General features: G+C 70.5%; 208 protein-coding genes, 3 tRNA genes, 1 pseudogene and 1 riboswitch (1 of these 213 cut by a window edge). Of the genes and pseudogenes, 119 read left to right on the top strand and 93 right to left on the bottom strand.

What is annotated here, in order from left to right:
* Positions 1–250, bottom strand: partial view of a DUF1003 domain-containing protein gene (locus BLU79_RS17880; RefSeq protein ID WP_093906773.1) — the start only. The gene continues 347 nt to the left of window position 1, outside the view; 250 of the gene's 597 nt are visible here — the first part of the coding sequence; it begins with the start codon at positions 248–250; its stop codon lies beyond the left edge, outside the window.
* Positions 240–1,535 carry a magnesium transporter MgtE N-terminal domain-containing protein gene (locus BLU79_RS17875; RefSeq protein WP_093906772.1) on the bottom strand — a complete coding sequence of 432 codons (1,296 nt, stop codon included), beginning with the start codon at positions 1,533–1,535 and terminating at the stop codon, positions 240–242. The genes BLU79_RS17880 and BLU79_RS17875 overlap by 11 nt, the downstream gene beginning before the upstream one ends.
* Before the next feature lie 222 nt (positions 1,536–1,757).
* On the opposite strand from BLU79_RS17875, the gene BLU79_RS17870 reads away from it, so the two are divergent.
* On the top strand, positions 1,758–2,510 hold the full coding sequence (locus BLU79_RS17870) for a hypothetical protein (RefSeq protein ID WP_093906771.1): 753 nt from the start codon (positions 1,758–1,760) through the stop codon (positions 2,508–2,510).
* A 43-nt stretch (positions 2,511–2,553) separates the two neighbouring features.
* Here the strand turns inward: BLU79_RS17870 and BLU79_RS17865 are convergent, their stop codons facing one another.
* Positions 2,554–3,066 carry a hypothetical protein gene (locus BLU79_RS17865; protein WP_093906770.1) on the bottom strand — a complete coding sequence of 171 codons (513 nt, stop codon included), beginning with the start codon at positions 3,064–3,066 and terminating at the stop codon, positions 2,554–2,556.
* Between the two features lie 32 nt (positions 3,067–3,098).
* Entirely contained in the window at positions 3,099–4,214 is a 1,116-nt protein-coding gene (locus tag BLU79_RS17860; RefSeq protein ID WP_093906769.1) for a magnesium and cobalt transport protein CorA, read from the bottom strand.
* A gap of 507 nt (positions 4,215–4,721) precedes the next feature.
* Between BLU79_RS17860 and BLU79_RS17855 the strand changes: the two genes are divergently transcribed.
* Positions 4,722–5,306, top strand: a complete 585-nt coding sequence (locus BLU79_RS17855) for a suppressor of fused domain protein (protein WP_093906768.1) — start codon at positions 4,722–4,724, stop codon at positions 5,304–5,306.
* A 41-nt stretch (positions 5,307–5,347) separates the two neighbouring features.
* Here the strand turns inward: BLU79_RS17855 and BLU79_RS17850 are convergent, their stop codons facing one another.
* Entirely contained in the window at positions 5,348–6,556 is a 1,209-nt protein-coding gene (locus BLU79_RS17850) for an MFS transporter (protein ID WP_093906767.1), read from the bottom strand.
* A 124-nt stretch (positions 6,557–6,680) separates the two neighbouring features.
* Between BLU79_RS17850 and BLU79_RS17845 the strand changes: the two genes are divergently transcribed.
* From BLU79_RS17845 to BLU79_RS17835, 3 genes are all read left to right on the top strand, one after another.
* Positions 6,681–7,322, top strand: a complete 642-nt coding sequence (locus tag BLU79_RS17845) for a DUF6758 family protein (RefSeq protein WP_093906766.1) — start codon at positions 6,681–6,683, stop codon at positions 7,320–7,322.
* A 152-nt stretch (positions 7,323–7,474) separates the two neighbouring features.
* A complete protein-coding gene (locus BLU79_RS17840) occupies positions 7,475–8,332 on the top strand; it encodes a PHP domain-containing protein (protein WP_093906765.1) in 858 nt (285 codons plus the stop codon).
* A 190-nt stretch (positions 8,333–8,522) separates the two neighbouring features.
* A complete protein-coding gene (locus BLU79_RS17835; protein ID WP_093906764.1) occupies positions 8,523–9,128 on the top strand; it encodes a MarC family protein in 606 nt (201 codons plus the stop codon).
* Between the two features lie 79 nt (positions 9,129–9,207).
* Here the strand turns inward: BLU79_RS17835 and BLU79_RS17830 are convergent, their stop codons facing one another.
* Positions 9,208–9,360: a hypothetical protein gene (locus tag BLU79_RS17830; RefSeq protein ID WP_093906763.1), complete on the bottom strand. Its 153-nt coding sequence runs from the start codon at positions 9,358–9,360 to the stop codon at positions 9,208–9,210.
* Positions 9,361–9,566: 206 nt separating this feature from the next.
* Between BLU79_RS17830 and BLU79_RS17825 the strand changes: the two genes are divergently transcribed.
* A complete protein-coding gene (locus tag BLU79_RS17825) occupies positions 9,567–10,463 on the top strand; it encodes an NYN domain-containing protein (protein WP_177001059.1) in 897 nt (298 codons plus the stop codon).
* A 34-nt stretch (positions 10,464–10,497) separates the two neighbouring features.
* Here BLU79_RS17825 and BLU79_RS17820 read toward each other — a convergent pair whose 3' ends face one another.
* Positions 10,498–11,403 carry an alpha/beta fold hydrolase gene (locus tag BLU79_RS17820; RefSeq protein WP_093906761.1) on the bottom strand — a complete coding sequence of 302 codons (906 nt, stop codon included), beginning with the start codon at positions 11,401–11,403 and terminating at the stop codon, positions 10,498–10,500.
* Between the two features lie 99 nt (positions 11,404–11,502).
* Positions 11,503–14,049, bottom strand: a complete 2,547-nt coding sequence (locus BLU79_RS17815) for a DEAD/DEAH box helicase (RefSeq protein ID WP_093906760.1) — start codon at positions 14,047–14,049, stop codon at positions 11,503–11,505.
* 482 nt (positions 14,050–14,531) lie between these two features.
* Here BLU79_RS17815 and BLU79_RS17805 point away from each other — a divergent pair, with 482 nt between their 5' ends.
* Entirely contained in the window at positions 14,532–15,287 is a 756-nt protein-coding gene (locus BLU79_RS17805) for a ferritin-like fold-containing protein (protein WP_371131881.1), read from the top strand.
* 149 nt (positions 15,288–15,436) lie between these two features.
* Here BLU79_RS17805 and BLU79_RS17800 read toward each other — a convergent pair whose 3' ends face one another.
* The 4 genes from BLU79_RS17800 to BLU79_RS17785 all read right to left on the bottom strand — a co-directional run bounded on the left by BLU79_RS17800 (position 15,437) and on the right by BLU79_RS17785 (position 17,418).
* Complete coding sequence (locus BLU79_RS17800; RefSeq protein ID WP_093906757.1) at positions 15,437–15,706, bottom strand: hypothetical protein; 270 nt, start codon at positions 15,704–15,706, stop codon at positions 15,437–15,439.
* A gap of 202 nt (positions 15,707–15,908) precedes the next feature.
* Entirely contained in the window at positions 15,909–16,136 is a 228-nt protein-coding gene (locus BLU79_RS17795; RefSeq protein WP_019754243.1) for a DUF3107 domain-containing protein, read from the bottom strand.
* A gap of 176 nt (positions 16,137–16,312) precedes the next feature.
* Complete coding sequence (locus BLU79_RS17790) at positions 16,313–16,954, bottom strand: TetR/AcrR family transcriptional regulator (protein ID WP_093906756.1); 642 nt, start codon at positions 16,952–16,954, stop codon at positions 16,313–16,315.
* 239 nt (positions 16,955–17,193) lie between these two features.
* Positions 17,194–17,418: a hypothetical protein gene (locus BLU79_RS17785; protein ID WP_093906755.1), complete on the bottom strand. Its 225-nt coding sequence runs from the start codon at positions 17,416–17,418 to the stop codon at positions 17,194–17,196.
* A gap of 250 nt (positions 17,419–17,668) precedes the next feature.
* Between BLU79_RS17785 and BLU79_RS17780 the strand changes: the two genes are divergently transcribed.
* The 12 genes from BLU79_RS17780 to moeZ all read left to right on the top strand — a co-directional run bounded on the left by BLU79_RS17780 (position 17,669) and on the right by moeZ (position 32,537).
* Positions 17,669–18,685 carry an alpha/beta fold hydrolase gene (locus BLU79_RS17780; RefSeq protein ID WP_093906754.1) on the top strand — a complete coding sequence of 339 codons (1,017 nt, stop codon included), beginning with the start codon at positions 17,669–17,671 and terminating at the stop codon, positions 18,683–18,685.
* Between the two features lie 8 nt (positions 18,686–18,693).
* A complete protein-coding gene (locus BLU79_RS17775; RefSeq protein ID WP_093906753.1) occupies positions 18,694–20,439 on the top strand; it encodes a DUF3152 domain-containing protein in 1,746 nt (581 codons plus the stop codon).
* 56 nt (positions 20,440–20,495) lie between these two features.
* Entirely contained in the window at positions 20,496–20,588 is a 93-nt protein-coding gene (locus tag BLU79_RS50010; RefSeq protein ID WP_323377644.1) for an Ms4533A family Cys-rich leader peptide, read from the top strand.
* Positions 20,589–20,782: 194 nt separating this feature from the next.
* On the top strand, positions 20,783–22,501 hold the full coding sequence (locus BLU79_RS17770) for an ABC transporter substrate-binding protein (protein ID WP_093906752.1): 1,719 nt from the start codon (positions 20,783–20,785) through the stop codon (positions 22,499–22,501).
* Between the two features lie 4 nt (positions 22,502–22,505).
* Positions 22,506–23,504, top strand: coding sequence for an ABC transporter permease (locus BLU79_RS17765; protein WP_093906751.1), 999 nt, complete (start codon positions 22,506–22,508; stop codon positions 23,502–23,504).
* Positions 23,501–24,499 carry an ABC transporter permease gene (locus BLU79_RS17760; RefSeq protein ID WP_093906750.1) on the top strand — a complete coding sequence of 333 codons (999 nt, stop codon included), beginning with the start codon at positions 23,501–23,503 and terminating at the stop codon, positions 24,497–24,499. Before BLU79_RS17765 ends, BLU79_RS17760 begins: the two co-directional genes overlap by 4 nt.
* On the top strand, positions 24,496–26,124 hold the full coding sequence (locus BLU79_RS17755; RefSeq protein WP_093906749.1) for a dipeptide ABC transporter ATP-binding protein: 1,629 nt from the start codon (positions 24,496–24,498) through the stop codon (positions 26,122–26,124). Before BLU79_RS17760 ends, BLU79_RS17755 begins: the two co-directional genes overlap by 4 nt.
* A gap of 228 nt (positions 26,125–26,352) precedes the next feature.
* Entirely contained in the window at positions 26,353–28,071 is a 1,719-nt protein-coding gene (locus BLU79_RS17750) for a DUF3492 domain-containing protein (protein WP_093906748.1), read from the top strand.
* Positions 28,068–29,393 carry a hypothetical protein gene (locus BLU79_RS17745; RefSeq protein WP_093906747.1) on the top strand — a complete coding sequence of 442 codons (1,326 nt, stop codon included), beginning with the start codon at positions 28,068–28,070 and terminating at the stop codon, positions 29,391–29,393. Before BLU79_RS17750 ends, BLU79_RS17745 begins: the two co-directional genes overlap by 4 nt.
* A gap of 139 nt (positions 29,394–29,532) precedes the next feature.
* Positions 29,533–30,528 carry an NAD-dependent epimerase/dehydratase family protein gene (locus tag BLU79_RS17740; RefSeq protein WP_093906746.1) on the top strand — a complete coding sequence of 332 codons (996 nt, stop codon included), beginning with the start codon at positions 29,533–29,535 and terminating at the stop codon, positions 30,526–30,528.
* A complete protein-coding gene (locus tag BLU79_RS17735) occupies positions 30,516–31,295 on the top strand; it encodes a spherulation-specific family 4 protein (RefSeq protein ID WP_093906745.1) in 780 nt (259 codons plus the stop codon). The genes BLU79_RS17740 and BLU79_RS17735 overlap by 13 nt, the downstream gene beginning before the upstream one ends.
* A 63-nt stretch (positions 31,296–31,358) precedes the next feature.
* Positions 31,359–32,537: an adenylyltransferase/sulfurtransferase MoeZ gene (moeZ, locus tag BLU79_RS17730; protein ID WP_093906744.1), complete on the top strand. Its 1,179-nt coding sequence runs from the start codon at positions 31,359–31,361 to the stop codon at positions 32,535–32,537.
* 83 nt (positions 32,538–32,620) lie between these two features.
* Here moeZ and BLU79_RS17725 read toward each other — a convergent pair whose 3' ends face one another.
* From BLU79_RS17725 to BLU79_RS17715, 3 genes are all read right to left on the bottom strand, one after another.
* On the bottom strand, positions 32,621–34,168 hold the full coding sequence (locus tag BLU79_RS17725) for an alpha/beta hydrolase (protein WP_093906743.1): 1,548 nt from the start codon (positions 34,166–34,168) through the stop codon (positions 32,621–32,623).
* Between the two features lie 134 nt (positions 34,169–34,302).
* The gene (locus tag BLU79_RS17720; RefSeq protein WP_093906742.1) at positions 34,303–35,850 is read right to left on the bottom strand and encodes an alpha/beta hydrolase; all 1,548 of its coding nucleotides are present in this window, start codon (positions 35,848–35,850) and stop codon (positions 34,303–34,305) included.
* A 125-nt stretch (positions 35,851–35,975) separates the two neighbouring features.
* The gene (locus BLU79_RS17715; protein WP_093906741.1) at positions 35,976–38,795 is read right to left on the bottom strand and encodes a lysylphosphatidylglycerol synthase transmembrane domain-containing protein; all 2,820 of its coding nucleotides are present in this window, start codon (positions 38,793–38,795) and stop codon (positions 35,976–35,978) included.
* A 186-nt stretch (positions 38,796–38,981) separates the two neighbouring features.
* Here BLU79_RS17715 and BLU79_RS17710 point away from each other — a divergent pair, with 186 nt between their 5' ends.
* From BLU79_RS17710 to nudC, 5 genes are all read left to right on the top strand, one after another.
* Positions 38,982–39,368: an MGMT family protein gene (locus BLU79_RS17710; protein ID WP_177001057.1), complete on the top strand. Its 387-nt coding sequence runs from the start codon at positions 38,982–38,984 to the stop codon at positions 39,366–39,368.
* A gap of 257 nt (positions 39,369–39,625) precedes the next feature.
* Positions 39,626–43,057 (top strand): ATP-dependent helicase, encoded by a 3,432-nt coding sequence (locus BLU79_RS17705; protein ID WP_093906740.1) that lies wholly within the window; start codon positions 39,626–39,628, stop codon positions 43,055–43,057.
* 149 nt (positions 43,058–43,206) lie between these two features.
* Positions 43,207–46,788 (top strand): ATP-dependent DNA helicase, encoded by a 3,582-nt coding sequence (locus BLU79_RS17700; protein ID WP_177001056.1) that lies wholly within the window; start codon positions 43,207–43,209, stop codon positions 46,786–46,788.
* Between the two features lie 10 nt (positions 46,789–46,798).
* Complete coding sequence (locus BLU79_RS17695) at positions 46,799–48,202, top strand: dipeptidase (RefSeq protein ID WP_093906945.1); 1,404 nt, start codon at positions 46,799–46,801, stop codon at positions 48,200–48,202.
* A 156-nt stretch (positions 48,203–48,358) separates the two neighbouring features.
* Positions 48,359–49,303, top strand: coding sequence for an NAD(+) diphosphatase (nudC, locus tag BLU79_RS17690; protein ID WP_093906739.1), 945 nt, complete (start codon positions 48,359–48,361; stop codon positions 49,301–49,303).
* Between the two features lie 100 nt (positions 49,304–49,403).
* On the opposite strand, the gene BLU79_RS17685 is transcribed toward nudC, so the two are convergent.
* Complete coding sequence (locus tag BLU79_RS17685) at positions 49,404–49,646, bottom strand: mycoredoxin (RefSeq protein ID WP_093906738.1); 243 nt, start codon at positions 49,644–49,646, stop codon at positions 49,404–49,406.
* Positions 49,647–49,831: 185 nt separating this feature from the next.
* Here BLU79_RS17685 and BLU79_RS17680 point away from each other — a divergent pair, with 185 nt between their 5' ends.
* The 5 genes from BLU79_RS17680 to BLU79_RS17660 all read left to right on the top strand — a co-directional run bounded on the left by BLU79_RS17680 (position 49,832) and on the right by BLU79_RS17660 (position 53,730).
* Positions 49,832–52,030 (top strand): ATP-dependent DNA helicase UvrD2, encoded by a 2,199-nt coding sequence (locus BLU79_RS17680; protein ID WP_177001055.1) that lies wholly within the window; start codon positions 49,832–49,834, stop codon positions 52,028–52,030.
* Between the two features lie 165 nt (positions 52,031–52,195).
* Positions 52,196–52,522 (top strand): hypothetical protein, encoded by a 327-nt coding sequence (locus BLU79_RS17675; protein ID WP_093906736.1) that lies wholly within the window; start codon positions 52,196–52,198, stop codon positions 52,520–52,522.
* 173 nt (positions 52,523–52,695) lie between these two features.
* Positions 52,696–53,064 carry a WhiB family transcriptional regulator gene (locus BLU79_RS17670; protein WP_093906735.1) on the top strand — a complete coding sequence of 123 codons (369 nt, stop codon included), beginning with the start codon at positions 52,696–52,698 and terminating at the stop codon, positions 53,062–53,064.
* Positions 53,061–53,384 carry a hypothetical protein gene (locus BLU79_RS17665; RefSeq protein ID WP_093906734.1) on the top strand — a complete coding sequence of 108 codons (324 nt, stop codon included), beginning with the start codon at positions 53,061–53,063 and terminating at the stop codon, positions 53,382–53,384. The genes BLU79_RS17670 and BLU79_RS17665 overlap by 4 nt, the downstream gene beginning before the upstream one ends.
* Positions 53,385–53,520: 136 nt before the next feature.
* Entirely contained in the window at positions 53,521–53,730 is a 210-nt protein-coding gene (locus BLU79_RS17660) for a hypothetical protein (protein WP_093906733.1), read from the top strand.
* 6 nt (positions 53,731–53,736) lie between these two features.
* On the opposite strand, the gene BLU79_RS17655 is transcribed toward BLU79_RS17660, so the two are convergent.
* On the bottom strand, positions 53,737–55,107 hold the full coding sequence (locus tag BLU79_RS17655) for an ABC1 kinase family protein (protein ID WP_093906732.1): 1,371 nt from the start codon (positions 55,105–55,107) through the stop codon (positions 53,737–53,739).
* The gene (locus BLU79_RS17650; protein ID WP_256333361.1) at positions 55,100–56,254 is read right to left on the bottom strand and encodes a TOMM precursor leader peptide-binding protein; all 1,155 of its coding nucleotides are present in this window, start codon (positions 56,252–56,254) and stop codon (positions 55,100–55,102) included. The genes BLU79_RS17655 and BLU79_RS17650 overlap by 8 nt, the downstream gene beginning before the upstream one ends.
* Positions 56,255–56,632: 378 nt before the next feature.
* Between BLU79_RS17650 and BLU79_RS17645 the strand changes: the two genes are divergently transcribed.
* The 4 genes from BLU79_RS17645 (at position 56,633) to BLU79_RS17630 (ending at position 60,576) form a co-directional block, all read left to right on the top strand.
* Positions 56,633–57,229, top strand: a complete 597-nt coding sequence (locus BLU79_RS17645; protein WP_093906944.1) for a M48 metallopeptidase family protein — start codon at positions 56,633–56,635, stop codon at positions 57,227–57,229.
* 150 nt (positions 57,230–57,379) lie between these two features.
* On the top strand, positions 57,380–59,116 hold the full coding sequence (locus BLU79_RS17640) for a TerD family protein (protein ID WP_093906730.1): 1,737 nt from the start codon (positions 57,380–57,382) through the stop codon (positions 59,114–59,116).
* Between the two features lie 11 nt (positions 59,117–59,127).
* Positions 59,128–59,808 (top strand): AIM24 family protein, encoded by a 681-nt coding sequence (locus BLU79_RS17635; RefSeq protein ID WP_093906729.1) that lies wholly within the window; start codon positions 59,128–59,130, stop codon positions 59,806–59,808.
* Positions 59,809–59,820: 12 nt separating this feature from the next.
* Positions 59,821–60,576: an AIM24 family protein gene (locus BLU79_RS17630; RefSeq protein ID WP_093906728.1), complete on the top strand. Its 756-nt coding sequence runs from the start codon at positions 59,821–59,823 to the stop codon at positions 60,574–60,576.
* A 74-nt stretch (positions 60,577–60,650) separates the two neighbouring features.
* Here the strand turns inward: BLU79_RS17630 and BLU79_RS17625 are convergent, their stop codons facing one another.
* On the bottom strand, positions 60,651–61,172 hold the full coding sequence (locus BLU79_RS17625) for an NUDIX hydrolase (protein ID WP_093906727.1): 522 nt from the start codon (positions 61,170–61,172) through the stop codon (positions 60,651–60,653).
* Positions 61,169–62,608: a zinc-dependent metalloprotease gene (locus BLU79_RS17620; RefSeq protein WP_093906726.1), complete on the bottom strand. Its 1,440-nt coding sequence runs from the start codon at positions 62,606–62,608 to the stop codon at positions 61,169–61,171. Before BLU79_RS17620 ends, BLU79_RS17625 begins: the two co-directional genes overlap by 4 nt.
* 192 nt (positions 62,609–62,800) lie before the next feature.
* On the opposite strand from BLU79_RS17620, the gene BLU79_RS17615 reads away from it, so the two are divergent.
* The 4 genes from BLU79_RS17615 (at position 62,801) to BLU79_RS17605 (ending at position 66,064) form a co-directional block, all read left to right on the top strand.
* Positions 62,801–63,919, top strand: a complete 1,119-nt coding sequence (locus BLU79_RS17615) for an SDR family oxidoreductase (protein WP_093906725.1) — start codon at positions 62,801–62,803, stop codon at positions 63,917–63,919.
* Between the two features lie 127 nt (positions 63,920–64,046).
* A complete protein-coding gene (locus BLU79_RS17610) occupies positions 64,047–64,505 on the top strand; it encodes a molybdenum cofactor biosynthesis protein MoaE (RefSeq protein ID WP_093906724.1) in 459 nt (152 codons plus the stop codon).
* Positions 64,506–64,713: 208 nt separating this feature from the next.
* The gene (locus BLU79_RS48260; protein WP_177001054.1) at positions 64,714–64,878 is read left to right on the top strand and encodes a hypothetical protein; all 165 of its coding nucleotides are present in this window, start codon (positions 64,714–64,716) and stop codon (positions 64,876–64,878) included.
* 88 nt (positions 64,879–64,966) lie between these two features.
* On the top strand, positions 64,967–66,064 hold the full coding sequence (locus BLU79_RS17605) for a YlbL family protein (RefSeq protein WP_093906723.1): 1,098 nt from the start codon (positions 64,967–64,969) through the stop codon (positions 66,062–66,064).
* A 74-nt stretch (positions 66,065–66,138) separates the two neighbouring features.
* Here BLU79_RS17605 and BLU79_RS17600 read toward each other — a convergent pair whose 3' ends face one another.
* Positions 66,139–66,681 carry a PPA1309 family protein gene (locus BLU79_RS17600; RefSeq protein WP_177001053.1) on the bottom strand — a complete coding sequence of 181 codons (543 nt, stop codon included), beginning with the start codon at positions 66,679–66,681 and terminating at the stop codon, positions 66,139–66,141.
* A 164-nt stretch (positions 66,682–66,845) separates the two neighbouring features.
* On the opposite strand from BLU79_RS17600, the gene BLU79_RS17595 reads away from it, so the two are divergent.
* The 4 genes from BLU79_RS17595 (at position 66,846) to BLU79_RS17580 (ending at position 72,240) form a co-directional block, all read left to right on the top strand.
* Positions 66,846–69,818 (top strand): UPF0182 family membrane protein, encoded by a 2,973-nt coding sequence (locus tag BLU79_RS17595; RefSeq protein WP_093906721.1) that lies wholly within the window; start codon positions 66,846–66,848, stop codon positions 69,816–69,818.
* Between the two features lie 57 nt (positions 69,819–69,875).
* Positions 69,876–69,949: transfer RNA gene (locus BLU79_RS17590), tRNA-Met, on the top strand.
* 227 nt (positions 69,950–70,176) lie between these two features.
* Positions 70,177–72,096: a tetratricopeptide repeat protein gene (locus BLU79_RS17585; RefSeq protein WP_177001052.1), complete on the top strand. Its 1,920-nt coding sequence runs from the start codon at positions 70,177–70,179 to the stop codon at positions 72,094–72,096.
* Positions 72,097–72,166: 70 nt separating this feature from the next.
* Positions 72,167–72,240: transfer RNA gene (locus BLU79_RS17580), tRNA-Met, on the top strand.
* Between the two features lie 108 nt (positions 72,241–72,348).
* Here BLU79_RS17580 and BLU79_RS17575 read toward each other — a convergent pair.
* The 6 genes from BLU79_RS17575 to hisN form a co-directional block, all read right to left on the bottom strand.
* The gene (locus BLU79_RS17575; RefSeq protein WP_093906719.1) at positions 72,349–73,500 is read right to left on the bottom strand and encodes an ABC transporter substrate-binding protein; all 1,152 of its coding nucleotides are present in this window, start codon (positions 73,498–73,500) and stop codon (positions 72,349–72,351) included.
* Positions 73,497–74,360, bottom strand: a complete 864-nt coding sequence (locus BLU79_RS17570) for an ABC transporter permease (protein WP_093906718.1) — start codon at positions 74,358–74,360, stop codon at positions 73,497–73,499. Before BLU79_RS17570 ends, BLU79_RS17575 begins: the two co-directional genes overlap by 4 nt.
* A complete protein-coding gene (locus BLU79_RS17565) occupies positions 74,357–75,124 on the bottom strand; it encodes an ABC transporter ATP-binding protein (RefSeq protein ID WP_093906717.1) in 768 nt (255 codons plus the stop codon). The genes BLU79_RS17570 and BLU79_RS17565 overlap by 4 nt, the downstream gene beginning before the upstream one ends.
* 147 nt (positions 75,125–75,271) lie before the next feature.
* The gene (locus tag BLU79_RS17560; protein WP_093906716.1) at positions 75,272–75,688 is read right to left on the bottom strand and encodes a Fur family transcriptional regulator; all 417 of its coding nucleotides are present in this window, start codon (positions 75,686–75,688) and stop codon (positions 75,272–75,274) included.
* Positions 75,689–75,832: 144 nt separating this feature from the next.
* Positions 75,833–76,225, bottom strand: coding sequence for a CBS domain-containing protein (locus BLU79_RS17555; protein WP_093906715.1), 393 nt, complete (start codon positions 76,223–76,225; stop codon positions 75,833–75,835).
* A gap of 135 nt (positions 76,226–76,360) precedes the next feature.
* Positions 76,361–77,161 carry a histidinol-phosphatase gene (gene hisN / locus BLU79_RS17550; RefSeq protein ID WP_093906714.1) on the bottom strand — a complete coding sequence of 267 codons (801 nt, stop codon included), beginning with the start codon at positions 77,159–77,161 and terminating at the stop codon, positions 76,361–76,363.
* A 402-nt stretch (positions 77,162–77,563) separates the two neighbouring features.
* On the opposite strand from hisN, the gene BLU79_RS17545 reads away from it, so the two are divergent.
* Positions 77,564–78,175 (top strand): TetR/AcrR family transcriptional regulator, encoded by a 612-nt coding sequence (locus BLU79_RS17545; protein WP_093906713.1) that lies wholly within the window; start codon positions 77,564–77,566, stop codon positions 78,173–78,175.
* A 31-nt stretch (positions 78,176–78,206) separates the two neighbouring features.
* Here the strand turns inward: BLU79_RS17545 and BLU79_RS17540 are convergent, their stop codons facing one another.
* The 4 genes from BLU79_RS17540 to BLU79_RS17525 form a co-directional block, all read right to left on the bottom strand.
* Entirely contained in the window at positions 78,207–78,530 is a 324-nt protein-coding gene (locus BLU79_RS17540) for a DMT family transporter (RefSeq protein WP_093906712.1), read from the bottom strand.
* Positions 78,531–78,638: 108 nt separating this feature from the next.
* The gene (rsgA, locus tag BLU79_RS17535) at positions 78,639–79,649 is read right to left on the bottom strand and encodes a ribosome small subunit-dependent GTPase A (RefSeq protein WP_093906711.1); all 1,011 of its coding nucleotides are present in this window, start codon (positions 79,647–79,649) and stop codon (positions 78,639–78,641) included.
* An 11-nt stretch (positions 79,650–79,660) separates the two neighbouring features.
* Positions 79,661–80,980 (bottom strand): 3-phosphoshikimate 1-carboxyvinyltransferase, encoded by a 1,320-nt coding sequence (gene aroA, locus BLU79_RS17530; RefSeq protein ID WP_093906710.1) that lies wholly within the window; start codon positions 80,978–80,980, stop codon positions 79,661–79,663.
* Positions 80,981–81,102: 122 nt separating this feature from the next.
* On the bottom strand, positions 81,103–81,825 hold the full coding sequence (locus BLU79_RS17525; protein ID WP_093906709.1) for a M50 family metallopeptidase: 723 nt from the start codon (positions 81,823–81,825) through the stop codon (positions 81,103–81,105).
* A gap of 50 nt (positions 81,826–81,875) precedes the next feature.
* Between BLU79_RS17525 and BLU79_RS17520 the strand changes: the two genes are divergently transcribed.
* The 10 genes from BLU79_RS17520 (at position 81,876) to BLU79_RS17475 (ending at position 91,917) form a co-directional block, all read left to right on the top strand.
* Complete coding sequence (locus tag BLU79_RS17520; protein ID WP_093906708.1) at positions 81,876–82,691, top strand: SOS response-associated peptidase; 816 nt, start codon at positions 81,876–81,878, stop codon at positions 82,689–82,691.
* A 94-nt stretch (positions 82,692–82,785) separates the two neighbouring features.
* Positions 82,786–83,415, top strand: coding sequence for an alpha/beta hydrolase family protein (locus tag BLU79_RS17515; protein ID WP_177001051.1), 630 nt, complete (start codon positions 82,786–82,788; stop codon positions 83,413–83,415).
* Positions 83,416–83,672: 257 nt separating this feature from the next.
* A complete protein-coding gene (gene sigR / locus BLU79_RS17510; protein WP_093906707.1) occupies positions 83,673–84,368 on the top strand; it encodes an RNA polymerase sigma factor SigR in 696 nt (231 codons plus the stop codon).
* On the top strand, positions 84,365–84,667 hold the full coding sequence (rsrA, locus tag BLU79_RS17505) for a mycothiol system anti-sigma-R factor (protein WP_093906706.1): 303 nt from the start codon (positions 84,365–84,367) through the stop codon (positions 84,665–84,667). Before sigR ends, rsrA begins: the two co-directional genes overlap by 4 nt.
* Before the next feature lie 133 nt (positions 84,668–84,800).
* Positions 84,801–86,111: an HD-GYP domain-containing protein gene (locus BLU79_RS17500; protein ID WP_093906942.1), complete on the top strand. Its 1,311-nt coding sequence runs from the start codon at positions 84,801–84,803 to the stop codon at positions 86,109–86,111.
* Positions 86,108–87,349, top strand: a complete 1,242-nt coding sequence (locus tag BLU79_RS17495) for an HD-GYP domain-containing protein (protein ID WP_093906705.1) — start codon at positions 86,108–86,110, stop codon at positions 87,347–87,349. The genes BLU79_RS17500 and BLU79_RS17495 overlap by 4 nt, the downstream gene beginning before the upstream one ends.
* 109 nt (positions 87,350–87,458) lie before the next feature.
* On the top strand, positions 87,459–88,439 hold the full coding sequence (locus BLU79_RS17490; RefSeq protein WP_031479428.1) for a tetratricopeptide repeat protein: 981 nt from the start codon (positions 87,459–87,461) through the stop codon (positions 88,437–88,439).
* Positions 88,440–88,513: 74 nt separating this feature from the next.
* Positions 88,514–89,164, top strand: coding sequence for a peptide deformylase (def, locus tag BLU79_RS17485; protein ID WP_093906704.1), 651 nt, complete (start codon positions 88,514–88,516; stop codon positions 89,162–89,164).
* Between the two features lie 291 nt (positions 89,165–89,455).
* Positions 89,456–90,541, top strand: coding sequence for an epi-isozizaene synthase (cyc1, locus tag BLU79_RS17480; RefSeq protein ID WP_093906941.1), 1,086 nt, complete (start codon positions 89,456–89,458; stop codon positions 90,539–90,541).
* The gene (locus tag BLU79_RS17475) at positions 90,538–91,917 is read left to right on the top strand and encodes a bifunctional albaflavenone monooxygenase/terpene synthase (protein WP_093906703.1); all 1,380 of its coding nucleotides are present in this window, start codon (positions 90,538–90,540) and stop codon (positions 91,915–91,917) included. The genes cyc1 and BLU79_RS17475 overlap by 4 nt, the downstream gene beginning before the upstream one ends.
* Before the next feature lie 14 nt (positions 91,918–91,931).
* Here BLU79_RS17475 and BLU79_RS17470 read toward each other — a convergent pair whose 3' ends face one another.
* On the bottom strand, positions 91,932–92,897 hold the full coding sequence (locus BLU79_RS17470) for a helix-turn-helix domain-containing protein (RefSeq protein ID WP_093906702.1): 966 nt from the start codon (positions 92,895–92,897) through the stop codon (positions 91,932–91,934).
* Positions 92,898–92,989: 92 nt separating this feature from the next.
* Between BLU79_RS17470 and BLU79_RS17465 the strand changes: the two genes are divergently transcribed.
* A complete protein-coding gene (locus tag BLU79_RS17465; protein WP_093906701.1) occupies positions 92,990–93,229 on the top strand; it encodes a hypothetical protein in 240 nt (79 codons plus the stop codon).
* Here the strand turns inward: BLU79_RS17465 and BLU79_RS17460 are convergent.
* The 3 genes from BLU79_RS17460 to BLU79_RS17450 form a co-directional block, all read right to left on the bottom strand.
* Positions 93,142–94,155, bottom strand: coding sequence for a ribonucleotide-diphosphate reductase subunit beta (locus tag BLU79_RS17460; protein WP_093906700.1), 1,014 nt, complete (start codon positions 94,153–94,155; stop codon positions 93,142–93,144). The genes BLU79_RS17465 and BLU79_RS17460 overlap by 88 nt on opposite strands.
* A complete protein-coding gene (locus BLU79_RS17455) occupies positions 94,155–96,596 on the bottom strand; it encodes a ribonucleoside-diphosphate reductase subunit alpha (protein ID WP_093906699.1) in 2,442 nt (813 codons plus the stop codon). Before BLU79_RS17455 ends, BLU79_RS17460 begins: the two co-directional genes overlap by 1 nt.
* A gap of 125 nt (positions 96,597–96,721) precedes the next feature.
* Positions 96,722–96,911: riboswitch (cobalamin riboswitch) on the bottom strand.
* An 18-nt stretch (positions 96,912–96,929) separates the two neighbouring features.
* Positions 96,930–97,436 carry a GNAT family N-acetyltransferase gene (locus BLU79_RS17450; protein ID WP_093906698.1) on the bottom strand — a complete coding sequence of 169 codons (507 nt, stop codon included), beginning with the start codon at positions 97,434–97,436 and terminating at the stop codon, positions 96,930–96,932.
* A 150-nt stretch (positions 97,437–97,586) separates the two neighbouring features.
* Between BLU79_RS17450 and BLU79_RS17445 the strand changes: the two genes are divergently transcribed.
* Positions 97,587–101,198 carry an NACHT domain-containing protein gene (locus BLU79_RS17445; RefSeq protein WP_093906697.1) on the top strand — a complete coding sequence of 1,204 codons (3,612 nt, stop codon included), beginning with the start codon at positions 97,587–97,589 and terminating at the stop codon, positions 101,196–101,198.
* Between the two features lie 33 nt (positions 101,199–101,231).
* On the opposite strand, the gene mctP is transcribed toward BLU79_RS17445, so the two are convergent.
* From mctP to BLU79_RS17420, 5 genes are all read right to left on the bottom strand, one after another.
* A complete protein-coding gene (gene mctP, locus BLU79_RS17440; RefSeq protein WP_093906696.1) occupies positions 101,232–102,848 on the bottom strand; it encodes a monocarboxylate uptake permease MctP in 1,617 nt (538 codons plus the stop codon).
* Positions 102,845–103,111 (bottom strand): DUF3311 domain-containing protein, encoded by a 267-nt coding sequence (locus BLU79_RS17435; RefSeq protein ID WP_093906695.1) that lies wholly within the window; start codon positions 103,109–103,111, stop codon positions 102,845–102,847. The genes mctP and BLU79_RS17435 overlap by 4 nt, the downstream gene beginning before the upstream one ends.
* A 139-nt stretch (positions 103,112–103,250) precedes the next feature.
* A complete protein-coding gene (locus BLU79_RS17430) occupies positions 103,251–103,445 on the bottom strand; it encodes a YbdD/YjiX family protein (RefSeq protein WP_093906694.1) in 195 nt (64 codons plus the stop codon).
* Positions 103,420–105,576 (bottom strand): carbon starvation CstA family protein, encoded by a 2,157-nt coding sequence (locus BLU79_RS17425; protein ID WP_093906693.1) that lies wholly within the window; start codon positions 105,574–105,576, stop codon positions 103,420–103,422. Before BLU79_RS17425 ends, BLU79_RS17430 begins: the two co-directional genes overlap by 26 nt.
* 220 nt (positions 105,577–105,796) lie before the next feature.
* A complete protein-coding gene (locus BLU79_RS17420) occupies positions 105,797–106,561 on the bottom strand; it encodes a GntR family transcriptional regulator (RefSeq protein WP_093906692.1) in 765 nt (254 codons plus the stop codon).
* Positions 106,562–106,868: 307 nt separating this feature from the next.
* Here BLU79_RS17420 and BLU79_RS17415 point away from each other — a divergent pair, with 307 nt between their 5' ends.
* The 6 genes from BLU79_RS17415 (at position 106,869) to BLU79_RS17390 (ending at position 112,415) form a co-directional block, all read left to right on the top strand.
* Complete coding sequence (locus tag BLU79_RS17415; RefSeq protein ID WP_093906691.1) at positions 106,869–108,146, top strand: extracellular solute-binding protein; 1,278 nt, start codon at positions 106,869–106,871, stop codon at positions 108,144–108,146.
* A 103-nt stretch (positions 108,147–108,249) separates the two neighbouring features.
* Positions 108,250–109,236 carry a carbohydrate ABC transporter permease gene (locus BLU79_RS17410; protein WP_093906690.1) on the top strand — a complete coding sequence of 329 codons (987 nt, stop codon included), beginning with the start codon at positions 108,250–108,252 and terminating at the stop codon, positions 109,234–109,236.
* Complete coding sequence (locus BLU79_RS17405) at positions 109,233–110,063, top strand: carbohydrate ABC transporter permease (protein ID WP_093906689.1); 831 nt, start codon at positions 109,233–109,235, stop codon at positions 110,061–110,063. The genes BLU79_RS17410 and BLU79_RS17405 overlap by 4 nt, the downstream gene beginning before the upstream one ends.
* Before the next feature lie 9 nt (positions 110,064–110,072).
* Positions 110,073–111,572, top strand: a complete 1,500-nt coding sequence (locus BLU79_RS17400; protein ID WP_093906688.1) for a glycoside hydrolase family 3 protein — start codon at positions 110,073–110,075, stop codon at positions 111,570–111,572.
* Positions 111,573–111,639: 67 nt separating this feature from the next.
* Positions 111,640–111,888 (top strand): helix-turn-helix transcriptional regulator, encoded by a 249-nt coding sequence (locus tag BLU79_RS17395; protein WP_093906687.1) that lies wholly within the window; start codon positions 111,640–111,642, stop codon positions 111,886–111,888.
* A complete protein-coding gene (locus BLU79_RS17390; protein WP_093906686.1) occupies positions 111,885–112,415 on the top strand; it encodes a hypothetical protein in 531 nt (176 codons plus the stop codon). The genes BLU79_RS17395 and BLU79_RS17390 overlap by 4 nt, the downstream gene beginning before the upstream one ends.
* A 63-nt stretch (positions 112,416–112,478) precedes the next feature.
* On the opposite strand, the gene nagB is transcribed toward BLU79_RS17390, so the two are convergent.
* Positions 112,479–113,264 carry a glucosamine-6-phosphate deaminase gene (nagB, locus tag BLU79_RS17385; RefSeq protein WP_093906685.1) on the bottom strand — a complete coding sequence of 262 codons (786 nt, stop codon included), beginning with the start codon at positions 113,262–113,264 and terminating at the stop codon, positions 112,479–112,481.
* 304 nt (positions 113,265–113,568) lie between these two features.
* Here nagB and BLU79_RS17380 point away from each other — a divergent pair, with 304 nt between their 5' ends.
* Complete coding sequence (locus tag BLU79_RS17380; RefSeq protein WP_093906684.1) at positions 113,569–114,657, top strand: SIS domain-containing protein; 1,089 nt, start codon at positions 113,569–113,571, stop codon at positions 114,655–114,657.
* Positions 114,658–114,781: 124 nt separating this feature from the next.
* Here BLU79_RS17380 and BLU79_RS17375 read toward each other — a convergent pair whose 3' ends face one another.
* Positions 114,782–115,534 carry an SDR family oxidoreductase gene (locus tag BLU79_RS17375; protein WP_093906683.1) on the bottom strand — a complete coding sequence of 251 codons (753 nt, stop codon included), beginning with the start codon at positions 115,532–115,534 and terminating at the stop codon, positions 114,782–114,784.
* Positions 115,535–115,631: 97 nt separating this feature from the next.
* Between BLU79_RS17375 and BLU79_RS17370 the strand changes: the two genes are divergently transcribed.
* Complete coding sequence (locus tag BLU79_RS17370; RefSeq protein ID WP_093906682.1) at positions 115,632–116,273, top strand: TetR/AcrR family transcriptional regulator; 642 nt, start codon at positions 115,632–115,634, stop codon at positions 116,271–116,273.
* Between the two features lie 433 nt (positions 116,274–116,706).
* Positions 116,707–118,173, top strand: coding sequence for a sensor histidine kinase (locus BLU79_RS17365; RefSeq protein ID WP_093906681.1), 1,467 nt, complete (start codon positions 116,707–116,709; stop codon positions 118,171–118,173).
* A 253-nt stretch (positions 118,174–118,426) separates the two neighbouring features.
* Here BLU79_RS17365 and BLU79_RS17360 read toward each other — a convergent pair whose 3' ends face one another.
* On the bottom strand, positions 118,427–118,684 hold the full coding sequence (locus BLU79_RS17360) for a WhiB family transcriptional regulator (protein WP_016639615.1): 258 nt from the start codon (positions 118,682–118,684) through the stop codon (positions 118,427–118,429).
* Between the two features lie 319 nt (positions 118,685–119,003).
* The gene (locus BLU79_RS17355; RefSeq protein WP_093906680.1) at positions 119,004–119,972 is read right to left on the bottom strand and encodes a diacylglycerol/lipid kinase family protein; all 969 of its coding nucleotides are present in this window, start codon (positions 119,970–119,972) and stop codon (positions 119,004–119,006) included.
* Positions 119,973–120,382: 410 nt separating this feature from the next.
* On the opposite strand from BLU79_RS17355, the gene BLU79_RS17350 reads away from it, so the two are divergent.
* Positions 120,383–120,832 carry a hypothetical protein gene (locus tag BLU79_RS17350; RefSeq protein ID WP_093906679.1) on the top strand — a complete coding sequence of 150 codons (450 nt, stop codon included), beginning with the start codon at positions 120,383–120,385 and terminating at the stop codon, positions 120,830–120,832.
* Between the two features lie 35 nt (positions 120,833–120,867).
* Here BLU79_RS17350 and BLU79_RS17345 read toward each other — a convergent pair whose 3' ends face one another.
* From BLU79_RS17345 to BLU79_RS17335, 3 genes are all read right to left on the bottom strand, one after another.
* A complete protein-coding gene (locus tag BLU79_RS17345) occupies positions 120,868–121,998 on the bottom strand; it encodes an RNA polymerase sigma factor SigF (RefSeq protein WP_177001075.1) in 1,131 nt (376 codons plus the stop codon).
* Positions 121,999–122,015: 17 nt separating this feature from the next.
* Positions 122,016–122,429 (bottom strand): ATP-binding protein, encoded by a 414-nt coding sequence (locus BLU79_RS17340; RefSeq protein ID WP_004925829.1) that lies wholly within the window; start codon positions 122,427–122,429, stop codon positions 122,016–122,018.
* A gap of 270 nt (positions 122,430–122,699) precedes the next feature.
* Complete coding sequence (locus BLU79_RS17335) at positions 122,700–122,960, bottom strand: UBP-type zinc finger domain-containing protein (RefSeq protein ID WP_093906677.1); 261 nt, start codon at positions 122,958–122,960, stop codon at positions 122,700–122,702.
* A 150-nt stretch (positions 122,961–123,110) separates the two neighbouring features.
* On the opposite strand from BLU79_RS17335, the gene BLU79_RS17330 reads away from it, so the two are divergent.
* Positions 123,111–124,706: a Na+/H+ antiporter gene (locus BLU79_RS17330; RefSeq protein ID WP_093906676.1), complete on the top strand. Its 1,596-nt coding sequence runs from the start codon at positions 123,111–123,113 to the stop codon at positions 124,704–124,706.
* Between the two features lie 29 nt (positions 124,707–124,735).
* Here the strand turns inward: BLU79_RS17330 and BLU79_RS17325 are convergent, their stop codons facing one another.
* On the bottom strand, positions 124,736–125,653 hold the full coding sequence (locus BLU79_RS17325; protein WP_093906940.1) for a 1-aminocyclopropane-1-carboxylate deaminase/D-cysteine desulfhydrase: 918 nt from the start codon (positions 125,651–125,653) through the stop codon (positions 124,736–124,738).
* Between the two features lie 73 nt (positions 125,654–125,726).
* On the bottom strand, positions 125,727–126,317 hold the full coding sequence (locus tag BLU79_RS17320) for an N-acetylmuramoyl-L-alanine amidase (protein ID WP_093906675.1): 591 nt from the start codon (positions 126,315–126,317) through the stop codon (positions 125,727–125,729).
* Positions 126,318–126,622: 305 nt separating this feature from the next.
* Here BLU79_RS17320 and BLU79_RS17315 point away from each other — a divergent pair, with 305 nt between their 5' ends.
* The 3 genes from BLU79_RS17315 to BLU79_RS17305 all read left to right on the top strand — a co-directional run bounded on the left by BLU79_RS17315 (position 126,623) and on the right by BLU79_RS17305 (position 130,129).
* Positions 126,623–128,029, top strand: a complete 1,407-nt coding sequence (locus BLU79_RS17315) for a family 2B encapsulin nanocompartment shell protein (protein ID WP_093906674.1) — start codon at positions 126,623–126,625, stop codon at positions 128,027–128,029.
* A 113-nt stretch (positions 128,030–128,142) separates the two neighbouring features.
* Positions 128,143–129,228 (top strand): family 2 encapsulin nanocompartment cargo protein polyprenyl transferase, encoded by a 1,086-nt coding sequence (locus BLU79_RS17310; RefSeq protein ID WP_256333359.1) that lies wholly within the window; start codon positions 128,143–128,145, stop codon positions 129,226–129,228.
* A 292-nt stretch (positions 129,229–129,520) separates the two neighbouring features.
* Positions 129,521–130,129 (top strand): GNAT family N-acetyltransferase, encoded by a 609-nt coding sequence (locus tag BLU79_RS17305; protein ID WP_093906939.1) that lies wholly within the window; start codon positions 129,521–129,523, stop codon positions 130,127–130,129.
* Positions 130,130–130,184: 55 nt separating this feature from the next.
* On the opposite strand, the gene BLU79_RS17300 is transcribed toward BLU79_RS17305, so the two are convergent.
* Positions 130,185–130,775: a TetR/AcrR family transcriptional regulator gene (locus BLU79_RS17300; protein ID WP_093906672.1), complete on the bottom strand. Its 591-nt coding sequence runs from the start codon at positions 130,773–130,775 to the stop codon at positions 130,185–130,187.
* A 122-nt stretch (positions 130,776–130,897) separates the two neighbouring features.
* On the opposite strand from BLU79_RS17300, the gene BLU79_RS17295 reads away from it, so the two are divergent.
* From BLU79_RS17295 to BLU79_RS17275, 6 genes are all read left to right on the top strand, one after another.
* Entirely contained in the window at positions 130,898–131,482 is a 585-nt protein-coding gene (locus BLU79_RS17295) for a dihydrofolate reductase family protein (protein WP_093906671.1), read from the top strand.
* 26 nt (positions 131,483–131,508) lie between these two features.
* Positions 131,509–131,766: a hypothetical protein gene (locus tag BLU79_RS17290; protein WP_093906670.1), complete on the top strand. Its 258-nt coding sequence runs from the start codon at positions 131,509–131,511 to the stop codon at positions 131,764–131,766.
* Between the two features lie 94 nt (positions 131,767–131,860).
* Positions 131,861–132,274 carry a YciI family protein gene (locus BLU79_RS17285; protein ID WP_093906669.1) on the top strand — a complete coding sequence of 138 codons (414 nt, stop codon included), beginning with the start codon at positions 131,861–131,863 and terminating at the stop codon, positions 132,272–132,274.
* 47 nt (positions 132,275–132,321) lie between these two features.
* Positions 132,322–133,548 carry an RNA polymerase sigma factor gene (locus BLU79_RS17280; protein WP_256333358.1) on the top strand — a complete coding sequence of 409 codons (1,227 nt, stop codon included), beginning with the start codon at positions 132,322–132,324 and terminating at the stop codon, positions 133,546–133,548.
* A 9-nt stretch (positions 133,549–133,557) separates the two neighbouring features.
* Positions 133,558–133,890, top strand: coding sequence for a DUF952 domain-containing protein (locus BLU79_RS49080; RefSeq protein ID WP_256333357.1), 333 nt, complete (start codon positions 133,558–133,560; stop codon positions 133,888–133,890).
* On the top strand, positions 133,887–134,120 hold the full coding sequence (locus BLU79_RS17275; protein ID WP_256333356.1) for a hypothetical protein: 234 nt from the start codon (positions 133,887–133,889) through the stop codon (positions 134,118–134,120). Before BLU79_RS49080 ends, BLU79_RS17275 begins: the two co-directional genes overlap by 4 nt.
* A 3-nt stretch (positions 134,121–134,123) precedes the next feature.
* Here BLU79_RS17275 and BLU79_RS17270 read toward each other — a convergent pair whose 3' ends face one another.
* Positions 134,124–134,861 (bottom strand): VOC family protein, encoded by a 738-nt coding sequence (locus BLU79_RS17270; RefSeq protein ID WP_093906668.1) that lies wholly within the window; start codon positions 134,859–134,861, stop codon positions 134,124–134,126.
* Between the two features lie 113 nt (positions 134,862–134,974).
* On the opposite strand from BLU79_RS17270, the gene BLU79_RS17265 reads away from it, so the two are divergent.
* Positions 134,975–136,129: an inorganic phosphate transporter gene (locus BLU79_RS17265; RefSeq protein WP_093906667.1), complete on the top strand. Its 1,155-nt coding sequence runs from the start codon at positions 134,975–134,977 to the stop codon at positions 136,127–136,129.
* Positions 136,130–136,185: 56 nt separating this feature from the next.
* Positions 136,186–136,416, top strand: coding sequence for a hypothetical protein (locus tag BLU79_RS17260; RefSeq protein WP_093906666.1), 231 nt, complete (start codon positions 136,186–136,188; stop codon positions 136,414–136,416).
* 105 nt (positions 136,417–136,521) lie between these two features.
* Here the strand turns inward: BLU79_RS17260 and BLU79_RS17255 are convergent, their stop codons facing one another.
* Positions 136,522–137,982, bottom strand: a complete 1,461-nt coding sequence (locus tag BLU79_RS17255; protein WP_093906665.1) for a glycosyltransferase family 39 protein — start codon at positions 137,980–137,982, stop codon at positions 136,522–136,524.
* 399 nt (positions 137,983–138,381) lie between these two features.
* A complete protein-coding gene (gene sodN, locus BLU79_RS17250; protein ID WP_005480378.1) occupies positions 138,382–138,777 on the bottom strand; it encodes a superoxide dismutase, Ni in 396 nt (131 codons plus the stop codon).
* Between the two features lie 145 nt (positions 138,778–138,922).
* Here sodN and sodX point away from each other — a divergent pair, with 145 nt between their 5' ends.
* Positions 138,923–139,357 (top strand): nickel-type superoxide dismutase maturation protease, encoded by a 435-nt coding sequence (sodX, locus tag BLU79_RS17245; protein ID WP_093906937.1) that lies wholly within the window; start codon positions 138,923–138,925, stop codon positions 139,355–139,357.
* Here sodX and BLU79_RS17240 read toward each other — a convergent pair.
* A complete protein-coding gene (locus tag BLU79_RS17240) occupies positions 139,261–139,890 on the bottom strand; it encodes a CGNR zinc finger domain-containing protein (RefSeq protein WP_093906664.1) in 630 nt (209 codons plus the stop codon). The genes sodX and BLU79_RS17240 overlap by 97 nt on opposite strands.
* 98 nt (positions 139,891–139,988) lie before the next feature.
* Between BLU79_RS17240 and BLU79_RS17235 the strand changes: the two genes are divergently transcribed.
* On the top strand, positions 139,989–140,756 hold the full coding sequence (locus BLU79_RS17235; RefSeq protein WP_093906663.1) for a class I SAM-dependent methyltransferase: 768 nt from the start codon (positions 139,989–139,991) through the stop codon (positions 140,754–140,756).
* A gap of 110 nt (positions 140,757–140,866) precedes the next feature.
* Here the strand turns inward: BLU79_RS17235 and BLU79_RS17230 are convergent, their stop codons facing one another.
* The 3 genes from BLU79_RS17230 to BLU79_RS17220 are packed head-to-tail and all read right to left on the bottom strand — an operon-like array spanning position 140,867 to position 143,588.
* Complete coding sequence (locus BLU79_RS17230) at positions 140,867–141,628, bottom strand: amino acid ABC transporter ATP-binding protein (protein WP_093906662.1); 762 nt, start codon at positions 141,626–141,628, stop codon at positions 140,867–140,869.
* Positions 141,625–142,590: an amino acid ABC transporter permease gene (locus tag BLU79_RS17225; RefSeq protein ID WP_093906661.1), complete on the bottom strand. Its 966-nt coding sequence runs from the start codon at positions 142,588–142,590 to the stop codon at positions 141,625–141,627. The genes BLU79_RS17230 and BLU79_RS17225 overlap by 4 nt, the downstream gene beginning before the upstream one ends.
* Positions 142,591–142,622: 32 nt before the next feature.
* Positions 142,623–143,588, bottom strand: a complete 966-nt coding sequence (locus BLU79_RS17220) for an ABC transporter substrate-binding protein (protein ID WP_093906660.1) — start codon at positions 143,586–143,588, stop codon at positions 142,623–142,625.
* A gap of 644 nt (positions 143,589–144,232) precedes the next feature.
* Between BLU79_RS17220 and BLU79_RS17210 the strand changes: the two genes are divergently transcribed.
* The 4 genes from BLU79_RS17210 to BLU79_RS17195 all read left to right on the top strand — a co-directional run bounded on the left by BLU79_RS17210 (position 144,233) and on the right by BLU79_RS17195 (position 147,583).
* Positions 144,233–145,456 carry an NAD(P)-dependent malic enzyme gene (locus BLU79_RS17210; RefSeq protein ID WP_093906659.1) on the top strand — a complete coding sequence of 408 codons (1,224 nt, stop codon included), beginning with the start codon at positions 144,233–144,235 and terminating at the stop codon, positions 145,454–145,456.
* A 284-nt stretch (positions 145,457–145,740) separates the two neighbouring features.
* Complete coding sequence (locus BLU79_RS17205) at positions 145,741–146,703, top strand: zinc-binding dehydrogenase (protein WP_093906658.1); 963 nt, start codon at positions 145,741–145,743, stop codon at positions 146,701–146,703.
* A gap of 107 nt (positions 146,704–146,810) precedes the next feature.
* A complete protein-coding gene (locus tag BLU79_RS17200) occupies positions 146,811–147,020 on the top strand; it encodes a helix-turn-helix domain-containing protein (protein ID WP_003997975.1) in 210 nt (69 codons plus the stop codon).
* A complete protein-coding gene (locus BLU79_RS17195; protein WP_093906657.1) occupies positions 147,020–147,583 on the top strand; it encodes a Clp protease N-terminal domain-containing protein in 564 nt (187 codons plus the stop codon). Before BLU79_RS17200 ends, BLU79_RS17195 begins: the two co-directional genes overlap by 1 nt.
* Before the next feature lie 195 nt (positions 147,584–147,778).
* Here BLU79_RS17195 and BLU79_RS17190 read toward each other — a convergent pair whose 3' ends face one another.
* Positions 147,779–148,828, bottom strand: coding sequence for a PadR family transcriptional regulator (locus tag BLU79_RS17190; RefSeq protein WP_093906656.1), 1,050 nt, complete (start codon positions 148,826–148,828; stop codon positions 147,779–147,781).
* 1 nt (position 148,829) lies between these two features.
* Positions 148,830–149,834 (bottom strand): DUF4097 family beta strand repeat-containing protein, encoded by a 1,005-nt coding sequence (locus tag BLU79_RS17185; protein WP_093906655.1) that lies wholly within the window; start codon positions 149,832–149,834, stop codon positions 148,830–148,832.
* A gap of 170 nt (positions 149,835–150,004) precedes the next feature.
* Between BLU79_RS17185 and BLU79_RS17180 the strand changes: the two genes are divergently transcribed.
* On the top strand, positions 150,005–150,847 hold the full coding sequence (locus tag BLU79_RS17180) for a hypothetical protein (RefSeq protein WP_093906654.1): 843 nt from the start codon (positions 150,005–150,007) through the stop codon (positions 150,845–150,847).
* A 103-nt stretch (positions 150,848–150,950) separates the two neighbouring features.
* Here BLU79_RS17180 and BLU79_RS17175 read toward each other — a convergent pair whose 3' ends face one another.
* On the bottom strand, positions 150,951–151,133 hold the full coding sequence (locus tag BLU79_RS17175) for a DUF6104 family protein (protein WP_003997970.1): 183 nt from the start codon (positions 151,131–151,133) through the stop codon (positions 150,951–150,953).
* 126 nt (positions 151,134–151,259) lie between these two features.
* Here BLU79_RS17175 and BLU79_RS17170 point away from each other — a divergent pair, with 126 nt between their 5' ends.
* A complete protein-coding gene (locus BLU79_RS17170) occupies positions 151,260–152,249 on the top strand; it encodes a hypothetical protein (RefSeq protein ID WP_093906653.1) in 990 nt (329 codons plus the stop codon).
* Positions 152,250–152,271: 22 nt separating this feature from the next.
* Here BLU79_RS17170 and BLU79_RS17165 read toward each other — a convergent pair whose 3' ends face one another.
* From BLU79_RS17165 to BLU79_RS17145, 5 genes are all read right to left on the bottom strand, one after another.
* Positions 152,272–152,604 (bottom strand): CU044_2847 family protein, encoded by a 333-nt coding sequence (locus BLU79_RS17165; protein WP_256333355.1) that lies wholly within the window; start codon positions 152,602–152,604, stop codon positions 152,272–152,274.
* 185 nt (positions 152,605–152,789) lie between these two features.
* The gene (locus BLU79_RS17160; protein ID WP_093906652.1) at positions 152,790–156,596 is read right to left on the bottom strand and encodes a multifunctional oxoglutarate decarboxylase/oxoglutarate dehydrogenase thiamine pyrophosphate-binding subunit/dihydrolipoyllysine-residue succinyltransferase subunit; all 3,807 of its coding nucleotides are present in this window, start codon (positions 156,594–156,596) and stop codon (positions 152,790–152,792) included.
* Between the two features lie 293 nt (positions 156,597–156,889).
* Positions 156,890–157,996, bottom strand: coding sequence for a HAMP domain-containing sensor histidine kinase (locus tag BLU79_RS17155; protein ID WP_093906651.1), 1,107 nt, complete (start codon positions 157,994–157,996; stop codon positions 156,890–156,892).
* Positions 157,993–158,730 (bottom strand): response regulator transcription factor, encoded by a 738-nt coding sequence (locus tag BLU79_RS17150; RefSeq protein WP_003997964.1) that lies wholly within the window; start codon positions 158,728–158,730, stop codon positions 157,993–157,995. The genes BLU79_RS17155 and BLU79_RS17150 overlap by 4 nt, the downstream gene beginning before the upstream one ends.
* A gap of 131 nt (positions 158,731–158,861) precedes the next feature.
* Complete coding sequence (locus BLU79_RS17145) at positions 158,862–159,539, bottom strand: spermidine synthase family protein (RefSeq protein WP_093906650.1); 678 nt, start codon at positions 159,537–159,539, stop codon at positions 158,862–158,864.
* Positions 159,540–159,749: 210 nt separating this feature from the next.
* Between BLU79_RS17145 and BLU79_RS17140 the strand changes: the two genes are divergently transcribed.
* Positions 159,750–160,616: a rhomboid-like protein gene (locus BLU79_RS17140; RefSeq protein ID WP_256333354.1), complete on the top strand. Its 867-nt coding sequence runs from the start codon at positions 159,750–159,752 to the stop codon at positions 160,614–160,616.
* Positions 160,617–160,622: 6 nt separating this feature from the next.
* On the opposite strand, the gene BLU79_RS17135 is transcribed toward BLU79_RS17140, so the two are convergent.
* Positions 160,623–161,393, bottom strand: coding sequence for a GNAT family N-acetyltransferase (locus BLU79_RS17135; RefSeq protein ID WP_093906649.1), 771 nt, complete (start codon positions 161,391–161,393; stop codon positions 160,623–160,625).
* 181 nt (positions 161,394–161,574) lie between these two features.
* Between BLU79_RS17135 and lon the strand changes: the two genes are divergently transcribed.
* Positions 161,575–163,989 carry an endopeptidase La gene (lon, locus tag BLU79_RS17130; protein WP_093906648.1) on the top strand — a complete coding sequence of 805 codons (2,415 nt, stop codon included), beginning with the start codon at positions 161,575–161,577 and terminating at the stop codon, positions 163,987–163,989.
* 67 nt (positions 163,990–164,056) lie between these two features.
* Here lon and BLU79_RS17125 read toward each other — a convergent pair whose 3' ends face one another.
* The gene (locus tag BLU79_RS17125) at positions 164,057–164,890 is read right to left on the bottom strand and encodes a lysozyme (RefSeq protein ID WP_093906647.1); all 834 of its coding nucleotides are present in this window, start codon (positions 164,888–164,890) and stop codon (positions 164,057–164,059) included.
* 261 nt (positions 164,891–165,151) lie between these two features.
* Here BLU79_RS17125 and BLU79_RS17120 point away from each other — a divergent pair, with 261 nt between their 5' ends.
* Positions 165,152–165,676: a MarR family winged helix-turn-helix transcriptional regulator gene (locus tag BLU79_RS17120; RefSeq protein WP_371131878.1), complete on the top strand. Its 525-nt coding sequence runs from the start codon at positions 165,152–165,154 to the stop codon at positions 165,674–165,676.
* An 18-nt stretch (positions 165,677–165,694) separates the two neighbouring features.
* Here the strand turns inward: BLU79_RS17120 and BLU79_RS17115 are convergent, their stop codons facing one another.
* Complete coding sequence (locus BLU79_RS17115; protein WP_093906646.1) at positions 165,695–166,483, bottom strand: protein phosphatase 2C domain-containing protein; 789 nt, start codon at positions 166,481–166,483, stop codon at positions 165,695–165,697.
* 366 nt (positions 166,484–166,849) lie between these two features.
* Here BLU79_RS17115 and BLU79_RS17110 point away from each other — a divergent pair, with 366 nt between their 5' ends.
* From BLU79_RS17110 to BLU79_RS17090, 5 genes are read left to right on the top strand one after another with little or no spacing between them, the layout of a single operon-like run.
* Entirely contained in the window at positions 166,850–169,615 is a 2,766-nt protein-coding gene (locus BLU79_RS17110; protein WP_093906645.1) for a sensor histidine kinase, read from the top strand.
* Complete coding sequence (locus BLU79_RS17105; RefSeq protein ID WP_093906644.1) at positions 169,612–170,115, top strand: roadblock/LC7 domain-containing protein; 504 nt, start codon at positions 169,612–169,614, stop codon at positions 170,113–170,115. The genes BLU79_RS17110 and BLU79_RS17105 overlap by 4 nt, the downstream gene beginning before the upstream one ends.
* Positions 170,112–170,540 (top strand): DUF742 domain-containing protein, encoded by a 429-nt coding sequence (locus BLU79_RS17100; protein WP_093906643.1) that lies wholly within the window; start codon positions 170,112–170,114, stop codon positions 170,538–170,540. Before BLU79_RS17105 ends, BLU79_RS17100 begins: the two co-directional genes overlap by 4 nt.
* Positions 170,521–171,165, top strand: a complete 645-nt coding sequence (locus BLU79_RS17095) for a GTP-binding protein (RefSeq protein WP_093906642.1) — start codon at positions 170,521–170,523, stop codon at positions 171,163–171,165. Before BLU79_RS17100 ends, BLU79_RS17095 begins: the two co-directional genes overlap by 20 nt.
* Positions 171,166–171,179: 14 nt before the next feature.
* Positions 171,180–172,433, top strand: coding sequence for a styrene monooxygenase/indole monooxygenase family protein (locus BLU79_RS17090; protein ID WP_093906641.1), 1,254 nt, complete (start codon positions 171,180–171,182; stop codon positions 172,431–172,433).
* Here BLU79_RS17090 and BLU79_RS17085 read toward each other — a convergent pair.
* The 4 genes from BLU79_RS17085 to BLU79_RS17070 form a co-directional block, all read right to left on the bottom strand.
* Complete coding sequence (locus tag BLU79_RS17085) at positions 172,351–173,484, bottom strand: C40 family peptidase (protein WP_256333352.1); 1,134 nt, start codon at positions 173,482–173,484, stop codon at positions 172,351–172,353. The two genes, BLU79_RS17090 and BLU79_RS17085, sit on opposite strands and share 83 nt — an antisense overlap.
* Before the next feature lie 102 nt (positions 173,485–173,586).
* Entirely contained in the window at positions 173,587–173,907 is a 321-nt protein-coding gene (locus tag BLU79_RS17080) for a hypothetical protein (RefSeq protein WP_177001050.1), read from the bottom strand.
* Positions 173,900–174,553 (bottom strand): TetR/AcrR family transcriptional regulator, encoded by a 654-nt coding sequence (locus tag BLU79_RS17075; protein WP_093906639.1) that lies wholly within the window; start codon positions 174,551–174,553, stop codon positions 173,900–173,902. Before BLU79_RS17075 ends, BLU79_RS17080 begins: the two co-directional genes overlap by 8 nt.
* A 165-nt stretch (positions 174,554–174,718) precedes the next feature.
* Positions 174,719–175,657, bottom strand: coding sequence for an AurF N-oxygenase family protein (locus BLU79_RS17070; RefSeq protein WP_093906638.1), 939 nt, complete (start codon positions 175,655–175,657; stop codon positions 174,719–174,721).
* A gap of 89 nt (positions 175,658–175,746) precedes the next feature.
* Here BLU79_RS17070 and BLU79_RS17065 point away from each other — a divergent pair, with 89 nt between their 5' ends.
* Positions 175,747–176,853 (top strand): ferritin-like domain-containing protein, encoded by a 1,107-nt coding sequence (locus tag BLU79_RS17065; RefSeq protein WP_093906637.1) that lies wholly within the window; start codon positions 175,747–175,749, stop codon positions 176,851–176,853.
* Here the strand turns inward: BLU79_RS17065 and BLU79_RS17060 are convergent.
* The gene (locus tag BLU79_RS17060; RefSeq protein ID WP_143052503.1) at positions 176,847–177,140 is read right to left on the bottom strand and encodes a hypothetical protein; all 294 of its coding nucleotides are present in this window, start codon (positions 177,138–177,140) and stop codon (positions 176,847–176,849) included. The genes BLU79_RS17065 and BLU79_RS17060 overlap by 7 nt on opposite strands.
* A gap of 144 nt (positions 177,141–177,284) precedes the next feature.
* On the opposite strand from BLU79_RS17060, the gene BLU79_RS17055 reads away from it, so the two are divergent.
* The gene (locus BLU79_RS17055; RefSeq protein WP_093906635.1) at positions 177,285–179,729 is read left to right on the top strand and encodes a S8 family serine peptidase; all 2,445 of its coding nucleotides are present in this window, start codon (positions 177,285–177,287) and stop codon (positions 179,727–179,729) included.
* Positions 179,730–179,777: 48 nt separating this feature from the next.
* On the opposite strand, the gene BLU79_RS17050 is transcribed toward BLU79_RS17055, so the two are convergent.
* On the bottom strand, positions 179,778–180,296 hold the full coding sequence (locus tag BLU79_RS17050; RefSeq protein WP_093906634.1) for a DUF3291 domain-containing protein: 519 nt from the start codon (positions 180,294–180,296) through the stop codon (positions 179,778–179,780).
* Between the two features lie 166 nt (positions 180,297–180,462).
* Here BLU79_RS17050 and BLU79_RS17045 point away from each other — a divergent pair, with 166 nt between their 5' ends.
* A complete protein-coding gene (locus BLU79_RS17045; RefSeq protein ID WP_177001049.1) occupies positions 180,463–182,433 on the top strand; it encodes a sensor histidine kinase in 1,971 nt (656 codons plus the stop codon).
* Here the strand turns inward: BLU79_RS17045 and BLU79_RS17040 are convergent.
* The 5 genes from BLU79_RS17040 to BLU79_RS17020 all read right to left on the bottom strand — a co-directional run bounded on the left by BLU79_RS17040 (position 182,410) and on the right by BLU79_RS17020 (position 188,045).
* Positions 182,410–183,888, bottom strand: coding sequence for a penicillin-binding transpeptidase domain-containing protein (locus BLU79_RS17040; protein WP_093906632.1), 1,479 nt, complete (start codon positions 183,886–183,888; stop codon positions 182,410–182,412). The genes BLU79_RS17045 and BLU79_RS17040 overlap by 24 nt on opposite strands.
* Positions 183,885–185,303: an FtsW/RodA/SpoVE family cell cycle protein gene (locus BLU79_RS17035; RefSeq protein ID WP_093906631.1), complete on the bottom strand. Its 1,419-nt coding sequence runs from the start codon at positions 185,301–185,303 to the stop codon at positions 183,885–183,887. The genes BLU79_RS17040 and BLU79_RS17035 overlap by 4 nt, the downstream gene beginning before the upstream one ends.
* A 100-nt stretch (positions 185,304–185,403) precedes the next feature.
* Complete coding sequence (locus BLU79_RS17030) at positions 185,404–186,639, bottom strand: sensor histidine kinase (protein WP_093906630.1); 1,236 nt, start codon at positions 186,637–186,639, stop codon at positions 185,404–185,406.
* Positions 186,636–187,433, bottom strand: coding sequence for a hypothetical protein (locus tag BLU79_RS17025; protein ID WP_093906932.1), 798 nt, complete (start codon positions 187,431–187,433; stop codon positions 186,636–186,638). Before BLU79_RS17025 ends, BLU79_RS17030 begins: the two co-directional genes overlap by 4 nt.
* A 105-nt stretch (positions 187,434–187,538) precedes the next feature.
* Positions 187,539–188,045, bottom strand: coding sequence for a protein-tyrosine phosphatase family protein (locus tag BLU79_RS17020; RefSeq protein WP_093906629.1), 507 nt, complete (start codon positions 188,043–188,045; stop codon positions 187,539–187,541).
* A gap of 114 nt (positions 188,046–188,159) precedes the next feature.
* On the opposite strand from BLU79_RS17020, the gene BLU79_RS17015 reads away from it, so the two are divergent.
* Positions 188,160–188,966, top strand: a complete 807-nt coding sequence (locus BLU79_RS17015) for a nuclease-related domain-containing protein (protein ID WP_093906628.1) — start codon at positions 188,160–188,162, stop codon at positions 188,964–188,966.
* Positions 188,967–189,119: 153 nt separating this feature from the next.
* On the opposite strand, the gene ligD is transcribed toward BLU79_RS17015, so the two are convergent.
* On the bottom strand, positions 189,120–190,001 hold the full coding sequence (gene ligD / locus BLU79_RS17010; protein WP_093906627.1) for a non-homologous end-joining DNA ligase: 882 nt from the start codon (positions 189,999–190,001) through the stop codon (positions 189,120–189,122).
* Between the two features lie 62 nt (positions 190,002–190,063).
* Here ligD and BLU79_RS17005 point away from each other — a divergent pair, with 62 nt between their 5' ends.
* On the top strand, positions 190,064–191,122 hold the full coding sequence (locus BLU79_RS17005) for a non-homologous end joining protein Ku (RefSeq protein WP_093906626.1): 1,059 nt from the start codon (positions 190,064–190,066) through the stop codon (positions 191,120–191,122).
* A gap of 34 nt (positions 191,123–191,156) precedes the next feature.
* Here the strand turns inward: BLU79_RS17005 and BLU79_RS17000 are convergent.
* Positions 191,157–192,419, bottom strand: a pseudogene (locus BLU79_RS17000) (beta-ketoacyl synthase); the annotation flags it as partial.
* A 111-nt stretch (positions 192,420–192,530) separates the two neighbouring features.
* Positions 192,531–193,283 carry a thioesterase II family protein gene (locus BLU79_RS16995; protein WP_093906624.1) on the bottom strand — a complete coding sequence of 251 codons (753 nt, stop codon included), beginning with the start codon at positions 193,281–193,283 and terminating at the stop codon, positions 192,531–192,533.
* A gap of 142 nt (positions 193,284–193,425) precedes the next feature.
* On the opposite strand from BLU79_RS16995, the gene BLU79_RS16990 reads away from it, so the two are divergent.
* Positions 193,426–194,244: an SAM-dependent methyltransferase gene (locus BLU79_RS16990; protein WP_093906623.1), complete on the top strand. Its 819-nt coding sequence runs from the start codon at positions 193,426–193,428 to the stop codon at positions 194,242–194,244.
* A 4-nt stretch (positions 194,245–194,248) separates the two neighbouring features.
* Here the strand turns inward: BLU79_RS16990 and BLU79_RS16985 are convergent, their stop codons facing one another.
* Positions 194,249–195,169, bottom strand: a complete 921-nt coding sequence (locus BLU79_RS16985) for a helix-turn-helix domain-containing protein (RefSeq protein WP_093906622.1) — start codon at positions 195,167–195,169, stop codon at positions 194,249–194,251.
* Between the two features lie 137 nt (positions 195,170–195,306).
* Entirely contained in the window at positions 195,307–195,543 is a 237-nt protein-coding gene (locus BLU79_RS16980; protein WP_093906621.1) for a DUF397 domain-containing protein, read from the bottom strand.
* A 198-nt stretch (positions 195,544–195,741) separates the two neighbouring features.
* On the opposite strand from BLU79_RS16980, the gene BLU79_RS16975 reads away from it, so the two are divergent.
* Together BLU79_RS16975 and BLU79_RS16970 are read left to right on the top strand one after the other, a co-directional pair.
* Positions 195,742–196,350 carry an ATP-binding protein gene (locus BLU79_RS16975; RefSeq protein ID WP_256333351.1) on the top strand — a complete coding sequence of 203 codons (609 nt, stop codon included), beginning with the start codon at positions 195,742–195,744 and terminating at the stop codon, positions 196,348–196,350.
* 178 nt (positions 196,351–196,528) lie between these two features.
* Positions 196,529–196,783 carry a hypothetical protein gene (locus BLU79_RS16970; protein WP_093906620.1) on the top strand — a complete coding sequence of 85 codons (255 nt, stop codon included), beginning with the start codon at positions 196,529–196,531 and terminating at the stop codon, positions 196,781–196,783.
* A gap of 21 nt (positions 196,784–196,804) precedes the next feature.
* Here the strand turns inward: BLU79_RS16970 and dmpG are convergent, their stop codons facing one another.
* Genes dmpG through BLU79_RS16955 form a run of 3 tightly spaced genes read right to left on the bottom strand, consistent with a single transcriptional unit; the run spans position 196,805 to position 199,598 of the window.
* Positions 196,805–197,824: a 4-hydroxy-2-oxovalerate aldolase gene (dmpG, locus tag BLU79_RS16965; RefSeq protein WP_093906619.1), complete on the bottom strand. Its 1,020-nt coding sequence runs from the start codon at positions 197,822–197,824 to the stop codon at positions 196,805–196,807.
* Positions 197,821–198,756 (bottom strand): acetaldehyde dehydrogenase (acetylating), encoded by a 936-nt coding sequence (locus BLU79_RS16960; protein WP_093906618.1) that lies wholly within the window; start codon positions 198,754–198,756, stop codon positions 197,821–197,823. Before BLU79_RS16960 ends, dmpG begins: the two co-directional genes overlap by 4 nt.
* On the bottom strand, positions 198,753–199,598 hold the full coding sequence (locus tag BLU79_RS16955; RefSeq protein WP_218137782.1) for a 2-keto-4-pentenoate hydratase: 846 nt from the start codon (positions 199,596–199,598) through the stop codon (positions 198,753–198,755). Before BLU79_RS16955 ends, BLU79_RS16960 begins: the two co-directional genes overlap by 4 nt.
* Positions 199,599–199,734: 136 nt before the next feature.
* On the opposite strand from BLU79_RS16955, the gene BLU79_RS16950 reads away from it, so the two are divergent.
* Positions 199,735–200,457, top strand: a complete 723-nt coding sequence (locus tag BLU79_RS16950; RefSeq protein WP_093906929.1) for an IclR family transcriptional regulator — start codon at positions 199,735–199,737, stop codon at positions 200,455–200,457.
* Positions 200,458–200,774: 317 nt separating this feature from the next.
* On the opposite strand, the gene BLU79_RS16945 is transcribed toward BLU79_RS16950, so the two are convergent.
* The 3 genes from BLU79_RS16945 to BLU79_RS16935 form a co-directional block, all read right to left on the bottom strand.
* Positions 200,775–201,809: an amidohydrolase family protein gene (locus tag BLU79_RS16945; protein ID WP_093906617.1), complete on the bottom strand. Its 1,035-nt coding sequence runs from the start codon at positions 201,807–201,809 to the stop codon at positions 200,775–200,777.
* A 111-nt stretch (positions 201,810–201,920) separates the two neighbouring features.
* The gene (locus BLU79_RS16940; RefSeq protein WP_093906616.1) at positions 201,921–202,709 is read right to left on the bottom strand and encodes a 2-keto-4-pentenoate hydratase; all 789 of its coding nucleotides are present in this window, start codon (positions 202,707–202,709) and stop codon (positions 201,921–201,923) included.
* Positions 202,706–203,338 (bottom strand): TetR/AcrR family transcriptional regulator, encoded by a 633-nt coding sequence (locus BLU79_RS16935; RefSeq protein ID WP_093906615.1) that lies wholly within the window; start codon positions 203,336–203,338, stop codon positions 202,706–202,708. The genes BLU79_RS16940 and BLU79_RS16935 overlap by 4 nt, the downstream gene beginning before the upstream one ends.
* A gap of 188 nt (positions 203,339–203,526) precedes the next feature.
* Here BLU79_RS16935 and BLU79_RS16930 point away from each other — a divergent pair, with 188 nt between their 5' ends.
* The 7 genes from BLU79_RS16930 (at position 203,527) to BLU79_RS16900 (ending at position 212,120) form a co-directional block, all read left to right on the top strand.
* The gene (locus BLU79_RS16930; protein ID WP_256333350.1) at positions 203,527–205,137 is read left to right on the top strand and encodes a bifunctional 3-(3-hydroxy-phenyl)propionate/3-hydroxycinnamic acid hydroxylase MhpA; all 1,611 of its coding nucleotides are present in this window, start codon (positions 203,527–203,529) and stop codon (positions 205,135–205,137) included.
* A gap of 8 nt (positions 205,138–205,145) precedes the next feature.
* The gene (locus BLU79_RS16925) at positions 205,146–206,018 is read left to right on the top strand and encodes an alpha/beta fold hydrolase (RefSeq protein ID WP_093906613.1); all 873 of its coding nucleotides are present in this window, start codon (positions 205,146–205,148) and stop codon (positions 206,016–206,018) included.
* Complete coding sequence (locus BLU79_RS16920; protein ID WP_093906612.1) at positions 206,015–207,028, top strand: VOC family protein; 1,014 nt, start codon at positions 206,015–206,017, stop codon at positions 207,026–207,028. The genes BLU79_RS16925 and BLU79_RS16920 overlap by 4 nt, the downstream gene beginning before the upstream one ends.
* Positions 207,029–207,176: 148 nt before the next feature.
* Positions 207,177–207,815, top strand: coding sequence for a TetR/AcrR family transcriptional regulator (locus BLU79_RS16915; protein ID WP_177001048.1), 639 nt, complete (start codon positions 207,177–207,179; stop codon positions 207,813–207,815).
* A 357-nt stretch (positions 207,816–208,172) separates the two neighbouring features.
* Positions 208,173–210,056 carry a Stk1 family PASTA domain-containing Ser/Thr kinase gene (locus BLU79_RS16910; RefSeq protein WP_093906928.1) on the top strand — a complete coding sequence of 628 codons (1,884 nt, stop codon included), beginning with the start codon at positions 208,173–208,175 and terminating at the stop codon, positions 210,054–210,056.
* A 205-nt stretch (positions 210,057–210,261) separates the two neighbouring features.
* Positions 210,262–211,869, top strand: coding sequence for an MFS transporter (locus BLU79_RS16905; protein WP_093906610.1), 1,608 nt, complete (start codon positions 210,262–210,264; stop codon positions 211,867–211,869).
* Positions 211,870–211,886: 17 nt separating this feature from the next.
* On the top strand, positions 211,887–212,120 hold the full coding sequence (locus BLU79_RS16900) for a hypothetical protein (RefSeq protein ID WP_093906609.1): 234 nt from the start codon (positions 211,887–211,889) through the stop codon (positions 212,118–212,120).
* Positions 212,121–212,136: 16 nt separating this feature from the next.
* Here BLU79_RS16900 and BLU79_RS48255 read toward each other — a convergent pair whose 3' ends face one another.
* Together BLU79_RS48255 and BLU79_RS16895 are read right to left on the bottom strand one after the other, a co-directional pair.
* Positions 212,137–212,277 (bottom strand): hypothetical protein, encoded by a 141-nt coding sequence (locus BLU79_RS48255; RefSeq protein WP_177001047.1) that lies wholly within the window; start codon positions 212,275–212,277, stop codon positions 212,137–212,139.
* Complete coding sequence (locus tag BLU79_RS16895; protein WP_093906608.1) at positions 212,274–212,918, bottom strand: hypothetical protein; 645 nt, start codon at positions 212,916–212,918, stop codon at positions 212,274–212,276. Before BLU79_RS16895 ends, BLU79_RS48255 begins: the two co-directional genes overlap by 4 nt.
* A gap of 322 nt (positions 212,919–213,240) precedes the next feature.
* Between BLU79_RS16895 and BLU79_RS16890 the strand changes: the two genes are divergently transcribed.
* The 3 genes from BLU79_RS16890 (at position 213,241) to BLU79_RS48250 (ending at position 215,267) form a co-directional block, all read left to right on the top strand.
* A complete protein-coding gene (locus BLU79_RS16890; protein ID WP_093906607.1) occupies positions 213,241–213,750 on the top strand; it encodes a GNAT family N-acetyltransferase in 510 nt (169 codons plus the stop codon).
* A 54-nt stretch (positions 213,751–213,804) separates the two neighbouring features.
* Entirely contained in the window at positions 213,805–214,476 is a 672-nt protein-coding gene (locus BLU79_RS16885; RefSeq protein WP_093906606.1) for a maleylpyruvate isomerase family mycothiol-dependent enzyme, read from the top strand.
* A gap of 95 nt (positions 214,477–214,571) precedes the next feature.
* Positions 214,572–215,267, top strand: a complete 696-nt coding sequence (locus BLU79_RS48250; RefSeq protein ID WP_177001046.1) for a hypothetical protein — start codon at positions 214,572–214,574, stop codon at positions 215,265–215,267.
* A 73-nt stretch (positions 215,268–215,340) separates the two neighbouring features.
* On the opposite strand, the gene BLU79_RS16875 is transcribed toward BLU79_RS48250, so the two are convergent.
* Positions 215,341–215,412 (bottom strand) — tRNA-Arg (locus BLU79_RS16875).
* 172 nt (positions 215,413–215,584) lie between these two features.
* Between BLU79_RS16875 and BLU79_RS16870 the strand changes: the two genes are divergently transcribed.
* The 8 genes from BLU79_RS16870 to BLU79_RS16835 all read left to right on the top strand — a co-directional run bounded on the left by BLU79_RS16870 (position 215,585) and on the right by BLU79_RS16835 (position 227,176).
* Positions 215,585–216,091 (top strand): response regulator, encoded by a 507-nt coding sequence (locus BLU79_RS16870; RefSeq protein ID WP_256333349.1) that lies wholly within the window; start codon positions 215,585–215,587, stop codon positions 216,089–216,091.
* Positions 216,092–216,388: 297 nt separating this feature from the next.
* Positions 216,389–217,621 carry an ArgS-related anticodon-binding protein NrtL gene (gene nrtL, locus BLU79_RS16865; RefSeq protein WP_093906604.1) on the top strand — a complete coding sequence of 411 codons (1,233 nt, stop codon included), beginning with the start codon at positions 216,389–216,391 and terminating at the stop codon, positions 217,619–217,621.
* A 20-nt stretch (positions 217,622–217,641) separates the two neighbouring features.
* Positions 217,642–219,033 (top strand): diaminopimelate decarboxylase, encoded by a 1,392-nt coding sequence (gene lysA / locus BLU79_RS16860; protein ID WP_093906603.1) that lies wholly within the window; start codon positions 217,642–217,644, stop codon positions 219,031–219,033.
* A gap of 161 nt (positions 219,034–219,194) precedes the next feature.
* Positions 219,195–220,484, top strand: coding sequence for a homoserine dehydrogenase (locus BLU79_RS16855; protein WP_093906926.1), 1,290 nt, complete (start codon positions 219,195–219,197; stop codon positions 220,482–220,484).
* Positions 220,485–220,490: 6 nt separating this feature from the next.
* Positions 220,491–221,549 carry a threonine synthase gene (gene thrC, locus BLU79_RS16850; protein WP_093906602.1) on the top strand — a complete coding sequence of 353 codons (1,059 nt, stop codon included), beginning with the start codon at positions 220,491–220,493 and terminating at the stop codon, positions 221,547–221,549.
* A 362-nt stretch (positions 221,550–221,911) separates the two neighbouring features.
* Complete coding sequence (gene thrB / locus BLU79_RS16845) at positions 221,912–222,829, top strand: homoserine kinase (RefSeq protein WP_093906601.1); 918 nt, start codon at positions 221,912–221,914, stop codon at positions 222,827–222,829.
* A 408-nt stretch (positions 222,830–223,237) separates the two neighbouring features.
* The gene (rho, locus tag BLU79_RS16840; protein ID WP_093906600.1) at positions 223,238–225,229 is read left to right on the top strand and encodes a transcription termination factor Rho; all 1,992 of its coding nucleotides are present in this window, start codon (positions 223,238–223,240) and stop codon (positions 225,227–225,229) included.
* Between the two features lie 165 nt (positions 225,230–225,394).
* Positions 225,395–227,176: a trypsin-like serine protease gene (locus tag BLU79_RS16835; RefSeq protein ID WP_093906925.1), complete on the top strand. Its 1,782-nt coding sequence runs from the start codon at positions 225,395–225,397 to the stop codon at positions 227,174–227,176.
* Positions 227,177–227,375 lie beyond the last annotated feature (199 nt).

The following is a 227,375-nucleotide window of genomic DNA, read 5'->3' as shown; positions in this document are numbered from 1 at the left end:
GATCGCTGGGCGCCGCGATGTTCCACAGCACCCACAGGATGATCACGACCGTCATCCAGACGAGGAACCGTCCGGTGCCGATGAAGCGGGCGACGCGCTCCGAGAGCCGTCCGAAGGCCTCCGGATCCCACTCCGGCAGGATCCGGCGGCGCGGCGGGCGGGGTTGGTCGAGGCGCGTGCGGGGCGCCCGGTTGGTCGCGGTGGCGCCCGCCGGCATGCGCTCGCGCGTGCCCTCGCGTTCATGAGCCATGGGCGGTCACCTCCTCGCCCGTGTCCTCGTCCAGGTGGAACTCCGTCTCCCGCCAGTCGTCGGGCAGCATGTGGTCCAGTACGTCGTCCACGGTCACCGCGCCCAGCAGCGAACCGGACTCGTCGACGACGGGCGCCGCGACCATGTCGTACGTCGCGAAGAACCCGGCGACGACCGGCAGCGCGGCGTCCGGATCCAGCGCCTCCAGGGCCTCGTCGAGCAGCGCGCTGACCAGGGTGTACGGCGGGTCGCGCAGCAGGCGCTGGAAGTGGACCGTGCCCAGGTACTTGCCGGTGGGCGTCTCGTCGGGCGGGCGGCAGACGTAGACCTGGGCGGCGAGCGCGGGGGACAGGTCGGGGTTGCGGACGCGGGCGAGGGCGTCGGCGACGGTGGCGTCGGGGCGCAGGATGATCGGCTCGGTGGTCATCAGTCCGCCGGCCGTGTGCTCCTCGTACGCCATCAGGCGGCGCATGTCGGCCGCGTCGGCGGGCTGCATCAGGCTCAGCAGCCGCTCCTGCTCCTCCGTGGGCAGCTCGCCGAGCAGGTCGGCCGCGTCGTCCGGGTCCATGGCCTCCAGGACGTCGGCGGCGCGCTCTTCCTTCAGCTTGAAGAGGATCTCGATCTGGTCGTCCTCGGGGAGCTCTTCGAGGACGTCGGCGAGGCGGTCGTCGTCGAGGGCGGCGGCGACCTCGGCACGGCGCTTGGGGGAGAGGTGGTGCAGGACGTTGGCGAGGTCGGCGGGGCGCAGCTGCTCGAAGGTGGCCAGCAGGCTCTCGGCGCCCTGTCCCTGCTCCTCCAGGGAGAAGCCGGTGACGGCGGACCACTCGACGGTCAGCGACTCCCCCTTGGCCCGCCGGAAGGCGCCGCTCTTGCCGCCCTTGCGCACGAACACCTTGTCGATCTCCCAGTCCCGACGGGCCGGTCGCTGCTGCACCGACAGATCGAGGACGGTGACCTCCTCGCCGCTCTCGACGAGCGTGACGCGCCGGTCGAGCAGCTCGCCGAAGACGAGGCGCTCGGTGGGGCGCTGCTCGAAGCGGCGGACGTTGAGCACGCCGGTGGTGATGACCTGGCCGGACTCGACGCTCGTGACGCGGGTCATGGGCAGGAAGATGCGGCGCCGGGTGGACAGTTCGACGACGAGGCCGAGCAGCCGTGGGGGGCGTCGGCCGACGCGGAGCATGACGACCAGATCGCGGACGCGGCCCACCTGGTCGCCGTTCGGGTCGAAGGCGGCGATGCCGGCGAGGTGCGAGACGAAGATCCGGGGGGCGCCGGCTGCCATCGCTGCGGCTCCTTTGCGTGCGGGGTGTGCCGTGGTGCTGGTGCGGTTCCGTGGGCTGGGCCGCATATCCGAATTGCCCGCTCGGGTGGGCTTCAGGCTAGCCCGTCCGGATCCGATATGCCCTGGTGAGCGGTACGGACGGACTGGCTCCGCCCGAGCCGTGAGGCCCCGGTACGCTGCCGTACGCCGCTGAGGTCCCACAACAGAAAGGCAGCCCCACCTGTGACTGCGATTCCCCAGGGTCGTGCGCGCCGGGCCGCGCTGTTGAGCGCCGTGTGCGCCCTGGTCGTGTCGGGAACGGGGCTGACGGGATGCAGTGAGGACCCCGACGAGGGCACCAACGGGGTCGGCAAGCTGCCGGCCGCCGAGATCCAGCGCAAGACCCGTACGGCAGCGGACTCCGCCGACGCGGTGCGCCTTTCGGGCAGCGTGGTGACCAGTGGGCGCACCTACAAGCTCGACATGCAGCTGAAGGCCGACGGGGCGACGGGATCGGTCACCTCGCAGGGAGCGACGTTCCAGCTGCTGCGGATCGGTGAGCGGCTGTATCTGAAGGCCGGCGCCGGCTTCTGGAGCGATGCGGGGGCGACGGGCGACGGCAAGACCGACGCCGCGGCCGTGGACAAGCTGGACGGCAAGTTCGTGAAGGTGCCGCAGGGCGATCCGTCGTACAAGAAGTTCAGCGGCTTCACTGAGAAGGGCGTACTCCTCGACGGCCTGCTGACCCTGCACGGCACGCTGGCCACCGACGGCCACCATGAGCAGGCGGGCACCCGCGTCATCCGCATCACCGGCGACAAGGGCTCCGGCGGCACCCTCGACGTCTCCCTGGAGGGCACCCCGTACCCTCTGCGCCTGGCCCGAGCGGGCGGTGCCGGCACCCTGACGTTCTCCTCCTGGGGTAAGGACTTCGCCCTGAAGGAGCCGCCCAAGGGCGAGACGGTCGACTACGGCAAGCAGCTGCCGACGTCCTAGGCGCCGGGCGGGCTGTCGGCTGCGCCCGCTCGTGCCTCTTCGGCTACTTCCGCTTGCGCCGCTTCATCAGCAGCTTCGGCAGCCCTGCAGGAATCGGCTGCCGGGTCGTCGCCGACGTCGGCAACGGGGCCTCGGCTAGGTTGCCGTCGGGCAGGGGCGCCGTAGTGCCCGTCGGCTCCAGGCGGATCACCCGGCACTCGCGGGCCCAGCGCTCGGGCATCGCCTCGCCGTCGTGGGCGTTCAGGCGCTTGCCCTTGAGCTCGCCGACCGTCGTGTCCCACCGCTCGGTACCGGACGTCAGCTCGACGACCTTCGCGGACCAGGAGACCAGCCGGCCGCCCTTGTCCTTGCTGCGGACCGTCACCTCGGCCTCGGCCCCGTCGACCAGCCCCGGCAGCGGCTGCTCGCCCGGACCGTCGCCCACGACACACGCCGCACCCTCGTGCCACACGTGCCACAGAGCGCGGGCCGGGTGACCAGGCCCCTTGACCCAGATGAGGCCGGACTTCTTGGTGGCCTCCTCGACGAGGGCCTGGTCGAGCAGCTCGCTTGTCATGGCCCAAGCCTATCCAGCCGTGTCAGGGCCGGTCAGAGCCATCCGTTCCGCTTCAACGTGCGGTGGATGCCGAAGCAGAGCAGCGCCGTGATCCCGAGCACCACCGGGTACCCGAACTTCCAGCGCAGTTCCGGCATGTAGTCGAAGTTCATCCCGTACACACCGCACACCATCGTCGGTACGGCGATGATCGCGGCCCACGAGGTGATCTTCCGCATGTCCTCGTTCTGCGCGACGGACGCCTGCGCCAGGTTGGCCTGGAGGATCGAGTTCAGCAGCTCGTCGAAGCCGATGACCTGCTCCTGTACGCGGGCCAGGTGGTCGGCGACGTCCCGGAAGTACTTCTGGATGTCCGGGTCGACCAGCCGCATCGGCCGCTCGCTCAGCAGCTGCATGGGGCGCATCAGCGGTGCCACCGCCCGCTTGAACTCCAGCACCTCGCGCTTGAGTTGGTAGATCCGCCCCGCGTCCGTACCGCGCGGCGAGCCCTTGCGCCCCGGCGAGAAGACCTCCGTCTCCACCTCGTCGATGTCGTCCTGCACCGCGTCGGCGACCGCGATGTACCCGTCGACGACATGGTCGGCGATGGCGTGCAGCACGGCCGAGGGGCCCTTGGCGAGCAGCTCGGGGTCGTCCTGGAGGCGGTGGCGCAGCGCCCGCAGCGAGCCCTGCCCGCCGTGCCGGACGGTGATGAAGAAGTCCCGCCCGGTGAAGCACATGACCTCGCCGGTCTCGACGATCTCGCTGTTGGCGGTGAGTTCGTCGTGCTCGACGTAGTGGATGGTCTTGAAGACGGTGAAGAGCGAGTCGTCGTAGCGCTCCAGCTTCGGGCGCTGGTGGGCCTGCACCGCGTCCTCGACGGCCAGCGGGTGCAGCCCGAACTCGCTCGCGATACCGGCGAATTCCGCCTCGGTCGGCTCGTGCAGGCCGATCCAGACGAAGCCGCCGTCCCGGCGCACCCGGCGCATCGCCTCGTGCGGGGTCAGGGGCTTCGGGGTCTCGACCCGGGCGCCGTGCCGGTAGACGGCGCAGTCGACGACGGCCGAGGGCGTCCCGGGGTCGCGGGTGGTGTCGTAACTGCCGTTGTCCTTGCGCAGTGAGACGCGGGACGGGCGGACCACGGCACGCAGGTCGCGGATCATCGACATGAGCAGGCTCCTTCGCGACGGGCAACGAAGCGTGGAGAACCACTGGACGGTTGGAACTGCCCGGAATGGGGACGTCCTGACCTCAGGATGTTTGGCACGTCCACAAAGCGGGGAGCACCGCACCGTCGCGGTGATGGGCTTCGTTGCTGATTCAGATCAGACCGATCAGGCAAAGCGAAACGAAGTGCTCTTCCGTGTGAGGACGCGAGCGTGAAAGGCGGCGGTCAGCCGGAGGCGGAACAGCCGAATCAGCTACATCAGCGGCGGGAAGAGCGAGTGGTACTACCAGGTCGACTTCGATCCATGACAGCCCCACCTCCTCCGGCCGGTCCCTCGTGAGGGACGTTCCATACCCCGTTCGGGGTTCCCCGTAGGGGAGTCGAACTCAGCGTTGGGACTCGATCGCAACGCTTCTGCATGCTGTCCCGAACACCGGGCAAGAGTATCAGCCGACTGAAGTGTCAAGGCGCTGCTTTGCCCGGTACTGACGAGTCCTATGCTCGCCGCATGGCTGATGTTCTTCCTCTGGTCGAGGCCCGGTTGCGCTCCGCGCTGGGCGAGCCGGACGCGCGCGCGGCGGTCACCTTCCTCGGAACGGACCGCATCGAGGTGCTCCGTTTCCAGGAGGGCGACGTCGTTCGCTACGCCACGCTCGGCATGTCCGCGCAGCCCATGAACGACCCCACCGCGATGGTCGCCGACCCGGTCAAGGGCGCCCGCGCCGAGCTGATCCTCTCGGTCCGCTCGGGCCTCGCCGACACCGACAAGGTGCTTCGCCCGCTCGCCGTGCTCGCCGCGTCCCCGCAGGTGGAGGGCGTGATCGTGGCCCCGGGTGCCTCCCTGGACGTCGGTGATCCGCTGTGGCCCGGCGCCCCGTTCACCTCGGTCCTGGTCGCCGAGCCGGGCGGCCTGGTCGAGGACCTGGAACTCGACGAGCCCGCCGACCCCGTGCACTTCCTGCCGCTGCTCCCCATGACCCCGAACGAGGCCGCCTGGAAGCGCGTGCACGGCGCCCAGGCCCTCCAGGAGCGCTGGCTGACGAACGGGACGGACCTCAGGGATCCCGCCCGCACGTCCGTCCCGCTGGAGTGAGCGACGCGTGAGGAACCTCACCAACCAGTGGCTGAAATGCATCAGTTGGCGAACACGGTGACGCTGTCCTCGGTCGCGTGCTTTGTCTCCGGTTCCTCGGCTTCGTGCAGGAGGGACTTCCGCCGTACGACCACCACGAGCGCGCCCGCCACGGCCGTGACCGCCGCCACCACGAACGGGATACGGAGGCTGTCGGTCCACTCCTCGATCCTCGGGGCGAAGAAGGGCGCGGCCGCCGCCGCGAACCAGCGCACGAAGTTGTAGCCCGCGCTCGCCACGGGGCGCGGGGCGTCCGAGACGCCGAGGGCCAGCTCCGTGTAGACGGTGTTGTTCACGCCGATGAACGCGCCGGACAGGATCGTGCAGACCACGGCGGTGGTGTGGTCGCCGTAGCCGAGGACCAGCACGTCCACGGCGAGCAGCACCAGCGAGCCGCCGAGCACCGTCAGCGATCCGAACCGCCGCTGCATGCGCGGCGCCACGATCACCGAGAACACGGCGAGCAGCACACCCCAGGCGAAGAACACCGCGCCCGACCGGTACGGGCTCATGTTCAGCACGAACGGTGTGAAGGCCAGCACGGTGAAGAACGTGTAGTTGTAGAAGAACGCCGAGACCGCCGCGGACGCCAGGCCGCCGTGGCCGAGTGCCTTGATCGGGTCCAGCAGCGAGGTCTTGCGGGCGGGCTTCGGCTGCTCCTTCAGGAACACCGCGATGCACAGGAAGCCGACGGCCATCAGGAAGGCCGTACCGAAGAACGGGTAGCGCCAGCTGGCGTCCCCGAGCAGCGCGCCCAGCAGCGGCCCGCACGCCATGCCGAGTCCGAGGGCGGACTCGTACAGCAGGATCGCCGAGGCGCTGCCGCCGGCCGCCGCGCCGACGATGACGGCGAGGGCGGTGGAGACGAAGAGCGCGTTGCCGAGCCCCCAGCCCGCCCGGAAGCCGACCAGTTCGCCGACTGATCCGGACGTGCCCGCGAGCCCGGCGAAGACGACCACGAGGGCGAGGCCGAGCAGCAGGGTCCTGCGGCCGCCGATCCGGCTGGACACGAAGCCGGTGACCAGCATCGCCACCGCGGTGATCAGGAAGTACGAGGTGAAGAGCAGGGAGACCTGGCCGGGTGTGGCGTTCAGGCCGCTCGCGATGGACGGCAGGATCGGGTCGACGAGTCCGATGCCCATGAAGGCGACGACGGATGCACCTGCCGTCGCCCAGACGGCCTTCGGCTGTCGCGGAAAAGTAGATGGCATATACACATATTAAGTTAGATAGGCTAACGATGCAAAGCGCGGTCGGCTTTCTCGGTGGACGGGTTCCGTCCGGACGGGTGATCGTCCTTGACGTGGCGCAGAACGGGTAGGACCGTGGAGCCCTATGAGGGGCGAACCCAGTTGCCCGAAGTGTGGTGGCCGGGTCAGGGCTCCCGGACTCTTCGCCGACACCTGGCAATGCGATGTGCACGGCACCGTGCATCCGGTGCAGCCCGTGATCCCGCCCAGCGTCGAGGCCCTCGGTGTGGTCGTGCATCGCACGCAGGTGCCGGTATGGATGCCGTGGCCGCTGCCGATCGGCTGGCTGTTCACGGGTGTCGCCAGCGCGGGCGACGACCGCAGCGGTGGCCGCGCGACCGCCGTGGCCTGCTCCGGACCCGGTCCGCTCGGCGGCATGGGCGAGATGATCCTGGTCGCCGAGGAACTCGGCGTCGGCCTCGGCGCGCGTTACGCGGGCACCGACGGGCCGGACCCGGGGCCGTACATCAACGTCGAGAAGCCGCCGCAGGCCAAGGTGCTGGCCGCCGGGCGTCCGACACCGCTGTGGCATGTGTCGGGTACGCCCGACGATCGTGCCGTGTTCGCGGGGGAGGCGCTCGGGATGTGGCTGTGGGCGGTCATGTGGCCCGAGCAGTCGGGGTTGCTGATGTACGACGAGCTGGTGCTGACGGATCTGCGGGATGCGGGGGCGGAGATAGAGCTGGTGCCTTGTGGGGCGTTGTCGCCGCGCTTGCTGGGGCCCTAGGGGCGGGTCGAGGGTCTGCGCCCGGAGTCCCGGGACTGGGCTGAGAGCTCATGTAGGGGGCGCTGCGGCATTTCGGGTGTGACAGGGGTCGTTGAAAATCCGGTTATCCTTGAGCGTCCCCATCCGTGCCGTCCCCGACTGGAGTCCGCGTCGTGCGCATTGACCTGCACACCCACTCCACCGCTTCCGACGGCACGGACACCCCGGCCGAGCTGGTGCGCAACGCCGCCGCGGCCGGGCTGGACGTCGTGGCGCTCACCGATCACGACACGACCCGTGGACACGCAGAGGCGATCGCGGCGCTGCCGCAGGGGCTCACCCTCGTCACCGGTGCCGAGCTGTCCTGCCGTATCGACGGCATCAGCATGCACATGCTGGCCTACCTGTTCGACCCGGAGGAGCCCGCGCTGCTCGCCGAGCGGGAACTGGTGCGGGACGACCGGGTGCCGCGGGCCAAGGGCATGATCGCGAAGCTCAACGAGCTGGGCGTGCCGGTCACCTGGGAGCAGGTGCTGCGGATCGCCGGCGACGGGTCCGTCGGCCGGCCGCACGTCGCGTCCGCGCTGGTCGAGCTCGGGGTCGTACCGACCGTGGGTGACGCCTTCACCGAGGACTGGCTGGCCGACGGCGGCCGGGCCTTCGTGGAGAAGCACGAGACCGACCCGTTCGAGGCGATCCGGCTGGTCAAGGCCGCCGGCGGCGTCACCGTCTTCGCGCACCCGGCCGCGAGCAAGCGGGGCCGTACGGTGCCGGAGTCCGCGATCGCCGAGCTGGCCTCCGCCGGGCTCGACGGCATCGAGGTCGACCACATGGACCACGACCCCGACACCCGTGCGCGGATGCGCGGGCTCGCGAAGGAGCTCGGGCTGCTGGCCACGGGGTCCAGTGACTACCACGGCAGCCGCAAGACCTGCGTGCTCGGTGAGTACACGACGGACCCCGAGGTGTACGGGGAGATCACGCGGCGGGCCACCGGAGCGTTTCCCGTCCCGGGGGCCGGCGGGGTCTAGGCCGGTCACCTTCACGTTCGTTCAGAGGCACCCGGCGCTGTCGGCTCTGCCCACCCGTTCCTCCCCCAGTGCCTCAAGGGCCTGGGGGGACCCCAGGGAACGACTGCCCACAGCGGTAGCGGCACGGCGCGGCCCAGCGCTTCGTGCCTGCCATCGCGCGTTTCGCTCACTCCTCAAGGCTCCCCTCCCCATGTTCGATCTCGCCGTTTTCGGCTCCCTCTTCCTGACCCTCTTCGTCATCATGGATCCTCCCGGGATCACCCCGATCTTCCTCGCGCTCACCTCCGGCCGGCCGGTCAAGGTGCAGAAGCGGATGGCCTTCCAGGCCGTCTGTGTGGCGGGCGGGGTGATCGCGGTCTTCGGGCTGCTCGGCCATCAGATCCTCGACTATCTGCATGTCTCCGTCCCCGCGCTGATGATCGCGGGCGGACTGCTGCTCCTGCTGATCGCGCTCGACCTGCTCACCGGCAAGACGGACGAGCCGAAGCAGACCAAGGACGTCAACGTCGCCCTCGTACCGCTTGGCATGCCGCTGCTGGCCGGGCCGGGTGCGATCGTGTCCGTCATCCTCGCCGTGCAGAAGGCCGACAGCGTGGCCACGCAGGTGTCGGTGTGGTCGGCGATCCTCGCCATCCATGTGGTGCTGTGGATCGTGATGCGGTACTCGCTGCTGATCATCCGGGTCATCAAGGACGGAGGCGTGGTCCTGGTGACGCGGCTCGCGGGCATGATGCTGTCGGCGATCGCCGTGCAGCAGATCATCAACGGGGTCACGCAGGTGATCCAGGGCGCCTGAGCCTGACGTATGCGCGAAGCCCCCGCACGGCCGTGGTGCCGTACGGGGGCTTCGAAGCTTCTGCGGTGATTCGCGTCTGTTATGAGGCCGTGGTCTCGGCCGGTCGGATCCACAGCCGCTGTCCGATCGCGGCGGCCTGCTGAACGATCCGGTTGACGGAGGCGGCGTCCACGACGGTGCTGTCCACGGGCGTGCCGTCGACCTCGTCGAGTCGCATGATTTCGAAGCGCATGGCTTCTCCCTTCGTCTGGTCATCCTCCTGAGGAGAACTACTTGGTTACACACGTAGTCAACGGGTTGCGTGTTACAAACATTCCCTACGCTAAGGAAATTTTTCGAACGGCTAACTACTGACCGGTAAGTGGTTGTCGAGGGATCAAGAGGAGACCGACCGGGACCGGTTGTGTTCGCAGCGTGACCGCCAGGACAATGGAGCCGATGAACGACGACCTCGCGGCACTCGCCGCCCGCATCGACCACACCAACGAGCTGCTGCAACGCATGCTCGCCGAGGTGGCGAAGACGCCCTCGACCCATGCGATCTTCGTCGACGCGGGCTATCTGTACGCCGCCGCGGGACGGCTGGTCGCCGGGACGGAGGACCGTCGGGCCTTCGATCTGGACGCCGAGGGGCTCATCGAGGCGCTCATCGACAGGGCGCGCACGATCTTCGCGGACAGCAGGCTGCTGCGGGTCTACTGGTACGACGGTGCGCGGCGCCGTATCCACACGGCGGAGCAGCAGTCGATCGCCGAACTCCCCGATGTGAAGGTCCGCCTCGGCAACCTCAACGCCAACAACCAGCAGAAGGGCGTCGACTCACTGATCCGGACCGACCTGGAGTCACTGGCCAGGCACCGTGCCATCAGCGACGCGGCCCTGCTCGGCGGCGACGAGGACCTGGTGTCGGCCGTCGAGGCCGCGCAGGGGTACGGCGCGCGGGTGCACCTGTGGGGCATCGAGGCGCCGGAGGGCCGTAACCAGGCCGAGCCCCTGCTCTGGGAGGTCGACAGCCAGCGCACCCTCGACCTCGACTTCTTCAAGCCGTACGTCTCCCGCCGCACCGCTGCCGCGTACGAGGCGGCGGGGGCGGCCCGGCCGACGCGGGAGGATGTCCGCTTCGTCGGCGCCCAGATCGCGGCGAAGTGGCTCGCGGCGAGGGGGCGGGAGTCGCTGGTCGAGCTGCTGCCCGGGCACCCGTACCTCCCCGGCTCGGTGGACCAGGACCTGCTGGTGGAGGCGGAGGGGCTGCTGCAGTACTCGCTGCGCGGACAGGCGGATCTGCGGCGGGCGTTGCGGGACGGGTTCTGGGAGCACCTTCAGGCGCAGTACTAGCCGTTCTGCTCGGAACTAGCCGTTCTGCTCGGAACTAGCCGTTCTGCTCGGACCGTCCGGCGACGCCGTTCACGCTGTCCCAGAAGTCGGCGACGGCCTGGGACGTGCGCAGGGGCTGGTCGGCGTTGGGGGAGTGCTCGGCGCCGGGGATGACCGTGCGGCGGGCCTTCAGGCGCGCGGCCATGTCGTCGAGGACCGGAACCGGCCAGGTGTCGTCACTGGCGCCCGACAGGACGTGGAACGGGAGCGGGAGGGCCGCGAGTTCGTCGACCCGGTCCGGCTCCGTGCACAACTGACGTCCCGTGGCGGTGAGTTGGGCGGGCTTGGTGCCGAGCCAGCGCCGGCGCAGCAGTTCCGGGCCGCCGATGCCGCGCGCCGGGCCGCCGACCTCCTCCGGCGGTCCCATGGCGAGGATCGCCTCCCAGGTCTCCTCCATGGTCATCACCGCGAGCGCGTCCCGCAGCAACTTCACGCGCTGCTGCTGGGAGTCGGAGATCTGGGCCGGTCCCGATGCCATGAGGGTGAGGGAGCGGAACGGCGCGTGGTCGCGGAGAACGGTCGCGCGGGCGATCTGGCCGCCCAGGGAGTGGCCGAGGAGGTGGAGGGGGGCGTTGTCCGTGCCGAGGGCTGCCGCCTGGGCGAGGACGTCCTGCGCCAACTCGCTCCGCGTGTAGGCGGATTCGTCGTCCTCCGGTCCGTCCGACTCATGCTGTCCGCGTCCGTCGACGGCGATGCTGCGGTAGCCGCGCTCCGCCAGCGGCTCGTGCATGAGCGTGAAGTCCTCCTTGCTGCCCGTGAATCCGGGGAGCAGCAGCGCGACGCCTCGTGGTTCGACGCCGGGGGCGGCGGGGTGGTCGACGACTGCGAAGGTGCCGCGAGAGGTGTGCAGGGGGTAGGCGCGGGCGTTCGGGGGCGGCGTGGAGGCGGGTTGGGTGGTCACGGGGGGAGGGTAGCGGGTGGGGGCGGGCGTGGGGTGGGCCGGTGCCCATGCCGACGGCCCGGCCCCACACGAGGTGGGACCGGGCCGTCGTACGGGAGATCAGCCCTCCGTGGGCTCCGCGGCAGCCGTGGCCTTGCGGGTGCGGCGCACCTTGGGCTTGGCCTCGGCCGCGCCGTCGGCGGCCTCCACGGTCGCCGCCGCCTTGCGGGTACGGCGGCGCGGGGCGGGTGCCTCCGTGGCCTCCGGCTCCTGGGTGGCCTGGGCCGGGATGTCGGCGGTCGCCGCGGTCTTGCGGGTGCGGCGTGCCTTGGGCTTGGCCTCGATGGCCTCGGCCGTGTCCACGGCGGACTCGGCGGTGGCCGCGGCCTTGCGGGTGCGCCGGGGCTTGGCCTCGGCGGCCTCCGGCTCCGCGACGGTCGCTGCGGCCTTGCGGGTACGGCGCGGCTTGGCCTCCACGGCCTCGGCCGTGTCCACGGCGGTGGCCGCGGCCTTGCGCGTACGCCGGGGCTTCGCCTCCACGGCCTCGGCCGTGTCGACGGCAGCCTCCGCCGCGGCGGTCGCCTTGCGCGTGCGGCGTGCCTTCGGCGCAGCCTCGGCGGCCTCCGGCTCCTGGGTCGTCTGGGCCGGGATGTCGGCGGTTTCGACGGTCGCCGCGGTCTTGCGGGTACGACGTGCCTTCGGCTTGGCCTCCACGGCCTCGGCCGTGTCCACGGCGGTCTCCGCGGCGGCGGTCACCTTGCGGGTACGACGTGCCTTCGGCGCGGCTTCGGCGGCCTCCGGAGCCGCTTCCGCGGTCTCCGTGGCAGCGGTCGCCTTGCGGGTGCGGCGTGCCTTCGGCTTGGTCTCGGCGGCCTCCGGAGCCGGCTGTACGGCCTCCGTGGTGCCCTCGGCCGTGGCGACCGCGGTCTCCGCCGTGGCCGCCGCCTTGCGGGTGCGGCGGCGCGGCTTGGCGGCCGGAGCCTCCTCGGGCTCGGTGGCCTGCGGAGCCGTGGCAGCCTCGGACGCCTGAACGGCCTCCGTGACCTTCGCGGCCTCCGTCTCCGGCGTCGCCCCGGCGTCAGCCGAAGTCGCCTGCGGCTCCGCCGACTTGCGCGTCCGGCGGCGTCGTGGCTTGGCCGGGGTCTCCTCGACGGTGTCCAGGGACGGGCCCTCCGCCGTCGCGACGGCTGCCTCCGCGGGGTCCGCGGACGTGGCCGTCACGGCAGGTGCCTGCTCCGGCGTCGCCCCGGCACGGGTGCGGCGCCGACGGCGCGGGGTGCGAGGCGCGGTGACGGCCTCGGCGGTCTCCTCCGGAGTGCCGGCACCGGCGGCGGGCGCCGGTGTCCCGTCCAGTGCGGATCCGCCGCGCGTACGGCGACGGCGACGCGGCGTACGCGCCGGGCGCTCGCGGTCCGACGACGCCTGGGAGTCGTCCCGGCCGCCACGGCCACCGCGACCGCGCGCACCGCGCCCGCCGGTCTCGCCGAGATCCTCCAGCTTCTCCGCCGCCAGCCCGGCGCGCGTGCGCTCCGAGCGGGGCAGGACGCCCTTGGTGCCCGCGGGGATGCTCAGTTCCTCGAAGAGGTGCGGGGACGTGGAGTACGTCTCCGGCGGGTCGTTGAAGTTCAGCTCCAGCGCCTTGTTGATGAGCTGCCAGCGCGGGATGTCGTCCCAGTCGACGAGCGTGATCGCCGTACCCGTGTTGCCCGCGCGGCCCGTACGGCCGATGCGGTGCAGGTACGTCTTCTCCTCTTCCGGCGACTGGTAGTTGATGACGTGCGTCACGCCCTCGACGTCGATGCCGCGCGCGGCGACGTCGGTGCAGACGAGGACGTCCACCTTGCCGTTGCGGAAGGCACGCAGCGCCTGCTCGCGGGCGCCCTGGCCGAGGTCGCCGTGGACCGCGCCGGAGGCGAAGCCGCGCTGCTGGAGCTGGTCGGCGAGGTCTGCCGCGGTGCGCTTCGTACGGCAGAAGACCATGGCCAGTCCCCGGCCGTCGGCCTGCAGTATGCGCGCGACCATCTCCGGCTTGTCCATGTTGTGTGCGCGGTAGACGTGCTGCGCGATGTTCGCGACCGTCGCGCCCTCGTCGTCCGGCGCGGTGGCGCGGATGTGGGTGGGCTGCGACATGTAGCGGCGCGCGAGGCCGATGACCGCGCCCGGCATGGTCGCCGAGAACAGCATGGTCTGGCGGCGGGCCGGCAGCATGTTGATGATCTTCTCGACGTCGGGCAGGAAGCCCAGGTCGAGCATCTCGTCGGCCTCGTCGAGGACGAGCGCCTTGATGTGCTTGAGGTTGAGCTTCTTCTGGCCCGCGAGGTCCAGCAGTCGGCCCGGGGTGCCGACGATCACGTCGACGCCCTTCTTCAGGGCCTCGACCTGGGGCTCGTAGGCCCGGCCGCCGTAGATCGCGAGAACGCGGACGTTACGTACCTTGCCCGCGGTCAGCAGGTCGTTGGTGACCTGCGTGCACAGCTCGCGCGTGGGGACGACGACGAGCGCCTGCGGGGCGTCGGTGAGGGACTCGGGCTTGGCGCGCCCGGCCTCCACGTCGGCGGGGACGGTGACGCGCTCCAGGAGCGGGAGGCCGAAGCCCAGCGTCTTGCCGGTGCCGGTCTTGGCCTGGCCGATGACGTCCGTGCCGGAGAGGGCGACGGGGAGGGTCATCTCCTGGATGGGGAAGGGGTTGACGATGCCGACGGCTTCAAGGGCCTCGGCGGTCTCGGGAAAGATCCCGAGCTCTCGGAAAGTCGTAGTCAGGGTGCTGCCTCTTCTGTGTACGCGGTGCGAGGCGAGCGCGGGGGTCTTTGACGGACCGTGCCGGGGGACGTCGGCTGCCGTACGGTCGGGCCGTAAGGCACGGGACCACTGCCGACGCTCTAGCGCTCGTACCGCTGAGGGTGTCCCTCCGGTCGTCGTACGCACAGTGCCGTACGGCCGGGGAGGGCTGTCGGGTCGGAGCCGATCGGGCCACCGACCGGGCATCCTCATAACGTGCGGCCCGTCGAGTACATCAAGGTACTCAGCGGGCGCATTACCACCATACCCCGGAAACGCGCACATGCGATGGCCGAATTGGTCACGTAGTCGGCGTCACAGTGATTGACCAGGGACTTCCGTGACACGGTGAGCGGGCTATTGTGCGCTTCATGACGACGCCTGACAACACCCCTGACGCCGCTGACACCGCTGACTCCACCGTCGAACACACCGGGGTCGCCGCCCAGGACTGGGCGCAGGCCTCCGCCGATCCGCAGTACCGGGCCGCTGTCGTGGACCTGCTCGGCGCGCTGGCCTACGGGGAGCTGGCGGCGTTCGAGCGGCTGGCGGAGGACGCCAAGCTGGCGCCGACGCTGGCGGACAAGGCGGAGCTGGCGAAGATGGCGTCGGCGGAGTTCCACCACTACGAGAAGCTGCGGGACCGGCTGACGGAGATCGGGGCCGAGCCGACGGAGGCCATGGAGCCGTTCGTCGCCGCGCTGGACGGGTTCCACAAGCAGACGGCGCCGTCGGACTGGCTGGAGGGGCTCGTCAAGGCGTACGTCGGTGACTCGATCGCCAGTGACTTCTACCGGGAGGTCGCGGCCCGGCTCGACTCGGACTCGCGGGGGCTGGTGCTGGCCGTGCTCGACGACACGGGGCACGCGTCGTTCGCCGTGGAGAAGGTGCGGGCGGCCATCGATGCCGATCCGCGGGTGGGTGGGCGTCTTGCGCTGTGGGCCCGGCGGCTGATGGGGGAGGCCCTGTCGCAGTCCCAGCGGGTGGTTGCCGATCGGGATGCGCTGTCCACGATGCTGGTGGGTGGGGTCGCGGACGGGTTCGATCTCGCGGAGGTCGGGAAGATGTTCTCGCGGATCACTGAGGCGCACACCAAGCGGATGGCTGCGCTGGGGCTCGCTGCCTAGGGCGCGGTCCCGCTCTGGGGGCTGCCGCCCCCAGACCCCCGCTTCGGCCCTTGCGGGGCCTTGTCCTCGAACGCCGGACGGGCTGACATTGCCTGGACCGGCGTCGAGACGTGGCCGTCAGGCTTCCGGCGGCCGGTCGTCCTCAGGGTCTACGCGGTCGCCGAGTGTCGGCTCAGTCTTCCCGCGGGGCGTACCAGCAGGGAGAGAGAGGCGGCGGAGACCACTGCCGAGCCGATGAGGATCACGAAGAGGTTGCCGAAGTCCAGTGCGGTGTGCGTGATGAAGGCGCCGAAGAGGGCGCCGGCGACACCTGTCGGCAGGACGAGGGAGCGGGTGGGCAGGCGGTGCGGCATGCGGTGGGCCGCGGCCAAGGCCAGCGCCAGGCCTAGGATCGCGGAGCTGAGCGCTTCCAAGAGCATGTTGGGGTCCCTCCCACATGGCCGACCTGCTCGAAACGGTCGTAGGCCGTCATACCCCTGACCTGCGGAATGCAATCCTCCTCTGTGATCGACTTGTGAGCCATCCGTGGAGACGGATACGGAGACGGATACAGAGACGGGAGGGGCCCGGCGACCGTTGGTCGCCGGGCCCCTCCCGTCTTGCTCTGCCTGCCGCTGCTGGCTACAGCGCGCCGAAGCCCACCTTGCGCGGGGCCGGCTCACCGAGCTCCACATACGCGAGACGGTCGGCCGGGACCAGGACCTTGCGGCCGTGCTCGTCCACGAGGCTCAGCAGCTGAGACTTCCCGGCCAGCGCCTCGGACACCGCCCGCTCGACCTCCTCGGCACTCTGACCGCTCTCCAGAACGATCTCGCGGGGCGCGTGCTGCACGCCGATCTTGACCTCCACGGCTATGTCCCTCCGACGGTCAGTGAAGTGCGCGACCTTTACGCGCCGTACCCAGCACACATTAGCCCGGTGAGGGGACGTACACCCTCCGCCCAAGAACGCCAGGAGCGAACAGTGGACGGGAACAAACGCCCCGCACACGCGCGTACGCGTCGGCCGCGCTCAGCGGCGCGGGCTCAGTGGTGCTCGATGCCGTGCAGCGGGAAGCCCGCGATGCCGCGCCACGCCAGGGACGTCAGCAGCTGCACCGCCTGGTCGCGCGGCACGCTGCGGTCGCTGTGCAGCCACGATCGGGCCACCACCTGGGCGAGTCCGCCGAGGCCGGAGGCGAGCAGCATCGACTCCGCGCGCGAGAGGCCGGTGTCCTCGGCGATGACCTCGCAGATCGCCTCCGCGCACTCGTTCGTGACCTTGTCGACGCGCTCGCGCACCGCCGGCTCGTTCGTCAGGTCCGACTCGAAGACCAGGCGGAAGGCGCCGCCGTCGTCCTCGACGTACGCGAAGTACGCGTCCATCGTCGCCCGCACGCGCTGCTTGTTGTCGGTCGTCGACGCGAGCGCGTTGCGTACGGACTGGATGAGGGACTCGCAGTGCTGGTCCAGCAGCGCGAGATAGAGGTCGAGCTTGCCCGGGAAGTGCTGGTAGAGCACCGGCTTGCTCACGCCGGCGCGCTCGGCGATGTCGTCCATCGCTGCAGCGTGGTAGCCCTGCGCGACGAACACCTCCTGGGCAGCACCCAGGAGCTGGTTCCGTCGGGCACGGCGCGGCAGGCGAGTGCCCCGCGGGCGTGCCGCCTCTGTCTGCTCGATGGCTGTCACGCCGCCTCCCAATGTCGTCCACATGCGGTGTGCGCCGCGTCGCCATCGTACTTTTCGGTAACCCGGGTGTGCGCGGTGCGAGCGCAGAATTTCACGGACCGGACAGCGACGAAAGCCCCGCAGAAGGTTTGAAATCGGGGTGAAGCGGTCAGCAAGCGGTCTCTTTCCTGCTCAACGGCATCACTTTCTTGCTCAACGGCCGCACAAGTGCGCACATGTCGCCGGTGGCCGTCGTCGATTCACCGGTAGTCGTCCTCGTCGATGGAGACGACGCGGGCCTGTTCGATCAGATCGGCCTCGTTGGCCCGGTCCTGGTTCGCGCCGGTCGGCCGGTCGTCGCGATCGAGCCTGACATCGGCGTGCTGTTCGGCCGCGTCGGCCGCGGGGGCCTCGACGTCGTACTCCTCGGCTTCCTCGGTGTCGTCGTCCGTGAATGTCTCGGGGTCGGTGGGATCGACGGCCATGGCGGGCTCCCTTCCTGGAACGTCCCCGTGGGGCACGACGTCCATGGGTGAAGCAGGGGTCCACATACGGGTGCCCTGCGTACGAGCCTAGGAGACACCGGTTCGGGACGCTATGCGATCCGCGGGGTATATGCGGGGGATTTGCGGGCGATTCCGGCGTGCCCCGCATGGCCGAATGTTTGCCATGTACGTGCCGAGTTGTGATGGCGAACACATGAACCATGGCGTGATCGTCTCGTAACATTGCCGCATGTCTTCGACCGAGCTGCCGTCCGTGTCGGCCGCCAATGTGCTCCCCAAGGTGGCGACCGTAAGGGTCGCCGAAGGGGAGCGGCTTCGATCGGTCGGGCTGCCGGGGATCACGCTGACGGTGCGTTCGAGACCGCCCGCGCGCGAGGGGCTTCCGCCCGCGCTGTACGTCCATGGGCTCGGCGGCTCCTCGCAGAACTGGTCGGCGCTGATGCAGCAGCTCGAGGGCCACGTCGACGGTGAGGCCGTCGACCTGCCGGGCTTCGGAGACTCGCCACCGCCGGATGACGGCGACTACTCGATCACCGCGCACGCACGCGCGGTGATCCGCTATCTGGACGCCTCCGACCGCGGCCCCGTCCACCTCTTCGGCAACTCGCTCGGCGGAGCGGTCACGACACGGGTCGCCGCGGTGCGCCCCGACCTGGTCCGTTCGCTCACCCTCGTGTCGCCCGCGCTGCCCGAGATCCGCGTCCAGCGCACCGCCGTGCCCACGGCGCTGCTCGCGGTGCCCGGCGTGACGGCACTCTTCACCCGCTTCACCAGGCAGTGGACGGCCGAGCAGCGGGTCCGTGGCGTGCTGCACCTGTGCTACGGCGACCCCGGGCGGGTGTCGTCCGAGGCGCTCCGCAACGCGGTCGAGGAGATGGAACGGCGACTGCAACTGCCGTATTTCTGGGACGCGATGACGCGTTCCGCGCGCGGACTGGTCAACGCCTACACGCTGAGCGGCCAGCACGCGCTGTGGCGCCAGGCCGAGCGGGTGCTGGCGCCGACGCTGCTCATCTACGGCGGCCGGGACCAGCTCGTCGGCCACCGCATGAGCCAGAAGGCCGCGCGCACCTTCCGTGACTCCCGCCTGCTGAGCCTGCCGGAGGCCGGGCACGTGGCGATGATGGAGTACCCGGAGGTGGTCGCCCGGGCGTTCCGGGAACTCCTCGCGGAGGCGGTGGAGTCGGACGCCGACCCGCAGGTCGCGGGCGAGGACGACGCCGTCACCGAGAGCGCGGGGAGCTGAGGCGCGACGTGGGACGGCACAGCCGCCGCGGTTCCGCCGCCAAGCGGGACACCGCGGACACAACTGCACGACAGGGCTCTCGGGGAGCACAGCCGGAGGCGGGCGCGGACCGGCGGGGACCGTCTGCGCCGGGCCCGGGCCCCGGCCCTGGCAGGGCTCCGGCTTCCCGGCCGGGGATGGCGCCAGGGGCGGGCCAGGGAGCTTGGCCGCAGTCCGGTGGTCCGGGCGGGCCAGGTGGCCCCGGCGGACAGCCCGGTGGGCCCGGCGGTCGCCGGGTGCCAGGCCAGGCGCCCGGCCGGCCGGGGATGCCGGCGGGTGGGCCCCCGGCGTACGGAGGGCGTGGCTTCCAGGACGGCACTCCCGCGCAGGGGGTACCGCGGCTGCCCGACGGGACGCCTGCGCACGGCTTCCCGGGGTTCCCTGACGGCACGCCTGCCCATGGCTTCCCGAGGTTCCCCGACGGCACGCCCGCGCACGGCTTCCCGGGGCTGCCCGACGGCACGCCCGCCCATGGCATGCCGAGGTTCCCCGACGGCACGCCCGCGCACGGGGTCCCCCGTCTCCCTGACGGCACCCCCGCCCATGGCACCCCTCTGATACGCGGCGGCCACCCCGAGCAGCGTGAAGCCGGTGGTGGCTGGGGCGAGTTGAGGGGGCAGCCCGGGGTCGCCCAGGGCGGTCCCGCGCCGGCCGGCGCTCCGCCCGGGACCGGGGTTCCCCTGCCGCGGCCCCGGCAGGCACCGCCGTCCGAAGGGCCTCGGCAGGACTACGTCGACGCCTTCGGTGGGGACGTCGACGTCTTCGCGCCCCGTACGTCCGACTCCGGGCACGCCGCCGACCCGTACGGCTCCGTCACCGACTGGGATCCCGGGACCGGTGTCGGCGTCCCGAACGACACCGACCGTGACGACGACGCCCCGCCGACCGGCGAGCCCGTGCCGGCGAAGGGCGCCAAGGGCCGGGCCTTCACCGGCATCGCGGCCGCCGCCGTCGTGACCGTGCTGGCCGTCGTGGTCGCCGGGCAGGTCACGAAGGGGCGGGACGACAGCGACGTACAGTCACAGTCCGCCACCGATCAGGCGCGGGACGCCCGTGACCCGGCCTCGGGCGGGGGCGGGCTGCCGACGCCGTCCGGTTCGCCGAGCGCGACGCCGCTGACGTATGAGCAGGCGATGGGCGAGAAGTACGCGCTCAGCGCGAAGCTCAAGGGCTCGGGGAAGTTCGATGCTGTCCCGGGGATCGCCAAGGCGCCCGGCACGGGGCAGAAGATCACTTATCGCGTGGATGTGGAGCAGGGGCTCGGCCTTGACGCCGAACTCTTCGCCGAGGCCGTGCAGAAGACCCTCAACGACGACCGGAGCTGGGCACACAACGGCGCCCGCACCTTCGAGCGCATCTACTCCGGCACGCCCAAATTCGTGATCACGCTGGCCAGCCCCGGCACCACCGCCGACTGGTGCGCCAAGTCCGGACTCGACACCACCGAGGACAACGTCTCGTGCAACTCGACCGCCACCGAGCGCGTGATGATCAACGCGTACAGATGGGCGCAGGGGTCGGAGACATACGGTGACCAGATATACGCGTACCGGCAGATGCTGATCAACCACGAGGTCGGCCACCGGCTCGGCTTCCCCCATGTCACCTGCGACAAGGACGGCGACCTCGCGCCCGTCATGCAGCAGCAGACCAAGTTCCTCGACCGCAATGGAATCCACTGCCGGGCCAATCCCTGGGCGTATCCCGGGAGTTGACGGATGACTCACACGTCACATTGACATGTGCAGCTTGTTCGTACATATTTCTGCACATGTCGACCCGTCACACCTCCTCTCGCGCCGCCATCGAGCTGGCGCTCATTGGTGTGACCGCTCTGTGCGTGGCCGACATTCACTGTCGCTGACGCCCGCCGCCTGGCGTTCGCGTCGCGATCTTCTTTCTTGCCACTCCTGTGAGTCGCCGACGGGTCTCTGATCCCGCGGCTCGTCCAGGGGTTTCGACGACCTGACGCCGGGGCGGATGTCTGCCCCTTTCCGTCTCACTCCGCGTCAATCTGTCTCGCTATTCGAGACTCATCATTCCGAGAGGTCGTCTCCGATGCGTCAACCGTCCGTCATAGCGCGCCGCGTGGCCGCGGCAACCGTCAGCCTGGTCGTGGCAGCGGGCGCCGCCGCCTGCGGGCCTGACGACAACGATGCCAAGAGTGCCGGCGGCGACTCCACGCCCCACAAGGGCGGCACGCTCACGGTCCTGAACCGCGATCCGCAGCAGGACTTCGACCCCGCCCGTCTGTACACCTCCGGCGGCGGAAACGTCCCTTCGCTCGTCTTCCGCACCCTCACCACCCGCAACCGCGAGAACGGCGAGACCGGCGCCGAGGTCGTCCCCGACCTCGCCACCGACACCGGGCGCCCGAACAAGGACGCGACGGTGTGGACGTACACCCTCAAGGAGGGGCTGAAGTACGAGGACGGCACCCCGATCACCTCGGCCGGCATCAAGTACGGCATTGAGCGCTCCTTCGCCCCCGAACTGTCCGGCGGCGCCCCCTACTTGAGGGACTGGCTGGTCGGCGCGGCCGACTACCAGGGGCCGTACAAGGACAAGAAGGGCCTGTCCGCGATCGAGACGCCGGACGAGCGGACCATCGTCTTCCATCTCAACAAGCCCGAGGGCGAGTTCCCCTACCTCGCCACGCAGACGCAGTTCACGCCGGTGCCGAAGGACAAGGACACCGGTACGAAGTACGAGGAGCACCCGGTCTCGTCGGGGCCGTACAAGGTCGTCAAGAACGAGAACGACGGTGAGCACCTCGTCCTGGAGCGCAACACGCACTGGTCCGCCTCGACGGACGACGAGCGCAAGGCGTACCCCGACAAGATCGACGTGCGGTCCGGGCTCGACTCGTCCGTGATCAACCAGCGGCTGTCCTCGTCCCAGGGCGTGGACGCCGCCGCGGTCACCACGGACACCAACCTCGGGCCCGCCGAGCTGGCCAAGGTGACCGGTGACAAGGAGCTGGCCGCTCGTGTCGGTACCGGGCACTTCGGCTACACCAACTACATCGCCTTCAACCCGACGGTCAAGCCGTTCGACAACGCCAAGGTGCGGCAGGCGATCTCGTACGCCATCGACCGGTCGTCCGTGGTCAACGCCGCGGGTGGCTCCGCGCTGGCCGAGTCCGCCACCACCTTCCTGCCGGACCAGAAGTCCTTCGGCTACACGGCGTACGACCACTTCCCGGCGGGCAAGGCCGGTGACCCGGCCAAGGCCAAGGAGCTGCTGAAGGAGGCCGGTCACGCGAACGGACTGACCGTCACCCTGACCCACTCCAACGCCCAGGACTTCGAGACCAGCCCCGAGATCGCGACCGCGATCCAGGACGCGCTGAAGAAGGCCGGCATCACGGTCAAGCTCCAGGGTCTGGAGGAGAACGACTACTCCGACAAGATCCACAACGTGAAGACCGAGCCAGGCTTCTTCCTCGCGCACTGGGGTGCCGACTGGCCCTCCGGCGGTCCCTTCCTCGCGCCGATCTTCGATGGTCGGCAGATCGTCAAGGACGGCGCGAACTTCAACACGGGCCTGCTCGATGACAAGTCGGTCAATGCCGAAATCGACGCGATCAACAAGTTGACCGATCTGGACGCCGCCGCCAAGCGGTGGGGTGCGCTGGACAAGAAGATCGGCGAGCAGGCGCTGACCGTGCCGCTGTTCCACCCGGTCTACAAGCGGCTGTACGGCGAGGACATCAAGAACGTCGTCATCAGTGACTGGACCGGTGTGCTGGACATCTCCCAGGTCGCGGTGAAGTAGCGCCGTGAGTGAGGCAGTTCTCGCCGTCGAGGCTCCCGGGGCGTCCGCTCCGGGGGCCTCGGGGGCTCGTCCGTTCTGGCGGCGGCTGCGGACGCAGCGCGCCGCCCTCGTCGCGGCGGTCGTCGTCGCGCTGCTCGTCCTGGTCGCGCTCGCCGCGCCGCTGCTCACCGCGATCGAGGGTCAGGACCCGACCACCTACCACCCGTCGCTCGTCGACTCCGCGCGCGGGGGCGTGCCCATCGGGTCGTTCGGGGGCATCAGCGGCGACCACTGGCTCGGCGTCGAACCGCAGACCGGGCGCGATCTGTTCGCGCGGCTGGTCTACGGCGCGCGCGTGTCGCTCGGGGTCGCGCTGGCGGCGACGGTCGTGCAGCTCCTGCTGGGCATCGTCATCGGCGTCGCGGCCGGGCTGGGCAACCGCTGGGTGGACCTCGTCCTGACCCGGGTCGCCGACATCTTCGTGGCGATGCCCCTGATGGTCGTCGCGCTCGCCCTGCTCGCCATCGTGCCCACGAGCTTCCCGCGCCCCGTCCTGGTCGCGCTGGTCGTCGGGCTGGTCTCCGGCTGGGGCACGCTCGCCAAGATGGTGCGCGCGCAGACGCTCACCCTCAAACAGCTCGACTACGTCGCCGCCGCCCGGCTCAGCGGCTGGGGCACCGTCCGGATCGCGCGCCGCGAACTGCTTCCCGGACTCGCGGCCCCGGTCATCACCTTCGCGGCGATCCTCGTCCCGACCAACATCACCGTCGAGGCGGCCCTGTCCTTCCTCGGCGTGGGCGTGAAGCCGCCGACGCCCTCCTGGGGGCAGATGCTCACCTCCGCGGACGTCTGGTACCAGGCGGCACCGCAGTATCTGCTGCTGCCCGCGGGCGCGCTGTTCGTGACCGTCCTCGCCCTCACCGTGCTCGGCGACGGCGTACGCACGGCCCTCGACCCCCGCGCGGCCTCGCGGTTGCGGGTCGGGACGGGCCGCAAGCGGGAGAACGAGGGAGGTGCGCTGTGAGCGGATTCGCCGGCTTCGTCCTGCGTCGCGCCGTCGGCGCCGTGGTCACCCTCCTCGCCCTCTCCGTGGTCATCTACGTCGTCTTCTACGTCACCCCCGGCAACGTCGCCCAGATCACCTGCGGCCCGCGCTGCTCGCCGGCCCAGGTGCAGCAGGTCGCCGAGCAACTGCACCTCGACGACCCGCTGTACACGCGCTACTGGCACTTCCTGCAGGGCCTCCTCGTCGGCCAGGACTACTCCACCGGCACCTCGGTCCAGCACTGCTCGGCGCCCTGCCTCGGGCTGTCGTACCAGAGCGACCAGCAGGTCACGTCGCTGATCCTGGCGAAGCTGCCGGTCACGGCCTCGCTCGCGCTCGGCGCCATGGTGCTGTGGCTGGTCATCGGCGTCGGTACCGGCGTGCTGTCGGTGTGGCGACGCGGCCGGCTCACCGAGCGGCTGCTGACCACGCTCACCCTCGCGGGCATGTCCACGCCCGTCTTCGTCATCGGCCTCGTGCTGATGATCGTCGTCTGCGGCCAGTTGGAGCTGCTGCCCTTCCCGCAGTACGTCGCCTTCACCGACGACCCCGAACAGTGGGCCTGGAACCTCCTGCTGCCCTGGCTGTCCCTCGCGCTCATCGAGTCCGCGACATACGCCCGACTGACCCGGGCCTCGATGCTGGAGACCCTCGCCGAGGACCATGTGCGCACCTTCCGGGCCTACGGCGTCGGGGAGCGGGCGATCATCTGGCGGCACGCCCTGCGCGGCGCGGTGGCCCCGCTCATCGCCGTGAACGCCAACAACATCGGCGTGCTGTTCGGCGGGGCCGTGCTCACCGAGACGCTGTTCGGCCTGCCCGGCATCGGCCAGGAGATGGTCGAGGCGGTCAAGGTCGTCGACCTGCCGGTGGTCGTCGGCATGGTCCTGGTGACCGGCTTCTTCGTGGTCCTCGCGGGCGCCGTCGCGGACGTCCTGTACGCGGTGGCCGACCGACGGGTGGTGCTGGTATGAGCGACGCCGGGAAGGCTTCTTCCGGGAGCCTCGTCGAAGTGACCGACCTGACGGTCGAGTTCGGGTTCCTGCGCGCCGTCGACGGCCTCACCTTCCGGCTGGAGCGCGGCGCCGCCCTCGCCCTCGTCGGCGAGTCCGGCTCCGGCAAGTCCACGGTCGCCTCGGCCCTGCTGGGGCTGCACCGGGGCACGGGTGCGCGGGTAGGCGGTGCGATCGACGTGGCGGGCGTCGACGTACAGAAGGCGCCGGAGGAGGCGCTGCGGCGGCTGCGCGGCGGGAAGGCGGCGATGGTCTTCCAGGACCCGCTGTCGTCCCTCGACCCGTACTACGCCATCGGCGACCAGATCGCCGAGGTGTACCGCGTGCACGCGCGCGTGTCCCGGCGAACGGCACGCGCGCGTGCCGTCGAGGTACTGGACCGGGTCGGCATTCCGGACGCCGTACGGCGATCCCGTTCGCGCCCGCACGAGTTCAGCGGCGGCATGCGCCAGCGTGCCCTCATCGCCATGGCGCTGGCCTGCGAGCCCGACCTGCTCATCGCCGACGAGCCGACGACCGCGCTCGACGTGACCGTCCAGGCCCAGATCCTCGACCTGCTGCACAGGCTGCGCGAGGAGACCGGCATGGGGCTCCTCCTCGTCACGCACGATGTCGGCGTCGCCGCCGAGAGCGTCGACGAGGTGCTGGTGATGCGGCACGGGCGGGCGGTGGAGCACGGGCCGGTCGCCGACGTACTGGGGGCGCCCGCCCAGCCGTACACGCGCGAGCTGCTCGGCGCGGTTCCGCGTGTGGATGCACCTCGCGCCGTCTCCGGGCCGGGCGAGGGGCCTACGGACGTCGTCCTGGAAGCGAGCGGCCTCCGGCGTGAATTCGGGCGCGGGAAGCGGGCGTTCGCGGCGGTGGACGACGTGTCGCTGACGATCCACCGCGGCGAGACCCTCGGGATCGTGGGGGAGAGCGGCAGCGGCAAGACGACGCTGGGACGCATGCTGGTCGGCCTTCTGGAGCCGACGGCGGGAGAGGTCCGTTACGACGGCCACGCGCGCGTGGGCGTGAATCCCGCGGTGCAGATGGTCTTCCAGGACCCCGTCTCCTCCCTCAACCCGCGCCGCAGCGTGGGCGAGTCGATCGCCGACCCGCTCCGCGCGCGTGGGGAGCTCGACGACGGGCGCATCCGGGGGCGTGTGCGGGAACTGCTGGAGCGTGTGGGGCTCGAACCGGCGCACTTCGACCGCTACCCGCACGAGTTCAGCGGAGGCCAGCGTCAGCGCGTGGGCATCGCGCGGGCACTCGCGGCCGAGCCGCGCCTCATCGTCTGCGACGAGCCCGTCTCCGCGCTCGACGTCACCACCCAGGCCCAGGTGGTCGCCCTGCTCGGCGAGTTGCAGCGTGAACTCGGACTCGCGCTCGTCTTCGTCGCGCACGACCTTGCCGTCGTACGCCAGGTCAGCGACCGGGTCGCGGTGATGCGGCGCGGGCGGATCGTCGAGGAGGGGCCCGCGGACGAGGTGTACGACAGCCCGCAGGACCCGTACACCAAGCAGCTCCTGGCCGCCGTACCCGCGCTCGACCCGCGGATCGCGGCCCAGCGGCGGGCCGCGCGACGGGAGTTGGCCGTGGTGTGACCGTCCGGGCCGGTCCTGGGTGACCGCCGTTCATGTGTGACGATCCGTGCGCGTTTGATCTCCTAGCGCGACGGAACGCGACCCGCACGGGAAAGTTACGACCGTTCACCCCTTTTGGTGGCGCGATGGACAACCGTCCGTCGCGCCACCGCCTTGTCCGCTTACGTTCGTCCCGCTTGAGCCGCCGGGGGAACGGCGGCTCCCTTATGGGAGATCGGGGGTGTACTCGTGCGCATCGGACTGATTGCGGAGGGTGGCTATCCGTATGTGAGCGGTGACGCCAGGCTCTGGTGCGACCGGCTCGTGCGCGGGCTCGGGCAGCACGAGTTCGACATCTACGCGCTCAGCCGCAGCGAGCGCCAGGAGGCCGAGGGCTGGGTCCCGCTGCCACCGCAGGTCGGCAGGGTGCGTACGGCGCCCTTGTGGACGGCCGAGGACGACGGGGTGGTCTACGGGCGGCGCGCACGCCGACGGTTCGCCGAGTGCTACGGCGAGTTGGTGGCCGTGCTCTGTGCCGGCGGCGCCATGGGGGGTTCCGGGGTCTGCGAGGACGCGTCGGCCACTGAGGCGGACCGTTTCGGCAACGCGCTGTACGCACTCGCCGAACTTGCCCGCGACGAGGGTGGGTTGGTGGGAGCGCTCCGCTCCGAAGCCGCCGTACGCGCCCTGGAGCGCGCCTGTCGAGCGCGCGGTGCGCTGAGTGCGGCGCGTGAGGCGCGCGTACCCGATCTGCTGGCCGTCACCGCGCAGGTGGAACGTGCCCTGCGCCCCCTCTCGCTCGACTGGTACGAGGACGACGGCCTGGGCTCGGTCGATCTCTGCCACGCCGCGTCCGGCGGCTCGGCGGCCCTGCCCGGCCTGCTCGCCCACCACTTCTGCGACGTACCGCTGCTGCTGACCGAGTACGGCGTCCGGCTCCGCACGCACTACCTGGCCGCAGGCGGGTCCTCGCCCGCCGTACGCGCCCTGCTCGCCGCCTTCCACGGCAGGCTCGCCGCCGAGACCTACGCCCGGGCCACCCTCATCACCCCCGGCAACGGCCACGCCCGCCGCTGGCAGGAGCGCTGCGGCGCCGACCGCGAGAAGCTCCGCACGGTCTACCCCGGCATGGACGCCACCCGTTTCGCGGAGGTCGGCGAGGCTCCGGAGTGCGCGGACCCGGACACGCTCGTCTGGGTCGGCCGGGTCGAACCCGCCAAGGATCTGGTGTCGTTGCTCCACGCCTTCGCGGAGGTCCGCAAGGAGGAGCCGAAGACCCGCCTGCGGATCGTCGGCACTTCGGCCGGCCCCTCGGGCCCCGAGGGCGCCGCCTACCTCGGACACTGCAAGGCGCTGGCCGCACAGCTCTTCCCCGACGAGGCGGAGGGCCCGCACAGGGTCGGCGACAACCCCGTCTCCTTCGAGGAGATCGGCGGCCCGGAGATCCCGGCCCTCGCCGACGCCCACGCCTCGGGCGCCGTGACCGTCCTGTCCAGCGTCGTCGAGGGTTTCCCGATCGGGCTGGTCGAGGCCATGCTCTGCGGTCGCGCGACGGTGTCCACCGACGTCGGCGCGGTGGTGGAGGTCATCGGTGGCACCGGTCTCGTCGTACCGCCGCGCAACCCACGGGCGCTCGCTGAGGCCTGCGTGGCGCTGTTGCGTGACCCCGAGCGCCGTGAGCGCCTGGGCGCGGCCGCACGCGCGCGTGCGCTCGAACTGTTCACCGTCGAGCAGAACATCACGGCATTTCACGGCATTTACCTGGAGATCGTCTCACGCACACCGGTCCGCCGAGTCGTCCTGGACGAGGCCGGAGCCCCCCTGCCCTTCGCCGTCCCCGCCGAGGCCCACGTCCCCGGCCGCTGGACCGAGCGCCCGACACGCCTGGTGGCTCGCGGCGGCCCGGCCCGCCCGACGGCAGCCCCCGTACGCGCCACCGCGCTGCCCGCCACGGAGGGAGCGCGATGAGCGGCCTCGGAGGACTGGACCGCCCAGGGGTCCCGACCAGCCCCGGAGCATGGGACGAACGGTCGGGGGAGTGGCTCGGAGCAGAGCCGCACACACGCGAAGACGGAGCCGATACGCACCCCGATGCCGCCGGAGCCGACGGGTCCTTCACGGCCAGGGAGGCAGCCGTCGCCGGCGCCGGCAAGCGCTCCACCACCGCCCCTGAGCCAACCGGCGCCGGTTCTCGACCGGCCCCCACCCGCAGGACCGGCGCCGACCCCGTGAAGGCGCTGATGCACCGCCACCGCGAACTGTGCGAACGCGCGGTGGATCCCCTGGAGATCGCGGCGGGCCTCGAAGCCCACGGCGTCACCGACCGCACCGCCGCACGCTTCCTGCACCGGGACGTCTTCTCCCTGGCGGAGGAGATGTACGCCCGAGTGCCCCGAGACGCCGAGACATCGACCGGCGTCCCGCCCCTGATCACCCCCCGCGCCCGCGCCGACTGGCTTCTGCTCACCCTCCTCCCCGGAGCCTCGTGCGCGGCAGCCATGACCGCCCTGCACCTCACCCACGGCCAGTCCCGCCTGATCGCGGCCGCCGTGGGGGCCCTCGCCGTGGCCCTCGCCCTGCGCGCGGCCCTGGCCCGGGGCCCGCTCGCCGCCACGGACCGCACGAACCCGACGGCCACCCGCACCTCCTGGCTCATCGCCTACTCCCTCCTGGGCGACGGGCTCCTTCGCGCAGCCGCCACCGGAGGCCCCGACACCCTCCCCACCGGCACCGCCGACGGTCCCTGGCCCCTCGCCACCGCCCCCGTCCTGGCTCTCACCCTCTCCTGCGCCCCCGCGGCCTGGTGCGCCCACCTCTTCGCCGTACGGGCCCGCCGCAAACTGTCGGCCAGCCGAGCCCTGGAGGAGTTCGCAACCTCCGCAAAGCCCCTGCTCCTTGGCACCTTCGCCCTCTATCTCGGCGCTCTGACAGCCCTGCTGGCCCTGACCGCCACCGTCCTGGACGAGCCGGCCGCCTACCTCCAGAGCCTCACCCTGGGCGCCCTCCTGTTCCTCGCCCGCCTCCTCACCACCCACGGCTTCACGCACGCCCCCGCACTCGTCCTCACGGCCGCGGCCTCAGCCGAGGCAACGGCCCTGGCCGCCCTCTTCGCGGCCCGCCTCCCGGGCTGCGGCTGGCTGGCAACCCCCGTACAGGCCCTGATCGACACATGGGGTCCGGTCGCCGTCCCCACCATCGCCTGCGGTGCGGGCGCGCTGGCCCTCCTGCTCCACGCCACACGCACCCTCACGAGGGCGTCGGCACACGCAACGCAGGACCAGCCGTGGTGACGCGCCGGCAAGCCCCACCAGGCGCCCACACGCGCGCCGAAGTGCCCCTTCCTGAAGTCCCTCTCCCTGAAGCATGTGAAGGAGAACCCCAAATGATCACCTCCCGACCCGACCACCCCTCGGCCACGGGAGCCGCCCGATGAGAGTCCTGCTGATCGGAGCCAACGGCTACCTAGGCCGCTTCGTGGCCGACCGCCTCCTCGCCGACCCCGCGGTCCAACTCACCGCGCTGGGCCGCGGCGACGACGCCGACGTCCGCTTCGACCTCGCGTCCGGCAGTCCCGGCGCCCTCACCCGCTTCCTCGACGCGGTCCACCCCGGTGTCGTCATCAACTGCGCCGGCGCCACCCGAGGCGGTGCCCGCGAACTCACCCGCCACAACACCGTCGCCGTCGCCACCGTCTGCGAGGCCCTGCGGCGCAGCGGCTGCGGTGCCCGCCTCGTCCAGATCGGCTGCGGCGCCGAGTACGGCCCGAGCCAGCCCGGTTCCTCCACGGCCGAGGACTCCGTCCCCCGCCCCGGCGGCCCGTACGGCGTCAGCAAACTCGCCGCCACCGAACTGGTCCTGGGCTCCGGCCTGGACGCCGTGGTCCTGAGGGTCTTCTCACCCGCAGGCCCCGGCACCCCCGCCGGCTCCCCTCTCGGCCGCCTCGCCGAGGCCATGCGTCGCGCCATGCAGTCCGGCGACGGCGAGCTCAAACTCACCGGCCTCGGCGCCCAGCGCGACTTCATCGACGTCCGCGATGTGGCTCGCGCCGTGCACGCCGCCTCGCTCTCCGCGGCGCAGGGCGTCATCAACATCGGCTCCGGCCGCGCCGTCCGCCTCCGCGACGCCGCCGCGGTCCTCGCCCGGGTGGCCGGATACGGCGGCGCCCTCCATGAACTCGACGGCCCGCCCGGCCCGTTGCGGCCCACCATCGGCCACCCGCGCGGCGACTCGGACCACATGTCCCATGTGGGACAGGCGGCCCATCCGGGACACGCCTCCCCGGCCGCGTACCCGTACCCGGACGGCTGCGGCAGCTGGCAGCAGGCCGATGTGCGCACCGCCCGCGACCGGCTCGGCTGGCGCCCCCGCATCAACCTCGAAGAGTCACTCGGTGACATCTGGATGGAGGCGGCATGCCGTATCTGACCGGCACCACACCGACCGCATCGAGCACAGACCTCCGCACCGGCCTCGGCATCCCCGGCTACGCACACCCCCTTCTCGCCCCCACCGAGTGGGGCGAACTCACCCGTCCCGGCACTCCGGTGCAGTGGGTCGTCCTGAACGTCGCCGACGGCCCCGGTGCCCGCCCCGACTCTCACTGTCTGCAGGCCGTCGAACGGCTCCGCACCGCGGGAGTCCGTGTCCTCGGCCATCTCGACACGGCACGGCTCGGCACGGCGCATCTCGGCACGGCCTCCGGCGCGCGTGCCTTCGGGGAGGTGATCTCCGAGGCGCACCGGTACCTCGACTGGTACCGGGTCGAAGGCTTCCTCCTGGACCGCTGCCCGACCGACAGCGCCGCGCTGCCCGAGATCCGCCGCACGGCCACCTCGCTCCGTGCGCTGCGTGACAAGGCCCACATCGTCCTCGGCCACGGCACCCACCCGCACCCCGGATACGCCGAGTGCGCCGACCAACTGGTCACCTTCCGGGGCTCGTGGAGCGACTACCGCTGGTCGCAGGTGGCGGAGTGGACGGCCGACTACCCGCCCGACCGCTTCTGCCACTTCGTCCACGGTGTGCCCCTCGGCCATCTCGACGAGGCACTGCGTATCGCCCGCTGGCAGGGCGCCTCGACGATCTGGTTCACCGACCGCACGGACCGCGGCGGACGCAGCGACCCCTGGGAGACCCTGCCCGGCTACTGGGACGAAATCGTCTCGCGGATCGGAACAGGTGTCTCGGAATGAAAAAGGCCATGGCACTGTTACGGAGAGAACAAATGTAGTGATCGACCGACCAACGGAGTCCCCGTGTCGCTGCCACCCCTGGTCGAGCCGGCCCCCGAGCTCACCGTAGACGAGGTTCGCAGGTACTCCCGCCACCTGATCATCCCCGATGTCGGGATGGACGGGCAGAAGCGGCTGAAGAACGCCAAGGTGCTGGCTGTGGGCGCCGGCGGCCTGGGCTCGCCGGCGCTGATGTACCTGGCCGCCGCGGGCGTCGGCACGCTCGGCATCGTGGAGTTCGACGAGGTCGACGAGTCGAACCTGCAGCGCCAGATCATCCACAGCCAGGCCGACATCGGCCGCTCCAAGGCCGAGTCCGCCCGTGACTCCGTCCTCGGCATCAACCCGTACGTGAACGTGATCCTTCACGAGGAGCGGCTCGAGGCCGACAACGTGATGGACATCTTCAGCCAGTACGACCTGATCGTCGACGGCACGGACAACTTCGCGACCCGCTACCTGGTCAACGACGCCTGCGTGCTGCTGAACAAGCCGTACGTGTGGGGCTCGATCTACCGCTTCGACGGTCAGGCCTCCGTCTTCTGGTCCGAGCACGGCCCCTGCTACCGCTGCCTCTACCCGGAGCCCCCGCCGCCGGGCATGGTCCCCTCCTGCGCCGAGGGCGGTGTCCTGGGCGTGCTGTGCGCGTCCATCGGCTCCATCCAGGTCACCGAGGCCATCAAGGTCCTCACCGGCACCGGCGAGCCGCTGGTCGGCCGTCTGATGATCTACGACGCCCTGGAGATGCAGTACCGCCAGGTCAAGGTCCGCAAGGACCCGAACTGCGCGGTCTGCGGCGAGAACCCGACCGTCACTGAGCTCATCGACTACGAGGCCTTCTGCGGCGTCGTCTCCGAGGAGGCCCAGGAGGCGGCCGCCGGCTCCACGATCACTCCCAAGCAGCTCAAGGAGTGGATCGACGACGGCGAGAACATCGAGATCATCGACGTCCGCGAGATCAACGAGTACGAGATCGTCTCGATCCCCGGCGCCAAGCTGATCCCCAAGAACGAGTTCCTCATGGGCACCGCCCTGGAGAGCCTCCCCCAGGACAAGAAGATCGTCCTGCACTGCAAGACGGGTGTCCGCAGTGCGGAGGTCCTCGCGGTCCTGAAGTCCGCGGGCTTCGCCGACGCGGTGCACGTCGGTGGCGGTGTGATCGGCTGGGTCAACCAGATCGAGCCGAGCAAGCCGATCTACTGAGCGGCCGGCCCCGCCCGTGAGGCGGGCCTCGCTCCGGCGGCGGGGGCTTCGCGCACCATGGGTGCCCGAGGCCCCCGCCGTCGTCATGAGCAGACCTTGCCGTCCTTCGGGACCGTCCCCTGCAGCAGATACGCGTTCACCGTGGAGTCGACGCAGTCGCTGCCCTTCCCGTACGCGGAGTGGCCCTCGCCCTTCCAAGTGATCATCACGCCGACGCCCTTGCCCAGTTCGTCCGCCATCCTCCGGGTGCCCTCGTAGGGCGTCGCCGGGTCGCCGGTGTTGCCGACCAGCAGGATCGGTGCCGCACCCGGCGCGCTCACCTCCGGGGTGTCGTACTGCCCGGCCACCGGCCAGTCGTGGCACCAGCCGGCCGTGTCCCAGCCCAGCATGGGTCCGAACACGGGCGAGACCTTCTCGAATCGCGGGAGCAGCTTCTTCGTCTCCTCGACCGTCGGCCGCTGCTTGTCGTCCAGGCACGATATGACCCGTTGTGAGTGGGCCCCTGTGTCGTAGTGCCCCGAGGCGTCGCGGTCGTTGTAGTCGTCGGCGAGTGCCAGGAGTTCCGAGCCGTCTCCCTGCTCGGCCGCGGCCAGGGCGTTGGTCAGCGTCGGCCAGCTCGCCTCGCTGTACAGCGGCCTGATGATGCCGGTGAGTGCGAGTGTCTCTGTGAGCTTTCGCTTGGAGGACGCCGGCAGCGGGTTCGCGTCGATCCGCTTCAGCAGGTCCACGATCTTCTGGGAGCCCTCTTCGGCGTCCTGGCCGGTGGACTTGAGGTAGTTGTCGAGCGCGCGCTGGAAGCCCCGGGCCTGGTTCTCCGCGTGCCCCTCCGCGTCGGCGCTCGGGTCGGCGACCGCGTCCAGGATGAGGCGCCCCACGTTCTTCGGGAACAAGTGGGCGTACACGCCGCCGAGTTCGGTGCCGTAGGAGATGCCGAAGTAGTGCGTCTTGGTGTCGCCGAGGACCTGGCGCATCAGGTCCATGTCGCGGGCGGTGTCGGTGGTCGACACATGCGCCATCAGCCTGCCCGCGGACTTCTGGCAGCCCTTGCCGAAGTCGGCGGTGTCCCGGAAGTACGCCGTCTCCTCGGCCGGGGTGTCCGGCGTGATGTCCACGGACTCGGACGCCTCGATCTCCTTGTCGCCGCGACAGCGGACACCCTCGCTCGCGCCCACTCCGCGCGGATCCCAGCTCACCAGGTCGTACCGCTCGCGCAGCTCGGACGCGCTGGAGGCGTACCACGGCAGCGTGGACACCCCCGAGCCGCCGGGGCCGCCGAAGTTGAACAGGAGCGAGCCGATGCGGTCGTCGCCGGTGGCCTTGGCGCGGATCAGCGCGAGGTCGATCGTCTTGCCGTCCGGTTTTGACCAGTCCAGCGGGGTCTTGAGCATCGCGCACCGCCACTCGTCGCCCGGCGCGGGGGAGCCGCCGGTGGCCTTGCAGCGCTCCCAGTCGAGCGTCTGCGAGGTCAATGAGGAGGGCAGTGGGGTCGCCAAGCCGGTGGACGTGGCCGGTGAACTCGGCCCGCTCGAACTCCCGCCGGCCTTGTCTCCGTCGGACGAGCCGCCGCTGCAGCCCGTCACCAGCAGCGCCGCGGCGGCGGTCAGGGCCGTCCACCGTACGAAACGCGCCATGTCAGTTCCCCCCTCGCAGGCCGTCCGCTCCATGCCGCGGATGGCGGTCAGGCCATAGTAGGCAGATCTCGAAAAGCCCGTGACAGCCTGTGGATAACTCTCTGACCTGCTACTTTGGCGGCTTCCGGGCTGCCTCAGGAGCAGACCGTGCCTGCCGTCGGCACCTTCCCGTCCAGCAGATAGCCGTTCACCGCGTCCTGCACGCATTTGTTCTCGCTGTTGTACGCCCCGTGTCCCTGCCCCTTGAGCGTCAACTCGACGCCCACCCCCTTGCCCAGCGCCTGCACCATCCTCTGCGTGCCCTCGTACGGCGTGGCCGGGTCGCCCGTGTTGCCCACGACGAGGATCGGCGCCGAGCCGGGTGCGCTCACGTCGGGATGGCCGGCGGCGCCCGCCACGGCCCAGTCGGTGCAACTGAGCATGGACCAGGCCAGGGCGTCGCCGAACAGATTCGAGGCGGCCCGGAACTCGGGCAGTCTGCGCTCCACGTACTCGGCTGTGTAGCGGGGTTTGTCGTCGGCGCAGTTGATCGACACATTGGCCGGGACGAGATTGCTGTACTCGCCGTTCTCACTGCGCCCGCTGTTCGAGTCGGCCAACAGCATCAGGGAACTGCCGTCACCGTCGTAGGCCTGCGCCAGGGCCTGGGTGAGGAAGTCCCAGAGGGTCTTCGAGTACATGGCCTGCACGATGCCGGAGGTCGCGGCGGACTGCGTCAGTTCGCGCGGGAAGATGCCCTGGATCGGTTTGCTGTCAAGATCCTTCAGCAACTTGGCGATGCGGTCCTTGACGTGCTGGGGGGTGTCGCCGATCGGGCAGGCCTCGGCCTTGGCGGTGCAGTCCGCGGCGAAGTTGTCGAGCGCGAGCTGAAAGCCCTGGGCCTGCGCCAGCGAACTCTGCTCGGGGTTCTTGGTGGGGTCGACGACCGCGTCGAAGACGGCCCGTCCCACGTTCTTGGGGAACAAGTGGGCGTAGACGCCGCCGAGTTCGGTGCCGTAGGAGATGCCGAAGTAGTGCAGCTTGTCGTCGCCGAGGACCTGGCGCATCAGATCCAGGTCACGAGCCGCGTCCGTGGTGCGCACATGCGGCAGCATCTCCTCGGAGTTCTTCTCGCACGCCTCGTTGAACTGCTTGGTGCTGTCCAGCAGTTCGGTCCGCTCTGCGGCGTCGTCCGGCGTCGCGTCCTGCTGGAAGTAGGCGTCGAGCTGCTGGTCGCTCTCACAGATCACGGGCTCGCTGCGGCCGACCCCGCGTGGGTCGAAGCTCACCAGGTCGTAGCGGGTGCGCAGCTTCTCGTACGCGTCGCCGGCAGCGGGCAGCGTGGTGACGCCCGAGGCGCCGGGCCCGCCGAAGTTGAAGATCAGCGAGCCGATGCGCCGGTTCTGGTCGCCGGTCGCCTTCACTCGGATCAGCTCGATGCCGATCGTGTCGCCCTTGGGTTCGGCCCAGTCGAGGGGCGCCTTCATCGTGGCGCACTGCCAGGTGCCGGCGTCCGGCAGCGGAGATGGGCTGCCCCCGCCGCCCTGCGCCTGGGAGGGGGCCGGACAGTCCTTCCAGCTCAGTTCCTGGGCCGTCAGATCCTCGTCCCCGGGATCGTCGTCGCTGCAGCCCGCCAGCAGGGAGGCCATCAACAGGGCGGTGGCGGTCAGGGCAGCGGCGCGCGTCCGGGGCGGGTTCGGCATGGTCCCATCCTGCGGTCGTACATGGTGGGGCGCTCGGGGCGCGAGCCGTACGAGGTACCGCGGCGCCTCACCTCTTCCGTGCCCTTACACCGTACGACGCCGGGCTCTTCGTACGCCGCCCCGCCCTACAGCGCGCCCTTGCGGGTCAGGTGGTTGAAGGCCAGCCAGCCCGGCAGCACCGGCAGCCACAGCGTCAGCATCCGGAACAGCAGCACCGAGGGCGCGGCGACCTCGCTGGGCAGGCCCACGGCGATCAGGCCGACGGTCAGGGTCACGTCCACGGCGCCGACGCCGCCCGGGGTCGGGGCCGCCGAGCCGAGCGCGTTGCCCGCGAGGAAGACGACGGCCACGCTGGCGAGGCTGAGCGAGGTCCCCCCGCTGCCGAAGGCCCGGATCGACGCGTCCAGGCACATCACGAAGCAGGCGGTCAGCAGCAGCATGCCGCCGATGCCGGTGATCAGCTTCTGCGGACGCTGGAGCACGTCGAGCATGCGCGGCACGACACCCGCGAACAGCGACCTCACGCGCGTGACGACGAATTTCCGCAGGAACGGCACCGAGGTCACCACGAGCACCAGCACCGCCACCGTCAGCAGACCCGCGATGACGGTCCGGGACGGCGACAGCGACGGCGTCTTCTCGGTGCCGGTCAGATAACCGAAAGCCAGCAGCATCAGGATGTGGCAGCCGAGCCCGAACAGCTGCGAGGCGCCGACGCTCGCCACCGCGAGCCCCGGACGCACTCCCGAGCGCTGCAGGAAGCGTGTGTTGAGGGCGACGCCACCGACCGCGGCCGGCGCGACGATCTTCACGAACGACCCGGCGACCTGCGCCGCGACCGTCCGCCGGAACGGCACCCGCTCGGGCACGAACCCCAGCAGCGCCATCGCCGCCGCGACGTAGCTGGCGGCCGAGAACAGCACGGCCGCGGCCACCCAGCCCCACTGGGCATTGGAGATGAGCGGGCCGAACTCGATGTGGGTGAGCTGCGTCAGCAGGAAGTACGCGGCGATGGCGCCGGCGATGAAGCTGATCAGCGTGCGCGGCCGCACCCGCTCCAGCCGGGCCGGCTCGACCGGCGCCTGCGGCCTGATCCGCAGCACCTCGTGGCGGATCAGGGTGAGCAGATCCTCCTCGCGCGCTTCGTCCAGAGCCTCGTCGATGGCCCGCTTATCGGCCCGCGCCTGTGCCCGTACTGTCTTCTTGTCCGGCTTGTCGAGTACGGTCCCGGCGTCGCCCGTGTCCTCCTCGCTGCGGGCCTGCTTGGCGTGCCGGGACGCCTCCAGCACCGCCTCGCGCTCGCGCTGGGCGCGCTCCCGGGCGAGTCTGCGCAGCGTCGCGCGCGTGGAGCGGCTCAGCGCGATCGGCTGCAGCATCGGCAGACAGTCGGCCACCGCGTCGGGTCCGAGCACGCTCACCGCCGAGGCCACCGCGCGCTCGGCACCGACCCGGAGGCCGAGCGTCACCAGCAGCTGGGAGATGTCCATGCGCAGCAGCAGATTGTTGGCCGCGATCTCACCGATGCGCAGATCTGTGATGATCACCTTGCCGGAACGATCCACCAGAATCGCGTCGCCCACCAGCCTGCGGTGCGCGATGCGCCGGGACTGCAGCGCCTTGACCTGGTGCCAGGTGCCGCGCAGCAGGTCGTCGGTGATCTCCTCCTCCGGCAGCGAGTCCAGGGTGCGTCCGCCGGTGTGCTCGTAGACGAGCATCACGGCGTCCGGGCCGAGCTCGGAGGTGGCGATCAGCTTGGGCGCGTTGGCGCCGGCCGCGATGGCCGCGTAGGCGAGCAGCGCCTCCTGCTCCAGGGCCTGTCGCAGCGACTGGAGGCTGCTGCGGGTGGCGAAGCCGCGCAGGGTCAGATTGCGCCACGCGCGATAGAAGAATCCCTGTGCCTGCTGCTCCCGGTCGACCACCGTCACATCGAGCGGGGGACCCTCCTCGAGGGTGACGAAGTAGCGCCGGCCGCGGTCACCGGTCTCCTCGGAGACCTCTTCGCGGGCCGCGCTCACCGGGCGGAAGCCGACGTGCCTGAGGCCCGCCATCAGCGTGCGCCCCGTGGGTCGGACGTTGGGCGAGCCGACCGCGTACAGAGTGCCGTAGGCGACGGTCCAGCCGATCAGCAGCGTCAGGATGATCGAGAACGGCGTGGTGTAGCCGGTGACCAGCATGGAGAAGGCGTACAGGACCAGGACCGCCCACAGGACCGCACGCCAGCGGGGTCTGCGGGACATGCCCACGGCCGTCATGTACGCGATGACCGGCGCGAGATAGCCGTGCACCGGGTCGGTGAGGGAGCCGATGTCGCCGGGTGAGGGCTGGGTCAGCGCGTCCCGGATGGATTCCGGGGCGGCCCGCGCGACCCACAGGTCGGTGGCGAGCGTCACGCCGTGCGCGAGGACCGCTGCGAGGACGCCGTCGGCGATGCGCAGCCCGTCCCGCTTGATCAGCCGCTCGATCGCGAAGGCGACCGGCACCAGGAGGATCGCGATGCTGGACACCAGCCCGGCCATCTTGCTGAACACGTCGGGCGCCTGTCCGGTGCCCTTGTTGATGTCCTGCTCGAGACCCGAGGTGGTGCCGTGCGCGAACGCGGCGATGGCGAGCAGCAGGGCGATGCCCAGCACACCCACCAGGAGCCGCATCAGGTCGGACGGACGGTGCACGCGCGCGGGGAGCAGCGGTTCGTCGCCCTCGACCTCGTCGACGTGCGCCTCGTCCAGGTCGTACCCGGCCTTCCCTTCGACGGCCTTCCCTTCGACGGCCTTCCCTTCGACGGCCTTCCGGTCGGCGTCGCCCGTTCCGGTGCCCTTCCCGGCCTCGTCCTTCTTGCCGTCGTCGCTGTCGCCGGTGTCCTTCTTGTCGGCGTTCGCGGTGTCAGGGCGCGACGAAGCGGCAGAGGTGCTCTCCGCGTCCTCCGGGTGCACACCCTGCTGCTTCATCGTCTCTTCTTGATCTCGTATCACCAGTCACCGCCCGCACGATGGTGGCATGCTCCACCGACACACGGGGGCATCAGGGTGCAAATGCGGGGGCGCACAGTCTGCCCGAAGCGCCGCCGCGGGGCGAGGCATACGCACAGTGGCGAGCGCGTCACATTGTCGGTGGGATGGGGCAGGATGGGCCGGATGAGCGAGGAGAGGCTTCCGGACGACGCCCATCCGGCGCACGCGGACGCGCTGCCGGAGTTCGCCGAGCGGGCCCTGGAGGTCGCCGAACTGATCCCGCCGGGGCGCGTCATGACATACGGGGACGTCGCGGAATGGCTGGAGGAGGGCGGGCCCCGCCAGGTCGGCCGGGTGATGGCCCTCTACGGGGGAGCCGTGCCGTGGTGGCGGGTGGTCCGCGCGGACGGGGTCCTGCTGCCGGGCCACGAGCTGAGAGCGCTGGAGCACTACCGCGCGGAGGGCACACCGCTGAAGGAGGCGAGCAGGGCCGCCGAGGGCCACCTGCCGCGCCTCGACATGAAGCGGGCGCGGTGGGACGGCGGCGAACGCGCACAAGGTCACACTTGACAGCTTCCGCCATCCGACGGCCCTCGGTGTGACCTGTGATCCGTACGGGGGAAGCGGGGCACGTCCGTGACATGACGTACGTTCGTGAGGTGAGGGACGCACGTGGCACGAGTGCCCCGAGGGATGAACCGGAAGCCCTGCTTCCGGACCATTCGTCGGCGTAGCGTCGGCTGAGCGTGTCCCCCTCATCTCGCGGCCACCGCCCTCCACGCGCGAGGGACGCCCCACCAGCACACCCACCAGGACCGGCGAACCACGTGAGCTCCTCTTCCTCCACCAGGCGCCTGTCGCACCCCCAGGTGCGACAGGGGACCCGTGGCGCTTACCGGCTGGTGCGTACCCCTCCGGTTCAGGTGGCCCCCCCTCGTCTTGACGCCGCACAACGCGCGGTGGTTGACCACGCTGCCGGTCCGATGCTCGTTCTCGCAGGTCCGGGCACAGGAAAGACCACCACGCTCGTCGAGTCCGTGGCGGCGCGCATCACCCGAGGCGGCGACCCCGAGCGCATCCTGGTGCTGACCTTCAGCCGCAAGGCGGCCGTGGAGCTGCGCGACCGCATGGCCCTGCGCATAGGGGCGGCACGCGCGCCCCAGGCGACCACGTTCCACTCCTTCTGCTACGCCCTGGTCCGTGCCCACCAGGACAGCGACCTGTTCGTGGAGCCGCTGCGGCTGCTGTCCGGCCCCGAGCAGGACGTGACCGTACGGGAGCTGCTCGCGGGCCAGCCCGACCTGGAGCGGCTCGGCCTCGCGCACGTCCGCTGGCCGGACGACCTGCGCGCCTGCCTCACCACCCGCGGCTTTGCAGACGAGGTCCGCGCGGTCCTCGCCCGCAGCCGCGAGCTCGGCCTCGGCCCCGACGCCCTGGACGCCTTCGCCCGCCGCATCGGCCGCCCCGACTGGCGCGCCGCGGCCTCCTTCCTCGCCGAGTACCTCGACGTGCTCGACATGCAGGGCGTGCTCGACTACGCCGAACTGGTCCACCGCGCGGTACTCCTCGCCCGCCACCCCGAGACCGCCCAGCGGCTCGCGGCGCAGTACGACGCCGTGTACGTCGACGAGTACCAGGACACCGATCCGGCCCAGGTACGGCTGCTGCACGCGCTCGCCGGCGAGGGCCGCACCCTCGTCGCCTTCGGCGACCCGGACCAGTCGATCTACGCGTTCAGGGGCGCCGACGTGAACGGCATCCTGGAGTTCCCGCAGGCCTTCCCGCGCGCGGACGGCCGCCCCGCACCCGTCGAGGTCCTGCGCACCTCCCGCCGCTCCGGCGCCGCCCTGCTCACCGCGACCCGGCTGCTGACCCAGCGCATGCCGTTGACCCGGCTCCCGGCGGAGAAGGTACGCGCCCACCGAGAGCTCGCCCCGGTCCGCGAGGGCGGCCGCGTCGAGGTCTTCACCTACCCGACGCCCGGCACCGAGCTGGACAACATCGCCGACATCCTGCGCAGGGCGCACCTGGAGGACGGCGTGCCCTGGGGCGAGATGGCCGTCCTGGTGCGCGCGGGGTCGCGCACGATCCCGACGGTGCGCCGGGCGCTCACGGCCGCCGGGGTGCCTTTGGACATCGACGGCGACGATCTGCCCCTGCGGCACGAGCCGGCTGTGGCACCACTGCTGACGGCGCTGCGGGCGGTGGCCTTGGCGGAGAGTGGGGTGGCCGCGGCGGGGGCGGTGGTGGCCGCCAAGGAGGCTTCGGTACGTCCCGAGGAGGCGTCGGTACGTACCGACGAGGAGGCCTCTGCGGAGGAGGGCGAAGAGCCTTCTGCCGAAGAGCTGGAGCGCCCGGAGGAACTGGAGGGGTCGTCCTGGCTCGACACCGAGACCGCCCTCAGCCTCCTCGCCTCCCCACTCGCCGGCATGGACGCCGCCGACCTGCGCCGCCTCGGACGTGCCCTGCGCGACGAGGAGCGTGCCGCGGGCAACCCCTTGCCGCCGCCCTCGGACGAGCTGCTCGCGCGGGCACTGGCCGAGCCGGAGCGGCTCGCCGTGCACGACCCCACGTACGCGCGCGGCGCCCAGCGCCTCGGGGCGCTGCTCCGCAAGGCCCGTGAACGCCTCGCGGGCGGCGGTACGGCCGAGGAGGCGCTGTGGGAACTGTGGGAGGGCACGCCGTGGCCCGCGCGCCTGGAGCGGACCGCCCGCCGCGGCGGCGCGGCGGGCCGCAACGCCGACCGTGACCTGGACGCCGTATGCGCGCTGTTCGCGACGGCGGCCCGCGCGGAGGAGCGCACCGGCGGCCGGGGCACCCTGAACTTCCTGGAGGAGATCGAGGCCGAGGACATCGCAGCCGACACCCTCACGCGGCGTGCCGTACGCCCGGACGCCGTGCGCCTGATGACCGCGCACCGTTCCAAGGGCCTGGAGTGGCGCCTCGTGGTCGTAGCGGGCGTCCAGGAGGGTCTGTGGCCGGACCTGCGCCGCCGCGGCTCCCTCCTGGAGGCCGACCGTATCGGCCGCGACGGACTCGCCGAACCGCTCACCCCGGGGGCGCTGCTCGCGGAGGAGCGTCGCCTGTTCTACGTCGCGGCCACACGCGCGCGTGAACGCCTCGTCGTCACGGCGGTGAAGGCCCCGGCTGACGACGGTGATCAGCCCTCCCGCTTCCTGACCGAACTCGGGGCGGAGCCGAAGGACGTGACGGGCCGCCCGCGCCGCCCGCTGTCCGTCGCCGCGCTCGTCGCCGAACTGCGGGCCACGACGGTCGACCCACGTGTGTCGGACACCCTCCGGGAGGCCGCCGCCCGCCGGCTGGCCCGGCTCGCCTCGCTCGCCGACGAGGACGGCCGCCCACTGGTCCCGTCCGCACACCCCTACCGCTGGTGGGGCATGTTCGAGCCGACCGAGTCCAAGGTGCCGCTGCGCAATCGCGACCAGCCCGTCGTGCTCTCCGGAAGCGCCCTCGACCAGCTCGCCAACACCTGCGCCCTGCAGTGGTTCCTGGGCCGCGAGGTGAAGGCCGACGCGCCCGCCACCGCCGCCCAGGGCTTCGGCAACGTGGTGCACGTCCTCGCCGACGAGGTCGCCTCCGGACACACCCCGGCCGACCTCGCCGTCCTCATGGAACGCCTCGACTCCGTGTGGAACGCGCTCGCCTTCGACGCGCCGTGGAAGTCCGCGCAGGAGAAGGGCAACGCGCGCGTGGCGCTCGAACGCTTCCTGAAGTGGCACGTGATGGACCGCGCGGGGCGCACACCGGTGGCCAGCGAGCACGACTTCGACGTCACCCTCGAAGCGGGTGACGTCGAGGTGCGCATCCGTGGCCAGATGGACCGCGTCGAGTCGGACGGCGAAGGACGCGCCTACGTCGTCGACTTCAAGACCGGCAAGCAGGCACCCAGCTCCGCCGAGGTGGCCCGCCACCCGCAGCTCGCCGTCTACCAGCTGGCTGTCCATGAGGGTGCCGTCGACGAGGCCTTCGACGGCGTACGACCCGAACCGGGCGGCGCCGAACTCGTCCAGCTGCGCCAGGGCGCCGCCAAACGGGACGGCGGTGAGACGCTGCCCAAGGTGCAGGGGCAGGAGCCTCTGGAAGGCCCCGAAGGGGAGTGGGTCGGCGAACTGCTCGCCACGGCGGCGGGCAAGGTCCTCGACGAACGGTTCGCACCCACCGCGGGCCAGCACTGCACACACTGCTCGTTCCGGGCGTCGTGCAGTGCGCGGCCCGAGGGGCGGCAGGTCGTCGAGTAAACCCGGGCATACGCGGTCGAGCCGGTCGGGCGGCACTTGGCCGCACAACCGGAGTGATCGATCGCACCACCCGTGCTGACCTGCGCTTCTCCCGGCTCGAAGGTCGATCCCGGCATCCAGTGTCAGTGCCCGCCGCTAGCCTCTCCGATGTGCCCGCCCGTATCACCGATCCCGATCAGCTCAAGGAGCTCCTCGGCATCCCGTTCACTCCGGAGCAGACGGCCTGCATCATCGCGCCGCCCGCCCCGCAGGTGATCGTGGCCGGAGCCGGATCGGGCAAGACGACGGTGATGGCGGCACGCGTGGTGTGGCTGGTCGGCACCGGCCAGGTCGCCCCCGAACAGGTCCTCGGCCTGACCTTCACCAACAAAGCCGCCGGCGAACTCGCCGAGCGCGTCCGCAAGGCGCTCGTCAAGGCCGGCGTCACCGACCCCGACGTCATCGACCCGGACAACCCGCCGGGCGAGCCGGTGATCTCGACGTACCACGCCTTCGCAGGCCGCCTGCTGACCGACCACGGCCTGCGCATCGGCCTCGAACCGACCTCCCGGCTGCTCGCCGACGCCACCCGCTACCAGCTCGCCGCGCGCGTGCTGCGTGAGGCCCCGGGCCTGTACCCGGCCCTGACCCGCTCGTTCGCCGACCTGGTCAGCGATCTCCTCGCCCTCGATGCCGAGCTCGCCGAGCACCTCGTACGGCCCGAGGCACTGCGCGCGCACGACGCCGAGCTGCTGCTCACCCTCCAAGGCGCCAAGCTCAGCAACGCCGATCTGCGCAAGGTCCCCGAGACGGCCGCAGCACGCCGCGAACTGGCCGAGCTGGTGGTCCGCTACCGGGCCGCCAAGCGCGAGCGTGACCTCCTCGACTTCGGTGACCAGATCGCGCTCTCGGCGCAGCTCGCCCGGATCCCCGAGGTGGGCCGCATCCTGCGCGACGAGTTCCGTGTGGTCCTCCTGGACGAGTACCAGGACACGTCCGTCGCCCAACGCGTCCTCTTGGCGGGCCTGTTCGGGGGCGGCACAGGCCACCCCGTGACCGCCGTCGGCGACCCCTGCCAGGCGATCTACGGCTGGCGCGGTGCCTCCGTCGCCAACCTCGACGACTTCCCCGAGCACTTCGCCCACGCCGACGGACGCCCTGCCGGCCGCCAGGCGCTCAGCGAGAACCGCCGCAGCGGGGGGCGCCTTCTCGACCTAGCCAATGGCCTCGCGGAGCCCCTGCGAGCCATGCACGCGGGTGTGGAGGCCCTTCGCCCGGCCCCCGGCGCCGAGCGCGACGGCATGGTGCGCTGTGCGCTGCTGCCCACCCATGCCGAGGAAATGGACTGGATCGCCGACTCCATCGCCCACCTCGTGCACACGGGGAAGGCGCCCGGCGAGATCGCCGTCCTGTGCCGTACGGCGACCGACTTCGCCGAGATCCAGGGCGCGCTCGTCGCCCGGGACGTTCCCGTGGAGGTGGTCGGCCTGTCGGGGCTGCTCCACCTCCCCGAGGTCGCCGACCTGGTCGCCGTGTGCGAGGTCCTCCAGGACCCCGGCGCCAACGCCTCCCTGGTCCGTCTGCTGACCGGCCCGCGCTGGCGCATCGGCCCGCGCGACCTCGCCCTCCTGGGGCGCCGCGCACGGCGGCTGGTGTCCCACGCGCGCGTGGACGCCGACGACGACCCGGATCGCCGGCTCGCCGAGGCCGTCGAGGGGGTCGACCCCGCCGAGGTGATCTCGCTCGCCGACGCCCTCGACACGTTCCTGGAGACGCCCCTGGAGGGCGACGGGGACGAGGACGGGCTGCCCTTCTCGCCGGACGCGCGCGTGCGGTTCGCGCGTCTGGCCACCGAGCTGCGCGATCTGCGCCGCTCCCTGTCCGACCCGCTGATGGACGTCCTGCACCGCGTCCTCGCCGTCACCGGACTGGAGGTGGAGCTCTCGGCGTCCCCGCACGCCCTGGCCGCCCGCCGTCGCGAGACCCTGTCCAACTTCCTCGACGTCGCCGCCTCGTTCGCGGCCAGCGACAACGAGGCGACCCTGCTCGCCTTCCTCGGCTTCCTGCGCACCGCGGCCCAGTACGAGAAGGGGCTCGACAACGCCCTCCCCGGCGGCGAGAACACCGTGAAGGTGCTCACCGCGCACAAGTCCAAGGGCCTGGAGTGGGACGTTGTGGCCGTCCCCGGCCTGGTCACGGGCACGTTCCCCAGCACCAAGGGGCGCGAGAAGTGGACCGCCCAGGGCAAGGTGCTGCCGCACGAACTGCGTGGCGACGCCGACACCCTCCCCGACGTCCCCTCATGGGACTCCCGCGGCCTGAAGGCCTTCCAGGAGGCCATGAAGGACCACCAGCACACCGAGGAACTCCGCCTCGGCTACGTCACCTTCACGCGCCCCCGTTCCCTGCTCCTCGGGTCCGGTCACTGGTGGGGCTCGACCCAGAAGAAGCCTCGCGGCCCCTCCGACTTCCTGCAGGCCCTCTACGACCACTGCGCCGCCGGGTACGGCGAGATCGAGACCTGGGCAGACGAGCCCGCCGAGGACGAGGAGAACCCGGTCCTGCATCAGCAGACCGCCGACCAGGTGTGGCCCCTGCCCCTCGACGAGGCCGCCCTGGCCCGGCGCCGCGCGGCCGCGGAGACGGTCCTGGCCCACCTGGAGAACCTCGCCACCTCACAGGAGGACGTCCACCCCGCGGCGACGCACGACCCGGACACTTACGACGATCCGGACTGGCCCCCGCCACCGGACGACGACGAAGCGCTCCACGAGGAGTACGAGGAGGAGGATCCCTTCTCCCGAGAGGACCCCTTCTCCGGCGAGGATCCCTTCCCCGGAAAGGACCCGGGCCCCGGGAAGGACCCGGGCGACTGGGACTCCTGGACCACGGACCGCCCCTCGGTCCCGCACCAGGCGACATCCCCGGAATCCCCTGCCGAGCCCTCGAAGGCACGCCTTCGACCCCCGGAACAGGAGCAGCAGCCCTTCACCCGGGGACAGGAACCCCTCAGCCCGGAGGAGACCAGAACCATCGCTTCCTGGGACCGCGACCTCGACGCCCTCACCGGGGAGCTCCTGCGCGCCCGCGCGAGCGTCACGGACGTACCCCTGCCCGCCTCGCTGACCGCGTCCCAACTGCTGCGGCTGGCCGCCGACCCGGACGGGTTCGCGCAGGAACTCGCGCGCCCCATGCCGCGCCCCCCACAACCCGCCGCACGTCGAGGCACCCGGTTCCACGCCTGGGTCGAGGCGCGCTTCGAAGAGCTGACGCTGCCCATGCTGGAGCCGGAGGACCTGCCCGGCAGCGAGGCCGAGATCGCCGACGAACGCGACCTGGAGGCCCTCAAGGACGCTTTCGAGCGCACCGAGTACGCGCACCGCACGCCGTACCGGGTCGAGGCCCCCTTCCAGCTCGCGATCGCCGGCCGTGTCGTACGGGGCCGTATCGACGCCGTCTACAAGGAGGGCGACGGCGACGGGGCGACGTACGAGATCGTCGACTGGAAGACCAACCGCACCCGCACCGCCGACCCGCTCCAGCTCGCCCTCTACCGGCTCGCCTGGGCCGAGCAGCAGGGCGTGCCCCTGGAGTCGGTCGACGCCGTGTTCCTGTACGTCCGCGGCGGCGAGGCCGTTCGTCCGGGCGCTCTCCCGGACCGGGCCGCACTGGAGCGGCTGCTGACCGGAGAGCCGGTCGCGGAGGCGAACTGTGAGGAACCGCCCAACCAGGATGTCGATGCGGGCCGATAGGCTCGTGACCATGAGCCAGACCCCGGACAGCGCCGTCCGCACGTACATCGAGCAGCACCGTGCCGCCTTCCTCGACGAGCTCGCCGAGTGGCTGCGCATCCCCTCCGTGTCGGCCCAGCCCGACCACGCTCCCGATGTACGCCGCAGCGCCGACTGGCTCGCCGCCAAGCTCAAGGAGACGGGCTTTCCGACCACCGAGGTCTGGCCGACTCCGGGTGCGCCCGCCGTCTTCGCCGAGTGGCCGTCCGGAGACCCGGAGGCGCCCACGGTGCTCGTCTACGGCCACCATGACGTGCAGCCCGCCGCCCGCGAGGACGGCTGGGACAGCGAGCCCTTCGAGCCCGTCGTCCGTGAAGGGCGCCTCTACGCGCGCGGGGCGGCCGACGACAAGGGCCAGGTGTTCTTCCACACACTCGGCGTCCGCGCCCACCTCGCCGCCACGGGCCGCCCCGCCCCGGCCGTCAACCTGAAGCTGCTGATCGAGGGCGAGGAGGAGTCCGGCTCCCCGCACTTCCGTACGCTCGTCGAGGCGCACGCCGAGCGGCTCGCGGCCGACGCCGTGATCGTGTCCGACACCGGCATGTGGGCCGCGGACACCCCCACCGTGTGCACCGGCATGCGCGGCCTCGCCGAGTGTGAGATCCACCTCTACGGCCCCGACCAGGACATCCACTCCGGCTCCTTCGGCGGCGCCGTCCCCAACCCGGCGACCGCCGCCGCCCGCCTGGTCGCCGCCCTGCACGACGAGCACGCGCGCGTGTCGATCCCCGGCTTCTACGACGGCGTCGTCGAACTGACCGACCGCGAGCGCGAGCTCTTCGCCGAGCTGCCCTTCGACGAGCAGCGGTGGCTGCGCACCGCCAAGTCGTACGCCACCCACGGCGAGGCCGGGCACACCACCCTGGAGCGCATCTGGGCCCGGCCCACCGCCGAGGTCAACGGGATCGGCGGCGGCTACCAGGGCCCCGGCAGCAAGACGATCATCCCGTCCTCCGCCATGGTGAAGCTCTCCTTCCGATTGGTCGCGGGACAGGACCCCGACCACATCGAGAAGGCCGCCCGCGCGTGGGTGGCCGACCAGGTTCCCGCCGGGATCCGCTGCGAGATCACGTTCAGCGGAGCCACGCGCCCGTGCCTGACACCACTGGACCACCCAGCCCTGCAGTCCGTCGTACGCGCCATGGGCCGTGCCTTCGAGGGACCCGTCCGCTTCACGCGCGAGGGCGGCTCGGGACCCGCTGCCGACCTCCAGGACGTCCTTGGCGCACCCGTGCTCTTCCTCGGCATCTCCGTCCCCTCCGACGGCTGGCACGCCCCGAACGAGAAGGTCGAGCTGGACCTGCTTCTCAAGGGCGTCGAGACCAGCGCATACCTGTGGGGCGACCTCGCCGCCAACTGGCGCCATGCGCCCTGAGCCACCGAAGTCGTCCGGAGCGGCATCGCGCGCGGGGCACACTGAGAAGGCCGTCCCGCACCGGCGAGCCCTGCCGCACCCGGTCGCCTGCCGTCCCACGTCCCGCCGATCTGCCCGCCGAAGTACACCGTTCCACTGGGGGAGTTGGAAGCACCCGTGACCACCTGGACCGACCACACCGCCGACCGCCCCATCTCGCTCACCGCCCCGAGCGGCATCGACCGCGCCGCCCACCACCGGCTCGACGAAGCCTGGCTCGCGGCGGCGTGGAGCCATCCCACGACCCGCTGCTTCGTGGTCTCCGGCGGTCAGGTCCTCATCGACGAGGCGCCGGACGGGCGCACCGAACTCGTCATGACGCCCTCCTTCGAGGCCCCCCTCACCGAGGCGCACCGCTACTTCCTCGGCATCGACGATGACGGCGTCAGCTACTTCGCCCTCCAGAAGGACGCGCTGCCCGGCCGTATCGACCAGTCCGCGCGCGCGGCCGGCCTGCGCGAGGCGGGCCTGCTGCTGTCGCCGCGCGACGTGGGCCTGATGGTGCACGCCGTCGGCCTGGAGAACTGGCAGCGCACCCACCGCTTCTGCTCCCGCTGCGGCGAACGCACCGTGATCGCAGCGGCCGGGCACATCCGCCGCTGCCCCGCCTGCGGCGCCGAGCATTACCCGCGCACCGACCCGGCAGTGATCATGGCCGTCACCGACGAGGACGACCGCATCCTCCTCGGCCGTCAGGTCCACTGGCCCGAGGGCCGCTTCTCGACGCTCGCCGGCTTCGTCGAGCCCGGCGAGTCCATCGAGCAGACGGTGCGCCGCGAGGTCTACGAGGAGGCCGGAATCACCGTCGGCCAGGTCGAGTACGTCGCCAGCCAGCCCTGGCCCTTCCCGTCCAGCCTCATGCTGGGCTTCATGGCCCGCGCCACCAGCACCGAGGTCAATGTCGACGGCGACGAGATCCACGAGGCCCGCTGGTTCTCCCGCGAGGAACTGCGCGCCGCCTTCGACTCCGGTGAGGTCCTGCCGCCGTACGGCATCTCGATCGCGGCCCGCCTGATCGAGCTCTGGTACGGCAAGCCGTTGCCCACGAGGAGCTTCGTCTGAGAGGACACGTGCCAGCGTGGCATGCGCCGGACGCACAGCAGGAAGGCGGCCCCTGAAACACCTCAGGGACCGCCTTCCGAGAACCGCACGCGCGGCGCGGTTACGCGCCGACCTTCTGCTTCACCTGCGCCAGCGACGGATTCGTCAGCGTGGAACCGTCCGCGAAGAGCACCGTCGGGACCGTCTGGTTTCCGCCATTCGCCTTCTCGACGAACGCGGCGGACTCGGGGTCGTGCTCGATGTTGATCTCGGTGTACGCGATGCCCTCGCGGTCCAGCTGCTTCTTCAGCCGCTGGCAGTAACCGCACCACGTGGTGCTGTACATCGTCACAGTGCCCTGCATGTCTCGCGCGCTCCTCTGATGGCTCGGGGGGAACAGGTCGTCCAGAGAGGGAACGTACGCGACCGGGGCGCCATTCCCACCCGGGGTATGCCTGGCACGTGACGCCTGCCGCATTAGTACGACTATCAGTGCCTGCCTGTGGACAACCGGCACAGCCGTCTCCGGCGACCTGGCAGCATGGCCGTGTGACAGCAGCAACGCACTCCACCCTCTTCCCGCAGGCACCGGACTCTGCCGACGCGGTGCTCGAAGGGCTCGACCCCGAGCAGCGCGAGGTGGCCACCGCCCTGCACGGACCGGTGTGCGTGCTCGCGGGCGCCGGTACGGGCAAGACCCGGGCGATCACCCACCGCATCGCCTACGGGGTGCGCGCCGGAATCCTCCAGCCCTCCAGTGTGCTCGCCGTCACCTTCACCAACCGCGCCGCCGGGGAGATGCGCGGTCGGCTCCGCCAGCTGGGCGCCGCCGGAGTGCAGGCCCGCACCTTCCACTCGGCCGCCCTGCGTCAGCTCCAGTACTTCTGGCCGAAAGCGATCGGTGGCTCCATGCCCCGACTCGTCGACCGAAAGATCCAGCTCGTCGCTGACGCGGCCGCCGCCTGCCACATCCGCCTCGACCGGAACGAGCTGCGGGACGTCACCGCCGAGATCGAGTGGTCCAAGGTGACCCAGACCGTCCCCGCCGACTACGCCCTTGCCACCGTCAAGGCCGACCGCACAGCACCCCGCGACCCGGCCGAGATCGCCCAGCTCTACAACGTCTACGAGGACCTCAAGCGGGACCGCTCGGTCATCGACTTCGAGGACGTCCTGCTCCTCACCGTCGGTATCCTGCAGGACCGGCACGACATCGCCGACCAGGTCCGCTCCCAGTACCAGCACTTCGTGGTCGACGAGTACCAGGACGTCAGCCCGCTCCAGCAGCGACTGCTGGAGCTGTGGCTCGGTGAGCGGGACAACCTGTGCGTGGTCGGCGACGCCAGCCAGACGATCTACTCGTTCACAGGAGCAACTCCCGACCATCTGCTCGACTTTCGCACCCGCCACCCCGGAGCCACCGTCGTCAAGCTGGTCCGTGACTACCGTTCCACGCCCCAGGTCGTCCACCTCGCCAATGGGCTGCTGGCCCAGGCGCAGGGCCGCGCCGCCGACCATCGGCTGGAGCTGATCTCCCAGCGCGCCCCCGGCCCCGAACCCGTCTACACCGAGTGCACCGACGAGCCCGCCGAGGCCGAGGGCGCCGCCCGTCGCATTCGGGAACTCATGGACTCCGGCGTTCCGGCCAGCGAGATCGCCATCCTGTTCCGTACGAACTCCCAGTCCGAGACCTATGAGCAGGCCCTCGCCGACGCGGGCATCTCGTACCAGCTGCGGGGCGCCGAGCGGTTCTTCGACCGTCCAGAGGTGCGCAAGGCGGGCATCGCCCTGCGCGGCGCGGCCCGCTTCGGCGGCAACGACTCGCTCCTCGATGACGCCGTAGACCTGCCCTCGCAGGTTCGTGCCGTGCTGTCGGGGGAGGGCTGGACGACCGAGCCCCCGGCCGGTTCCGGCGCGGTCAGAGAGCGCTGGGAGTCGCTGGCCGCCCTGGTGAACCTCGCCCAGGACTTCGCCGCCGCCAAACCGGGAGCCACCCTCGCCGACCTCGTCGCGGAACTCGACGAGCGGGCGAACGCCCAGCATGCCCCGACCGTCCAGGGCGTCACCCTCGCCTCCCTGCACTCGGCCAAGGGCCTGGAGTGGGACGTCGTCTTCCTGGTCGGCGTGGCCGAGGGCATGATGCCGATCACCTACGCGAAGAACGACGAGCAGATCGAGGAGGAGCGCCGCCTCCTCTACGTCGGTGTCACCCGGGCCCGGCAGCACCTCCACGTCTCCTGGTCGCTCACCCGCGCGCCCGGCGGTCGGCCCAACCGCCGCCCGAGTCGCTTCCTCGATGGCCTGCGCCCCGGCTCGACCGGCACCGCCGGACGCACCGCAGCCGGCGGCGGTCCCGGAGGCGTCGAGCGCGGCTTCACAAGCAGACCGGAAGCCGCCCCGAGACGGACACAGCGCACACCGGCGCGCTGTCGCGTCTGCGGGCGCACCCTCACCGACGCCGGTGAGATGAAGCTGATGAGGTGTGAGGACTGCCCCTCCGACATGGACGAGGGTCTCTACGAACGCCTTCGTGAGTGGCGCGGGGTCCAGGCGCGGCTCAGCGGGCAGCCGGACTTCTGCGTCTTCACGGACCGCACCCTGATGGCCATCGCCGAGGCGGAGCCAACCAGTCCGGTTGAGCTTTCCCGCATCCCCGGTGTCCTCAGACGCAAGCTTGAGCGCTACGGAGCCGATGTGCTGGCCATCTGCGCAGGCCAGGAGCTTGGTGAGGGCGCCGACGGGGAATGATGCGAACTCGTCGAAAAAATAGTTTGCGCATGCCCCAGCAATCCCCATAGGTTCTTAGCCACGGGAACGGAGGCCTTCTCGGAGGCCCCAATTCCGTGTTCTACTTGCATACCCGTCGGACTGGTTCACCCCAGTCCCCCGAGACGCCGAGAGGAGGCGAGTCCAGTGATCAGCATTAACAGCAGCTCCATCAGCATCGTCAAAATGACCGATCGCTCGGTCGTCGCTTCCCTGTGCATGCTCGGCGCCTCCAACCCGGGCACCGGTCTGTCCGGCATCCGTGCCGTGCGTCCGGCGTCCTCCCTGTCTCTCGCGGGCCTTCCCGTCCGTGAGCGCAATGAGCGACCGACCAAGGCACTGGAAGCGGCAGTAGAGGCAAAGGCGCACGCCTATGCCTTCACGGCGACCGGTGCCGGATTCCGGAAGCAGACGACGCAGCACCACCAGATGTGGGCCTTCCGTGGGCCAGAACCCTGGAGTGATCCAGCCTGACAGTCGATCAGGCCGGCGCCTTCAGGGCCGCGGAACCCCATCCGGGATCCGCGGCCCTTCTGTTTGTCCCCCAACGGGATGACGGAGCGAAGGGGCCTCGGGCAAGGAAAGACCCGGTACCAGCCGCCACCCGGTCCTACAGGACCGGAACGAACAGACGAGGAAGACGAACCGTGCAACTCGAAGCGCACGCCCCGTCCGTACCGCCTTCAGACGTGATCCCCAAGCCCGGCCTCACGGAGGACTCCACCTTGACTCCGCTCACTGCGCTCACCGCGCTCGACGACGCCATCGAGAACCTCGGCGTACCCGTCCCCTGCCGTTCCTACGACCCGGAGGTCTTCTTCGCCGAGTCGCCGGCGGACGTCGAGTACGCCAAGTCCCTCTGCCGTACCTGCCCGCTGGTCGAGGCCTGCCTCGCCGGCGCCAAGGAGCGGCGTGAGCCCTGGGGCGTCTGGGGTGGCGAGCTGTTCGTCCAGGGTGTTGTCGTCGCCCGGAAGCGGCCGCGTGGTCGCCCGCGCAAGAACCCGGTCACGGCATGAACACCGCAGGAACGATCGACCGCCCCCTCACGCACGACCCCCAGAAGCAGGCCCCGATGAAGCCGTCCACCCACGAGCTCGCAGGCTCCGCGCCTGAAGACTTCACCACACGCGGCGCGAACGAATCGCGTCAGAACAGGAACCGAGAGATGCAACTCATCCAAGAAGCCCTGGCACGTGCGCATATGCACGAGCTACGGCATGACGCCCAGCGGGAACGCCGGGCCGCGCATGTGGCGACCGCTCGCCGCATGCAGCGCCGGGCCGAGCGCGCCTCGATGCGCGCCCGCCGCGCGCTCGCCAAGGCGGTCATGCAGTAGCCGCCCACACCACCAGACGGTGGCCTCCCGACCAGGGAGGCGGTAGCTCCCCGCGGGGGCCGGTTCGTGTGAACGGACCGGCCCCCGCGGTGCGTTGTGCCCGCAGATCAGGCGGTGGCGGCGCTATCGTCGCCGAGTGACGAGTCTTCCCGGAGGCAGTGACAACGGCGGTTCCTCCACGGAGCCCCAGCCCCTCGTGTGTGCCCGGTGCGGCACCCGGGCCAAGGCCCCGCAGCCCACCTGGACCTGCTCCGTGGAGAACGGCGTCCGCCACTACTTCTGCGACACCTGCTCCCGAGAGAACCTCAGAGCGATCGAAGGGCGACTGGACTCGGCCTGGTGGTAGCCAGGCTCATGCCTCCGCCGCCGACTCCTCCTCGTCCGTCAGTTCCTCCGGTGCGAACCCCGGCAGCCACTCCTCCAGCTCCTCGCGCAGTCGTACCGTCGCGCCCAGCTGGCACAGCACGCCGATTGTGCTCAACGTCACGCGGTGGATGAGGAGGTACGCCGGGGGCAGGTTGAGCCGCTTGCCCAGCTGGTAGGCGGGGGAGCGCGGGTCGGCCACCCGGGCGGCCTGGCTGCGCATCCAGCCGCGGGTGAAGGTGAACTCGTCGACCTGAGCCGGTTCGATGATCGGCAGGAGGTAGTCGAGGACCGCGTCGGGGTCGAGGTCTATTGACTCCTTGACGAAGCCCTCCGCGCAGAGGAGTTCGTAGACGGTGTCCGCCTCGCCGTCCAGGGTCATTCGCAGGGAGTCGCCGATGGGGGTCGGCAGCCCGCCCGGGAGGCGATCGACCGTGCCGAAGTCCAGCACGCCGAGCCGCCAGTCGTCCTCGCCGTCCGGGCCGCCCGGCAGGAGGCGGAAGTTGCCGGGGTGTGGGTCGGCGTGCAGAAGGCCGGTGCGGGCCGGGCCGGAGAAAAGGAAGCGGGCCAGAAGCTGGCCGGCGCGATCGCGCTGCTCCTGGGTGCCGTTCGAGATCACCTCCGAGAGCGGTACGCCCTCGATCCACTCCGTGATCAGGACCTGATCGCAATGGTGGACCACTGCCGGCACGACGACGTCCGGGTCGTCGGAGAACTCCTCCGCGTGCGCCTGCTGGGCCTGGGCCTCCAGGCCGTAGTCCAGTTCCTCGGAGACCCGGTCCTTGAGCTCCGCGATCAGCGGCTTGATGTCCATGCCGGGGATCAGCGGACCCAACAGGCGGGCAAAGCGGCTCAATTGATTCAAATCGGACAGGAGGGCCTCGCCGGCTCCCGGGTACTGGACCTTGACCGCCACCTCTCGGCCGTCGTGCCACACCCCGCGATGCACCTGGCCGATCGAGGCCGCCGCGGCGGGCTTGTCCTCGAACTCCAGGAACAGGTCGTGCCAGTTCTCGCCCAGCCGCTCCGCCAGCACCGTGTGCACGGTGCGTGTCGGCATCGGAGGTGCCGCCTCCTGCAGCTTCGTGAGAGCCGCGCGGTAGGGGCCGGCGATCTCCTCGGGCAAGGCGGACTCGAACACGGACAGGGCCTGGCCGAACTTCATCGCGCCGCCCTTGAGCTCGCCGAGCACCTTGAACATCTGCTCGGCGGTGCGCTGCTGCAGCTCACGGCCGACGATCTCCGCGGACTCGCCGACGATCCGCTTGCCAAGCCCCCAGGTCGCCCGCCCGGCGAAGCCGAGCGGGAGCGCGGCGAGCTTGGCGGTTCGCGTGACCGCCTTGCGGGGAAGATCAGACATGCGCCCTCCAGGTCCCAGCCGGCCGCTTCGTGTCTGCCGTACGGCGTGACTCCTTCGACGGCCGTTGCTCCGCCATTGTCTCGTGCGACTCCTCTTCCTCGGAGGGGTGTTCTCGCTCACCTTTTTCCGCGGCGCCGCAGAGGCATGCCGGGTGTGCCCAAACGGGCCGGGCGTGCCAGCTCAGACCGGGCAGGGACGCCTCCCAGCGTGCACCCGCGCTCGACGGAGCGTGGCCATCCAGGAAGGTGAGGGCGTGTGCGGCCGCCAGTCCGGCGACCGAGGCGGCCAGCGCCAGATCGCAAGGTGGCACCTGACGCGTCTTTCCGGAGCCCGAGCGCCACTGCGCGACCAGGCGGGGCCAGGTCGGGTCCCGGTCGGCGCGCCCCTGGTCGAGACAGCCGGCGCAGCCGGTCTCGCCGGGCAGGACGAGCGGGCCGACAACCCCGGTTCCCTCCACGACGCCGACGTACAGATGGGGCGTACCGGAAGTGATGAGGGGTTCGGCGGCGGACGGGGAGGGTGCGTGCACGGCGACATCGTCCCGCGGGGCGATGATCACCAGGGAATGGCCTGTGCTGTCCTCGCTGGAAGTCGACCGGGGGTCGCGGCGCGGTGGGCGGTCCGGCGCTGCGCGGCGTGCGGCCCGTCGCGCCGCCTCGTCCCTGCGGTCGCCGATCGCCTCGGTGGGCAGTCCGCCGGGTGCCACGTCCCAGGGCTCGACGCGGCCGACGTCGCGTACGTCGACCTCGCCGACGCCTGCGCCCGACAGCAGCGAGGCCACCATCGCGCCCACCCGGCCGGCACCCCTGACCTGCACGCGCAATGAGCGGCGGGCGGCCAGGCGATCGATAGCCCCGCCCGGCTCGGACGTGGTCAGGGACAGGGAGGCCAGATCGGGGCGCAGCCGGTCCAGGACCTCCTTCTTGCCGCGCAGGGCATCGGCGGCCGGGCCGCCTCCCTTCGCGTCGTCGAGTAACCCGGCCCGCGCGAGTCGCCGCACCAGCCCGTCGACATGACCGTCCGGCAGATCCATGCGGCGGCCCTCTTCCCGCAGCAGCTCCGGTCCGCGTGTGCCGTTGAGCAGGTCGAGGAAACTGCCCGTCGCCGTGTCCATCGGACCCACTGTCATCGCGTGCGCCGGAGTCATCCCGAACTGCACGGTGTTGAGGTCGCGCCACCCTCGCCGTAGCGCGGGCTTCACCAGTGGAGCCGTCGAATCCAGTGGAGCCGTCGGATCCGCTGAAGTCGTCGAAGCCGCTGAAACGGGCGAAGCTTTCGAAATGGGTGAAACCGTCGCGTGCATGAACAGGCCCCCGTAGCCGTCGTGGAACGTCCCCGTTGTGCCGGTGGAGCTCGGTCGTAGCTCCGCCTGTGACTGTCAGCATGCCCGGACGCGGCGCCCGGCGTCGAAAGTTGTCCACAGGTGGTGGATATTCGTCGTACAAATCAAACGCATGGCGGGGGATCAGCATCGAACTGTCCATGAGGCGGGACTTCCCCCATGCCCAGCGGGTACGGTCGGGGCGTGTCCGCCGACCCACTGCACCGCGCCGGAACGCCACAGCGCAGTACGACGAGCCCGCCGCAGAGCGGCTCGGGGGCGAGCGCGATCGAGGTCCGCAGAAGCGCCCGGCGCCGCCGGACGGTCTCGGCGTACCGCGAGGGCGATCGCACCGTCGTGCTCATCCCTGCCCGGATGTCCGAGGCCGAGGAGCAGCGCTGGGTAAACGTCATGCTCGACAAGCTGGCCGCCCAGGAGAGCAAGCAGGTGCTCGGCGACGCCGAACTGGCCGAGCGCGCGGAGCAGTTGTCGGCACAGTACTTCGACGGCCGGGCCCGGCCCAGCTCGGTGCGCTGGGTCACCAACCAGAACACCCGCTGGGGCTCGTGCACTCCGGCCGAGGGGAGCATCCGTCTTTCGCACCGTCTGCAGGGCATGCCCGAGTACGTCGTCGACTACGTCCTCCTCCACGAGCTCGCGCATCTTCTGGTGCCCGGCCACGGGCCCCGCTTCTGGCGGCTGCTGGAGGGGTATCCCCGCACCGAGCGGGCGAAGGGCTACCTGGAGGGCGTGGTCGCCGCCGAGCGGCTGCCCCATGTGCCCGGTGCGCGCGGCGAGTGACCGCTCGCTGAGACAGCCCCGGAGGCGGTGCTTCCGGTCCGGCCGGGCGGGGGTTGTGTACCGGGTCTGTACCGGCTTCGTCCGATGTCCGAGTTTGCCGTTAGCCTGGCGCGACGCACTCGCAATCGGGATGGGGGACGGTCGTTACGCATGGCCAGGGAATTCCAACGCGGCCACAAGGCCAAGATCAGTGACCTCACCGCGGGCACGGATCTGTACGTAGGCGTGCAGATCTCCGCCCCAGGGCTGAGCTTCGACATCAGCTGCTTCGGTCTCGACGCCGACGAACGGCTCTCGGACGACCGCTACTTCGTCTTCTTCAACCAGCCGAAGTCCCCCGAGGAGTCCATCCAGCTCCTCGGTACCCAGGCCGGTGACACGGAGTCCTTCCGGGTCACACTCGACAAGATCCCCCCGCAGATCCAGAAGCTGTCCTTCACGGCGACGATCGACGGCGCCGGACAGATGTCGCAGATCAGCCCTGGGTACATCCGTATCGTCGCCGGCGGCGAGGAGGTGGCCCGGTACGCCTTCAACGGCTCGGAGTTCTCCACCGAACGCGCCGTGATGCTGGGTGACTTCTACCTGAAGGACGTCTGGCGGTTCGCCGCGGTCGGCCAGGGCTTCGACGGCGGCCTCGACGCGCTGCTGAGGAACTTCGGCGGCGAAGTCGCCGAAGAGGAGGCGCCCGCCGCCCCGCAGCAGCAGCCGCAGACCGGGGCCGCCCCCGGCTTCGCCCCGCCCGCGCAGGCCGCTGCGGCTCCTGCGTTCGGCGCCCCGGCCGCGCAGGCTCCCGCGCCCGCCCCGGCCCCCGCTCCGCAGCCCGCCGCGCAGGGCTTCGCGCCCCCGCCGGCCGCCGCTCCGGCGCCCCCGGCCCCTGCGCCCGCACCGTCGGTGCACGCCCAGCCCACCATCGTCGCGCCCATGACGCCGCCCGGCGGCACCCCGCCGCCCCCGGCTCCGGCCCCCGCGCCCTACGGCCAGCCGGGTCAGCAGCAGCCGTACGGACAGCCCGGCCAGCAGGCGCCGTACGGCCAGACGTCCGCCCCGACCGCCCCACCGCCCCCCGGTTACCCCCAGCCCCAGGCCCCGCAGGCCCCGACCCTGCCGCCCGGTTACGGCCAGCCGACCCCGCCCCCCGGCTACGGCCAGGTCCCGGGCCAGCAGGCGCCCTACGGAGCCCCGCAGGGCGCCCCTCAGGGAGTCCCGCAAGGCGCGCCCCAGGGGCCCGGCGTGGCCGCCGCGCTCCAGCAGTTCAAGGAGACGCCCACCGGCCAGCGCTGGACCCAGCAGAACAAGAAGATGGTCCGGGTCGACCTCGGCATCGGCGGGCATCCCGTGCTGGCCCGGCAGGGCAGCATGGTGCTCTACCAGGGCAAGGTCGACTTCAGCTACAAGGGCGCCGGGTTCGCCGGCCGGATCGTGGGCAACGCGACCGGCCAGGAGATGCAGCTGATGCGCTGCACCGGCCAGGGCCAGGTGTTCCTCGCCGAGAACTCCTCGATGCTGCACCCCATCGAGCTCCAGGGCGACGGCATCTGCGTCTCCGCGGAGAACGTCCTCGCCTTCGACGAGAGCCTCCAGTACGAGGTCCGCCGCATCGAGGGACACGGCATCCCCGGTGGCGCGCTGTTCACGATGCAGTTCACGGGCACCGGCACGATCGTCGTGAAGACCCACGGCACCCCCGTGGTGCTCCCGGTCACGCCCACGACGTTCGCCGACTGCAACGCCGTCGTCGCCTGGTCGGCCGCCTCCCAGGTGGTCGTCTCCAGCCAGGTGCGGATGCGCCGCAACGCCTACCCCGGCGACACCGGAGAGAGCGTCAACCTCCAGTTCCGTGGCGCGCCCGGCAACTTCATCGTCGTCCAGCCGTACGAGATCTGAGGGAGCCCGTCATGAACCAGCCGCTCGCGGGCTACGCCCCCGCACCCGTCACCGCCCGCATGGAGAACCACGGCAACCACATGCTGAAGGTCGCCATGCAGACCGGGAACGACCTCTTCGCGCGCGTGGGGTCGATGACCGCCTACGAGGGCTTCGTCCAGTACGAGCCCAACCCGCCGGCCGTGCGCCAGATCGCCAAGGACTGGATGACCGGTGAGGGCGCGCCCCTGATGAAGTGCTCGGGGGACGGTCTGCTCTACCTCGCCGACTACGGCGCCAACGTCGTCGTCATCAACCTCAACGGCGACGGCATCTCCGTCAACGCCACCAACCTGCTCGCCTTCGACGCTCACCTCACCTGGGGCGTCGAGCGCGTGAAGGGCCTGGCGAAGTTCGCCGGTCAAGGTCTGTGGAACACCAAGATCTCCGGGCAGGGCTGGGTCGCGCTGACCTCCCGGGGCAAGCCGATCGTCGTCGACTGCGGCGGTGGCGAGGACGAGACGTACGTCGACCCGGACGCGCTCGTCGCCTGGTCCCCGAACCTCAAGGTGAAGGGCAAGCGCAGCTTCAAGGCGCAGTCGCTCATCGGCCGGGGCAGTGGCGAGGCCTACCAGATGGCCTTCTCCGGCCAGGGCATCGTCGTAGTCCAGCCCAGCGAGGACAGCACCGACCGTCTCCGGGTCCGGGGCTGAGGGGGAAACGCCATGCAGAGTCCGCTTTTCGCCTACAACGACCAGCAGACCCAGGACCGCTGGAGCCTGCAGAACAAGCAGATGCTCCGAGTCGCCCTGGAGGGCCACGACGACATCCTCGCCCGCAAGGGCACCATGGTCGCCTACCAGGGCCTCGTCGAGTTCGACGCCGAGTACCAGAACAACCAGCAGGGACGCGCGCGTGCGCAGACCGGTGAGGGCCTGGACCTGATGCGCTGTCACGGACAGGGCACGGTCTACCTCGCCAATCTCAAGCAGCACGTTCACCTGGTGGACGTCGACCAGGACGGGCTGACCGTCGACAGCAGCTATGTGCTGGCGATGGACTCCTCGCTGCACCACGAGGTCATCGCCGTGGACAGCCTCTACGGCATCTCCGGCTCCGGTAAGTACCAGCTCAACATCACCGGTCGCGGCAAGGTCGCGCTGATGACCTCCGGCATGCCGCTGATGATGCAGGTGACGCCCGACAAGTACGTCAACTGCGACGCCGACGCGATCGTCGCCTGGTCGACCGGCCTGCGTGTCCAGATGCAGGCCCAGACGCACTCCTCCGGGGTGTTCCGGCGCCGTGGCAACACCGGTGAGGGCTGGGAGCTCAGCTTCATGGGCACCGGCTTCGCGCTGGTCCAGCCCAGTGAGCTGCTGCCGCCGCAGAACGCCCAGATCGGCTCGGGCCTCGCCGCGCAGTACGGCATGGGCCAGCAGGGGGCGCGGGGGCAGAACCAGGGCAACGTCTGGAGTTGACCGTCCGGAAAGCAAATGTAAGGGGCGACCGCCAGTGCGGTCGCTCCTTACACATGTTTCAGCGCCTACGTACTTCAGGCCGCGAGCCTCGCCCGCGTGGCCTGAAGCAGTCGTACGACCGACTCGTCCGCCACGTCCGCCACCTCGTCGTAGGCGAACCAGCGCAGGTCGAGGGACTCGTCGCTGATCGCCTCCACGGCGCCGGCCGGGGCCAGCGCCGCGTACTGGACGTCGAGGTGCCAGGCGCAGGGCGTGTGATGGCGGTCCAGGCGCACCGGGCCGCCGGGGAGCAGGGTCAGCCCCGCGACGCCCGACTCCTCGGTTCCCTCGCGCAGGGCGGCCGATGCCAGCGTTTCGTCGACGGGCTCGCAGTGGCCGCCCATCTGCAGCCACATGCGCAGCTTCTTGTGGAGGGTGAGCAGCACACGGCCGCGGGACGGGTCGATCACCAGGGCGCTCGCAGTGATGTGCCCGTCCTCGCACGCCTTCCACATGCCGTCCGGGTGGGTCTGAAGATGCTCCAGGTAGGTCTGGCGCAGCTCTTCCTGGCCCTCGTAGCCCTTGAGTACGAGGACCGCGTCGTCGTACAGGCTCACTCGGTGTCGTCGCCCTTGGAGTCGTCGTCCTTCTTCAGGTTCGGCTTCTCGCCGGAGCCGCTCGCCGCCTCGCCGAGCATCTTGTCCAGCTCGGAGAAATCGATGTGCTCGCGGTGCACGAAGCCGTCCGGGTCGTCCAGGTCGGTGGCCGTCGGCAGCATGTCCGGGTGGGCCCACAGAGCGTCACGGCCGTCGACACCACGCGCGTCGGTGAGCGAGGCCCACAGGCGCGAGGCGTCGCGCAGGCGGCGCGGGCGCAGCTCCAGGCCGATCAGCGTGGCGAAGGTCTGCTCCGCCGGGCCACCCGAGGCGCGCCGACGGCGCAGGGTCTCGCGCAGCGCGTCAGCGGACGACAGACGGGGCTTCGCAGCCGCGTGCACCACCGCGTCCACCCAGCCTTCGACGAGCGCCAGAGCGGTCTCCAGACGGGCCAGGGCCGCCTTCTGCTCCGGCGTGTCCTCCGGCTGGAACATGCCCTGCTGCAAGGCGTCCTGCAGCTGCTCGGGGTTCTGCGGGTCGAACTGGCCGACCACGTCCTCCAGCTTCGCGGTGTCGACCTTGATCCCGCGCGCGTAGCCGTCGACCGCGCCGAACAGGTGCGAGCGCAGCCACGGCACATGGGCGAAGAGGCGCTGGTGGGCGGCCTCGCGCAGGGCGAGATACAGCCGCACCTCCTCCTTGGGTACGCCCAGGTCCTTGCCGAACGTCTCGATGTTCACCGGCAGCAGCGCGGCCTTGCCGACCGGGCCGAGCGGCAGGCCGATGTCGGTCGACCCGACGACCTCGCCCGCGAGCACGCCGACGGCCTGCCCGATCTGCGTGCCGAACATGGCGCCGCCCATCGACCGCATCATGCCGATCAGCGGGCCGGCCATGGCCTGCATCTCCTCCGGCAGGACGTCACCCATCGCGGTGCCGACGCGTTCCGCGACCGGGTCGACGAGCTCCTGCCACGCGGGCAGGGTCGCCTCGACCCACTCCGCGCGCGACCACGCGATGGCGGTGCCCGCGCCGGACGGCAGGGATGTCGCGTCGTCCAGCCACAGGTCGGCCAGGCGGACGGCCTCCTGGACGGCGGTGCGCTCGGCGGGGCCGACGCTCGCGTCCTTCGTGCCGTCCGCGGTGCCCTGGGAGACCGTCTGGCGGGCGATCTGCTTGGCCATGTCCCAGTTCACCGGGCCGCCCTCGTACGAGAGCATCTGGCCCAGCTGCTGGAACGCGGCGCCCAGGTCGGTGGGGTTCAGGGAACCGAACATGGCAGCGAACGGATTGTCGGCGCCGGGGCCACCGAAGCCACCGGCTCCGGGCAGCCCGCCGAATCCGAACGGGTTGGCCGGTCCCTGACCACCACCGCTCTGCTGGTCCTTCTTCTTGCCCTCGTCGCCGTCGTCCGGCTCCTCCGGCGGAAGGCCGAATCCGAATGGGGTGTCACTCACGGGATTCCTCGGCTGGTAAGGCCACCGGCTGGCACCGGCGGCGCGACTGCCCGATAACACCACCCAGCGTAGACACCGCGAGCCGTTCGGGCCTCGGTGCTTCGCCGACTCTTGGCCTGCGGCAGGATGGATGCCACCTGGTACGTACGCGTCACTAGCGTTCGTACTGAAGACAACCGCTGGAGACGCCCGGTGAGTTCCCCTGATCCGCAGGTTCGCACAGCGCGAAACCAGTCAACCCCTCCCGCGCGCGGCGTGCGCGGGCCCGTCGTGGCGGTGACCGGTGCCGCGTCCGGCATCGGCGCGCTGCTCACCGAGCGCCTTGTCGAGTCCGACGAGGTCAAGCAGGTCATCGCCATCGACGAGCGGCGCGGTGAGTGCGCGGCGGCGCAGTGGCACATCCTGGACGTGCGGGATCCGGCCATCGCGGAGAAGCTGCGTGGCGCCGACGTGGTCGTACATCTGGCCCTCGATCTGGATCTGGAGACGGATTCGGCCGCCCGGACGGCATACAACGTTCGGGGGACGCAGACCGTGCTGACGGCCGCGGCAGCGGCCGGCATCCACCGGGTCGTGCTGTGCACCTCCGCGATGGTCTACGGGGCGCTGCCGGACAACGAGCTGCCGTTGTCCGAGGACGCCGAGCTGCGGGCGACGGCGGAGGCCACCGGGGTGGGAGATCTGCTGGAGATCGAGCGCCTCGCGCGCAGGGCGCCTCGGGCCCATCCCGGACTCAATGTCACCGTTGTCCGGCCCGCGGTGCTCGTGGGCGGCACGGACACCGCGCTGACCAGGTACTTCGAGTCACCTCGACTGCTTGTCGTCGCCGGGTCGCGCCCCGCCTGGCAGTTCTGCCATGTCGAGGATCTGTGCAGCGCCCTGGAGTACGCCGTCCTGGAGAAGGTCGACGGGGAACTCGCCGTCGGCTGCGACGGCTGGCTGGAGCAGGAGGAGGTCGAGGAGCTCAGCGGGATCCGGCGGATGGAGCTGCCGTCGGCGGTCGCGCTGGGCGCGGCGGCCCGGCTGCACCGAATCGGCCTGACGCCCTCTCCGGCCGGGGACCTGGCGTACACGATGTACCCCTGGGTGGTCAGCGGGAGCCGGCTCCATGACGCGGGGTGGCGGCCGCAGTGGACCAACGAGGAAGTGCTCGCGGAGCTGCTGGAGGAGGTCTCCGGCAGGCACACGGTCGCCGGGCGGCGGCTCGGGCGCAAGGACGCGACGGCGGCCGGGGCCGCGGGAGCGACGGTCGCCCTGCTGGGCGCGGCGGCAGTGGTGCGGCGGGCGCGGAAGGCCAGGCGGCGGATCTGAGGGGCCAGGGCCGCGGCCCTGGGCGGTGCCGCCCGCTCGCGGACTGTAGGAGGCTCCAAGCCGCACGCGCGCGTGCCGGGCGATAGCGCTATTTCCCGACCTCGCGCGCGTGGGGCACGATGGGGCCATGGCACCTTCCAACGATCACCCCGGTGAGCAGGGCGCTCAGGATCCCGTCAAGCTCATCGCCATTCGCGAGACGGCCCTCTCCCTGGACGAGGTCTTCCGGGCCGTCGGGGACGATGCCGCCGGTGGGACCGCGTTGTTCGTGGGAACCGTGCGGAACCACGACGGCGGTGCCGATGTCGACGAGCTCGGGTACTCGTGCCACCCCCAGGCCGAGGCCGAGATGCGGCGCATCGCCGAGAAGGTCGTCGCCGAGTATCCGGTGCGGGCGCTCGCGGCCGTGCACCGCGTCGGGGACCTCAAGGTCGGGGATCTCGCCGTGGTCGTCGCCGTCTCCTGTCCCCATCGCGGCGAGGCCTTCGAGGCCTGCCGGAGGCTGATCGACGATCTCAAGCACGAAGTGCCCATCTGGAAGCATCAGAAGTTCTCGGACGGAACCGACGAATGGGTCGGCGCGTAGCGCCGTCGTTCGGGGGCGGTGGTCGGGTGACGGGCGGGCTGGTCGGCGCCTGCTGAACAACCCGTCCGAGCCTCGTACAGCCCTTCCGCAGCCCCGTCCACCCCACTCCGGTTGCGTAACCGCACCCCTGGCGTGAGCGTTGTCAGTGCCAGTGGTTAATCTGCTGATCAGTCAGTTTGCGGTCGCTCATTGGGGATGGGAGGACGGCATGGCGGCGCTCGCCTGGTTGCTGATTCCGCTTGGGGCTGCGATCTTCGCCGGTCTGTGGGGCAGTTGGGCCAACCGGACCCGGAAGGCACGGGGCGACGGCCCCGAGCTCGACGGCTATGCCCGCTTCCGTGCGGCCATGGAGAAGCCCTCTTCCCGTACATGATCAAGAGGAGCGGGGCTCGCCGCTCTGACGGGTCACGGTCAGACTGCCCTGACGGGGCGCTGACAGGAGTGTCACGTACATTCGTGCCATGCCACGCCGCACCGCGACGATGCTCGCCTCCACCCTGATGCTGATCGCGCTCCTGTGCGCGGGAGTCTTCATCCCCGTGCCGTATTCGGAGATGTCCCCGGGGCCGACGGTGAACACCCTCGGCGAGCACGACGGCGAACCGGTGCTGCAGGTATCCGGGCGCAAGACCTACCCGGCGACCGGGCATCTCAACATGACCACCGTCCGGGTCACCAGCGCCGACTACAAGATGAACCTCGTCGAGGCCGTCTATGGGTGGCTCGCGCATGACAACAAGGTCGTGCCGCACGACACCCTCTACCCGGACGGCAAGACCGAGGAGCAGTCCACCCAGGAGAACGCCGAGGAGTTCAGCCAGTCCCAGGAGAGCGCCAAGGTCGCCGCGCTGAAGGCGCTGGACATCCCGGTGCAGAGCTGGGTGATCGTCTCGACCGTGGTGAAGGGCACTCCGGCCGAGGGCAAGCTGCACGCCGGTGACGTGATCAAGGCCGTCGACGGTACGGCGGTGAAGGAGCCCGCCGACGTCGCCGAGCTGGTGACCAAGCACAAGCCCGGCGAGGACGTCGTGTTCACGATCGTCCCGGCGAAGGAGCAGACCGCCGCCGAGAAGGAGCGCAGGACGCCGACGAAGACGGAGAAGATCACGATCAGGACCGCCGAGTCCGACGACAGCGCCGAGAAGCGTGCCATCGTCGGGATCTCCGCCGGGACCGACCACACCTTCCCGTTCACCATCGACATCAAGCTCGCCGACGTCGGCGGACCCAGCGCGGGCCTGATGTTCGCGCTCGGCCTCTACGACAAGCTCACCCCGGGCAACCTCACCGGCGGCAAGTTCGTCGCCGGCACCGGCACCATCGACGACGACGGCAAGGTCGGCCCCATCGGCGGCATCGAGATGAAGACCGTCGGCGCGCGCGAGAAGGGCGCCCAGTACTTCCTCACGCCCGCCGACAACTGTGCGACGGCGGCCAGGGACGTCCCCGAGGGGCTCACCCTCGTCAAGGTCGGCACCATCGACGACGCCCTCGGCGCCCTGAAGGACATCCGCTCCGGCGACACCGCCGGCCTGCCGAAGTGCACGACCAAGAGCTGAGCGGCAAGCCTTGAGTACGGCAGTGGGGGCGCCCGTCACATCGAGGGGCGCCCCCACTGCCGTACCGGAAGTCCTCAGTCCGCGAACGTCGCCGCCAGCGCCTCGGCCAGGCCCGGGATCAGGTCCGGGCCGGTGAGGACCTCCGTGGGGGTGTCCTTCTCGCGCAGGCGAAGGGCCGATTCGCGGGCGCCGTCGCGCAGGACCGCGACCGTCATGCGGACCTCCTGGCGGTCGGGGTGTTCCGCCACCCACTTCGTGAGCTTGCCCTCGCTCAGGCCCTGCGGGACCTGGGCCTCGGCGGACGGGGGCAGCATCAGTCGCTCGACGGTGAGTGCGCAGCCGACCACCGCGTCGGGCCAGGCGATCGTGCCCAGGAACTCATCGAGCGCCTTGCCCGTTGGAAGTTCGTCCTGCTCGATCGGGGTCAGGCCGGTGGACTCCTGCTCCTCCCCCAGGCCGAGCTGGGCGGCAAGGCCGGGTTCCTGGGCCCGCAGCCGTGCGGTGTCTACGAGGGCGAAAAGGCGGGCGGGCTGGTCCCAGCCGAGGCCGGAGGCGTACTCGTCGATCTCGAGAACGGCCCGGGTGAGCGGGCTCGCCGCCATGGGAGTGTTGGACATGGTCACAATCCTCTCTCGTTCCTGGCCGGAATCGGGAACTGAGTAAACGGTGAGTAAGTTGCATAGGTGTGGGCCCACGATCACGGGGGGCCACGGAGGGTCCACGAAGACGCGGGCCTGACGGATCAACAGCGAACCTCGGGGTGCGAACCTTGGCTTTCCAGATGCCGGACCGCGGCGGAGGCCCGACCGGGCCACGGATCAGAGTGGGCCGCCCGTCCCGGCGGGTCCGGACGCTGCTCATGACACTGGGCGTCCTCGCCGTCCTCGGCATGGCCTTCACCATGTTCGCGGGCTTCTGGACGGACTGGCTCTGGTACCGGTCGGTGAACTACTCGTCGGTCTTCACGACCACGCTGTGGACCAAGATCGGGCTGTTCTTCGTCTTCGGTCTGCTGATGGCCCTCGCGGTCGGCTTCAACATCTGGCTGGCCCACCGGCTGCGCCCGCCGCTGAGCGCCATGTCGATGGAGCAGCAGAGCCTCGACCGCTACCGCATGGGCATCGCGCCGTACAAGAAGTGGCTGCTGCTGGCGATCACCGCCCTGGTCGGTCTGATCGCCGGCGCCTCCGCCTCCAGCCAGTGGCGCACCTGGCTGATGTGGGTCAACGGCGTGCCCTTCGGTGAGAAGGACCCCCAGTTCCACCTGGACGTCGGCTTCTACGCCTTCGACCTGCCCTGGTACCGGTTCCTGCTCGGCTTCGGCTTCGCCGCCGCGATCCTCTCCGTGATCGCCGCCGCGCTCACGCACTACCTGTACGGCGGGCTGCGCATCACCAGCCCGGGCGCGCGCGCCACGGCCGCGGCCACCGGCCATCTGTCGGTCCTCATCGGCATCTTCGTCGCCCTGAAGGCGGTCGCGTACTGGCTCGACCGGTACGGACTCGCGGTGAAGTCCAGCGACTTCAGGGCCACCGACAGCTGGACCGGCCTCAGGTACGTCGACGCCAACGCCTATCTCCCGGCCAAGACGATCCTGTTCTGCATCGCCGTCATCTGCGCGCTGCTGTTCTTCGCCACCCTGTGGCGGCGCACCTGGCAACTGCCCGTCATCGGCTTCGGTCTGATGGTGCTCTCGGCGATCCTCATCGGCGGCCTGTACCCCGCGATCGTCCAGAAGTTCCAGGTCCAGCCCAACGAGCAGGCCAAGGAAGCGCCGTACGTCGACAAGAACCTCAAGGCGACGCGCGAGGCCTACGGCATCGACGGCGCCAAGGTCACCGAGTACCCGGGCACGAGCAACACCGAGGACAAGACCAAGCTGCGCGACGACGTGGACTCCGCGGCGAGCATCCGGATCCTGGACCCGAACATCGTCTCGCCGACGTTCCAGCAGCTCCAGCAGATCAGGAACTACTACGCGTTCCCGACCAACCTGGACGTCGACCGGTACAACAAGGATGGCAAGGACCAGGACACCGTCATCGGTCTGCGTGAGATCAACCTCAACGGCATTCCGAAGCGGAACTGGATCAACGACCACTTCCGCTACACCCACGGCTACGGCGTGGTCGCCGCCGAGGGCACCAACGCCGACTCCCAGGGCCGACCGGACTTCACCGAGTCCGACCTGCCGTCCAAGGGCGACCTCGGGACGTACGAGCAGCGGGTCTACTACGGCGAGAAGACCACCATGTACTCGATCGTCGGCGGTCCCCAGAAGGAGATCGACTACTCCGACGACAGCGGTGAGAAGACCTACAGCTACAAGGCCGACAGCGGGGTCAGTCTCTCCAACCCGGTCAACCGGGCAGCGTACGCGGTGGCGTTCGGCGAGCCGCAGATCCTGTACTCGGGTGCGATCGGCGACGGTTCGCGCATCCTGTACAACCGCACACCCAAGGAGCGCGTCGAGGCGGTCGCCCCGTGGCTGACCATCGACGGTGACGCCTACCCGGCGGTCGTGGACGGCCGTATCCAGTGGATCGTCGACGCGTACACGACGACGAACGGCTACCCGTACTCGTCCCGTACGACCCTTGGTGACACGACGGCGGACTCGCTGACCGCGACCAACGACCAGCGCGCGGTCGTGGCACAGCAGAACCAGGTCAACTACATCCGCAACTCGGTGAAGGCGACCGTCGACGCCTACACCGGTGAGGTCAAGCTCTTCCAGTGGGACACCAAGGACCCGGTCCTGAAGACCTGGATGAAGGCGTTCCCGGACACGGTGGAGCCGAAGAGCAAGATCTCGAAGTCGCTGATGGCCCATCTGCGCTACCCGCAGGACCTGTTCAAGGTCCAGCGCGAGCTGCTCACCCGCTACCACGTGAAGGACGCGACGACGTTCCTCAGCGGCAGCGAGGTCTGGCAGGTGCCGGACGACCCGACCAACAAGTCGGGCAACGCGGTGCCGCCGTACTACCTGAGCATGAAGATGCCCGACCAGGCGGCGCAGGCGTTCTCGCTGACGACGACGTTCACACCGAACGGCCGGGACAACCTCAGCGCCTTCATGGCCGTCGACGCCGAGGCGGGCACCAGTGACTACGGCAAGATCAGAATTCTGAAACTGCCGACCAACACCACGGTCAACGGACCCAGTCAGGTCCAGAGCCAGTTCAACTCCGAGCAGAACATCGCCGAGACCATCAGGCTGCTGAGAGGCGGCGACTCCGAGGTCGAGTACGGCAACCTGCTGGCGGTCCCGCTAGACGGCGGACTGCTCTACGTGGAGCCGGTCTATGTCCGCGGTGGCGGACTCAAGTACCCGCTGCTGCGGAAGGTGTTGGTGTCCTACGGCGGCACGACCGCCTTCGAGGACACGCTCGGCGAGGCCCTCAACAAGGTCTTCGGAGCGGAGGGCCCGACCACCGAGCCGCCGGACGAGGGCGACGACGGCGGCGGCACCACGCCACCACCGACGTCCGACAACCCGACGGTCCAAGACGCGCTCAATGACGCCCAGAAGGCCTTCGAGGCCGGCCAGGAAGCCCTGAAGAACGGTGACTGGGAGGCGTACGGCCGGGCGCAGGAGGACCTCGAGGACGCGCTGAAGCGGGCCGAGGACGCGCAGGCGCAGGCGGACAAGACCGGCGGCAGCGGAGGCGGCGGCGACAGTAGCCCCAGCCCGAGTTCGAGCCCCAGCGCGAGTTCGAGTCCGAGCCCGACCAGCAGTCCCACCGGCACTTAGGGACGACGGTTGATCGAATAGCCCACCCCGCGCCGTGATACGGTTGCAGAACAACGGCGCGGGGTGGAGCAGCTCGGTAGCTCGCTGGGCTCATAACCCAGAGGTCGCAGGTTCAAATCCTGTCCCCGCTACTGAAGTCGACGAGTATTCGTACGACAGCGAAGGCCCGGATCCTCCAGAGGATCCGGGCCTTCGTGGTGTGCGAACGCATGTGCCGAAGGGTGCGGCGGCCACGCCGCCGTGGGGAGTTGGGGGATCTGTGTTTGACTTGTCTCTCTGTGGGCATGTCGACAAAACGCTGAAGTGACCTCACTGGCTGCGGTATACCAGGTGTACCCAGGTTGCAGGTGGTGCGACGATGGACGTTATGGGGGACAAGGCAACTCTGTTGGAGACAGGGCGGTTTGTGCAGCCTGCCGACTTTGTGCGGCCGACAGGCGATTTCGTGCAGCCGACGGACGGTGCCTCGCAGCCGGTGAGTGAACTCACGCAGTCGGAGGGTGACTTCGCCCTGGACCGGCCGGCGGACCAGGACGAGGCCGGGGAGGCGATCGAGGAGGCGCGGCAGCGGCTCGCCGCCGAGGCCGGAGACGTCGAGGCGATGAGCGTCCTCGGCGCCATGCTGCTGCGCCGCGGCGATCTCGACGGAGCCGAGCCTCATCTGCGTGCCGCCACCGCCGCCGGGGACCGGGCCGCCGCCAACAACCTGGGAGTCCTGCTTCACCAGCGCGGTTACGCCGACGAGGCCGCCGGCTGGTGGCGCATCGCCGCCGTCGCCGGGTCGGCCGCGGCCGCGCACGCGCTGGGACGGCATCACCGCGAGCGGGGCGACGAGCCCGCTGCCGAGTACTGGCTGCGCCAGTCCGCCGAGCAGGGGCACTCGCTGGGCGCGTACGCGCTCGCCGATCTGCTGGAGCACCGCAGCGACGCCGGGGCCGAGCGGTGGATGCGGGCCGCGGCCGAGCGGGGGCACCGGGAGGCGGCGTACCGGCTGGCGCGTGCGCTCGACCGGCAGGCGCCCCACGCGGGCGAGGACGGGCACGACAACGGTGTCGCGGTGAGCGAGGCGCTGCTGGACGAGGCCGAGCAGTGGTACCGGCAGGCCGCCGCACGCGGGCACCGCAGGGCCGCGCTGCACCTCGGGGCGATCCTCGAGAGGCGCGGGGAGCTCAAGGAGGCCGGGCGCTGGTATCTGACGTCCGCCAAGGACGGGGAGGCGCGGGCCGCCTGTGCGCTCGGGTTCCTGTTGCGGGACGCGGGGGACAGCGAGAGCGCCGCCGTGTGGTGGCTGCGGGCCGCGCAGGACGGCGACGGCAACGCCGCGAACGCGCTGGGCGCGCTGCACGCCGAGCGCGGGGAGACCCAGACCGCCGAGCGCTGGTACCGGGCCGCGATGGACGCCGGTGATGTCAACGGCGCGTACAACCTCGGGCTGCTCTGCGCCGAGCAGGGCCGTACCGCGCAGGCCGAGCAGTGGTATCGGCGGGCGGCGTACGCCGGGCACCGCGAGGCGGCGAACGCGCTGGCGATCCTGCTGCTCCAGGGCGGGGACGCGACGGGTGCCGAGCCGTGGTTCTCCAAGGCCGCCGAGGCGGGGAGCGTCGACGCCGCCTTCAACCTCGGGATCCTGTACGCCGGGCGGGGCGAGGAGCGGGCCGCGCTGCGGTGGTACGTGCGTGCCGCTGCCGCCGGGCACACCGAGGCGGCGCTGCAGGTCGGGATCGCCCGGCTGCGGGACGGGGACGAGCCCGCGGCGGAGCGGCATCTGCGGTGTGCGGCCGGGGGCGGCAGCCCTGAGGCCGCGTATCGGCTGGCGACGCTGCTGGATGCCCGCCGGCCGCCGGAGCCCGCGCATGAGCTCGGGGAGACGGTGCACGAGAAGACCGAGTGCGAGGAGTGGTACGAGCGGGCGGCCTCCCAGGGGCACCGGCGGGCGCAGGTGCGGGTCGGGATGCTGGCCGCCGCCCGGGGTGACGTCGTGGAGGCGGCTCGGTGGTACCGGGAGGCCGCCGAGGCCGGGTCCCGCAACGGCGCGTTCAATCTCGGGCTGCTGCTGGCCCGGGAGGGGAGCGAGCCGGAGGCCGCGGTGTGGTGGACCCGGGCGGCTGACGCCGGGCACGGGCGGTCGGCGTTGCGGCTGGCCCTGGTCTACGCGCGTCGCGGCGAGCTGGCCGAGGGGCAGCGGTGGGCTGACCGGGCGGTGACGCTGGGGCCGGATGAGGTCGCGGAGCGGGCGGCTCGGCTGCGGGACGCCCTGCGCGAGGAACTCTCGGCGTGACGCTGCGCTGGGCCGGGCGGCACCTGATTTGCTTCTGTCCGCACCGTTGACGTAATGTTCAGTTTACCGACGCGGGGTGGAGCAGCTCGGTAGCTCGCTGGGCTCATAACCCAGAGGTCGCAGGTTCAAATCCTGTCCCCGCTACTGAAGACCTGGGGCCGGAATCCGAAAGGGTTCCGGCCCCAGGTGTTTTCTCTGGGTGTTTTCCCTTGGGTATTTCCCAGGTGTCTTCCCGAAGTGCTGAGGGCCTGGTCAGGGCCGGTGGCCCACGGCCTCCTCGTACAGGGTGCGGTCCACCGTTCGTGACTCCGGCAGCGGGTTTCCGTCCCCCACGCCTTGGGCCTCGTAGGCGGACTGGAGGCGCGTTGTCGTGCCGTCGCGGATTTCCCAGTCCATGCGGAGGGACGGGGTGGATTCGAGGATGGACTTCTCCGCCTTGAGAAGCTTGGCGAGATAAGTGACGAAGGTCGCATCCTGCTTGTAGTCCGACGCGAAGTACGTATTCACCGTGCGGATGTACGCCCTCAGCAGGGCCACGCCCGCGTCCACGTCGTCGTCCAGCAGCGTGCGGCCGTACAGCATGCCGCCCAGGGGTTCGCCCAGCGGCTGGCCGCCCAGGAAGGCGTAGCCCGGCTTGCCGTCCACCTTGCGCCAGACCGGGTCGAGGAGCCATGCCGAGTCGACGCCGCCGTTCTGGAGGGCTGTGAGCACGTCGGCCGAGCCCAGTTGCTGGTACTGGATGTCGGCCAGGCCGCCCCCGTGCTTCTCCAGGGCCCGCTCCATGGGGTACGCGATGACCGAGCCCTTGCCGATCATCGTGCCCAGCTTGCGGCCGGCCATGGTGACGCGGTTCGCGGTGTCACCGTCCTTCAGACGCACCCACAGGCCACTCTTCGAGTCCGGGTCGGGAGAGAAGTTGGCCGCGACCCACTTGATGTCGAAGCCGCCCTTGACGCCGTTCATGACCGCGGCCTCCGGGGCCGCCCACAGGGCGTCGATGTCCCCCTTGGCCAGCAGCGGAAGCGCGTCCGGCGTCGGCAGCACCTTGAGCGTGACGTCCAGGCCCTCCTTCCTGAACTCGCCCTTGTCGAGGGCGACGTGCAGCGGGGCCACGTACTCGGCGCTCAGCGTTCCCGTCGCGATGGTCAGCTCGCGGGGTTCGGGCAGCGGCTGTGGGGGAGGGGCGCCGGGCCGGCAGCGGGCCGGTGTGCGGTTCGCGGAGCGGTCCTTCGGGTCGGTCCAGGACGTCGTACCGCACCCCTCGACCGGGCGGATGGTGCGCTCACCAGCGCCGGCCTTCGACGAGGAGTCCTTCTCGTACGGCGATGAGCAGGCCGCCGACGCCAGCAGTGCTCCTGCGGCGACGAGGACGACACCGGCCCGGCCGCGGCTTCTCCTTCTCATGACTGGCCCCTTCCTCGGTCCCTCGGTGCCCAGGGGGTGAGCAGGCGGCCCGCGAAGCGGATCAGTTCGGAGAAGAGGACTCCCAGGACCGCGACACAGACGATGCCGACGAACATCACGTCGTTCTGGAACAGCGCGCGCGAGTCGAAGATCAGATGGCCCAGACCGTTCGTCGCGGCGATCTGCTCCGAGGCGACGATGACCAGGACCGCGACCCCCGCCGCGATGCGCGCGCCCACCAGGACGGACGGGAGTGACGCCGGAAGCAGGACATGGTGGAACATCTGCCACCGGGAGGCGCCGAAGACCTGGCCCGCGTCACGATGGCCGGAGGGGATGGACATGACCGCGGACATGGTGGAGATCCAGACGAAGAAGAACACCGTGGCCGCCACCAACGCCACCTGCGGGCCCTCTCCCAGGCCGAACATGTTCAGGAAGATGGGCAGGAGGGCCAGTTTCGGTACGACGTACAGCGCGTCCAGGAGTGGTTCCAGTGCGGCCCGTACCAGCGAGAGGGAGCCCATCAGGAGGCCCAGGGCGTAGCCCGCCGCCGTGCCGGCCGCGTATCCCGCGAGGACCCGCTTCAAGGTGGCCCACACGTCCGGCCACAGATCGCCGGCCGCGGCCCGGTCCCAGCCGTCGGCGAGGACCGTGGACGGGGCCGGGTAGACGCGGTCGTCGATCCAGGCCTGGGCGGCCGCCAGTTGCCACAGCAGGAGGAGGACGAGGGGGACGGCGAGCGCCAGGGACGCCTCCAGCGCGCGTCTGCGGCGGTGGGTGCGGGCCGGGTGGAGTTCCCGCGGGCCGGGGCGGCGGACCAGGACGGAGTCGGCGGGCGGCTTCGTGAGCGTCGTCATGCCGGTACCGCCTCCTTCCGCAGCAGGTCCCACAGTTCGCTGCGCAGGGCGGTGAACTGGGGGGTGGCGCGGATGTCGCCGGTTCGCGGGCGGGGGAAGGGCGGGCGGTGTTCGGCGATGATCCGGCCCGGGCGGGCGGACATCACGAGCACCCGGTCGCCCAGGACGATCGCCTCCTCCAGGCTGTGGGTGATGAAGAGCGTGGTCGTCCGCAGCGACTGGGTGAGGTCGAGGAGTTCGTCCTGGAGGATCGTGCGGAGCTGGGCGTCGAGTGCCGCGAAGGGCTCGTCCATCAGCAGGAGTTCGGGCTCCACCGCCAGCGCTCGGGCGATGGCCACGCGCTGGCGCATACCGCCGGAGAGGGCGGCCGGGTAGGCGTCCGCGAAGTCCGACAGGCCCATGCGGGCCAGCCAGTCGTCGGCGCGGGCGTTCGCCTCGCGGCGGGGGACGCGCTGGATGTCCAGTCCGAAGCGGACGTTCGCGCGGACGGACTTCCAGTCGTAGATGCCGTAGTCCTGGAAGATCATCGCCGCCGGTCGCGGGCTCGCGGCACGGATCTCCAGCGTGCCGGTGCTCGGGCGGAGCAGCCCTGCGGCGATACGGAGCAGTGTGGACTTGCCGCAGCCGGAGGGGCCGACGACACAGACGAACTCGCCGGGGGCGACGATCAGTTCCAGGGGGCCGAGGGCGTGGACCGTGTGGGGGGTTCGGCCGAAGGTGCGGGTCAGGTCGTTCGCTCTGAGTTTGGGATACGGCTCTCCCACTTCTGTCTCCTCGCGGAGTGCGGAACGGACGTGTGGGTGCCGTTGACCATATGACGGACCGTCAGATTCGGGAACCCCGCCCGCTCGCACCCGGGCAGCGCGAAGCCCCGGCACTCACCGGTGCCGGGGCTCAGGGAAGGTGGCGGGCTAGGCCTTCGTGCAGTTCGGGCAGATGCCGCGGTACGTCACCTCGACGTCCGAGACCGTGAAGCCGAAGCGCTCGGAGTCGGGGAGGTCGGCCATCGGGTTGCCCGTCGGGTGGACGTCCCGGATGGAGCCGCACTGGGCGCAGACCAGGTGGTGGTGGGGTCGGTGGGCGTTCGGGTCGTACCGCTTGGCGCGCTTGTCGGTGGAGACCTCGAGCACCTCGCCGAGGGAGACCAGCTCGCCCAGCGTGTTGTAGACGGTCGCCCGGGAGATCTCGGGCAGCTTGGCGACGGCCCGTGCGTGCACCTCGTCGGCCGTCAGGTGAACGTGATCGCCGGCGAGCACCTCGGCCACGACGCGCCGCTGCGCGGTCATCCGCCATCCGCGTCCGCGCAGCCGTTCCAGAAGGTCACTCATGGAGAACACCTTAACAGCAGGCGGACCAGGTTCCGAATGGATGTGACTTTGGAGTGCAGTCGAGATTAGACAAAATCCAGTATAGGGAATCCGGCATGGAGATGGGCCGGGCCCCTTCGGGATCCGGCCCATTTTCGGGGTGGGCTACGCGGGCACGTGCTGTCGTACGGGTGCCCAGCAGCGGATGATGTCGCGGACCGAGACGATGCCCACGGGCTCGTCGTGGTCCAGGACGATCAGATGACGGAAGCCGCCGTGTGCCATGGCGCGGGCCGCCTCCTCCAGAGTCCATGCCGGGGCGGCGAACACGACGTCGGTGGTGGTGTGGTCGTGGGCGTGCTCGATGTCCGGGTTCTGTCCGAGGCCGACGGAGTTGAGGATGTCGCGTTCGGTGAGGATGCCGATGCCGCCGGCGTCGGGGTCGTGGACCACGGCCGCGCCGACCCGGCGGGCGGACATCAGCGCGGCGGCCTGGCGAAGGGTGTGGGTGGGGCCGATGGTGAGGACCACGGTGCTCATGGCGTCACGTACGAGCATGGATGGAGCCACCTCCTGAAGTGCCCCCGCACCGTTTGTTCACGGTTTCACAAATTCACAAGTGGGGGGACTCTCAGAGTGACAGGTAAAGAGGGGGTCAACAAGGGGGCGCTCAGCGGCGCTGCAAAGGGGCGCTCAGTAGCGCTCGTTGAGGTACCCCAGGAACTCGTCGTGGAGCAGGCCGTTCGAGGCGGCGGCGTTGCCGCTGTGCGGGCCGGGGCGGCCGTCGAGGCCGGTGAAGGTGCCGCCCGCCTCGGTCACGACGATCGCGGTGGCGGCCATGTCCCACAGGGAGAGCTCGGGCTCGGCGCAGATGTCGACCGACCCCTCGGCGACCATCATGTACGGCCAGAAGTCGCCGTACGCGCGCGTGCGCCACACCTCGCGCGTGAGGTCGAGGAAGCCGCCCAGCCGCCCCTGCTCCTCCCATCCGCTCAGCGAGGAGTACGCGAACGAGGCGTCCGTGAGCTTCGAGACGCCGGAGACGTGCAGACGGCTCGCGGAGGAGAGGCTGCGGCCGGTGAAGGCGCCGTGGCCCTTCGCGGCCCACCAGCGGCGGCCCAGGGCGGGAGCGGACACGACACCGACGACCGGCTGGTAGCCGCCCTCGCTCGCCTCCATCAGGGAGATGAGGGTGGCCCAGACCGGGACGCCGCGTACGTAGTTCTTGGTGCCGTCGATCGGGTCGATCACCCAGCGGCGGGGGCCGGTGCCCTCGATCCCGTACTCCTCGCCGAGGACAGCGTCTCGCGGCCGGGCACGCTGCAGCTGCCCGCGGATCAGCTCCTCGGCGGTCCGGTCGGCCTCGCTCACCGGGGTCATGTCCGGCTTGGTCTCGACCTTGAGATCGAGGGCCTTGAAGCGGTCCATGGTGGCGGCGTCGGCGGCGTCCGCGAGGACGTGGGCGAGGCGGAGATCGTCGAGGTAGTCCGGCATGGGACGAACGGTATCTGTCGTGGTCGGGCTGGGGCTACTGTGCCCGGTGTCATGGGCGGGTTGCCCACGGATGGTCAGTTGCGGCCGAGGGCATGCCGGGTTGCTCGCCGTGGCCGGGTGCGGGAGCTGCTGGGGGCCTGTGGCCCGCCAGACCCCCGCTTCGGCCCTGAAGGGGCATCGTCCTCAAGTGCCGGACGGGTGAAATGGTTCAGCCGCCGGTCAGAGGACGGAGCCCCGGCGCGGCCCGCCCCACCCGCACAGGCCGCCGCACGCATCCCCGCCCCCACCGCCGCAGGCCCGCGCACCGCAACAGACTGGCGCCCCCGCGTGCCTTCGCGACCCCTTGACAGTGCCGCTGTGCGCGTCAAATCTGGGCGCAGAGCCGCTTGCCCCCGGGAGGCGATGATGCCTGCAGCGCGGGAATCCCTGCTGGACGCCGCTTACACGGCGCTGGCGCGTCGGTCGTGGTCCGCCGTGCGAATGGTGGACGTGGCCGCGGCAGCCGGAGTGTCCCGGCAGACGTTGTACAACGAGTTCGGGAGCAAGGAAGGCCTCGCCCGCGCGCTCGTGAGAAGGGAAGCCGACGGCTACCTCGCCGGCGTCGACCGCGCCCTAGCCACCCACAGCGACGCCCGCGAACGCCTCACCGCCACCGCGGAGTGGACCGCGGGCCTCGCCCGCGACAACGCCCTCGTCCGCGCCATGCTGACCGGTTGCTGGGGCGAGCGTCTGCCCTCACCCACGCTGTCCGCCGTCCCGTCCTCCTCGGCCGTACCGGCCCAGCGACGCGCCGACGGGCCGCTCCCGTCACCCGGTGACTTCGTGGCCATCGTCCGCGACCGCGCCGTAGCCGTTCTCTCGGGCCCCGCCATCAACAAGTCCGACACCCCCGAGCTGACCCGCTCCTGCGAACTGGTCGTCAGGCTGGCCCTGTCGTGCGTCGCCGCCCCACCCGGCGAAGGCGGCGTCACCGACCTCGTACGCAGCGCCCTGTACCGGCAGTTGGCCGGCTGACCCGACCCAACCGACCCCCGGCCCGACCTGGTCAGTGCGCCGAACCCGACAGCTGCAACCCGATGACCCCCACGATCACCAGAGAAATCGACACGAGCTTCAACGTCGAGACGATGTCCCCGAGAAAGATCATCCCGTAGATCGCCGTACCCGCCGCCCCGATCCCCGTCCACACCGCGTACGCGGGCCCCACGTCCAGCTTCTTCAGCGACAGCGTCAGCAGTCCGAAACTGCCGAGGGCGAAGATGCAGAAGGCGACGGTCGGCCAGAGCCGGGTGAAGCCGTGCGACAGTTTCAGACAGACGGCGAATCCGGTTTCGAGCAGCCCCGCCACGATGACCAGCAGCCACGCCATGTGCTGTCCTCCCGTATCCCCACGTTCTGTGACCGCTTCGTCAGGCTTGGATCAGGCTCGTGCGATTATGCCCTTACCGGCCTCAGCGGCAGACAAACAACGCGGAGGTCAGTCGCCTTCCGTGCGCTCCCGTGTAGCCAGCAGTCGTCGCAGTGAGTACAGCCGGGCCGGATCGGCGTGGCCCTCCGCCACCCACTCGTCCAGCGCACAATCCGGCTCGTCATGACTGCACGCACGCGGGCAGCCCTCGGTTCCCGATTCGAGGTCGGGGAACGCCTGGATCACACGGGACGGGTCGACATGAGCCAGGCCGAAGGAGCGGACACCCGGGGTGTCGACCACCCAGCCGTCCATGTCCGGCAGCGGCAGCGCCAGCGCCGACGTCGTCGTGTGACGGCCGCGACCGGTCACCGCGTTCACGTGGCCCGTCAGCCGACGCCGTTCCACCGACACCAGCGCGTTCACCAACGTCGTCTTGCCCACCCCGGAGTGGCCGACGAACGCCGTGACCTTGCCGTCCAGTTGCTCCCGCACGCGATCCGCCGCACCGCCGTTCTCCAGCTCCTCCCGGCTGGTCACGACGTACGGGATGTCCAGATCGCCGTACAGCTCAAGGAGTTTGTCCGGCGGCGCCAGGTCCGACTTCGTCATCACCAGCAGCGGTTCGAGACCTCCGTCGAACGCCGCCACCAGACAGCGGTCGATCAGCCGGGGACGGGGTTCGGGGTCGGCGAGGGCGGTGACGATGGCGAGTTGGTCGGCGTTCGCCACGACGACGCGTTCGAACGGATCATCGTCGTCGGCGGTGCGGCGCAACACCGACGTCCGCTCCTCGATCCGCACGATCCGCGCGAGGGTGTCCTTCTTGCCGGACAGATCGCCGACCAGCGCCACCTGGTCCCCGACCACCGCCGCCTTGCGGCCGAGTTCGCGGGCCTTCATCGCCATCACGACCCGGTCCTCGACGAGGCAGGTCAGCCGCCCCCGGTCGACGGTGAGGACCATGCCCTCGGCGGCGTCTGCGTGCTTGGGCCGGATGTGCGTACGGGGTCGGTTGCCCTTGCGGTTCGGGCGGCTGCGGATGTCGTCCTCGTCGGTGTGCTTGCCGTAGCGGCGCATGGCGGTAGTCCCTACGCCCCGAGCATCCCGGTCCACAGCTCCGGGAAGTCCGGAAGGGTCTTCGCCGTCGTCGCCACGTTCTCGATCCGTACGCCCTCGACCGCGAGGCCGATGATCGCGCCGGCCGTCGCCATGCGGTGGTCCTCGTAGGTGTGGAAGACCCCGCCGTGCAGTCGGCGTGGGCGGATGTGCAGGCCGTCGGCGGTCTCGGTGACGTCACCGCCGAGTTCGTTGATCTCCTTGGTCAGCGCGGCCAGGCGGTCCGTCTCGTGCAGCCGCAGGTGCGCGACGCCGCGAAGCGTGGACGGGGAGTCCGCGAGGGCGGCGACCGCCGCGACACCGGGGGTCAGCTCGCCGACCTCGCTCAGGTCCACGTCGATGCCGTGGATCGCACCCGAACCGGTGAACACGAGCCCGTACTCGGTGAGTTCGCAGGAACCGCCCATCTCGGTGAAGATCTCGCGCAGCCGGTCACCGGGCTGCGTGGTGCGGGCCGGCCAGTCCGGGACGAGGATCTTGCCGCCGGTCACCAGCGCCGCCGCCAGGAACGGCTGGGCGTTGGACAGGTCCGGCTCGATGGTCAGATCGCGGCCGAGCAGGGCGCCCGGCGTGACCCGCCAGACGTTCGGCTCGCCGCCCGACTCCGGGGTGTCCACCTGGGCACCGACCGAGCGCAGCATGTCGACGGTCATGCGGATGTGCGGCATGGAGGGGAGGGAGGAGCCGATGTGCCGGACCTCGACGCCCTGGTTGAAGCGCGGGCCGGACAGCAGCAGCGCCGACACGAACTGGGACGACGACGAGGCGTCGATCTCCACCGGGCCGCCCTCCAGGGCACCCGAGCCGTGCACCGTCAGCGGCAGCGCGCCCCGGCCGTCGTCGTCGATCCGGGCACCGAGGGCGCGCAGGGCGTCGATCACGCCGTGCAGGGGACGCTCGTACGACCTGGGGTCGCCGTCGAAGCGGACGGGGCCGTCGGCGAGCGCGGCGACCGGCGGCAGGAAGCGCATCACGGTGCCGGCGTTGCCGACGTCGACCGTGGCCGGGCCCCGCAGGCCCGCGGGGAGCACCCGCCATGCCTCGCCGGTGCCCTCGGGGCCCACGCCCTCCTCGATGCCGACGCCCATCGCGCGCAGGGCGCCGGCCATCAGCAGGGTGTCGCGGGAGCGGAGGGGGCGGCGCAGCCAACCGGGCTCGCTCGCCAGGGCGGCGAGGACGAGGGCTCGGTTGGTGACCGACTTGGACCCGGGCACGTGGACCGTCGCGTCGACGGCTCCGCTTGCGTGCGGGGCGGGCCAGAGGGCGGTGTGTGCGGCGGGGTTTTGGGCCATGGGTTCACTTTATAAGTAGGCCGTCGTTCGGGTGCGGCGCCGTTGTGGCTGGTCGCGCCCCGCGGCGGAGCCGCAGGTGACACAGCCCCGCGCCCCTGGAGAAGCTGCCCCTTCGGGGCGCTTCATAGCCCCAGCAACCACCGTCCGCCGCCTATCAGGGAACACAGCGACACCGCGTGGAACAGGAACAGCCACAGCGCTGCCGGCACATGCGTCAGCCGCGACAGCTGATCCGCGTCCGAGTCACCCGCCCCACCCCGCGACCTCTTCGCCTGCAGCTCGAACGCAGGCCTGACCCCGCCCACCAACAGGAACCACACCACCACATACGCGAACGCCGCCTGCACCTGTGGGCCGGTCAACCAGCTCACCAACACGAACGTGCCGCCCGTGACAAACACCGTCAGCGCGCCGTACGCGTTCCTGATCATCACCAGCATCGCCACCAGCAGGGCCGTCGCCAGCCACAGCAGGAGGGTGATCCGGCCCGCGCCCAGCAGTGCCGCGCCGCCCAGGCCCAGCAGCGGGGGAGCCGTGTAGCCGGCGGCCGCGGTGAGGATCATGCCGAGGCCGTGCGGCTTGCCGCGGCTGACGGTGAGGCCGCTGGTGTCGGAGTGCAGGCGTATGCCGGTCAGGGTGCGGCCGGTCAGCAGGGCCACCAGGCCGTGACCGCCCTCGTGGGCGATGGTGATGGCGTTGCGCGAGATGCGCCACAGGCTGTGCGGGACGACCACGGCGAGTGCGGCGACCAGGGCGGCGATCACCACCCAGAGGTCCGGGTCGGGCTGCGTCCCGGCGACCTCGTCCCAGAGGGAGGCGAGCGAGGCGGATGCGGTGCTGTCCATGTAAGGCGATGGCTCCCTGTGGTCGGATGGAATCTGGCAGTGTGGCACGTATGTGCGGACGGTATGCAGCGAGTCGTGGGGCCGAGGATCTCGCAGGAATCTTTGAGATCGAGAAGTGGGAGCCCGAGGAGACCCTCGATGCGGACTACAACGTGGCTCCGACCAAGGAAGTTCACGTCGTCCTCGACCGTCCATTGAAAGACGTGCACGACCCGCGGCCGGTTCGGCAGCTGCGCAAGCTGAAGTGGGGGCTGGTGCCCAGCTGGTCCAAGACCCCCGAGAGCGCCTTCAAGATGATCAACGCGCGCGCGGAGACGGTGCACGAGAAGCCGTCGTACCGACGGGCCTTCACCTCCCGGCGCTGCATCATCCCCGCCGACGGCTACTACGAGTGGGTCACCGGCACACAGGAGCGGGACCTGGAGGTCGAGGGCAAGCGGAAACGGCCGCGCAAGCAGCCGTACTTCGTGCTGCCGGCCGACGGGACGGTGTTCGCCATGGCCGGGCTGTACGAGTTCTGGCGGGACCGGACGCTGCCCGACGAACACCCCCAGGCCTGGTGGGTGACCTGTTCCGTCATCACGACGGAGGCGGAGACGACCCCGCTGGCCGTGACGCCCGCCGAGGGCCCGAACGCGCTGGCCGATATCCACCCGCGGATGCCGCTGATGCTGACCCCGGACCGCTGGGACGCCTGGCTCGACCCGGCCCGGACGGACCCGGAGGAACTGCGTTCGCTGCTCGCCCCGCCGCCCGCCGGGCTGATGCGCGCCTACCCCGTCTCCACGCTGGTCAGCAACGTCCGCAACAACGGACCGGAGCTGCTGAAGGAGCTGGACGGTCCCGAAGAGGGCACACTCTTCTGACGTGACGAACGAGTCAGACGTGAACGAGTCAGACGTGAACGAGTCAGACGTGAACAAGCCAGATGTGAACGAGCCAGATGTGAACGAGCCGGACGTGACGACAGAGACCATCGGTACGGACGCGGGTGACGCCCGCATCACCTGGCACCCGGCGCGGCAGGCCCGGCTCGTGCTGGCCGTGAGCCACGGCGCCGGCGGTGGCATCGGCGCCCGGGACCTGAAGGCGCTGGCCTCGGTCCTCCCGGCCCAGGGAGTGACCGTCGCCCTCGTCGAGCAGCCCTGGCGGGTGGCCGGCAAGAAGGTGGCGCCCGCTCCGAAGACCCTCGACGTCGGCTGGCGCGGCGTCTGGCCCGCACTCGCCGCGCCCGGGCTGCCCGTGATCTCCGGTGGCCGCAGCGCCGGTGCCCGGGTCGCCTGCCGTACGGCCCTCGAACTGGGCGCCCATGCCGTCCTCGCCCTCAGCTTCCCCCTCCACCCGCCGGGCAAGCCGGAGAAGTCCCGTGCCGAGGAGCTGCTCGGGGCCGGGGTGCCCACCCTCGTCGTACAGGGCGGGAACGATCCGTTCGGCAGGCCGGAGGAGTTCCCGGACGGGGACCACGAGCTGATCGAGGTGCCGTACGGCGATCACGGGTTCGCCGTGCCCAAGCGGGCGCCCCTCGATCAGGAGGAGGCCGTGGCGATCGTCACCGACAGTGTCGTGAAGTGGGTCGGGTCACTCGGGTAAAGCTTCGGGAATGTCGGGGACCCGGCCTCTGTTGTGGCGGACAGCGGTGCTGAACGAGCAGCGCACACGTCGTAGGAGAGGAAGTCCGCCGCATGGGTTCGACCTTCTGCCCGGCCCGCAGCAGCCGCACTGACCTGGACTGGACGGTGCTGCACGCGGCTCGGACCGCTCCTATTCGAGCGGCGGCAGGTACGGCAGGTCGTCTATCCTCCGATTCAGGTGGGACCGGTTTCGGTCCTGCCCGGAATCTTGAGGAGGTGGGTCCGGTTCCCGGTACCGACGCAGGGACCGACAACGGCCAGGCGGAGCAGCCCGAGGGCCTGGGCACGAGCGCGGCGACGTCCACGGAGTCGACCGCCGAGCGCAGCGCGCGCTTCGAGCGGGACGCGCTGGAGTTCCTCGACCAGATGTACTCGGCCGCGCTGCGTATGACGCGCAACCCGGCCGACGCCGAGGACCTGGTGCAGGAGACGTACGCCAAGGCGTACGCGTCCTTCCACCAGTTCCGTGAGGGCACCAACCTCAAGGCGTGGCTGTACCGGATCCTCACCAACACCTTCATCAACTCGTACCGCAAGAAGCAGCGTGAACCCCAGCGTTCCGCGGCCGAGGAGATCGAGGACTGGCAGCTCGCGCGTGCCGAGTCGCACATGTCGACCGGCCTGCGCTCCGCCGAGTCGCAGGCGCTCGACCACCTGCCCGACTCGGACGTGAAGGAAGCACTCCAGGCGATCCCCGAGGAGTTCCGCATCGCCGTCTACCTCGCCGACGTAGAGGGCTTTGCGTACAAGGAGATCGCGGACATCATGGGGACACCCATCGGTACGGTGATGTCCCGGCTGCACCGGGGCCGCCGTCAACTGCGCGGCATGCTCGAGGACTACGCCCGTGAGCGCGGAATGGTCCCGGCCGGCGCCGGAGAGTCGAACGAAGCGAAAGGCTCGGGCTCATGAGCTGCGGAGAGCCGCACGAGACGGATTGCAGTGAGGTACTCGATCACCTTTACGAGTTCCTCGATCGTGAGATGCCCGACGCCGACTGCACCAAGTTCGAGCAGCACTTCGAGGAGTGCTCGCCCTGCCTGGAGAAGTACGGTCTTGAGCAGGCCGTGAAGAAGCTGGTCAAGCGGTGCTGCGGACACGACGACGTGCCGACCGACCTGCGCGCCAAGGTGCTGGGCCGGCTCGACCTGATCCGCTCCGGCCAGGCGGTTCCCGAGCACGACGTGACCGCCACACCCCAGGAGTCCTGAACTCCCCCTCCCTGGAACGGGCTGTCGTCACTCGAACGTGCTAATCGGCGGGTGATAAGCCCACAGTTGCCCCTCTTGCCGACCTAGGCTCCCCTGTTGAGCTGAGCAGGTCATGGTGGGGGAGGGCGTCCAGATGGAGGCGATACCGGCACGGGCGCGTGTGTACGTCGCCTGTGTGGCGCTGTGCGCCCTGGCCTGTCTCCTGCCGTCGCCACTCACGACCACCGTGCCCTGGCGGGCGGTCGTCCTGCTCGCGGTGCTGTATGCGGCCGGTGAGCAGGTCGCCGCCCGATGGCGGTTCGGGGGCACCTTCTATCCCGTACTGCTCGCCGGCGCCTTTCTGCTGTCGCCGCCCGCCGCCGCGCTGGTCGCCGTGCCGGGTGCCCTGCTGTCGCCGGGCGGGCAACGGCCGCTGTGGACCCGGCGGATCTGGCGGGCCGCCCAGCTCGTCGTGGCCGTCTGGGCTGCGGCTCGGGTGCACTGGGCGCTGGGCGGGCGGGACGTCGTCGTGGCGGGTGACTTCCCGTACGCGCTGATCCCGTCCGGGGGTGCGGTCCTGGCCTTCTGTCTGGTCCTGACCGCGCTGGACGGCGGGATCCGTGCCTTCGCCGAGCGCCTGCCCGTGCGGCGCGCCTGGCGGGGGCTGTTCCTGCGCTCGCTCGCGCCGCTCGCCGTCCATGGTCTGGCCGGGCTGATGATGGCCGTGCTGTGGCGCAGCCCGTACGGTCCGGTCGCCGCGTTGCTCGTGCTGCTGCCGATGTGTGTGTCGTGGTGGGTGTTCGCCCAGTACCACCGGGAGCGCGCCGCGCACCAGGCGACCATCCGGGCGCTCGTCCAGGCCGTCGACATCAAGGACGGCTACACCCGCGGGCACAGCGAGCGGGTCGGACAGGCCTCGATGATGATCGCCCGCGAGCTGGGCATGGACGACGACCGCGTCGAGGTGGTGCGGTTCGCCGGAATCCTGCACGACGTGGGGAAGCTGGGCGTGCCCACCCGGCTGCTGCGCAAGGACGGGCCGCTCACACCCGAGGAGCGGCGGGTGATCGAGCTGCACCCCGAGTACGGCCACGAGATGGTCCGCGGGATCTCCTTCCTCGGCGAGGCCCGGGCCGCCGTACTGCATCACCATGAACGGCTGGACGGGAGCGGCTACCCCTACGGGCTGATGGGCAACCAGATCCCGGAGCCGGCCCGGGTGGTGGCGGTCGCCGACGCCTTCGACGCGATGACGTCCACCCGGTCCTACTCGCGGGCCCGGCCCGTGTCCGTCGCCCTGCGGGAGCTGGAGAGGTGTGCGGGCTCGCAGTTCGACCCCCGGATGGTCACGGCCCTCGTCCGAGCCGTGGGCCAGTACGGATGGCATCCCGCCGTGACGGCCGACGAGGCCTGTACGCCCGTCCCCCGCCCGCCGCTCTCCAGCGCCCCGGGAGCGCGCCGATGAGCGCCCCGCGGCCACGCCTCCTGCTCGCGCTCGTCCACGTCTGCGCGGCCCTCCTCGCCGCGGTCTGTCTGGTCAGCACCCTGAGCAGCGGCCTCGAAGAACGCGGCACCGCGATCGCCTTCGGGGTGCTCATCGCCCTGGGCGAGCTCACCCGGTGGACCGGGGCGGAGGGCAGGGAGGCCGCACCGCTCGGGGCCGCCGCCGCGCTGTCGTACGCCCTGCTGGGGGAGATGGGCGGGGAGCCCACCCGGCACGGTGTCGTGCAGGTCGTCGCCGTCGTCCTCGCCGCCTCGCTCCTCGGCAGCGTGCGGCACATCGCGCGCGGAGGTCCCCTGCTCGACCATCTCGCCCGGCGCGTGCTCACCGTCGGCTTCGCCGCCGTCTGCTTCCAACCCCTGTACAACCAGGGCACGTTCCGCGGCTGGGGCACCGCCTACGCCCTGCTCCTGCTCGCGATCCTCGCCCTCACCAGCCTGTGCGGCGCCCTGCTCACCGCCGTGCTGGCGCACTCCCGCACCCGGTGGCCCTTCGGGCCGCTGCTGCGGGACGAGCTGCGGGCGACGCTCGGGATCGGGTCGGCCGTCTGCGCGACGGGCGCGGTGATGGCGCTCGCGGTCGCCGTGGTCGGGCTGTGGGCGCTGCCCGTCTTCTCGCTCCCCCTCCTGCTCACCCAGATGTCCCTCCGCCGGTACGCCGCGGTGCGGGCCACCTATCGGCAGACCATCGCCTCCCTCGCCCGGGCCACCGAGATCGCCGGGTACACGCCGGCCGGACACGCCCGCCGGGTGGCCGCGCTCAGCCGGGAGGTCGGGCGGGACCTGGGCCTTTCCGAGGCCGAGCTCACCGTGCTGGAGTACGCGGCACTGATGCATGACATCGGGCAGCTCAGCCTGGTCGACCCGGTGCCGGCGGGCGCCACCGCCGTGCTGCCCGTCGAGGAGCAGCGGCGGATCGCGCTGCTGGGCGGGGCCGTCGTACGGCAGACCGGGGTGAACCCGCAGGTCGCGACGGTCGTGGAGCGGCTGGCCGATCCCTGCCCCGAGCAGCCGGTCGCCGCGCGGATCGTGCGGGCCGTGAACGCGTACGAGGAGAAGGCCCGGGGCGCCGGGCCGGGCGGGCCGCTGAAGGCGCTGGAGGAACTGCGGCTGGGGACCGCCGGGGACTATGCGCCGGAGGTGGTCGGATCCCTCGCACGGGTGCTGGCCAGAGACTGTCTGACATCCCCTGTGGCTGGGTAACCCATGGGTAATGAGCGCCCTTCCAGCCGTACGTGGTTGGATGCGAATGAGAGTGTGTCCGGGGGCGAGCACTAGCCAGCCCACTCCACGGAACTGGCAGGCGGGAATCGTGAGGATCTTCGGCAAGGGACGGCACCGGCCCTCCGCCTCCTGGCGGCAGGCCACCGACCGGGCGTTCACGCTCATCGGCGACGGCCGGTACGAGGACGCGGGCGCGCTGTTGACACGTGCCGCCGATCTGGAGCCCTGGCTGTCGGAGTCCTGGTTCAACCTCGCGTTGCTGCACAAGTTCCGTCACGACTGGGAGCAGGCCCGCGCGGCCGGGCTGCGTGCCGTGGCGCTGCTCGACCGGGAGACCGGCGCGCCCGACTGGTGGAACGTCGGCATCGCGGCCACCGCCCTGCAGGACTGGCCGCTGGCCCGGCGGGCCTGGCAGGCGTACGGCCTGCGGGTGCCCGGCGGTGCGACCGCGTCCGGCGAGCCGGTCGGGATGGACCTGGGCAGCGCGGCCGTACGGCTGTCCCCCGAGGGGGAGGCCGAGGTCGTGTGGGGGCGGCGGCTGGACCCCGCGCGTATCGAGGTGCTGTCGATCCCGCTGCCGTCGTCCGGGCGGCGCTGGGGCGAGGTCGTGCTGCACGACGGGGTGCCTCACGGGGAGCGGACCACGTCCGCCGGGCACGCCTACCCCGTCTTCGACGAGATCGAGCTGTGGGCGCCCTCGCCGGTGCCGACCTGGGTGGTGCTGCTGGAGGCCGCCACCGAGGCCGACCGGGACGCCCTGGAGCAGCTCGCCGCGGACGCCGGGTTCGCCGCGGAGGACTGGTCGTCGTCCGTGCGGCTGCTGTGCCGGATGTGCTCCGAGTCGCGGATGCCGTCCGACGAGGGCGACGGTGAGCACCTGGATCCGCACGATCACAGTGAACCGGGCCACCCCGGGCCGCTGGGGCACCGGACGGACGGGCAGCTGTGGGTGCCGGAGCGGGAGTGTGGCGTGGCCGCGCCTGCCTCGCTCGTCCGGGGCCTGCTGGACGGCTGGGTCGCGGACAGCCCGGATTCCAGGGACTGGCGGGATCTCGAAGAGGTCTGCTGACCGTTCGCCGTACCCTGTATCAGCATCACCCTCCCTTTTGTTCTTTGGTTTGTGCAGGAAGGCATACGTCGGTCATGGCCCAGCAGGACACCGAGCAGCAGCACGCGGGCGTGCTCCCCGTGGACGACGAGGGGTTCGTCGTCGACACCGAGGACACGGAGGAGCGCGAGAACGCCTGGCGTGAGCGCGGCACCTCGCGGCCGATCACCGTCGTCGGGAACCCGGTCCTCCACAAGGAGTGCAAGGACGTCACCGAGTTCGGCGCGGAGCTGGACCAGCTGGTGGCGGACATGTTCGCCTCGCAGCGCACCGCCGAGGGCGTGGGCCTGGCCGCCAACCAGATCGGCGTCGATCTGAAGGTCTTCGTCTACGACTGCCAGGACGACCAGGGCGAGCGGCACGTCGGTGTCGTCTGCAACCCGAAGCTCGTCGAGCTGCCCGCCGAGCAGCGCCGGCTCGACGACAGCAACGAGGGCTGCCTGTCCGTGCCGACGGCGTACGCGCCGCTGGCCCGCCCCGACTACGCCGAGGTGACCGGGCAGGACGAGAAGGGCAACCCGATCAAGGTGCGCGGCACCGGGTACTTCGCTCGGTGTTTGCAGCACGAGACGGACCACCTCTACGGCTACCTCTACATCGACCGTCTCTCCAAGCGGGAGCGCAAGGACGCGCTCCGGCAGATGGCCGAGAACGAGCCCCGCTACGCCGTCGTCGCGAACGGCTGAGGTCGTCCGGCACGCCCCACAGGACCCTTGCGCACGGCGTCTGTTCAGCTTCCCCATCCTGACCAGGCGCCGTTCGCATGTCCGTCGCACGTTCGATCCCATACACGCTGGTTGTGATCCAGAACCAGTCACATAGGGGGAGATTCTCGGCACTGTGGGGTAGTGAATGAAGCAAATCCGTTCCCAGAACGGTCAGTTGTGGTGCTGAATGGAAGTGCGGGGATACGCAACGGCGCACGCCCGGCACAGCGGGAGGGGCGTGTACAACTGGCGGCTGAGAGGGGTTTGTTCGTGCATGCTTTCTCACACAGCACCACATCGACACCGACGGCGGTCCAGGTACCACCATCGCTCTCTCTTCCGGTGATCGAAGCAGCGTTTCCCAGGCAACTCCATCCATATTGGCCCCGGCTCCAGGAGAAGACCCGTACCTGGCTGCTGGAAAAGCGGCTGATGCCGGCCGACAAGGTCGAAGAATATGCCGACGGCCTTTGCTACACCGACCTCATGGCGGGGTACTACATTGGCGCCCCCGACGAGGTGCTCCAGGCGATTGCGGACTACAGCGCCTGGTTCTTCGTCTGGGACGACCGGCACGACCGTGACATCGTCCACTACCGCCCGTCCGCCTGGCGGCGGCTGAGGTTCCGGTTGCACGCGGCCCTCGACTCCCCCGAGGAGCATCTGCACCACGGGGACGCGCTGGTCGCGGGGTTCGCGGACAGCATGGTGCGGCTGTACTCGTTCCTGCCCCGCACCTGGAACACCCGCTTCGCCCGTCACTTCCACGCGGTGATCGAGGCGTACGACCGGGAATTCCGTAACCGCACCGAAGGAATCATCCCGACCGTCGAGGAATACCTCGCACTGCGGCGGCTCACCTTCGCGCACTGGATCTGGACCGATCTGCTGGAGCCGAGCGCCGAGCTGGAACTCCCGGACGGCGTGCGAAAACATCCGGCATATCGGCGGGTGGCGTTACTGAGCCAGGAATTCGCCGCCTGGTACAACGACCTCTGCTCGCTTCCGAAGGAAATAGCGGGCGATGAGGTGCACAATCTCGGAATCAGTCTCATAAAACATGAGGGGCTGACTCTGGAAGAGGCGGTGACGGAGCTGAGGCGACGCGTCGAGACCTGCATATCCGATTTCCTCGACGCCGAGCAGGACGCTCTGGAATTCGCCGACTCCCTGTCCGACGGCACGCTGCGCGGAAAGGAACTCAGCGCCGCGGTGCGGGCCTGTGTCAGCAATATGCGCAACTGGTTCAGCTCGGTCTACTGGTTCCACCACGAGTCCGGCCGTTACATGGTCGACAGCTGGGACGACCGGTCCACGCCCCCGTACGTCAACAACGAAGCGGCAGGTGAGAAATGACCGTCGAGTCCGTCCGCCCCGAAGCCCAGCCCCGTGAGGCTTCGGAGTTGCGTGAGCCGCCCCTCGCGGGCGGAGGAGTTCCGCTTCTCGGCCACGGCTGGAAGCTGGTCCGAGATCCGCTGGCGTTCATGGCCGCGCTCCGGGAGCACGGAGACGTCGTACGGCTGAAGCTCGGCCCGAAGACGGTGTACGCCGTCACCACGCCGGAGCTCACCGGCGCCATGGCGCTGAGCACCGACTTCAAGATCGACGGGCCGCTGTGGGAGTCCCTGGAAGGCCTACTCGGCAAGGAGGGCGTGGCCACCGCGAACGGCACCCGGCACCGGCGTCAGCGGCGCACCATCCAGCCCGCCTTCCGGCTCGACGCGATCCCCGCGTACGGGCCGATCATGGAGGAGGAGGCGCATGCGCTGACCGAGCGCTGGAAGCCCGGCGAGACCGTCGACTGCACCTCCGAGTCGTTCCGGATAGCCGTGCGCATCGCCGCCCGCTGTCTGCTGCGCGGCGAGTACATGGACGAGCGGGCCGAGCGGCTGTGCAACGCGCTCGCGACCGTCTTCCGCGGGATGTACCGGCGGATGGTGGTCCCCCTCGGGCCGCTGTACAAGCTGCCTCTTCCGCCCAACCGCGAATTCAACCGGGCGCTGGCCGATTTGCATCTCCTGGTCGACGAGATCGTCGCCGAACGCCGGGCATCTGGTCAAAGGCCGGACGATTTGCTGACGGCATTGCTGGAGGCGAAGGACGAGAATGGCGACCCCATCGGGGAACAGGAGATCCACGACCAGGTCGTCGCGATAGTCACCCCGGGCAGTGAAACCGTGGCCTCCACGATCATGTGGCTGCTGCATGTGCTCGCGGAACATCCGGAACACGCCGACAAGGTGTGCGCGGAGGTCGAATCCGTCACCGGCGGTCGGCCCGTGGCATTTGCGGACGTCCGTAGCCTCCGGCACACGAACAATGTCGTCGTGGAGGCGATGCGTTTGCGCCCCGCGGTATGGATTCTCACGCGACGGGCAGTGGTCGATACGTCACTCGGTGGCTATCGCATTCCGGCCGGGGCGGACATCGTCTACAGCCCCTACGCGATCCAGCGTGACCGGAAGTCGTATGCCGACAACCTCGACTTCGACCCCGACCGCTGGCTCCCGGAACGCGTCAAGGACGTACCGAAATACGCCATGAGTCCCTTCAGTGTCGGCAACCGCAAGTGCCCGAGCGACCACTTCTCCATGGCGCAGCTGACCCTGATCACGGCGGCGCTGGCCACCAAGTACCGCTTCGAGCAGGTGTCGGGTTCCCAGGACGCGACCCGCGTCGGCATCACGCTCCGCCCGAACAAGCTGCTGCTGAGGCCGGTGCCGAGGGACTAGTGCGGGAGAAGGGCCTACGCCGCGTTCGGGCCCTGGAACGTCCTTCGGTAGGCGTTCGGGGTCGTGCCCAGTGCCCGTACGAACTGGTGGCGCAGTGCGGCTGCCGTGCCGAACCCCGTTCGACCGGCGATCGAGTCCACCGTCTCGTCCGTCGCCTCCAGCAACTCCTGCGCCAGCAGCACCCGTTGGCGCAGGATCCAGCGGTAGGGAGTCGTGCCGGTCTCCTGCTGGAAGCGGCGGGCGAAGGTGCGCGGGGACATGAGCGCGCGCTCGGCGAGCTGCTCCACGGTGACGTCCTCGTCCAGGTGCCGTTCCATCCAGGCCAGCACCTCGCCGACCGTGTCGCACTGGGAGCGGGGCAGCGGGCGCTCGATGTACTGGGCCTGCCCGCCGTCCCGGTGCGGCGGCACCACCATGCGCCGGGCGATCTTGTTGGCGACTTCGGGCCCCTGCTCCTGCCGCACGATGTGCAGACAGGCGTCGATTCCGGCCGCGGTGCCGGCGGACGTGATGACCGGGCCCTCGTCGACGTAGAGCACGTCGGGCTCGATGATCGCCCCCGGATTGCGTCGCGCCAGTTCCTCCGCCTGCCGCCAGTGCACACTGCACCGCCGCCCGTCGAGCAGTCCCGCCGCGCCCAGCACGAAGACGCCCGAGCACACGCTGAGCACCCGCGCACCCCGCTCGACGGCCCTGACCAGGGCGTTCAGCAGCTCGGGCGGGTAGTCCCGGGTGACGTAGTCGCTGCCCGCCGGCACGGCGATCAGGTCGGCCTCCTCCAGCCGCTCCAGGCCGTGGGGCGTGGAGACGGAGAGCCCGCCGACATGTGTGCCCAGCGTCGGCCCTTCCGCCGAGACGACGGCGAAGTCGTACGTGGGCAGGTCCTCGTCGCTGCGGTCGATGCCGAAGACCTCGCAGACGACGCCCAGTTCAAAGGGGTGCACACCGTCGAGGAGGACGGCGGCGACGTTTTTGAGCATGCTGCCAGTGTGCCTCGGATGTGGCAGTAAATCGAGGGTGTGCGGCAGTCCTGCCACTGTTCGTAAGGAGTGTCCGGCGCGACAGTGGTGTCATGACTACAGACCAGACACAGACACTGCTCGCCATGATCGTCGTCGTCGGAATGTTCGTCGTCCTGGCCCTCCCGTCGCTGATCGGCGCGGCGCGCGACCGGCGCATCGACCGTCAGATCAGGGAGGCCCAGGAACGTGACAGGACCGAGGCTCAGAAGTCCTCGTCCAGGTCGACGGTGCCCTCCACCGCCACCTGGTACGCCGACGGACGCCGCTCGAAGAAGTTGGTCAGCTCCTGAACGCCCTGGAGCTCCATGAAGGAGAAGGGGTTCTCGGAGCCGTACACCGGAGCGAAGCCGAGCCGCGTCAGACGCTGATCGGCGACACACTCCAGGTACTGCCGCATCGACTCGGTGTTCATCCCCGGGAGGCCGTCACCGCACAGGTCGCGCCCGAACTGGAGCTCGGCCTCGACGGCCTCCCTCAGCATGTCGGTGACCTGCTGCTGGAGTTCGTCGTCGAAGAGCTCCGGCTCCTCCTTGCGGACGGTGTCGACGACGTCGAAGGCGAAGCTCATGTGCATCGTCTCGTCGCGGAACACCCAGTTGGTGCCGGTGGCCAGGCCGTGCAGCAGGCCCCGGCTGCGGAACCAGTAGACGTACGCGAAGGCGCCGTAGAAGAACAGGCCCTCGATGCACGCCGCGAAGCAGATCAGGTTGAGCAGGAAGCGACGCCGGTCGGCCTTGGTCTCCAGGCGCTCCAGCTTCTCGACCTCGTTGATCCACTTGAAGCAGAACTCGGCCTTCTCGCGGATGGAGGGGATGTTCTCGACGGCGTCGAAGGCCGCCGCCCTGTCCTCCGGGTCGGGCAGATAGGTGTCGAGCAGCGTCAAGTAGAACTGGACGTGCACGGCCTCCTCGAAGAGCTGGCGCGACAGGTACAGGCGCGCCTCCGGGGAGTTGATGTGCTTGTACAGCGTCAGCACCAGGTTGTTCGCCACGATCGAGTCGCCCGTCGCGAAGAACGCGACCAGCCGGCCGATCATGTGCTGCTCGCCCTCGGACAGCTTCGCCAGGTCGGCGACGTCCGAGTGGAGGTCGACCTCCTCGACGGTCCAGGTGTTCTTGATGGCGTCCCGGTAGCGCTCGTAGAAGTCCGGGTAGCGCATGGGGCGCAGGGTCAGTTCGAAGCCCGGGTCGAGCAGGTTGGCGTTACGGGTACTCATTACTGGCAGGCCTCGCAGGACTCGGGGTTTTCCAGGGAGCAGGCGACGGCGTCGGGCTCGGCGACCTGCTGGACGGGGATGGTCTTCTCGGGCTGGGCGGCCTGGCCCTGGGCGGCGCGGGCGATGCGGGTCGCCGGGCGCGAGCGCAGGTAGTACGTCGTCTTCAGGCCCGACTTCCAGGCGTACGCGTACATCGAGGAGAGCTTGCCGATGGTCGGCGTCTCCAGGAAGAGGTTCAGGGACTGTGCCTGGTCGAGGTACGGGGTCCGGGCCGCCGCCATGTCGATCAGGCCGCGCTGCGGGATCTCCCACGCCGTGCGGTACAGCGCCCGTACGTCCGCCGGGATCCAGGCGAAGTCCTGCACCGAGCCGTTGGACTCGCGCAGCGCCTCACGGGTGCGGGCGTCCCAGACACCCAGCTCCTTCAGGTCGTTGACCAGGTAGGAGTTGACCTGGAGGAACTCGCCGGAGAGCGTCTCGCGCTTGAACAGGTTGGAGACCTGCGGCTCGATGCACTCGTAGACACCGGCGATCGACGCGATGGTGGCGGTGGGCGCGATGGCCAGCAGCAGGGAGTTGCGCAGGCCGGTCGTGGCGATACGGCTCCGCAGGGCGGCCCAGCGCTCCGGCCAGGTCAGCTCGACGCCGTAGTGGTCGGGGTGCAGCACACCCTTGGCGGTACGGGTCTTCTCCCAGGCCGGCAGCGGGCCGTTGCGCTCGGCGAGGTCGGTGGAGGTCTCGTACGCGGCGAGCATGATGCGCTCGGCGATACGCGTGGAGAGCGCCTTGGCCTCCGGCGAGTCGAAGGGCAGCCGCAGCTTGAAGAAGACGTCCTGCAGGCCCATCGCACCGAGGCCGACGGGACGCCACTTGGCGTTCGAGCGGCCCGCCTGCTCGGTCGGGTAGAAGTTGATGTCGACGACGCGGTCGAGGAAGGTGACGGCGGTGCGCACGGTGGCGTCGAGCCGCTCCCAGTCGATGTCGCCGGTCATCGTGTCGACAAAGGCACCCAGGTTCACCGACCCCAGGTTGCAGACCGCCGTCTCCCCGTCGTCCGTGACCTCCAGGATCTCCGTGCAGAGGTTGGAGGAGTGGACGACATGGCCCGGCAGGGCCGTCTGGTTGGCGGTGCGGTTGGCGGCGTCCTTGAAGGTCATCCAGCCGTTGCCGGTCTGCGCGAGGGTGCGCATCATGCGGCCGTACAGGTCACGGGCCGGGATGGTCTTCTTCGCGAGCCCGGCCGCCTCCGCCTTGCGGTACGCCGCTTCGAACTCGTCGCCCCACAGGTCGACCAGCTCGGGCACGTCCGACGGGGAGAAGAGGCTCCACGGCTCGTCGGCGTTGACCCGGCGCATGAACTCGTCCGGGATCCAGTGCGCGAGGTTCAGGTTGTGCGTACGGCGGGCGTCCTCACCGGTGTTGTCGCGCAGCTCCAGGAACTCCTCGATGTCGGAGTGCCAGGTCTCCAGGTAGACCGCGGCGGCACCCTTGCGCCGGCCGCCCTGGTTCACCGCGGCGACCGAGGCGTCGAGGGTCTTCAGGAACGGGACGATGCCGTTGGAGTGGCCGTTGGTGCCGCGGATCAGCGAACCCCGGGAGCGGATACGGGAGTACGAGAGACCGATGCCGCCGGCGTGCTTCGAGAGACGGGCGACCTGGTGGTAGCGGTCGTAGATGGAGTCCAGCTCGTCGAGCGGGGAGTCGAGGAGGTAGCAGGACGACATCTGGGGGTGCCGGGTGCCGGAGTTGAAGAGGGTGGGGGAGGAGGGGAGGTAGTCGAGGCGGCTCATGAGCCCGTAGAGCGCGGCGACTTCGTCCACCGACCGAGCGGTGTCGTCCTCCGCGAGACCGGCGGCGACGCGCAGCATGAAGTGCTGGGGCGTCTCGATGACCTTGCGGGTGATGGGGTGCCGGAGCAGGTATCGGCTGTGCAGGGTGCGCAGACCGAAGTAGCCGAAGCGGTCGTCGGCGCCGGTGTCGACCAGGGCGTCCAGGCGGGCCGCGTGGATCCGCGCGAACTCGGCGGTGCGGTCGGCGACGAGGCCCTCGCGGTGTCCGACCGCGACCGACTCCGTGAAGGACGTGACGCCCTGCGAGGCGGCCTCGGCGGCGATGGAGATGGTCAACAGCCGGGCGGCCAGCCGTGAGTAGGCGGGGTCCTCGGAGATGAGCCCGGCCGCCGCCTCGGTGGCCAGCTCGCGCAGCTCCGCCTCGTCGGCGCGGGCGGACCGGCCACGCAGCGCGGCGGCGGCGACCCGTCCGGCGTCGGCGTCGGGGAGGTCGGCGGTCAGCTCGGTGAGGGTCCGCAGCAGATCGACTCCGTGGCCCGCAGGGTCTGCGTTGAGAGTGGCGGTGGGAGACGGGTGGGCGGTTCCCGGGGCGTCCTCGTCGATGGCGACGGTCGGGACGGCTGAGGCCGGGTCTGCTGGCGCGATGGTCACGTGGGGGCTCTCCCTCGCTCGGCACGGGGGCCTCGGCGAGGGCAGGGGGCAGCACACGAGCGCACGGGGGCGTCGCGTCCACCGGCCCATTCCACGAGGCCCGGACGTCAGGGCGCACCGACCGGGTGGCCGGGCGCGCTGTCGGCAGGTCCTCGGACTGACTCCTGTACACGTCGTGCCCTGGGAACCGTGTCCTGGGAACAGACATGCACAAGTACACCGTTGCGGGACAGTTCCGGATTCGCACCGGATTCCCCTGCGGCGACAGCGAAGATGAGCATACATCTTGTGCTCACCCGCCACGCCACCCCCAGATGTTGTGTCACGGCGGTTTCACAGTGTCAACTCATAGGTGAGGAGAGTGATGTCGGCGAGGTGCGGGATCGGATTCCAGTCCCGCTCTGGTGTGCGGACGAAGCCCAGGCGTTCGTAGATGCGGTGGGCGCTGTGCATGGCCCGCTGGGTCGACAGGACGATCCGTGCGCAGCCCTCCGTGGTCCGTGCGCGGTTGATGCAGGCGCGTACGAGGGCGTCGCCGGCGCCCCGGCCCCGCGCGTCGTGCGCGACCGCCAGCATGCGGATCTCGGCTTCGCCGGGGGCGGCTATGTCGGCCATGGGGCCGCCGGAGGGGACGAAGGTGACGCCGCCGAGGAGTGTGTCGCCGTCGGTGGCCACCAGCACGTCGGCGGCGGCCGCTCGCTTGGCGACGTCCTTGAGTTCGCCGAGATATTCGGCGCTCTCGCCGAAGTCGAGGAGGCCGTCCTGGAGGTAGGCCCGGGCGGTGAGCTCGCCGAGGGCGTCGTACTCGCCGGGTGTCGCCTGCCGGGTCACGATGTCCATGCGGCCGAGTCTGCCGGGCCGACGGCGGCGGCCTGGGGTTTTCGCCCGAGGGCGCCGGGTTGCGGGGAGTTTCGGCAGTGCTTCCATGGAGGTAGGTGTCGGCGCCCGCGATCCCTCCGCTTCGAGAACCTTCTCGGAAGGAGACGCACGATGACGAGGGTCGTCCGTCACCCGCCCGGCAAGGAGCGGCCGCGCGACGCGCCGATGGCGACACTGGCTCCGAGACGGGCGGGCAGCTGGGCCAGGCGGGGCTTCGTGGGGCACTGGCACAGGCTGACGATCCGTCTGGAGGCCCGTCGCGGCACCACCCGCCCCAAGAAATGGCGCCGCTGGATCTCCTACACCAACGTCACACGCGCTGTCTGGGTGGTGGCCGCGCTCGCCCTGCTCGCCTGGGTCGTGCAGGGCCTGTACATCGTGATCATGAGCACCACGACCGGCTTTGAGCAGTGGCGGCAGGACAGCAGGGGGTTCGACGTCGTCATGCGCTTCGTCGGCCCGGTGCTCGCCGCGTCGATAGCCGCCACGCTCTTTCTGTTCTGGTGGTACCGGTGGACCAAGCGTCGCTACCTCGCCAAGGCGCGGGACGACCCCCACCGACTGGTGCTCACCGCCGGCCCGGACACCGCCGAGATCGTGGGCCGGGAGGAGATCGCCCAGGTCATCGCCGAACGGCTGCGGGAGCGCGACACCCGCCGGCCCTATCTGCTGGTCGGCGGCGTCGGCGTGGGCAAGACCGCCGTCCTGGTGCGGCTCACCGAACTGCTGGCCGAGCAGAACGCCGTGCCCGTGCCGATCCGGTTGCGGGACGCGACCGGCGACCTGAACTTCGAACGCATGGCCAGACAGCGTTTCGCCGAGGAGGCGCCCCGGGGCATCCTCGCCCGCAGCAAGACCGACCGGGTCTGGCAGCAACTGCTCGCCGACGACAAGCCGGTCGTCATCGCGGACGGGCTGGAAGAGGCTCTCCTCGGCGACGGCCTCCAGCAGAACCGGGACAACATCATCCGGCGGGCCATCGAGCGCGCCCACGCGGAGAAGCTGCCCCTCGTCATCGCCTCCCGGCCGCACAGCCCGTTGGAGAGCACCCCGGCCGCGATCGTGGAGCTGGAGCCACTGAGCGAGGAGGAAGCGCTGCGCTTCGTCCAGGCGAGCGTCCCGGAGACGGACGAGCGCCGTGTGGACTGGATCGTGGAGACGGCGGAGGTCACCGAGTCACCCGTCTACCTTCAGATAGCCCGCGAGCTGCACCGTCACGGAGCCCTGGAGCACGATCGGCCGGACGACGACCCGCAGCACATGAACACCCGCAGCCGTGACCGGTGCACGCTGCGGCTCTGGCTGCTGGAGACCTGGGACGAGGCGCTGTGCGAGGGCCGGCTGCGCGAGGACGTCACGCTGTCCCGGCAGGAGCGCCGCGACACCCTCGAAGTGGTCTCCGCGCTGGCCTGCGTAGGACTGCTCCAGGACAGACTGGAGGTCGGCTTCGGGGACCTGCTCGACACGGACGCCCATCCCGGTCCGATGCGGCGCGCGCAGGCCCGGGCCGAGCACCTGTGGACCAGCGGACGCGGCTTCGACCAGTACGGCAGGCGAGGCAACGTCTTCTCCGAGTGGCACCGGCAACAGATCTGGGACGTGCTCTGCCAGCGGCTCGGCCTGGAGGAGAGGAGGCGGCTGCGCCGGGGGAACATGGACCAGTGCCGTGCCGCCCTCGCCCGGATCGCGCGCAACGCGGACAAGCTCGGACTGGTGGAGGGTTTCGAACGGAAGGTCCGTTTCCCGCACAGCATCATCCAGGCCTACTTCGGCTACCGCGTCCTGAGCCACCTGGGCGAGCGGGGTGCCGGAGAGCTCGTCGAGCAGGCGCTGCAGCCCCCCGGTCCCAGCCGCGAACTGCTCATGGCCCTGGTGCTGTTGTCCCGTCGGCGGGCGGCGGCGCTCAGGGCCCCGAGCGGAGGTATCCGGGTCGAGGTGAAGTCGCAGATCGAGGAGTTGCTCCGCCGGTCGCCCGTGCGCGGGCACAGCCTGGCCCACCGGCTCTGCACGGCCGCGCGCCGCCGCACCGACGACCCCAAGGCCCTCGACCTCTATGCGGCGGCCGTGGAGATCGAGAGCGTGGAGGACGCCCCGAGGCTGCTGGACGGCATCGTCGGCGAGGTGAGGAGAAGATGGCCCGGTTTCAAGGGGGACCGGCGCACCCTCGACGACGCCAAGCTGAGGCTGCTCAGGCAACTCGGAGCCGCGCTGCGGAGCGTCTCCGCCAGGATCGACACGACTCCGCTCTACGAGCACCTCGTCGAGATCGGCATCAAGGAACCCTCCTACTCCATACGCCTGGCCGCGGCCCAGGAGTTCGGCACCGGCGGCAACGCGGCGTTCGCCGTGATCCGCAAGCGGGCCGGGCTGAACAGCGACCCCGTGAGGGAGTACAACGACAGGCTCGGTGAACTGAAGGCCTGGAAGCGGCAGGAGTACGAGCGATGGGCCGAGCGCATGGACCGGGCGAGGGCCGCCGGAACGCCGTCACGGGCCAGGGCCGAGCGCATCGGCCGGCTCCAGCAGGACCGGCGCAGACTCAACCAGGACTACCGGCGGAAACGGGTCGATCTCTTCCGGGAGTTCGTGATGCGGGCCTGGATGATCCCCATGCTGCTGGGCTCGGTCGACGAGGCGCACCGTGACGAGGCCCGGGAACGCCTCACCAAGTGGCTGCGCCACCTCGACCCGAACGCCACCGACGGCACCCCCGACCTGCCGCTCGCCCTCGAGGCCGCGCTGGCCCAGGGCTTCAAGTACGCGGCCAACCGTCGCAAACGGCATCCGGACGCCTACCCGGCCGGTCGCGCCGACCTGATCCGGCAGGCGGAGACCGTGCTCCAGCAGTCCCGGTGCTGGTATGCGCAGATCGTCCTGCTCCAGGCGCTGTGCCTGTGGGAGCTCCCGGACAGCGTGGGCGTCCATGAGCGGCGCGCACACGCGAGGTCCGGGAAGGACGACCGCGACGGCACGCGTGAGGCGTCCCGCGCGATGGGCGGGACGACGGCCATAAGGACCGTGGAGCGGTGGCTGTCGATGGCCGGCAGGGCGAACACCGTGCCCGGGCATTCCGGGGTGAACGGCGCCCCGCCCCGCCGGCTCCTGCATCCGTTCGTCGCCGAAGCGGCGGACCTGGTGGCCCTCGCGCTGGAGACCGGGCAGCCGGAGCGGTTCCTCTGGATCGACGAGAAGGGCGTCGCCGACAACATTGGCGCGCGCACCGGCAACGCCGAGGCATACCGCAAGCACAACCTGTGGATTCCGCCCTCGGTCGGGTGGAGCACCCTCGACGCGCGCGCCCAGCGCCTTGTCGCCGACGTGCTGGTGATGCTGAACCTCATCGAACGGGACGGGCATCCGGACGAGGTCGAGGAGCGGATGGCCCGCCTGGAGCAGCCGGGAATGCCGCTGCCGCCGTGCATCCGCAGCGACCGCGGCCCGCTACGGCCCGACCTGCGGGCCGGTATCTCGGACCCGCCCACACCGGGCTCGACCTGTCTGCCCGACTGCAAGTTCCAGCTCTGCCCGTACCCGCCCCGGGGCTGTGTGCCCCGGGGAGAGATCCGGGAGCCGTTCTGCCGCCAGCAGCAGGCCCTCCTGCCGGGACGCGTGCGCCGCCACCTTCCTCGGGGCCTGCGCAGGAAGACACCGCACTGGGTCAGCATGCGGGTCCGGGAACTCGACGGCTTCTGGCAGCAGATGGCCGGGCGTACGCGCAGCTAGTGCCGCGGTACGCCCGGCCTTCGAGCAGGTGAGCTAGTGCGCCGCCACCGGAAGTTCCGTCTTGACTCCGGGGTCGCCCGCGTCCGCCGTGTAGTCCTCCGGCTTCGTCTCGTCGACACCCTCCGGGGCCTTCACGGCCTTCAGGACGAAGGTCAGGACCACGGTGACCACCACGTTCAGGACGAACGCCGTCAAGCCGATGTAGCCGATCTCACCGATGCCCGGGATCTCCTTCGCCGAGCCGCCGAAGTGCTTCTGGGTCGGGGAGGCGACGCCGTACGCGGCGACCGTGCCGTAGATCATGCCGACCGCCCAGCCGGCCAGCAGGGCCCAGCGGTGGAACCAGCGGGTGAACAGGCCGCCGACCAGGGCCGGGAAGGTCTGCAGGATCCAGATGCCGCCCAGGAGCTGGAAGTTGATGGCGACCGTCTTGTCCATCGTCAGGACGAAGACCAGCGCGCCCACCTTCACCAGCAGGGACACGAGCTTGGAGACCTTGGTCTCCTGCGCGGGTGTGGCGTCCGGCTTGATGAAGTCCTTGTAGATGTTGCGGGTGAAGAGATTCGCAGCCGCGATCGACATGATCGCCGCCGGCACCAGTGCGCCGATGCCGATCGCCGCGAAGGCCACGCCCGCGAACCAGTCCGGGAACATCGTCTCGAAGAGCTGCGGGATCGCCAGCTGACCGTTCTGCACCTTGATGCCGGCCGCGATCGCCATGAAGCCCAGCAGCGCCAGCAGACCCAGCATCAGGGAGTACAGCGGCAGGATCGTGGTGTTGCGGCGGATCACCTCACGGCTGCGCGAGGACAGCGTCGCGGTGATCGAGTGCGGGTACATGAAGAGCGCGAGCGCGGAGCCCAGCGCCAGCGTGGCGTACGTCCACTGCCCGGCCTCGGCCGGGACCAGCGCACCGCGCGGCGCGCCCGTGGCCGGGTTGGTCTGGCTGTACGCCTCGCCCGCCTTGGCGAAGATCTCGTCGAAGCCGCCGAGCTTGATCGGGATGTAGATGATCGCCACCGCGATGACGATGTAGATCAGCGTGTCCTTCACGAACGCGATCAGCGCGGGGGCACGCAGACCCGAGGAGTACGTGTACGCCGCCAGCACGCCGAAGGCGATCAGCAGCGGCAGGTCCTTGATGAACCAGTTCGTGTCCTCGCCGCCGCCGACACCCATCACGTCCAGCACGGCCTGGATGCCGACGAGCTGGAGCGCGATGTAGGGCATCGTCGCCAGGATGCCGGTGAGGGCGACCGCCAGCGACAGGCCCTTCGAGCCGAACCGGCCGCGCACGAAGTCCGAGGTCGTCACATAGCCGTGCTTGTGGGAGACCGACCACAGGCGGGGCAGGAACGTGAAGATCAGGGGGTACACGAGGATCGTGTACGGCACCGCGAAGAAGCCGGCCGCGCCCGCCGCGTAGATCGCCGCGGGTACGGCGACGAAGGTGTACGCCGTGTACAGGTCGCCGCCCAGCAGGAACCAGGTGACCCAGGTGCCGAACGACCGGCCGCCCAGGCCCCATTCGTCGAGGCTGTGCTCGTTCTCGGCCTTGCGCCAGCGCGCGGCCAGGAAGCCCATGACCGTGACGGCCAGGAAGAAGAAGATGAAGACGCCGAGCGCGACGCCGTTCACGCCGTCCTTCACTGCGACGCACCGCCCTTCTGTGCGCCGCGGGCGCGCTGGTCACGCTGCCACAGCTTGTACGCGACCATCGTCAGCAGCGTGGAGAGCAGGACCCACAGCATCTGGTACCAGTAGAAGAACGGGATGCCGGCGAACGCCGGATCGGTCTTGGCGTACGAACCGACCCACAGCATCGCCACGAAGGGCGCGATGAGACAGAGCGCGATGACGACCCGCACAGGCGTCACCACCGGCCCTCTGTTCACTTCTGGCGCATCTGACATCTGACGGCTCCGTCCCCTCGCTGATCACCTGAGAAACGCGCAGGCAATGTAGGTGACGGTGCAACGACAGCGGAAGACCCTGTCCGCATATCGGATGTGGAGGATTGGTGTGTAGGGCAACAGTGCGCAGGTCCGCAGCTCAGCAGCAGCGGAACCCCTGGCGTGGGTCGGCCTCCTGACGGTCCGTCCGCATCCGTTCGAAGTCGCGCCGGGAGGGCACCTTCGCGTCCGGGTGCCCATGCCGTACGTGGGCGACATAGCGGTCGTATGCTGACTCGTCGGTCAGCTCGCGCACGTACCAGCGCACGCTACGGAGTGCCCGCCGGAGACTCACTGCTCGCCGAAGCGACCGCAAGGCGTTCCTCCTCCTTCTCCTCCTTGGTCGGGAACAGCCCCGCCGGTGCGATGATCTTCGACTCGACGTACGGTGCCTCGCTGAGCGTGGACAGCGCCGGGCGGCGGACGTGCCGGACGCAGACCCGGGTGGCGTCGACGATCACGACGGCGATCAGGACCGCGAGGAACGCCGTGAGGACGCCGTCCACCGTGGAGTTGGTGACCACGGTGTGCATGTCGTCCATGGTCTTGGCGGGCGGCAGGACCTCGCCGCGGTCGATGGCATCCTGGAAGACCTGGCGCTGCTTGAAGAAGCCGACCTTCGGGTCGTTGGAGAACACCTTCTGGTAGCTCGCGGTAAGCGTCACCGTGGCGTCCCAGGCCAGCGGAATCCCGGTGATCCAGGCCCACTTGAGGCGCCCCGACTTCACCAGCAGGGTCGTGCAGACGGCGAGGGCGACCGCCGCGAGCAGCTGGTTCGAGATGCCGAAGATCGGGAAGAGCTGGTTGATGCCGCCGAGGGGCTCGTGGACGCCCACCCACAGGAAGTAGCCCCACAGGCCGCACACGATCGCGCTGGTGATGACCAGGCCGGGCTTCCAGCTGACGTTCTTGAAGGGCCGGTGGACGTTGCCCAGGATGTCCTGGAGCATGAACCGGCCCACGCGCGTGCCGGCGTCCAGCGCGGTCAGGATGAACAGCGCCTCGAACATGATCGCGAAGTGGTACCAGAAGGCGCGCAGGCCGTCGCCGGTGACCTGCGAGAAGATCTCCGAGACGCCGATCGCGAGGGTGGGTGCGCCGCCGGTACGGGAGAGCAGGGACGCCTCCTCGACGTTCTCCGCCGCGCGGGCCAGGGCCTCCGGGGAGATCTGGTAGCCCCAACTCCCCACGACCTGCGAGGCGTTCTGCACCGTGTCGCCGATGACCCCGGCGGGCGCGTTCATCGCGAAGTACAGGCCCGGGTCGATGATGCTCGCCGCCACCAGCGCCATCACGGCGACCGACGACTCCATCAGCATGGAGCCGTAGCCGATCATCCGGACCTGCGTCTCCTTCTGGATCATCTTCGGCGTCGTACCGGACGAGATGAGTGCGTGGAAGCCGGACAGGGCGCCACAGGCGATGGTGATGAAGACGAAGGGGAAGAGCGAGCCCGCGAAGACGGGGCCGTCGCCGCGCGAGGCGAAGTCCGTCACCGCGTCCATCTTCAGTGTCGGCAGGGCGACGACCACACCGAGGGCGAGCAGGAAGATCGTGCCGATCTTCATGAAGGTCGAGAGATAGTCGCGCGGCGCGAGCAGCATCCACACCGGCAGGATCGAGGCGATGAAGCCGTACGCCACCATCCAGACGACCAGCGTCGAGGGCGCGAGGGTGAAGGTGTCGGCCCACGACGACTCGGCCACCCAGCGGCCCGCGACCAGGGCGAGCAGCAGCAGCGCCACGCCGATCAGTGAGACCTCGGCGACCCGGCCGGGGCGCAGCACCCGCAGATAGAAGCCCATCAGCAGGGCGATCGGTATCGTCATCGCGATGGAGAAGGTGCCCCAGGGGGACTGCGCCAGCGCGTTGACGATCACCAGGGCGAGCACGCCGAGCAGGATGATCATGATGACGAAGGTGGCGACCAGCGCGGCAGCGCCGCCGAACGGGCCGATCTCCTCGCGCGCCATCTGGCCGAGCGAGCGTCCGTCGCGGCGGGTGGAGAAGAACAGCACCACCATGTCCTGGACCGCGCCCGCGAAGATGACGCCGGCGATGATCCAGATCGTGCCGGGCAGATAGCCCATCTGCGCGGCCAGCACGGGGCCCACGAGTGGCCCGGCGCCGGCTATCGCCGCGAAGTGGTGGCCGAGGAGGACGCGGCGGTCGGTGGGGTGGAAGTCGATGCCGTTGTTGAGGCGTTCGGCCGGGGTGGCCCTGGTCCGGTCGACCTTCAGGACCTTGTACGCGATGAACTTGGCGTAGAAGCGGTAGGCGATGGCGTACGAGCCGAGGGCGGCGGCGACCATCCAGGCGGCGGAGACCTCCTCACCGCGGGAGAGCGCGAGGACGGTCCAGCCGGCGGTGGCGACCAGCGCGACCAGGGTCCAGATGACGATGGTTCGGGGATTCGCGGTACGCACCGGGTGGTCCTCCCGTCCATGCGGCGACGGGAGGAACGTAGAGCAGGTTGGGGACGGGCGCTACACCGCGTGCGGGAGTTGTTGTCCCCTCACCTTCCCGAACTGGCCTATTCCTGAGGCCTCTTCAGCCGCGCAACGCTGCATTGTCCCGGGGCGTATCGATATGCGGCCACCGCCGCGCGGCCCCCGAACCCCCGGCCGACCCGGCACCTACCGCGGTTCATTCCTGAGGCCGCTTCAACCTCGCCACGAACTTGTACCGGTCCCCCCGGTACACCGACCGCACCCACTCCACCGGCTGCCCGTCCCGGTCCAGCGAGTGCCGGGACAGCATCAGCATCGGCAGGCCCACGTCCGTGCCGAGCAGGCCGGCCTCGCGCGGGGTGGCCAGGGAGGTCTCGATGGTCTCCTCGGCCTCGGCGAGATGGACGTCGTAGACCTCGGCGAGCGCGGTGTAGAGGGAGGTGTACTTGACGAGGGACCTGCGCAGAGCGGGGAAGCGCTTCGCGCTGAGGTGGGTCGTCTCGATGGCCATCGGCTCGCCGTTCGCCATGCGCAGCCGCTCGATGCGCAGGACCCGGCCGCCGGCCGTGATGTCGAGCAGGTCGGCGAGGCGGTCGTCGGCGGTGATGTAGCCGATGTCCAGCAGCTGCGAGGTCGGTTCCAGGCCCTGGGCGCGCATGTCCTCGGTGTACGAGGTGAGTTGGAGGGCCTGCGAGACCTTCGGCTTGGCGACGAAGGTGCCCTTGCCCTGGATGCGCTCCAGGCGCCCCTCGACGACGAGTTCCTGGAGGGCCTGGCGGACGGTCGTGCGGGAGGTGTCGAACTCGGCGGCCAGTGTGCGCTCGGGCGGGACCGGGGTGCCGGGCGACTGTGTCTCCGTCATGTCGAGCAGGTGCTTCTTCAGGCGGTAGTACTTGGGCACGCGCGCGGTCCGTACGCCTGCCCCGCCCTCGTTCTCCGCACTGCTGACGTCGGTACTCATGGCCTGCCTTCCCGGCTCCGGATGCGGGTCACATCGTGATCCCTTCTGTATACCGTCGCCGCCTCTTTTGGTCTAGTCCACAGCGCCAGGTGGTCTAGCGGACGAGAGTACTCCGGCGCCGGAGATTTCGCTGCCTTCTTACTTAAAGGTTCCTGCATATGTAGGTCCCATAACGGCTGGTCAGGGGCTATTCGGCCACCCTTGACACGCTTCCTGGTCTGGTCCAAGCTCCCCCCTACTGGTCTACACCATTGGTCCAGGTCCCGGCCCATGGGCGGGAGGTGTGGGCATCCCTGAGGAGGGTGGCGTGAAGCGCAAGCTGATATCCGCGATCGGTGTCGCGGGCATGATGATCTCCCTGGCCGCGTGTGGGGGCGACAACGGTGACGGCGGGGACAAGGCCGGAGCGGACGGCTACGCGGGCGAGACGCTCACGGTGTGGGTGATGGACGGCTCCTCCCCGGACCAGTGGCAGAAGGACGTCCAGACCGCCTTCGAGAAGAAGACGAAGGCCAAGGTCAAGTTCGAGATCCAGCAGTGGAACGGCATCCAGCAGAAGCTGACCACCGCCCTGTCCGAGGAGAACCCGCCGGACGTCTTCGAGATCGGCAACACCCAGACCCCGGCCTACGCCAAGACCGGCGGCCTCGCCGACCTCGCCGACCTCAAGACCGAGATCGGCGCCGACTGGACCGAGTCCCTCAACGAGTCCTCCGTCTTCGACGGCAAGCAGTACGCCGCCCCGTGGTACTTCGCCAACCGCGTCGTCATCTACAACAAGAAGGTCTGGGCCGAGGCGGGCATCAAGGACACCCCCAAGACCCGCGACGAGTTCTACGACGACCTGAAGAAGATCGGCGAGAAGACCGACGCCGAGCCGATCTACCTGCCGGGCCAGAACTGGTACCACTTCGTCGGCCTGACCATCGGTGAGGGCGCCGAGCTGGTGAAGAAGGACGGCGACAAGTACGTCTCCAACCTCGCCGACCCCAAGGTCGCCGCCGCCATGGAGACGTACAAGAAGTTCCAGGCGCTGTCCGAGGCGCCCAAGGACAAGGACGAGGCCACCCCGCAGCAGGCCGAGGTCTTCGCCAAGGGCAACGTCGGTGCCTTCATCGGCATGGGCTGGGAAGCCGGTACGGCGATCGCCGCCAACAAGAAGATCGAGAAGGAGATCGGCTACTTCACCATCCCGGGTGCCACGGCCGACAAGCCCGAGGGCGTCTTCCTCGGCGGCTCCAACCTCGCTGTCGCCGCGGGCAGCAAGAAGCAGGAGCTGGCCAAGGAGTTCCTGAAGATCGCCCTGTCCGACAAGTACGAGGGCGAGCTGGCCAAGCTCAACGGCGTCATCCCGAACAAGGAGTCGCTCCAGACCAACCTCAAGGGCAACGTCGTCGCCGAGGCCGCCGCACCGGCCGCCGCGGGCGGTGGCACCACGCCGCTGATCCCGGAGTGGGCGGCCGTGGAGAACGCGCCCAACCCGGTCAAGACGTACATGACCGCCGTGCTGAACGGTAAGTCGCCGGCTGAAGCGGCCAAGCAGGTCGAGGACGAGTTCAACAAGCGTCTGTCGCAGCAGCAGTAACGGCGCCCGGTTCGCGCCGGGGCGGGGGATGCGCATGCCGCCCCCCGCCCCGGCGACCGTACGCGGGTCCTACGTACGTAGGTCGAGAAGAGAGATCGCGAGCATGACCGTGCAGACCGAACGGCCGCCCTCCGGCCCGGTGGACGTAGTCGAGAAAGCCCCGAGCGGACCGGCCGGTCCGGGGCCACGAGCCGCGTCCCGCGTCGGCGCGCTCACCCCGTACCTCCTGCTGCTGCCGGCCTGCGCGGCCACCGTGCTGCTGCTCGGCTGGCCGCTGGTGAAGGACGTCCTGCTGTCGTTCCAGAACCTCAACATGGCGCAGCTGATCCAGCACGTCACCGAGTGGAACGGCATCGACAACTACAAGGAGGTCCTCACCGGCGAGGACTTCTGGCGCGTCACCCTGCGCTCGATCCTGTTCACGGCGGTCAACGTCGTCCTCATCATGATCCTGGGCACCCTGGTCGGCCTGCTGCTCGCCCGCCTCGGCAAGCGGATGCGGGTCACGCTGCTGATCGGGCTCGTGCTGGCCTGGGCGATGCCCGTGGTCGCCGCGACCACCGTCTACCAGTGGCTGTTCGCCCAGCGCTTCGGCGTCGTCAACTGGGTCCTGGACAAGCTGGGTTGGCACTCCATGGCCGACTACAGCTGGACCAGCAGCCAGATGTCGACGTTCTTCGTGGTGACCGTGCTGATCGTCTGGCAGTCGATCCCGTTCGTCGCGATCAACCTCTACGCGGCCACGACCACCATCCCGGGCGAGCTCTACGAGGCCGCGGCGCTGGACGGCGCGGGCGCGTGGAAGAGCTTCACCACGGTGACGCTGCCCTTCCTGCGGCCCTTCCTCTACGCCACGACGTTCCTGGAGATCATCTGGGTCTTCAAGGCGTTCGTGCAGGTCTTCACCATCAACGGCGGCGGCCCCGACCGGCTCACCGAGATCCTGCCCGTCTACGCCTACATCGAGGGCGTCGGCAACCAGCACTACGGCATGGGCGCGGCGATCGCCGTCCTGACCATCCTGATCCTGCTCGGCCTGACCGCGTACTACCTCAGGATCGTGCTCAAGCAAGAGGAGGACGAGCTGTGAAGCGCTCGCTCTTCGGCCGCCTGTGGCCCAACGTCACGGCCGTCGTCCTGTTCATCGGCTTCGTCTTCCCCGTGTACTGGATGTTCTCCACGGCCTTCAAGCCGACCGGCGACATCATCTCGGAGAACCCGGTGTGGTTCCCGACCGACATCACATTCGACCACTTCAAGCGGGCGACCGGCGTCGACCACTTCTGGACCTACGTCACCAACTCGCTGATCGTCACGCTCTGCGCGGTCGGCCTCGCCCTGATCGTCGCGCTGGCCGGCTCCTTCGCCCTCGCCCGCATGCGGTTCAAGGGACGGCGCGGGTTCGTCATCGGCTTCATGATGGCCCAGATGGCGCCCTGGGAGGTGATGATCATCGCGATGTACATGATCGTCCGGGACGCCTCGATGCTGAACAGCCTCGTGCCGCTGACGGTCTTCTACATGATGATGATCCTGCCCTTCACCATCCTGACGCTGCGCGGCTTCGTCGCCGCCGTGCCCCGGGAGCTGGAGGAGGCCGCGATGGTCGACGGCTGCAGCCGCGCCCAGGCGTTCCGCAAGGTCATCCTGCCGCTGCTGGCGCCGGGTCTGATGTCCACCTCGCTCTTCGGCTTCATCACCGCATGGAATGAATTCCCCCTGGTCCTGGTGCTGAACAAGGAGGCCGAGGCGCAGACCCTGCCACTGTGGCTGTCCAGCTTCCAGACCGCCTTCGGCAATGACTGGGGCGCGACGATGGCGGCGTCCTCCCTCTTCGCCATCCCGATCCTGATCCTCTTCGTCTTCCTGCAACGCAGGGCTGTCAGCGGCCTGACGGCCGGCGCCGTGAAGGGATAACGCCACCCGATGACGACATTCGCCAGCGGCACCGACACTCTGACGCGCGATGCCCTGACCGTCCTCCAGCCCGGCTTCACCGGCACCACCGCCCCCGACTGGCTGCTGCGCCGCCTCGGCGAGGGCCTCGCCTCCGTCGGCCTGTTCGGCCGCAACATCACCTCTCCCGAGCAACTGGCCGCGCTGACGGCCCAGTTGCGCGCCGAGCGCGACGACGTGCTGGTCGCGATCGACGAGGAGGGGGGTGATGTGACGCGGCTGGAGGTGCGCACCGGCTCCAGTTTCCCCGGCAACCACGCCCTGGGCGCGGTGGACGACGTGGAGCTGACCCGGGAGGTGGCCGCCGAACTCGGGCGCCGCCTGGCCTCCTGCGGGGTGAACCTCAACTGGGCTCCGTCGGCGGACGTGAACTCCAATGCCTCCAACCCGGTGATCGGCGTACGCTCCTTCGGCGCCGACCCCGCCCTGGTCGCCCGCCACACCGCCGCCTACGTGACCGGCCTCCAGTCGGCCGGCGTCGCGGCCTGCACCAAGCACTTCCCGGGCCACGGCGACACGGCGGTCGACTCCCACCACGCCATGCCCCGCATCGACGCGGACGCCTCGGTCCTGGCCGACCGCGAACTCTCCCCGTTCCGCGCGGCGATCGCCGCCGGCTCGCGGGCGGTGATGAGCGCGCACATCCTCGTCCCCGCCCTGGACGCCGACCACCCGGCGACCCTGTCCCGCCCGGTCCTGACCGACCTCCTGCGCGGCGACCTCGGCTACACCGGCCTGATCGTCACCGACGGCATGGAGATGCAGGCCATCGCCGCCACCTACGGCATCGAGCGCGGCAGCGTCCTCGCCATCGCGGCCGGTGCGGACGCGATCTGCGTCGGCGGCGGCCTGGCGGACGACGAGACGGTACGGCGCCTGCGGGACGCCCTGGTCACGGCTGTCCGCTCCGGCGAACTCCCCGAGGCCAGGCTGGCGGAGGCCGCGGAACGGGTCCGCGAACTGGCCCGCTGGACCGCGACCGTTCCCCGGGCCGAGGCCGACTCACGTTCGGACGTGGGCCTCGTCGCCGCCCGCCGCGCCCTGCGGCTGACCGGCGCGGGGGGAGCGGTGGCCACGGGGTCCGTCACCCCCCTCACCGAACCGCCGTACGTCGCCGCCTTCACCCCGGTCGCGAACATCGCGGTCGGCGACGAGACCCCCTGGGGCGTCGCCGCCGAACTGGCCCACCTGCTCCCCGGCACCGAGACGGGAAGCTTCACGGGGGAGGAGGCGGGGCGCGAGGCTCTGGAGGCAGCGGCCGGCCGCCGCATCGTGGCCGTCGTCCGCGACGAACACCGCCACCCCTGGATGGCGGCGGCGCTCGACACCCTGCTGCGCTCCCGCCCGGACACGATCGTGGTCGAGATGGGCGTCCCGCAGGCGAAACCCCGCGGCGCCCTGCACATCACCACGCACGGCGCGGCGCGCGTATGCGGGCGGGCGGCAGCGGAGGTCATCACCGGGGCGTAGGGCCACCGGCGCGTCACTCGACTCGTGCCGGTTGCAGCCCTTCCTCCAAATGTAGTACTTCTTATACATGAGCGAGCAGGTGCACAACAGGTTGGCCATGGTGCGTGCCGAACGCAAGGTGTCGCGCCAGGGCCTGGCCGAGGCAGTGGGAGCCCACTACCAGACCATCGGCTACATCGAGCGGGGGCAGTACAACCCAAGCCTCGACCTGGCGTTGAAGATCGCGAAGTTCTTCGATCTGCCGGTCGAGGCGCTGTTCTCCCTCGAACCGTTCCGGCCGCTCACGGACGAGGTCTACGGGAGGAAACAGTCATGACGACCACGCAGATGACGCGCTACGACCGGAGCATGCTGCGGGTGATGAACGACCCCCGAGGTCGGCAGCTACGCGCCACGGCCGCACGTCGGCGATGGGTCGTCGTCGCGCATGTCGCGCTGACGACGGCCATCGTGGCGCTGCTCACGCACTTCTGCGTCTCGCGGGCGGAGCCGATATGGGCCGCCGTCGCCGGGGTGGTGCTCCTGCTGCCCTGGATGGTGGCGCAAGGACTGATCAACGGCGCCACCCGAGGCTTGCTGGAACTGCGTGAGCGCGCCCTGGACGAGCGGCAGTTGGCCGAACGGAGCCAGGTGCTCGCCCGCGCCCACCGCGCGACGACCTGCCTCCTGGCCGTGGCAGTGATCGGCCTGTTCGCGGCGGGAGCGGTCGACGGCGACACCCTCCGCACCTACGCGCCGCCCGCCCTGGTCGGCGTCCTCGTAGTCCACTTCCTGATGCCGGTGTGGGTGGCCGGCCTGACCGCCAAGGACGAGCCGACCGAGGACGAGACGACCACTCTCTAGAGCCGCCCCCGGCATACCTCGCCGAAGGCCGGGGGCCCTGGGGCCTGATCCGCCGGACAGGCCCTAGATCCCCTGCCACTCCGGCTTGTTGGCGAAGGTGTGCCGGAAGTAGTCGGCCAGCTTCAGCTTCGACGCGGCGGCCTCGTCGACGACGACCGTGGCATGCGGGTGCAGTTGCAGCGCCGAGGCCGGGCATATGGCCGCGACCGGCCCCTCGACGGTCGCGGCCACCGCGTCCGCCTTGCCCTCACCGGTGGCCAGCAACACCAGATGCCGCGCCTCCAGGATCGTGCCGATCCCCTGAGTGATGACGTGATGCGGAACCTGCTCGATGTCCCCGTCGAAGAACCGCGCGTTGTCGACCCGGGTCTGCTCGGTCAGCGTCTTGATCCGCGTCCGCGAAGCCAGCGACGAACACGGCTCGTTGAACCCGATGTGCCCGTCGGTCCCGATCCCGAGCAGCTGCAGATCAACGCCCCCGGCCTCGGCCAGCGCCGCGTCATACGCCTCGCACGCCCCCTGGACGTCCTCGGCCGTACCGTCCGGCCCCATGAACGCGTCCATCCCGACCCCGAGCGGCTCCAGCACCTCGCGCCGCAGCACCGAGCGGTACGACTCCGGATGCTCGGCGGGCAGCCCCACATACTCGTCGAGCTGAGCGATCCGCGCCCGAGAGGCGTCCACGTCACCGGCCCGCACCTTTGCCGCGAGCGCCGTGTAGATAGGCAGCGGCGTCGACCCGGTGGCCACGCCCAGCAGTGCGCCGGGCTTGCGCCCGAGCAGCTGGGCCATGGCCTCGGCTATCAGCTCGCCACCCGCCTTGGCGTCCGGAACGATGACAACTTCCACGCTGGGCCTGCCGATCTGAAGAGGGACTCGAAGGGCACCCTGAACGGGCATGTGGTTTAGACCAATCTAACAGAGCGGCGCTCTCGGGCCCAGATGAACTCAAGCCCCGTGGACATTTCCGGAGACCTTCGGGCAGGCGTCATTCCCCGTGGGGGAGTGGAATGGAGACTGTCCGTCCGAAACCGTCCGTCCGAAGCGACAGACGCGCTCCGCCGGCCCACGGCACCCGGCAGGGCGAACGCGAGAGCCCGCCCAGACGGGCACGGCAGCCCGGCACGACCGGCGCGAGAGCAGGAAGGGCCCCATGACCACCACGACCCCGTACCCTCCCGACCCGCACGCCCCCCACAACGACGTACCCGGCCGGATCATGGCCCGCGAGATGGCCGAACAGCCCACCGTGCTGCGCCGGATCCTCTCCGAGGGCGCCCCCGCCATCCGCAAGGTCGCCCAGGAGATCGCCGCCCGCACGCCCCGCTTCGTCCTGCTCACCGCCCGCGGCACCTCCGACAACGCCGCGCTCTACGCCAAGTACCTCCTGGAGATCCGCCTCGGCCTGCCCTGCGGCCTGACCTCGATGTCGACCACCACCGCCTACGGTGCCCGCCCCGACCTCACCGACGTCCTCGTCATCACCGTCAGCCAGTCCGGCGGCTCCCCGGACCTGGTGGCATCGACCCGGGCCGCCCGAGCGGCCGGTGCGATCACGCTCGCGGTCACCAACAACCCCGACTCCCCTTTGGCCGGCGTCTCCGAGTACCACCTCGACATCATGGCCGGACCCGAGCGGGCCCTCCCCGCGACCAAGACCTATACGGCCTCCCTTCTCGCCCTGTACCTCTTCGTCGAGGGCCTGCGCGGAGACGACGGCGCTCCCGCCCGGGTACTCCCGGACCTCGCCGGGAAGCTGCTCGCCCGGCAGGACGAGATCCGCACCCTCGCCGCCCGCTACCGCTTCGCCGAGCGCATGGTGATCACGTCCCGCGGCTACGGCTACCCCACGGCCAAGGAAGCCGCCCTCAAGCTGATGGAGACCAGCTACATCCCGGCGCTCGCCTACTCGGGCGCCGACCTCCTGCACGGCCCGCTCGCCATGGTCGACAACGTCTCCCCGGTCATCGCGGTCGTGACCGACGGCAAGGGCGGCGAGGCCCTCCAGCCGGTTCTGGACCGACTCCGTGGCCGCGGCGCCGACCTGGTCGTCATCGGCCCCCGGCACCAGGTCGAACAGGCCTCGGCCGGATTCGTCCTGCCCACCGAGAGCGTGGCCGAGGAGGTTCAGCCGGTCCTGGAGATCCTTCCGCTCCAGCTCCTGGCCTACGAGGTCACCATCGCCCGAGGGCAGGACCCGGACGCGCCGCGAGCGCTGGCCAAGGTGACGGAGACGCGCTGACCCTGTGGGGCGGGGGTCGTTGTCCCCGAGGGCGGTGTCCCCAGGATGGTGCCCCGAGGGCGGTGCCCCTAGGACGGTGCCCCCAGGGCACTGTCCCCACCGCGGTGTTCCCGAAGGCGGGCCGCTACGGCAGCGAGCCGCCCGTCGCGTCCACCCAGCTCCCCGTCACCCACCGCCCCGCGTCCGACGCCAGGAACGCCACCACATCGGCGACATCGGTCGTCTCGCCCACCCGGCCGAGCGCCGAAAACGCGGCGGCCTGCGCCCACCCGTCCTCGGTGCCGTGCAGGAGCTCGGCGGTGTTGTCCGTGTCGATGATCCCCGGCGCCACCGAGTTCACCGTGATTCCGCGAGGGCCCAGCACCTTGGACAGGTCACGCGTGAAGACGTCGAGCGCCCCCTTGGTCATGGCGTACGCCATCAGGTCCGGCATCGCCGCAGTGCGCGCCAGCCCCGAGGAGATGTTGATGACCCGCCCCCCGTCGCGCAGTCGGCCGAGGCCGCGCTTGACGATGAAGTGGGGTGCCTTCACGTTCACCGCGAAGACCTTGTCGTACTCCTCCTCGTCGATCTGACCCAGGGACGACGATGTGCCGATCCCCGCGTTGTTGACCAGCACGTCCACCCCCTCCGCGTGCCGGTCGAACTCCTCCCACAACGCCTCCGCGTCTCCCGGCCGCCCCAACTCGACGCCGATCGCGAACGCCGAGCCGCCCGCCGCCTCGATCGCGGCGACCGTCTCCTTCGCAGCCGCCTCGTTCCTGCCGTAGTGCACGCCGACCCGCGCGCCGTCGCGCCCCAGCCGCTCGGCGATTCCTCGCCCGATCCCCCTGCTCGCCCCCGTGACCAGAGCCGTCCTGCCCGCAAGCGCACCCATGCCGGCGCCCCCTTCGCAATTCTCTAGTGGTCGCTACAGAAATGACCGTAGATCACGCCGCCGACATTTGTCTAGCGCCCGCTATAAAATGCACCCCATGGTGAGCAGCAAGGAGTCCGAGGAGACCGGGGCGAAGGCCCGTCCGGCGTCCAAATCCCGTGGTCGTCCCCGCTCCTTCGACCGTGAGACCGCACTGGAGAAGGCGATCCTCGCCTTCTGGGAGCGCGGCTACGAGGCGACCTCCGTCTCCGATCTCACCCGCGTCATGGACATCGGCGCCCCCAGCCTGTACGCCGCCTTCGGCGACAAGCAGTCCCTCTTCGAGGAGGTCGTCCGCGAGTACGGTGTGCGGTACGGCTCCTTCAGTGATCGTGCCCTCGCCGAGGAGCCCACCGCCCGCGGCGCCGTGGCGCGGATGCTGCGCGAGGCCGCCGTGGAGTACACGGATCCGGCCCATCCGCACGGCTGTCTCGTCGTCCACGCGGCGACCAACTGCTCGACGCCGGAAGTCGAGGAGTCCCTGCGGGGGCGGCGCAACGCCAACATCGCCGCCATCCGCAGCCGTATCGAAGCGGACATCGCCGTCGGCGCCCTCCCGCCCGGCACCGACGCCGCCGTCCTCGCCCGGCACGCCGGCGCGATGATCCAGGGCATGTCACAACAGGCGCGCGACGGGGCGAGCCGGGAGGAACTGGAGGCACTCGCGGAAATTGCCATGGCCAACTGGCCCCGCACATGAACCCACACGGGTTAGGCTGCGTGATGGATGCCAGGGCGTCCTACTAGTTGTTCGACTGGTCGGAGCCCGCGAAGAAGCGTCAACAGCAAACAGGCTCCAACGCATGGACACACGAGAGTGGTCTAGTCCACAATTGCGAAGGAGTGCGTAGGAGAAGAACGCACCGACTTCCGTCTTCCCCGCACAGGAAGGCGGACCGAGGAACCGGAGCTCTCTGCCCTGACTGCCCCGGCTCCTCATCCTTCGGCCGACCGGGACCGCACACCCCACGGCCGATATTGCTCCGGGCTGCGGTGCCGGGAGGGTTGAGGGTCCCTCTCAGGCGCCGCGGCCCGCGGGTGTTTCCGGGGCCGTTCCAAGCACTGGAACCCCTCCGAGGTGGCTGGTTTCGAGCCATGTCCGTACCGCCAGGTACGCTCGCCACGTGCCCTCCATGAACGAACTCGTACGCCAGCACACGGCCCTCGACGACTCCGACCTCGAGTGGCTCCACCTGCTGGTCTCGGAGTGGCAGCTGCTCTCCGACCTCTCCTTCGCCGACCTCGTCCTGTGGGTCCCCACCAGCGACGGCACGCGCTATGTCTCCGTGGCGCAGATGCGGCCCAACACCGGCCCGACCTCGTACCAGGACGACATGGTCGGCCACCTCGTCCCGCGCGGTCGTCGCCCGATGCTGGACGCCGCGCTCGACGAGGGCCGCATCGTGCGGGAGGGCGACCCCGAGTGGCGCGAGGAGGTGCCGGTCCGCGTCGAGTCGATTCCGGTACGCCGGGACGGGCGCGTCCTGGGTGTCATCGCGCGCAACACCAACCTGCTGACCGTCCGCACCCCGAGCCGCCTGGAGCTGACGTACCTCCAAAGCGCCTCGGATCTCGCGCAGATGATCGCGGCCGGCTCGTTCCCGTTCGCCGGACAGCAAGTCGACATGGACGCCTCGCCGCGCGTCGGCGACGGCCTGATCCGCCTCGACGCCGAGGGCCTCGTCCAGTACGCCTCCCCGAACGCGCTGTCCGCCTACCACCGCCTGGGCCTCGCCGCCGACCTCCTCGGCCACCACCTGGGCATGACCACCGCCGAACTCGCCCCGACCCACGGCCCGGTCGACGAGGCGCTCGCCAAGGTCGCCAGCGGCTGGGCGCCCCGCAACTTCGAGATCGAGTCGGGCGACGGGGTCATCCAGTTCCGCGCCATCCCCCTCAGCCCCAAGGGCACCCGCATCGGTTCGCTGGTCCTCCTCCGGGACGTCACCGAACTGCGCCGCCGCGAGCGCGAGTTGATCACCAAGGACGCGACCATCCGGGAGATCCACCACCGGGTGAAGAACAACCTCCAGACCGTGGCCGCCCTGCTCCGCCTCCAGGCCCGGCGCATCGAGTCCGACCGAGGCCGCGAAGCCCTCGAAGAGGCGGTACGGCGCGTCGGCTCGATCGCGATCGTGCACGAGACCCTCTCCCAGAACCTCGACGAGCGCGTCGAGTTCGACGAGATCGCCGACCGGGTGCTGGCGATGGTCGCCGAGATCTCGCCCGGCAAGGTCCACGGCCGGCGCACCGGCCGCTTCGGCATCCTGGACGCCGAGGTCGCCACCCCGCTGTCGATGGTCCTGACCGAGATCCTCCAGAACGCCCTGGAGCACGGCTTCCGTGAGGGCGAGACCGGCACCGTCGAGGTCTCGGCGGTCCGTGGGGGTACGACGAAGCAGTCCCGCCTCCTGGTCACGGTCCAGGACGACGGCGTGGGCCTCCCCGAGGGCTTCGACCCGCACACCGCGGGCAACCTCGGCCTGCAGATCGTACGAACCCTGGTGGAGGGCGAGTTGGGCGGCACCTTCGACATGGTCCCGGCGCCGGAGCGGGGGACCCGGGTGATCCTCGACATCCCGGTGCGGGCCCACAAGTAGGAGTCGGCGAGGGGCATCGAGACCAACTGCCGTGCCAGGTCGCCCCGATGACGCTCGTTCACGAGGACCCACGGCGCCGCACCTGAAGGCCTCTGAACAGCAAAGAGCCCCAGCCCGTTCAGGGGGCTGGGGCTCAACATGCTCGTTGCCAGCATTCGCTGCGCATCGGGGGTACTGCGCGCTGCGGCTCGGGGGCGGGAGATGCGTACTCGCTGTACGCGCCGCCAAGCTCAGGCTTGTGGGGCGGGTGTTGTCAGGCGGAGGCCTGACGGGCCCGGTTGCGGGCGGCGCGGCGCTTCATGGCGCGGCGCTCGTCCTCGCTGAGACCACCCCAGACGCCGGAGTCCTGGCCGGACTCGAGCGCCCACTGCAGGCACTGCTCCATGACGGGGCAGCGGCGGCAGACGGCCTTGGCTTCCTCGATCTGCAGCAGCGCAGGACCGGTGTTGCCGATGGGGAAGAAGAGCTCGGGGTCTTCCTCGCGGCAAACGGCGTTGTGACGCCAGTCCATGGCTGCTACCTCTCCTTGGTATTACGTGCAAGTTGCTTGTGAATGTGAACGCTTTCACGAATCCCTCAACAAGTGAAGGGCCGACCGTCAGGTTCCCTGGCGAGGTCCTGTGATTCGAAGAGGGGTTCCGGTGATCTGTGGAGGCTGGTGTTGCGGGCCGTCCCGATCGCCACGTAGAGACTCGCAAACCTCAGCGACGGATACAACCCCTTCCGGAAAGTTTTTTTTGATTCCTCGGTGTCGACTAGGTCACAGCCGTACTTCCATGGGGTGGATCCTGGCCTAAACGTTCGAGTGAAAGGACTTTCGCCCGTTCCGCTCACACAATCACACGCAGTGCACGGCGTACGCCTGTGAACGTCACGCTCGTACGCAGCCCGAGGTGGTCGCCGTCCATCTGAAGGGGCAACGGGACCTTCGAATGCAAGGTGAACTGGTCCAGGTCGTGCAGGGAGACGGCGTGCTTGCCATGGGGGCCGCGCTCGGGGGACGAAGTGAGCAACTGGGTGCCATATCGGGCAACCGCGGCGGTCGTCATACGGCTGAGACCGAGTACGTCGAGTCCCTTATCGAACGAGGCCTTAGGCGACGCGTACATCGGGTGATTGCCCAAGAAGGTCCACGGCGATGTGTTCGAGACTATGGAGAGGACCAGATCGGTCACCGGCTCCGCGTCCGGATGCTCCAGGGTGATCGTCCCGTGGCGGCGGTGCGCCTCGCCGAAGAACTGGCGCAGGGCCTGGCGGACGTAGAGAGCGTGTGTGGATTTTCTGCCGCGTTCGCGCTGCTGTTCGACGCGTCCGACCACGCCGGCGTCGAAGCCGAGCCCCGCGTTGAAGGTGAACCAGCGTCCCGGAACCGCCTCGTCCTCCGTGCCCGGTGTGCCGGAGGCGAGCCCCAGGCCGACCGTGCGCTCGCTGCCCTCGCGCAGGGCGTCGAGCAGGGCGCCGGTCGCCTCCACGGCGTCGTTCGGCAGGTCGAGGGCGCGGGCGAAGACGTTGGTGGAGCCGCCGGGGACCACGGCGAGGCCGGGGAGGTGGTCCGGGTCGGGGCCGTTGTGGAGGAGTCCGTTGACGACCTCGTTCACCGTGCCGTCGCCGCCGAGGGCGACCACCAGGTCGACGTCGTCGCTCTCGGCCGCCTGCCGGCCCAGGTCGCGGGCGTGGCCTCGGTACTCGGTGGTGACCGCCTCGAGCTTCATCTCGCTTGCGAGCGCATGGATCAGGACATCGCGCGTACGTGCGCTTGTGGTGGTTGCTGCCGGATTGACCACGAGAAGTGCACGCATGACTGGCAGCGTACCTACTGGGGGGTACCGGGCACAGGTCGAGGTTGGGATCTAGTAAGAGATCGGGCGTGAGTCTCGACACGGGGGGACTGCGTCGGCTTGGCCATGGGTTTGGTGCGGCTGGTTTTCGGGGGTGCCCGGCGTTGGTGCGGGCCCCTGCTGGGGGCTGCCGCCCCCAGACCCCCTCTTCGGCCCTTAAGGGGCCTTGTCCTCAAACGCCGGACGGGCTGAAATGCCTGGGCCGGCGCGGAGACGTCGCCGTCGCTCAACGGATTCGCCCCCGGCGGGTGGGTGGGGGCTAGGGATGGTGGGAGCTCGTCCTCAAACGCCGGACGGGCTGAAAATGCCTGACCTGGCCTCGGACAGGTGCTGGCGGGGAGGGCGATGTTGCCTGGGGCTACCCTTCAGGTGTGACCAAGGAGCAGACCCCCACCACCCCGGAAACCACCGGTCCGCGCCCGCGGCGGCTGACGTATGCCGCGGTGCTCACCGCGCTTGAAGGGCTGGGGCTCGCCGTCGGGGGCCTTTGGGTGCTTGTGCGGGGGCTCACCGGTGACCCGGATGATCGGCAGCAGGCCGTCACCCTGGGGGTGACGCTCGTCGTGCTCGCGCTGCTGCCGTTGCTCGCTGCTCGGGGGCTGTTCGCTCAGCGCAGCTGGAGCCGGGGGCCGTCCGTCATCACGCAGATTCTGGCGTTGCCGGTGGCCTACAGCCTGCTGCAGGCCGACAGCATCGCCATCCCGGCGGGGATCGCGATCGCCGTGGTCGCGATCGCCACGCTCGTGTTCCTCGTCAACCCGGCAACGACGCAGGCCCTCGGGATCCGCGGGCCCGGCAGCGCACCGGATCAGAAGCAGTGACCGGTTCCTGAGAACGATCGGTTCTCAGGAAGCCGTCACTCCTCCACCAGCAGCTTCTCCCGCAGCTGAGCCAGTGTGCGGGCCAGCAGCCGGGACACGTGCATCTGGGAGATGCCGACCTCCTGCGCGATCTGCGACTGGGTCATGTTGCCGAAGAAACGCAGCAGCAGGATCCGCTTCTCGCGCGGCGGGAGGTCTTCGAGCAGCGGCTTCAGGGACTCGCGGTACTCGACGCCCTCCAGCGCCTCGTCCTCCGCGCCGAGGGTGTCGGCGACCGCGGGGGACTCGTCGTCCGTGTCGGGGACGTCCAGGGACAGCGTGGAGTACGCGTTGGCGGACTCCAGGCCCTCCAGGACCTCCTCCTCCGAGATCGCCAGCTTCTCGGCGAGCTCATGGACGGTGGGGGAGCGGCCGTGCTGCTGGGACAACTCGGCGGTGGCCGTCGTGAGAGCGAGGCGCAGCTCCTGGAGGCGCCGCGGCACCCGCACCGCCCAGCCCTTGTCGCGGAAGTGCCGCTTGATCTCGCCGACGACCGTCGGGGTCGCGTACGTCGAGAACTCGACGCCGCGCTCCGGGTCGAAGCGGTCCACCGACTTGATCAGACCGATGGTGGCGACCTGGGTGAGGTCATCGAGCGGCTCGCCGCGGTTGCGGAAGCGGCGCGCGAGGTGCTCGACGAGCGGCAGGTGCATACGGACCAGCTTGTTGCGCAGCTCCGCGTACTCCGGGCTGCCGTCCTTCAGCTTGCGCAGCTCGATGAACAGGGCGCGCGCCCCGCTGCGGTCCTGAGGGTCGTGCTGTGTGGCCTGCGCGCTGTGGGCGCCCATCGCCCCGTCCTCGGCGTTTCGCTCGTGCTCGCTCATCGTCCTGCCCGTCGCCCTCTCCCGAGCCCTCGCCACTACTCGGGCAGGGGAGACCCCGATCCGCCCGCCCAGAGGCGCGCCCTGCACGGCACCTTCGTCATCTCGTCCGTCGGCCAGGGGGCCGGCCTCCACGGAGTCGTCCTCCGGGTGCGGCCGGGCCTGCTCGGGGATGCCGTCGATGCCGTCGACCATGCGTCGGGATCCGCTCGGGCCGCTCGGGCCCGCCCCCAGACTCTCGGCTCCGTCCGAGCAGGGGGGAGTGCTTTCCGGCAGCTCCCGTGTGCCGCGCTCTTCGTCCCGCACCGGCCCGTCCCCGTTCCTCACGCCGGCCCGGGTCCCGCGCCGCGCTGTTTGTAGAGGCTGATCGAAACGGTTTTGTCCTCGTCCACGGCGGAGGAGACCTTGCCCGCCAGGGCGGACAGGACGGTCCAGGCGAAGGTGTCCCTGGAGGGGGCGTGGCCGTCCGTGGTCGGGGCCGAGACGGTGACCTCGAGCGAGTCGTCGACGAGTCGGAAGACGCAGCTGAGCACCGAGCCGGGCACGGCCTGCTGGAGCAGGATCGCGCAGGCCTCGTCGACCGCGATGCGCAGGTCCTCGATCTCGTCGAGGGTGAAGTCCAAACGGGCCGCGAGACCGGCAGTCGCCGTACGCAGCACCGACAGGTAGGCACCCGCAGCCGGCAGCCGGACTTCCACGAAGTCCTGGGTCGCGGGCTCGCCTGCGATCTGGGACACCCTCACCTCCAAGGTGGTACAAGCTTCTCGGGGCCGAGGGTTGCCCCCCGGGGTAACGCGATGTGTGGTTCAGCGGTGACGCTATCGCGCCTTTAACTTTCCTGTCCCCAGGACCCCAACCCCTTGCTGTCACTCATAGTAAACACACGGATACGCTCCGTGGCTAGGGGGTCTGCGGGCCCAATTGGGAAGAGCGGGCGCCGGTTTGACGTACCCAGGCGTCAGACGGTCGAACCGTCCGGATCCTCAGTCGTCCAGCGTACGTCCCCGTCACACGAGTACGTGGTCGACGAAGCACCAGCGCCAGGCCTCGCCGGGTTCGAACGTCCGCATGATCGGGTGCCCGGACTGCTTGTGGTGCTCCGTGGCGTGCCGTCCCGGCGAGGAGTCGCAGCAGCCGACGTGACCGCAGATGAGGCACAACCGCAGTTGCACCGGGTGCCAGCCCTCCGCCAGACACTCGGGACACGTCTCGCTGAGCGGATCGGGTTCCGGGTGCGGCAGCGTGTCGGCGTGCGTGCACTGTTTCATGATTGCCAGGTTACGACGGCCACGCGCGCGAGGGCGCGGAAAATCGAGGGCGGGCTGCGGTGACGATGAACGACGGCGGGCGAAGACCATGAACGGGTCGCCGATTGGGCGGCGCGGATTCGGGCGAGCGGTGATGGGTGGGCGAGGCGTATGGACGTGATGCCGCTGCTGTTGCTGGTGGCGGGGAGCGCGGTCGTGGCCGCGGCGGCACGGCGGACGCCCGTGCCGGCGCCGCTGCTGCTGGTCGCCGCGGGACTGGCCGTCTCCTACGTGCCGGGCGTGCCCGACTACACCCTCGACCCGCACATCGTCCTGCCCCTCGTGCTGCCCCCGCTGCTGCACAGCGCGGCGACGGACAGCTCGTACCTCGATCTTCGGGCCCAGCTGAGGCCCGTGATGCTGCTGTCGGTCGGCTACGTCCTCTTCGCGACCTTCGCGGTCGGCTGGATCGCGTATCTCGTCGTCCCGGGCCTGCCCCTCACCGCGGCGCTGGTGCTGGGCGCGGTGGTCGCGCCCCCGGACGCGGTCGCGGCGACGGCCGTCGCACGCCGGGTGGGCCTGCCGTCCCGGGTCACCACGATCCTGCAGGGCGAGTCCCTGGTGAACGACGCCACCGCGATCACCGCCTACCGGGTCGCCCTCGCGGCCGCCGTCGGTGAGGGCGCCACCTGGGCCGGCGGCATCGGCGAGTTCCTGCTCGCCGCGGTCGGCGGCGTTGTCGTCGGGCTGGTGCTGATGGTGCCGATCCACTGGCTGCGCACGCACCTCAAGGAGGCGCTGCTGCAGAACACGCTCTCCCTGTTGATCCCGTTCGTCGCCTACGCCGCCGCCGAGCAGGTGCATGCCTCCGGTGTGCTGGCGGTCGTGGTCGTCGCGCTGTTCCTGGGACACCGCGCGTGGGAGGTCGACTTCGCCACCCGGCTCCAGGAGGAGGCGGTGTGGCGGATGGTCGCGTTCGTGCTGGAGTCGGCGGTGTTCGCGCTGATCGGACTGCAACTGCCGGTGGTGCTCAAAGGCCTTGGCGAGTACGAGGGCAGCCGCGCCGCCTGGTACGCGATCGCCGTCTTCGCGGTGGTCGTCGTCTCGCGCTTCGTCTGGGTCTACCCGGCGACCTTCCTGCCGCCCATGCTGTCGGCGCGGATCCGCGAGCGCGAGGGGCCTCTGACCTGGAAGGGCCCGTTCATCATCTCCTGGGCCGGCATGCGGGGCGTGGTCTCACTGGCGATCGCCTTCTCGATCCCGCTCACGGTGCACGGCGGCGAGCCGTTCCCCGAGCGCAACCTCATCCTCTTCCTGACCTTCACGACGGTCATCGGCACGCTGGTCGTCCAGGGCGTGACACTGCCCCCGCTGATCCGCGCCCTGAAGCTCCCCGCCCGCGACACCCAGGCCGAGACGCTCGCCGAGGCGAACGCCCAGGCGCAGGCCTCCCGCGTGGCCGAACGACGCCTCGAAGAACTCCTCTCCGACGAACGCAACGCCCTCCCCGAGCCCCTCGCAGACCGTCTGCGAGCGGTCCTGGAACGCCGCCGCAACTCCGTCTGGGAACGCCTGGGCCAGGCCAACCCCGTCACCGGCGAGTCCGTCGACGACACCTACCGCCGTCTGTCCCGCGACGTGATCGGCGCCGAGCGCGCGGTGTTCGTGCGGCTGCGGGACGGCCGCTACATCGACGACGAGATGCTGCGAACGCTCCTGCGCAGGCTCGATCTGGAGGAGGCGGCGGCCTATCGGGAGGCCCAGTGAGGGCTGGTCACAGGTTCAGTGAGGCCTGGTCACTCGCTGAAAGGAGCGCCCGTGACGACCGCCGCGATCACCGTCCCGCGCGAGAAGGCGCCCTCTTCGGTAAGGACGACTAGCCCATACAGCAACTTGGCGACATAGAGACGTTCGACTGCCACCCCGTGCCGCTCCTCGAAGTCCGCGGCAAAGGCCTCCAGCCCAGGGGTCGTACGGCCGTACCCCCCGAAGTGGAACCGCTCGTCCAGGCGCCAGTCGCCCCGAGGCCCCCCGAACGCCGAGACCTGCAACTCCCGCACGTCCGCACCCAGGAAGCCCCCCTTGAGAACGGGCACGCCCAAGGCCCGCTGACCGGGGTCGAGCCCGGCAGCGAGCCCCGCCAACGTCCCGCCCGTACCGCAGGCAACCGCGACCACATCGGCCGACCCACGCAACTCCGCACCGAGCGCCTGGCACCCTCGTACGGCAAGGTCATTGCTGCCGCCTTCGGGTACGACGTACGCGTCCTCGGCGCCGATACCGCGCAGAACGCTCGCCAACGTCGCCGACTCGGCCTTACGCCGATACGTCGACCTGTCGATGAAGTGCAGCCGCATGCCGTCGGCCACACAGCGCGCCAGCGAAGCGTTGAGCGGCCGGTCGGCCAGCTCCTGGCCCCGCACCACCCCGACGGTGGGCAGTCCGAGGAGTCGTCCCGCGGCGGCGGTGGCGCGCAGGTGATTGGAGTAGGCGCCGCCGAAGGTGACCACGGTGTGCCCCGCCGCAGCGGCCAGATTCGGCGCGAGCTTGCGCCACTTGTTGCCGATCAGCTCCGGGTGAATCAGATCGTCGCGCTTCAGGACCAGCCGGACACCTCGACGGCCGAACCGCTCGTCGGCCACCTCCTGCACGGGGGAGGGGAGCCGGGGCCGGAGAGCGGCGGTCGGGTCGGGCACGGCGTCGGGGCTGGTCACCTGCCCATTGTCGCCCGGAGACACGGGGGCCGCGGCGCCGCGAGGGTACGCCGGGCATCCCGCGGAAGCCGCCCTACTGCAGCCTCTCCCGAATCCGCTCCCGCATCCAGGCCATGGTGAACCCCCGCGGATCCACCTTCCCCGGCTGCCACTCCAGATGTCCGATCACCGACCGCTCCGTCCACCCGTGATGCCGGCAGATCGCCGCCGAGACCCGTTCGATCGCGTCCAACTGCGGCTCCGGCCAAGGATCCTGGCCGTCCCCCAGGTTCTCGCACTCGAAGCCGTAGAAGTGCCGGTTGCCATCGGTGTTCGCCTCGTTGTCCGGTGGCAGCGCGGTCTCCGCGATGACCGCGCGCAGGACGTCGTCGTCGCCGAGGCCGGCATGGTTGGCACGGCCGTAGCCGACCAGGTGGACCCGTCCGTCCTTCGTGATCACGCCGTGGCACAGCGGCCCCGGCAATCCCTCGTAGCCGTCGCGGCACAGCGCCACCGTGTGGGCGCTGCCCTTGGTCACCGTGTGATGGATCATCACGCCGTGCACCGGGCCCCAAGGGCCCACGTGGTTGCGGTTGTGGTGCTCCCAGTCGCCGACCTCGACGATCGTGGCGCCCTCGGCTCGGAGTCTCTCCAGGAATCTGCTCGCGGACATGGGTGTGGACATGACCGCCTCCTTCGCACTGTGCGTCGGCCGCCTCACGCAGCCGCCCCGTATCCGTGCTTTACCGACATCGGCTGGACGGGACTCCTCGGCTCGCACGGCGTGCGAGCTGTTTCGGCCAAGTGAAGGGCGGTGGCCGGAGCGGTGGGAGTGGACACGCGGCCCCTATTTGCCCAGTGACTCGATGATCCATTCCCCCTCTTTCGGGTAATAGCACAGACACACTCCGTGATGGAAGGCTCGTGCATGCAGATCGCGATGCGCGGCGCCAGATCGGCGCCGGGGCATGACCTGGAGGGCAATTCCTTATGTCGGTAGGCGAAGAGGTCCGCACTGAGCAGGGCACGCCGCAGCAGAGTCTCGGCACTGCGGCAGCGCGGAACCTGGCCACCACGACCAAGTCCGCACCCCAGATGCAGGAGATCAGCTCCCGCTGGCTGCTCCGCATGCTGCCGTGGGTGAACGTGCAGGGTGGCACGTACCGCGTGAACCGGCGTCTGACCTACGCCGTCGGGGACGGACGCATCACGTTCGTGAAGACCGGCGATCGTGTGGAGGTCATCCCCGCCGAGCTGACCGAGCTGCCGGCGTTGCGGTCGTACGAGGACGAGGACGTGCTGTCGGAGCTCGCCCAGCGCTGCCAGCAGCGCGAGTTCGCCGCGGGGGCCGTGATCGCCTCGTTCGGCAGCCCGACCGACGAGGTGTACCTGCTGGCGCACGGCAGGGTGGAGAAGCTCGGCACCGGCCCCTATGGGGAGGACGAGTCCCTGGGCGTCCTCGCGGACGGCGCCTACCTCGGTGAGCAGTCGCTGCTCGACTCCGACGCCATCTGGGAGTACACGGTCCGCGCGGTCACCGCCTGCACCGTGCTGGTGCTGCCCCGCCAGGACGTCGAGCGGGTCGCCGAGCGAGCCGACTCCCTGCGTGAACACATCGAGCAGCTGCGGGCGATCCCCGAGCAGCGCACCAACAAGTACGGCGAGAAGGAGATCGACCTCGCCGCCGGCCACAGCGGCGAGCCCGACATCCCGCACACCTTCGTCGACTACGAGGCCAGGCCCCGTGAGTACGAACTGAGCGTCGCCCAGACCGTGCTGCGCATCCACACGCGCGTGGCCGACCTCTACAACCAGCCGATGAACCAGACCGAGCAGCAGCTCCGGCTGACCGTGGAGGCCCTGAAGGAGCGCCAGGAGCACGAGCTCATCAACAACCGCGAGTTCGGGCTCCTCAACAACTGCGAGTACGACCAGCGGGTCCAGCCGCACGACGGTGTGCCCAGCCCCGACGACCTGGACGAGCTGCTCAGCCGGCGCCGCGGCACCAAGCTGCTCCTCGCCCACCCGCGCGCGATCGCCGCGTTCGGCCGCGAGCTGAACAAGCGCGGACTCGTCCCCGAGACCATCGAGGCCGCCGGCAACCGCATCCCCACCTGGCGCGGTGTGCCGATCTATCCGTGCAACAAGATCCCGGTCACCGAGGCCCGTACGACCTCGATCATCGCCATGCGTACGGGCGAGGCGGAGCAGGGCGTCATCGGGCTGCAGCAGGCGGGCATCCCGGACGAGATCGAGCCGAGCCTGTCCTGCCGGTTCATGGGCATCAACGAACAGGCCATCATCAAGTACCTCGTGACGGCCTACTACTCGGCCGCGGTCCTGGTGCCGGACGCCCTCGGTGTGCTGGAGAACGTCGAGATCGGGCGCTGGAGGTGACGTTTCCGCACCTGGGAGCCGTGTCTGCGCGTGCCAGGGCGGGTAGACCCCCGTCGTATGCGCCCGGCCGCGGCGCAGGCGCCACCGTCCGCGGACTCTCCGAGGGGGATCCCATGGCCGAGTCGACGACGCGAACGACGCGGCACACCGGCGTGACCGGTCCGCACGACGGGCCCGAGGCGGCGGTGATCCTGGAGCGGGCCCGGGTCTCGGTCGACCCCGAACTGCGGTCCTCCGTCCAGTCGTTGCCGGGTTCCATGCGCCGGATCGCGCGCTACCACTTCGGCTGGGAGCACGCGGACGGCACGCCGGCGGCGGGCAACGCGGGCAAGGCGATCCGCCCCGCCCTCGTCCTCACCGCGGCCGCCGCGCTCGGCGGACCGAGCGCGCGTGCGGCGGCCGTACCGGCGGCCGTGGCGGTGGAACTGGTGCACAACTTCACGCTGTTGCACGACGACGTGATGGACCGGGACACCACCCGTCGGCACCGGCCCACCGTATGGACCGTGTTCGGGGACGCCGACGCGATCCTCGCCGGTGACGCCCTCCAAGCGCTGGCCCTGCGGCTGCTCGCCGAGGACCCGAACCCGGCATCCGCGGCGGCCGCCGCCCGGCTCGCGGCCTGCGTGGTCGAGCTGTGCGCCGGCCAGCACGCGGACACGTCGATGGAGAAGCGGGGCCCCGGCGACGTAGGCCTCGACGAGGTGCTCGCCATGGCGGAGGCCAAGACCGGCGCCCTGCTGGGGTGCGCCTGCGCCCTCGGCGCGCTCTACGCGGGGGCGGCGGACGAGGACGTGGCGGCGCTGGACGCGTTCGGCCGCGAGGCCGGGCTCGCCTTCCAGCTCATCGACGACGTGATCGGCATATGGGGCGACCCCAGCCACACCGGCAAGCCGGCCGGCGCGGACCTCGCCGCCCGCAAGAAGTCCCTGCCGGTCGTCGCCGCGCTGACCTCCGGTGGTCCGGCGGCGGCGGAACTGGCCGCGTTGTACGCGGTGCCGTACGACCAGCAGGACGAGGGGGACATCGCGCGGACCACGCTCGCCGTCGAGCGGGCGGGCGGACGCGACTGGGCGCAGGCCCAGGCCGCCGACCGGATGGCCCGCGCCATGCAGGCACTTGCCCGCGCGGTCCCCGACCCCGAGGAGGCGGGCGGGCTCCTGTCCCTGGCGGAGTTCGTGACCCGACGCAGTAACTGAGCGGCGGCCGACGGCCGCACCGATCGAGGCCGCGGCGCCGGACAGCTTCCGGCGGCCGACGGTCGTTCAGCCCCCGGAGCCACGGGGCCGTGCGGTTCCTGACCCCGTGCGGCAGCCGATGGGCTCCGGGCTGACGGGTCCCGCACATCCCCACGGTGTGCGGGGCCCGTCCCTGTGTACTGGCCCTGCCTCCGGTCCACCGGTCAGATCTCGACAAACCGGTTTCCCGGACGCCGCACACGCACCAATCCCCCTACGATCAAGGCCGGTTGAGACGAAGGGGCGGGTGGACATGGGTGTGGCGATCCGGGCGGCGGGCGAGGGGGACCGGGAGCTGGTGGTGGGGCTGCTGGACGCGGCCTTCCAGGACGATCCGGTCAGTGGCTGGGTGTTTCCGGGTGCGGAGCGGCGTCGTACCAGGCACCCCAGGCTCATGGCCGCCTTCGCCGACATCGTGCTCGAAGACGGCCGTATCGATGTCACCGAGGACGGCACGGCCTGCGCGCTGTGGCTGTCCATACCCGCGCAGGACCACGGACTCGGTCCCGAGCACGCCGACGACGAAGGCCCCGCCCGGCTGCGTGCCGAGGTCGACCCGGACAACCGGCGGGTGGAGGAGATCGCCCGGCTGACCGCCGGCATCCACCCCTCCGGCGTCGCTCACGAGTATCTGTGGATGATCGCCGTCGCCCCCGAGTGCCAGGGCCAGGGGCTCGGCACCGCGCTCATCACAGCGGTCCTCGACCGCTGCGACCAGGACGGTGTGGCCGCCTATCTGGAGGCGAGCAACGCCCGCAGCCGGAAGCTGTACGAGCGCCTCGGCTTCGACCTCAAGGGCCGCCCGCTCGACCTCCCGGACGGTCCCCGGATGTGGCCCATGTGGCGGGAACCGCTCGGCTGAGCCGCCCCCGCCGACCCCGGCCTGTCCCTCCGCGACCCTGCCCCACCCGTCCGGACTACCCCTCCGGTACGACCGTCGCCACGATCCGCTCGACCAGCCCCTCCGGCACGCCCACCCCGGGCAGTACGCCGTCCAGCACGCCCGGCAGGGTCAGGTGCTCCAGGATCAGCCCGAGCATCGCGAGATAGAGCACCGTGACGGTCTCGTCGCCGCCGGGCAGCCCGGTGTCCCGGTGGAACTCCATTCCGTACTCGAGGTCGCCGCGCACCGACTTGGTGAAGGAGGCGCGCAGTTCGGGGCGCCGGGTGGCCTCCAGGCGCATCTCCAGCAGGGCCAGATAGCCCGTGCGGTCGTTGGTCGCGCGGGCCATCAGATCGTGCATGAACGCGGTGACCAGTGAGCGGTCCTTCGGCCTCGTCAGCAGCCCGGCCAGCACCTCGGGGTCGGGCGCGAGCCTGACGTGCAGCCGGGCGTCGATCTGGCGGAGCAGGTCGTCGCGTCCGGTGAAGTAGTTGGAGGCGGTGCCGACCGGCACCTCTGCCTCGGCGTCCACCGCACGGAATGTCAGCCCACGCGCCCCCTCACGGGCGAGCACCTCGACCCCCGCGTCGACCAGGGCGGCCCTGCGTTCCGGATTGCCCGCCATTCGGAATCCCCTCACTCACTTTCACCCGGTCCCGGAAATGCCCTTGCAACCACTACAAGCAAAGTACTACAACTGAAGCACTACAATCGGAGTGGTTGACCACCTTACGAAAAGAGACCGGATTGCGAAAGCTCACCTACTTCATCGCCTGCTCCATCGACGGCTTCATCGGGGACCCGAGCGGCGACGCGACGGCGATGTTCGCCTTCCTCGACGCGGAGTTCCTGGACTTCCTCAAGGCGGAGCACCCGGAGACCATCGCGACCCACGGCCGCCGTGCCCTCGGCTGCGACGACCTGGCCAACCGGCGGTTCGACACCATCATCCAGGGCCGGGGCAGCTACGACCTGGCCCTGAAGGAGGGCATCACCAGCCCGTACGCCCATCTGCGCCAGTACGTCGCCTCGCGCAGCCTGACCGAGTCGCCCGATCCGCAGGTCGAGATCGTCTCGAGCGACCTGGTCGGCAAGGTCCGCGAACTCAAGGCGGAACAGGGCGAGCTGGGGATCTACCTGTGCGGCGGCGCGCAGCTGGCCGGCGCGCTGCTCGACGAGATCGACGAACTCGTCATCAAGACCTATCCCCTCGTGTACGGCAGGGGCATGCCGATGTTCGGCTCCGACTTCGCTGTCACGGAGTTCACCCTCGACGGGGTGCGGACGTTCGGCAACGGCATCGTGGTTCGTACGTACAGCAGGGAGCGCTGAGCGGTCTCCCGCCCTACTCTGAGGACATGGGCAGCCAAGAGCATGTCTGTCCCACCTGCGGACAGCCCGTCGATACGGTCGTCCGGCGCCACAAGACGCTGGGCGCCTGGGTCCCCACCTGGGTGGGCGGCCCGTGCCGGAACCCCGAGTGCGAGGCGTACGCCGAGGAAGGCGCCGAGCGCGAGGAGAAGCACGAGCAGCCCGACACCCCCATGAGCTCCACCAGCTCCACGACACCCACGACCCCGACCACACCCACCACACCCACCACGAAGAATTCCTGAGCCCTGTGTCGAGAATCCCGGTCCGGCTCCGACGTCCCCTGTGAGAGCCGCCCACGAGGGTGGCCCGAGCCGATGGAAACGAAGGAGTTCAGTCATGAAGTACCTGGTCATGGTGCAGGGCACGCAGGCGGACTACGAGGCGATGCAGGGGAAGGCGTCCGAGCACTCCCCGGCCTGGAGCCAGGAAGACGTCCAGGCGATGTACGCCTTCATGGGCGCCCTCAACAACGACCTCGCGGAGACCGGCGAGATGGTCGACGGGCAGGGGCTGGCCGCGCCCGCGAAGGGCCGGCACGTCAGCCTGGGCGCGGACGGCAAGGCGGTCATCACCGACGGGCCGTACAGCGAGACGAAGGAACTGCTGGCCGGCTACTGGGTGCTGGACTGCGCGAGCCTGGAGCGGGTCACCGAGATCGCCGAGCGCGTCCTGCAGTGCCCGCAGCCCGCGGGCGCCCCCGCGTACCCGGTGGTGATCCGGCCCATCGACGACGGCTCCGGGGACGTTTGAGCCGTACCAGCCGAGACAGCCGTACACCGGAGACGCCCGAGCCGTAGATGAGCGCCACACCCGAGACCGAGGACCTGCTGCGCCGTCACGCGCCGCAGGTCCTCGGCGCGCTGGTGCGGCGGTACGGCCATTTCGACACCGCCGAGGAGGCCGTACAGGAGGCGCTGCTCGCGGCGGCCGAGCAGTGGCCGCGGGCCGGTGTCCCGGACAATCCGCGCGGCTGGCTGATCAAGGTCGCCGCACGCCGGCTGACCGACGCGCTGCGCGCGGAGGAGGCCCGCCGGGCCCGGGAGGACAAGGTCGCGGCGCTGACACCACGCGACGCCTTCACGGCCCCGCCGCCCGGGGCGGACCGCGCTCCCCGCGAGGACGACACCCTCACCCTGCTCTTCCTGTGCTGCCATCCGGACCTGACCCCGCCCGCCCAGATCGCCCTCACCCTGCGTGCGGTCGGCGGTCTGACCACGGCGGAGATCGCCCGTGCGTATCTGGTCCCCGAGGCGACCATGGCCCAGCGCATCAGCCGGGCCAAGCAGAAAGTCCGCGGGGTGCGCTTCGGACGTCCCGACAACTGGGTCGACCGTCTGCCCGCGGTCCTGCAGATCCTGTATCTGATCTTCAACGAGGGCTATACGGCGACCTCGGGCGCGAGCCTGACGCGCCGGGACCTCGCCGGCGAGGCGATCCGGCTGACCCGCGAGGTCCACCGGCTGCTTCCCGGCGCCGGCGAGGTGGCCGGTCTGCTTGCCCTGATGCTGCTCACCGACGCCCGCCGCGACGCGCGCACCGGCCCGCAGGGGGAGCTCGTCCCCCTCGACGAACAGGACCGCGACCGCTGGGACAAGGCCGCGATCGACGAGGGCGTCGCCCTGGTCACCGGCGCCCTCTCCCAGGGCCGCGCCGGTCCGTACCAACTGCGCGCCGCCATCGCCGCAGTCCACGACGAGGCGCCCTGCGCGCAGGAGACCGACTGGCAGGAGATCCTCGGCCTCTACGACGTCCTGATCCGCCTCGTCCCCGGTCCCGTCGAGCGCCTCAACCGCGCGGTCGCCGTCGCCATGGTCCGGGGCCCGCGTGCGGGGCTGGGCGAACTGGCCGAGCTGGAGGAGGAGTTGGGTGCCGGGCACCGGCTGGACGCGGTCCGCGGCCATCTCCTGGAGCGAGCCGGCGCTCACGACGAGGCCCGCGCCGCCTACGAGGCCGCGGCTGCCAAGACCCTGAGCCTGCCGGAGCAGCGCTATTTGCACGCGCGGGCGGCACGGCTGAGGCCGTAGCGTGGGCCCATGCTCGAACACACGTACATCCTCCACATCACCGAGCGCTCCCTGTGGGACGCGGCCCGCGAGCACGGCACGTACGAGATGTCGACGCGTGGCCGCACCCTCGCGGAGGAGGGCTTCATCCACTGCTCGACCCGCGCCCAACTCCCGACCGTGGCGGCCTTCCTGTACGGCTCCTACGACGGCCCCGACGAACTGGTGGTGCTGGTCGTGGACCCGGCGCGACTCGACGTGCCGCTGAAGTACGAGGCGCCGGAGCCCGGGAGCGAGGAGTTCCCGCATGTGTACGGGCCGATTCCGGTGGCCGCGGTGGTGGACGTGGAAGTGTGGCGGTGACGGGTCGCCGCCGGTTATGGCGGTGGGTCGTGGTGGTGTGGGTCGTCCTCGTGGCCGTCGCGGGCGGGGTGACGGTGTGGATGCGGGACGCCGCCGAGCCCTGGGGGGCCTACGGCTGGGAGGAGGCCGGTCCCACGCCGTCGCTCCCGGAGGGCTGGGAGTCGGCGTGCGCGGGGGCCACGCCCGATGAGAACGGCCGGTCGCTCTGCTTCGTCAGGACCCGGCGCTAGGTCCTACCCGGCCAGCCCGCCCGTCTCCGGATCGCGACCGGTCAGGCAGTACGTGCCGCCCGCGGGGTCGCGCAGCACGGTCCAGTGGGCGCCCCGGGCGACGACGGCCGCGCCCAGTTCCTCGTGCCGGGCGCGGGTCGCGTCGACGTCCGCGCAGGCCAGGTCGAGGTGTGCCGAGGTGGGGCGCTCCTCGTCCAGCCGCTGGAGCAGGATGCGCAGGGGCAGCCCGGTCGGCGGCTTGAGCACATGGAACTCGGTTCGGGAGCCGGGCACCGACGTCCAGTCGGCCGGCAGGGCGCTCCAGAAGGCGACTTCGGCGTCGTACAGCGAAGGCGGCACGTCGACGCAGACCTGGTCGAGCCGGCTGCCGTGCACCATGGGCGGCCGAACCGACTCCCCGTGCCAGGGCACCGCGCAGAACAACTGCCCGGCGGGCGAGCGCAGTACGGCCCACCCCTCGTGCTCGGCGGCGATGCCCGCGCCCAGCCGAAGCGCCGACTTCACGAAGTCCGGTACGTCGTCCACGGCGAAGTCGAGATGTGCGCCGCCGGCGCCCGAGTCGACCCCCTGGACCTTGACGCAGGCGTCCGCCCCGCCGCCCGGCAGCAGGGTCACGAACTCGCCCTGCTCACCCCGGAATTCGGACAGCCGGGTGTCCGTCACCGCGGTCCAGAAGGCGTGGGCCCGGGCGAAGGACGCGGCGGGTCGGTCGATGAAGGCGTAGGTCCACCGGATGCTCATGGGGTGATCGTAGATCCGCCTTTGCAGGACCCTTACCAAGCGCGCGCCTGCTGCTGAGACACGCTTTGCCATCGGTTCGCCGCGAATTGGCCCGCGCTTGTTTGCATTGGGGAATGGACCACATCACGTTCCTGGTGGCGGTCGTCATTGTGACGGCCCTTGCCTTCGACTTCACCAACGGATTCCACGACACGGCGAACGCGATGGCCACGTCCATCGCCACGGGGGCGCTCAAACCGAAGACCGCAGTGCTCATCAGCGGCGTTCTGAACGTCGTCGGTGCCTTTCTGTCCACCGAGGTCGCCAAGACGATCTCCGGCGGCATCGTGGACGACACACTCGTCACCCCGGGCATGATCTTCGCGGGTCTCGTCGGGGCCATTCTGTGGAATCTGCTCACCTGGCTGGTCGGGCTGCCGTCCAGTTCGTCGCACGCGCTGTTCGGCGGGCTGATCGGGGCCGTCTGGGTGGGTGCGGGGTCGCACGGCGTGCACTTCGACAAGGTTGTCGAGAAGGTGCTGATCCCGGCCGTGGCCTCGCCGCTCGTGGCGGGGATCGCGGCGCTGCTGGCCACGTACCTGGCGTACAGGCTCACCGCTCGCGCCCGCAAGGAGTCCGTCACCAAGGGCTTCCGCGTCGGCCAGATCGCCTCGGCCTCGCTGGTCTCCCTGGCCCACGGCACCAACGACGCGCAGAAGACGATGGGCGTGATCACGCTGACCCTGATCTCGGCGGGCGCGCTCGGCCATGACGCGGGCCCGCCCCTGTGGGTGATCGCCTCGGCCGGTCTGGCCATCGGTCTCGGCACCTACCTGGGCGGCTGGCGGATCATCCGCACGATGGGCAAGGGCCTGACCGAGATTCAGTCCCCGCAGGGCTTCGCCGCCGAGACGGCCTCCACGACGGTGATCCTCACCTCGGCCCACCTCGGCTTCGCCCTGTCCACCACCCAGGTCGCCTCCGGCAGCATCCTCGGTGCGGGCCTGGGCCGCCGCCTCGCGGAGGTCCGCTGGGGCGTGGCCGGTCGCATGGTCGTGGCCTGGCTGATCACCCTGCCCGCGGCGGCGCTGGTGGGCGGCGTCTCGGCGAGCGCGGTCAAGCACGGCGGCAACGTCGGTACAGCCGTGGTCGCCCTGATCGGCGCCGCCGTGGCCGCCGGCATCGTGCTCGTCTCCCGCCGTAACCCGGTGTCCGCGCACAACGTCAACGACGCCCACGAGGTCTCGGTCCGCAGCGAGGAGCCGGCGCCGGTCGGCACGGCCGCCTGACGCGACGGTCGCCCCAGAGTCGCTCGACAGCCTCCTGAGAAAGGGGAGTTCACACCATGAACCTCGACTGGACCGCACTCGGCCAGGTCGCCGCGGTGAGCCTCGCCGTCACGGTGGCCGTGGTCACCGTCTTCGCCCTCGGCGTGCTGGGCCTGGCCCGCCACGAGGGGGCGCGTGAGGGGGGCGGCACGTCCACCCTGGGCTCCGCCCAGGCCGGGTTGTGCTTCCTCGCCTGCGCGGTGGTGGTGGCGTACGGGATCTATCTGCTCGTGCCGCAGTTCCACTGACGGATCCGATCCCGCGGACAGCCGTGGGGGCCCGGCCGGAGAGCCGGCCGGGCCCCTGAGACAGGCCCTGCCGGCTATGACAGGTCCTACCGGCTACGACAGGTCCTACCCCCGCGCCGGTCCGATCCGCTCGTACACGGTCACCCGTCGCCCACGGACCTGCTCGTCCGCCACCACCGTGAAGTGCTCCTCCAGCACGGCCGTCTTCACCTTGTCCCGCTTGTTCGACAAGGACCGGGCCACGTCGGGCACGTCGGTGACCAGCAGTATCCGTCGCTGCGCCAGCATCGCCGCCCGTATCCGGGCCGGATCCGCCTCCTCGCCCTTCAACGTCCCCGACGCCACCGGGCTCTGCGCCAGCGCGACGTCCCGCAGGCCGGTGAAGTGGCCGGGGGAGACGAGCGCGGTGTCGCGCCGGGCTGCGGGTATGAACACGATCGCGTCCCCGTTCTCCTTCAGCCGCCGCACATCGGCCGCCACCGCCAGGACGTCGTCCACCCGGCTGGCCGCCGAGCGCTTGGCCAGGGACTGCGGCAACAGCGCCGCGACCGCCACGGCGACCACCACCGGGACCAGCCACAGCGAGGCCCTCGGGAAGCGCGGCCGGGTCGCCCGTACGGCCGTACCCAGCGCCGTGCCGATGAGCAGCGCAAGGCCGAGCATGCTGAACAGGATGTAGCGGTCCAGGAACAGCGGCTTGATCAGGGACAGGCCGATGAGGGCGATCTGCGGTACCGCCAGCAGCGGCAGCCCGACGGCCGCGGCGGACAGCCGTCCCGCTCGCGGCCGGTCCAGCAGGGCCCCGAGGCCGCCGAGGGCCAGCAGGATCGCCGGGCCGATCAGCATGTGCCAGGTCAGCGGCGGTATCCAGGAGACCTGGTTGGACTGGCTCCGGCTGAACAGGATCAACGGCAGTACGGCAGCGAGGGCGGCGGTCGCGGCGGCCGTCCAGCGCGTGTACGTGCCGCGCTGGGCCCGGGTCCACAGGAGCGTCGCCAGATGCGCGGGCAGGATCAGCAGCGACAGCCAGTTCAGCAGCCCGCACACCCCGACCGTGCTCCCGTACGCGACCCAGTGCACCGCTCGGCCACGGTCCTGCAGGACGGTCACCAGCAGCAGGGTCGAGATCCCGGCCCCGGCCGCGACGAGCGCGTACGGGCGGCCCTCCTGGAGGTAGAACTGCACCGCCGGAAGCAGCCCGAGCGCCAGCCCGCCCGCCAGGCCGGCCCAGACCCCGGCCAGCCGCTCGCCGATGACGGTGACACAGGCCGCCGCGACGGCCGTGGCCAGGACGGAGGGCAGCCGCAGCGTGGTGGTACTGGCCCCGAAGCACTCGAAGAGGCCGTGCATCAGCAGGTAGTAGAGCCCGTGCACGGCGTCGACCTGCCCCAGCATGTGCCAGATGTCGCCGACGGACCGCCGGGCCACCTGCCAGGTCGCGGCCTCGTCCCGCCACACACTGTGCTGCCGGGACAGTCCCCACAGGCCGAGGCCGAGGGTCCACAGCAGCGGGATCGGCCACAGGGGCGGGCGGCGGCGCAGGGGTTTCTCCCGGGGGATCGACATCCGACACGGCGGGGGACGGTCCGCCGGGTGATGTGGTCCCCACTCGCCCGCTGACATGGAGCACGCCGAAGCACGCCTCGACCGCCGTGGCCGGGACGGGATCCGGGCGGTGCCCAACTTCCCCCGTGGGCCACCCGCCTCGCAGATCGGCGTAGGGGGTGGACATGCCAGAACCTACGGGATGGGCACGACTCGCAGCCACTGTTCGGGGGGTGAACACAATCACCGGGAGTTCAGGGAACCCTGGGCCGGCCCAGGCGTCGCGTCATCGGGTCGCTCGCAGTCCGCGGTCCCCCTACGGGAGACGCAAGCCTCTACCCGCAAAAGACCGCACCCGGACCGCCACGGCCGCCGTTCTCGGCGACCCGCGGACCGGGTGCGGACAGATGGACCGGGCGATCAGGCCTTCTTGGTCTCCCAGAAGATCTTGTCGATCTGGGCGATGTAGTCCAGAGCCTTCTGACCGGTGGCCGGGTCGGTGGACGCCTTGGCGGCCGACAGGGCCTTCAGGGCGTCGTTGACCAGCTGGTGCAGCTCCGGGTACTTCTCGAAGTGCGGGGGCTTGAAGTAGTCGCTCCAGAGCACCGAGACATGGTGCTTCGCGAGCTCGGCGCGCTGTTCCTTGATGACGGTGGCACGCGCCTGGAAGTGCGGGTCGTCGTTGGCGGCCATCTTGTCCTGCACGGCCTTCACCGACTCCGCCTCGATGCGGGCCTGGGCCGGGTCGTACACACCGCAGGGCAGGTCGCAGTGCGCGCTGACCTTGACCTTGGGGGCAAACAGGCGGGAAAGCATGGAGCATTCCTTCCTCGTGATCGTCTTCTCAGGTGGGACATTACTCCCTGCAAGACGGGTTTTCGCGGGTGCCCCCATGGGCTTAGGACAAAAGTCCAGGGTCAGACTGAGACTGGTGGAGGACCGTACCGGGGAGGTGCCGGGGATGCCGGAGTTGTCGCAGGAGACCGAGCGCGGGCGCGCGGGACGGCCCTTCGGGTGGGCCGAGGTGACCGGGCCGTCGATGGTGCCCACGCTGTACCACGGCGATCTGCTCGTGGTGGTGCACCGGGGCCGGATCAGGGCCGGTGAGGTCGTCATCCTGCGGCATCCGTTCCAGCAGGACCTGCTCGTCGTCAAGCGCGCCGCGGAGCGCCGCGACGGCGGCTGGTGGGTGCTCGGGGACAACACGTACGCCGGGGGCGACAGCACCGACTACGGGGTCGTGCCGGACGAGCTGATCCTGGGCAGGGTCCGCTTCCGGTACCGGCCGCGCAAGCCCGATCAGCGCTCGCCGTTCGCGCTGGCGCGCTGGGCGCTGTCGGCCGTGCGGCCCGTCTTCGCCGACCGGTCGGCCTCCAGGCGCTTGCGGGCGCGGTAGGCGGCCACGTTCGCGCGGGTCGCGCAGCGGTCCGAGCAGTAGCGCCGGGAGCGGTTGGTGGACGTGTCCAGGTAGGCGTTGCGACACGGGGCCGCCTCGCACAGGCCCAGCCGGTCGACACCGAACTCCGTCAGGTGGAACGCCAGGCCCATCGCCGCGATCGCCGCGTAGCCCGAGGTCGCGTTCGACGGGTGGTCCGCCAGATGCATGTGCCACAGGGGGCGGCCGTCGTCGTCCCGGAAGTCATGGCCGGAAATCTGCGGGCTCACCGGGAACTCCAGCAGGAGCGAGTTCAGCAGGTTCACCGCCAGCTCCTCGTCGCCCTCGTCCGCCGCCTCGAAGACCGCCCTCAGCCGCGCACGGACCGAGCGGAAGCGGGTGACGTCGGCGTCGGTGGCGCGACGGGCCGCCTCCTGGCTGACGCCGAACAGATCGCGGACGGCCTCGACCGAGGTCAGCGAGTCCTTGCCCCGGGCCGGGTCCTCGCTGTTGACGAGTCGTACGGCGTAGTCCGAGTAATAGGCCAGTTCCACTTGTAGTCCTTACGGAGGCGTTCTATCGTCATGGTGCGGTCGGGTAACAGCTGATCGTGCTTCCAGGGTATTACGTGACATGTGCGATGGAGGGCTCGATGACGGACACGGACATCACCACGATCGGAGCCGACTGGGCTGCCTGGCAGCAGAGCTGGGACCGGCAGCAGGAGTGGTACATGCCCGACCGCGAGGAGCGCTTCCGGATCATGCTCGACATGGTCGAGGCCCTTGTCGGCCCCGCACCGCGCGTGCTCGATCTCGCGTGCGGCACGGGAAGTATCACGGCCCGGCTGTTCGCGCGGTTCCCGAAGGCCACCAGCACGGGCGTCGACCTCGACCCGGCGCTCCTGGCCATCGCCGAGGGCACCTTCGCGGGCGACGACCGGGTCACGTTCGTCACCGCCGACCTCAAGGACCCGGAGTGGCAGGCGAAGTTGCCGTACGACTCCTACGACGCCGTCCTGACCGCCACGGCCCTGCACTGGCTGCACAGCGAACCCCTCGCGGCCCTCTACGGTCAGGTCGCGGAGCTCGTCCGCGACGGCGGTGTCTTCATGAACGCGGACCACATGATCGACGACTCGACGCCGCGCATCAACGCCGCCGAGCGCGCCCTGCGCCACGCCCGCATGGATCAGGCCAAGTCCGGTGTCCTCGACTGGGCCGAGTGGTGGCAGCTGGCGGCCGAGGACCCGGTCCTGGCCGGACCCACGGCCCGCCGCTTCGAGATCTACGGCGAACACGCCGACGGCGACACACCGCCCGCCGAGTGGCACGCGCGCGTACTGCGCGAGAAGGGCTTCGGGGAGGCGCGGCCGGTGTGGTGCTCGCCCTCGGACACGCTGTTGCTGGCGCTGAAGTAGCCCGGCGGGCCCTGTGGTCGGGGCGGGCCGAAAAAGGGGGACGCGGCGGAGGGAGCACACGGCGAAGGGGCGGTACGACGACCTCGTACCGCCCCTTCACCGTCGTACCGTCAGAGCACCTTGGACAGGAACGCCTGCGTCCGCTCGTGCTGCGGGTTGGTCAGGACCTCGCGCGGGTCGCCCGACTCGACGACCACGCCGCCGTCCATGAAGACCAGGCTGTCGCCGACCTCGCGGGCGAAGCCCATCTCGTGGGTGACGACGACCATCGTCATGCCGGACTCGGCGAGGTCGCGCATGACGTCGAGGACGTCGCCGACCAGCTCCGGGTCGAGGGCCGAGGTCGGCTCGTCGAAGAGCATCAGCTTCGGGTCCATCGCCAGGGCCCGGGCGATCGCCACGCGCTGCTGCTGGCCGCCGGAGAGCTGGGCGGGGTAGTTCCCCGCCTTGTCGGCGAGGCCCACGCGGTCCAGCAGCTCCCGTGCGCGCTCCTTGGCCTGGGCCTTGCTCGTGCCCTTGACCTGGACCGGCGCCTCCATGACGTTCTCCAGCGCGGTCATGTGCGGGAAAAGATTGAACCGCTGGAACACCATGCCGATGTCCCGCCGCTGCGTCGCGACCTCGCTGTCCTTGAGCTCGTACAGCTTGTCGCCCTTCTGGCGGTAGCCGACCAGCTCGCCGTCGACGTACAGCCGCCCGGCGTTGATCTTCTCCAGGTGGTTGATGCACCGCAGGAACGTCGACTTGCCGGAGCCGGAGGGGCCGATGAGGCAGAACACCTCGCCGGTCTGCACCTCCAGGTCGATGCCCTTGAGGACCTGGACGGGGCCGAAGGACTTGTGGACGCCCTCGGCCTTCACCATGGCGGTCATACCGACGAACCCCTCTCGCGGCTGAAGGCCATCATGTTGACCTTGATCTTCTGCCACGGCGTCGGCGGCAGGTTCCGCAACGAGCCACGGGCGTAACGCCGCTCCAGGTAGTACTGGAAGACGCTGAACACGCTGGTCATGACCAGGTACCAGATGCACGCCACGAACAGCATCTCCATCACGGCGTACGACGTGGAGCCGATCGTCGAGGTGGCGCGCAACAGTTCGTTGTACGTCACCGCGTACACCAGCGACGAGGTCTTCAACATGTTGATGAACTCGTTGCCGGTCGGCGGCACGATCACCCGCATCGCCTGCGGGATCACGATGCGGCGCAGCGTCTTCGCGTGGCTCATGCCGAGCGCGTGCGAGGCCTCGGTCTGGCCCTCGTCGACGGCCATCAGACCGGCACGGCAGATCTCCGCCATGTACGCCGCCTCGTTCAGGCCCAGACCCAGCAGGGCGGCCATGAACGGGGTCATGACGTCGACCATCTCGTCCTTGTAGATCGGACCGAGATTCAGCACCGGGAAGATCAGCGCCAGGTTGAACCACAGCAGCAGCTGGACATAGACCGGCGTGCCGCGGAAGAACCAGATGTAGACCCACGCCACCCAGCTCGTCACCGGGTTCTTGGACAGGCGCATCACGGCCAGGATCACGCCGAGGACCACGCCCATGACCATCGCGAGGACGCTGATCAGCAGGGTGCGGCCGGCGCCCGCGAGGACCGTGGGGTCGAAGACGTACTCGCCGACCGCGTTCCACTGGATCTTCTCGGCGCTGGCGAACGCGTTGACGAGCAGGGCCACCAGGGCCAGCACGACGACACCGCTGACCCAGCGGCCGTAGTGCCGTACCGGAATGGCCTTGATCGCCTCGGGCGGGATGTCCCCGCCGTCCTTGGAGACGGCGGCCGACGGCTCCGCGTCGGCCGGCTCCTTGTCGAACTTGTCAGTCACTGTGACTGCCCTTCAGTGCTTGCCCGGGACGGTCACTTGCCGCCGTTGATGGCGGCCTTGTCGATCGCGCCGGACTCGGCGCCCCACTTCTCGAGGATCTCCTTGTACGTGCCGTCCTCGATGATGGCGTTGACGGCCTCTTCGAGGGCCGCGGTGAGCTCCTTGTTGTCCTTGTTCACCGCGATGCCGAAGGGACCGGCGTCGACCTGCTCGCCGACGACCTCGAAGTCGTTGCCGCCGCCGGACTTGCGGGCCAGGTCCACGGCCACCGGGTAGTCGTTGACGCCGGCGACCGCGCCGCCCGACTTCACGCGGGTCTGGGCCTCGGTGTCGTTCTCGAACGACTCGATGTTGATCTTCTTCTTGCCGTCGTCCGTGCAGGCCTTGGACTGGGTCTGCAGCGCCTTCTCGTACGTCGTACCGCGCTGCACGGCCGCCGTCTGCCCGCAGAGGTCCTCGATCGAGTTGATCTTCTTCGGGTTGCCCTTCTGGACGTACACGGCGGTGCCGGCCGTGAAGTAGTCGACGAAGTCGACACCAGGACCGAGCTTCTTGCCCTTGTCGTCCAGGCCCTCCTGGCGCTGCGGGGTGTCCGTGATCGAGGACATGGCGACGTCGTAGCGGCCGGAGTTCAGGGCCGTGATCAGGCCGTCGAAGGAGCCGGAGGTGAACTGGAACTCGACGCCCAGCTTCTCGCCCAGCGCGGCGGCGATGTCGGGGTCGACGCCGACGATCTTGCCGCCCTCCTGGAACTCCATCGGGGCGTACTCGGCGTTCGTGCCGGCCTTGATGACGCCCGCGTCCTGGATCTTCTTGGGGAGCTTGTCGAACAGCGGGGCCGCGCTGGACTTCCCCGTCTCGTTCGTGCCCTCGCTGCCGCCGCCCTCGGTCTGGTCACCGCAACCGGTGAGAATCAGGGCGCCTGCGACCGCGATCGCACCTACCGCGGCTGCCCTGGAGCGCGCGGCGGAGTTACGGCGGGTGGAGCTTGCGGTCATGGTGGGTTCCTCCGGCGGATGGGTGGAGTTGCCGATTGGGCGACACCTGTCGATGGGATCGGCAGATGCCTTGGTTTCCTAGGTCGACGGGAACACACGCCTTCGAGTGTCGCGACCTCGTGTGATTACGGCATCTTGCCATTCGGACTGAGCCATTCAGGATGCCCGCCATGTCAAAATCGGATAACGGGTTACCCCCGAACCGCCTCAGGTCGGTACATCACGACCGGACCTTCTACGGGAATCTGACCTTCCGGCCGGAAGATCTTCGGCGCATCTCGCGATGCGGGCCGATCGCGTGCGTCATTTGTTACTGCCGGTGAGTTTTCGCGTTTTCTGGTGCCGATTGTCCGCTTATTCGGTCATGAATCACAGCGATTCCGTCGCCGGGTCGTGTCCGATTCGTGTTGTCGCTGTGCATGTTTCCCTTCCCGTCATGTGATCTTGCACGTATTGGACTCGTCGTCGGCTCGCCCGTCCGGTAAGAAGGTTCTTTACACCCCTCATCCGGGGCTCAGGGCGCGTGTGCGGCGCGCCGTCGCGTATGACCCGTACGCATCAACAGATCGGGTCTGCGCGGTCCCGCCCACCCCTCACCAGGAGTGGTCACCCTCAACCAATGAAGATTTAAGGGGTAAAACAAAGTGGCAGCGGAGATCGTCAATCCTCGCAGCGACAGCAATACGGATCAGGACGGCGAGGCCGAGCCCGTCGAATCCTTCGATCCGGCGTTCGCGCTGCACCGCGGCGGCAAGATGGCTGTGCAGGCCACCGTGCCGATCCGTGACAAGGACGACCTGTCCCTCGCATACACACCCGGCGTCGCGCGCGTGTGCACCGCGATCGCCGAGCAGCCGGAGCTCGTCCACGATTACACGTGGAAGTCGTCCGTCGTGGCCGTGGTCACCGACGGCACGGCGGTGCTCGGGCTCGGGGACATCGGCCCGGAGGCCTCCCTTCCGGTGATGGAAGGCAAGGCGATTCTGTTCAAGCAGTTCGGCGGCGTGGACGCGGTCCCGATCGCGCTCGACTGCACGGACGTCGACGAGATCGTCGAGACGGTGGTGCGACTCGCCCCGTCCTTCGGTGGCGTCAACCTGGAGGACATCTCGGCGCCGCGGTGCTTCGAGATCGAGCGCAAGCTCCAGGAGCGGCTCGACATTCCGATCTTCCACGACGACCAGCACGGCACGGCGGTCGTGACGCTGGCGGCCCTGCGGAACGCCGCGCGGCTGAGCGGGCGGTCCATCGGGGATCTGCGGGCCGTCATCTCGGGTGCCGGCGCGGCTGGTGTCGCCATCGCCAAGATGCTGGTCGAGGCCGGTATCGGGGACGTGGCCGTGGCGGACCGCAAGGGCGTCGTGTCGGCCGACCGGGAGGACCTGACGGCGGTCAAGCGGGAGCTTGCCGGGTTCACGAACAAGGCCGGTATCACCGGGTCGCTGGAAGCGGCTCTGGAGGGTGCGGACGTCTTCATCGGCGTGTCCGGCGGTACGGTGCCGGAGGAGGCGGTGGCTTCCATGGCCTCGGGCGCGTTCGTGTTCGCCATGGCCAACCCGAATCCGGAGGTGCATCCGGATGTCGCGCACAAGTACGCGGCGGTTGTCGCCACCGGGCGGTCGGACTTCCCGAACCAGATCAACAACGTGCTGGCCTTTCCGGGGATCTTCGCGGGGGCGCTGCAGGTGCGCGCCTCTCGGATCACCGAGGGGATGAAGATCGCGGCGGCGGAGGCGTTGGCGGCCGTGGTGGGTGACGATCTCGCTGCGGACTATGTGATCCCGTCGCCGTTCGACGAGCGCGTGGCGCCTGCGGTCACGGCGGCGGTTGCGGCTGCCGCTCGGGCGGAGGGTGTTGCGCGGCGCTGACGTTTGGTGTCGTGTCGGTTGAATGGCCCCGCCCGGGTTGGGCGGGGCCATTTGCGGGTGCGGGTGCGGGTGCGGCTGTTCGGGTGGTTGCGGGTGGGTGCCTGCGGCGGTCTGTGCGGGTGGGGTGGGGGTTCGCGTAGCGCCTGCGGGCCCGTGGGGCTGCGCGCCTGTGCCGGGCACTTCCCGGCGCCGCCCGCACCAACCCCGGACGGCGTTGACAAGAGGGCGTGTCTCACAGGGCGGCTTGGTTCCTTCGGTCGGCGGCGGAGCCTATCGTCGACGTCATGTTCGCTGCCTACGCCGCCCGAATCGACCGCGACCAGCCGCTTTCCGGACTGGAGTTGGGGGAGCGGCCGGCTCCCGAGGTCCGTCCCGGTTGGAGTGCCGTCAACGTCAAGGCCGCCTCCCTCAACCATCACGACCTGTGGTCGCTGCGGGGCGTGGGCCTCGCAGAGGACAAGTTGCCGATGATCCTCGGGTGTGACGCCGCCGGCGTCGACGAGGACGGCAACGAGGTCGTCCTGCACTCCGTGATCGGCCAGAGTGGGCACGGGGTGGGGCCCAGAGAGCCGCGTTCCATTCTCACCGAGCGGTATCAGGGCACGTTCGCGGAGCAGGTCGCCGTGCCGACCTGGAACATCCTGCCCAAGCCCAAGGAGCTCTCCTTCGAGGAGGCCGCCTGTCTGCCGACCGCCTGGCTGACGGCGTACCGGATGCTGTTCACCAACGCGGGGGTGCGCCCCGGGGACTCCGTGCTCGTGCAGGGCGCCGGCGGCGGGGTAGCCACGGCTGCCATCGTGCTCGGGAAGGCCGCCGGTCTGCGGGTCTTCGCCACCAGCCGGGATGAGGCCAAGCGCAAGCGTGCCGTGGAGTTGGGGGCCGTGGAGGCCCTGGAGTCGGGGGCTCGGCTGCCTCAGCGGGTCGATGCCGTGATCGAGACGGTCGGTGCCGCCACCTGGTCGCATTCCGTCAAGTCGCTGAAGCCGGGGGGCACTCTGGTCATCTCCGGCGCCACCAGTGGGGACCGGCCCTCGCACGCCGAGCTCACCCGGATCTTCTTCCTGGAGTTGAAGGTCGTCGGTTCGACCATGGGGACCAAGGACGAGCTCGAGGATCTGCTCTCCTTCTGTGCCGCCACTGGTGTGCGGCCTGTGATCGATGAGGTGCTTCCCATGGATCGGGCCCTGGAGGGCTTCCAGCGGATGGAGTCGGGGGAGCAGTTCGGGAAGATCGTGCTCACCAACTGACGGTTCTGCCGAGAGTTCTTGCGGCGGGTTCGGGGCTTTGCCTCGGGCCCGCCGTTTGTTTGTCAACTGGGGTTGACGCGAGTTGGATGTCAACGTACGTTGACATCATGACCGAAGCAACAGACCTCGCCGAGCGGGCGGGTGATCGCGATCCGCGGGTCGGACTGCGGGCCGTTGCCGCCCTGCGCCGGTTGCTGGAGCAGCTGGAAGCCGTGCAGGTGCGCAGTGCGCGCAATCAGGGATGGTCCTGGCAGGAGATCGCCGCGGAACTCGGGGTCAGCAGGCAGGCCGTGCACAAGAAGTACGGGAGGCGTTGATGTTCGAGCGGTTCACGAAGGATGCCCGTGCGGTGGTGACGGGTGCCGTGGAGCATGCCGAGCGGGGTGGGGCGCAGGCCGTCGATGCCGAGCACATGCTGCTCGCCCTGCTCGATCGGGAGGGCAGCCGGGCCTCGTTCGCCCTTGCCGCGCTCGGCGGCGGGGAGTGGCTGGAGTCCGTGCGGACGGCCTTGGGCGAGGCTCGGCGGCGGGGTGGGTTGTCGCAGGCCGAGGCCGAGGCGTTGGCCGGGTTGGGGATCGATGTCGGGGAGATCGTCGCCCGGGTCGAGGAAGTGCACGGTGTCGGGGCGATGTCCGGGGACCGGAAGGACAAGAGGTGGTGGTCGGGGCACCGTTCGTTCAGCCGGGGCGCCAAGGACGTGCTGGAGCGGGCGCTGCGCATCGCCGTCGCCCGGCGGGACCGGCACATCGGTGACGAGCACATGCTGCTGGCTTTGACCAGCCGACCCGGAGTGCCCGCCGAGGTTCTCGCCGATCACGGGGTGACCTACGAGTCCGTCACTCGCGTGCTGTACGGCGGCGGCGAGGCCAAGGCCGGTTGAGGGAGAGGCCGGTTGAGGAGGGGGCGGGTGCGTCGCCCTGGGTTGTGTGCGGGCCCGGGTCGTCCGGATCCGGGTCCCGGTCCTGGGCGGTGTGGCCGGAACAGGCGGCCGTGCCGGGTAGGGCAGTGCCGTACCGCGCGAGGTCGGTGCCGTACTGCCCAGGGCGACGCGCCTCCCCAGGCCCCCGGGGCGGCGTCAGGCCCTCGGCGTGCGCAGTAGCGCTCCGATGTGGGCCGCCGCCGTCGACAGGTGGTGGCGGGCGTCGCGGAGTTGGTCCGCCGTCACGCCGTGGTCCCTTGCCGCGTCGCGGATGTCGTCGCGGAAGCGGTCGAGCAGGCGGTCCAGGTCGCGGGCCGGGTCGTCGCCGGGGGCCTCGTGGGCCCAGGCGGGTTCGTAGTCGGCGGGGAAGTCCTCCGGGGTCTCCGAGTAGTCGGGGGGCTGCTGCGCCGACTTGGGGGAGCCCTGGCGGCCGAAGCCGAAGTCCCTGCCGAACTCCTTCCCGTAGTCCTTGCCGAAGTCGCCGAACTCCTTGGCCAGTTCCGTCAGGCCCTCCCGCAGGCCCGTCGGCCAGTCGCCGCGGACGAAGTGGTCCTGTACGTGCTCCTGGACCCGGCGGGCGATGCGCTGGACCTCCTCCTGGGCCTGGGCCCGGGCGCGGTCCTGGGCCTCCTTGGCCTGGCGTCGGGCGCGCTGGGCCTCCTCGCGGGCGCGGCGGCTCTCGTCCTTGGCGCGGCGGGCCTGTTCCTTCCACTCCTGCTTGGCGCGGCGCATCTCCTCCTTGGCGGCGCGCCACGCCTCCTTGTCGGTGTACTCCGAGAAGTCGCCGAAGGGTGTCTCCGGCTTGGCGCCGTTCCCCCTGCGGGCCTCGGACGCCGCCGCCCGCATCTCGCGCCGCAGGTCGCCTGCCGCGCCGCGCACATCGGCCTTGATCTCGGCGGCGAGTTCGGCGACGGACTCCCTGATCTCCAGCTCCAGATCGGCCAACTCGCCGCTGCGGTCGGCCAGTTCCGCACGGCCGGCGTCCGTGATGGCGTACACCTTGCGGCCGCCCTCGGTGGTGTGGGTGACCAGGCCTTCGGCCTCCAGCTTGGCCAGACGGGGGTAGACGGTGCCGGCCGACGGTGCGTACAGCCCCTGGAAGCGCTCTTCGAGGAGGCGGATCACCTCGTAGCCGTGGCGCGGGGCCTCGTCCAGCAGCTTCAGCAGATAGAGGCGGAGGCGGCCATGGGCGAAGACGGGGGGCATGTCAGAGCACCTTCTTGTCGGTCGTGCCGTCGGCCGGGGCGGTGGTGGCGGTGTCCGTCGGGTCATCGCCCTGGCCGGAGACGGAATTGTCCCCCGAACTGTGCTGGGTGCCGATCACCGGGTCGGTCGTCGACTCCGTGGCCGTCGAGTCCGTGACCGGCCCGGGCTCCTCCCATGCCTCCGCCTCCCACGGCTCGTCCTCCTTCGGCGGGCGGCGCAGCAGGGCGATCGAGCCGGAGATCGTCGTCGCGCGGAGCTTGCCGGTGCCCGCGCCGAGGCGGCCGGTGATCTTGTGGGCGCCCCACTGGCCGTGCACCCGGAGGCCCTCGAAGGCGTTGGAAATCGTGCCGCTCGCGGTGTTGGCCTCCACGTCCGCGTCGGCCGGGGCCGGCAGGCGGATGGCGATCTCGCCGGAGACGCTGGTCAGCCGGACGTCGGTCGGGCCGTCCGGGTCGAGGTCGATGATCATGGCGCCGCTCACGGAGTCGGCCTTCACCGAGGAACCGGAGCCCTCGACGACCGTGAGGTCGCCGGAGACGGAGTTGAAGCGGAGGTCGCCGGTGACGGCCTGGGCCTCCAGGTTCCCGGAGACGGTGTCGGCGCGGACCGGGCCGGACAGGCCGACCAGGGTCGTGTCGCCGGTGACGCCCTTGACGACCGACGGGCCGTGGATCCCGGAGACCACCGCCCCGGCCCCGACCACGCCCACCTCGACGCGGGTGTGGGCCGGCACCGCCACGGAGACCACCGCGCTGCGCCGCCAGCCCTTGCGGTCGAGCCACTTGAGGAAGCCCTTCCAGGGCAGGTCCTCGTACGCCACCGTCAGCGTGCCGCCCTGCTGGTTCACCACCAGGGGTGGGCCCTCGATCTCGGAGACCTCCAGGCGTGCGGAACCTTCGTCCGTCCCCACGACGTTCACAGTGCCGTTGACGATGCGCACCTGGAGCTCGCTCACCGGCTCGTCGAAGGTGAGTTTCCTGGGCTCGGCTACGGACCACTCGGACATGGTGCGGACCTCCTGGGCGACCGGACGCGGCCGCACGGGCCGGATCTGAACACGACACGCCATATCGCGTCTTACGTGAATCACGATATATCGCGGACTCGGAAAGTCAAGGCACTCGTTCTGGTGATCACAAATCACGCGTGGTGGACAAACCGGCCTAGCGTGTTGATATGTCGACGGAAGAGTCCAGGACCGCCCGCCAGGCCCGACCCGCCCCGGGCGCCCTGCTGCTCTGCCGCGCGGAGCCGGAAACCGTCGCCTCCGCCGCCCAGCTGCTGCGCGAGCACATGCTGCTCGCCTCGGCCGGCGGGGAGTGGAGCGTGCTCGTCCCCGAGGGCGGTCCCTGGCAGGAGGGTGGCGAACCGGTCGACCGTGTGGTCACCGGCTGGGCCACCGCCCTCGCCGTCGCCCATCCCTGGCCCGTCCTCGCCCTCTGGTGGGACGCCGACCGCGCCGGATTCACCCTCGCCTCCGGCTTCCGCCGCCCCGTCGGCTACGTCTGGCTCGCCAACGGCACCCCGGTCGGCGAGGACGAGGCCATGCGCACCTTCGCCGGCCGGCTCGGCCTCGATCCGGTCCTCGACATGCAGTCCCTCGACGAGCTGACCCGCTCCGACAGCGCGGCCGACGCACGGGCACGCCTGCGTGGCCTCATCGCCGTCCTCACGCGCGCGGGCGTGTCCCTGCCGCCAGGTCTCGCACCCGGCGAAAGCGCCGAGAGCCTGCACGAGGCCGTCCACGACCAGCCGCACGTACGGATCGAGTGGTCGGGCTGGCGCGACGCCTTCCGCGCGGAACTCGACGCCATCGAGGGCGGCCACCTCGGCCCCTGGCTGCCCTGGGCGGGCGGCCCCAAGGCCCGCGCACTCGCCCTCGCCCAGGTGGCGGCCGGTCTACCCCTCACGGCCTGGGGCCTGTGGCGCCGCAGCGGCGGCTGGATCGTCGCGGGCACGGTGCTGCTGGGCCACGGCGTGCTGGGGCTGGCGTACAGCGCGGTGCGGCCGCTGGACTGACGGCCGGGCGGGTCGCCGTACAAGACAAAAGGGCGCCCCCATCAGGGCGCCCCGGGAACAGCCCGCTCAGCATGAGAGGGCAGTCCGGTCTCCTCCAGGTCGACTACACGTCGTCGTCCTCGTCGTCCAGCCGCGCCAGCCAGGTCGCCAGCCGCTCCACCGGTACCTCGAAGTCCGGGTTCAGGTCGACGAAGGTGCGCAGCTGCTCGGCCAGCCACTCGAAGGTGATCTCCTCCTCGCCGCGCCGCTTCTCCAGTTCTTCGATGCCTCGGTCGGTGAAGTACATGAGTTGAGGATATGTCCTGCCCGCCACGCGTGCGTGCCGGGCCCGCGCCGTGCGTGCGAGGCGCTCGTGCGGCCCGTGGAACACTGGGTCGGCGAGAGGTTGTCGAGCCATACGGAGACGGGTCTCATGGGCACGCGATTCGACCAAGTACCCCTTGTCGGAACGGGGCTTGACCCGGCCGGGGACATCGACGGCTGGCTGGCCTCCGCGCCCGTGCACGCCCTGGTCGAGGCGTTCTCCAGCACCGGGCAGGACCATGAACTGGCCCGTGATCTGGCCGCCGAGAAGGGCGATGTCGTCGAGCGGCTGGCGCGGCTCGACGCGTTCACCGACCGGTGGGACACCCGCCGGGGCCGGGAGCGCAACCAGGCCGACGAGCTGGTGATGCGCCCGGACCAGGAGGAACTGGTGTCGGCGGCGGCGGAAGCGCTCGGCATGTGCGGCGGCACGCGGCTCCGGTACGACCGCTACGACCACGTCCTCATGCTCGGCGGGCTCGTCCGCGCCTGCCTGGTGCGCACCGAGCATGCCGCCCATCTGATCCGGAGCGGAAAGGTGACCGCCGGTTCGGTCACCGCCCTCGGCGGCCACCGCCCCTTCGTGGGCGACGAGTTCGAGCTCGCCGCCCAGGCCGGGGCGCCCGAACTCGCCGAGGAGTACGAGGCGATGGACTTCGGCACGCGCAGGGCCTTCGGGCTCGGTGCGCCGGAGTCCGTCGAGGGCGAGGAGTCCGAGCTCCCGGGCGGGACCTGGGGAGTGCGCCACTACCGTACGGCCGACGGGATGCCCGTCCAGGTCGTGGCCGCGCCCTCCAGCGAGCCGGAGCGGCGCCGTGCGGACACGCCGGACAGCTATGCGTTCTTCGCCGAGCGCGTCGCCGCGTTGCAGCCGGGGGAGCGGCTGTTGCTGGTGAGCACGGCCATCTATGTGCCGGCCCAGCACGCCGCCGCCGTACGGATGCTGAAGCTGCCGTTCGGGGTAGAGGTGGACACCGTGGGGAACGAGCCGGGGGTGGTCGCCGGGATGGCTCCGCAGCGGTTCAGTACGACGAAGTACCTGCTGGAGGTGCGGTCCACGGTGCGGTCGCTGGCCCGGCTCGCGGAGGTGTTGAGCTAGGGCCTGTCCGGATGCCGACGGCTCACCCCTGGGTGTCCCGCTTCTCCCAGCCGAGCTTGACGACGATGTGGCCCTCGACCCCGGTCTTGGTCAGTACGGCCCCGGCACTCGCGTTCAGCTTCACGCCGAACTCCAGCTCCACCGTGTCGGGTCGGGCCGCCTGGAAGGTGCGCAGGGTTGTCTCCGCGGCCCGGCGGATGGGGGCCAGGGCCTCCTCCAGGGAGACGGAGGCCTCGCGCATACGGTCGCCGACGCGTGAGGCGCGGACCATGCCGGGCTCGTCGTCCTCGACCTCGACGACCAGCTGTCCCGCGCCGTCCTCGTCGTCCATGGCGATCCGCAGCAGCTCGGCCATTGGCGCCCCCGTGTGTCACGACCCGCCTTGCGATCGGGTCGGTTCGGCCTGTTCGTCCTTCTCGATCTACTGGTCCCTCAACTTACCGGTGCGGCGGGCGGGTTGGCCGTAAATGCCGGAAGGCCCGGCTCCGAGTCACACGGACTCGGAGCCGGGCCTTCCGATCAGACCCGTTGTTCGAAGGCTCAGGCCTCGAACACCTCACGCACCAGCTGCTCCTGCTCGGCCTGGTGCCGCTTGGCCGAACCCACCGCGGGGGACGAGCCGTGCGGACGGGAGATGCGGCGCAGACGCTCGCCGTGCGGGACGTCGGCACCGACCGCCAGGTCCAGGTGGTCGATCAGGTTGAGCGCGATGAACGGCCACGCACCCTGGTTCGCCGGCTCCTCCTGGGCCCACAGGTACTTCTCGACGTTCGGGTACTTGGCGATCTCCGCCTGGAGCTCGGCACCCGGCAGCGGGTAGAGGCGCTCGACACGGATGAACGCCGTGTCCGTGGCGCCGCGCTTGGTGCGCTCGGCCTCCAGGTCGTAGTACAGCTTGCCCGACACGAAGACGACCTTGCGGACCGCGGCCGGGTCGACCGTGGAGTCGCCGATGACGGGGCGGAACTGGCCCGACGTGAACTCCTCCGTCTTCGACGCGGCGGCCTTCAGACGCAGCATCGACTTCGGGGTGAAGACCACCAGCGGCTTGTGGTGCGGGTTGTGCACCTGCCACCGCAGGAGGTGGAAGTAGTTCGACGGGAGGGTCGGCATCGCGACCGTCATGTTGTTCTGGGCGCAGAGCTGGAGGAAGCGCTCGACGCGGGCCGAGGAGTGGTCCGGGCCCTGGCCCTCGTAGCCGTGGGGGAGCAGCAGCGTGACGCCGGACGTCTGGCCCCACTTCTGCTCGGACGCCGAGATGTACTCGTCGACCACCGTCTGCGCGCCGTTGACGAAGTCGCCGAACTGCGCCTCCCACATCACCAGCGCGTCGGGACGGGCCAGCGAGTAGCCGTACTCGAAGCCCATGACCGCGTACTCGGACAGCAGGGAGTTGTAGACGTTGTAGCGCGCCTGGTCCTCGGCGAGGTACTGGAGCGGGGTGTGCTCCTCGCCCGTCTCGCGGTTGATGAGGACCGCGTGACGCTGGCCGAAGGTGCCGCGCTGGGAGTCCTGGCCGGACAGCCGGACCGGGGTGCCCTCCAGGAGGAGGGAACCGACCGCGAGGGTCTCGCCCATGCCCCAGTCGATGGTGCCGTCCTCGACCATCGCCGCCCGGCGCTGCAGCTGCGGCAGCAGACGCGGGTGCACGTGGAACGTGTCGGGGATGTTGACCTGGGATTCGGCGATCCGCTTCACGACCTCCGCGGAGATCGCGGTGCTCACGGCGACCGGGAACTCCGCCTGCGGGTCCGAAACCGGTTCGGCGCTCGGCTGGGAGACGGCCTCGCGGACCTCCGTGAAGACCTTCTCCAGCTGGCCCTGGTAGTCCTGCAGCGCCTGCTCGGCCTCTTCCAGGGTGATGTCGCCGCGACCGATGAGGGACTCGGTGTAGAGCTTGCGCACCGAGCGCTTCTTGTCGATCAGGTCGTACATCAGCGGCTGGGTGAAGGCCGGGTTGTCCGACTCGTTGTGACCGCGGCGGCGGTAGCAGATGAGGTCGATCACCACGTCCTTGTTGAACGCCTGGCGGAACTCGAAGGCCAGGCGCGCGACGCGGACGACCGCCTCCGGGTCGTCGCCGTTCACGTGGAAGATCGGGGCCTCGATCATCCTCGCCACGTCCGTCGCGTACATCGACGAGCGGGACGACTCCGGGGCGGCCGTGAAGCCGACCTGGTTGTTGATGACGATGTGGACCGTGCCGCCCGTGCGGTAGCCGCGCAGCTGCGACATGTTCAGGGTCTCGGCCACCACGCCCTGGCCCGCGAAGGCCGCGTCGCCGTGGAGGGCCACCGGCAGGACCGTGAAGTCCGTGCCGCCCTTGTTGATGATGTCCTGCTTGGCACGGGCGATGCCCTCGATGACCGGGTCGACCGTCTCCAGGTGGGACGGGTTGGCGGCCAGCGAGACCTTGATCTGCTCGCCGTCCAGGCCGGTGAAGGTGCCCTCGGCGCCCAGGTGGTACTTCACGTCGCCGGAGCCGTGCATCGACTTCGGGTCGAGGTTGCCCTCGAACTCACGGAAGATCTGGGCGTACGACTTGCCGACGATGTTGGCGAGGACGTTCAGGCGGCCGCGGTGGGCCATGCCGATGACGACCTCGTCCAAGCGGGACTCGGCGGCCGAGTCCAGCACCGCGTCGAGCAGCGGGATGACGGACTCGCCGCCCTCCAGCGAGAAGCGCTTCTGGCCGACGTACTTCGTCTGGAGGAAGGTCTCGAAGGCCTCCGCCGCGTTCAGCCGGCGCAGGATGCGCAGCTGCTCCTCGCGCTCGGGCTTGGTGTGCCCGCGCTCGATGCGGTCCTGGATCCACCTGCGCTGCTTGGGGTCCTGGATGTGCATGAACTCGACGCCGGTGGTGCGGCAGTACGAGTCGCGCAGCACGCCGAGGATGTCGCGCAGCTTCATCAGGGACTTGCCGGAGAAGCCGCCGACCGCGAACTCGCGCTCCAGGTCCCACAGGGTGAGGCCGTGCTCGGTGATGTCCAGGTCGGGGTGCTTGCGCTGGCGGTACTCCAGCGGGTCGGTGTCGGCCATGACGTGGCCGCGGACCCGGTAGGAGTGGATCAGCTCGAAGACGCGCGCGGCCTTCGTGACGTCGTCGTCGTGCGACGCGTCGATGTCCTTGAGCCAGCGGACCGGCTCGTAGGGGATGCGCAGCGCCTCGAAGATCTCGTCGTAGAAGTTGCCCTCGCCGAGGAGGAAGTTCGCGACGATCCGCAGGAACTCGCCGGAGGCGGCGCCCTGGATGACCCGGTGGTCGTAGGTCGACGTGAGCGTCATGACCTTCGAGATGCCGAGCTTGTTGAGGGTGTCCTGGCTGGTGCCCTGGAACTCGGCCGGGTAGTCCATGGAGCCGACGCCCATGATGACCGACTGGCCGGGCATGAGGCGCGGGACCGAGTGGACGGTGCCGAGGCCACCGGGGTTGGTCAGGGAGACCGTCACGCCGGTGAAGTCGTCCATCGTCAGCTTGCCGTCACGGGCGCGGCGGACGATGTCCTCGTAGGCCTGCCAGAACTCGAAGAAGTTCAGCGTCTCGGCCTTCTTGATGCCCGCGACGACCAGCTGGCGGTCGCCGTTGGGCTTCACCAGGTCGATGGCGAGGCCGAAGTTGACGTGGTCCGGCTTGACCAGGGTCGGCTTGCCGTCCTTCTCCACGAAGGAGTAGTTCATCGACGGCATGGCCTTGATGGCCTGCACCATCGCGTAGCCGATCAGGTGCGTGAAGGAGATCTTCCCGCCCCGGGCGCGCTTCAGGTGGTTGTTGATGACGATGCGGTTGTCGAACAGCAGCTTCACCGGGACCGCGCGCACGGACGTGGCCGTGGGCACCTCGAGCGAGGCGTTCATGTTCTTCGCGACCGCGGCGGCGGGGCCGCGCAGCGTCACGAGCTCGGGACCGTCCGAGGACGCGGCGGCCGCGGCGGCGGGCTCGGCCTTCTTCGGCTGAGCGGGCTTCGCGGCCGGGGCCGGGGCGGGGGCGGCGGGCTTCGCCGGAGCCGGGGCCGCGGCGGCGGGCGCCGCGGCAGCGGGCTTCGGGGCGGCCGGTGCCGGCGCCGGGACCGAGGGGGCGGCCGGGGCAGCAGGGGCTGCCGGAGCCGGAGTGGTGGTCCCTGCGGCCCCCGCGGCCGCAGTACCCGCCGGAGCCGCGGCGCCGACGCCGGGCTTGTAGTCGGCGAAGAAGTCCCACCAGGCTCGGTCTACCGAATTGGGGTCCTGGAGGTACTGCTGATAGATCTCGTCGACGAGCCACTCGTTCGGACCGAACGCGGCCGCGGGGTTCTTACCCGCTTGGTCGGTGTCGGTCGAGATGCTCGAGTTACTGGGGGACTGTGGCGACACGGCGGCAACCGCCCTCTTCCGCTTCTCACAAGGTGATGGACAGCGGGAATAAAGGCTACGCCTCCATGGCCGGGAAGGTGAGGCTGAGCAAGGTCATCGTCGTGTAAGTCACATCGGAAAGCGTGTTTCGGGCCTGGAAATGGCGGGAAACAAGCGTGGTTCCGCTTCGGAAGACCGCAGATGGGAAGCCTCGACCGCGACCCGGCACGGCCAACGTGCGGGCCCACACCTGATCACACGTGTCCGTCAGCCAGGACGGACATGGATCTTGTGGCTCCGCTTCGAACTTTACGTCAACTTGGCACAGATGGCTGCCCGGGAAGTGTGACAAGAATCCGGCAACCTCGATCGGATTCGGCCACGCCGATGTGACCCCCGTGCAGATCGACGGCCCAGCGCGCGATCGCCAGCCCCAGCCCCGTACCGCCGTCGCTGCCCGGGCCGTGCGGACGGCGGACGGCGCCCCGGTTGAAGCGCTCGAAGACCTTGTGCCACTCCGACTTCGGGATGCCCGGACCCTCGTCCAGGACCTCCAGCTCCAGCGACTCCGGATACGCCCCGCGCCGCGCCTTGACCGTCACACGGCCGTGCGGCGGGCTGTGCTTGATCGCGTTGTCGATGAGGTTGGCGACGACCTGGTGGAGGCGCTCGGGATCGGCGTGCGCGGTCAGCTCCGGCGGGGACACGTCGAGGTGCAGATGGACGTCGGTACGGGTGTGGCTGCCGGAGCCCGACGCCATGCCCCTGCGCGCGGAGGCGACCATGTTGGCTTCCTTCAGCACGCCGGACAGGTACGGCCACACCTCGAAGCGCCGCAGGCGCAGCGGTACGACGCCGCTGTCCAGGCGGGACAGGTCCAGCAGGGTCTCCACGAGCCGGCCGAGGCGCTCGGTCTGTTTCAGCGCCGTGCGCATCGTCTCGGGGTCGGCCTCGGCGATGCCGTCGACCACGTTCTCCAGGACGGCTCGCAGTCCCGCGATCGGGGTGCGCAGCTCGTGTGAGACGTTCGCCACCAGCTCCTTGCGCTGCTGGTCCTGGGCCTCCAGCTCGTCGGCCATCAGGTTGATCGTCTCGGCCAGGTCGCCCAGCTCGTCCCGGCGGTTCTCCTTCACCCGGCGCGTGTAGTCGCCCTGCGAGATGGACCGGGCCACCGTGTTCATCTCGTCCAGCGGGGCCGTCAGCGAGTGGGCCACGAACTGGGTGACCAGCAGGGTGGCGATCATCGAGAAGACCATGATGAAGCGCAGCTCTGTCTGGTACCGCACCGCGTTCACCGACAGCCCGGTGGTGATCAGCACCGCGATGACGACCAGCGCGCCCAGCTTGGTCTTGATCGAGAACGGACGTACGCCGCCCCAGGGCTCCCCGGGGCCTCTCCGCGGAGCCGGGCCGTCGCTCATGGCGTCGGGGTCTCCAGGGCGTAGCCCACGCCGTGCACGGTACGGATGCGCTCGGCGCCGATCTTCCGGCGCAGCGCCTTGATGTGGCTGTCGACGGTCCGGGTGCCGGAGGCGTCCGCCCAGTCCCACACCTCGGCGAGCAGCTGCTCGCGCGAGAGAACCGCGCGCGGGGTGTTCGCCAGGCACACCAGGAGGTCGAACTCGGTCGGCGTGAGGTGGACGTCCTCACTGCGCACCCGCACGCGCCGCTGCGCGTGGTCGATCTCGAGCTCGCCGAGCCTGAGGATCCCCGACCGCGGGGTCGTGGCGGCCAGCGCGGCGCGCTCGACGCGGCGCAGCAGCACATGCACGCGTGCCGCCAGCTCCCGCATCGAGAACGGCTTGGTCATGTAGTCGTCGGCGCCCACGCCGAGCCCGACCAGCATGTCGGTCTCGTCGTCGCGCGCGGTCAGCATCAGCACCGGCACCGGCCGCTGGGCCTGCACCCGGCGGCATACCTCCAGGCCGTCGAAGCCCGGCAGCATGATGTCGAGGATCAGCAGGTCGGGCTGCCAGGCCTCGGCCGTGTCGACCGCCGCCGGACCGTCACCCGCGGTCTGCACGAGGAAACCCTCGGCGCGCAGGCGGGCCGCGATGGCGTCCACGATGGTCGGATCGTCCTCGACCACCAGGACCCGGCGCTGTGCGCCCGGGGTCGCCGCCGTGCCGTTGTGGGAGGTGTGTGTCTGCTCCATCGCCCGCCCCAAGTTGCTTTCCGGAATCCGTGGGGTGATTCCTCTGACTGGCTATGCCTGCTCATGCTTGCGATTGACGCTTGAATGATCCGCGTCAGGTGAGCAGAGTACGGGGAGTCACGGCGCCACGGCTATCCAGGTTGTACGGCGAGGTGCACGACGTCCGGAACGCCCCGGGCAACGGGGATCTCTTCGGTACGCACCTGTTGGAATCCGGCATTACGCAAGGTTTCTTCGAATTCCGGAGAGGGCTGGGCAGACCAAACGGCCAGCACCCCACCAGGCCTCAACGCCCCTGCACAGCCCGCCAGTCCACTGGGCGAGTACAGGCTGTCGTTGCCCTCGGTGACGGTCCAGCCGGGTCCGTTGTCGATGTCGAGACACAGGGCGTCATACGTGTCGGATGTCTCATGTACGTACGCCACCAGATCCGTTTCCAGAATCTCGGTGCGCGGATCGGCGAGGGCGCGGGCCGAGAAGTGCGACAAGGGTCCGTCAAGATGCCAGCCGATAATCGCGCTCTCGCGCTCCACGACGGTGATCCGTCCCGGGCGGGGATCGGCGGCGGCGTGTGCGAGCGAGAACCCCACTCCGAGCCCGCCGATCAGCAGGTGAGGCTCCGGCCGCCCGTCCAGCGCGCCGAGCGCCACATCGACGAGCAGGCGCTCCGAACGGCCGTCGGAGGTGTCCATCAGAAAGCAGCCGTTCGCGATGATCTGGAGCAACTCACCGTGCCGCCGCAGCACGACCTCGCCGTGCGGGCCTTCGTGACGGTCCAGTACTTCGGGGATGTCGTACGAAGTGGGCATCCGGCCATCCTGGCAGGTGGGGTCGGCGGGGCCGAGTGGATTTGGCGGACCTGGCGTGGCATGGGGTCCCCCGATGGGGTGAAGGGACTGGAACCCGGACAGGTAGGTGCCAGTTGAGAGGTTCCTGAGAATCGGCTTCCGAGTGGCGCAGGTCACAGACATGGGCGGGTCGCAGGCGAAGGGTGGAGGAAACGGAAGGAGCGCCTCACCTTGGAACGGACTGCGGCTGGGGGTGTGACGGGCTCGGTTCCGGAGTCCGGTGCGGCGGGCCTGCCCGATGTCGCCGGGCTGCTGGACGGAATGCCGCGGCAGCGCGGGCCGGTGGGCGCCGCGGCGAAGAGTGCCCCAGCGGCGAGCGTGCCGGCGGCCGGCGCCTCCGAGACGAGCGCTGTCGCAGCTCCGCCCCTCGCGCCGGTCATCACCGAGGCCACCGCTCCCCGCCCCCATCTCGTCCGCCCCTGGCGGCTGCTCCCCACCCCCACGGGCACCCCGCTCACCTTCGCCTACGCCGCCGTCCTCACCGTCACCTCCCTGATCGCCACCTACGCCGACCCCGCCCTCGTGCACGCCCTGCACCAGGGCTCCAGCACCGACGTCGCGCACCTGGTGTCGACGCCCGTGCTGGTGTTGCTCGCCAGCGCGCTGTGGGTCGCGGGCGGCATCGCGGCGCCGTACACGCTCTGCTTCCTGCTGGTGCTCACCGCGCTGGAGCGGCGCATCGGCGGCGTCCGCACGGCCGTCGTCTTCCTGGCCGGGCACGTCCTGGCGACCCTCGCGACCGAGGTCCCCGTCGGGCTCGCGGTGCTGGTCGGCCACCTCCCGGCGAGCTCGCTGCACCGCTTCGACTACGGCATCAGCTTCGGCGTGGCCACGAGCATCGGCGCGCTGGCCGGGCTGCTGCGCCCGTGGCTGCGGTGGCCGGTGCTGGCGCTGTTCGGCGGGATGCTGCTCCAGGACCTGGCCAACCTGACGGATCCGCTGACCAATTGGGGCCATCTGATCGCCCTGGTCATCGGGGTCGGGATGTGGCCGGTGGTGCGGCGGTGGCGCGCCTCGGAGTCAGTCGCCGTCGGGTGACCACACCTACGGCGTCGTCGTGGTCACCGCCTCGAAGCCCAGCCGCAGCAGGATGGGTGCGCTGTCGTCGGAGGCGTCGACGTGGAGATACGTGACGCCGCGGGCGGCCGCGAGGGCGGCGCGGGTCGCGACGAGCGCGCGGTAGATGCCGCGGCCGCGCCACTCGGCTAGCGTCGACCCGCCCCACAGACTCGCGAACTCCGTGCCCTCGCGGGAGACCAGCCAGGCCGCCGAGACGACCTCGCCGTCGGCCTCGGCGACATGGACGGCGATCTCGTCCGGCGCGGACGCGACCCGGCCGATGAGATCGTCGGCGAGCCGGCCCCAGTCCTGGCCCCACACCACCGACTCCATCGCGGCGATCCGGCGCATGTCCGCGTCCGCCGTGACCCGGCGCAGCGTCAGGCCCTCCGGCAGGACGGGCTCGCGTACGGCCATGTCGGCGGCGCGTCCGACCAGAACCGTCTCCATGTCCTCGGGTGCGAAGCCCGCCGCGCGGAGGCGGTCGGTGAGGTCGGCGGGGTCGTCGTGGGACCGGGTCTTCCACTCCACCGCCTCGCCGCGCGCCGCGAAGTAGTCGCGCTGCCGGGCGATGAGCCGGTCGAGTTCGGCGCCGCGCACACCGAGGGAGCGCGGCCCGCTGACCAGGCCCCGGAATCCGCCGACGATCCGCAGCAGCGGGCCGTCCTGTTCGTACGTCACTCCGGCGGGCGGGGTCGGGGGCGCGCCGCGCATCTGGTCGTCGTAGGCCGCGAGAAGGAGCTCTGTGTCTGTCACAGGGAGACGGTGGGGGAGGGGTCGGGTCCGGGTCGGGTCCCGGGCAACTGGTTTATCGCGAAACCCGAGGTCACACCGTGTGTGCCGGGTGATCGCTCACAGCGAACGGGAGTCGGGGAACATCCAGGCTCGCCCGTGCATTGAGTCGGCATAACTCAACTTGACTGCCGAAGGGGAGATCATGGCTTCGACGTCCACACCGCTCACCCTGCCTGTGCTGCCGCTCGACGACGAGGTCGTGCTGCCCGGAATGGTGGTGCCGCTGGATCTGAACGACGCCGATGTGCGTGCCGCGGTGGAGGCCGCACAGGCTGCCGCCCGGTCTCAGCCGGGAAAGCCGCGGGTGCTGCTGGTGCCACGTCTCGACGGTACGTACGCGAGCACCGGTGTGCTCGGCACCGTCGAGCAGGTCGGCCGGCTGGCCGATGGTGACCCGGGGGCCCTGATCCGCGGTCGCGGCCGGGTGCGGATCGGCGCCGGGACGACCGGGCCGGGCGCAGCCCTGTGGGTGGAAGGGGCGCGGCTCGACGAGAGCGTGCCCGAGCCGCTGCCCGGACAGGTCGCCGAGCTGGTGAAGGAGTACAAGGCCCTCGCCACCGCCTGGCTGCGCAAGCGCGGCGCCTGGCAGGTCGTGGACCGGGTGCAGGCCATCGACGACGTCTCCGCCCTTGCCGACAACTCCGGTTACTCGCCGTTCCTGACCACCGAGCAGAAGGTGGAGCTCCTGGAGACCGCCGACCCGGTCGCCCGTCTCAAGCTCGCCACCCAGCAACTGCGCGACCACCTCGCCGAGCAGGACGTCGCCGAGACCATCGCCAAGGACGTCCAGGAGGGCGTCGACAAGCAACAGCGCGAGTTCCTGCTGCGCCGTCAGCTGGAGGCCGTACGCAAGGAACTGCGTGAAATCAACGGCGAACAGGACGGCGAGGAGTCCGACGATTACCGGGCGCGCGTGGAGGCCGCCGATCTGCCCGAGAAGGTCCGCGAGGCCGCCCTCAAGGAGGTCGACAAGCTGGAGCGGTCCTCCGACCAGTCGCCCGAGGGGTCCTGGATCCGCACCTGGCTGGACACCGTCCTCGAACTTCCCTGGAACGAACGGACCGAGGACGCGTACGACATCCTCGGCGCCAAGACGATCCTCGACGCCGAGCACGCCGGTCTGGAGGACGTGAAGGAGCGGATCACCGAGTACCTGGCGGTGCGCAAGCGGCGCAGCGACCGGGGGCTGGGGGTCGTGGGAGGCCGCCGTGGCGGTGCCGTCCTGGCCCTCGTCGGCCCGCCCGGCGTCGGCAAGACCTCGCTCGGCGAGTCCGTCGCCCACGCCATGGGCCGCAAGTTCGTCCGGGTCGCCCTCGGCGGCGTCCGCGACGAGGCCGAGATCCGCGGCCACCGCCGTACCTACGTCGGCGCGCTGCCCGGCCGGATCGTGCGGGCCATCAAGGAGGCCGGGTCGATGAACCCGGTGGTCCTCCTCGACGAGATCGACAAGGTGGGGTCCGACTTCCGGGGCGACCCGGCGGCCGCCCTGCTGGAGGTGCTGGACCCGGCACAGAACCACACCTTCCGGGACCACTACCTGGAGGTGGAGCTGGACCTGTCGGACGTGGTCTTCCTGGCCACCGCCAACGTCCTGGAGGCCATCCCCGAGGCCCTGCTCGACCGAATGGAACTGGTCCGCCTCGACGGCTACACCGAGGACGAGAAGGTCGTCATCGCCCGCGACCACCTGCTCCCGCGCCAGCTGGAGCGGGCGGGTCTGAACAAGGACGAGGTCACCCTCGACGAGGGCGCGCTGCGCAAGCTCGCCGGCGAGTACACGCGCGAGGCGGGCGTGCGCAACCTGGAGCGGTCCGTCGCGCGGCTGCTGCGCAAGGTCGCGGCCCAGCACGAACTGGGCGAGCGCGAGCTGCCGTTCACGGTCACGGACGCCGACCTGCGCTCCCTGATCGGCAGGCCGCACCACGTGCCCGAGTCCGCCCAGGACCCGGCGGAGCGCCGTACGGCGGTGCCCGGTGTGGCGACCGGCCTCGCGGTCACCGGAGCGGGCGGAGACGTGCTGTTCGTGGAGGCGTCGCTGGCCGACCCGGAGACGGGCGCGGCGGGTCTGACGCTGACCGGCCAGCTGGGTGACGTGATGAAGGAGAGCGCGCAGATCGCCCTGTCCTTCCTCCGCTCCCGCGGCGCCGAACTGGAGCTGCCGGTCGCCGACCTGAAGGACCGGGGTGTGCACATCCACTTCCCGGCGGGCGCGGTGCCGAAGGACGGCCCGAGCGCGGGCATCACGATGACGACGGCCCTCGCGTCGCTGCTGTCGGGCCGCCTGGTCCGCACGGACGTGGCGATGACGGGCGAGGTCTCCCTGACCGGCCGGGTGCTGCCGATCGGCGGCGTCAAGCAGAAGCTGCTGGCGGCCCACCGGGCGGGCGTCACGACCGTCGTCATCCCCAAGCGCAACGAGCCCGACCTGGACGACGTCCCCGCCGAGGTGCTGGACAAGCTCGACGTCCACGCCGTGACCGACGTCCGCCAGGTCCTGGAACTGGCCCTGTCGCCGGCCACCAACGGCGCGGCCCCCGAGGTTCCGATCGCGGCGTGACGGACGCGACCGGACAGGCAGGGCCCGGGTCCCGTGAGGGAGGCCCGGGCCTTCGCCGCGCTGTCCGCTATCCGTTGGCGAGCGCCACGACCCTGTCGAGCGCTCCGTTGAACCTGTTGTGGTCCCCGACGGTCGGTCCGGAGGACGTGTACTGCCACATGGTGTAGTAACTCCACCCGGCCGGCAGTTCCCCCACGTCCGCGGCGTACCGGGCGATCCACAGGGGGTTGGCGGTGGCGAAGCCGCTGTGGTTGCCGGTGCACTGCCTCCACCAGGTCGTCGCCGTGTAGATGACGGCGGCACGGCCGGTGCGGGCCTTGTACCGGTTCAGGAAGTCGCGGATCCAGGTGACCATCTGGCTCTGGGTCTTGCCGTAGCAGGCGTCGCCGTACGGGTTCCACTCGATGTCGAGGACGCCGGGCAGGGTCTTGCCGTCGCGGGACCAGCCGCCGCCGTGGTCGACGAAGTAGTTGGCCTGGGTTGCTCCATTGGTGGTGTCCGGGGTCGCGAAGTGGTAGGCGCCGCGGATCATGCCGATGTTGTAGGAGCCCGTGTACTGCTGGGCGAAGTACGGGTTCGTGTAGTACGTCCCCTCGGTGGCCTTCACATAGGCCCACTTCACCCCGCTGTTCCACAGGGTCGACCAGGCGACGTTGCCCTGGTGGCTGGAGACGTCGACGCCCTCCGTCTGGGTGGCCAGGGTCTCGTTGGGCAGGCCGTGCACGCCGTCGTGGGCCGCGACGCCCATGCCCATGTGGGCGGAGCCGCGGGGCGGGGTGTCATCGCCGGCGGACGCGGGGGACGGCTGGCCGGTGAGGGTGAGGGAGAGGATCGCGGTGAGCAGGAGCCCGGTGAGGTGCGGGCGCCGGGGACGGAGCTGTTCGGATCTGTGCACGGGCATAGCGTGCCTCCGCAGGCTCGGTGGTGCTCGGTGGGGAAACGTGCGGTGGTGCGGCTGCCGTTGCGGCTGTGATCATGGCGTGTGCATGCCAGTCACGTCCTTACAGGGAAGCTAGGCACGGAGAAGCGCAGGTGGAAGGGGGTCCGGAGGCTGCCTTTGGTCTGTGCCTGCGAAATACTGGCGGAGCTGCGGCGATGACGGCGGTTGGCGGAAACTTTCCGGACCGGGAGACCGGACCGGAAACACGAGGCAGGGGCTGACGTGCACGAAGACGGAATCGGCGACGGACACGGCGACGGGCCGCGAGTCGAATCTGGGGGTGCCCCCTCTGAGGGAGTGCCCGACAGCGGCCTGGATCATCCCGAATTCCTCGACCTGGAACGCGAGTTGACGGTTCTCTTCCGGCGCGCCAGGGCCAAGCAGGGCGAGATGGCCCGCGAGGTCCATCCGGACCTGGAGTCCGCCGCGTACGGGCTGTTGGTCCGGTTGGGTGAGTGCGGACGGCAGCGGGCCACCGAACTCGCCGCCTATATCGGGGTCGGCAAGGCCACCATGTCGCGCCAGCTCCGGGCCCTGGAGGACCTGGGGCTCGTCGCGCGCGAGCCGGACCCCGCCGACGGGCGGGCATGGCTGGTGCACCTCACCGAGGAGGGGCGCGGTCGGGTCGCGAAGGTGCGGGAGGCCCGGCGGGGCCGGTATGTCGAGCAGCTGTCCCACTGGGACCGGGGCGAGGTCGCGGAGCTGGCGCGGCTGCTGAACCAGCTGAACCGGGGGATGGAGAAGTAGGAGCGCGGGGCCCGCGGCTCACAACTCCGCGTACACGACCGTCGCGTCGTCGTGGGTCTTGCTCCGTCCCAGATACGTCCGCTCCTGCTCGTCGGCCGACTCCAGCGCCCGCACCCGGTCCACCAGCGCCCGCGCCCCCTCCTTCCGTACGAAGGTGAAGCAGTCCCCCCAGTCCCCCTCGCGGAACTTCTCCACCCACCTCGTCGCCCCGTCCGTCAGGGCCGCCAGCGCCCGCACGTCCTCCCGGGCCAGCACCCCCGTCACCGCGCGCCCCGCCACCGACGGATCCGCGGCGGCCGTGAAGAAGCCGCCCTCCTTGTTGCGGACGTGGGCGTCGATCAGCGCGTCCGTGGCCAGGGACGCCCGGGGGAGGCGGGCCAGGCGGTCGTCCAGGCAGGGCGTGACCGTGCCGTCCGGTGACTCCACCAGCAGGGCGGAGTCGGACAGGACCAGGTACTCCACCGACTCCGGCGACCACCGCGCCAGAACCACCGTTGCCTGTGGGGTGCGTGGGTGAGAAAGGTCACAGGTTGCGGCGTGGGCCTCGGCGGTCCGCGCGATGGCGCGGGTCAGCGCGTCGGCCAGCGGAACATCCGGGAGTGAAACGGTCAGTTCGGTCAGGGCTCCGCCGAGCCGTGCGGTGAACCAGGGGACGGAATGCAGACAGCCCGTCCCTCCCCTCGGCGGGGTCACGCCGTCCAGGACCACCAGGGCGCCACCCTGTCCCGAGGCCGGAAGTCCGACACTCGCGAAGTCCTCGTTGGGGCGGGTCGCGTCACCGGGCTCGGAAGCCAGCTCTGTTCGCATTCGGCCAGTCTGCACGAGGCCTTCACAAGGTTTGCGAAGGGGTCGCATCGGTTGCCGAACGGGTGCAGTCGCGCAGGTCAGACGCCTGATTTGGGGCGGAATGGTTGGCCCCGGACGGGCGTGGCGGCGAATCCTGCCATCGCCCGCCGCAGACGTCCAACCGACCCGCCGGGCAAGGCATGTGCGGGCGCCGGGGGAACTTGCCCGCCAACTCCCCTCCGGGGTTCACTCCTTCGGGTGGCGGGTCAGGTGATGCGCGGCCGCTGCCCACCGGCACTGGGAGGGTCGGGAACCGCATCGAGTGTACGTACAGTCGACCGTACTTGACGGAGCGTCACTCGGATCCATGGGTATCACGAGTCAGGAATGCGAGCACCGGTGCAGAAGATGCGGCCTCGTCGCTCAGGCAAGCAGACGGCCTCCGCAGGGGGCGCGCAGCCCACTCCCGGCACCACCACCGACGTCACACCCGCCGGCAAGGGGCGCCCGACACACGTACGGAACCGGCTGATCGTCGCCGTGGCCGTCGTCGCCGCCGCCATCGCCGCGGCAGGCGTCCCCTCGATCGTCGCCGCCTCCGGGCAACTGCACGACTCCCAGGAACTGGTGACGCTCGCCGAGCAGACCCAGGACGCGCTCACCCTCGCCCACTCCCTCGCCGACGAGCGCGACGAGGTCACGTCGTACATCGCCGCCGGCCGCCCCAAGTCCAAGGCGCCCAGCGAGCAGCGCAGCGTCCGGGTCGACCGGCAGGTCGAGGAGCTGCGTACCGACACCGACGCCCCGGCCTCGCTGCACGACGACCTCGACGGCATCGCGGCCGTGCGCCGAGCCGCGCTCACCGGCAAGAGCAGCGCCCTGGAAGCGCACGAGGCCTACTCGGCCGCCATCACCGAACTCCACCGGCTCGCCGAGCGGCTGGCCGAGCAGATGCCGCCCCGCACCGGCGCCGGCGCCTACGCCCTGGCCGAGCTGGACTCCGCCGTACAGCAGGCCGCCGCCGCCCGAGGGCTGCTGCTCGCCGCGCTCAGCGTGCCGACCACCACCGAGACCGTCGTCGACCCGGTCACCGGCCTCGCGACCACCCAGAAGACCTCCTCGGCCGCCGACGCCAAGGTGCGCGCCGCCCTCGGCGCCGCCGCCCAGCAGGCCCGCCTGCGCTCCGACGCCGCCCTCGCCGACTTCCACGACACCGCCCCCAAGTCCGCGCGGACGTCGTACGACTCCACGGTCACCGGCCCCGAGGTCAACACCGCCGACCGGTATCTCGCCGCCCTCACCGACCAGGCCGCGCTCTCCGACCGGGACCTGAACACCAGCACCCGGCGCGCCGAGGCCGCCCTCTCCGCCCGCGTCGACCTGATGCGCGGCGTGGAGTCCGCCCTCTACGACCGCCGCACCAAGGACCTCGAACAGCTCCGCGACGACGACGTCACCGCGCTGGAGATCCGCATCGCGATCCTCGGCGCCCTGATGCTGCTCGCCGTCGGCGTCGCCACCGGCATGGCGCGCTCCCTCACCCGGCCGCTGGCCGTCCTGCGGCTCGGCTCCGCCCGGCTCGCCCGGGCCGAGGACCCGGCGGCCGAGGAGCCCGTCAAGTTCACCGGCCGCAAGGACGAGTTCGCCCAGGTCGTCAACTCCGTCAACGCCCTGCACACGCACGCCCTCGCCCTGCACGAGCGCATCGCCACGCTGGAGTCCGACCGCAAACACCTTGTCGGCCAGCGCCAGAAGATGGCCGACGCCCGCGAGGAGCTGCGAGGCGAACTCGCCGAGTCCGCCGCCCAGTTGGAGGGTCTGCGGGACACCATCGGCTCCACCTTCGTGAACCTCGCGCTGCGCACCCTCGGCCTCGTCGAGCGGCAACTCGCCGTCATCGAGGGCCTGGAGGAGCGCGAGCAGGACCCGGAACGGCTCGCCACGCTCTTCAAGCTCGACCACTTCGCGACGGTCATGCGCCGGCACAGCGAGAACCTCCTCGTCCTGGCCGGCACCGAGCACGTCCAGCAGCACGCCGGGGCGGTCCCGCTCGTCGACGTCGTCCGCGCGGCGGTCAGCGAGATCGAGCGCTACGAGCGCGTCCGCATCGCCGCGATGCCGCCGCACGCGCACGTGGCCGGGTTCGCCGCCGACGACCTCTCCCACCTGCTGGCCGAGCTGATGGAGAACGCCACCGCGTTCTCCCCGCCCGACCGGCCCGTCGAGATCTCCGGCTGGCTGCTGGAGAACGGCGAGGTCATGCTCTCGGTCCAGGACGAGGGCATCGGCATGACCGACGAGCGGCTGACGCGGCTCAACTCCCGGCTCTCCGACTTCGACCCCGAGGCCTCCTACGACCAGGAGGGCGACGACGGCCTGGGCCTCGGCCTCTACGTCGTCGCCCGCCTCGCCCACCGCCACGGCGTCCGCGTCCAGCTCCGCGAGCAGAAGCAGGGCGGCGTCGCGGCGGTCGCGGTCCTGCCCAAGGGCCTCTTCGCGGCGGCACCCGCGCCCGCGGTCCCCTCGGACACCCTGCACCACACCGGCACGCACGCCTTCTCCCTGCCGGGCGCCGACGCGGAGGCCAACTCCAACGTCCTGCACGGCCGTTCCAGGGACGACGACCCCTTGGTGGCCCTCGCGGAGAAGACCGTACGGGCGACGGAGGAGGGCGCGAAGGAGGAGGGCGCGAAGGAGGAACGCAAGGCACCGGAGGCGGCGCCCGCCGAGACGACGATGGAACTCCTGATCCCGGAGCAGCCCACCGGGCCCGCCGAGGAGACGGAGACCCCGGTCACCGACCCCTACGCCATCGGACCCGACACGCATGAGCGTGCCCGCGACGAGAGGGATGAGGGGGACGAGAGCAGCGAGAGTGACGAGGGCGACGGGGGCGTCGAAGGGGCGGAACTCGTCACCGACAAGGGACTGCCCAAGCGCACCCCGAAGATCACCGCCCCGGTGCAGGCCCCGCGCCAGCGGACCGGCGGCGTCGATGCCGAAGCCCTGCGCAGAAGGCTCGGCGGCTTCCGCAGGGGAGCGGAGGCCGGCTACCGCGACGTGGAGGCGGAGATCGCCGAACAGACGGGTCAGAACAAGGCCCCGACATCCGAAGCAGCCACGGGGGGCACAGTCGAGGAGGCAAGCAGTTGACCGCGCCCAGTACCTTCGGACTGAGCAGTGAAGCCCGCAACCTGCACTGGTTGTTGACGAATCTGGTCGAGGAGGTGCCGGGCATCCAGTCGGTCGCGGTGGTCTCCTCCGACGGCCTGCTCCTGCTCTCCTCGGACCACGCCCGCAACGAAGCGGCGCGGGAGGCGAGGGACGACAAGCCCACCGGCCCCCGCGGCTCCTCCGCCGACCTCGCCACCGTCGTCTCCGGCATCGGCAGCCTCACCATCGGCGCCGCGAAGCTGATGCAGTTCGGCGGGGTGAAGCACACGATGGTCGCGATGGACGAGGGCAGCCTCTTCGTGATGTCCATCAGCGACGGCTCGCTGCTCGGCGTGCACGGCTCCGCGGACTGCGACATGAGCGTGGTGGCCTACCACATGGCGCTCTTCGTCGGGCGCGCCGGCCACGTCCTCACCCCCGAACTCCGCAGCGAGCTACGGAAATCCCTCGAGACCGCGTCGGCAGGGAGTACCCGATGAGCAACGCCCCGAAGAACAAGCCCCACCTCCCCGTCCGCGGCGGCGACCGCAAACCCGCCCGCGTGCGCCCCTACTCGCTCACCGGCGGCCGTACCCGCTTCGGCCACGTCCTGCTCGTCGAGACGTTCGTCAGCAGCACGGCCGCGCTGGAGGCCGGCGAGGAGCGCAAGGAACTGACGAACGGCTCCCTCACCACCCGGGTCATGCCGGAGATGCGGGCCATCGTCGAACTGTGCCGCCGGATGCGCACGGTGGCCGAGATCGCCGCGCTGCTGAAGATGCCGCTCGGCGTGGTCCGCGTACTCCTCAGCGATCTCGCGGACCAGGGAAAGATTCGTGTGTACGGCACCGGAACCGGCCACGGCACGGGCCGACCGGACCGCGCTCTGCTGGAAAGGGTGCTGGATGGACTCCGTCGTCTCTGAGACCGCCGTCTCCTTGGGCGTCTCCCCGTTCGTCGAGCCGGCCGAGGACCTGAAGTCCTGGCAGACGGACCGCACCCGGGCCCCCGTGGCCACGAAGATAGTCGTGGCCGGCGGCTTCGGCGTCGGCAAGACCACGCTGGTCACCGCGGTCTCGGAGATCACGCCGCTGCAGACCGAGGCGCTGATGACCGAGGCGAGCGAGGAGACCGACGACCTCACCTCGACGCCCGGCAAGCTGACCACCACCGTGGCCATGGACTTCGGCCGCCTCACGCTCGACGACGACCTGGTGCTCTACCTGTTCGGCACGCCGGGCCAGCAGCGGTTCTGGTTCATGTGGGACGACCTGGTGCGCGGCGCGATCGGCGCGGTGGTCCTGGCCGACACCCGTCGTCTCAAGGACTGCTTCCCGGCGCTGGACTACTTCGAGAGCTGCGGACTGCCGTACGTGGTGGCGGTCAACCACTTCGACGGCAGCGAGCGCTTCGAACCGGAGGACGTGCGGGAGGCGTTGACGATCCCCACGCACATACCCGTAATGATCATGGATGCGCGGCGACGGATCTCGGTGATCGAGACTCTGCTGTCCCTCGTCGGCCACGCACTGGACGTCACCCCCGAGTAGGAGAACACCCCGGCATGCGGAAGATACTCGTCGTCGGAGCCGGCCAGTCCGGACTCCAGATCGCCCTCGGACTCCAGTCGCACGGGTACGAGGTCACCCTGATGTCCAACCGGACGGCGGACGAGATCCGCTCCGGCCGGGTCATGTCCACCCAGTGCATGTTCCACACGGCGCTGCGGCACGAGCGCGATCTCCAGCTGAACTTCTGGGAGTCCCAGGCCCCGAAGATCGAAGGAGTCGGCATCTCGGTGGCGGCCCCCGGCTCGTGGGGCGAGGGTCCCGCGGCCCGCGCGATCGACTGGCTCGGGCACCTCGACGGGTTCGCGCAGTCGGTCGACCAGCGGGTGAAGATGGCCGGCTGGATGGAGACGTTCGCCCAGCGTGGCGGGCAGCTGGTCATCCACGGTGCGGCCGTCGGCGACCTCGACTACTTCGCTCGTACGTATGACCTGGTGCTGGTCTCGGCGGGCAAGGGCGAGCTGGTCCAGATGTTCGGGCGGGACCCGGAGCGGTCCCCGTACAGCGAGCCGCAGCGCGCGCTGGCCGTGTCGTACGTCCACGGGCTGGGCCCGCGTCCGGAGCACCCGGACACCGAGGCCGTACGCTGCAACCTCGTCCCCGGCGTCGGCGAGCTGTTCATCATGCCCACCCTGACGACCTCCGGACGGGCCGACATCCTGTTCTGGGAGGGCATCCCCGGCGGGCCGCTCGATGTCTTCGACGGCGTGAAGGACCCGGCGGAGCACCTCTCCCTGACCCTGGAACTCATGGAGAAGTACACGCCGTGGGAGTACGCCCGGGCGACCAAGGTGGAGCTCACGGACGCGGGGGGTGTGCTGAGCGGGCGGTACGCGCCGACCGTGCGCAACCCGATCGGCCGGCTTCCGGGCGGCGGGCTCGTGCTGGGTGTCGCGGACGTCGTCGTGGCCAACGACCCGATCACCGGGCAGGGCTCCAACTCCGCGTCCAAGTGCGCCGCCGCGTACCTCGACTCGATCCTCGGTCACGGGGACAAGGAGTTCGACGAGGCGTGGATGCGTGCCACCTTCGACCGGTACTGGGACACCGCCCAGCACGTGACCAAGTGGACGAACGCCATGCTGGCGCCGCCGCCGGAGCACATCCTGGGCCTCATCGGCGCGGCGGGGCAGTTGCCGCCGGTGGCCGACCGGTTCGTCAACGGGTTCAATGACCCGGCTGACTTCGAGAACTACTTCTACGAGCCGGAGAAGACCCAGGCTTACCTCGCTGAGGTTTCGGGGACCTGACCTCCGGGCGTACGGCGCCCAGGACCGGGTTGGACGCGATCGGGGAGATCTTGATCCTCTCCCCGGTGCGCGGGGCCTGGACCACCTTGCCCTTGCCCAGGTACATGGCCACGTGGGTGGCGTCCGGGAAGTAGACGACCAGGTCGCCGGGGCGCAGTTCGGTCAGCGGGATCCGGTCGAGCCGCGCCCACTGCTCCTGGCTCGTGCGGGGGATCGGGGTGCCCGCGTGGGCCCAGGCCTCGGAGGTCAGGCCCGAGCAGTCGTACGACTTCGGGCCCTCCGCGCCCCACTTGTACGGCTTCCCGAGCTGCTTCTTGGCATAGCGCACCGCTCGGACGCTCTCGCGTGAGGGCTTGTGGTCGTCCTCGGCGAGAGCGCCGGAGGCCAGGAAGTCCTGGTGCGCCCTGGTGGCGTCCCTCTTCTCCAGTTCGGCCAGCGCTTTCAGCTGGTCGGCGGTGAGGGCGGCCAGGAGGTCCTCGATCTTCTTGAGGCGCTTGTGTACGGCGTCCTTGTTCTTCTTCCGCCGTTCGGCGAGGTCGAGTTGGTCGTCCAGGGCCTTGCGGGCCTTGCGGGCCAGCTCGTCGGCCTTCCTCTCGGTGACGGTCAGCCGGCCGACCGTCTCGGCGCGCTCGCGGGCCAGCTGGCCGATGACATGGCCCTGGTCCAGGGCGTGCTGGGGGTCGCGGGCCAGCAGCAGGCGTACGTACGGGGAGATGTCGGTGGTGTTCTGGTACTGCTGGCGGGCCAGGCGGCCCGCGGCGCCCCGGCTGTCGTGCAGGGAGAGGCGGGCGCGGGACAGGGCGGTGTCCAGGCGGGTGACCTCGGTGCGCTGTCTCTTCAACTTCTCCTCGGTCGCGTTGTAGGCCTCCGTGGCCTGTTCGGCCTCCCGGTAGAGGCGCTGAAGGTCCGTCAGGAGAGCGGCGACGGAGCGCTTGTGGGGTTCTGCGGGTTCGGGGGCGGCCATCGCGGGGGTCGGTGCGAGGATCGTGCCGGCTGCCGCCGTGGTCGCCGCGGCGGCCGTGCACACCAGACGGAGAAGCCTTCCTGACACGTCATCACCTCCGGTGCGGAGAGGCCTTCTGCTCCGCATCGCGAGCATCGGACGTGATGGCCGGGTTCGCGCGTCAGGTGTGCGCGGATCGGCGTAACCCGGTCACCCTTCGGTGTCTTCCGGCTTGCCACGCGGCGTGGCTTCTGGCTTGGACCACGGCCAGTTCAGTCGGCGGGCGGGCTGCCCTTCGGGGGCGTACTCGTACTTCCAGCGCCGGCTGAGGCTCGGGCGGGCGCCCGGGGTGCGGGGGACTCGGCGGTAGACCAGGACCGTGGGCGGGCCGCCGTGCGGGTCGGGGACCGGGATGCGGTACGTCTTGGGCGGGTGGCCGGTGATGCCCAGGAGCACGGGGAGTACACGGCCGTCCATGGGGCCGCCCTCGAAGGGGGTGTCTTCGCTCTTCACGGCACCAGTGTCAGCCATCCGCCGCCAGCTTCTCGGTCAGGGCGGCGGTCTGGGGATCCCGGACCGCGGTGACCGAGAGGACGGCGACGAACTGTTCGACGAGCCAGTCCCGCAGTTCCTCCACCGGGGGCTGCTTGTCCTCGTCGAGCCAGATGAGGGAGGCCGCCTCGACCGCGGTGATCCACATCCGCACGGTCATGCGGAGGCGTGGGCCGGGGTCGGTGATCTCCAGGTGGCTGAGGATGTGCTCGGCGGCGGCGCGGCGTACCCCGTCCACTATGGCCGTCGTGCGGGACGTCTCCACGACGCTGCCGCCCTGGAGCAGGGCGCTGAAGCCGGTGTCGTGCTCGTCGACGAAGGTGAGATAGCGGTCGAGGGCGCGGGTGAGGCGGGGGAGGAGGGGGCCCTCGCGGGGTTCGTCGAAGCAGTGCTGGAGCTCTTCGGCAGCCGAGCGGAGGGCGGCCTCGTAGAGCTGTTGCTTGCCGCCGGGGAAGTAGCGGTAGACCAGGGGGCGCGAGACGCCGGCCGCCTCCGCCACGTCGTCCAGGTTCACGTCCTCGGGGGTGCGGTGGGCGAAGAGGGTGAGGGCGGCGGTGAGGAGTTGGCTGCGGCGCTCCTCGACGCTCAGGCGGCGGTAGGCGGGGGTGGGTGCCGAGGACGTCATGACCAGCAGGGTATGCCTCCGGCGGTTGGGCGGGGGTGCCTGCGGCGGCCTGCGCGGGTTCGGTGGGGGGTTCGCGCCAGTGCCTGCGGGTGTGTGGTGGGTCGGGGCCGCGCCGAGGGGTGTCCCCTTCCCGCCGTACGCGACTGCCCGTCCGTGGGGGTTCGCCTATGCCAGCAGGCCCGACGACCTCCAGAGCTTGCGGCCCACTCCGCGTAGTACTCCGATGTCGTCCAGGAAGTCCGTCAGGCGCTTCGCGCCCGTCTGCATGACCTCGCGGCGGTGGGCGCTGGCCTTTACCTGGGCCAGGGCTTCTCGCTTGTCCAGGCCTACGTTCGTGTAGACCTCGGGGTTGACGAAGGCGACCGAGAAGACGCGGGCGAACTCGCCGGAGGTGACTCGGGTGAACTCCTGGGACCACTTCGGGGCCGTCACCATCTGGCGGCGCAGTTCCTCACGGGCGTACCGGACGTGGCGGGCCTCCTCGACCACGTGGATGCGGGTGACGCCGCGGATGAGGGGCTGTACCCGCTCGTCGGGGAACGTCAGGCGCTGCATCCAGTCGAGGACCTCCTCGCCGAGGAGGGTGGCGGTGAAGGAGCCGGGGGTGGTGGAGATCGTCTTGAAGAGGCGGCCCAGGTGCTGGTGTGCGCGGCTCACGGGGTACCAGGGGGTGTCGCCGTGGGAGATCAGGCGGGCGAACATCTTGGAGTGGCGGCACTCGTCCTCGATCTCGGTGAGGGCGTAGCGGACGTGTGCGCTTGTCGCCGCCTTGTCGTAGATGTGGCGGACCAGGAGCTGCATCAGGATGATCTCGAACCATATGCCCAGGGAGGCCAGCGCCGCGGCCTCGTGCTGGGAGAGCAGGAGGCGCTGTTCCTCGCTCATGCGTTTCCAGAGCGGGGTGTCGTAGAGCGAGAGCAGTTCCGGGGGCCAGAACCACTTGCCCTCCTCGAAGGGCGCGTCCCAGTCCAGCTCCTTGTCGGGGTCGAAGGAGTGCTTGGCGGAGGAGTCGAGCAGCCGCTGGGCCACCTGCTCCCGGTCCTTGAGCAACCCGAGCGCATCGCGCAGCCCCGCGAGCGCATCGGCTTCCGTCAGCGTCGTCATGCGCTTATGAGACTGCCTGTCAGCAAGGTCGTCAATCCCTTGCGCAAGAGTTGTTGACCCCGCGTCTACTACGTGTGAGCCTGCGGAGCATGCCGACTTACGACCTGTACGCCTCGGATCCGGGAGAACCCCTCTGGCAGGTGCCGGCGACCGGCTCGGCACGTTTCAGCTGGGAGTACGACGACGGCCGCGACCGGCTGCTGGCCCTCTACCAGAAGGGCAAGGACAAGCAGTGGGACGGGCAGAAACGCATTGACTGGGGGATCGAGGTCGATCCGTCCGATCCCCTGGGCACGCCCGACGAGTCCATGTCCCTGTACGGGACCAAGTACTGGGCCAAGCTGACCGAGAAGGACAAGGGCGAGTTGCGCAAGCACTACGCCTCCTGGCAGTTCAGCCAGTTCCTGCACGGTGAGCAGGGCGCGATGGTGTGCGCCGCACGGATCGTGGAGTCGGTGCCGGACCTGGACGCCAAGCTCTACTCGGCGACCCAGGTGATGGACGAGGCCCGGCACGCGGAGATCTACGGGCGGTTCCTGCACGAGAAGATCGGGATGCTGTATCCGATCAACGACAACCTTCAGGCCTTGCTGGGCGACACGCTGCGGGACAGCCGGTGGGACATGCCGTATCTGGGCATGCAGGTGCTCATCGAAGGGCTGGCGCTGGCCGCGTTCGGCATGATCCGGGACACCACCGACAAGCCGCTGCCCAAGCAGATCCTGGCGTACGTCATGCAGGACGAGGCCCGGCACGTGGCCTTCGGGCGGATGGCGCTGCGGGACTACTACCGGCAGCTCAGCGATGCCGAACTCCGTGAGCGGGAGGAGTTCGTCATCGAGGGGTGTTACCTGATGCGCGACCGGCTCCGGGGTGTGGAGGTGCTGACGAACTTCGGCATCCCGACCGCCGAGGCCGAGGAGTTCAGCGAGCAGTCCGAATTCCTCGCCCTGTTCCGCCGGTTGCTGTTCTCCCGCATCGTCCCCTGCGTCAAGGACATCGGGCTGTGGGGGAAGCGCCTCCAGCAGGCCTATGTCGACATGGGCGTGTTCGAGATGGGCGACTCGAATCTGGACCTGCTGATGGCCCAGGACGAGGAGATCGCCGAGCAGCTGGACGCCGAGCGGTTCGCGGTGGAGGAGCGGGCGCGGGTCGCGGAGGTGGCGGAGGCGATCGAGGCGGGCGGCGCTCAGTAGGACGCCGGGCCGAAGTCGGGCGGCGCAAGGACGGCCACCGCCTCGATACCGTCCGCGATCTCGTGCGGCAGCCGCTCCAGCGGCAGTTCGTCCGACTGCACGGTGTCCGGGTCCGTCCCGAAGGTCTCCAGGTACGCGGCCCGTGGCCCGGTCAGCGCGAAACCCGAGGCGATCAGCTCACCCACGTCGAATCCATGGTCCGTGAAGTATGCGCGTACTCGCTCGACGGGTTTCTGCGGGACGAGCAGCACATGGGACGAAAGAGGGTTCAGGGAATTCTGGGTCACGGTTCGTCCAACGGTCGAGAATCATGAGGGCATACGTCTAAATGAGTATGTCCAACGGGTGTGGTTTCCCCTATAGATGAAGGCTGTCCGTCGAAGTTTTCTTTGGCGGGTTCGTCGGAATGTTCATCGGAGTTGGGGGAGAAAATGCCCGATGAGGTCGATTCAAGGCTGCCCGAAATTCTGTTCGCCCAGGCGTCGCCGCGTTCCGTCGGCGGGACCTCGCTGTTCGAGGCGGACGACGTCACCGTCGGACAGGCGGTGGACTACACATCCGAGGACCAGGTCGTGGCGGCCGCCGAGGAACGGCTGACCAGGGCCGGCTTCCGCGTTCTGCAGCGGTCCCCGCAGACCCTCAACATCGCGGGTCCGCCCGCCCTCTACCAGGAGTACTTCGGCACCCGGCTGGTCACGGAGGAACGCGAGGTCGTCAAGCCGGGCGCGCAGGAGACGACCGCCACCTTCATCGACTCGCCGGACACCGACCTGCCCGGGCTGATCTCCACCGCCGGCACACCGGTCGGCGACGTCGTGGAGGGCGTCGCCATCGAGGAGCCGGTGTTCGCGTTCCAGAACGCCACCCCGCCGAAGGTGAATTACTGGCATCTGGAGGTGCCGGACCAGGTGGCGGCACTGCTGGGCGCGAACCGGGCGCACCAGAAGGGAATCAAGGGAAATGGAATCCGGCTGACCATGGTGGACAGCGGCTGGTTCCGGCACCCGTATTTCATCGCCCGGAATCTCAACGGTACGGTCGTGCTCGGCCCGGGTGCGAACAACCCGGCCGCCGACGAAAACGGCCACGGGACCGGGGAATCCGCCAACGCGCTCGCCCTGGCGCCCGGTATCGACTTCTCGATGGTCAAGGCGAACTTCGTCAACATCCTCGGCGCGTTCAACACCGCCGTGGCCCGCACCCCGGCCCCGCAGATCATCAGCAACAGCTGGGGATACGACGTCCCGAACCAGCCGCTGAGCGCCATTCAGCGGGCCCTCGCGTGGTCGGTCGAGCTGGCCGCGGCGAACGGCATCATCGTGGTGTTCTCGGCGGGCAACGGCCACTGGGGCTTCCCCGCCCAGCACCCCGCCGTCATCGCCGCCGGCGGTGTGTACGTCGACCAGGTGGGCAACGCCCGCGCCTCCGACTACGCCAGCGGCTTCGCCAGCCGCGTCTACCCCGGCCGCAACGTCCCCGATCTCAGCGGTCTGGTCGGTCTGCTCCCGCGCGCCGCGTACATCATGCTGCCGGTTCCGGCCGGCTGCGAGATCGACCGGGACCTGGGCAACGGGGCGGCCTTCCCGAACGGTGACGAGACCGCCCCGAACGACGGCTGGGCGGCGTTCAGCGGTACCTCGGCGGCGGCCCCGCAGATCGCCGGCATCTGCGCGCTGATCCGCCAGACCCAGCCGGGCCTGAACCTGCGCGGGATGCGCAACGCCCTGACGCGCACCGCGAAGGACATCACGACCGGCACGTGCAATCCCCGGACGGGCGGCCATGCCGCGCGCCCCGGCTTCGATCTGGCCACCGGCTGGGGCCTGGCCGACGCCCAGGCGGCGGTGCACGCCGCGGTCCCGGCGGCGGGCGGTCCCGCGGCCTACGCGCGGGGTACCGACCGGCACGTCTTCTACCGCGGCGCGGACAACCTCCTGCGCGAGCTGTGGTGGTCCCCGACGACCGGCGGCTGGCGCGTCGGCGACCTGGGCGCGTCGGCACTCGGCATCCCGGCGACGGGCAACCCGGCCGCGTACCTCCTCGGCGACAGTCAGCATGTCGTCTTCCGGGGGACGGACGGCCGTATCCACGAGCTGTGGTGGTCCCCGGCGAGCGGCGGCTGGCGCACACCCGGACTGGACGCCGCCGCCCAGGGTCTCCCGGCGGCGGGCGATCCGCACGGCTATGTCCTGGGCGACAGTCAGCATGTCGTCTTCCGGGGGACGGACAGCCGTGTTCATGAGCTGTGGTGGACGGCGGCCACGGGATGGAGTGTGGGCGGTACGTCGGCGGTGGCGCAGGCGGTTCCGGCGGCGGGCGAGCCGTATGGCTATGTCCTGGGCGACAGTCAGCACATCGTCTACCGGGGGACGGACGGCCGTGTCCACGAGCTGTGGTGGTCCGCGCCGACCGGCTGGCAGCGCGGTGGCCTGGACGCGGTGGCGCAGGGCATCCCGGCGGCCGGCGACCCCCAGGCGTATGTCCTCGGCGACAGCCAGCACGTGGTCTTCCGGGGGACGGACAGCCATGTCCATGAGCTGTGGTGGACGGTGGCCACGGGGTGGCGTGTGGGTGGTACGTCGGCGGTGGCGCAGGCGGTTCCGGCGGCGGGCGAGCCGTTCGGCTACGTGCTGGCGGACACGCAGCACATCGTCTACCGGGGGACGGACGGTCGTATCCACGAGCTGTGGTGGTCCGCGCCGACGGGCTGGCAGCGCGGTGGGCTGGACGCGGTGGCGCAGGGCATCCCGGCGGCCGGCGACCCCCAGGGGTACGTCGTCGGTGACGCCCAGCGCGTCGTCTACCGAGGGGCGGACGGCCTCTTGAACGAGCTGTGCTGGACCGCGGCGCGCGGCTGGTACATCGGAGACCTCTGACCCGCCCGCCCGTGGACCGGGGAGATCTTCCCCGGTCCATGGCCGGAGCTAGACCTCGCAGCCCAGCCCCTCCGGCACCTCCCCCAGCACCGGCTCCGCCCCCTGCGGCGGGAACGACGTGCGCAGGGTGAAGGCGTACGGGGTCGGGCCGTTCGTGCGCAGGTGCAGCAGGCGGGACTCCGCCTCGGCGACCGTCGGGCGGTGGCCCGCCGGCACCCACCACAGGGCCGTCATCGCCTCCTGCACCCGTTCGAACCACTCGCGGCGACGGGCCAGCATCTCGCGGTGGCGGCCCTGGTACATGTACGCGGTCAAGGCGTTCGTGTCCCGCCACATCGTCAGATTGATGATCAGCCACTCGTCGCCGAAGACGCTCACGTCCGTCGCGTCCCCCGAGTCGCCCTTCAGCCGCCATACGTAGCCGTCGGCGGCCTCGGCGTCGGCGTTCACGGGGTCCAGGTTGTCGACGAAGTCCTTCAACTGCGGGGAGTCCAAAGGGGCCTTGAGGCGGGCGATGTTGACCTGGGCGAGTTCGTAGGCGGCTTCCGGATCGGCTGATGTCGTCATGGACCGAACGATAGGTCGGGCGGCGGAGCGGTCCCAGGGGGCGTCTCAGTACGTGGGCACATGTCCCTCTTCACAGTCGGGGCCGTGCGGGGGTGAGTACCTGTCTACGACTGTCTTACGGGCGGGAAACCGTGCCCTGACCGGCCCGCCCGTAGCCTCACGGGGCATGACGGGGAATGTACTGACCACCCTCCGCTCGACCGTCCGCCGCCGCCCGGCCGCTCTTCCCGGCTGGCGCTCCATCCGTGGCCGTATGGCCATAGTGCTGGCCGTTCCCACCTGTCTGCTGCTCGCCCTCATCGGGCTCGGCGTCGCCGACCGTGCCGCCGACTGGTCCGCCGCCCGGGAGACCGAGGCGCATGTGGGGGTGCTGCTGCGCGCACAGGGGCTCGTCCGGGAGGTGCAGCGCGAACGCGGGCTGACCAACGGGCTGTTGGGAGGCGAAGAGGGGTACCGCGACGACGTCGTCGCGCAGCGCGGCCGTACCGACGAGGCACGGGACGCGTTGCGTGCCGCGCTCGACGAGGAGAGCGGGGCGCTGCCCGCTGCCGCGCTCTCCGCCCTGCGCGCCGCCGACGTTCCCCTCGCCGCGCTCACCGCGACCCGCGAGGACGTCGACGCCGGTACCGCCGACCGCGCCGCCACCCTGCGGACGTACACCAAGGCCGTCACCGTCCTCATCGACGCCGAGTCGGCCGGTGCGCCGGACGGTGACCGGCGGATCGCCGAGGGCGTGCAGGCGCTCCAGGCCCTCGCCCGGGCCACGGAGGCCGTCGCGCTCGAACGCGGCTCCCTCAACGGGGTGTTCGCGGCCGGGCGGTTCCGGTCCGGGGAGTACCTCGACTTCACGGAGGTCCGGGCCACCCGGGTGGCCGCGCTGGGGCAGTTCCGGCAACTCGCCGGGGGAGACGAGGAGTCGGCGCTCGACGACGCCTTCGGTACGGCCGCCGCGCGCCGGGTCGCCGCATACGAGGCGCGGGCCGAGCGGGGTGCCGACGGGTCCGTGCTCGCGGTCGCCCCCGGTCGCTGGTGGGCCGACATGACGACCCTCGTCGACGATCTGCACGGTGTGCAGAGGGCGGTGGGGGACGACGTCCGTGGCCGCGCCGCCGAGGCCGGGTCCGCCGCCACGCGGCAGCTGGGTGGGTTCCTCGCCCTCGGGGTGCTGATCCTCGGGGTGGCCGTCGCGCTCGCCGTCTTCTCGGCCCGCTCCATCACCCGGCCGCTCGGCGCCCTCGCCGACGAGGCGGACGCCGTCGCCGGGGGCCGGCTGCCCGAGGCCGTCCGGCGGATCCAGGAGGCCGACCCCGACAGCCCGCCCGTGCCGGAGTCCGAGCGGCCTCAACTGCCCGGTGGGGCACGGGAGATCAGCCGTCTGGCCGCCGCCCTGCGCAACGTCGAGGACACCGCCGTCGGGCTCGCCGCCGAGCAGGCCGTCCTGCGCCGCACCAGCACCGAGTCGCTGGCCAGCCTCGGCCGCCGCAACCAGAGCCTGCTCAACCGGCAGCTCGGCCTGATCACCACCCTGGAGAGCCAGGAGCTCGACCCGGACGCCCTCGCCGAACTCTTCGAACTCGACCACCTCGCCACCCGGATGCGCCGCAACGCCGAGTCGCTCCTCGTGCTCGCCGGTGAGGAGTCGCCGGCCCGGTCCTGGAAGGGCACGGTCGCCGTCGCCGACGTGGTCCGGTCGGCCGTGTCGGAGGTCGAGCAGTACCGGCGGGTGGCCGCCGTCGACATCCAGCAGTGCGGTGTCCGCGGCCACTGCGTCGCCGAACTGTCCCATCTGCTGGCCGAGTTGGTGGAGAACGCGCTGATGTTCAGCCCGCCCAAGCAGCCCGTGGAGGTCTACGGCTGGCGGGACGGCACCGAGTACTGCCTGGCCGTCGTGGACCGGGGGATCGGGATGACCCCGGAGCGCATGGCCGAGTCCAACGCCGTACTGTCCGGCAGGGGCGACGCCCTGCACACCGCCCCGACCCGGTTCCTCGGCCACCATGTCGTCGGCGCCCTCGCCGCCCGCCTCGGCGCCCATGTCGAGCTCCGCCCCACCCAGGGCACGGGCGTCACGGCGTACGTCGCCCTGCCGACCGCCCTGATCCAGGAGCCGAGGTCAACCGCCGTCGCCCGAGGGTGACTTCAGCACCGCCTGCATCACCGCCCGCGCGATCGGCGCCGCGTCCCCACCGCCGCTGATCTCGCCCCGGTCGGCGTCCGCGTCCTCCACCACCACCGCCACCGCCACCTTGGGCTCCAGATCCAGGTCGCCCTGCGCCCAGGAGACGAACCAGGCGTACGGCGTCCCGGAGTTGCCGAGGCCGTGCTGGGCGGTGCCGGTCTTGCCGCCGACCGTCGCGCCCGGGATCCAGGCGCTGCTGCCCGTGCCCTCCCGTACGACGTCCACCATCAGTTCCTTGAGGAGCACGGCGGTCGACGGGCGCATCGCCTGCCGCGCCGGGCCCGAGCCCGCCGTCGACACCGTGGATCCGCCCGCCCGGGTCGTGCGCTCCACCAGATACGGCGACCGCACCTTGCCGCCGTTCGCCACCGCCGCCGCGACCATCGCCATCTGCAGCGGGGTGGCCCGCGTGTTGTACTGGCCGATCGACGACAGGGCGAGCTGGGCCCGGTCCACCTTGGTGTCGAAGGTGGACTCGGAGACCGAGAACGGGATCCGCACGCCCGCGTCGTTGAAGCCGAAGGCCTGCGCCGTCGCCGCCATCCGCTCCACCCCGACCTTGACCCCCAGCTTGGCGAACACCGTGTTGCAGGACCACTCGAACGCCTTGCGCAGCGGGACGTCCCGGCAGCCCTTGGACGCGTTCGTCAGCGAGGTCCTGGTGCCCGGCAGACGGTACGGATCCGGGGACTTCGTCCGCTTGTCCAGGTCCTCGACCACGCCCGCGTCCAGGGCCGCCGCCGCGGTCACCACCTTGAAGGTCGAACCCGGCGGATAGGTCTTGCGCACCGCCCGGTTGAGCATCGGCTTGTCCGGATCGCGGTTCAGCGACTTCCAGGACCTTGGCACCGCCGAGCCGTTCCCGGACAGCACCGACGGGTCGTACGACGGGCCGGAGACGAGGGCCAGGATCCGCCCGGTGGCCGGCTCCAGGGCGGCGACCGCGCCCTTGCGTCCGGCCAGCGCCTCGAACGCCGCCTCCTGCGCGCCGGGGTGCAGGGTGGTGACGACGTCGCCGCCGGGGTTGCGGTCGCGGGTGGTGGCGCCCTTCCACAGCGGGAACGGCGACAGCAGCGGGTTCGTGCCCGCCAGGACGCCGTCCTCGGAGTGCTCCAGGAACGTCGTGCCGTACACCTGCGAGGCGAAGCCGGTGACGGGGGCGTACATCGGGCCGTTGGTGTACGTGCGCTCGTAGCGGAGGTGTTCGCCGGTGTCGTGGGAGCCGGTGACCGGTTCGCCGCCGACCAGGATGTCGCCGCGCGGCTGCCCGTACCGGGAGATCGTGGGGCGGCGGTTGGCGATGTTGTCGTCGTAGGACGGCGCCTCGAAGACCTGGATGCGGGTGGCGTTCACCAGCAGCGCGGCCAGCAGCAGGGCGCAGAAGAAGGCGGCGTGCCGGATGTGCCGGGTCATCGGACCGCCTCCGTACGGGCGTCGCGTTCCGTCGCCACGGCGGCCTCCTCGCCCTTGGGAACGCCGAGCCGACTGCGCGACTTGTCGCTCAGCCGGATCAGCAGCGCCACGATCGCCCAGTTGGTCACCACCGACGAGCCGCCCTGCGCCAGGAACGGCATCGCCATGCCGGTCAGCGGGATCAGGCCCGTCACCCCGCCCGCGATCACGAACACCTGGAGCGCCACGATCGAGGCCAGCCCGACCGCGAGCAGCCGGCCGAAGGGGTCGCGCAGGGCGAGGCCCGCCCGGTAGCCGCGCTCCACCAGCAGGCCGTAGAGGAGGAAGATCGCCGACAGGCCCGCCAGACCCAGCTCCTCCCCGGCCGTCGCCAGGATGAAGTCCGACTTGACCGCGAAGCCGATCAGGATCGAGTGGCCGAGGCCAAGGCCGCTGCCGAGGATGCCGCCCGCCGCGAAGGCGAACAGCGACTGGGACAGCTGGTTGGGGCCCTCGCCCGCCTCGATCGACGCGAACGGGTGCTGCCAGTCCTCGACCCTGCTGTGCACATGCGGCTCCAACTGCCCGACGGCCACCGCGCCGAGCGCCGCGAGCAGCAGGCCGAGCGCGATCCAGCCGGTGCGGCCGGTGGCGACGTACAGCAGCACCACGAACAGGCCGAAGAACAGCAGCGAGGTGCCCAGATCCCGTTCGAGGACCAGCACACCCACGCTCAGCAGCCAGATGGCGACGATCGGACCCAGGACGCGCCCGGTCGGCAGTTGCAGCCGCTCGACCCCTAAGACCCGACGGCCCGTGTAGGCCAGCGCACTGCGGTTGGCGGCCAGATACGCCGCGAAGAACACCGCGAGCAGCACCTTCGCGAACTCGCCGGGCTGGATGGAGAATCCGGCGATCCGGATCCAGATGCGGGCGCCGTTCACGGACGGGAAGAAGATCGGCAGGGTGAGCAGCATGAGAGCGGCGACGACACAGACGTAGGCGTAGCGCTGGAGCACGCGATGGTCGCGCAGCAGGAGGACGACCATGATGAACAGCGCCACCCCCAGCGTGGACCACACGAGTTGGGTGGGCGCCGCCAGGTCGTCCGGCGTCTCCAGGTCGAGCCGGTAGATCAGGACCAGGCCGAGGCCGTTGAGCAGCACACCGATCGGCAGCAGCAGCGGGTCGGCGCAGGGGGCGCGCAGCCGCACGGCCAGATGCGCGACCAACGCGAGTACGCCGAGTCCGGCGCCGTAACCGGCGGCGCCGGGCGGGACGGTGCCGAGTTTGGCGAGGCCGACCGCGCAGTAGCCGTACACGGAGAGCAGGACGGCCACGACGATGAGGGCCAGTTCGATGCCACGGCGCCGGGGGAGAGGCACGGCGGGAGCGGGGGCGTCCGCTGCCACCAGGGTGGTTCCGGCCTTGGTCATGTCCGGAACCTACCCAATAGTGCGTCTTATGTGCCTTATGGCGCTCAGCACCAGCGCGGCGCGGACCCGAGCTCGCAGCCGCCCCGCACCGACGGGACCGCTATCGCAGCGTCAGCTCGGCCACGGCCCCGCCATCAGCCGCATTGGAGAACGCCAGCCGCGCCCCCAGGACCTCCGCCTGCCCCAACGCGATGGTCAGCCCCAGCCCATGCCCCTTGGCCCCGCCCTCCGTACGAAACCGCTGAGGCCCATGCGCGACGAGATACCCCGGATAGCCCACACCGTGATCCCGCACAGTCACCACGGGCCCGTCCACCGTCAGCACCACGGGCCCACGCCCGTGCTTGTGCGCATTCGCCACCAAGTTCCCCAGCACCCGCTCCAACCGCCGCCGATCCGTCTCCACCACGACATCCCGCACGACAACGACCTCGGCCTCGGTCCCGGACGCCCGAACCACCCGCTCGGCCAGCGCGGCGAGCGGCTCGGTGTCCAGCTCCACCCGCTCCCGCCCGGTGTCCAGCCGCGAGATCTCCAGCAGGTCCTCGGTCAGTGTCCGCAACGCGGCCACCCGGTCCCGCACCAACTCCGTCGGCCGCCCGGGCGGCAGCAGTTCGGCCGCCGCGTGCAACCCCGTCAACGGCGTCCGCAGCTCATGCGCCACGTCCGCCGTGAACCGCTGCTCGGACAGCAGCTTGCTCTGCAGCGACGACGCCATGGAGTCCAGCGCCGCGGCGACCGCGGCCACCTCGTCCTGCGGCCGGCTCGGATCCTGCGTACGGGGATCATCGACCCGCGCGTCCAGGTCGCCCCCGCTGATCCGCCGGGCCACCTGGGCGGTGGTGTGCAGCCGTCGCGTCACCCGCGTCACCGCGAACGCGCCCACCAGCAGCGTCGCCCCGATCGCCAGCCCCGAGGACCACAGGATCGCCCGGTCCAGGCCGTCGATGGTGCGGGTCTGCTGCGAGTAGTCGACCTCGACCGCGAGCACCCGCTCGCTGTCGACCGGCCCCGCCGCCCACATCGTGGGCCGCCCCTCGTGCTCGGCGACCATCGTGCCGCGTTCCCCGGCCACCGCCAGCGCCCGCAGCTGCTCGGGCAGCCCCGGCGGATCGAGGGCGACGCTATGCCCGAGGGTGTCCCCGGCCTCGAACGCCTCGGTCGCGTCCGCCAGCCGGGACAGGGCACGGTCGCGGGCCTCGCCGACGGTCTGGTTGGTCACCGAGACGTGCACGAGGATGCCGAGCAGCGCGGCGAGCGCACAGCACATCACCGTGATGAAGACGGCGGCCTTCACGGCGAGGGTGCCGGCCCACTGGGGGAGCGCGAGCCTCATGGCGTGCTCGCAGCGGACGGGGACGAGGCGGACCGCGAGGGCGACACGGAGGACGAGGGGGAGGGCGACGGGGAGCGGCCCGACGGCGAGGGGTGCGGTGTCTTCGTGGTCTTCGTGTGCGGACCGGTGCGCAGCATCTCGTCGTGGGTGAGCAGCATCGCCTTCTGGTCGGCGTCCCACGTCCACTGGAGCCGGTACTCGTACCCGGCGACCTCCGACGGCGAGCGGATGATCACCGACCGTCCGGCCAGTTCGACGCCGCTGACGGCGTCGTCCCACCCCATCACCTGCACGAGCCTGCGCTTCTCGACGGTATAGACGCGCACCGCGGTCGTCCTGCCGGGCATCAGCCGGAAGCCCACCGTCATCTCGGGGTGCCCGTCGCCGGTCAGGTCCCGGTAGTACGGCTGGAGCACCGGGCACCTGCCGCGCCCGGCTCCCTTGCCGCACTCGGCCATCAGCCGGCCGGTCTGCTTGTACGTCCCGTTGTCGCCGTCGTAGTCCCCCGGGCTCTGGGCGATCTCCTTGCGGACGACCGCCACCGGATCCACGTCGAGGATGTCGTTCCCGGGGACGGTGACGCCCTTGACGACCTCCCGGTTCACCTCGCCGATCTCATACGCCGGCCTGGACGCCGGCGTCAGCTCCGGCCACAGCTTGTCCGGGCTCACCGCGGTCTCGGTCGGGCCCGCGCCCTGGAGTCCCCCGGCGTCACCGCAGGCCGTGGCGACCGCCAGCACCAGTGCGACAAGGGCACTACGCGCGGCGAAGCGCGTGGGGCGGTTGCGGGGCACGGTTCTCCTGGTGCTGGTGCTGGTGCTGGTGCTGGTGGTCGGCCCGTACACACTATTCGTACGGAAGTCCTTTTTGCGCACTCGGTGGGCGGACGGGCGACACGGCTACTCGGCGAGTTCCTCCAGGAGACGGGCGGTCGACAGACCGGCCCGGAGGTACTCGACGAACAGCTCGTTGTGCAGCGCCCACGGAGAGCGGCGGGAGCGTATCAGCCGGATCGCCCGCTCGACGGAGTGGTTCCGACGGATCAGGGCGTGGGCCACGACCAGCCCCGAGCGGTTGTACCCGTGGTAACAACGGACGAGGACCCTTCGGCCCTCGTCCAGTGCCTCGCACGCCGCCTCGGCCAGCCGTATCACCCCCGCGAGCTGGGTACCGTCCAGCGGCCCGTCGGGAATGGGCCACACATGATGCTCGACGCCGGGATCGGGCCCGTGGCCGGGCAGCCGCAGCAGAGTCTGCACGAGATCGAACTCGTCCTGTACGACGGCGAACTCCAGTTGTCCCGCACGCCCCCGGAACTCGTGACCGCCCATCCACAGGCCGGGCACGATCTCGCTCCACGGGCTGTCCGGAGCCGGTACGTCGGGTTGCTTCCTGCGGGTACGCAACGGCGCCTCCCCAACCACCCCTCCCGGGGGGTCTGCCCAACTCCTCTCAAAGGTAACCAGGTTCTTGCCCGCGCAGCACCCTGCCTGTTCCCATGGTCAGTGGGGTGATGGTGCATGAGCGGACTGCGCGTCATACCGACCTGGCGGCAGGGCCAGGAACGGCTCTACGTCTGCCTCCGGGACGGGCGGAACATCGCCTGGTACGACCGTGAGGCGGCCCGGATCAACCTGCTCAGCGAGGACCGCAGGGAGGATGTGCTGGAGGTGCTCGGCCCCTTCGTCACCGGCCCGGTGACCGTGGGCCCGCCGCCGGTCCCCACCCCGGCCGAACTGGCCCGGCTGACCCTCCACCCGGACGACGACCTCGCGCCGAACCGTCCCGGCGAGGCGCTCCTGGTGGCCCTGGACCGGGATCCCGGCCCCACGCACCGGCTGCGGCGTCCCGATCCGCGCCGGCGTGCGCTGACCGCCGAGCAGACGGTCGGCGAGGCCCTGGACCGGCTCGACGGCGCCGGGTGGCACGCGCTGCACTCCATCCCGCTGCCCGGCGGTGACCGCATCCACCACCTGGTGATCGGGCCCGGCGGGCTCTTCGCGCTGCACGTCCTGTACGCCCGTAAGCAGAAGGTGACGATCGCCGACCCGATGGTCTCCCTCGGCCGCCGCGAACCGCACCCCCTCCTGCGCCGCGTCCGTGCCGACGCGGACCGGGCCTCCTATGCCCTGACCGCCGAGGTCCACCCGGTCCTCGCCCTGGTCGCACCCTCCGACGTGGCGATCCCGGGGCCGGTGCGGGAGGTACGGGTGCTGCGGGATACGGAGGTGGAGGGGCTGGCTCGGCTGGGCGGGGTGCTGAAACCGGCGGATGTGGAGGCGCTGCATGCGATGGCAAGGGACCGGAGGATCTGGAACGCCGGCTAGCTCCAGCCCGTCCGGCGTTTGAGGACGAGGCCCTCTCGGGGCCGACGGGGGTCCGGGGGGCGGAGCCCCCTGGCGGGGTCGAAGGGGCGGAGCCCCTTCTGGGGGTCCCCCCTCTGGGGGAGGGACGGGTAGGCGCGGCGGGGGCGAGGAAACTCACGGCAACGGACCCGCCCGCCCCGCGTCCAGCAGCGGGGCGAGCAAATCGCCGTAGTCCTGTAGCCGCGGCGCCAGATCCGGCGCCAGGAAGGTCAGGCCGGCGGGGGCCCGGCAGTCCTCCACCTCCTCCCACGTCACCGGCGCGGAAACCGTCGGCTCAGCCCGCGCCCGCAGGGTGTACGGCGTCGCCGTCGTCTTACGGGCGGCATTCTGGCTCCAGTCGACGAACACCTTGCCGGGCCGCAGGCTCTTCGTCATCCGGTGGATCGCGAGCCGGGGCATGGCCTTCTCGGCCTCCACGGCGAGTTCCTTGGCGTACTCGGAAGCCTGCTCGGACGGGGCGGGCCGGATCGCCGCGGTGAGATGCAACCCCTTCGAACCGGAGGTCTTGGCGTACGCCTCGATGCCGTCGGCGGCCAGCCGTTCCCGCAGCCAGAGGGCCACCTCGCAGCACTCGACGACGGTCGCTGGTGAGCCGGGGTCGAGGTCGAAGACCAGCCGGTCGGCCTCGCCGGGCGCGTCGATCACCCACTGGGGCGTATGGAACTCGGTGACGAGGTTGGCGGCCCACATCAGGCTCGCGAGGTCCTGCACGAACACCATGCGCGCCGGCCCCTCGACGCGGGGCACTTCCGCGGTGGTGACCCACTCGGGGGTGCCCGGCGGGACGTTCTTGGTGAAGAACACCTGGCCGTCCGGCCCGTCCGGGTAGCGGAGGAAGGACACCGGCCGATCCCGCAGGTGCGGCAGCAGGACGTCGGCGGTGGTGGCGTAGTAGTGCAGCACCTCGCCCTTGGTGAAGCCGGTCGCCGGATACAGCACCTTCTCCAGGTTGCTGAGCGCGAGCCGTCGCCCCTCCACCTCTGTGATCGGCGTCATACCATGAGAATTCCAGAATTTATGGTGCATGTCCGGGCTAACTGCGTGAACCGATCGAAAGGGTGCTGCACGTGCGATCCATATGGAACGGCGCCATCTCGTTCGGCCTGGTCAGCATCCCGATCAAGGTGGTGAACGCGACCGAGAGCCACTCGATCTCCTTCCGCCAGATCCACCTGGAGGACGGCGGCCGCATTCGCTACCGCAAGGTCTGCGAGCTGGACGACCGTGAGGTCGGCCAGTCGGAGATCGGCAAGGGGTACGAGGACGCGGACGGCACGATCATCCCGATCACGGACGAGGACCTTGCCCACCTGCCGCTCCCGACCGCGAAGACGATCGAGATCGTGGCGTTCGTGCCGGCCGACCGGATCGACCCGCTCCACATGGACAGCGCGTACTACCTCGCCGTGGGCGGGGCGCCGGCGGCGAAGCCGTACACCCTGCTGCGGGAGGCGCTGAAGCGCAGCCAGAAGGTGGCGATCGCGAAGTTCGCGCTCCGGGGCCGTGAGCGGCTCGGCATGCTGCGGGTGGTCGGTGACGCCATCGCCATGCACGGTCTGCTGTGGCCGGACGAGGTGCGCGAGCCCGAGGGCGTCGCCCCGGACACGAAGGTCACGGTGAACGACAAGGAACTGGACCTCGCGGACGCCCTGATGGACACCCTCGGCGAGGTCGACCTCGCCGAATTGCACGACGAGTACCGCGAGGCCGTGGAGGAGGTCGTCGCAGCGAAGGCCGCCGGAGAGGCGCCGCCGGAGGCTCCCGAACCGGCGCGGGGCGGCAAGGTCCTCGACCTGATGGCGGCCCTGGAGAACAGCGTTCGGGCGGCCAAGGAGTCGCGTGGCGAGGAGCCGGCCGGGGAGGCGGCGGGGAAGGCGGAGGGTGAGGTCAGACGCCTGCCCCAGCGCAAGTCGGCCAGGGCGGCCCCCAAGCAGGCGGCCGGCAAGAAGTCGACGGCGGCCAAGAAGACGGCGGCGAAGAAGACGGCGTCCGCGGCCAAGAAGTCGACCTCGAAGACGGCTCAGGGAGCGAAGAAGACGACAGCGAAAAGCACAGCGAAGAGCGCCGCGAAGAAGACCCCGGCCAAGAAGGCGACCTCGCGCAAGCGCACGGCGTGACGGGCGGCGCCCGGAGCCCGGGGCGGCCCGCCCCTCAACGCCGTTGTTGCCCTGGCACCCGCCGCAACGCCAGCACCGCGTTGTGCCCCCCGAACCCGAACGAGTTGCTGAGCACCAGATCCCCGTCCTCGGGCAACGCCCGGGGCGCCCCCCTCACCACATCCAGGTCGATGGCGTCATCGACCTCCCCGCACCCCACGGTCGGCGGCACCACCCCGTGGTGCAGCGTCAGTGCGGCGGCGACCGCCTCGACTCCGCCAGCGGCTCCCTGCAGATGCCCCAGGTGTCCCTTGAGCGCGGTGACCGGGACGGACCGTCGGCCGAGCACCGCCCGCAGCGCGCCCGCCTCCGCGAGGTCGCCCTCGATCGTCGCCGTGGCATGTGCGTTCACGTGGATGACGGCACCGGCATCGCTCCCGGCGTCCCGCAGGGCCCGGCGCACGGCGAGGGCGATGCCGTTGCCGGACGGGTCGGGGGCGGCCATGTGGTGGGCGTCGGCGGACAGGCCCCACCCGGCGGCCTCGCAGTAGATCCGTGCCCCGCGCGCCCGGGCGTGCTCCTCGGCCTCCAGTACGAGGATCCCGGCACCCTCTCCGTTGACGAAGCCGCCCCGGTCCTTGGCGAAGGGACGGGAGGGCGAACCGTCGGCGAGATCGCTGTCGGCCAGCGCCCGCATCGCGGCGAAGGACGCCATGATCGCCGGCGTGACGACCGCTTCGGCGCCGCCCGCCAGCGCGATGTCGACGCGCCCGTACCGTATGCGGTCGATCGCCTGCCCTATGGCCTCGGTCCCCGACGCGCACGCACTCGTCACGGTCCGGGCCTCCCCGGTGATGTGCAGATCCAGCGAGACCTGGGAGGCGGCCTGGGAGGGCACGGTCATGGGAGTGGTGAGCGGCGAGACCGCACGCGGCCCCTTCTCCCGCAACCTCCGGTCCCCGCCCACCAGCACGGACGCGTCCCCGAGGATGGCCCCCAGGCTCACCCCCACCCGCGCCGGATCGACCCCGCTCTCTCGCGTACCGCCCTCGGCGAACCCGGCGTCGGCCCACGCCTCCCGGGCGGCCAGCACCCCTAACTGCGCCGCCCGGTTCATCCGTCGCGCCCATGGCCGGGGCAGCAGCCGAGCGGGATCCACGGGTACGACCCCCGCGATCCGCACCGGCAGCCCCTCGAACTCCTCGCCCGCCAACTCCCGTATCCCGTGCCGCCCGTCGAGCAGCCCCTGCCACAACTCCCGGCACCCCACCCCGAGTGGTGTGAGCGCCCCGAGTCCGGTGACGACGACCTTGCGGGGCGTGGACTCGGCGGACTCGCTCATCTGCATGTCCCCTCTGGTGGTTGAAAGGGAAACATGCCCAGTTTTCTCATCACTTGCACGTCCGTTCGACGTGCCCAGGCGCACCCGTCACAGCAGCCGTGACGTGAGGAACGCGAGCAACTCCTCCTTGCGCGGGTTGAGATAGAAGTGGTTCCCCTGGAAGGCGCGGACGTCCAGGCCCTCCGTCGTGATGTCCGACCACGAGGAGAGACTCTCGACAGGGCACACGGGGTCGCGGTCGCCTCCGCAGGCCGTGACGGGAATGCCCAGCCGGTGCAGGTGAGCCGGGCGGTACGCCGCCAGGAGCCCGAAGTCCGCGCGCAGCGCCGGCATGATCACGGGCCGCAGCTCGGGGTGGTCGTAGACGGCCGCGCCCTCGGGGTCCAGCAGGCGGACGTGGTCCAGGATCTCGGTGTCGGTCGGGGCCGGGGCGGGTGCCAGCTCCTGCGGGAGGCGGGGCCTGGGCCGGCCCGACACGATCAGGTGGGTGAGGGTGCGGCCGGGGGCGTCCTGCAGGCGACGAGCCACCTCGTACGCCACCGACGAACCCATGCTGTGCCCGAAGAGCGCCAACGGCAGGTCGTCCGCCGTCTCGTGCAGCAGGGCCGTCGTGATCGCGTCCGCCAGCTCCTCCATCGTGGTCGGGTACGGATCGCGCAGGCGGTCCTGGCGGCCCGGGTACTGCGCGGACATGACCTCGATCTCCGGTGGCGTCAGCGTCGCCCAGTCACGGAAGGAGACCGCCGCTCCGCCCGCGTGCGGGAAGCACACCAGCCGGATCTTCGCCCCGGGCGCGCGCACGCCCCGGAACCATCGGGTTCGTATGTCCTGGGTCGTCATGTCCCTCATTGTGATCGGTCCGTGGAGCCCTCCGTGGAACGGTCCGGTGGTTCACCGATGGACTGGCCTCACCAACTGCCCGTTCCCTAGGATGTGTTGTCGGTGAGGTGATCTCCTCGGCCGGCCTGCCCCTGGGGGAACGATGGAGCCTGGAAAGCAGCTGTCCACGTCGATCGATGCCACGGTTCCGACCGCCGCGCGCATGTACGACTACTACCTCGGCGGCAAGGACAACTACGCCTCCGATCGAGCCGCCTGCGAGCAGTTGGACAAGGTCGTCCCCAGCACCCGCGCCCTCGCGCTGAACAACCGGCGCTTCCTGCAGCGGGTGGTCGGGACGCTGGCCCAGGACTACGGCATCCGGCAGTTCCTGGACCACGGCTCCGGCCTGCCCACCCAGAACAACGTCCACCAGGTCGCGCAGTCCGTCGACCCGTCCTCGCGCGTGGTCTACGTCGACAACGACCCGATGGTCCTGGTCCACGGCCGTGCCCTGCTCGACCAGAACGACAACACCGCCGTCATCCACGCCGACATGCGCGAGACCGACGCCATCTTCTCCCACGCGGACACCGAGCGCCTGATCGACCTCTCGCAGCCGGTAGCCGTGCTGTTCAACTCGGTGTTCCACTGCATCCCCGACAGCGACACCGACGGCCCGCTCGCGGTGGCCCGCCGGGTGCGCGAGCGCCTCGCGCCCGGCAGCTTCATGGTGATGTGCCAGCTGGTCAGCGAGGACCCCGAGGTCCGCAAGTTCGTCACCGACTTCATGGACCAGGCGACGCAGGGACACTGGGGCCGGGTGCGCGAGGAGAAGGACGTCGCGGAGTACTTCGAGGGTCTGGAGATCCTCGAACCCGGTCTGGTCGAGGTCTCCACCTGGCGCCCCGACACCGAGGTGGCGCCGCGCCAGCTCACCCAGGAGTGGATCGAGTTCGGCGGCGTGGGCCGGCTCCCGTAGGAGTTCAGGTCGTCGGGGAGTACCGGGCCTTCGTCTCGCACAGCCGCTCCAGCGACTCGCGTGGGTTGAGGGCCTCGTCGCCCAGTCGGTCCAGGGCGATCCGGTACTCCTCCGTCTCGTCCTGGTCCTCCAGGAAGGCGGCGCTCTTGATGTGCTCCAGATAGACGATGTCGGGCAGATCGACGCCGCCGAAGCGCAGATAGGTGACGGGGATGGCGGGCGCGGACGCGTTGGTCACGTCCAGCGGAACGATCTGCACGGTCACATGGGGGAGCCGGGCCATCTCCTCCAGGTACTCCAGCTGCTCGCGCATCACCTCACGGCTGCCCAGCACCCGCAGCAGCACCGACTCGTCGACGATCGCCCACAGCCGGGGCCCGTCCGCGCGTTGCAGCAGCTCCCGTCGGCGCATCCGCAGCTCCACCCGCCGCTGCACCTCACGGGCCGGTGCCGAGGGCAGCCCGCGCTCCACCACGGCCCGGGTGTAGGCCTCGGTCTGCAACAGGCCCGGAACGTACTGCAGTTCAAAGGTACGGATGGCCGTCGCGGCCTCCTGCAGCCCGACCAGCCGGTCGAACCACTCCGGCATCAGCCGCTTGTCGTAGCGCTGCCACCAGCCCGGCTCACCGGCGCGTTGCAGCAACTGCAGCAGCACCGAGGCCTCGTATTCCTCGGCCTGGTACAGCTCCAGCAGTGCGCGGATGTCGCCCTCCGTGGGCGGCCGGCGGCCCTTGCCCGCCTCGATGCGCGACAGCTTCGCGGGGCTGAACCCGGCGGCGCGGGCGGCCTGGTCCTGGGAGAGACCGAAGTCCTCGCGAATACCCGCGAGCTGCACGCCGACCAGCATCTTCAGCAGGGTCGGCGCGGGCTCGGTGCGGGTCAGATACGGTTCGAGGCGGGAGATACGAGGTGACTCGACGGACATCCTGACTCCCCGTAGACCGGCATACGACAGACCGCATTATCGCATCCCGCCGCCTCGTGGCGCCGGAACCGCGGGAAATGAGGGAGTCAACTTCCGTTTCCCGGCGGCTCTTTGCCCCCGTGCGGGGGTCGTGGAGGTCAGGGTCGGACCAGGTGGTCGAACTCTCCCTCCTTCGCGCCGGCCAGGAAGGCGGCGATCTCGGCGGGCGTGTAGACGAGGGCCGGTCCGTCGGGATGGCGGGAGTTGCGCATCGCGACGCTGCCGTCGCCCAGGGAGGCCACCTCGACGCAGTTGCCCTCGGCATTGCTGTGCCGGCTCTTGATCCAGCGGACGCTCAACGAGCTTGCCCGTACGCCGTTCGGTGCTGTTGGCACTGCACTCTCCTTGCTCACGTTCCGCCACGCGTACGCCCCGCAGCCCCGGCGGGCCCGGACCGCACCACGTGCTCTGCGTCGGCACCGCGCGCGCAATTTCCCGTGAAATTGCACGGAGGCGCCGTCGGCGTGGATAATAGTCCGTGGCGTCAACTGCTGCTCAGCCACCTCGTCCTGACCGTGTATCAGGGAGACGTTGTGTCCTTACCTGCGTACGAAGGGCTTCGACTGCCCGGTAGCGCCGCGTCACGCGAGGGGCTGACCGTCTCGCCGGAAGCGCGCCCCGGCACCCCGGGCCGGCAGCATCTCGCCAAGTCCGATGCCCCGCACACCCCGCCCCGCTCGGTCGCTCTGCGCCTCACCGGTGGCGAACAGGACTGCGGCCGGGCCCGCGACTTCGTCCGTCGCACCCTCGGCGCATGGGCGCTGGACCACTGCGGCGACGACGCCCTCATGGTGGTCACCGAACTCGCCGCCAACGCCGTACTGCACGGCGTATCGCACTCCGCGGCGCGCTCCTCGGCCCGTACCGCGACGCACTGCGCGAACCGCGCGGACCGTTCCCCGGCCTACGGCGAGGCCGAGATCTGGCTGCGGCTCAGCCTCCGCCGCCCGGCCCACCTCGTCTGCGCGGTCACCGACCCCTGCGACAGGCTGCCCGTGTACCCGCACGCGAGCGACCCCCTCGACGAGCACGGCCGGGGGCTGCGGATCATCGACGCCCTGTCCGAGCACTGGGGTTGGACCCGGCGGCAGCCCATGGGCAAGACGGTCTGGGCGATGCTTCCGACCGGCCGGTCGGTCTGAGTCGCGCATCGTCCCTGCTCCAGCGCGGGCACGGGACATTTTCACGATGAGCACAGAGGGGCTACGCGTTCTCCTTAGTTAAGGTCTTCCGGCCGTGTTGTATTTGTTGCGCGGGTCTGCGACTGCTGCCCGACTCGACAGAGCCTGACGGCAAATGACCCGCGAAAGGATCGGCATTGTGACGCGCAGTCCCGCCGAAAACGATCACCTGCCGATCTATGAGGACCTGGTCCGCGAACGCGGAGACGTCGTGGCGGCGGCACAGATAGCGGCCGCACACACCCAGAACCAGGCGACGGAACTGCTGGGCCCCGAGGAACTGCTGGGCGCCGCGGAGCCGAACCGCTGGGACGGACCGACGGGGCACCAGCACCAGGCCCAGCATCAGCACCAGGCCCAGCACCAGCGCCAGATTCCCTCCGCCTTCGGATAGGCGGCCGCCCGCCGCGTTCGATCAGGCGGCGCTCCCCGCGCGGCCGGCCAGGTCCAGCGCGATGTCGGTGATCATGTCCTCCTGGCCGCCGACCATGCCCCGCCGGCCGACCTCGACCAGGATGCTGCGGGTGTCGAGGCCGTAACGGGCGGCGGCCGTCTCCGCGTGGCGCAGGAAGCTGGAGTACACGCCCGCGTAGCCGAGGCTGAGGGTCTCGCGGTCCACCCGTACCTCGCGGTCCTGCAGCGGTCGTACGAGATCGTCGGCGGCGTCCATCAGCGGGAACAGGTCGCAGGCGTGCTCCCAGCCCATGAGGTCGGCGACCGCGACGAAGGCCTCCAGGGGACAGTTGCCCGCGCCGGCGCCCTGGCCGGCGAGGGAGGCATCGACCCGTACCGCGCCGCTCTCGACGGCGACGACCGTGTTGGCGACGCCCAGGGCGAGGTTGTGGTGGGCGTGGATGCCGAGCTCGGTCGCCGGGTCGAGGACGTCGCGGTATGCGCGGAAGCGGTCGCGGACGCCGTCCATGGTGAGACGGCCGCCGGAGTCGGTGACGTAGACGCAGTGGGCGCCGTAGGACTCCATCAGCTTGGCCTGGCGGGCGAGTTCGGCCGGTTCGGCCATGTGGGACATCATCAGGAACCCGGCGACGTCCATGCCCAGGTCGCGGGCTGCGGCGATGTGCTGGGCGGAGATGTCGGCCTCGGTGCAGTGGGTGGCGACCCGGACGCTGCGGATGCCGAGGGCGTGCGCCCGCCTGAGGTCGTGCAGGGTGCCGATGCCGGGCAGCAGCAGGGTGGTGGGGACGGCGTGCGTGGCGGCGTCCACCACGGCCTCGATCCACTCCCAGTCGGTGTGGGCGCCGACGCCGTAGTTGATGCTGGAGCCCGCCAGGCCGTCGCCGTGCGCGATCTCGATGGCGGCCACGCCCGCCGTGTCCAGGGCGGCGGCGATCGCGCGGGCCTGGTCGACGGTGTAGCGGTGCCGGATGGCGTGCATGCCGTCCCTCAGGGTGACGTCCTGGACGTAGAGCCTGGTCACTTGGCTGCCTCCAAGCCACGGTGGGCGGCCATGCGTTCCGCGGTGCGCAGCGCGGCCGAGGTCATGATGTCGAGGTTTCCGGCGTAGGCCGGGAGGTAGTGGGCGGCGCCCTCGACCTCCAGGAAGACGGACACCTTCAGGGGGTCGGACGCGTCCGGGGCGAGGCTGCGCAGGGGGTCGTCCGCCGTCACCCGGTCGAACTGGACCTTCTGCTTGAGCCGGTAGCCGGGCACGTACGCCTGGACGCGGCCCACCATCTCCTCGACCGACGCGGTGACGGCCGTCTCGTCGCAGTCGGAGACCAGGCAGTGCACGGTGTCCCGCATGATCAGCGGGGGTTCGGCCGGGTTGAGGACGATGATCGCCTTGCCGCGGGCGGCGCCGCCGACCTTCTCGATGGCCGAGGAGGTGGTCTCGGTGAACTCGTCGATGTTCGCCCGGGTGCCGGGCCCGGCGGAGCGGGAGGCGATGGACGCGACGATCTCGCCGTAGTGGACGGGGGTGACGGCGCCCACCGCGGCGACGATCGGGATCGTGGCCTGGCCGCCGCAGGTGACCATGTTGACGTTCGGGGCGTCGAGATGGGCGTCGCCGTTGACCGGCGGGACGACGTACGGGCCGACGGCGGCCGGGGTGAGGTCGACGAGGGTACGGCCCAGCGGGCGCAGCACCTCCTCGTGGTGGCGGTGGGCGCCGGCCGAGGTGGCGTCGAAGACGAACTCGACGTCGGCGAACTCGTCCAGCTTCACCAGCCCCTCGACGCCCTCGTGGGTCGTGGCCACCTTCAGGCGCCGGGCGCGGGCCAGGCCGTCGGAGTCCGGGTCGATGCCGGCCAGGGCGGCGATCTCCAGGCTCTCCGACAGACGCAGGACCTTGATCATGAGGTCGGTGCCGATGTTGCCGGAACCGATGATGGCGACCTTGGTGCTCATCGCTGCTCTCCTTCCGGTTCCGGGGCGAACGTGACACGTACGGAGCCGAGCTCGGAGATGTGCGCCTCGAACACGTCGCCCGGGGTGGCGGGTGTCATCGGGCCCAGGGCGCCGGTCAGCACCAGGTCGCCGGCGCGCAGCGGGTCGCCGCGCTCGGCGAGGGCCGAGGCCAGCCAGACCGCCGCGTTGAGGGGGCTGCCGAGGCAGGCGGCGCCGGTGCCCTCGGAGGCGATCGCGCCCTTGCGTGTCATGGCCATCGTGGCCGCGCGCAGGTCGACCCGGGTGAGCGGTACGGGGGTGCCGCCCAGGACGTACAGACCGCAGGAGGCGTTGTCGGCGACGGTGTCGACGAGGGAGATGTCCCAGCCGGCGATGCGGCTGTCGACGATCTCCAGGGCGGGCAGCGCGAAGTCGACGGCACGGAGCACGTCGACGACCGTGCACTCCCGGTCCGGCAGATCGCGGCCCAGCACGAGCGCGACCTCGGCCTCCACCTTGGGCTGGAGCAGCCGCCCGACGGGCACCTCGCCGCCGTCCGGCACCGCCATGTCGGCGAACAGGGCGCCGAAGTCGGGCTGGTCCACGCCGAGTTGGCGCTGGACGGCCGGTGAGGTCAGACCGATCTTGCGGCCGACGATCCGGCGCCCGGCGTCCAGTGCGCGCCGGACGTTCAGCTGCTGCACGGCGTATGCGGTCTCCAGGTCGCCGCCGCCGTCGAACAGGTCGCGCACGGGCGGGCAGGCGACGCCGGTGCGGGTCGCCTCCGCCAGTACGTCGGCGGCCTTGACCACGGCCGGTGGGGCGCCGTCCGGACGGTCGGCGCTGTCGAGCACGGTCGACACGGGTGCCTCCAGGGGAGTAGGGGCGTAGCGGGGGAGCGGGGGCTTGCGATGTGCCGCCCTGTGACGTCCGGTATAGACGCCGAGCCCGCGATGGGCCAAAGTCTGTTCCGTGGTACGGAACAATGTGGGCGGCAGCATGCTGGACAAGGCCGCGACGATCCTGGAGTCCTTCAGTCCGAGCGGTGGATCGTTCCGCCTCTCGGAACTTTCGGAGCGCACCGGCCTGCCCAAGCCGACGGTCCACCGGCTGGCGGCGGACCTGGTGCGGCTGGGCTGGCTGGAGCGCTCAGGCCCCCATTACCGGCTCGGCGCGAAGCTCTTCGAGCTCGGCTCGCTCGTCCCGCACCGGCTCGATCTGCGCGAGACGGCCCTGCCGTTTCTGCAGGACCTGTTCGAGGCCACCCGCGAGACCGTCCACCTCGGCGTGCGTGAGGGCATGGAGGTGGTCTACCTCGAACGCATCCACGGCCACGAGGCCCTGCAACTGCCCTCCCGCATCGGCGGCAGCCTGCCGCTGAGCTGCACCGGTGTGGGCAAGGCACTGCTCGCCTTCTCCGGCCCCGAGCTGACCGAGGAACTGCTGTCCCGCCCGCTGCCGAGCCTCACACCCCGCTCCATCACCGATCCGGCGCGGCTGCGCATGGCCCTGGAGAAGATCCAGGTCTCCGGCCTCGCCTACGAGGAACAGGAGGCCGCGCCGGGCGTGGCCTGCATCGCGGCCCCCGTGTTCGCGGGCGGCACCACGGTCGCCGCCCTCTCGGTGGCCGTCCCCCGCGCACGCTTCAGCCCGGCCCAGCTCGCGCCTGCGGTACGGACGGCGGCGCTGGGGTTGTCGCGAGTGCTGCGGGCGGGGGCCTGAGTCGGGTGGTCGGGCGGGGGTGAGGTGGGTGCCGGGGTGTGGGTCCCGGGACGGCCGGGCAGTGCGAGGCGGGTCTCTGTGTGCGGGTACCTCGGGCGGACGGGCGGTCCGTGTGAGGCGTGGGCCTGCGCGCGGGTGGCCGGGGGCGGCTGCCGCCCGGTCTGCCCTGGGCGGGCGGCGTCTTCGGGGCCGGGAGGAAGGCGCCGGTCGCTGCGGTGAAGGCGACGCGCAGGCCGTGACAAGGGAGACGGACAGGGCGTCCAGGAAGGCGGGTTGACGCCTTCGGCGAGGGCCTTGCCCTGTTCGGCGTCCGCCTCTCATCCGGTCCCGGGCTGGACGAGCTTGAAGAAGAGGCGGGCGCCGGCCCGCCGGGCGGACTGCCGCAGGCTGGGCCGAGGTTCCGGTACGGGGATCGCGCCCAGGCGGGGAAAGAGCGCGTCGGCGTTGGTGCGGTTGATGGCCTGGAGTGTGCCGGGGTCGACGCCGCTGTCGAGTCCGTTGGCGAAGTACTGCCCCGCGATCGTGGGCGCGAAGGGCCAGTCGCTGCCGAACAGGATGTGCCCGGGGCGGGCGAAGGCCAGCAGGGTGGGCAGGGCGGCCGGGCTGGAGGACAGGGCCGTGTCGAAGTAGAAGGAGCGGAAGTCGTCGAGGACGTCCAGGGGGCTGCGTCCGGTGTCGCCGGCGATGGTGACGGCCATGCGGTGTGAGGAGTACGGGACGAAGCCGCCCGCGTGACCGAGGATGAACCGGATGTCCCGGTACCTGCGCACGATGCCGTTGCGGACGAGCAGGTAGGCGGCGCGGGTGGTGTCGAGGAGGAAGTCGGCCGCGAACGGCGGGATGTTTTCGACGGGCGGCGCCGGGAGGTCGGCCGGGTGGACGAGGACGACGGCTCCGTGCTCGTTCAGGGTCCGCCACAGGGCGTCCTGGCCGTCCGCGCCCAGGTAGACGCCCTGGTTGTTGGCCAGCAACGTGACCCCGTCGGCGCCCATTTCGACCAGCGCGCGCTGGGCCTCGGCGGCCGAGGCGGCGATGTCGGGGAGGGGCAGGGTGGCGAAGTACCCGAAGCGCCCCGGGTGTTCGGCGGCGAGGTCGGCGGAGAAGTCGTTGAGCCTGCGGGCCAGTTCGGCGGCCTCGCCCGGGTCCGTGAGGAACCCGGTGCCCGGGGTGGACATGGAGAGGATCGCCGTGGTGGTGCCCAGCAGATCCATCACCTCCAGGGCCGACTCGGGGCTCCAGTCCGGCAGCTGACGCCCGCCGGCCTCGGCGATGCCCGCCTTGGCGAGCAGGTCCCGGTAGAAGGAGGGGATCAGGTGCTGGTGGACGTCGATACGGCTCGGGGTGGCGGGCATTGTGGGCGACTCCTGGGTGGGTCGGGGGTGAGCGGGTCGGGGCCCCTCGGGATCCTCGGCGAGGTCCGGTCCTGATCCTCCGGGGGCCCGGCGGGCAGTCCTCTGCGAGGTTCAGACGAAGGTCACCGATACCCGGCCGAGGCCGCCGAAGCGTGCCTCGACCTTCTGGCCTGCGCTGACGAAGGGGGCGGTGGTCATGGCGCCGGGCAGGACCAGGTGTCCGGGTTCCAGCGCGGTCCCGAAGGCGGCGAGGGCGTTGGCGAGCCAGGCCACGGCGGCGGCCGGATGTCCCAGCACCTCCCGCCCGCTGCCCGAGGCGACACGCTCGCCGTCCATGACCAGGTCGACGTCGACGGCCGCGAGGTCGGGCGCCACGGGCAGGGGTGTCCAGGTGCCGCAGACCAGCCCCGCCGAGCTGGCGTTGTCGGCGACCGTGTCGACCAGCGTGATCCTCCAGTCCCGGATCCGGCTGTCGACGATCTCCAGCGCCGGGGCGACCGCTTCGGTGGCCGCGAGGACGTCCTCGGTGGTGACACCCGGGCCGCGCAACGGCCGGGCGAGGCGGAAGCAGATCTCCGGTTCGATGCGCGGCCGGCAGTAGCGCGCCGTGAAGAGCGGCGCACCGTCGCGATGGAGCATGTCGTCCAGCAGATGGCCGAAGTCGGGCTCGTCGACGCCGAGTTGGTGTCGCATCGCGACCGAGGTAAGCCCCACCTTGTGGCCGACGACGGTCGCACCGTCCGTGAGGCGCCGGGCGACGTTCTCCCGCTGGATCGCGTACGCGTCGGTCACGTCCAGGTGGGGCAGCAGGGCCGACAGCGGGTCGACCGGCGCCGCCCGGTGCTCGGCCTCGCGCAGCAGCCGGGCGGCCTCCGCGCGCTCGGCGGCGGTCAGGGTCATTCCTCGCTCCTTGCCGCCATGCGGGTGCCCGCGTCGTAGACCAGTCGTGCGTGCAGTTCGAACATCGCCTTCAGGTCGACGGCGTCCCCGTGGATCTCCCGGTGCACGAAGAGGCCGTCGGCGCCCGCGACCGCGTAGGTGGTGAGGATGCGTACGGACGCCTCGTCCAGGTCGGGGAACAGGGTCCCGATCATCTCGGTGATCTTCTGGGCGGCGACATCCCGGACCTGGAGGAACACCGTGCGCCCCCGGGGCTCGGTGGGCCGTCGCTCCAGCGCGAGCATCAGGCCGAGGCGCAGGAAGTCCGGTGCGTCGACCAGGGACTTCGCGACGTTCGCCGCCATGGCGGTGGCCCGCTCCAAGGGCGTGCCGGTCTCCTCGCCCGGCAGCTCGACGGCCGTCAGCCAGGTCTCGAAGCTGCGCTCGATGACCGCGGCTATCAGGTCGTCCTTGTCCTTGAAGTGCCAGTAGATCGAGCTGGCGGGCAGCCCGCACTTGGCGCTGACGGCCGCGATGGACGTCCCCTCGTAGCCGCGTTCGCCCGCGATCTCCACGGTGGCGTCGAGGATGCGCTGCCGCGACTCCACCCCGTTCGCGCGCTTCCTGCGTGTCGCCTGCGGCCTGGTCATGGGTCCGCCCTCCTGTCGTGCCGGCACTTGACCGTCTCCGGGACCAAGCTTACCGTAGCGGCCATTCCAATTGGAGTAAACGCTACAGCAACACTCCGGCCGCGACGCGAGCCGACTGCGGTACCAGCCGACCGCAGCAAGCGCCGATGGCAAGCGGGGTGACGACGGGACGACAGCGAGGTGGCCTGGTGAGTGAAGTCGATGCCGAGGACAAAGAGGGCGAAGCCGAGGGCGGCGCCTATGACGTGGCGGTGATCGGCTACGGGCCGACCGGGGTGACCGCCGCGAATCTGCTCGGCGGGCTGGGCCTGAGGGTCGTGGTGATCGAGCGCGACGCCGAGGTCTACTCCCGGGCCCGCGCGATCTCCACGGACGAGGAGGTCGTACGGATCTGGCAGCGCGTGGGGCTCGCCGACCGGCTGAAGCGGGACATGCTGGCCGAGCGCCCGCTCGACTTCGTCGACGCGCACGGCCGGACCTTCCTCAGCGCCCGTCCGACGCCGCGCGGCCACGGCCATCCGCCGCAGATGTTCATCTACCAGCCCGCCCTGGAGCAGGTCCTGCGCGACGGCGTCGACCGCTACCCGAACGTGCGGGTGCTGCTGCGGCACGAGTGCCTGCGGCTGCGCCAGGATGCCGACGGCGTCGAGCTGACCGTGCTCGGTGCCGACGACTCCGTGCACCGGCTCCGGGCGTCCTACGTCATCGCCGCCGACGGCGGTTCCAGCCTCACCCGCGCGCAGTTGAACGTGGGGTACGAGGGGAGGACGTACGAGGACCGCTGGGTGGTCGTCGACACCGAGATGCTGAAGCCCTGGCCCGACCACGACCGGCTGCGCTTCCGCTGTGACCCGGACCGGCCGGCCGTGGACTGCCCGACCCCGCTCGGGCACCACCGCTGGGAGTTCCCGATCCTGCCGGGCGACGACGAGACGTATCTGACCACCGACGACGCCGTCCACTCGATGGTCGCCAAGTACGGGATCGGCCGGGACCAGATCAGGATCCTGCGCGCCACGGTCTACAGCCACCACGTCCGCTTCGCCGCCCGCTTCCGGGTCGGCCGGGTCTTCCTGGCCGGCGACGCCGCCCACGCGATGCCGCCGTGGATCGGCCAGGGCATGGCCGCCGGCGTGCGCGACGTGGCCAACCTGAGCTGGAAACTGGCCGCGGTGCTGCGCGGCGAACTGCCCGAGACGCTGCTGGACAGCTACGAGGCCGAGCGCAAGCCGCACGTCAAGGAGGTCACCCGGCGGGCGGTGTTCGTCGGGCGGATCATCACCGAGCGGCGGCGCGCCGTCACCCGGGTCCGCGACGGCGTGCTGCCGGTGCTGAACCGGGTGGCGGGCTTCAGTGCCTGGCTGCAGGACTCCAACTGGATACCGGTCGCCCACTACGCCGACGGCTTCCGGGCCCGCCCCCGCACCAAGGCCTCCGGGCACCAGATCCCGCAGCCCTGGGTGACCGGCCCCGACGGGGAGCGGGTGCGGCTGGACGACCTCCTCGCCGGCCGCTGGCTGCTCCTGCGCGGCGGACTGCCCGTGCCCCAGCCCGCCTGGGACCGCCTCGGCGTCCCCTCGCTCGCCGTCACGCCCGCCGGATCCCGCCCCGCCGAGGGCACGGTCGTCGACAGCGACGGCGTCCTGCTGCCCTGGCTGGCCCGGCACAAGGCGGCCACCGTCGCCCTGCGCCCCGACGCCTACGTCTACGCCGCCGCCCCCGCGGGCGGAGCCCAACTCCCGCCGCCCCCGCCCGGATTCGCTCCGGCACCGCGCCCGACCGCCACGACCGCACCGTAAGGGACACCATGACCACGCACACCGAACCGCCGTCGATGCGGGAGCGCCTGCTCGACATCGCCGGCAAGGAGATCTTCGTCGCCGAGACCGGAGACGGCCCGCCCGTCCTGCTCCTGCACGGCGGCGGCCCCGGCGCATCCGGCGTCTCCAACTACGCCCGCAACATAGGGGAGTTGGCCAAGGAGTACCGGGTCATCGTCCCCGACCTGCCCGGGTACGGCCGCAGCACCAAGGGCGTCGACGGCACCGACCCCTTCGGATACCTGGCCGACGGCATCCGCGGCCTCATGGACCGACTCGACCTGGACAAGGCCCACCTGGTCGGCAACTCCTACGGCGGCGCCTGCGCCCTGCGCCTGGCCCTGGACACCCCCGACCGGGCCGACCGCATGGTCCTCATGGGCCCCGGCGGCATCGGCACCACCCGCGCCCTGCCCACGCCGGGCCTCACCAGCCTGCTCAACTACTACGGCGGGGACGGGCCCTCACGCCTGAAGCTGGAGAAGTTCATCCGGAACCACCTCGTCTTCAACGCCGCCGAGGTGCCCGACTCGGTGATCGACGCGCGCTACGAGGCGAGCATCGACCCCGAGGTGGTCGCGGCCCCGCCGCTGCGCCGCCCGTCCGGCCCGAACGCCCTGCGCACCCTGTGGAAGATGGACTTCACCCGCGACAAGCGGCTGTCCCGGCTGCCGGTTCCCACGCTGGTGCTGTGGGGCGCGGCGGACCGGGTCAACCGGCCCTCCGGCGGCCGGATGCTGGCCGAGCGCATGCCCAACTGCGATCTGTACGAGGTCGCCAACACCGGCCACTGGGTGCAGTGGGAGCGCGCCGAGCTCTTCAACAGCCTGTGCGCCGACTTCCTGGCGGGCCGCCGATGACCGTCCAGGCCACGGCCTCCGTCTTCGGCGCGGTCCACCTCGGCTACCTCGTCATCGAGTCCAACCGCCTCGCCGACTGGCGCCGGTTCGGCACCGACGCCATCGGCATGCACCACGACGCCGTCTCCCGCGACTTGATGCGCTTCCGGCTCGACGACCACGCCTGCCGCTTCCTGATCCGGCGCGGACCCGCCGAGGACGTCGTGGCGACCGGCTGGCACATCGACGACCACGCCTCCTTCGAGCGGATCGAGGCCCGCGTACGCGCCCACGGCGTCCCCGTCGAGCGGGGCTCCGACGAGGAGGCGGCCCTGCGCGGCGTCGAACGCCTCCTGCGCTTCCCCGGCCCCAAGGGCATCACACAGGAGATCTACACGACGCCGGTCACCTCGTCCGAGCCCCTGCGGATGCTGGCCTCCGGGTGGGTCACCGGCGACTCGGGCATGGGCCACGTGGCCATCACCTCGGCCAGGCCGACCCTCCTGCGCGGCTACTACGACACGGTCTTCGACGCCCGTCTCACCGACTACATCGACGAGACGATCAGCGGCATCAAGCTCAAGATCCGCTTCCTGCGGGTCAACGAACGCCACCACTCCATCGCGATCGCCGCCGTACGCGGACTGCCCATCGACCCGATCCGCACCCGCGTCCAGCACCTCAACATCCAGGCGGCCACCCTCGACGACGTGGCCCGGAGCTACCAGCGCGTCCACGAACTCGGCTTCGAGATGGCCCTGTCCGTCGGCCGGCACACCAACGACAAGGAGCTGTCCTACTACGCCCGCACCCCCTCGGGCTTCGAGTGGGAGGTCGGCTGGAACCCCCTTGTCATCGACGAGACCACCTGGGAACCCAGCACCCACCAGGGCATCAGCGTCTGGGGCCACCAGCCCGTAGGCCAGACCATCATCGACAAACTCGACCAGTTCCGGCTCGGCGCCCGCTCCCTCGCCCGCCCGGAGCGGACCGTCCCGGCACTGAGCGGCACCGGCATCCCGGACGACTGAGCCGGTTCGCATCCCGCTGGGCGGCGGCCTCCGGCGGCGTCCAGCGGTCTCCGGATCGCGTCCTGACCCGCATGCCAGAATGGAGAGACGGACCGTCCAGGCCCGTCCCGCCCGCCGTACGCCCTCCCGATCCATCGAGGTTCCTCCCGTGTCCAAGCCCGTCGCCCGTGAGCCGCAGCGGCGCAACTCCCGTTCCAACCGGGCGCGCATCCTGGCCACGGCCCGCCGGGAGTTGGGGCGGAACCCGGAGATCACCCTGGAGGAGCTGGCCCGCGCCGCCGGTGTCGTACGGCGCACCCTCTTCGGTCACTTCCCCGGCCGGGCCGCGCTGCTGGAGGCGCTGGCCGAGGAGGCCGGCGAGAGCCTCAAGGGCGCGGTCGCGGAGGGAGCGAGGCCGTCGGAGCCGGCCGGTCACGCCCTCGCGCACTTCGTGCTGTCGATCTGGCCCGTGGGCGACAGCTTCCGGATGCTCATCGCCCTGGCCCATCACGACCTGGGCGCGGAACGGGTCACCGAGATCCTCGAACCGGCCCGCAGCGCGGCCACCGCCATCCTGGAGCGGGGCCAGCGGGACGGCCTCTTCCACACCCACCTCCCGCCCGCCGTCCTCAGCGCCGGCCTGGAGGCGATGACCATCGCCCTGCTGGAGCAGGTCAACGCCGGGGCGCTGGAGGACGACGGCACCCAGGTGGCCGTCGCCACGCTCATCGCGACCGGGGTGCCGGAGAAGGAGGCCTGCGCGGTGGTCGAGGCGGTCGTCGCGGAAAGAGGCGCCACGGCTGTGTGAGTGAGCAGCCTCTCACCGGATCGTCCTCGACCCGGAAACGTAATTGCTCGCCGCCGTGCAATTATCTTGGTCGTGCACCTGGCCTCTTGAGGCTGCGCGTTGTCGCGCCCTGCCTCGGCCCGGACTTCCGACCCTCTGTGGAGAAGCGAAGTGAACCTCGGCGGACCAGACGACCTGACCTTCTCCCCACCGGCGCAAGCCCAGCAGGGATACGGCTACCAGCAGGGATACGGCACTCAGCCGACGTACGACCCCCAGCCTGCCTATGACCCCCAGTCGGCGTACGACCCCCAGCCGCAGACGTACACCACGCAGCACGGCCCCCCGGTCGTCCTGGGCGGCCGCTACGAGCTGCGCATGCTCCTCGGCTCCGGCGGCATGGCCGACGTCCACCTCGCGCACGACGTCCGCCTGGACCGCGGCGTCGCCGTGAAGACCCTGCGGGCCGACCTCGCGCATGACCCGGCGGGCCAGGAGCGGTTCCGTCGCGAGGCGCAGTCCACGGCGTCGCTCAACCACCCGGCCATCGCCGCGGTCTACGACACGGGGGAGGACGTCGGGTACGGCGGAGCCCCGCTGCCGTATCTCGTGATGGAGTACGTCGACGGCGCGACCCTGCGTGAATCCCTGTACTCCGGGCCGCCGTTGACCGTTCGACGGGCCCTGGAGGTGACGGCCGGCGTCCTGGAGGCCCTCGCCCACTCCCACCGGCAGGGCATCGTGCACCGGGACATCAAGCCGGCCAACGTCATGCTGACCCGGGCCGGCCGGGTGAAGGTGATGGACTTCGGGATCGCCCGGGACGCGCGGGACGCCGGTATGACCCAGACGTCCATGGTGATCGGCACCGCCCAGTACCTCTCCCCGGAACAGGCGCTGGGGCACGAGGTCGACGCCCGGTCCGACCTGTACTCGGTGGGCTGCCTGCTCTACGAACTCCTCACCTTCCGCACGCCGTTCACCGGGGACTCGCCGATGGCGGTGATGTACCAGCACATCCAGGAGGAACCGCAGCGGCCGAGTCTGTACAACCCCGAGATCGGGCCCGAGGCGGACGCGGTGGTCCTGCGTGCCCTCGCGAAGGATCCCGGCCACCGCTACGGGTCCGCCGAGGAGATGCTGGCCGATGTGGAGGCGTGGCTGGGGGCGGGGGTTGCCGCGGCGCCGGGTCCCGCCCCGCGGCCAGAGGCTGACCAGGAGGCGGACGAAGGGACAAGGGGAGGGGGCCGCAGAGGAACCGTGGCGTTGGTCGTCACGGGCGTCGCCGTCGTCGTCCTGGCGCTCGTGGTGGGCTGGTTGATGTTCGGGCGGGGCTCGGCCGACGACGGCAAGGTGGACGTACCGAATCTGGTCGGGCAGACCCTCGACGACGCACGGGCGGCGGCGGACAACGTCGACCTCACCCTCACCGTCGCGAAGCGGGAACCCTGCGCCGACCAGCCCAAGGGGCACATCTGCGAGCAGAGCCCGCCGGAGGGCGAGCTCGACAAGGGCGAGGCCGTCTCCGTGACCGTCTCCACCGGTGCGCCGAAGGTGGAGGTGCCCGACGTCACGGACAAGGACGAGGACGACGCGGCGCGGATCCTGGAGGGCAAGGGGTTCAAGGTGACGGCCCGGCACGTGGAGTCCGCGGAGGACCCCGGCACCGTCCTCAAGCAGGATCCCGAGGGCGGCGAGAAGGCCGAGAAGGGCACCGAGATCACCCTCACCGTGGCGAAGGAGGCCGAGCGGGCCACGGTCCCGGACCTCACGGGCGCCACCTTGAGCGAGGCCCGGAAGCTGCTGGCCGAGCGGGATCTGAAGCTGGGCGACACGACCGAGGTCGACAGCGGTGCCGAGGCCGGGACCGTCGTCGGGCAGAGCGTCGCGCACGGGGAGGAGGTCGAGCCGGGCTCCGCGGTCGACGTTCAGGTGGCCAAGTCCGTGGAGACCGTGCAGATCCCCACCGGCATCGTCGGCAGGACCCTCGCCGAGGTCCAGGACGAACTGGCCGCGCTCGGACTCCGCACCGCCGTCGCCTCCGGCTCCTCCCGGGCGTCCGACGCGGTGGTGACGTCGGGCACCCCGGCGGCGGGGAGCGAGGTCGAGGCGGGGAGCATGGTGATCGTCGTCACCGAGGAATCGGGTGCCGGGACGTCGGACGGCGACGGCTCGGGCGACGGCTCGTCGGACGACGGGACGACGACCGGCGGTGACACGGCGACCGAGGAGCCCACGACGGCGCCGACCGGCGGGGCCTGAGAACGGCCCGAAGGGATGGGCGCAAGCCCGACGACACGGAGCCCCCGACCGCGGATTGGTCGGGGGCTCCGTCGTGCTGTGCGACCTCTCGTGCGATCTCTCGTGCGACCTCTCCCCGTCCCTCCCCACCTCGCTATTTGCACATCCATGAGCAACAAACTATTCTGCTCATGGATGTGCAATTAACCGCTCCAGGGAGACCCCGATGCCCTTCCTAGCCACCACCCCCGTCGAGAAGATGACCGGGCCGTACGCACGGCGCTGGTGGGCGCTGCTGGTGCTGTGCCTGAGCCTGCTGATCGTGGTCATGGCAAACACGTCGCTGATCGTGGCCGCGCCCGACATGACCAAGGACCTGGGCCTGAGCAGCAGCGATCTGCAGTGGGTCATCGACGGCTACACCGTCCCGTACGCCGCGCTGATGCTGGTGCTGGGCTCGATCGGCGACAAGTACAGCCGCCGGGGCGCCCTGATCACGGGCCTCGTGATCTTCGCGGTCGGCGCGGTCACGGGCAGCCTGGTCGACGAGACCGGACTGGTCATTGCGGCCCGCGCGGTCATGGGCGTCGGCGCCGCCGTGGTCATGCCGGCCACGCTGTCCCTGCTGGTCGCGATCTTCCCCAGGGCGGAGCGCGCCAAGGCCATCACCGCCTGGACCGCCACCTCCGGCCTCGCCATCGCGGTGGGCCCGCTGGTCGCCGGCTGGCTCCTCGAGGACCACGCCTGGGGCTCGACCTTCCTGATCAACGTCCCGATCGCCGTCCTCGCCGTGATCGGCGCGCTCGCCCTGGTGCCGCCGTCGAAGGCCGAGGGGATGGGCCGGATCGACTACGTCGGCGGTCTGCTGTCGATCGTCTCCGTCGGCTCGCTGGTGTACGCGACCATCGAGGGCCCGCACTTCGGCTGGGGCGTCGGCCCGGTCACCGCGGCCGTGGTCGCGGGCGTGGGCCTGCTGGCCTTCGTCGCCTGGGAGCTGCGCCACCCGCGCCCCATGCTGGACGTGCGCAAGTTCGCCCAGCGGCCGTTCAGCGGCTCGATGCTGGCGGTGCTGTTCTTCTTCTTCGGCACCTTCGGCGCGCTCTACTACGCCACCCAGTTCCTGCAGTTCGTCCTCGGCTACGGCGCGCTGGAGACGGGCGTACGACTGCTGCCGCTGGCCGGAGCCGTGTTCGTCGGGGCCGCCGCCACCGGAAGGCTCACCCCGAAGCTGGGCGTCAAGGCCATGGTCGTCACCGGCATGGCGATCGGTACGGCGGGCGTCCTCCTGCTCACGCGGATCGAGTCGGGCTCGACGTACACCGACTTCCTGGCACCCCTGATGATGCTGGGCTTCGCCATCGGCCTGAGCGTGTCGCCGGCCACCGACACCATCATGGACTCCTTCCCCGAGTCCGAACTGGGCGTCGGCGGCGGCGCCAACGACACCGCCCTGGAGCTCGGCGGCGCCCTGGGCATCGCGATCCTCGGCTCCCTGCTGGGCACCGCATACCGCGACAAGCTGACCGACCTCGTCGGCACCAACCTCCCGCACACCGCGCTGGAGACGGCGAAGGACTCGGTCGGCGGCGGCCTGGCGGTCGCCGAGGAGGTCGCGAAGAACCCCGCCGGGGGCGTTCAGCAGGCGCAGGCCCTCATCGACGCGGTCCACGAGTCCTTCGCCCACAGCGTCGCCCAGACCAGCCTCATCGGCGGCATCATCATGGCCGCCGGCACGGCGATCGTCCTCGCGGTACTGCCCGGCCGCAGGCGCGCCGCGAAGCCCGCGCCGGACGAGGCGGTGCGGCCGAAGGAGGAGCGCGTGGGCGCGGCCTGAGGGCCCCAGAGCCGGCCGTGCCTGAGCGGCGCACGGCCTGGGCGGTGCCGGGAGGGGACACCCGGCACCGCCCCTTTGTCGTCAGCACCCTGGCGATGGCGATGGCGGTGGTGTTCGTCCTGACATACACCGTCACCCAAACGACCGTGCTCGCCGCCACCGCGCTCACCACGGCCCTCCTCCTGTCCGCGATTCCCCTGGCGCTGACGGTCACTGTGACGGCGCCTGCGGAGGTTGTTCGAGGGCAGTGAGGTGGGTGGGGTGCGGTCAGCGCTTCCTGCCGACGGAATGCAGGGTGATCGCGCAGGCCAGCGCCAGCACGAACAGGGCGCCGGACAGCGTCCCCGCGAACGGGGTATCAGCACCGGGTTCGGCGAACGGGGAGGCGTGGACCCGGGGCCACTTCACGACCACGTCGCCCGAAGCAGCGCGGTGCGCCCGGCATCGCCGCCCGCGGGCTTGTAATGGAGCGCGCCGCCGCGGCCGTCCGATGTCGTGCCGTGGACGAAGGCGTCGTCGTCGTTGGCAACAGCGTTGCCGAGGTCGCTCAGGATTCCGGACACTTGACGATCGGTCGGCTGCCCGCCGCCCTCGGGGATCTCGAGAAGGTGCAGGGTTCTCTCGCCGTCGACCACGCGCTGGGTCACCAGACGGTTCTCGGCGAATATCTGGGTGGCGGTGTCGGTCGCGGGCAGGTCCACCCGTACGACCTCGCCGGTCGCGTAGTGCCGGATCCGGTAGGTGTTCGTCTTCTGGACCCGCTCCAGCCCGAACCCGCCGTTGACCGCCACCGGAGTAGGCAGGTCCTCAACGGTCGAGCCGTCGTTGCCGACCCACGTCGACAGGCTCGACGGTTCGGCAGGCGATGGCGACGATAGATAGGCGGAGTTGTCCGCGGCGTTCAGGTGCGCCGGCCTTGTTGTCATGCGTTCCGCCCGCAGCGTGACGGACGGCATCCCGTCGACGTCCACCACCGCCGCCGAGGCCGGCGTCCAGGCCGGCAGCCCGGCCCCCACCGCCAGGACCACCGAGCCGACGGCCAGTCCCACCCCGCCCCGTCTCCCTCTCTTTCTCCCTTTCCCTCTGCCTCTTCCTCGCCTCGTTCGCACCACGCGCCCCCTGAGCACTTGAGTGCCGTCGACCGGCTGTCCGACCGGTCCGACCCATGGCACGGAGCACCGGTTGCGCGCGCCCGGCGGAAAGATCCGAACGGACTCGGGCCTACGCGAAACACACATTTGGGCGCCATGTGCCGTACCTGTGTGGGTCGTCCGGCATTCGTCTCACCGGCATCGGCCAGAGGCACCGGCTGAGGCCACACCCGCGGAATTGGATGGACACACCACGGTTCCGTGACCGATCATCTCCGGCATGATCCGTGCCGCCACTGAGAACGACGTCGCGGAGATCCGCGCGATGATCCGCGAACTAGCCGAGTACGAACGGGCTGTTGACCAGGCCCGGGCGACCGAGGAGCAGCTCCGCGAGGCGTTGTTCGGAGAACATCCCGCTGCTTCCGCACTGATCGCCGAGGACGACGAGACGGGCGAGGCAGTGGGCTATGCCCTGTGGTTCCCCCATTTCTCGTCCTGGACCGGCACCCGCGGCATGCACCTGGAGGACCTCTACGTACGGCCGCAGGCCCGAGGCGGCGGACATGGCAAGGCCCTGCTGGCCTCCCTGGCCGCGATCTGCGAGCGGAGAGGCTACGAGCGCTTCGAGTGGTGGGTCCTGGCCTGGAACGAGCCGACGATCGACTTCTACAAGTCGCTCGGCGTGGACTTCCTGGACGAGTGGAGGGTGTGCCGACTGAGCGGTGAGCCCCTCAGGGAACTCGCCGCCCAGGTCCCGGCTGTCGCCAACCAGCCCCCGGCACTGTAGGACGGACGGAGCGCCGTGCAACCTCCTGTCGCAGCGGTCATCGAAGCCCATGGGATGCTGCAAAGGCTCGTGGCCGACCTGAACGACCGGCAGGTCGCCGAGGCATCCGCCCTTCCGGGCTGGTCACGCGGCCACGTCCTGGCGCACCTCACCGACAACGCGAGAATGTTCGCCCGTCTCGCGGAGCATGCCCTGCGCGGTGAGCTCGTGGCGGGTTACGACCGCGGGGTGGACGAGCGCAACGCGATCATCGAGGCCACGGCGGGCCGCAGCGCCGCCGAGCACCGTGCGGAACTCGCCGCTCACACGGCCGGGCTGGAAGCAGCCTGGTCACGCGCCGCCGACGTGGACTGGAGCCGTCCCGTCACCTTCCGCAACGCGGACCTCGCAGCCACGGTCTTCGCGCGCTGGCGCGAGGTATGGATCCACATGGTCGACCTGGAACTCGGCGTACGGCCGGACGACTGGCCCGAAGACCTGGCCGCCCATGCCATCGCCTTCCTCCTCGGCCGCCTCCCGACAGGCACACGCCTGCGTGCCGAGGACGTGGCCCACCAATGGTCCGTCGGCGATGAGCGGCCGGGCACAGTGGTCACCGGACACGTACGCGACCTGGCGGCCTGGTTGGCCGGACGTACGCCCACGATCTCACCGGTGGCGGCGGAGGGACTGCCCGCTCTCGGCCCCTGGCCGCCCCATCCGCCACAGCGAAGGGACCGTGTGTGACGTCTTCGCCGGCCAGAGTGTGAAGGGCGATCACGCGGCACTCTCTATGCGGCGGGTCCTGGGTTGTTGCCGCGTTGAGGGTCCTGAACTGACAGATGACCGAGTCGCTCGGCGAGGGAATCGATGTGCGCCGGCTGAGCCAGGAGGGACATCGCCGCTTCCTGTCTGCGATGGAGCGCGTCGACGTCTTGACGCAACCTGCGAAGGCGAGCACGCAGCCGCAATCGCGTCAGCCATGGGTGCCACAGTGCCCGGAGCAGATGTTGGGCTGTCGCCTGCCGATATTCCTCGCTCTGCGCCATGAGTTCTTCAAGAGACTCACCCAGGACACCGCCAAGGCGGAGATCAATCAGTCCGATGACCTCGCATTGCACAGCACGTTCCTCGCCGCCTCCGGCGAAGTCCATGACCCTGCGCGGTATACCGGCCGAAAGCGCAGCCACCACAAACTCCGAGATTGCCTCCCGCTGGGCCTGCTCGGCGTCACGGCCGTCCTCCAAGACCGCCGTGACGCCAAAACGCGCCGTGGCAAGCCGTCGTTCCCCGACCAAGTACCGGGACGAGCTCTCCCTCCGGCTCGGCACGATGTCGCATACCCTCTCGCGCACCGCCGCGACGCGGAGGAGCTGTTGCATGACCGCTGCGCGCAGCTGCCGGCGCTCCTGGTTCCTGGACAGGTAGTTGGTCACAGCGGCGCCGACGACACCACCGGCCGTCGTGTACGCCAGGTCTATCCATCCAGGAATGGAAGCCACCTCACTGTGCCCGCTTGCGTTTCGATGCGCCGTTGACCACATTCGAGCTTTGGCGTGTACGCAAAAACTCCCGACCCGTATATCTCCAGGTCGGGAGTTCTTTCCGGAGTGCCCCCGGCAGGATTCGAACCTGCGCACACGGCTCCGGAGGCCGTTGCTCTATCCCCTGAGCTACGGGGGCGTGTCGGGCGCCTTGCTTGGCGGCGACGGGTAGAACCCTACCAGCTTCAGGGGGGTGTTCATGAACGGTTTTCGGGTGGTGGCACCCGGCGCTACCTGGGGTGGCTCGCCCGCAGGGGGTGGAAGTCGGGAAAACCCGGACGCGGTGGCCGGTCCCGACCTACTCTCGAGTTGTGCCAGGCGCGTCGGGCCGGGTGCTTGTTGTGGACGACAACAAGGTCATCCGGCAGCTGATCAGGGTCAATCTCGAGCTGGAGGGGCTTGAGGTCGTGACCGCGGCCGATGGTGCCGAGTGTCTGGAAGTCGTTCATCAGGTGCGGCCCGATGTGATCACCCTGGATGTGGTCATGCCCCGCCTGGACGGGCTGCGGACCGCCGCTCGGCTCCGCTCCGACCCCCGTACTCGCGACCTTCCCGTCGCCATCATCAGCGCCTGCGCTCAGCACGAGGTCGACAGCGGCCTCGACGTCGGCGTCGACGCCTTCCTCGCCAAGCCCTTCGCACCCGCTGAACTCATCAGTCTCGTACGGCGGTTGATCGAGCGGAGCCGGGTCGCCGAGGGGAGCGGCGAGCTGGGCGGCCGGGGCGGCGGCGGTCGAGCCGACCGCCGGAGTGCCGGCGAGGCCGTCCTCGGGAGTGTCTGCGGGGCCGAGGAGGCCGCCGGACGTACCGGAGGCTGACACCCTGGTCGTGGCACACCCGAGCCAACACCCAGGGGCGTACCTACGTCCGCAGCCGATCAGCACCCATGCCCGCAGCCCATCAGCCCCCGGCCGACACCCCCGCTGACGCCCGGCTGACATCCCACTGACGCTCCCGGCCAACACCCCGGCACCGCCCCCGACCCATTCCGCCGCCGTCAGCCACCGTCCCCGCAGCTCACCCCGCTGCCGCCACCGCCCCCCCGGCCGTCCACATCGCGGGACCCCGCCAAACCCGTTCGCATACCCACCCCCCTCCTCCCATACGCTTGTCCCGTGACCCCCGTCGAGCTCTCCCGTACCGTGCTGTGCGCGGTGCGTCGCGCTGTCGACGAGGGGGAGCTGCACGTCGCCGTGCCGGAGCGGGCCGTCGTCACCGCTCCCGGGCCCGGTGGCTGTGGCGACTACGCCACCAGCATCGCCCTCCAGCTCGCCCGCCCGGCCGGACAGCCGCCCCTGCGCGTCGCCGAGATCCTCAAGACGCGGCTCGCCGACAGCGACGGCGTACGCGACGTCGTCATCACCGGGCCGGGGTTCATCAACATCAGCCTGCGTGACACCGCGCCCACCGCCCTCGTCGAGGAGATCCTCCGGCGCGGCATCCGGTACGGGTACGCCCAGGGACTCGCCTACGAGTACGCCCAGGGGCTCGCCCCGGAACCCTCCGCGGACCTCGTGCAACTGTCCTGTCCGCCAGAGGTGCGGGCCGTGGTCGTGATGGACGCCGTCGCGCGGATCCTGCGATCGCAGGGGGCCGCCGTCCGCACCCGGTGCGAGGCCGAGCTCCCGTCGCGGTGGACCGACATCCTGGGCGTACGAGTCGAAGCGCACCGCACGCAGAAGTCACCCGCCCGGCTCAACGTCCGGGTACATCCGGTGCCGGCCCCTGCCGACCCCCTCCCGCTCGGCCGTGACGCCGCCCGCTGGGCCCTCCTCCACCCGGCCGCCCACGACCGGCCCCGCATCACCGACGAGCACCTCGTCCAGCGCGAGACCAACCCCCTCTTCCGCGTCCGCTACGCCCACGCCCGCACCCGGGCCCTCCACCGCAACGCCGCCGACCTGGGCTTCACCGCGGAAGCCGGGCCGCTGGAACTCGGGTCCGTCGAGCCCGGAGCCGTGGAGCGGAGGTCAGTGGAGCCCCACCCCACCGTGCCCCAGCCCACCGTGCCCCGGCCCACCGAACCCCAGCCCGCCAACCACGCGCACCGCACCCACGACGACGGACACCCCGCCCCCCTCGCGCACCCCACCCCCCTCCTCCCCCTCCTCGCCGACCACCCCCGAGTCCTGGCCCAATCCGCAGCCCACCGCACCCCCGACCGTCTCGCCCGGCACCTCGTCACCGTCGCCGATGCCGTCCTCCCGCTGCTGCCCGCCGTGCTCCCCCGAGGCGCGGAGAAACCCTCGGCCGCCCACCGTGCCCGGCTCGCCCTTGCCGAAGCCGCCGGGACGGTGCTGGCCGGTGGCCTGTCCCTGCTCGGCATCGACGCACCCGAACACCTCTGAGAGAGCCGAAGAGAAGACCGATGAGCCGTTCCGCACACCCCGCCGGGCCCCGTCACGCCGACGTCCTCCCCGAGGGCCACTACTCCGCCCCGCCCGCCGACCTCAACGACCTCGACCCCAAGGTGTGGGCCCAGACCGTCGCCCGTGACGCCGAAGGCACGGTCACCGTGGGCGGTGTCGACGTGAAGACCCTCGCCGAACAGCACGGCACCCCCGCCTACATCCTCGACGAAGCCGACTTCCGCGCCCGGGCCCGCGCCTGGCGCGGCGCCTTCGGGGCCGACGCCGACGTCTTCTACGCCGGCAAGGCGTTCCTCTCCCGCGCCATCGTGCGCTGGCTGCACGAGGAGGGGCTCAACCTCGACGTCTGCTCCGGCGGCGAGCTGGCCACCGCCCTCTCCGCCGGCATGCCCGCCGACCGCATCGCCTTCCACGGCAACAACAAGTCCACGGAAGAGATCACCAGGGCCATCGAGAACGGCGTCGGACGGATCGTTCTCGACTCCTTCCAGGAGATCGTGCGCGTCGCCCACATCGCGCAGTCCCTCGGCAAGCGGCAGCGGGTCCAGATCCGGATCACCGTCGGCGTGGAAGCGCACACGCACGAGTTCATCGCCACCGCCCACGAGGACCAGAAGTTCGGCATCCCCCTCGCAGGCGGTCAGGCTGCGGAGGCCGTCCGCCGCGCGCTCCAGCTCGACGGGCTGGAGCTGATCGGGATCCACTCGCACATCGGGTCGCAGATCTTCGACATGTCCGGCTTCGAGGTCGCCGCGCATCGGGTGGTCGGGCTGCTCAAGGACATCCGCGACGAGCACGGGGTCGAGCTTCCCGAGATCGACCTCGGGGGCGGCCTCGGTATCGCCTACACCAGCGACGACGACCCCCGCGAGCCTCACGAGATCGCCAAGGCGCTCACCGAGATCGTCACCCGTGAGTGTGAGGGCGCCAAGCTGCGCACGCCCCGCATCTCCGTCGAGCCCGGTCGTGCCATCGTCGGTCCGACCGCCTTCACGCTCTACGAGGTCGGCACCGTCAAGCCTCTCGACGGGCTGCGGACGTACGTCTCCGTCGACGGCGGCATGTCCGACAACATTCGCACGGCGCTGTACGACGCGGAGTACAGCGTCGCCCTCGTCTCCCGTGTCTCCGATGCCGCGCCGATGCTCGCCCGTGTCGTCGGCAAGCACTGCGAGAGCGGGGACATCGTGGTCAAGGACGCGTTTCTGCCGGCCGACCTGGCACCGGGTGACCTCATCGCCGTACCGGCCACGGGTGCCTACTGCCGGTCCATGGCCAGCAACTACAACCACGTGCTCCGGCCGCCCGTCGTCGCCGTGCACGACGGCGAGTCCCGGGTGATCGTCCGCCGGGAGACGGAGGAGGACCTCCTGCGTCTCGACGTCGGATAGCCCGCCCCGAATCCGGGCCGAATCCGGGGCGGAAGATCTCCTGTCTTCCACCCCTGTACAAATGAAATAGATGTCTCACGATCCGGACGAAGGGCAGAAACTCCCGTCCGGTGAGTGAGACTGGTGCAACCGTAGACGGTATGAGGAAACGAGGTCGGATGATGCGTACGCGTCCGCTGAAGGTGGCGCTGCTGGGCTGTGGAGTGGTCGGCTCAGAGGTGGCGCGCATCATGACGACGCACGCCGACGACCTCGCCGCCCGGATCGGGGCCCCCGTCGAGCTCGCGGGCGTGGCCGTACGGCGTCCCTCCAAGGTTCGTGAGGGCATCGACCCCGCGCTCGTCACCACCGACGCCACCGCCCTCGTCAAACGCGGCGACATCGACGTCGTGGTCGAGGTCATCGGCGGCATCGAGCCCGCCCGCACCCTCATCACCACCGCCTTCGAGCACGGCGCGTCCGTCGTGTCCGCGAACAAGGCGCTCCTCGCCCAGGACGGGGCCGCCCTCCACGCGGTGGCCGAGGCGAACAGCAAGGACCTCTACTACGAGGCCGCCGTCGCCGGAGCCATCCCGCTGATCCGCCCGCTGCGCGAGTCCCTCGCCGGCGACAAGGTCAACCGGGTGCTCGGCATCGTCAATGGGACGACGAACTTCATCCTCGACAAGATGGACTCGACCGGGGCCGGTTATCAGGAGGCCCTCGACGAGGCCACCGCCCTGGGGTACGCGGAAGCCGACCCGACCGCCGACGTCGAAGGGTTCGACGCCGCCGCCAAGGCCGCGATCCTCGCCGGTATCGCCTTCCACACGCGCGTGCGTCTCGACGACGTCTACCGCGAGGGCATGACCGAGGTGACCTCGGCCGACTTCGCCTCCGCCAGGGAGATGGGCTGCACCATCAAGCTGCTCGCCATCTGCGAGCGGGCGGAGGACGGGGCGTCCGTCACCGCGCGCGTGCACCCCGCGATGATCCCGCTGACCCATCCGCTCGCCTCCGTGCGCGGCGCGTACAACGCCGTGTTCGTCGAGTCGGACGCCTCCGGTCAGCTCATGTTCTACGGCCCCGGCGCGGGCGGCTCCCCGACCGCGTCCGCCGTGCTCGGCGACCTCGTCGCCGTCTGCCGCAACCGACTCAGCGGGGCAACGGGGCCCGGCGAGTCGGCGTACGCCGCCCTGCCCGTCTCGCCCATGGGCGAGGTCGTCACGCGCTACCACATCAGCCTCGACGTCGCCGACAAACCGGGTGTTCTCGCCCAGGTGGCGACCGTGTTCGCAGAGCACGGAGTCTCGATCGATACGGTGCGTCAGCAGGGCAAGGACGGCGAGGCCTCCCTCGTCGTCGTCACCCACCGAGCGTCCGACGCGGCCCTCAGCGGGACCGTCGAGGCGTTGCGCAAGCTCGACACCGTGCGGGGTGTCGCCAGCATCATGCGGGTTGAAGGAGAGTAACCAGCAATGACCCACCAGTGGCGCGGAATCATCGAGGAGTACCGGGACCGGCTGCCCGTCTCCGACACCACGCCGGTCGTGACGCTCCGCGAGGGCGGTACGCCCCTCGTGCCCGCGCAGGTGCTCTCCGAGCGCACGGGCTGCGAGGTCCACCTCAAGGTGGAGGGTGCGAACCCGACCGGGTCCTTCAAGGACCGCGGTATGACCATGGCCATCAGCAAGGCCAAGGAGGAGGGGGCCAAGGCGGTCATCTGCGCCTCCACCGGCAACACCTCCGCCTCGGCCGCCGCCTACGCCGTGCGCGCGGGCATGGTTTCGGCCGTTCTCGTCCCGCAGGGCAAGATCGCGCTCGGCAAGATGGGGCAGGCCCTCGTCCACGGCGCGAAGATCCTCCAGGTCGACGGCAACTTCGACGACTGCCTCACGCTCGCCCGCGACCTGAGCGACAACTACCCTGTGGCGCTGGTCAATTCGGTCAACCCGGTGCGTATCGAGGGGCAGAAGACGGCCGCCTTCGAGATCGTGGACATGCTGGGCGACGCCCCCGACATCCACGTCCTGCCGGTGGGCAACGCGGGCAACATCACCGCGTACTGGAAGGGCTACAAGGAGTACGCCGCCGACGGTGTCTCGAAGCAGACCCCGCGCATGTGGGGTTTCCAGGCCTCCGGCTCCGCGCCCATCGTGCGCGGCGAGATCGTCAAGGACCCGTCGACCATCGCCACCGCCATCCGCATCGGCAACCCGGCGTCCTGGCAGTTCGCCCTGGCGGCGAAGGACGAGTCCGGCGGGTTCATCGACGAGGTGACGGACCGTGAAATCCTGCGCGCCTACCGGCTGTTGGCCGCTCAGGAGGGCGTCTTCGTGGAGCCCGCCTCCGCCGCGTCCGTGGCCGGTCTGCTGAAGGCCGCCGAGCAGGGCAAGGTCGACCCGGGGCAGAAGATCGTGTGCACCGTCACCGGTAACGGCCTCAAGGACCCCGACTGGGCCGTCGCCGGCGCCCCGCAGCCCGTCACCGTCCCGGTCGACGCGGCGACGGCGGCCGAGCGGCTCGGGCTGGCGTAAAGGGACGAACGGGGGCCCACACCCCGTCGTAGCGACGCCACGCCCGGTCGCAGTAGGCTCGCGTATGCGAGTAAGAGGGCGCTCACCTGGGGAACTTCCCTACGGGGGGTGCACAGGGGGCTTACGACACGCATCGTGCGCCTCCTGTGCGCCCTATGTCGCCACAGAACCTACCTTCGATAGGCTGTACTGAACCCGCCCGCCGCATATGCCTCCGCATGGGGCACGTGGCCGCGCCGTCTCCGCGGCCCGGAAGCGGCAGGGGCACGCCACCGGCCTCGCGGCCGGCCGCGGCTCCAGGGTCCGTCGTACGTCATCGAATGTCTTCGACAATCACGCAGCTCAAGGAGAGTCATCGAGCGATGGCCGGTCCAGCGTTCCGCGCCGCCGCCGTCCGGGTGCGCGTCCCCGCCACCAGCGCCAACCTCGGCCCGGGCTTCGACGCCCTAGGCCTGTCGCTGGGGCTCTACGACGACGTCGTCGTCCGGGTGGCCGACTCCGGGCTGCACATCGACATCGCGGGTGAGGGCAGCGAGACGCTGCCACGTGACGAAAACCACCTTCTCGTACGTTCCCTGCGTACCGCCTTCGACCTTCTCGGCGGCCAGCCGCGCGGACTGGAGATCGTCTGCGCCAACCGCATCCCGCACGGCCGCGGCCTCGGCTCCTCGTCGGCCGCCATCTGCGCCGGCATCGTCGCCGCACGCGCCGTGACCATAGGCGGCGACTCCAAGCTCGACGACGCCGCGCTGCTCGAGCTCGCGACCGAGATCGAGGGGCACCCCGACAACGTGGCGGCCTGTCTGCTCGGCGGTTTCACCCTCTCCTGGATGGAGGGCGGCGCCGCGCGGGCGATCAGGATGGATCCCGCCGATTCCATCGTTCCGGTGGTTTTCGTGCCCGGAAAGCCGGTCCTCACCGAGACCGCACGCGGACTGCTCCCGCGCACCGTGCCGCATGTCGACGCCGCCACCAACGCGGGCCGTGCCGCCCTGCTCGTCGAGGCCCTGACCAGGCGCCCCGAGCTGCTGCTGCCCGCCACCGAGGACCGTCTCCACCAGGAGTACCGCGCACCGGCGATGCCCGAGAGCGCGGCGCTGGTGGAGCGGCTGCGGGCCGACGGAGTCCCGGCGGTCATCTCCGGCGCGGGCCCCACCGTTCTGGCACTGGCCGATGACGACAGTGCCGACAAGGTCGCCCATCTGGCAGGCGAGGGGTGGGCCGCCAACCGGCTCGACCTCGACGCCCAGGGAGCGAGCGTGCTGCCGCTTGCGACCTGACACACGGTTGCCGGATTTCGAGAGGGGGAATGTTTGTTGGATCCGGTAGTGTTAACCTCAAGTCTGCACCCGACCCCACCATGGCGAGGTGCTTTGTGTCCCCGTCCGGGACAGACATCCTTCCGGGAGCCTCCCAAGCCGCACTGTGTTTCGTACGACGTACGCGGGCAGTACCTCGTACGCGGGCACTGAGCGACTTGCCGGGCACGCTCCGGAACCGGTGCGACCAAGCCACGTGACACAGACACTCCGTGTCACAGCTTTGGGAAGCGCCATCCCAGATATTTCCTCCGCCGCTATGGGCGGACCACCGCCCCGGCGCGGTCCACACACCAAGGACCGAAGCCGGACAGCACAAACGGTCGCCGAGCCAGACAGGCCGACGTCCGCTCCAGGGAAGGACCCTTCGTGAGCGACACCACCGATCTGATGGGCGCACGTGTCGAGGAGACCGCTGCCGCGCCCGCCACGGACGCCTCCGCGCCTGCCACCGGTGCCGGCTCCCGGCGGCGCCGCGGTACCGGCCTCGAGGGCATGGTGCTGGCAGAGCTGCAGCAGGTCGCATCCGGCCTCGGTATCAAGGGCACCGCGCGCATGCGCAAGAGCCAGCTGATCGAGGTCATCAAGGAGGCGCAGGCCGGGGGAGGTGCCGCGGCTCCCAAGACGGAGTCCGCCACCGAGACCAAGCCCAAGCGCCGCGCCACCTCCAAGGCCCGTACCGGCGACGACGCCGAGAAGAAGGCGGAGAAGGCGGCTGAGGCCCCCGCCGAGAAGGCCGTGGCCCAGCAGCAGATCGAGATTCCCGGCCAGCCCGCCAGCGAGGACGCGCCGGCCGAGCGCCGCCGTCGCCGCGCCACCGCCGACGCGGGCGCCCCGGCCGCCGCGCCCGAGACGGTCGCCGCCGAGGCCAAGAGCGAGCCGAAGGCCGAGACGCCCGCGCAGTCGCAGGGCGACGCCGGTGAGGGCGGCGAGGGCCGCCGCGGTCGTGACCGCCGTGACCGCGGCCGGGACCGTGACCGCGGTGACCGCCGCAAGAGCGACGACCAGCAGGGTGGCGGCCGTCAGGACCGCCAGCAGGACCGTCAGCAGGGCCAGCAGCAGGGCGGCGGCCGTCAGGACCGCCAGGACCGTCAGCGTGACAACGGCCCGCAGGACGACGACGACTTCGAGGGTGGCCGCCGTGGCCGTCGCGGGCGTTACCGCGACCGCCGGGGTCGTCGTGGCCGCGACGACGTGCAGGAGCCGCAGGTCGCCGACGACGACGTCCTGATCCCCGTCGCGGGCATCCTGGACATCCTCGACAACTACGCCTTCATCCGTACGTCGGGCTACCTGCCGGGTCCCAACGACGTGTACGTCTCCCTCGCCCAGGTCCGCAAGAACGGCCTGCGCAAGGGTGACCACATCACCGGTGCGGTCCGTCAGCCCAAGGAAGGCGAGCGGCGCGAGAAGTTCAACGCGCTGGTCCGCCTGGACTCCGTCAACGGCATGGCGCCCGAATCCGGGCGTGGACGACCGGAGTTCAACAAGCTGACGCCGCTGTACCCGCAGGACCGCCTCCGTCTGGAGACGGACCCGGGCATCCTCACCACCCGCATCATCGACCTCGTCGCGCCGATCGGTAAGGGCCAGCGCGGTCTGATCGTGGCCCCGCCGAAGACCGGCAAGACCATGATCATGCAGGCCATCGCCAACGCGATCACGCACAACAACCCCGAGTGCCACCTGATGGTCGTCCTGGTCGACGAGCGTCCGGAAGAGGTCACCGACATGCAGCGGTCGGTCAAGGGCGAGGTCATCTCCTCGACCTTCGACCGTCCGGCCGAGGACCACACCACGGTCGCCGAGCTCGCCATCGAGCGCGCCAAGCGTCTGGTGGAGCTGGGCCACGACGTCGTCGTGCTGCTCGACTCGATCACGCGTCTGGGCCGTGCGTACAACCTCGCCGCCCCGGCCTCCGGCCGCATCCTGTCCGGTGGTGTCGACTCGACCGCCCTGTACCCGCCGAAGCGCTTCTTCGGTGCGGCCCGCAACATCGAGGACGGCGGCTCGCTGACCATCCTCGCCACCGCGCTGGTGGACACCGGGTCCCGCATGGACGAGGTCATCTTCGAGGAGTTCAAGGGCACCGGCAACGCCGAGCTCAAGCTCGACCGCAAGCTCGCGGACAAGCGCATCTTCCCGGCGGTGGACGTCGACGCGTCCGGTACCCGTAAGGAAGAGATCCTGCTCGGCAGCGACGAGCTGGCCATCGTGTGGAAGCTGCGCCGGGTGCTGCACGCGCTCGACTCGCAGCAGGCGATCGAGCTGCTTCTCGACAAGATGAAGCAGACGAAGTCGAACGCCGAGTTCCTGCTGCAGATTCAGAAGACGACGCCGACGCCCGGAAACGGCGACTGAGCACAAGCGGTCCCAACGAGGCCGCCCCACGTCATTCAGTGACGTGGGGCGGCCTTTTGGCGCTGATAGGGACGGGCGTGTTCGTGTGCCTCTTCCTACTCATGCATCCCTGGGGGGACCTTCTTGACCACCACCCCGTCCGGCAGCGGTCGTCACAGACGCCGGATACGTTTCGGGCTGCCCGTCGCCGCCGCCGGCCTCGCCGCGGCCGTTGCCGCCGCGCTGCTGACCTCGTCCGCGGATGCCGCGACCGCGCTGCCCGAGCCCACCGTGAAGCCCGCCACCAGTTCCGCCTCGCTCGCCGAGCTGGAGCGGCGCGTCGCGGGTGCCGTCGCCGGTGACGACACCGCGGGGGAGACGGCGAAGAAGTCGTCGTACAGCGCGAGCACCAGCGGCTCCTCCGACGACTCCACCGTGAGCCCCATGGTCATCGGCGGCACGACGACCAGCATCACGTCGGCGCCCTGGATGGCGCAGCTCTGGTACTACGACGACCAGGGCACCACCGACGAGGCCGACGACCTCGGGTTCTTCTGCGGCGGCGCCGTCGTAGCGCCGACGAAGATCCTCACCGCCGCGCACTGCGTCAAGGGCTACGACTGGTACAACTACGGCGCCGTCATCACCGGCACCGCCCAGCTGCCCACCACGGACGACGCCGGCAACAGCGACCTGCACGGCGGCACCGTCACGCTGCCGCACCGGCAGTGGTACCACCCGTCGTACAGCGCGACGACGATCGACAACGACATCGCCGTCGTCACCCTGGCCAACCCGGTCAAGGCGACGCCGATCCGGATGACGACGTCCGGTGACACCGCCTCGTACGCCGCCGGGACGAGCGCCAAGGTCTACGGCTGGGGCCGGACCAGCTCCACCAGCCAGGACATCTCGGACACGCTGAAGACGGCCACACTGCCGATCCAGTCCGACAGCACCTGCACCGGCTACTACGGCAGCGAGTTCATCAAGGGCCACATGGTCTGTGCGGGCACGCCGGCCAGCGGCAGCGACAGCGGGACCACCTCCGCCTGCAACGGTGACTCCGGCGGGCCGCTCGTCGTGAACGGCCGGATCGTCGGTGTCGTCTCCTGGGGTGTGCAGGACTGTGTGGCCGAGGGTGCGTACAGCGTCTTCGCCAAGGTCAGCTCCTACGTCGGTGCCGCCTACCCGCGGGTCGACGACACCAACATCAGCGGTGACCACCGGGCCGACCTGTGGCTGCGCAACGCCTCCACCAAGACCGGGTACTCGAAGGACTCCAACGGCACGTCGTTCGCCGCGCGCGAGTCCTGGGGCAACTGGGACGGCGTCAACGTCGTCCTCCAGACCGACCTCGACCGGGACGGCTACCAGGACCTGCTGTACCGGCGCAGCGCCGACGGCGACCTGTTCTGGTCGCACTACGTGCCGGCCAGCGGCACCTGGGCCACCAAGCAGATCGCCGACAACTGGAAGACCCGCACCCGCATCGTCGTCCCGGGTGATGTCACCGGCGACTACAAGCCCGACCTGCTCTCGGTCGACTCCGGCGGCTACCTCTGGATCTACCCGGGCAACGGCAACGGCACGTTCGGGACCCGGGTGAAGGTCGGCTCCGGCTGGAACCAGTACAACTCCCTGCGCGGACACGGTGACTTCACCGGCGACGGCAAGACCGACCTGATCGCGCGCAGCTCGTCCGGCGGCTACATCTACCTGTTCAAGGGCACCGGCAAGTCCGGCACCGGCGCCTTCGCCACCCGCGTCAAGGTCCGCACGTGGGCGACGTACAACGGCTTCGACGCCGTCGGCGACGTCACCGGCGACGGCAAGGCCGACTTCCTGGCCCGCAACTCCTCCGGCACGCTCTACCTGTACCCGGGCACCGGAAAGGCCACGAGCGAGATCTTTGCCACACCGAAGTCCGTCGGCACGGATTTCAAGCAGTACGACATCTTCGGCTGAAATCGCAGGTGAGACGGGACCACCCGGGATCACCGACCACGGACCGTGCCCACCGCTCCTCGGCGGTGGGCACGGTCCGTTGTGCAACCCTTCTCCGAGTTTCCCCGTCTGACCGGACGGGGTCACGATGGTGTGGTACGCGCCAAATGGCCACGCCTGACCCTTGATGCAGGGGGTAACCGACCGGACGAGAACCGAG

It is taken from the genome of Streptomyces sp. cf386, assembly GCF_900103585.1.
Taxonomy (GTDB): Bacteria; Actinomycetota; Actinomycetes; order Streptomycetales; family Streptomycetaceae; genus Streptomyces.
Note: the sequence above shows the minus strand (reverse complement) of the source record. Positions and strands in the feature narration are given on the sequence as shown.

What these genes read in the sequence shown, in the direction of transcription:
- BLU79_RS17875 (WP_093906772.1), bottom strand. Translation starts at nt 1,535, where the DNA reads ATGGCAGCCGGCGCCCCCCGGATCTTCGTCTCGCACCTCGCCGGCATC.
- BLU79_RS17865 (WP_093906770.1), bottom strand. Translation starts at nt 3,066, where the DNA reads ATGACAAGCGAGCTGCTCGACCAGGCCCTCGTCGAGGAGGCCACCAAG.
- BLU79_RS17860 (WP_093906769.1), bottom strand. Translation starts at nt 4,214, where the DNA reads ATGTCGATGATCCGCGACCTGCGTGCCGTGGTCCGCCCGTCCCGCGTC.
- BLU79_RS17855 (WP_093906768.1), top strand. Translation starts at nt 4,722, where the DNA reads ATGGCTGATGTTCTTCCTCTGGTCGAGGCCCGGTTGCGCTCCGCGCTG.
- BLU79_RS17850 (WP_093906767.1), bottom strand. Translation starts at nt 6,556, where the DNA reads ATGCCATCTACTTTTCCGCGACAGCCGAAGGCCGTCTGGGCGACGGCA.
- BLU79_RS17845 (WP_093906766.1), top strand. Translation starts at nt 6,681, where the DNA reads ATGAGGGGCGAACCCAGTTGCCCGAAGTGTGGTGGCCGGGTCAGGGCT.
- BLU79_RS17835 (WP_093906764.1), top strand. Translation starts at nt 8,523, where the DNA reads ATGTTCGATCTCGCCGTTTTCGGCTCCCTCTTCCTGACCCTCTTCGTC.
- BLU79_RS17830 (WP_093906763.1), bottom strand. Translation starts at nt 9,360, where the DNA reads ATGCGCTTCGAAATCATGCGACTCGACGAGGTCGACGGCACGCCCGTG.
- BLU79_RS17825 (WP_177001059.1), top strand. Translation starts at nt 9,567, where the DNA reads ATGAACGACGACCTCGCGGCACTCGCCGCCCGCATCGACCACACCAAC.
- BLU79_RS17815 (WP_093906760.1), bottom strand. Translation starts at nt 14,049, where the DNA reads ATGACCCTCCCCGTCGCCCTCTCCGGCACGGACGTCATCGGCCAGGCC.
- BLU79_RS17805 (WP_371131881.1), top strand. Translation starts at nt 14,532, where the DNA reads ATGACGACGCCTGACAACACCCCTGACGCCGCTGACACCGCTGACTCC.
- BLU79_RS17800 (WP_093906757.1), bottom strand. Translation starts at nt 15,706, where the DNA reads ATGCTCTTGGAAGCGCTCAGCTCCGCGATCCTAGGCCTGGCGCTGGCC.
- BLU79_RS17785 (WP_093906755.1), bottom strand. Translation starts at nt 17,418, where the DNA reads ATGGCCGTCGATCCCACCGACCCCGAGACATTCACGGACGACGACACC.
- BLU79_RS17780 (WP_093906754.1), top strand. Translation starts at nt 17,669, where the DNA reads ATGTCTTCGACCGAGCTGCCGTCCGTGTCGGCCGCCAATGTGCTCCCC.
- BLU79_RS50010 (WP_323377644.1), top strand. Translation starts at nt 20,496, where the DNA reads ATGTCGACCCGTCACACCTCCTCTCGCGCCGCCATCGAGCTGGCGCTC.
- BLU79_RS17770 (WP_093906752.1), top strand. Translation starts at nt 20,783, where the DNA reads ATGCGTCAACCGTCCGTCATAGCGCGCCGCGTGGCCGCGGCAACCGTC.
- BLU79_RS17755 (WP_093906749.1), top strand. Translation starts at nt 24,496, where the DNA reads ATGAGCGACGCCGGGAAGGCTTCTTCCGGGAGCCTCGTCGAAGTGACC.
- BLU79_RS17745 (WP_093906747.1), top strand. Translation starts at nt 28,068, where the DNA reads ATGAGCGGCCTCGGAGGACTGGACCGCCCAGGGGTCCCGACCAGCCCC.
- BLU79_RS17740 (WP_093906746.1), top strand. Translation starts at nt 29,533, where the DNA reads ATGAGAGTCCTGCTGATCGGAGCCAACGGCTACCTAGGCCGCTTCGTG.
- BLU79_RS17735 (WP_093906745.1), top strand. Translation starts at nt 30,516, where the DNA reads ATGCCGTATCTGACCGGCACCACACCGACCGCATCGAGCACAGACCTC.
- BLU79_RS17725 (WP_093906743.1), bottom strand. Translation starts at nt 34,168, where the DNA reads ATGGCGCGTTTCGTACGGTGGACGGCCCTGACCGCCGCCGCGGCGCTG.
- BLU79_RS17720 (WP_093906742.1), bottom strand. Translation starts at nt 35,850, where the DNA reads ATGCCGAACCCGCCCCGGACGCGCGCCGCTGCCCTGACCGCCACCGCC.
- BLU79_RS17715 (WP_093906741.1), bottom strand. Translation starts at nt 38,795, where the DNA reads ATGAAGCAGCAGGGTGTGCACCCGGAGGACGCGGAGAGCACCTCTGCC.
- BLU79_RS17710 (WP_177001057.1), top strand. Translation starts at nt 38,982, where the DNA reads ATGAGCGAGGAGAGGCTTCCGGACGACGCCCATCCGGCGCACGCGGAC.
- BLU79_RS17695 (WP_093906945.1), top strand. Translation starts at nt 46,799, where the DNA reads ATGAGCCAGACCCCGGACAGCGCCGTCCGCACGTACATCGAGCAGCAC.
- BLU79_RS17685 (WP_093906738.1), bottom strand. Translation starts at nt 49,646, where the DNA reads ATGCAGGGCACTGTGACGATGTACAGCACCACGTGGTGCGGTTACTGC.
- BLU79_RS17665 (WP_093906734.1), top strand. Translation starts at nt 53,061, where the DNA reads ATGAACACCGCAGGAACGATCGACCGCCCCCTCACGCACGACCCCCAG.
- BLU79_RS17655 (WP_093906732.1), bottom strand. Translation starts at nt 55,107, where the DNA reads ATGTCTGATCTTCCCCGCAAGGCGGTCACGCGAACCGCCAAGCTCGCC.
- BLU79_RS17650 (WP_256333361.1), bottom strand. Translation starts at nt 56,254, where the DNA reads ATGACTCCGGCGCACGCGATGACAGTGGGTCCGATGGACACGGCGACG.
- BLU79_RS17640 (WP_093906730.1), top strand. Translation starts at nt 57,380, where the DNA reads ATGGCCAGGGAATTCCAACGCGGCCACAAGGCCAAGATCAGTGACCTC.
- BLU79_RS17635 (WP_093906729.1), top strand. Translation starts at nt 59,128, where the DNA reads ATGAACCAGCCGCTCGCGGGCTACGCCCCCGCACCCGTCACCGCCCGC.
- BLU79_RS17630 (WP_093906728.1), top strand. Translation starts at nt 59,821, where the DNA reads ATGCAGAGTCCGCTTTTCGCCTACAACGACCAGCAGACCCAGGACCGC.
- BLU79_RS17610 (WP_093906724.1), top strand. Translation starts at nt 64,047, where the DNA reads ATGGCACCTTCCAACGATCACCCCGGTGAGCAGGGCGCTCAGGATCCC.
- BLU79_RS48260 (WP_177001054.1), top strand. Translation starts at nt 64,714, where the DNA reads ATGGCGGCGCTCGCCTGGTTGCTGATTCCGCTTGGGGCTGCGATCTTC.
- BLU79_RS17605 (WP_093906723.1), top strand. Translation starts at nt 64,967, where the DNA reads ATGCCACGCCGCACCGCGACGATGCTCGCCTCCACCCTGATGCTGATC.
- BLU79_RS17600 (WP_177001053.1), bottom strand. Translation starts at nt 66,681, where the DNA reads ATGTCCAACACTCCCATGGCGGCGAGCCCGCTCACCCGGGCCGTTCTC.
- BLU79_RS17595 (WP_093906721.1), top strand. Translation starts at nt 66,846, where the DNA reads ATGCCGGACCGCGGCGGAGGCCCGACCGGGCCACGGATCAGAGTGGGC.
- BLU79_RS17585 (WP_177001052.1), top strand. Translation starts at nt 70,177, where the DNA reads ATGGACGTTATGGGGGACAAGGCAACTCTGTTGGAGACAGGGCGGTTT.
- BLU79_RS17575 (WP_093906719.1), bottom strand. Translation starts at nt 73,500, where the DNA reads ATGAGAAGGAGAAGCCGCGGCCGGGCCGGTGTCGTCCTCGTCGCCGCA.
- BLU79_RS17570 (WP_093906718.1), bottom strand. Translation starts at nt 74,360, where the DNA reads ATGACGACGCTCACGAAGCCGCCCGCCGACTCCGTCCTGGTCCGCCGC.
- BLU79_RS17560 (WP_093906716.1), bottom strand. Translation starts at nt 75,688, where the DNA reads ATGAGTGACCTTCTGGAACGGCTGCGCGGACGCGGATGGCGGATGACC.
- BLU79_RS17555 (WP_093906715.1), bottom strand. Translation starts at nt 76,225, where the DNA reads ATGCTCGTACGTGACGCCATGAGCACCGTGGTCCTCACCATCGGCCCC.
- hisN (WP_093906714.1), bottom strand. Translation starts at nt 77,161, where the DNA reads ATGCCGGACTACCTCGACGATCTCCGCCTCGCCCACGTCCTCGCGGAC.
- BLU79_RS17545 (WP_093906713.1), top strand. Translation starts at nt 77,564, where the DNA reads ATGATGCCTGCAGCGCGGGAATCCCTGCTGGACGCCGCTTACACGGCG.
- BLU79_RS17540 (WP_093906712.1), bottom strand. Translation starts at nt 78,530, where the DNA reads ATGGCGTGGCTGCTGGTCATCGTGGCGGGGCTGCTCGAAACCGGATTC.
- rsgA (WP_093906711.1), bottom strand. Translation starts at nt 79,649, where the DNA reads ATGCGCCGCTACGGCAAGCACACCGACGAGGACGACATCCGCAGCCGC.
- aroA (WP_093906710.1), bottom strand. Translation starts at nt 80,980, where the DNA reads ATGGCCCAAAACCCCGCCGCACACACCGCCCTCTGGCCCGCCCCGCAC.
- BLU79_RS17525 (WP_093906709.1), bottom strand. Translation starts at nt 81,825, where the DNA reads ATGGACAGCACCGCATCCGCCTCGCTCGCCTCCCTCTGGGACGAGGTC.
- BLU79_RS17520 (WP_093906708.1), top strand. Translation starts at nt 81,876, where the DNA reads ATGTGCGGACGGTATGCAGCGAGTCGTGGGGCCGAGGATCTCGCAGGA.
- rsrA (WP_093906706.1), top strand. Translation starts at nt 84,365, where the DNA reads ATGAGCTGCGGAGAGCCGCACGAGACGGATTGCAGTGAGGTACTCGAT.
- BLU79_RS17500 (WP_093906942.1), top strand. Translation starts at nt 84,801, where the DNA reads ATGGAGGCGATACCGGCACGGGCGCGTGTGTACGTCGCCTGTGTGGCG.
- BLU79_RS17495 (WP_093906705.1), top strand. Translation starts at nt 86,108, where the DNA reads ATGAGCGCCCCGCGGCCACGCCTCCTGCTCGCGCTCGTCCACGTCTGC.
- def (WP_093906704.1), top strand. Translation starts at nt 88,514, where the DNA reads ATGGCCCAGCAGGACACCGAGCAGCAGCACGCGGGCGTGCTCCCCGTG.
- BLU79_RS17475 (WP_093906703.1), top strand. Translation starts at nt 90,538, where the DNA reads ATGACCGTCGAGTCCGTCCGCCCCGAAGCCCAGCCCCGTGAGGCTTCG.
- BLU79_RS17470 (WP_093906702.1), bottom strand. Translation starts at nt 92,897, where the DNA reads ATGCTCAAAAACGTCGCCGCCGTCCTCCTCGACGGTGTGCACCCCTTT.
- BLU79_RS17465 (WP_093906701.1), top strand. Translation starts at nt 92,990, where the DNA reads ATGACTACAGACCAGACACAGACACTGCTCGCCATGATCGTCGTCGTC.
- BLU79_RS17460 (WP_093906700.1), bottom strand. Translation starts at nt 94,155, where the DNA reads ATGAGTACCCGTAACGCCAACCTGCTCGACCCGGGCTTCGAACTGACC.
- BLU79_RS17450 (WP_093906698.1), bottom strand. Translation starts at nt 97,436, where the DNA reads ATGGACATCGTGACCCGGCAGGCGACACCCGGCGAGTACGACGCCCTC.
- BLU79_RS17445 (WP_093906697.1), top strand. Translation starts at nt 97,587, where the DNA reads ATGACGAGGGTCGTCCGTCACCCGCCCGGCAAGGAGCGGCCGCGCGAC.
- BLU79_RS17435 (WP_093906695.1), bottom strand. Translation starts at nt 103,111, where the DNA reads ATGTCAGATGCGCCAGAAGTGAACAGAGGGCCGGTGGTGACGCCTGTG.
- BLU79_RS17420 (WP_093906692.1), bottom strand. Translation starts at nt 106,561, where the DNA reads ATGAGTACCGACGTCAGCAGTGCGGAGAACGAGGGCGGGGCAGGCGTA.
- BLU79_RS17410 (WP_093906690.1), top strand. Translation starts at nt 108,250, where the DNA reads ATGACCGTGCAGACCGAACGGCCGCCCTCCGGCCCGGTGGACGTAGTC.
- BLU79_RS17400 (WP_093906688.1), top strand. Translation starts at nt 110,073, where the DNA reads ATGACGACATTCGCCAGCGGCACCGACACTCTGACGCGCGATGCCCTG.
- BLU79_RS17395 (WP_093906687.1), top strand. Translation starts at nt 111,640, where the DNA reads ATGAGCGAGCAGGTGCACAACAGGTTGGCCATGGTGCGTGCCGAACGC.
- BLU79_RS17390 (WP_093906686.1), top strand. Translation starts at nt 111,885, where the DNA reads ATGACGACCACGCAGATGACGCGCTACGACCGGAGCATGCTGCGGGTG.
- BLU79_RS17380 (WP_093906684.1), top strand. Translation starts at nt 113,569, where the DNA reads ATGACCACCACGACCCCGTACCCTCCCGACCCGCACGCCCCCCACAAC.
- BLU79_RS17375 (WP_093906683.1), bottom strand. Translation starts at nt 115,534, where the DNA reads ATGGGTGCGCTTGCGGGCAGGACGGCTCTGGTCACGGGGGCGAGCAGG.
- BLU79_RS17370 (WP_093906682.1), top strand. Translation starts at nt 115,632, where the DNA reads ATGGTGAGCAGCAAGGAGTCCGAGGAGACCGGGGCGAAGGCCCGTCCG.
- BLU79_RS17365 (WP_093906681.1), top strand. Translation starts at nt 116,707, where the DNA reads ATGAACGAACTCGTACGCCAGCACACGGCCCTCGACGACTCCGACCTC.
- BLU79_RS17360 (WP_016639615.1), bottom strand. Translation starts at nt 118,684, where the DNA reads ATGGACTGGCGTCACAACGCCGTTTGCCGCGAGGAAGACCCCGAGCTC.
- BLU79_RS17355 (WP_093906680.1), bottom strand. Translation starts at nt 119,972, where the DNA reads ATGCGTGCACTTCTCGTGGTCAATCCGGCAGCAACCACCACAAGCGCA.
- BLU79_RS17335 (WP_093906677.1), bottom strand. Translation starts at nt 122,960, where the DNA reads ATGAAACAGTGCACGCACGCCGACACGCTGCCGCACCCGGAACCCGAT.
- BLU79_RS17330 (WP_093906676.1), top strand. Translation starts at nt 123,111, where the DNA reads ATGGACGTGATGCCGCTGCTGTTGCTGGTGGCGGGGAGCGCGGTCGTG.
- BLU79_RS17320 (WP_093906675.1), bottom strand. Translation starts at nt 126,317, where the DNA reads ATGTCCACACCCATGTCCGCGAGCAGATTCCTGGAGAGACTCCGAGCC.
- BLU79_RS17315 (WP_093906674.1), top strand. Translation starts at nt 126,623, where the DNA reads ATGTCGGTAGGCGAAGAGGTCCGCACTGAGCAGGGCACGCCGCAGCAG.
- BLU79_RS17310 (WP_256333359.1), top strand. Translation starts at nt 128,143, where the DNA reads ATGGCCGAGTCGACGACGCGAACGACGCGGCACACCGGCGTGACCGGT.
- BLU79_RS17305 (WP_093906939.1), top strand. Translation starts at nt 129,521, where the DNA reads ATGGGTGTGGCGATCCGGGCGGCGGGCGAGGGGGACCGGGAGCTGGTG.
- BLU79_RS17300 (WP_093906672.1), bottom strand. Translation starts at nt 130,775, where the DNA reads ATGGCGGGCAATCCGGAACGCAGGGCCGCCCTGGTCGACGCGGGGGTC.
- BLU79_RS17290 (WP_093906670.1), top strand. Translation starts at nt 131,509, where the DNA reads ATGGGCAGCCAAGAGCATGTCTGTCCCACCTGCGGACAGCCCGTCGAT.
- BLU79_RS17285 (WP_093906669.1), top strand. Translation starts at nt 131,861, where the DNA reads ATGAAGTACCTGGTCATGGTGCAGGGCACGCAGGCGGACTACGAGGCG.
- BLU79_RS17280 (WP_256333358.1), top strand. Translation starts at nt 132,322, where the DNA reads ATGAGCGCCACACCCGAGACCGAGGACCTGCTGCGCCGTCACGCGCCG.
- BLU79_RS49080 (WP_256333357.1), top strand. Translation starts at nt 133,558, where the DNA reads ATGCTCGAACACACGTACATCCTCCACATCACCGAGCGCTCCCTGTGG.
- BLU79_RS17270 (WP_093906668.1), bottom strand. Translation starts at nt 134,861, where the DNA reads ATGAGCATCCGGTGGACCTACGCCTTCATCGACCGACCCGCCGCGTCC.
- BLU79_RS17265 (WP_093906667.1), top strand. Translation starts at nt 134,975, where the DNA reads ATGGACCACATCACGTTCCTGGTGGCGGTCGTCATTGTGACGGCCCTT.
- BLU79_RS17260 (WP_093906666.1), top strand. Translation starts at nt 136,186, where the DNA reads ATGAACCTCGACTGGACCGCACTCGGCCAGGTCGCCGCGGTGAGCCTC.
- BLU79_RS17255 (WP_093906665.1), bottom strand. Translation starts at nt 137,982, where the DNA reads ATGTCGATCCCCCGGGAGAAACCCCTGCGCCGCCGCCCGCCCCTGTGG.
- sodN (WP_005480378.1), bottom strand. Translation starts at nt 138,777, where the DNA reads ATGCTTTCCCGCCTGTTTGCCCCCAAGGTCAAGGTCAGCGCGCACTGC.
- sodX (WP_093906937.1), top strand. Translation starts at nt 138,923, where the DNA reads ATGCCGGAGTTGTCGCAGGAGACCGAGCGCGGGCGCGCGGGACGGCCC.
- BLU79_RS17235 (WP_093906663.1), top strand. Translation starts at nt 139,989, where the DNA reads ATGACGGACACGGACATCACCACGATCGGAGCCGACTGGGCTGCCTGG.
- BLU79_RS17230 (WP_093906662.1), bottom strand. Translation starts at nt 141,628, where the DNA reads ATGACCGCCATGGTGAAGGCCGAGGGCGTCCACAAGTCCTTCGGCCCC.
- BLU79_RS17220 (WP_093906660.1), bottom strand. Translation starts at nt 143,588, where the DNA reads ATGACCGCAAGCTCCACCCGCCGTAACTCCGCCGCGCGCTCCAGGGCA.
- BLU79_RS17205 (WP_093906658.1), top strand. Translation starts at nt 145,741, where the DNA reads ATGTTCGCTGCCTACGCCGCCCGAATCGACCGCGACCAGCCGCTTTCC.
- BLU79_RS17200 (WP_003997975.1), top strand. Translation starts at nt 146,811, where the DNA reads ATGACCGAAGCAACAGACCTCGCCGAGCGGGCGGGTGATCGCGATCCG.
- BLU79_RS17195 (WP_093906657.1), top strand. Translation starts at nt 147,020, where the DNA reads ATGTTCGAGCGGTTCACGAAGGATGCCCGTGCGGTGGTGACGGGTGCC.
- BLU79_RS17190 (WP_093906656.1), bottom strand. Translation starts at nt 148,828, where the DNA reads ATGCCCCCCGTCTTCGCCCATGGCCGCCTCCGCCTCTATCTGCTGAAG.
- BLU79_RS17185 (WP_093906655.1), bottom strand. Translation starts at nt 149,834, where the DNA reads ATGTCCGAGTGGTCCGTAGCCGAGCCCAGGAAACTCACCTTCGACGAG.
- BLU79_RS17180 (WP_093906654.1), top strand. Translation starts at nt 150,005, where the DNA reads ATGTCGACGGAAGAGTCCAGGACCGCCCGCCAGGCCCGACCCGCCCCG.
- BLU79_RS17175 (WP_003997970.1), bottom strand. Translation starts at nt 151,133, where the DNA reads ATGTACTTCACCGACCGAGGCATCGAAGAACTGGAGAAGCGGCGCGGC.
- BLU79_RS17170 (WP_093906653.1), top strand. Translation starts at nt 151,260, where the DNA reads ATGGGCACGCGATTCGACCAAGTACCCCTTGTCGGAACGGGGCTTGAC.
- BLU79_RS17165 (WP_256333355.1), bottom strand. Translation starts at nt 152,604, where the DNA reads ATGGCCGAGCTGCTGCGGATCGCCATGGACGACGAGGACGGCGCGGGA.
- BLU79_RS17155 (WP_093906651.1), bottom strand. Translation starts at nt 157,996, where the DNA reads ATGAGCGACGGCCCGGCTCCGCGGAGAGGCCCCGGGGAGCCCTGGGGC.
- BLU79_RS17150 (WP_003997964.1), bottom strand. Translation starts at nt 158,730, where the DNA reads ATGGAGCAGACACACACCTCCCACAACGGCACGGCGGCGACCCCGGGC.
- BLU79_RS17145 (WP_093906650.1), bottom strand. Translation starts at nt 159,539, where the DNA reads ATGCCCACTTCGTACGACATCCCCGAAGTACTGGACCGTCACGAAGGC.
- lon (WP_093906648.1), top strand. Translation starts at nt 161,575, where the DNA reads ATGGCTTCGACGTCCACACCGCTCACCCTGCCTGTGCTGCCGCTCGAC.
- BLU79_RS17125 (WP_093906647.1), bottom strand. Translation starts at nt 164,890, where the DNA reads ATGCCCGTGCACAGATCCGAACAGCTCCGTCCCCGGCGCCCGCACCTC.
- BLU79_RS17115 (WP_093906646.1), bottom strand. Translation starts at nt 166,483, where the DNA reads ATGCGAACAGAGCTGGCTTCCGAGCCCGGTGACGCGACCCGCCCCAAC.
- BLU79_RS17110 (WP_093906645.1), top strand. Translation starts at nt 166,850, where the DNA reads ATGCGAGCACCGGTGCAGAAGATGCGGCCTCGTCGCTCAGGCAAGCAG.
- BLU79_RS17100 (WP_093906643.1), top strand. Translation starts at nt 170,112, where the DNA reads ATGAGCAACGCCCCGAAGAACAAGCCCCACCTCCCCGTCCGCGGCGGC.
- BLU79_RS17095 (WP_093906642.1), top strand. Translation starts at nt 170,521, where the DNA reads ATGGACTCCGTCGTCTCTGAGACCGCCGTCTCCTTGGGCGTCTCCCCG.
- BLU79_RS17090 (WP_093906641.1), top strand. Translation starts at nt 171,180, where the DNA reads ATGCGGAAGATACTCGTCGTCGGAGCCGGCCAGTCCGGACTCCAGATC.
- BLU79_RS17080 (WP_177001050.1), bottom strand. Translation starts at nt 173,907, where the DNA reads ATGGCTGACACTGGTGCCGTGAAGAGCGAAGACACCCCCTTCGAGGGC.
- BLU79_RS17075 (WP_093906639.1), bottom strand. Translation starts at nt 174,553, where the DNA reads ATGACGTCCTCGGCACCCACCCCCGCCTACCGCCGCCTGAGCGTCGAG.
- BLU79_RS17070 (WP_093906638.1), bottom strand. Translation starts at nt 175,657, where the DNA reads ATGACGACGCTGACGGAAGCCGATGCGCTCGCGGGGCTGCGCGATGCG.
- BLU79_RS17065 (WP_093906637.1), top strand. Translation starts at nt 175,747, where the DNA reads ATGCCGACTTACGACCTGTACGCCTCGGATCCGGGAGAACCCCTCTGG.
- BLU79_RS17055 (WP_093906635.1), top strand. Translation starts at nt 177,285, where the DNA reads ATGCCCGATGAGGTCGATTCAAGGCTGCCCGAAATTCTGTTCGCCCAG.
- BLU79_RS17050 (WP_093906634.1), bottom strand. Translation starts at nt 180,296, where the DNA reads ATGACGACATCAGCCGATCCGGAAGCCGCCTACGAACTCGCCCAGGTC.
- BLU79_RS17045 (WP_177001049.1), top strand. Translation starts at nt 180,463, where the DNA reads ATGACGGGGAATGTACTGACCACCCTCCGCTCGACCGTCCGCCGCCGC.
- BLU79_RS17040 (WP_093906632.1), bottom strand. Translation starts at nt 183,888, where the DNA reads ATGACCCGGCACATCCGGCACGCCGCCTTCTTCTGCGCCCTGCTGCTG.
- BLU79_RS17035 (WP_093906631.1), bottom strand. Translation starts at nt 185,303, where the DNA reads ATGACCAAGGCCGGAACCACCCTGGTGGCAGCGGACGCCCCCGCTCCC.
- BLU79_RS17030 (WP_093906630.1), bottom strand. Translation starts at nt 186,639, where the DNA reads ATGAGGCTCGCGCTCCCCCAGTGGGCCGGCACCCTCGCCGTGAAGGCC.
- BLU79_RS17015 (WP_093906628.1), top strand. Translation starts at nt 188,160, where the DNA reads ATGAGCGGACTGCGCGTCATACCGACCTGGCGGCAGGGCCAGGAACGG.
- ligD (WP_093906627.1), bottom strand. Translation starts at nt 190,001, where the DNA reads ATGACGCCGATCACAGAGGTGGAGGGGCGACGGCTCGCGCTCAGCAAC.
- BLU79_RS16995 (WP_093906624.1), bottom strand. Translation starts at nt 193,283, where the DNA reads ATGACGACCCAGGACATACGAACCCGATGGTTCCGGGGCGTGCGCGCG.
- BLU79_RS16990 (WP_093906623.1), top strand. Translation starts at nt 193,426, where the DNA reads ATGGAGCCTGGAAAGCAGCTGTCCACGTCGATCGATGCCACGGTTCCG.
- BLU79_RS16985 (WP_093906622.1), bottom strand. Translation starts at nt 195,169, where the DNA reads ATGTCCGTCGAGTCACCTCGTATCTCCCGCCTCGAACCGTATCTGACC.
- BLU79_RS16960 (WP_093906618.1), bottom strand. Translation starts at nt 198,756, where the DNA reads ATGAGCACCAAGGTCGCCATCATCGGTTCCGGCAACATCGGCACCGAC.
- BLU79_RS16950 (WP_093906929.1), top strand. Translation starts at nt 199,735, where the DNA reads ATGCTGGACAAGGCCGCGACGATCCTGGAGTCCTTCAGTCCGAGCGGT.
- BLU79_RS16945 (WP_093906617.1), bottom strand. Translation starts at nt 201,809, where the DNA reads ATGCCCGCCACCCCGAGCCGTATCGACGTCCACCAGCACCTGATCCCC.
- BLU79_RS16940 (WP_093906616.1), bottom strand. Translation starts at nt 202,709, where the DNA reads ATGACCCTGACCGCCGCCGAGCGCGCGGAGGCCGCCCGGCTGCTGCGC.
- BLU79_RS16935 (WP_093906615.1), bottom strand. Translation starts at nt 203,338, where the DNA reads ATGACCAGGCCGCAGGCGACACGCAGGAAGCGCGCGAACGGGGTGGAG.
- BLU79_RS16925 (WP_093906613.1), top strand. Translation starts at nt 205,146, where the DNA reads ATGACCACGCACACCGAACCGCCGTCGATGCGGGAGCGCCTGCTCGAC.
- BLU79_RS16920 (WP_093906612.1), top strand. Translation starts at nt 206,015, where the DNA reads ATGACCGTCCAGGCCACGGCCTCCGTCTTCGGCGCGGTCCACCTCGGC.
- BLU79_RS16910 (WP_093906928.1), top strand. Translation starts at nt 208,173, where the DNA reads ATGCTCCTCGGCTCCGGCGGCATGGCCGACGTCCACCTCGCGCACGAC.
- BLU79_RS16905 (WP_093906610.1), top strand. Translation starts at nt 210,262, where the DNA reads ATGCCCTTCCTAGCCACCACCCCCGTCGAGAAGATGACCGGGCCGTAC.
- BLU79_RS16890 (WP_093906607.1), top strand. Translation starts at nt 213,241, where the DNA reads ATGATCCGTGCCGCCACTGAGAACGACGTCGCGGAGATCCGCGCGATG.
- BLU79_RS16885 (WP_093906606.1), top strand. Translation starts at nt 213,805, where the DNA reads ATGCTGCAAAGGCTCGTGGCCGACCTGAACGACCGGCAGGTCGCCGAG.
- BLU79_RS48250 (WP_177001046.1), top strand. Translation starts at nt 214,572, where the DNA reads ATGACCGAGTCGCTCGGCGAGGGAATCGATGTGCGCCGGCTGAGCCAG.
- lysA (WP_093906603.1), top strand. Translation starts at nt 217,642, where the DNA reads ATGAGCCGTTCCGCACACCCCGCCGGGCCCCGTCACGCCGACGTCCTC.
- BLU79_RS16855 (WP_093906926.1), top strand. Translation starts at nt 219,195, where the DNA reads ATGCGTACGCGTCCGCTGAAGGTGGCGCTGCTGGGCTGTGGAGTGGTC.
- thrC (WP_093906602.1), top strand. Translation starts at nt 220,491, where the DNA reads ATGACCCACCAGTGGCGCGGAATCATCGAGGAGTACCGGGACCGGCTG.
- thrB (WP_093906601.1), top strand. Translation starts at nt 221,912, where the DNA reads ATGGCCGGTCCAGCGTTCCGCGCCGCCGCCGTCCGGGTGCGCGTCCCC.